We start from the raw sequence: 182,329 nt of genomic DNA, 5'->3' as shown, positions 1-182,329 counted from the left end.
GCCGTCGTGTGCTCGCAGAGGCCGCGCCCTCGATCGAGAAATTCTTCTTCGGTGGCGTGATGGAGCTCAAGGAGAAGCTCGGCCCGATCAACTGGCAGTTCATGCCGACCAAGGCCTTCGACCCCGCCGATTTCGAGGCCTTCCTGAAGCTCCTGCCGCGCAGCGTCGACGGCGTCGCGATCCGCCATGCCGTCGAGGTCCGCCATGACAGCTTCCGCACGTCGGACTTCATCGCCCTGCTGCGCGAATATGGGGTGGCTGCGATCACGGCGGCAGATTCGGATTATCCGCAGATCGCCGATGTGACGGCGCCCTTCGTCTATGCCCGCATCATGGGGACCAGCGAAACGGAGCCGGAAGGCTATGCCGCCGCCGACCTCGATCGATGGGTACAGCGAGCGCAGGCCTGGTCTCACGGCGAGGTGCCCGGCGATCTGGCCAAGATATCGACCGATGCGGCCGAGGCCGGGCCGCGCGATGTCTTCCTCTACGTGATCAGCGGCGCCAAGGTGCGCAATCCCGCCGCGGCGATCGCGCTGACGCGGCGGCTGGCGAATTCCGACTGAGGCGGTCGCTCAGCCCTCCGGGGTCCCAATGTCCTGGCAGACATCGACCCACTCGCCTCCGGTCAGCGCCAGCATCCGCTCGGGTGCGATCCGCACCGCACTGCGCGTCGAGCCGGCGGCGGGCACGACCTCGTCGAAAGCCTTGAGCGAGATGTCGCAATAGACCGGCAGCGGCGTCGCCAGGCCGAAGGGGCAGACGCCGCCGACGGGGTGGCCGGTCAACGCCTCGACCTCTGTCGCATCCAGCATGCGCGGCTTGCCGCCAAGCACCGCCTTGGCCTTGCGGTTGTCGAGGCGGGCGTCGCCGCGCGCCACCACCAGCACGACGCGCTCGCCGACGCGAAGGGACAGCGTCTTGGCGATGCGGGCCGGCTCGACGCCATGGGCGGCCGCAGCGAGCGCCACGGTGGCGCTGCTGTCGTCCGTCTCGATCACGGCGATGTCGGGCGCATGGGCGGCAAAGAAGGCGCGGACGGAGTCCAGGCTCATCGCATCACCGGAACCGGAGGAAGAGAAGCAGCGCGAAGGCCGCCGGCAGGCCGAAGACCAGCGAAAAGAACGGCATCTCCTGCAGCAGCGTGTAGCCGGCGCGGTTGACGCCGACCCAGAGATTGACCAGCGCGGCGACGAGCCAAAGCGGCAGGAACAGCTTCACCGCGAAGCCGGTCGGGTCGCCAGCGCCGAGCTTCAGCCGGCGCGCGAGGAAATGCAGCGCGCCCAGCAGGGCGAAACCGGCGGCGATCAGCTTCAGCGTGTGCATCCGGCGACCCTCTGCCCGTGCCTGCGCTCAGTGGCGGAAATGGCGGTGGCCAGTGAAGACCATGGCGAGGCCGGCCTCGTCGGCGGCCTTGATGACCTCGTCGTCGCGCATCGAGCCGCCGGGCTGGATCACCGCCGTGGCGCCGGCTTCAGCCGCGGCCAGCAGGCCGTCGGCGAAGGGGAAGAAGGCATCCGATGCCACGACCGAACCCCGGGCGAGCGTCTCCGGCAAGCCAGCGGCCTTCGCGGCTTCCGCTGCCTTCCAGGCGGCGATGCGGGAGGAATCGACCCGGCTCATCTGGCCGGCGCCGATGCCGACGGTTGCGCCGTCCTTCACATAGACGATCGCGTTCGACTTGACGTGCTTGGCGACGCGGAAGGCGAAGCGCAGATCGGCGAGCTCGGCTGCGCTCGGCTGGCGCTTGGTCACGACCTTGAGCTCCATGTCGTCGACGACGGCGTTGTCGCGCGCCTGGGCCAGGAATCCGCCCGAGACGGTGCGCAGCGAGAGGCCGGGCGCGCGCACATCCGGCAGGCCGCCGGTGAGCAGCAGACGCAAGTTCTTCTTGGCGGCGATGAGGCCGATCGCCTCCTCGTCCGCCTCGGGCGCGATGATCACCTCGGTGAAGATCTCGACGATCTTGCGGGCGGCCTCGGCATCGAGCCTGCGGTTGAGCGCGACGATGCCGCCGAAGGCCGAGACGGGATCGCAGGCCAGCGCGCGCTCATAGGCGGCGAGCAGCGAGGGGCCGGTGGCGACGCCGCAGGGATTGGCGTGCTTGACGATGACGCAGGCGGCCGCCGTCGCGGGGTCGAACTCGGCGACGCATTCGAAGGCGGCGTCGGTGTCGTTGATGTTGTTGAAGGAGAGCTGCTTGCCCTGGACCTGGCGGGCGGTCGATACGCCGGGCCGGCTGCCGGGCGTGCGGTAGAAGGCGGCCCATTGATGCGGGTTCTCGCCATAGCGCATCGTCTCGGCGAGCTGGCCGCCGAGCGCGCGATAGGCCGGCGCGGTGTCACCCAGCTCATGGGCGAACCAGTTCGAGATCGCGGCGTCATAGGCCGCCGTGCGGGCATAGGCCTTCTGCGCGAGTTTGCGGCGCAGGGTCAGGGTCGTCGCGCCCCTCTGGGCCTCGAGATCGGCGAGCACGGCCGCGTAGTCGGAGGGTTCGACCACCACGGCGACGTCGTTGTGGTTCTTCGCGGCGGCGCGGATCATCGCCGGCCCGCCGATATCGATGTTCTCGATGCAGTCGTCATAGGGCTTGCCGGCCGCGACCGTCGCCTCGAAGGGGTAGAGATTGACGACGAGCAGGTCGATCGGCGCGATGCCGTGGCCGAGCATCGAGGCCTGATGCTCGGGATGGGAGCGGATGGCGAGCAGGCCGCCATGGACCTTGGGGTGCAGGGTCTTGACGCGCCCGTCCATCATCTCCGGGAAGCCGGTCAGATCGGAAACGTCGGTCACCGGCAGGCCCGCGTCGGCGAGCGCCTTGGCCGTGCCGCCGGTGGAGACCAGGGCGATGCCGAGCCGGTTCAGGGCGCGGGCAAACTCGACCAGACCGGTCTTGTCGGAAACGGAAAGGAGCGCGCGTTCGACGCGGCGGAGCTCGGTCGGCATCGGGAAGGGTCCAGGATCATCGAGACGGTCGGCGCGAGCTATCATGCTGCGGCGCGCAAAGCAAAGCGCGCGGCCGTCACCGGCTCAGGCGTCGGGTGTGGATTCCGGTGCGGAGGGATCCGGCCCGGGCGGCGGGCGGAAGCGCGCGGTGGTGGGAGCCGCGGCACCGACCCGGCTGAGACGCCAGGTGATCTGGGGCGTGACGGCGGCGTCGAAGGCGACGCTGAGCTGCTCGGTGCGCCGCCCGCCCGCGGCTCCGGCGAGGAAAATACTCTCCTCGATCGAGACGACCAGCCCCGAGGCCTCGAAAGCCCAGACCTCGCCATTGGGCAGCGCCAGCATCGCGCCTTGCCCCTCGCGGATCAGGCTCGGCCTGACGGCAGGATGCAGGTGGAACCGCACCACCGCCGGCAGGGTCGCGCGGGCCGCATCGAGCGCGATCTCGTCCTCGCCGGTCAGGGTGGCGCCGTCGCGGGCGAGCAGCAGGCGGCGGGTATGCACCGCGCCGAGCGCGCGGCTGTAGCCATCATGGCTGCCGACCCATTCCTGGCCCTCCTCGCGCTCCTGCCGGGCGACGCGGACATCCGATGGGCCGGCCACGACACGCATTTCGCCAAGGACCCGGCCGAAGGTCGCGCTGGACCGGTCGTCGAGCGTCAGCGTCGAGTGAGCCGCCGTGCTGCGGGCGGCAAGACGCAAGGCGTCGGAGCCGAAGCGGCTCGTGCCGCAATTGACCACGAGACGCTGGGCGCCGCTGGAGAACTCGAAGGACAGGCAGCCCGCATGGGCCTCGACCGAATGGGCGCCACGCGGCGGCGCGCCGGCGTCGATCACGACGATGCCGCGCTCGCCGGTAAGCCGGCTGTAGCCCGAATAGGTGGCTTGCTCGATGGGGCGCGCGCGGGCGTCGTCATAGGCGGCGAGCGTCGCCATCACGTCGGGCGGGGTCGTGCCCATGCCGTTGAACAGGGCGAGCGCCCCGTCGCCGTGCCGGAACAGGCGCAGATGCGGCATCATCCGCTCGATCGCCATCAGGACGCCGCGGGGCGGCTCGATCCCGCGGGCGAGGAAGGTCTCGCGCAGTGGCAGCAGGTCGAGCAGCAACTCGATCAGGATCCGCGGGTTGCGGCTGAGATGGCCGCCATCGGGCAGGATCTGGCGGTCGAGCTCGTCGGAGAGCGCGTATTCCAGCCGGCGCCGCCGGCCATCGGGCGCGTCGAGGCAGACCGCCGCGAAGGTGACCGCGATCAGGCCGTTGAGGCGTGCACCGCCCTCGACCGCTCCCGCCAGAGCCAGGTCGAGCCGCTCCGCCAGCCGCGAGAGATGCCGCAGGAATCGTTCGTAGAAGGCATGGTCGGCGCCTTGCAGCAGCAGCGGCGAGTGCGAGAGCAGCGAGATCAGCCGCCGCGCCGCCACGGTGGGCCTGCGGGCGATCTCGCCCCGCTCGCGCTTGCGGCCGATGAAATCCTCGACGAGGGCGCGGGCATTGGCCCGGGCGATGGCCGTGTCGGCGGCGTGCATGTGGCGCAGCCAGCCGAACCCATGCAGCGCCTCGGCCCAGGCCTCGCTCGGGGGTTCACTGTCGAAGGGCGACTCGCCATGGGTGCGCAGCGTGCGGCCGGCGAAGGCGTAGTAGCCGGCATAGATGTCGCCGGCCGTGGTCGGATCGGCGGTGCGCAGGTCATGCGGGGCAAACAGCAGGCGGGTGGCGGCCGAGCGGCCGAACGGCCAGAGGCGACGCGCGATGCCGACGAGCTGACCACGCGTTCTCCGGGCCGCCCGTCCGATCGCGGCCTGCGCCAAACCCCTGCGCTCAGACCAGCCGTTCAATGCCCCGATATGCCCCGTACTCACGACACCCGGCGTCGACCGCCTGTCCGATTCCCCATCATGTCATAGCCTGATCAGGCGGGTTGCGTAAAATCCACTCCATCCGGAGAGCCGCGGCGTGTCGTTACGGAGCTGGTGTGGCAGCGTCCGCAGATCGCCGTTGCGGTCGATGGCCTCGCCGAGACCGCCGATTTCTGCCGCTTCGATCGGCTTTCTGACGAAATCGGGATGGGCCTTCAGGAAGGATTCGATCTGGGCCTCGCCCTCCTGCGGCTCGAGCGAGCAGGTGCAGTAGACCAGCCTCCCGCCTGGCTTCGTCAACCGGGCGGCGGCCTCGAGCAGCCGCGCCTGAAGGGCCACGAGCTTGTCGCGGTCGTCCGGAGACTTGGTCCAGGCGACGTCGGGGTGGCGGCGGATGGTGCCGGTGGCGCTGCAGGGGGCGTCGAGCAGAACGGCGTCGAAGGGTTCAGCGTCCCAGAGGGTCGCGTCCTTGGTGACGATCTCCGCCGACAGGCCGAGCCGCTCCAGATTGGCGCGCAGACGACGCAGGCGCGGTCCCGAGCGGTCGACGGCCGTGACGGCGGCTCCGATCGCGGCGAGCTGGGCGGTCTTGCCGCCCGGCGCGGCGCAGAGATCGGCGATGCGCTCGCCGGGCTTGGGCGCGAGCAGGCGGACGGGAAGCGCCGCGGCGGCGTCCTGGACCCACCAGGCGCCCTCGTCGAAGCCGGGCAGGCCTGTGATGCCGCCGCGCTCGCGCAGGCGGATCGAGCCCGTCGGCAGGAGGAGGCCGTCGAGCTTCTCCGTCCAGCCCTCGGGATCGGATTTCACGGAGATGTCGAGCGGCGGCTCGTCGCGGTGGCTCTCCGCGATGGCGGCGGCGGTCTCCTCGCCATAGCTTTCCATCCAGCTCTCGGCGAGCCATTCGGGCGTGTCGAGGAAGGGGTCGACGGCCTCGGCGAGGATGGCCTCGCGTTCGCGGGCGAGCCGCCGCAGCAGCGCATTGCCCAGCGAGACATAGCGCGAGGAGCGCGCATCCTCGTGGAGCTGGCGGATGGCGAGGTCGACGGCGGCATGGTCGGGCACGTCGAGAAACAGGATCTGCGCGGCGGCCACCACCATGATCGGCTCGAAGGGCCCGGAATTGCGCGGGCTGCCGCGCTCCAGCCTGGCGTTGATCGCCTCCTGGATCGTGCCCAGCCGGCGAAAGGCGGTGATCGCGATCGCCCGTGCCAGCGCGCTGTCGGCGGCGTCCAGCCGATAGGCCGGCGCCAGCCGCTCATGGGTATCGTCGAGCGACAGCTTCGCCCGCAGCACCTCGTCGATGACGGCCGCGGCGAGCTTGCGGGCCGGCAGGCCCGGCGCCGAACCGGCGCCGCTGTCGGCAGGCTCGCTGGCGTCGTCGTGGACATCGTCCGCCTTCTGTCCCTTCGCCACCGGATCAGCCCCAGGGCCCGGGCTGGCGGCCGGCTCCGCCGCTCCAGGGGCTCTGGGCTGCCTGGCTCATGAAGCCGCCGCCACTGCGGCCGATGCCCATGGCGCGGGCCTGCTCCATCAGCGCGGCAATGCGGTTGCCGGTATCGGGGTGGGTCGAGAACAGGGAATCCATGCCGCCAGCCGTGAGGGGATTGATGATGAACATGTGGGCCGTAGCAGGCTTCGCCTCCGCCGTCTCGTTCGGCGTATGGGCGACGCCGCCCGCGATCTTCGCCAGCGCATCGGCGAGCCAGACCGGATTGCCGCAGATCTCGGCCCCGAGCTTGTCGGCCTCGTATTCGCGCGACCGCGAAATCGCCATCTGGATGATCATCGCCGCCATCGGTGCCAGGATCGAGAGCAGGATCTGCACGATCAGGTTCGGCCGGTTCTCGCGCGAGCCGAACATCATGCCGAAGGTCACGAGCGAGGAGATCGCGCCGGCCATCGTGGCGGTGATCGTCATCGTCAGCGTGTCGTGGTTCTTGATGTGGGCGAGCTCGTGGGCCATCACGCCCGCCAGCTCCTCATAGCTCAGCGTGCGCATGATGCCGGTCGTGGCCGCGACGGCGGCGTTCTCCGGGTTGCGGCCGGTGGCGAAGGCGTTGGGCTGGTCTTCCTCGATGAGGTAGACGCGCGGCATCGGCATGTTGGCCCGGGCCGCGAGATCGCGGACCATGCCGTAGAGCTCCGGCGCGCTCCGCTCGTCGACCTCATGGGCATTGTGGGCGGCGAGCGCCAGCCGGTCCGAGTTCCAGTAGCTGAACAGGTTGGTGACGGCGGCGAAGCCCAGCGCCATCAGCATGCCGCCGCCGCCGCCGAGCAGGTAGCCGACCGCGCCGAAGAGCGCGGTGAGACCGGCCATCAGCATGCCGGTGCGGACATAGTTCATCGTCATCCCCATCAGGCGCCATCGCGGCTCGCGGCGACATGCCACTCCCCGGATGCGGTTCGCAGGCTTATGTGGTGAAGGTGCCTTCGATCCTGCAAGAGAACTGTGTGCAAGAGAACGGGCCAAAAGACAGTTTCGGGCGAGAGAAGGCGGCTATGAGCGAGGCGAACGATCCCAAGCCGATCGGTCCGGACAGCGGCGAAGATGCGCCGCGGGTGCTGTCGCCGGCGGCGCAGCGCGCGCTGGCCGAGGCGCAGGCCAGACGGGCCGAGATCGATGCGCGCGCAGCCGATGTCGCCAGCCGCAAGGAAATCGACGGCCGCGGCGGGCTCGAGCCCGTGCGCTACAACGACTGGGAAGTGAAGGGCCTGACCAGCGACTTCTGACGGCGGGCTGTCCGCCGCGTTTCAGCCCCCTGCTAGCCGGGCAGGAAGGCGATGCGGCCGTCGCCGTCCCGCACCGTCTCGATCGGCACGCCGTAGAGCTGCTGCAGCCGCCCGGGCGTGAGCAGATCCGTGGCTGCCCCGCTGGCGATGGCCTGCCCGTCACGGATCATCATGACGCGATCGGCATGGCGCAGCGCCTGGTTGGGATCATGCGTCGTGAACAACACGCCGAGCCCTTCCGCCGCGAGCCGGCGGATCTCCTGCATCACCCGGCCCTGATTGCCGAAATCGAGGCTCGCGGTCGGCTCGTCGAGCACGACATAGGCCGGCTCCTGCGCGAGCGCGCGGGCGATGAGCACGAGCTGGCGCTCTCCGCCGGAAATCTCCGTATAGGGCCGCTGCGCCAGCCGGGCGATGCCGAGGCGCTCCAGCATGGCGGCGGCGACGGCATGGTCGCGAGGCGAGGGCGCGGCGAAGAGCCCGGCATGGGCGCTGCGGCCCATCAGCACCACGGTCTCGACGGTGAAGGCGAAGGTGCCGGCATGGGCCTGCGGGACATAACCGAGCGCCCGCGCCCGTTCCGGCGGCGAGAGCGCGGAAACGGGGCGGTCGTCGAGCAGCAGCGTCCCGCCGCGCGCCGGCAGCAGCCCGAGCAGGGTCTTGAGCAGCGTGGTCTTGCCGCTGCCATTGGGGCCGAGCAGGGCCAGAACCTCGCCGCGGGCGAGCGACAAGGCGATGTCGCGGCCGATGACGCGCTCGCGATAGCCGTAGACCAGATCGGACGCGGCCAGGCTCACGACCAGCCTCCGCGGGCCGAGGCGAGCAGCCAGATGAAGAAGGGCGTGCCGATCACGGCCGTGAGGATCCCGAGCGGCGTCTCGACCGGGCCGGCCGTGCGCGCCAGCGTGTCGATGACCAGCAGATAGCCGCCGCCGAGCACGGCCGCCGTCGGCAGCAGGCGGCTGAAGTCGGGCCCGACGAGGAAGCGGGCGAGGTGGGGTACGACGAGCCCGACCCAGCCGATGATGCCGGCGGCTGCGACGCTCGCCGCCGTCACCAGCGTAGCGGCGACGACGATGGCCAACCGCAAGGGTCCCGTGCGCAGGCCGAGCGCGCGGGCCTCCTCCTCCGGCAGCGACATCGCGTTCATGCGCCAGCGTAACGCCATGAGCACCGCCGAGCCCGCCAGGACCGGACCCAGCAGCGGCACGAGATCGCTGCGGTCGGTGCCGGCGAGGCTGCCGAGAAGCCAGAAGGTCATGGCCGGCAGCTGGTTGTAGGGGTCGGCCCAGTATTTGATCAGCCCGATGCCGGCGCCGAGCAGCGAGCCGACGACCACACCGGTCAGGACGAGGACGAGGACGGGGTCGCCGCGCCGGATCGTCGAGCCGACCGCATAGACGGCGCCTACCGCCAGCAGCCCACCGGCGAAGGCGGCGAGCTGGATCGCGAAGAGCCCGAGCGAGAGATAGATGCCAAGGACCGCTCCCAGCGCCGCCCCCGAGGAGGCGCCGAGGATGTCCGGCGAGACCAGCGGGTTGCGGAACAGGCCCTGGAAGGCGGTGCCCGCCACCGCCAGCGCGGCGCCGCAGAGCAGCGCGGCCAGCACGCGCGGGCCACGGATGTTCCAGATCACCGTCTCGACCTGGGGCGACAGGCCGGAGGGCTGGCCGCTCAGGCCCGACCAGAGGATGCGCGCGAGATCACCGGGCGCGACCGGGAAGCGCCCGACCCCGAAGGCGAGCAGGATCGCCAGCGCCAGCAGAGCGAGCGCGATGGCGTTGCCGCGCAGGAGCGAGGGGCGCATGGGGTCAGAGCCGCCCAGACGGCGTCACGGCGCTCACCCCCGCCCCGCGAGGATGCGGTCGAGCTGCGGCTCGCTCGGCGTGACCTGGTAGAACAGCGTGTGGAAGTCGCGCGCGATGGCCCGGATGTCTTCCGGGAAAGCTTGCGGATAGAGCAGCTTCGCCAGCCACCAGAGCCCGACCATGCGGTTGACCGAGGGCGGGAAATCGACCCAGCCGAAGGGGATCTTGGGCGAGAGATGGACGCGGCCGGCCTTCACGGCCCGCACACCGGCCCAGGCGGGATCGCGGCGCCCGCTTTCCGAGAAGGCGAGGTCGATGGTGACGATCACCTCCGGATCCCAGGCCAGGACCTGTTCGAGCGAGACCTGCGCCAGCCCGCTGCCCGGCTGGTCGGCGACGTTGCGGGCGCCGAGGAAGGAGAGCGTCTCGACATTGATCGAGCCGCCCAGCCCCGTCTCGAGACCGCGCGGCCCGCGGGCGTAGTAGACGGAGGGACGCTGCTCGGGCGCAATGCCGGCGATACGGCCGCGGATCGTCGCCATCGCGGTCTCGCACCAGGTCGCGAGCGTCTCGGCGCGCGCGCTGCGGCCCGTCAGGCGGCCGAGGATGCGATAGCTCTCCGGGATCGCGCTGAAACGGCCATCGAGCAGCGCATAGGGGATGCCGGTCTGGCCCTGCACCCGCTCGGCCAGCTCGACATAGGTGCGCCCCGTGGAGCCGGCATCGACGATCAGGTCGGGCTTGAGCTGGAGCACGGCTTCGAGATTGGCGCTGTTGCCGCGCCCGGTGATGCGGCCGATCTCGGGGCGGTCGCCGATGCCCGGCAGCAGGAATTCGCGCTCCTCGGGCCGGTTGGCGCGCGGCCAGCCCAGCAGCAGATCGGGCGCGAGCGTGTAGAGCTGGATCGCGGCAGGCGGCCCGGCGGGAAAGACGCGCGTGACGGTGGCGGGGACGGCGACGTCGCGGCCCGCGCCGTCGCGCACGGTCGCTGCCCAGGCCGGGCGCCGCCAAGCGGCGAGCGCGGCAAGGCCGGTCAGCAGGGCGCGGCGGTCAGGACGGGGCATGGCCGGGCTCCGGTCTGGCACTGTGCAGGCAGCGATGCGGCTTGATGTCGAGCAGCGGCGTGCCGTCGAGGCAGTCGAGCCCGCGCACCAGCAGCGCACCGTCCTCGACGCCGAGCAGCCGCACGCGCGACAGCGCGATCGGATTCGGCCGGACCGGCGAACGCAGCGCAAAGGTCCCGAGCGGTTCGCCGCCCCGCGGCGTCTGCGTGACGAGGTCGCGCCGCGCCTGATGCATCCAGTAGAGCAGGTCGAGCCAGGCGAAGCCCTCGATGCCGGCGAGCGCGGCCTTCCAGGGCGCGTCGATCTCGGCGCGGCAGACCGGGCCGTTCTCGGCATCGCCCTGGCGCGGGCACTGGTCGCGCGTGGTGAAGGGCGTACGCAGGCGGCCGATGAAGACGAGATGCGCGTCCCGCCGGTCGGGCAGGGGCGCGCTGGTTTCGCCCGGTCGCGTCGCCTGCCAGTCCATGGGGGTCTCCGGTCAGCCGCCTTCGCGCGGGACGACCCGTCCCGCGCGGGATTGAACATGGTGGCACGGCCGGCGTTTGGCGAGGTGTGGCTCTCCGCCGCTACTCGGCCCAACGGCTCGGCCGTGATCTATCACGCGCCCGCCTGCGTCGCATTGGGGAAGAAGAGCTGCTGCCCCTCGATCTTGTAGTCGGCGATGGCCTTCTGGCCCTCCGGGCTGACCAGCCAGTTCACGAAGGCCTGCCCGTCGTTGATCTTCACATGGGGATGCTTGGCCGGGTTCACCGCGATGACGCCGTACTGGTTGAACAGGCGACGGTCGCCTTCGACCGCAATGGCGAGATCGCCGCGGTTCTTGAAGGAGATCCAGGTGCCGCGGTCGGCCAGCACATAGGCGCCCATGCTGCCGGCGGTGTTGAGCGCGGCCCCCATGCCCTGGCCGATCTCGCGGTACCAGGCGCCCTTCTTGGCCTCGAGATCGACGCCCGCGACCTTCCAGAGCGCGAGTTCGGCCGAATGCGTGCCCGACTTGTCGCCGCGCGAGACGAAGGGCGCGCCCTTCTCGGCGATCTTCACCAGCGCGGCAGCGATATCCTTCGAGCCACTGATGCCGGCCGGGTCGCCCTTCGGGCCGATCAGGACGAAGTCGTTGTACATGACGGGCTTGCGCTCGAGCCCGAAGCCGTCGGCGACGAACTTCTCCTCCTGCGCCTTGGCATGGACGAAGACGACGTCGGCATCGCCGCGCCGGCCGGTGTCGAGCGCCTGGCCCGTGCCCTGCGAGACGACGCGGACCTCGATGCCGGTCTTCGCCCTGAACAGCGGCAGGATATGGCCGAACAGGCCGGAATCCTGGGTCGAGGTGGTCGAAGACACCGTGATGAAGCGGGTGCCGGCCGCGGCCGGTGCCGAGGCGGTCGGCGGTGTGGCGGTGGTGGCCTGGGCGAAGGCGAGGCCGGTCAGGGCGACAGAGAAGCCCGTGGCGAGGAGCAGGCGTCGGGTCGTGGTCATCATCGTCTCCTTGGGCTTCTTGTGGGGCATGGCAGGGGTCACCAGAGCAGCTCTCCGGCGAGAAAGGCGCGCGCCTCGGGCGAGGCCGGGCCAGCGAAGAAGTCGGCGGCGGGCGCATCCGCGATCAGCCGCCCGCGATGCAGGAAGAGCACGCGCGAGGCCAGCCGCCGCGCCTGGCCGAGATCATGCGTCGACATCAGCACCGTGATGCCCTCGGCCACGAGGCCGGAGAGCAGTTGCTCGATCTGGCGGGTGGCGGCGGGGTCGAGCTGCGAGGTCGGCTCGTCCAAGAACAGCAGTTCCGGGCGCAGCGCCCAGGCCCGGGCGATAGCGAGGCGCTGCTGCTCACCGCCGGAGAGCAGCCGCGCCGCCTGGCCGGCGCGCTCGCTGAGGCCGAAGCGTTCGAGCGCGGTGCGGCAGCGCTCGCGACGTTCGGAACCGGCGACACCCGCCGCCGCCAGCGCGTGCAGCACATTCGCCTCGACCGAGCGGCGCAGCATGATCGGCTTCTGGAAGACCATGGCGTGGCGCCGGTTGCGCCCCGCCGCGCCCTGCGCCCAGGCGATCCTGCCCTCGCTTGGCGTCAGCAGGCCGTGACAGAGCCGCAGCGTCAGCGACTTGCCGGCACCGTTGGGACCGAGAATCACGGTCAATCCGCCGGCCGGAAGCTGGAAGCTGATGCCGTCGACGAGGCGGCGCCCGTCGCCATGGAAGGCGACGGCGCGGACGTCGAGCGGCAGGATCGAGGCGACATCACGCATGCGCGTCATCCCGCATAACGTGCGCCGATGCGGCTGGCGCCGAAGGCGATGGCGTTGATGGCGAGCGTCAGGGCGATCAGGACGAGGCCGAGTCCGAGCGCCAGCGGGAGGTCGCCCTTGGAGGTTTCGAGCGTGATCGCCGTGGTCATGGTGCGGGTGTAGCCGGCGATGTTGCCGCCGACGATCAGCACGGCGCCGACCTCGGCGCTGGCGCGGCCGAAGCCCGCTAGCAGGGCGGTGGCCAGCGCGAAGCGTCCGTCGAAGAGCAGGGTGGGGATGGCGCGGACGCCTTCAAGCCCGACAGAGCGGAGATGGTCGCGATACTCGCCCCAGAGATCCTCGACGGTCTGGCGGGTCAGCGCGATGACGATCGGCAGCACGAGGAGGACCTGTGCCAGGATCATCGCCGTCGGCGTGAACAGCAGCCCGAGCGGCCCGAGCGGCCCCGAGCGCGAGAGCATCAGGAAGACGACGAGGCCGGCGACGACGGGCGGAAGGCCCATCAGCGCATTGAGGCAGACGATCACCGCAGAGCGGCCGCGGAAGCGCGCCAGAGCGAGCGCGGCACCCAGCGGCAGGCCGATCAGAGCCGCGATCAGGACCGCCGTCAGCGTGACCCGCAGCGACAGGCCGACGATCGCGAGGAACGCCGGATCGAGCCCGACGATCAGGGCGAAGGCGGCCGAAAAGATCGCTCCGAAGTCCAAGCCGGCCCGCTCCCTGGATGTTGGTTTCCTGCAAAGACTTGTCTTTCTTAGAATTCAATGCGACCAAACGCCAACCATGGAACCAGCGCAGGTCAGTGCATGTCAGTGCAGGATCAGATCTATCTGACGACCGAGGAGGCTGCGGGTTACCTGCGGCTGAAGGAGCGCAAGCTCTATGACCTCGTCGCCAGCGGCGCCGTGCCCTGCACCAAGGTCAGCGGAAAATGGCTGTTTCCGCGCGCCGCGCTCGACCGCTGGCTCGAAGCTGGTCTCTCGCGGCCCGAGGGGATGCAGTCGGTGTCCCCGCCGCCGATCATCGGCGGCAGCCAGGATTCGCTGCTTGAGGTGGCGGTGCGCGACTCCGCCTGCGGGCTGGCCCTGCTGGCTGAAGGCTCACAGGCCGGGCTCGACCGGCTGGTGCGCGGCGAGGTCGCGATCGCGGCCATCCATCTCCATGCCACGCCCGACGATGACGAGGCCAATCCCGCGGCGATCCTGGCGGAGCCCGGGCTGTTCGATGCGGTGGTGATCGGCTTCGCGCGGCGCGAGCAGGGCCTGCTGGTTGCGCCCGGCAATCCGCTGGGCCTGTCCGGCCTGGCGTCGGCGGTCACCCAGCAGGCACGGTTTGCGCGGCGCCAGGCGGGCGCGGGCGCGCAGCTCCTTCTCAACAGCCTGGTCGAGCGCGAGGCGCTGCCCGCGACGGCGATGGTCCTGACGGAGGGAATCTGCGCCACGGGCCAGGATCTCGCGCTCGCCATCCGCACCGGGCGCGCCGATTGCGGCATCGCCTCGCGGGCGATCGCCAGCGCCTTCGGGCTCGATTTCCTGCCGCTGGTCTGGGAGCATGTCGATCTGGTGATGCGCCGCCGGACCTATTTCGAGCCGGCGACGCAGATGCTGCTGGGCTGGATGCGCGGCACGGCGATGGCAGCCCGGGCGCGCGAACTCGGCGGCTATGATCTGTCGCGCAGCGGTGCGGTGCGGCTCAATCGTTGAGGGCGCCCGTCAGGTCAGGGCGCCACGTCCCGCGATCGGCCAGAGCGCCTCGACATGGGCGTCCGGCGTGTGGAGGCCGCGCACACCAACATACCAATCATGCAGGTTCACCGTGGGGTCGCAATGGCCCGGGATCAGCAGCAACCGGTCGCCGCGATGCGGCAGGGCGATCGGATCGCCCGTCAGCACGCCATGCTCGTCGGAGGGCTTGGTGTAGATCACGCCCTCGCGCCGGAACGGCATCGGCATGCCGGAATCGACCGAGGCCGCCTTGTGGCCGGCATCGACGACGGCTCGGTCCGGTACCGGCTTGCTCATCACCCCGGTGAGGACGAACAGCGCATGCTCGAAGGTGCGGAAGGGCGTGCCGTCGGCCTGGCGGTTTCGGGCATAGTCGGCGTCCATGAAGATGTACGACCCGGCCTGGATCTCGTTCCAGATGCCGGACTGGCTTTCGATCTCGAAAGTGCCGGTGCCGGCCCCTCCGACCACGGCGCAGGCGAGGCCGGCCTGCTGCAGCCGCTCCACCGTGTTGCGCGTGCCGAGCGCGGCGCGCTCGATCGCCTCGCGGCGCTCGTCGATCGAGCGCATGTGCTGGGCGGTGCCGTGATAGGCCTGCAGGCCGCCGAAGCGCAGTGTGTTGCTGCGGGCGATCGCCTCCGCCAGCCGCACCGCCGTCTCGCCGGGCGCGACGCCGCAGCGGCGGCCGCCGACATCGATCTCGACGAGCACATCGAGCACGACGTCGTGGCGGGCGGCGGCCTCGGCCGCCTCGCGGATGCCGTCGAGATGATCGACGCAGAGCCCGATCCTGGCCTGGCGCGCGAGCTTCGCCAGCCGGTCGAGCTTGGCGGCGCCGGTGATCTCGTTGCTGACGAGCACGTCGGTGACGCCGCCTTCGACCAGGACTTCCGCCTCGGAGACCTTCTGGACGCACTGACCGACCGCGCCATGGGCGATCTGGCGCAGCGCGATCTCCGGGCTCTTGTGGGTTTTGGCGTGGGGCCGCAGCCGGACGCCGTGTCCCTGCGTATAGGCCGCCATGGTGACGAGGTTGCGCTCGAAGGCGTCGAGATCGAGGATCAGGGCCGGCGTGTCGATCTCGGCGAAACTCTGGCCGGGCTGGGCCGGCGGGTGCAGGGGCATGGGCTGTAGCGCTTTCCTGAATCGGTCGCGCCCATGGGACGCCAGCTTCTTGTCCGGAGCAAGACCCGGCCGGCCGTAGCGCTCGCTCCGGCGCCGTGATAGGTCGCGCGCCATGAAGATTGGCCGCGTCACCGACGATACGTTCGCGCTTCTCCTCCGCGTCTGGCGCGAGCAGGTCAAAGCCTATCTGCCGCAGATGGCGATGATCCTCGGCCTCGTCGTGGTGATCGCGGCGACGACGAGCTTCTACCCGCTGCTGATCAAGGCGGCCTTCGACGCCTTCGCCGACCCGATGACGGCGGAGGCGACCGGCTTCGTCCGGCGCATGGAGCGGCTGGTCTCGAAATCGCTCGGCATCGAGATCGGCGTCGTCAATGCGGTCGCCGTCGTCGTCGTCATCGTCACGGCAGTGAAGGGGTTCTCGCTGCTGGCCCAGACGGTGATGACCAACAGTGTCGTCAGCCGCATCGAGGCGGACATGCAGACGGCGCTCTACACGCATCTGATCCGGGCCGACCTCGCCCAGCTCCACCGCGAGAACCCGGCCTCGCTGACACAGCGCTTCACCACCGATTTCACCTTCGTCAAGGAGGCGCTGACCCGGTTGATCAACATCGCGGTGCGCGATGTGCTGACCGCGATCGCGCTGGTGGGCGCGATGTTCTGGATCGACTGGCAGATGACGCTCGTCGTCATGCTGGTCGCGCCGATTGTGGCGCATCCGATCGGCAAGATCGGCCGGAAGCTGCGCCGCATGGCGACCTCGCAGCAAGAGCAGACCGGGCTGATGGCCAGCCTCGTCACCGAGAGCCTGCAGGGCGCACGCGCCGCCAAGACCGACACGCTCGAGCCCTATCTCGAACGGCGGGCGGCGAGCGCCTTCGAGACCATCCGCTCGCTCAAGATGAAGGCCGCCAATGCGCGCGGTCGGCTCGATCCGCTGCTCGAGGTCGGCGGCGGCATGGCGGTGGCCGGCGTGCTGGCGGCGATCGGCGTGCGCATCACCGGCGGTGGCTCCACCGTCGGCGACTTCACCGGCTATGTCTCGGCGCTGCTGCTGGCGGCCCAGCCGATGCGTTCGCTGGGCAACCTCAACGCCATCGTCCAGGAGGCCGGCGCCTCGCTGAAGCGCTATTACGCCCTGCTCGACGAGAAGCCCCGGATCGTCGACGCCGCCGACGCCAGGCCCCTGGTGGTCGGCGCGGGCGAGGTCGCCTTCCGAAAGCTGCGCTTCCGCTACCGCGACGACCAGCGCGCGCTCGAGGGCATCGATCTCGTCGCCGAGGGCGGCAAGACCACCGCACTCGTCGGGCGCTCGGGCTCGGGCAAGTCGACGTTGCTGGCCCTGGTGCCGCGGCTCTACGACCCGACAGATGGGCGCATCGAGATCGACGGACAGGATCTGCGCGGGCTGACGCTGGCGTCGCTGCGGTCGCAGATCGGCGTGGTCAGCCAGGATGTCGTGCTGTTCGACGATACGGTGCGCGCCAACATCGCCTTCGGACGGCCGGGCGCCAGCGACGAGGAGATCGTCGCGGCCGCGAAGGCCGCCGCCGCGCATGATTTCATCCTGGCGATGCCGGAGGGCTACGAGTCCTCCGTCGGCGAGCGCGGCCAGAAGCTCTCGGGCGGCGAGCGCCAGCGCATCGCGATTGCCCGTGCGATCCTCAAGGACGCGCCGATCCTGCTGCTCGACGAGGCGACGAGCGCGCTCGACGCCGAATCGGAGCGGCTGGTTCAGCAGGCGCTGGCCCGGCTGATGAAGAACCGGACCACGCTCGTCATCGCCCACCGGCTCTCGACGGTGCGCGAAGCGGACCTCATCGTCGTGATGGAAGAGGGCAGAATCGTCGAGACCGGCAGCCACGAGGCGCTGCTCGCGCGTGATGGTGCCTATGCGCGGCTGCACCGGCTGCAGGTCATCGCCGACTGAAGCCGGCGCCCGCCGCGACGCTGTCGACACGCGGCTGTCATAAAACGCTCATCCGCCGCGCCGAGTCTGGCGCGATGGCTGATTCGATCCACCGTCTCCACGCTGCCGTGCTCGCGGCCCGTTCCCGCGATCCCGCCCATTCGCGGACGGCCCGGCTCGTCGCCGAGGGCCTGCCGAAGATGGCCAAGAAGCTGGCCGAAGAGGCGTTCGAAGTCGGTCTGGATGCCGTCCAGGGCGATCGCGCCGGTGCGATCCGCGAGAGCGCCGACCTGATCTACAACCTCGTCGTCCTGTGGAGCGCGATGGGCATCGCGCCCGAGGATGTCTGGCGCGAGATGGACCGGCGCGAGGCGCTCCACGGCATCGCCGAGAAGCTGCCGAAGGGCCGGGGCAAGCTCGCTGCGCCCACCCTGCCGGCCGGGCTGCCGTTGCTGGCGGTGAAGCGCTGACGGGCGGGGCGTGAACGACCCGGTCGCGCGGTCGCGGCCTCCGCCGGAGACGGCCGGAGGACAGGCGAGGCGGCAAAACTTTTGCCGCGCCGCGACATTGAGGGTTGCCAAGCGCGGGGAGAGCGGCTATTTCCGCCCCCATCGAAGCCGCGGCGGCACGCCGCGATCCGATACGCGCCCGTAGCTCAGCTGGATAGAGCATCAGACTACGAATCTGAGGGTCAGAGGTTCGAATCCTTTCGGGCGCGCCATTCTTCTCAATCACTTAGTCGGTTTCGACGGCTTGGGATTGACCGCGGTTTGCAAGCGGTTTGCAAAATCTGTTGCTGGGGCGTTCTCGAATTTCGCCATCGCAGCCTCTGCTAGAGCTCTAGTCCGACTCAGATACTTCTCGAGGATGGTGTTGACCGTCTTGAGCGAGTGACCGGTGATCGACGCGATCTCCGGGACGGTGCAACCCGCCTCTGCCAGCATCGTGACCGCCGTTCCCCGCAGGTCATGAAAGTGCAGATCAATCAAGTCTGCCAAGTCGCTCGCTTCCTTCCACTGGTTCGCGAAGTAGCGCTTCTTCCACGCCTTTCCCGTGGTCGATGTCAGGATGACTGTCGCCACCCGAGGCATGCCGTCCAACATGGCCTTGAGGGCCCTCGTGCACGGAACGGTCACCCATTTTTGGGTTTTCGACTGAAAGATGCGGAGTACATGCCCGTCGTAGTTGGTCCAGGCGACGGAGAGCAGATCACCTTGGCGCTGTCCTGTATGGAGCGCGAGGATGAGTGCCCACTGCAGCTCGATCGCCGCTACGGCCATGAAGGCCCTTATGTGCGCTTCAAGCCAGATGATGTCAGAGCGGTCTGACGCATAGAGCCGTTTAAAACCGAGGATGTGATTGGCAGTCAGCTTGCCTCGACTCACAGCCCAACTCAACATGCCGGAAACGATCGTGAGCCGGTTGTCCCCCTCGCGCTCTCCCGAAGATCGGACCACTTCGTCCCGCCATTCAAGAAAATCCTCTTTCACGCGAGGATCGTTCAGCGCGCTGATCGGCATAGAGCCAAAACGCGGCTCCGCTTTGGTCAGCATTCGCTTGTACTCGGCCTGTGTCGACCCCGCGAGCTTGGCAAACTCGACCGAGCCGGTATAGGCGCGGATCAAGCCGTTGAAGGTTCCCTTGTGACGCTGGGCAGGTGCCCTCTCTGCCGCCCAATAGGACGCCAGGAACTCCGCCGAGCCCGGGTTGCCTTCCAGCTTTTTGCCGGTTGCGCGGTGATAGTGGTAAATCCGAATCGTCCCATCGGCGAGACGCTTTCGGACGCGATTAACGCCCTTCAGGTTCACGCGCATGACGCTGACGCCACTGATCGAGGGGAGTGGAAGGCCGTTCCTGGGAACCAGGGGTTGAGGCGGAGATGACGATCGCCCCGTCGCCAGTGATCTTCACCTGGCCGACGGAAACGCCTGCGGCGAGCACACCAGCTACGGCGCGTTTTACATCGGCTTGTCTGAATGGGGTTCGCCTAGCCATGGCCAGGATCAACCTGCAACCATGCCGACGCCGACCCGCAGCGCCTTCTAAAGGATCGCCGCAGATCAGTTCCGATAAGAAAACAAAGATTTAGGGCGTAAAAGATGCTCATCGAGTCGAGTCCACGGACAATCCTGCCGTGGACCGGCAAGATTAGTTCCGTGCCTCACTCGACTTCGTCCGGGAACGGCACTTGCCCGGCACGGTTGGTTTCGCGGGTCTCGCGCTACTACCAACGGGATCTGTTTACGCCGACCCCTACTTCGATCCAACGACGCCAGGGTGACGTACTACCGCCACCCTCAAGACCACCCGGTTTTATTACCATCGGCCCCCGGATGCCGCATGGCGTTGCCTGACTATCGTGCGCGGGGCAACTTCCGTTTTCCTTCGGCGATCAGAAGAGGCTAGGTATCCGCGTGTTGTGGAATCTAGCTGGCCTCAAGTCGGTGCCCGAATAGGTCACGATAGAAGGAACATAGCACGAACCCAAGCTGACGGCAAGCTGGCCTGCTGCCGATTCAATGGACGGTGGATTAAGCTGATGCGACCATCGTTTTCGATCGTGGCCGCGCCCGACTTCGGCGCTTCTGCCGACGATAAACGGGAACATGAATCCCATGAATGCGGACACGGGCAGACAGCTGATCGCGATCGAGCCCAGCCATCGGTGGGTCGTGCTGGGACGAACTCTTCATGCGGCCTCGGAGCAGGCGGATCGCGTACTCGATCAGGAAGCGATCGCGTGGCGCCAAATCGGGAGCACCTGCCTGGGCCGAGGCCTGTACCGGCACGGCTCGATCTTCAGAGGGCAATCCGATGCCGCTGTTTGGAGCCATGCCGAGTTCACCTACTTCCGGGACTTCATCCCGGGTGATGTGATCGATCACCTTGTCCGTTCGCCTCCGGTCCCGGGCGTGAAGCTTCTGCGGGCGGAAATCCTGCTCACGACGCCCGGCTCATTCGTGTTCCCGACCAACTGGAGGGGCTCGTCGCATCGCCCGGACCGCAGGCCTTCGATCGAGTACCTCGATGTGCATCCTTCCCGACTGGCCGACTACCGAGACATCATGCACCGCTACATCGGGCCTGCCGCGGCGAAGCTGGTCGCCATGGGCACGCTAGGAACGTTCAGGTCGATGGAGACGGCCGCGGTCCTGCTCCAAGATCCCTCACTCGGCGCAACCTGGAACCAGATCCATCTCAGCGAGGTGGTCGCGGAAGGATTCCGCGGCTTCGGCGAAGAAATCGACGCTGCCCTCCGCGAGACAGTGCCGAAAGGCGGCTTCACAGATGTCTTCGCCGGGCTGAATGATATGCGGACCATTCCGCGCTGGACCCTGAACGTACCCGTCTTCGAGGATGACGCCGCGGTCGGCGAGTGGGCCCGCCCCCGCAAATGAGCCGTAGTTCCAGACGCGCCGGGCTTGCTCCGGGGCGAGATGCACCTCCTGACATTAGTGCTCTTCCATGAAGCGGACGCTCGGAATTGTGTCGGGCGCGCGGGATCGACGCTATCAGTCGGTCGTAGAACGGCCAGTGCGCATTTCGTTGGGCTTCAACGTCGAGAGCGCAACCTCTCGCACCGCGTTCGTGAGCCGATCGAGCAGCTGCGCCACCCAGCATCATCCAGTGGAGGGGCTGCCGGTTATGGCTCGCGCTTGCTGACACGCAGGAGCGCCTCCACGTCGATCTCTGGGCCTCCCGACTCCCGTGTCTCCCATCCGCGGCTTTCGACAAGCACCGCCAGCGTCTCGTCGTCGACGCGGTCGAGCGCGGCAAACAGTTGCGTAAGATCGGGCTTGATTGGAAGCCGATCGGTCAGGCCCGAAACCAACTCTGCCACGCGAACCTGCATGGTGCGGATCAAGATTTCACGGCTGGCGCGCGGCTGTGCGATCGCATCGCGGATGATCTCCTTGATCGGCAGCACGCGCTCACCGCGCATCTGAACCATCGCCCGCCACGCCCGGTCCTGATGGCGGCTCTGGAGCTGGGCCATTATACCTTCGAATTCGGCGAAATCCGCCGACCGCAGTGGTGCCGCCGGATCAAGGCGGCTCAGGACCACTGCCAGCGCATAGGCCGACGAGAGGCCCCTGTTTAGGCCACGCCCGGGCCAGAAGTGCGTCACGCCAGCGGCGTCCCCAATTAGGGCGCCAAACACAGTCCGCTCGGATCCGATCGGGTTGAGTTGCGCACTGAAGGCGCCGCGGCGGCTCATCGACAGCGGGAAGGTCGTCACCGCCACGAGCGCCTCCTTCGGAATGCCGAACAGCGCAAGCCCCTCCAACAAGCGCTTCCAGAGATAGGAATTCGGATCATCCGCAGGCACGAACTGCGAACCGCGGCCCGCACAGTAGAAGCCCTTGCGAACATTATTGGCCCGCCAGGTGACCTGGCAGGGGTTAGCTTGCAGACACGGACGGAATTCATACTTGCCGGCGACACGACCGCGGACCTCCGCAGCCTCGTCGTCCGTCAGCCTCATATAGAGCAGACCGTCGCCGCCGATGCCGTTGAACAGGTAGCGCTGCTGGGCGATCGTCATGATCACGCTCGATGTCTCGGACATCAACGACGTCACTCTGAGGCCGAGGACGTTGTCGACGACTTGGCTGCCGCGCAGTGCATAGGGAGTGTGGTCGGCGCGCCCGAACGCTGCGGTGAAGTGATCCCGGACGCGCGAGTTTGCGCCATCGGCGATAACGACGAGATCCCAATCCTCAAGTCGCAGCGCATCCGGTTCGACGCGTTTAGCGAGCAGGCGCAGTCCTTGGGCGCGAGCCAGCTCAAGCAGCCGATCTTCGAGATCGCGAATACGGACATTGCGCGGAAACCCGCGCTCCGCCGGTGACTCCCGGCTTAGCGGCCAAACCTCCGCGTAGCCCCCGGCCGGAAACATCGCCGAACGGACCGGCTCAGCCAAGCGATCAAACACCAGGGACTGTATCGTCACGACTTGTTCGCGCCGATTGACGCCCTCAAGGACGTTGCGCCACCGCACGACCCGGCCGTCCTCGATCCAGCGCGCGTCGGCGATGGTGAGGTCGAGCTGCGCGCCGGCAATGGCGTGAAGCGAGGTCGCGAACGCGAGACCGGCGGGGCCGCCTCCGACGACAAGGATGCGACGCCGGCCGGGCGATGTCTTCGGCTCGACCTGTGCCGCTTCGCGGCCGAAGAGATCCGCCACAGAATTGGCGAAGTCACGGCCAAGATTGACTATTGATTTCATTGCAAGCGCTCCTGCTTCCAAAATGCTGGAGGCAAACCTGCACTGCCGAAATCTCGGGCTGGATGCTGCTTTCTCGGATTTTGGGGGCTCTATAAAAAATGAGCGGCGGCGCACCAAAATTTTTCAGTTCGGTGTGGGCAACCGGCGAACGGTGTCGTCATCTCGCGTGCGAACGCTAACGGAGAAACGGGTATGGGCAAGAAGATGCGCACCGAAGACATCGGCGTTGCCGCCGGCAAAGCGCTCGGGTTTACCCAAGAGGAAATGCTCGCGATCGCGACCACCTCCGTGAAGGAGGCTGCGTCGCTTGATGAGCGGGCGCTGTCGCGCCTCGCGAAGGGGCGTTCGAGCCCGCAGGCGCGCACCCGGTTGCTCATCTTACCGATCTCGGCGGAAGTTCTGGGGCTCCCGCGCGAAGCGATCGCACTGGAGATGTACTGGCGCGATACCTATGACCGCCTCAGCGAGGAGATCGGGAAGGGCAGCACGCCCATCGCCCTCGAGGGCTTTCTGCTCCATCTGATCGATATCGCGGAGGCCAGCGATGCGGCCGGGGCATGGAACCACGCCATGGCCTCTTACATGTTCGCTGACCTTCAATGGGACGCAATGGAGTCCGAGAGCTTCGCCGGCCTCCTCGGGCGGAGCAAGCAGGAGATCCGCCAGTCCTGCGTCATCCGCTTCAAATTGGCCTACGACCTCTTCTCCAACTTCGCCGCCAAGGTTCGCAGTGGGGCGTTTGGCCTGCAAGCCGGTCCGGCGGCGCTCATTGCGGCGCGGGCCGACTCGATGAAGTCGGTCGCAGCGGAGCAGTTGTTCAGCCTCGCGCTGCTGAATGAGCAGGGTGCCTGGAAGCTGACGATCAACGGAGCCGACAAGGCGCTCTGCGTTCATGAGACAGCCGAACTTCTACCGACCGACAAAGAGTTGGCCCGGTTCTCGTCGGTTCTTCGCGACTTCCTGCCTGGCGACGGCTGGATCCGCCGGATCGACAATAACAAGGCGGTTATTTCGCTCGCGCTTGCCAGCGCGGCTGTCGAGGCCGATCCGATCAAGGCCAAAACGGACTCCAGCCTCAAGCTATCCTGTCTGGCGGCGATCGATGCATTGCGCTCGCCCTGTGATGGCGAGCGTGTCGCACCAGACGCGCTGCCGACCTATAAGAGCGTCGTGAGGAAGGGCCTAGTCGACGCTCCGGCCGGGGGCAAACGGCCCAAGGGCTGCCTCGCGGTCGCGATCCTTGCGGGCCTGTTCTTCGCTGCCGGGCTTTTGACCGCGAGCGTTCCCAGCGAGCCTGTTAAGGCCATGGTTTCTCAGATCCCTGTTACGGATCAACCTGCAGCGCTGCGCCTCGCGGGCCCCGGTGGAACACGCCCGACCCGTGTTGCCGCGATCGGCCCTGGCGGCACCGTTGGCACAAAGCTGGCCGTGTAACGCCGCGGGGAACGTTCCCTGGGCGCGGTCGATGGAGGCCGGCAGTAGCAAGCGCCCAGATGCTGGGCGGCACGGCGACCACTATGATGCTGTGCTTAAGAAGCCACTTACCGTCTGCAATCTCTGCTGATCCGATCTGCAGACGGTGCGACGAACCTGAAGCGGACGTTCTGGATGTCGGCTAGGGCCACGTCCGGCAGCCAGACCGCCACACAAATGAGCTGCCTGGAAGCGGACGTTCCAGAGGTCGGCTAGGGGCCAAAATCGCCAGCCGTTCGCCCGGGCGAAATCTGCCGATTGCGGGCTTAGGGCTGTAGTCAACAACCAAACCTTCATAGAGCAACGCCGACGGCGCGGTGATAGGTGCCGCGATGGTCGGCCTGGCAGTTCATTCCATAGTGTTGTGTCAGCGCGAAAACCTCGCGCGGCGTTTCGCCGAGCAGACCGATCGGCCGGTTTCCATAGATCGGGCCGAGCGTGGCGATCAGGTCGTCCGGCATGACCCAAAGCCCCGTATGACGAAGCCAGAATTACTGAAGGACGCGCCGAAGCCGATTTCGGCGGCTTCGAGCACCACGACCTTGCTCCCGCCCTTCGCCAGATGGAGTGCAGCCGACAGCCCGATATAGCCGGCCCCGATAATGACGACATCGGCCGCCACCTGGCCTTGCAGCGGCCTCGTCTTCGGTGGCGGCGGTGCGGAAAGCTACCACAATCCCTGCGACCGCTCGTCATCCAGCAGGCATCGGCTCCGCTCTCATGTCGATGGATACGACCGGACGTGGGCCACAGCGTCAACGCTGCGGCCCATTTGTCAGGCCCCAGTCCTGGCCGGAAACGCCTACTTCTTTGCGACCACCGTGCGATTGAAAGCCTCGATGATCGCGGCCCGGTTGGCGTTGATCTTGACCCAGTCCGGGAGGGCGAGGCTCTTGATTGAGCCGTCGGCGCCCCATGGCATGCGCTGCTTGGCGTTCTCCGACAGCGTCACATTTGTGGTCGCCGGGCCGACATAGATACGCTCGGCCATGCACTGCGCTGGCGTCGTGCCGATCGCATAGTTCATAAATTTCTCGGCTAGCGCCTGCTTCTTGCTGTTGGCGACGAGATGGAGGCGGATGTCGCCGCCGATCGCACCTTCTTTCGGCACGACGAAGGCGATCGGCAGCTTCTGGTCGCGCAGGGCGTAGGCCGAACTCGCATAGTGCGCGCCGACGACGACCTCGCCGCTCTGGAACAGATTGGTGCCTGCCCCTGCCGTATCGAAATAAGCGGCGACCTTGAGTTGCTTGAGCTTCTCGAAGGCCGGGGTGACATTGTCGATGCTGCCGCCCGTCAGTCCCGCCAGATGCACGATGAACGGAACGCCCATCGCGTTGGAGGGACTGGGGAATGTGACTGCGCCGGCAAATTCGGGCTTCCACAGATCGAGCCAAGACACCGGCGGCTGCTTGATGTCGCGCGCATTGTAGGCCAGGCCCAGCGAATAGAAGCCCGTGCTGAGCGCGAAGATCTTGCCGTCGGCGCCCTTGTAGACGCCTTCCGGGATCATGCCGGACACGGCGGTTACCTTCGTCGGATCGACGGAGGCGATCACCCCGTCGCCAGCTGCAATCTCGGAGACGCCGCCATCGATCCAGACCGCGTCGAGGGTCGGCGCGTCCTTCTGCTGGCGCAGCTTGCTCAGCGTTACCCCGGACACGCCTGGCTCGGGCACGACGCGGATCGAGGTGTCGCGCGTGAAGGGATCGATGATGCAGGCCTGCATCGCAGCGCCCCACTCGCCGCCATAGGTCGCGACGGTGATCGATTCCTGCGCCATGACGGCGCCCGGCGCAGCCGCCAGCAGCGCAACAAGCGCGGCCTTCGACAGCATGTATGAATTCATCCCCGGCATAGCTTCTCCTTCGCCATTTTGGCATCGTTCCCCTGGTCCACGCATCAGGCCGCGCCGGGCGCGCAGCATCAAATTGAAATCAAGGCATCTGAGATAACCTCCGGCTATGAATATCCGCCAACTCGAAGCCTTTAAGGCGATCATGGAGCTCGGCAGCTTCACCAGGGCAGCCGAAAGGCTCGGCCTGTCGCAGCCCGCCGTTAGCAAGCTGATCTTCCTGCTGGAACGGCGATGCGGCTTCGCGCTGTTCCATCGGCAGAAGAACGGCGTGATTGCGACCGCAGAAGGCCAGATGCTCCATTCGGAGGTGAAGCGGGTCTTTCTCGGCGTCGATTCCGTTTCGGCTCGCGCACGCGCGATCAGGGATTTTGACTATGGTGAGGTCAATGTCGTTTGCTATCCGTCGTTGGCGTCGCGTGTGCTGCCGCCGATCCTCGGCGGATTTCTAAAATCGCGGCCGGGCCTGCGCATCGAAATGTCGAGCCGCAACTCGTGGCTCCTCGTCGAGACCATGGCGACGCAGGGGCACGACGTCGGCTTCGGCATGTTCGCACCCGATCGCCCCGGCGTCCGTTTCGACAAGCTGTGCTCGATGCGGGCCGTCTGCGTCCTGCCGCCGGATCACCCGCTGGCGGCGCAAGAGATCATTCATGCCGGTGACCTGCACAATGCACGCTTCGTCGGCATGGTCGACGAAGACCGCGCCCAGCTCCAGATCGACCAAGTCTTCGTCGAGAGCGGATCGGAGCGCAACATCGTCATCAAGGTGCAGCTGACGGAAGCCTGCTGCTCCTTCGTCTCAAGCGGTGTCGGCGTTTCCATCGTCGATCCGTTGAGCACTGAGGGCTTCGGCAGGGACCAACTGATCGTGCGTCCATTCCGCCCGGTGGTCGATTTCAACATCTGGGTCCTGACGCCAAGCTTCAGGAAGCCCTCGCTCGCCACGCAGGCGTTGATCGACCATGTCCGCCTGCAGCTCGCCGCAAAGCTAGCCGAAATGGCGAGATCGATCGGGGACGAGCCGTAAGCGCGGCATCGCCTTTGGCGCGAAGGCGCTCACACATATCCGCCGGTTATGGCTGACGCCGAACAAGCGATTTGACCCTGGCAGCGGGTCGCGGCCTCAATGGCCGGGCATAACCAACACACGGCGCGGCGCTGGCGCATTTCCAGAATCGGCGGCCCGTCGAACGAGGCTCAGATGACTGCCATTACCGTACTCACGCCGACTGGGACGCTGGGATATGGCTTCGGCGACGAAGCACTGGCGCGCGGCATGTCGCTGAATCCGGCGGTCATCGCCGTCGATGCCGGCTCGACCGATCCCGGCCCGCATTATCTTGGCTCCGGCAAGCCGCTGGTCTCCGACGTCAGCATCAGGCGAGAGCTGACGTCCCTGATCCGTGCCGGCCGGCACGCGGGCATTCCCGTCATCGTCGGCAGCGTCGGCGGCGCCGGATCAGGCGTTCAGGTCGACCGTACCGCCGCGCTCGTCCGCGAGATCGCCCGCGAAAACGGACTGTCATTGAAGCTTGCCACGATCCGCTCCGACATTCCGATCGAGCGGGCGAAACGCGCAGTCGCCAGCGGCGAGATCATCGATTTCGAAGCCGGCTACGCGCTGACGCAAGAGGCTCTCGACGAGACCGTGACCCTTGTCGCCCAAATGGGGCACGAGCCGATCTGCGCAGCGCTCGACGCCGGGGCGGACGTCATCATCGCCGGGCGCGCCTGCGACGATTCGGTGATCGCCGCCTATCCGATCTGGAAAGGCGCCGATCCCGCTTTGGCGATCCATATGGGCAAGATCCTCGAATGCGGAGCCTTTTCGGCTGAGCCATTCGCCATGGACGTCATGCTTGGAACGATTCACGAGGACAGCTTCGTGCTCGAGCCCGGCAGCATTAACCGGCGCGCCTCGGTGAAATCGGTTTCGGCGCATTCGCTCTATGAACGCGAAAATCCGTTCAAGCAGGGCGGCCCCGGCCACGAGATCGACCTGTCGGCATGTTCGTTCGAGCAGCTCGGCGAGCGCCAGGTTCGCGTCAGGGGCGCGAAGTTGACCGAAACCGAGGATTATTACGTCAAACTCGAAGGCGCCCGCGTCGCGGGATACCGCTCGATCTCGATCGCCGGCATCCGCTGCCCCACCACGATCGCCGCGTTGGACGGCATTCTCGATCAGCTCAAGGGGCGGGCGAACGCGTATTTCGCTCCCCTGCCCATTTCGATCCAGTTCCATGTCTATGGTCGCGACGGTGTCATGAAGGAGCTGGAACGGGAATCCGGTCCGCAGCGCGAGGTCGGGCTGGTGATCGAGGTCACGGCCGCGACGCAGGAGCTGGCGCACGCCGCTTGCCACCAGATCAGCGGCGCGATGCTGCACCATCACTATGAGGGCATTATCAACCCCTCAGGCAATCTCGCCTTCCCTTATTCGCCGTCGGACCTCGATGTCGGCCCTGTCTACGAGTTCAGCGCCTACCACCTGATGAAGGTCACGTCGCCGACCGAACTTTTCCCCGTTACCATCGAGGAGCTCTGACATGGCCGCCCGTCCCCTGCGCGAGATCGCGGATATCGTCCGCAGCAAGAACGCCGGCCCCTTCCGGATCACCTTCGACATCCTGTGCAAGGAGAAGGCGAACTACGAGCTGATCCGGTCATCAGGAGCGATCACGCCCCAAACGGTCGCCAAGGCCTATGGCCTGCCGGTGTCCGAGATCTCGTCCTTTTTCGAGATCGACATGGCCAACGCCATCAAGATCACCATCAAGCGGCCGCGAGCCCAGGGCTCGTCCGGCGAAGGCGACATGTATGGCTGCCAGCAGCACGTGCCGCTGATGAATATCCAGATTCCGATCGCCTGATTGCCGGCACGCATGTCGAACAGCTTCATCAGGGTCGAACACCTCACCAAACGCTACAGCGATCTGGTGGTGCTCAACGACATCTCGCTCGATGTCGCGGAGGGCGAATTCCTGGCGTTGCTAGGGCCTAGCGGGTGCGGCAAGACGACTCTGCTGCGCTCGATCGCGGGCTTCGTCGAGATTGGTGAAGGGGACATCCTGATCGACGGACGCTCGATGAAACGCCTACCGCCGAACCGCCGGCCGGTGAACACCGTCTTCCAGAACTATGCGCTGTTCCCGCATCTCACCGTGGCTCAGAATGTTGCATTCGGCCCGCGCCGGGCCGGCGCCAGCGCTCGCGCCGCGGGTGCGATCGTGGAGGAATGCCTGGCCACAGTTGGGATGAGCGCCTATGCGGAGCGCTTTCCGACCCAGCTGTCCGGGGGCCAGCAGCAGCGCGTGGCGCTGGCGCGCGCGATCGCCAACAAGCCCAAGGTCCTTCTGCTCGACGAGCCGCTCGGGGCGCTCGACCTGAAGCTGCGCAAGCAGATGCAGATCGAACTCAAGGCCCTTCAGCAGCGGCTCGGCATCACCTTCATCTTCGTGACGCATGACCAGGAAGAAGCGCTGGTCATGGCCGATCGTATTGCCGTGATGGAATCCGGCCGCATCGCGCAAATCGGGCCTGGACGCGAGATCTACCATGCCCCGGCCGAACGCTATGTCGCGGACTTCATCGGCGATGCCAATCTGTTCGAAGCGGAGGTCGCAGCGACCGGCGATCTCGACCTGCGCGGCGGCCTGTCGGTGCCGGCTACGCACGAGGCAGCGGTCGCGGCCCAGGTGACCTATCTGCTGCGACCCGAGGCCGTCACGGTCAGCGCAGTGGCGCTCCCGACCGCGGCCGGAGCCGTCACCGTTACGGCGAGGGTGACGGATGTCGTGTTCGTCGGCAATGCGTTGCGCATCTATGCGGTGACGGCGGGTGGGCTCGGGTTCGTGGCGCAACAAACCGCGACGGTCAGCGCGACCTCCTTTGCGGCCGGCGACGCGGTCACGCTCTCCTGGCATCGCGACAGCGGTCAGGTCCTGACCCGATGAGGATCCGCAATTTCTGGGCTGCGCTGCTGATCGGCGTTCCGCTCGCGTTCATGGCCGCATTCTTCCTGGTGCCGTTTGGCGTCGTCGTGATAGCGAGCTTCCAGGACAAGGCCGGCGCCTGGAGCCTAGCGAATTACGCGCGCATCCTCGGCGACAGCTACTATCCGAATGTCCTCTATGTCACCTTCAAGCTGTCTCTCCTGGCAACTCTGATGTCGTTCCTGATCGGGTACCCGATCGCCTATTACATCGTAGCCGTTGTACAGAGCCGGGCGGCGCGGCGGTTCTGCTACATCCTCGTCATCATGCCGTTGTTCACGAGCAACATCGTGCGCTCCTTCGGCTGGATGATCCTGCTCGGGCGGCAGGGGCTGGTGAACACGACGCTGATGACGCTCGGACTGACCGAGCGGCCAGTGCAGATCCTCTTCACCGAGCTGAGCATCGTCATCGGCCTGACCTATATCCTCGTGCCCTTTATGGTGCTGACGGTCGCGGGCGTGCTGCAGACGATCGACCGGTCGCTGGTTGAAGCCTCGCTTGACCTTGGCGCAAGCCGCTTTGCAACCTTCGCCAGGGTCACGTTCCCACTCAGCCTGCCCGGTGTCGTTGCAGGATCGCTCATCGTCTTCACCCTGGCCGTCAGCGCCTATGTTGTCCCCAGCATCATGAGCGGTGGTCGGACCGTGGTGATGGCGATGTCGATCTTCGAGCAATACGGCTCGCTCTTTGATTTCAACTTCGGCGCTGCGCTCGCGGTCGGGCTCCTCGTGGTGACGTTGGTTTTGATCGCGCTCTCCCTTCTCTTCATCGAGCGGCAGCCCTCCGGCCGCCAGGCAATGAACGGATGATGACGCTCTCGGAACGCATCGGCCGCTTTCTGCTGGTGACGCTGGTCTGGGCCGGTCTCGCCTTCCTTGCGCTGCCGCTGATCATCATCGTCGCCATCTCGTTCACCGAGACCGAATATCTGACCTTCCCTCCGGTCGGCTTCACGCTGCGCTGGTATGAGCGCTTCCTTGCCGACACCTCCTATTTGGACTCGATCGGCCTCAGCGCGTCGCTCGCCTTCGCCTCGACGGCCATCGCAGTGCTCATCGGCGTGCCCGTGGCGCTGGCGATCACGCGCAGCACGCTGCCTGGCATGCGCATCGTCAACACGATCTTTCTGGCCCCGCTCATCCTGCCGACGATCGTGATAGGCGCGGCGCTGCTGCAATATGCCAGCATCCTCGGCTTTGCACGCAGCTACACGGCGCTGCTCGTCGGCCATGTCGTGATCGTCGTGCCCTACATCCTGCGAACTGTGCTCGCCTCACTGGCGCGCTTCGACAGGACGCTCGAAGAGGCTGCGCTGGACCTCGGCGCTTCGGGGTTCTCCACCTTCTTCTTGGTGACGCTGCCTATCATCAAGCCGGGCCTGGTCGCAGGCGCTCTGTTCGCGCTGATCATCTCCTGGATCAATGTCGAACTGAGCATTTTCAACACCACGGCGGCGCTGATGCCGATCCCCGTGAAGCTGTTCAACTACGTGCAATACTCCATCGATCCGATGGTCGCCGCGATCTCGGCCGCGACGATCTATGTCGCGATCGTCGCCGTCGTGCTGCTCGACGTCATGGTGGGCATCGACCGCGTGGCGGCCTCGCAAAAATAAACCGGCGCCGTTGCCCGACGCTGACGTCAACCCATTCCAACGATCGCTCAGGCCCGTCATGACCCAAACGACAAACTCTGCCCAGGCGCCAACTGGCGCACTATCCGACCTCAAGGTCCTTGAACTGGGCTCGATGCTTGCGGGCCCCTTCGTCGGCTCGATGCTGGGCGACTTCGGCGCGCGCGTTATCAAGGTCGAGAAGCCCGGCAAGCCCGACGCTTTGCGGGAATGGCCGCCGCACAAGGACGACGTGGCCCTGTGGTGGAAGACCATGGCGCGCAACAAGCACGCCGTGACGCTCGACATATCGCGGCCCGAGGCGCGCGATCTCGCCCTCAAGCTCATCGGCGAGAGCGACATCGTCATCGAGAATTTCCGTCCCGGCACGCTTGAGCGCTGGGGGCTCTCGCCGCTTGAGCTGAGCGAACGCTTCCCGCGTATCGTCTGGGTCCGCGTCAGCGGCTGGGGCCAGACCGGCCCGAACAAGGATCAGGGCGGCTATGCCACGATCGCCGAGGCGTTCTCTGGCCTGGCCTCGTTCACCGGGCATGCAGACAAGGGGCCCACCGTATCGGCCTTCCCGATGGGGGATTACCTGGCCGGGATCTTCGGTGCATTCGGAGCGATGGCGGCGATTCATCGACGCGAACAGACCGGCAAGGGCCAGATCGTCGATGTGGCGCTGTACGAGCCGCTGCTGCGGATAATCGAATCCGTCGTGGTGCGCTTCGACCAGACCGGCCAGAAGAAGCCGCTCCTCGGCAACCAGATGGAAGAGGACGTGCCGCGCAACGTCTATGCGACGGCCGACGGCGGGGCGATCGCGATCAGTTGCGGGTCGCAACGGATCTATGAGGGCCTCGTTGATGCGATGGAGCGTCCCGAACTGAAGTCCGATCCGCGTTTCGGCACCATGGCGGACCGGGTGACCCATCGCGACGCGATCGACGGCGCAGTCGCGGCCTGGATGGTGACGCAGACGACCGAACAGGCGCTCGCCAAACTGATCGCCAGAAAGGTCGTCGCCGGCAAGATCAACGACATCGCTGATGTGTTGGGCGATGCGCATGTCGCGGCACGCGAAGCAATCCGGACGATGGTCGATGAGCAATTGGGCCCGATCCGTATGCCGGCTCCGGTACCCAAGCTGAGCGAAACCCCCGGCACGATCCGCTGGACCGGCCGCGACCCGGGAGCCGCCAACGACGAAGTGTTTGGCGGTTGGCTCGGCCTCTCCGCGGGCGAACTGGATGCGCTGCGGCGCGGCAACATCATCTGACCGAGGACGATATGAAGACGAGCAGTATCGGAATAGCTGGCTACGGCCACGCGGCCTATGAGAAGCGGACCAGCCGCACGCTTTTCTCCTTCTTGGCGGAGGCCGGGCGGAACGCTCTGAATTCCGCCGGCCTGACCTTTAAGGATGTCGACGGGCTAGCAATCTCGTCCTTCGAGCTCCCGCCCGACAACACCGTGACAACGGCAGAGCAGTTCGGCCTTTCGATCTCATGGGCCTATCTCGGTACGGCGGGCAGCGCTGGCCCGATCGCCAGCGTCATCAACGCCAAACATGCGATCGAGAGCGGACAGGCAACCACCGTCCTCTGCATCGCCGGCGACAACTACGATGTCAGCGGGCATTTCAAGCTGATGGACAATTTCAGCCGCGGCCTGCGCAATTACGGCACGCCGACCGGATTTGGCGGCGCCAACGGCCTGTTCGGCATCATCCAGCGCAAGCATGCGGAGACATATGGCACGCGCCGGGAAGATCTCGGCAGGATTTCCGTGGACCAGCGCCGCAGCGCCCGGCAGAACGAACACGCCCTGCTGCGAGGGCCGATGACGATCGACGACTACATGAATGCGCGCGTCATCGCCGATCCGATCTGCCTCTATGACTGCGTGCTGCCTTGTGCCGGCGCCGAGGCGGTGGTGGTCACGACCCTGGACCGCGCCCCGCCCGGCAAGGGCGTCAGGATCCTCTCCGGCTTCGAGCGTCACAACCATCCGCCGATGGAGGTCGCGCCGCTCCGGGGCGGTTGGGAAACCTTTGCTGGCAAGCTCTACGACATCGCTGGATACGGTCCGGAGGACATGGATCTCCTGCAGCTCTACGACGACTATCCGATCATGGTTGCGATCCAGCTCGAGGATCTCGGCTTCTGCAAGAAAGGCGAGGTCAGCGCCTTCCTCGCGAAGAACAGCTTTTCATGGGACGGAAGCCTGCCCTTGAATACCGGCGGCGGCCAGCTCTCCTGCGGCCAGGCCGGCATCGCGGGCGGCCTGCTCAGCGTCACTGAGGCCGTCCGGCAATTGCGTGGCGAGGCGGACGGCCGCCAGGTCGCCAACGCCCGGCGCGGGCTCGTGGCGGGGTATGGCATGGTCGGCTACGGCCATGGCCTTTCGGCCAGCAGCATCATCATGGAGGCCGTACAGTGATCGAGAAACCCGACTATCCGCAGCCCTTCGAGGATGAGGACAACGCGGCCTTCCTGGCCGGATGGCGCGAAGGCAAACTTCTCCTGCAGCGCAGCCGCGAAGGCGGGCCGGCCTTCTTCTATCCGCGCCCGATCTGTCCCTATACTGGCTCCACGGACCTGATCTGGACAGAAGCCTCCGGGCGCGGCGAGATCGTGTCCTTCTCGCTGATTACCCGCCCCAACCACCCCTCTTTCAACGAGGAGGTGCCGATCATCCTGGCTGAGATCGCACTCGAAGAGGGGGCGAGCCTGCTTGGACGCGTGATCACGGCAGATCCGGCTGCCGTGAAGAGCAAGGCAAAGGTCGAGACGCTGCCATTGCCGGAGGCGGCGCGCTATCCGCTTCCGACCTTCCGCATCGCCTAGCCGTCCGGAGCCTTGCGATGCCTCACTTCAGCGACAGCGACGTTGCAGACGCACTCGACTGGCCCTCGCTGGTCGAGGCGCTCAGGGACGGCTTCCGGCGCGGCGCGACAAGCCCGGCGCGCCCGCACTATACGGTGCCGGTGCCGGGCGAGCGCGATGCGACCCTGCTGCTGATGCCGGCATGGAGCCCGGGCCGGTATATCGGCCTGAAAACGGTGACCGTGTTCCCGGACAATGGAATGCGCGGACTGCCAGCGGTCGGCGCACATTACCTGCTCATCGATGCGCGGACCGGCGCCATCGCGGCGACATTCGACGGCGGCGAACTGACCGCGAGGCGGACCGCCGCGGCCTCCGCCCTGGCCTCGACCTTTCTGTCGCGGCCAGCGTCGCGGAGCTTGCTGGTGGTCGGGACCGGCCGGCTCGCGCCGAAGCTCGCACAAGCCCACGCCGCAGTCAGGCCCATCGAAAGCGTGCAGGTCTGGGGACGCGATCCCGGCAAGGCGGAAGAAATCGTCGGCGTGCTCGCCGGACTGGGTCTCGGCGCCACGGTCGCCGGTGACCTGGAACGGGCCGTGCAGGAGGCAGACATCATCTCCTGCGGGACGCTGGCCGCCGAGCCCCTGATCCATGGTGCCTGGCTACAGCCCGGTGCCCATCTCGATCTCGTCGGCGCCTTCACGCCGACGATGCGAGAGGCCGACGACGAGGCCATCAAGCGTGCGCGCGTTTTCGTCGATACGCGCGAGGGCGCGCAAGCGGAGGCCGGCGAGATCGTCCAGGCGATCGCGCGCGGCGTTCTCCTCCCCCAGGACATCGCCGGCGACCTTTTCGACCTCACGCGGGGCGCCGTCGCCGGGCGAATGGCCGACGACGACATCACGCTGTTCAAATCCGTCGGCTGCTCGCTGGAGGATCTGGTCGCTGCCGAGCTGTGCCATGGCCGCGGCCCTCGGCCCTAATCGCGGAGGCCGGCAGCTTGGAGGGCTCGCCTTCACGACCCGAACCGGTCATGCCCTCGGAATGGGGGCTGGTCGGCATCTATGCGCTGACGGTCCTGGCGCGCACGATGGTGATCACGCTGATCCCGGTCGTCGCCTATGCGATGCTGGGGACGGCACAGCGGGTCAGCGAACTCTATTTCGTCGCCAGCCTGTTCGGCATCGCCGCGAGTGTTGCTTTGCCTTGGCTCTTGTCGCGGCTCGGCCGCTCGATGCTCCTGATCGGCGCGGCGGCGAGCGGGGTCGGCTCGGCCGTGGCGCTGAGTACCGCCTCCGGCTTCGGACTGGCCATCGGCCTTGTTCTGCATGTTCTGATGGTGCTGACCTTTGAGAACGTGATGAGCCTCTATGTCCTGCAATATGTTCCCCGGCGCACCCTCTCCGCATTCGAGCCGAGGCGGATCTTTCTCGCCGGTGCGAGCTATGCGATCGGGCCATGGCTCGGCGTCTCTCTGGCGCAGTCGACCGGCCCCTGGCTGCCATTGGCGACAAGCGCTGCCTGTGCCTTGTTGACGCCGCTCCTGCTTATGCGGCTGAAGCCACAAGGCCCGACGCCCTCGGCCCATGCCGCATCGATCGCGCCGAGCTGGGCCGATCTGGGGCGGTTCTGGGCTCAGCCGCGTCTGCGCCTGGCATGGCTGCTCGCGGTCGCCCGAGCGGCGTGGTGGTGCATGTATCTCGTTTATGCGCCGATTTTCGCCATCAGCTACGGGCTTGGCCCGTCCGCAGGCGGCGTGCTCGTGTCGCTCGGCTCGACATTGCTGCTGCTCGCACCGCTCTGGGGGCGGCTTGCCCGTCGATTAGGCACGCGAAACGTCCTGATGTCCGGCTATGCTCTTTGCGGCCTGTGCACGATCGCCGTCGCTCCACTCACGACGATTAGCGCCTACGGCGCAGCAGCGATGCTACTCGTCGCTGCCCTCGCGATGAGTGCCATCGACGGCATGGGCAATGTCCTGTTCCTGCGTGCGGTGCGCCCGCATCAGCGCATGCGGATGACGCCCATCTTCAGCACATATCGCGACGTGGCGCAGATCGTTCCCGCCGGTCTCTTCGCGGTGCTCCTGCTCGTCCTGCCATTGCCGGTCGTCTTCATCGCCTCCGGCGTGATGACGGTGGTGGCTTCCGGTTTCACGCTGTATTTGTCCCGCCGGTTCTAGAGCTGAGCGTCTTCTCCCGGCTTCATGTCCGCCGCGAGCTCGGCAAGTTGTTCGCGCAGGAAGGCCACGAAACCATCGACGAGGTTGAATGGGCGCGACGCCGTGGGACGGATCACACTTCAACACCACCATCGGCGAAAACGGGCGGCGCCGCAGCACCGCCCGTCCAGAATGAACATCGTTCGACGTCCATCGGATCGTGGCACCCGGCGCCGCCGAACGACGTTCGAGCTCATCTACGTCATTCCGACGACGCCTTCGCGATGCCTCATGGCACTGCGTTCATCGATTTAAAGCGGCCGAGGGCACCCGTCGCATTTTCGATCATCGAACGACGTTCGAGGTCGCCGTCATGACAACGAACGTCGTTCAGACGATCTCGATCCAGATCGGCACGCCCGTCGCCATGCGGTCGCCTCCGGCGAGCCTGGAGAGCCAGGACGCGTCCTCAAAGGCCATGCGGATGGCGGCCTGCATGTTGAGCGGATCGGCGCGGCAAGCGCGGTCATCGATGGCCTTGGCAACCCTCTTCTTGGCTTTGACGCCATCGGACCCCTTCGCGACCGGCCAGACCGCGACACGTGCGGCCGTCATATAGGCCGCGATCTGTGCACCTTCCGCGGCCCGGCGCAGCTCCGTGGCGTCTTCGGCCGGGGTCCGCGCCAGCGCGAACAGCTTGTCCGCCGTCTTGAGCATCCGCTCGACGCGCTTGGCCAACCGGCCAAGATCGGGGGCCTGCGCTAGCAACTCGATCCAGCGCTGCGCGTCGGGGTCGACGAACATCGGCGGGCCGCCCTGGGGCTCGACGAGGATGGTGAGGTCGTAGTGCTTAAGGGGCCAGTCGCCGAGGCCTCGATCGTGCGCCGAGGGCACGGCGGGTCCAGGCGGCACCATCAGCTCGCCGACGTTCAGAGCGGCGCGCTTGACGCGAATGCGGGTCGCCGTCGCCGGCGCGAGCGCCGGGACATAGTCGCCCCCCTGATCGCGGTCCCACGGGCCGATCGCCTCGGCCAAGGCCAGCTTTGCCTCGGCGCAGTCGAGGGTGTCGGTCGGCCAGATTGCCGTCAGGGCCGTGAGGGATTGGCCGATGAGCATCAGTCCAACCGCGATCTGGGGCGCGGCGTCGAAGCCTGGCGTCAACCTGACCCGCATTGCCTCGTCGAGGAGGCGCTTGGCCTGCCGAGCCGCCTCCTTCAGATCGGGGATCGCCGCGCGGAAGGCGACGAGCTCGGCGACGGAGGGGTCGTCGCTGACCAGCTCGGTTGCGATTGCGATCGGGTCGAGATCGGTCCGGAGTTCCGGCCGGTCGACGGCCCCGCCTTCATGGGGACCTGTCAGGTCCCGGTTCTTCTTATCGGTCATGGTTGCTCTTTCGTGTGGGTACAGCCCCATCGGCTGCGCGTCCTCCTCAGTCCCTGAATCGAAACAGGCGCCGCGAGGGCGCCTGTCCTTCCCTGTCCATTACAGCGGCTGGCGAACGCCAACCGCGTCCCAGGGGGAGCTTGCTCCCGCCATACGCGCCTCTCAGCATGGATTGGCGGCGAGCATGGCGCGGTAGTGCTGTCCGACCGCGATGGCGATGAGCAGCCCCGCCTGGAGCTTGGTGCGGGTGGTGACGCTGGCATGGGCGGCTTCGAGGATTTGGTCGGTAGTGACAGTTACCGGCGACAGCGCGAGTTCAGCGAGCGCGAGCACATGCTGGTGGAGAGCGCCCTCGCAGGCCTCGGCGACCGCGTCACGAGCTATCGGAGGCAGATCGTCTTGGTCGAAGGAGGCCTCGAAGCGATCCAGCATGATGGCATGCTGTCGGGCTTCAGCCAGCAACACGCTGACCTCTGTCCTGCGCTTGAGCCAGTTGCGGAGTGTGGCGTTCTCCTCAATCCAGTGGATCGTAGCGCGGCTGGGCTTAGGTTCTTCGCCATGGCCACGGCTGGCGAAGGCAATGGCGTCCCGGGCAATGGTATGCGCGTCACGATGGGGCAGTTCGAAGGCGATCTCGGCAAGATGGCGCAGCTCGTTCTCGTCGGGGTTTTCCAAGCTCTGGAGAAAGGCCGCGCCCTGCTGGCAGCGCGCATGCCGATCGGCGCCGTTGTGGGCCGGCATGATCGCAACAGCGACCGTGGCGGTCATGTTTAGAAGGACGAGCGCGTAGAGCTGGGGGAGATTTTGCGTCACCGTGCTGGGCGGGCTCACCTGCGCAAGCGTGACGAAGCGTGCGACCTGGTCTGCATGCAGTCGGGCACGCTCGACCATATCGGCGACACAAGCGGGATTGTTGACGAAGGCGGCGTAGTCGACGGCACTAGGCCGGTGAAGGCGTAAGGCCGAAATTTCGTCGATGACTGCGCGCGGGTTCGTGTCGATCTGCAGGGAGGCGAGGCTCTTCGAAGCGGACGCTCGCGGGTTGGACTTGGTCATGTGGATGTAACTTTCTGGTGAAGAGGTCGTCTGAGGTTCTCGGGGGTTCTTCGGTCCCCTTCCTCGCTGTCTCCCTTTCGTCATCGCTTCCTCTCCGGGCTCTTGGGCAGGACCAGGGCCTCGCTCGGATCCGTCTTCACCCCCTTGGCCGGCAACCCGCTCAGGAACCCGATCCGGCTCTTGCCGCCCTGATCGAGCCGCAGCACTGCTTCAGCCTGGACGATATCGGCGCGCGTCACGTGCCGGCGCCCCTCCATGCACGCGAAGCCGAAGGCGATGGGCCAGAGCCGGCTCATCGCGCGGGGCGTCTGCGCCATGATCTGCTCGAAGAGTGCGTCTGTCGGCCGAGCGAACAGTCCGCCCGTGGCAACGTTGGCCTCGTCGAAGAGCGAGCGCTGGATCGCCAGCAGCTGGCTGGATTCCAGCGTGATCTCGAAGGCAATGAGCCTATCGACGATCGAGGCCGGTAGCGGCGATAGGTCGTTCGCTGTCGCTAACCAGATGATGTGATCTGCTCTGAGGGCGATTTCGATGAAATCGTCGGTAAAAGCCTGGGCATTTTCGCGTTCGAGCAAGGAATGCAGCACATTGATCGGTGTTTCCGCCGGATTGAGCGGGCTGGCCTTCTCGATTTCATCAATGACGATGACGGGGCTGGCGCAGTTCGAGTCGAGCAAGAGCTGAGCGACCTTGCCGGGCGCGCTTGCCCGCCAGACCGGCGCCAGCCCGCTGAACCAGGTGCCCCTGTCCGTCATTAAGTTCATCGGGATCGTCAGCGTCATGACGTCAAAAGCCTGGGCGAGGCGACGGGCGTAGTAGGTTTTGCCGACACCGGGGGCGCCGAGCAGCACACAAGGGTCGAGACGAAGCGGCTGGCCTCCGGCCATGGCCAGCGTAGCGGTGCGCAAGATCCAAGCAGTGACGGGCGCGAACTGCGGACAGGTCAGGTCGAGCGCGGCGATGCGGGCGATCATCTCGGCATCGGGCACGAGCAAGCTGCGCCAGGAGCCGCGCTCGTCCTCGTAAAGCCGGCGCCAGAGCGCGCGCTGCCTCGCTTGGGCGTTGCCCTCGTCGTCACTGGTTGAGGCCATGATGCCGTCGCCATGCAGGCGACGATCGACATCATGATAGTCGAAGAGGTGCAGGCCGACCGGGCTTGGCGACGAGATCGATGAGGATGCGCGCTTCTTGCGCGGGCGGCTGGACTTCGTGGTCATCGGGGAATCCGGGCTGAGCTTCACTGGGGTGCTGCGGCTGCAGTCCCGTTTCACCTCCTGGTCATGAGAAAGGGCGCCGCCCCGGTGGCCGACGCCCTCTTGGTTGACCCAATTACGAGATCAGGATCGCCAGCGCTCCATAAGACGCCGCAAATGGTAGAACCGTTGTCTCCCGTCGCGTGTCGAAGTTGGCCGCCGGAACGCTGCGTCGGCGCCTGAGGCCGTTGATGGCCTCAGTCACCTCTGCCGCAGACCGATGCAGCGGCTTTCGCCACGATCATTGTCATCGGGGCCGCAGAAAGCACATAGAGTTCCTTCGCCCTGACCGCGCCGTAGGCGAACCGCGTCAGTGTTGGAAGCTGCTCAACGTGCAAGCCGCGCGTCGACAGACAGGCTTCACCGTCGCCAGACTGCGCCCACTCCGACACGGAGTGTGCCATAAGGGCCTGGCGAAAACGCGCCTCGAACTGGCTGCGCGACAAGTTGGGCGGGAGCTCGGCCACCAGACATCCATCATGGAGTCGCAGACCCTGCGGGAGCGCCTGACCGGGTTCTTTGAACGCAATGCGCGTGTAATCGTCGAAACCCTCACAATGCCCGCCGGAATGCGGGTCATATCCGGCGTAGCGCACCTTTGAGAGGTCATTCACCCGCCCGTCCACGTCGCGCCGTGTCGTTGTACCGATCTTGTAGATCGGGCGGCCGACAATCACGGAACGCTGCCTCAGGCCTGTGCAGCCCGCCAGGTAGATGGTGACGTCCAGGCCTCGCGCTTCGATGGGCATCGTCCGGGCATCGGCCCGCAAGCTGAAGGGCGCCTCCATTGGCGTGGCATGCAGAGACTGCAGTTGGTTCGTTGCGAGATGGATGACACCGGTAAGCTCCAGCGCGCTGGCCTGCGCGATGGCCTCCTTGAATTCGACATATGAAAGCTTCGACATGTTGTGGGGGTCCTTACTCATTATCGGCAAGAACTCTGTCGGTTGAACGGAACTTCCGCTGAAGGTTGGTGCCTACGCCTGATGCGAATCCATGAGCGTCGGATCTGAGGCGAGATGCGCGCCTCACCTGCGAGGCCGATGGCGCGCGGATCCCAAATCGCCACGACTTGCTGCCGCAATCGCTTGGAAGGCCGGTTGTGTCACGTAGCAGGGAGGGTTGCGGTAGCCCGCTCGGGCGTTTTCTTCATGGCCGGCCTTGCGGTACGATCAGCACTTTCGTCAGCTCGGCGCAGCAATGGCTGCAGTTCTCACGATGACGTCGGGCGACAGTGCCCCTCCAACCTGTGCGAAAGCGCGCTGGCTCCGAAGAGCTCCAGAGCGCGAACTTGCTTCATTCCTGTCAGGTCGGGTCCGGCGCGCGCTTCCAGGCTGCCTGATAGACGCTTTTGCCGACTTCGACACGGGGCGGTGCGTAGGTCCTGTCTGTCTCCTTGGGACCGACATGCTGGTTCTGGCGCCAAGCTACGTCCAGACCTAAACGTTCGTCGTTGCGAGCCCAGACCGCCATCAGCCTGCGGAAGGCATGTGGGTTAATCCGCTCTCCCACGAGTTGTTGCGTCATCCTTCGGATCCGGCTGTAGGCCGTGGGATAGGCGAGCCTTCCACCCTTGGCACCCAGCAGCAGGGCATTTGGGGACGCGGCCTTGGCGAGGATGGGCCGGACGATTCGCAAATAGAGACGGACACAATCACTCAGCTCTTTCCCAAGGATCGCATCGAAATCCCGCCTGCTTTTCATTTGTTCGCCAGGGAGGAGCAGGACGATCGTGTCATCGTGGATGATGATTTGAACGCCAAGGTCCAGCGCCAGCACGTTTTTGATGCGCAACGGAAGCTGCGTCAGAAACATGATCGTGAGCGCCGTCAGCGCTTCGCTCGCCGCGCGTCGTTCACGCGCCTTTTCGCGCCGACCGAAGCCGAGCCGACGGATCTCGCGGACCCGCAGCAGGAAATAGGCTTTGGCCGCGCGGTAGACCTGGCGTGCGCTTGCTCGCGGCGGTGGTACGTAGGCTCGCCCTGGGGATGATCCTGCGATCGTGGCGATGACCTTTGCCACTTCGGGCAGCTCCGCTCGCGCACACAGCATCTTGAGGCGATCCATCAGCGTCAGGACGGACCGGGGCGTGTTCGTCGTCGCGAGATCGTTGCGGAACCCCTCAAGCGCTTCTTGAGTGAGGCTCTGCGCGAGGGGCAGACTGACCATGTGAGGATGCAGGCGATCGAGGTAGCCGAGGAAAAACCCGAGCACCTGGGACAGATTGCGCTGCGTCGATTCACGCAACTCCTTGCGCTTCTCGCGGGGGTCGAATGATCCTTCGCTTGCGATGGCAACGATGCTTCGCTGTTCGGGAGTCCAACGGTCCTTGGCGAGGGTCCGAGGCTGGCGCTTCTTCTGAGGCGACGATGTCATAGCCGGGCACCTTCGCGGTCGTCGCTTGCCTCGAAGGTGTCCTCGAGCCGCTGCGCATCGTTGATCCCCATCAGGGCCCGGAAGCGCACTTTGAAGTTTGCGGTGTAGCGGAAGCCGTTCGCGTCAGAGAGCCACTCAGCCATCTTCGGGTTGGCTTTGAGATAGGCGGCATTCGCGCCATCTCGCAGACGCTGCAGCGTCAGGTCGTCATGGCCGATGCTGGTCAAGAAGCGCCTGACGCCCGTGGACAAGGCGCTGCCGCTCACCGGCTCATCCCTGCCTGAATCTAGAAGGGCGCTCGGCGTGCGACCAAGATACTGGGTCACAGCGAGGACGTATCGATCGATGCTAGCGCCCATTTCCTTGGGAAGATCGCGCTCGAGGTCGACGGACGAGCTATTCTGGGGACCCATCAGCCGGTGTCGGATGCCGGTATGATCGCCCGAGAACGTTGCCCCTTCGATCGTGCCCCGAGGGCACAGGTTCCACAGGACGAGTCCGACGGCGATGCAGGCCCGGGCACGGGCCAGTGCGTCGTAGTTCGGCTTGCCCGCCAGCGCCTGCTCCATCTCCAACACCGCAGCGTCGAAGATCGCGAAGACCGTTTCCATGGTGAAATGAGAAACCTGCCGTTTGGTGTTGGCAGGGAGGTCAATGCCGGCCTGCTGATGGCGATACCGGACCGCGCGAACCACCTTCGCGAGGCTGGCCGCCTGTCCGCTCTTTGCGAGTGCCCTCTCGATGCCCAGTAAGACGAGGTCGCGCGCCTTGGTGCGCAAGATGTCGGGGTAGAGCTCATCGATGGCCGACTTCAACGCCGCTTTGTCGGCGAGGTCTGCAATGCTGCCGACCATATGGCCGTGCTTGATCATCGTTTCGGCCACGCGCTCGATGCGCTTGCGAGCATTGTATCGGTTATGGGCATCATCGCTTTCACGCGGTGAGGCGGTTCCAAACTCCTGATCGAGTTCTTCGACGAAGCGAGCGGAAAACGCCTCGGCACGCGATGCGCGAGACGCTGCGCGCTTCCCAACCGGCGGCGTCAATTCAAGCAGGTGGCTGCACCCTTCCATGGTGCGGATGACGTTCCAGTCCCGGACCAGGCAGGAGATGAACGGTGCCGGGTCCTGCACCCCCCAAACAGCGAGCTGGTTGCGGAACTGCTCGATCGCCTGGTCATCGATCTGAGCGGGATCGATCCCGCGGTCGCTCGCATACTGGAACAGAGGGCTGATATAGGTCCTCAGGTTCTTTGGCATGGCCGTATAGATGGCCTGGCATGCGGTCGAGAAGGTCGACGGAATGGCGCGCGGTTTCTTCCAGTCCCGCACAGTCGCAGACGTCTCGGCTGCGACGTTTCTGATCTCATTCATGGGGTTTTCCTGTCTTGAGTTGCTCCGCCTTTCCCGATCGGCCGGTGAATGGCCGAAAGCTCAGTATTGCCGTCATTTACAACCGGATCCGTTTCACAAGAAAATGCCCAATCTCAGAAGATTGCCGAAGACAAAATCATCTCGACTGACCCTCCGTATTACGACAATATAGGATATGCTGATTTATCTGATTTCTTGTTTATTTGGCTTAAAAGAAGCCTCAAGGAAATTTATCCTGATTTGTTTTCATTTATCGCTACGCCTAAGGCTGATGAGTTAATAGCTGCCCCGTATCGGCAGGGCGGCCGGGAAGCGGCAGAGACATTCTTCCTTGACGGGATGCGCGAGGCCATTGCCAACATGGCGCGACAGGCATCTAACCTCTTCCCCGCAACCATATACTACGCGTTCAAGCAGAGCGAAGTCGCGCAAGAGGGGGTCAGTTCGACCGGCTGGGCAACTTTTCTGCAGGCTGTACTAGACGCGGGATATGCTGTCGTAAGCACTTGGCCGGTACGCACGGAACTGGCAAACCGGTTGCGTGGCCGGGAAAGTAATGCGCTTGCCAATTCGGTTGTCCTAGTCTGCCGTAAGAGAGAAACGACTGCAGAGGTCGTTTCGCGTGCCGAATTCATCCGAGCCCTGAAACGGGAGTTGCCTCCCGCCATCGCTGACCTTCAGGCAGCCAACATTGCTCCGGCCGATATGCCGCAATCGGCCATCGGCCCAGGCATGGGCGTCTTCTCGCGCTACAAGGCGGTGCTGGAATCCGACGACAGTCCGATGAGTGTGAAGGCCGCGCTGCAGCTGATCAACCGCGAGCTCGACGAATACCTCGGCGGCATCCAAGGCGAGTTCGACGCCGACACCCGCTTTGCCATCACGTGGTTCGAACAGCACGGCATGGCAAGGGGCGAGTACGGCGCGGCTGACAACCTTGCGCGCGCCCGTGGAATTTCGGTGGAGAACGTGAAGCATGCCAGGATCATCGACAGTGCGGCTGGGAAGGTCCGCATCCTGGCGCGCGATGAACTGGATGATGATTGGGAGCCGGAGGGCGACGGCCATCTGACCGTCTGGGAGTGCCTTCAGCATCTCGTTCGCAAATACGAAAAGGACGGCATCTCGCATGAGACTGCCGTGCTTCTGAAGAAGATCGACGCGAAGGCCGAGGCGGTGAAGGACCTTGCCTACTGCCTCTACGACATCAGTGCCAACAAGCGGAAGGATGCGAAGGAGGCCACGGCCTACAACGCCCTGATCGCTGATTGGACTGAGCTGACGCGGCAGGCAGCCGCGATCCACGACACGAGCGGGGATCGTCAGATCCGCCTGGATATCTGAGGGGGAACGGGACAGTGGCCAAGAGCACGCGCCAGTATGTTTTCGAGGGCATGGAGCTGCTGCCCGCAGCCCTTATTCCGTTCGTCGAGAAGCGGCTGGAAAGCTCGCTGAAGGGGCATTGGCAGATTGAAGTAGCAGAACGGCTGAACCTGCGGCCAAACAGTAGTGGGGAGATCGGATGGGATCAGGCGGCGCTGTTCAACGGCATGGACCGCTATTGGGCTGACGCGTTCAAAGCGGTTCTCGGCCGTGCCGAACGTGCGTTGGTCAACGAGCTTGTCGATGTTCGCAACAAGCTCTCTCACAATGACGCCTTCTCCTACGACGACGCCGAGCGCGCGCTCGATTCCATGCGGCGCCTGATGGAGGCGATCAGCGCCGGCGAGACCGCCGAGCAGCTTTCGAAGATGCGGGACACCATCCTGCGCACGAAGTTTACCGAACTTCAGCGCAACGAGGAGCGGCGGAAGACCCAGCGCCTGGAAATCTCCGTCGAGACCGTGGCAGGCTTGCTTCCATGGCGCGAGGTGGTCGAGCCGCACCAGGATGTCGCCACGGGCGAGTTTCAACAGGCCGAGTTCGCGGCCGATCTCGCCAAGGTGCATTCGGGAAGTGCGCCCGCTGAATATCGTGACCCGCGCCAGTTCTATAGCCGCACTTATCTGACCGAGGGCTTGAGTGCGCTTCTGGTCGGCGCGGCCAAGCGGCTTTCGGGCAGCAGCGGCGACCCGGTCGTCGAACTGCAGACCAACTTCGGCGGCGGCAAGACGCACTCGATGCTGGCCCTTTACCACATGGCGGGACCGACGCCCGTTCAGGACCTGTCGGGCCTTGATCAGCTGCTTGAGAAGCACGAGCTAACCGTGCCCAAGAACATCAACCGCGCTGTGCTAGTTGGCACCTCGCGCGGGCCGCAGGACGTCCTCAATGCCGAGGGCGGTCGCAAGATCTGCACGACTTGGGGCGAACTTGCGTGGCAGCTAGGCGGCGCCGAAGCCTTCGACATGGTCGCTGAGAATGACGCCAACGGTATCGCGCCAGGCTCGCACTTGCTTGAGACGATTTTCACGAAGTACGCCCCGTGCCTGATCCTGATCGACGAGTGGGTCGCCTATCTGCGGCAGATCTATCGAGTCGAGGGGCTGCCGTCGGGCTCGTTCGACGCGAACCTGTCTTTCGTCCAGTCGCTCACCGAAGCGGTCAAAGCGAGCCCCGGCACGTTGCTGGTCGCCTCCTTGCCTGCGTCGCAGATCGAAGTCGGCGGCGAGGGCGGCCAGGAGGCGCTAGCGCGCCTCAAGCAGACCTTCAGCCGTGTCGAATCCTCTTGGCGGCCCGCGAGCCAGGAGGAGAGCTATGAGATTGTCCGGCGGCGGCTGTTCAAGGAGGTTTCCGGCGACAAGTTCCATCACCGGGACAACACACTGAAGCAGTTCGCCAAGCTCTACCGCGAGAACGCCAACGACTTCCCGCAGGGCTGCGCCGACGAGGACTACCGGCGCAAGCTGGAGAAGGCCTATCCGATTCATCCCGAGCTGTTCGACCAGCTCTACACGAGCTGGGGATCGCTGGAGAAGTTCCAGCGCACGCGCGGCGTGCTGCGCCTGATGGCGCAGGCGATCCACGAGTTATGGATGAACGGCGACCCTTCGGTGATGATCATGCCGGGCAGCATTGCGGTGAGTTCGCCGCGCGTTGAGCCGGAGCTGCTCCATTATCTCGACGTGACCTGGCAGTCGATCATCGCAGGTGACGTCGATGGTACCGCTTCCACGCCTTACAAGATCGACCAGTCGGCACCCAACCTGAACCGCTTTTCCGCGACCAGGCGCGTTGCCCGGGCGATCTTCATGGGGACGGCACCGACGCACCAGCAACAGAACACCGGCCTCGACGACAAGCAGATCAATCTCGGCGTTGTGCAGCCGGGTGAGCGGCCCGCGATCTTCGGCGACGCGCTGCGACGGCTAACCAACCAGGCCAAGTTCATGCACGCCGATCTCGGGCGCTACTGGTACTCGATGTCGGCGAGCCTCAACCGCATCGCAGCCGACAAAGCAGCACAGATCGAGACCGCGCTCGTCCTGATGACGATCGACAGCGAGCTGAGTAAATATGTGAATAGCCTCGCTGATCGTGGGCACTTCGACGCCGTGCAGGTGGCGCCGGCCACTTCGGCGGAGGTGCCGGACGAAGCTGGAGGTGTGCGGGCAGTCGTGCTGGGCGTCGCGCATCCGCACAATGGCCGTGAAGGGTCCGAAGCGCTGGTGGAAGCCAAGGATATCCTGATGCAGCGTGGCAGCACGCCGCGCGTCTATCGCAACATGCTGGTTTTCATCGCCGCGGATTCTCGCCAGCTCGACAATTTGAAAGACGCGGTGCGAGCGTCCCTCGCCTGGGGCGAGATCGTACGCGACACAGAGCGTCTCAATCTGACGCAGAGCGACAGCGCGCTGGCCAAGGCCAAGCTGTCTGAATCGAATGAGACGATGAAGACGCGCCTGAAGGAGGCGTGGTGCTATCTCCACTATCCGGCGCAGGAGAGCGCGCAAGCCGATGTCGAATGGGTTTCGGGCAAGATCCCGGCTCAGGACGCGCTGCTGGCGCGGGCCAGTAAGAAGCTCGTGGCCGAGGAAGGGTTGCTCACAGAACTCGGACCCACGCGTCTCGATCGTGACCTGCAGAAGTACATCTGGAACGGCAAGCCGCATCTCTCTCTCAAGGACCTGCGAGAGTATCTCAATCGCTACATCTATCTGCCGCGTCTGAAGAACCAGGAGGCTCTGATCAAGGCCGTGCAGGCTTCCGTGAGCGGGATGATCCCAGGGCCCTTCGCCTATGCCGAGCGATGGGAGGAGAAGTCGGACACCTATCTGGGCCTTGCCATCGAGCGGGCTGCTAATGCAGCAGTCGTCATCGATAGCGACAGTGTCATCGTGAAACCTGCTGTGGCCGAGGCACATCGACCGACTCCGGTGCAGCCGGGAAGTGGCGGAGGCACGGAGGCTCCCGGCGAGAAGACGCCCGAGACCGGGACACAGCCAACGAGCGGCGCGCCCCAGTCTCCAGTTGCTGAGAGGAAGCCAACCCGCTTCACAGGTAGCGTAATGATCTCGCCGGATCGCCCAGCTCGCGACATGCATCAGATCGTCGAAGCGATTGTCGAGCAGCTCACAACGCTGCCGGGGAATTCTGTGAAGCTGAGGCTCGAGATCGATGCCGAGGTGCCATCAGGGCTCGACCGGGCGAAGGTGCGGACGCTGGTTGAGAACGCCAACACGCTTGGGTTCATCGACAAGTCGGTAGAGTAGGTCCTCGACGCAATAGGGGCGATGGTCTTTGTTGAGGCGTACGGAGATTTGCCGCTCGCCTTAGATGGTACGGCCAGACTGACACCGAGATTTTGGTTTGCACCTCGAACGGCAACCCATTGAAACTAAACAGGTCTATTTGGATCGAGTTTGCATGAAATCGATAACAATATCAATGGATTGCATCAGGCTACGAATCTGAGGGTCAGAGGTTCGAATCCTTTCGGGCGCGCCATTTACTTCCGTCTCACTCATCGGCACCAAACCGTTTTCGGACGGGTGGCTTGCCATGGGGAGGCCGGCGGGTAGGTCCAAGGTGCTGCGCACCTCCGCCCAGCGCGGTGTCTTCTCATTCTCTACCCGGGTTCCGAAGGCGTTCCAGCCGCTGTTCGATCGCGCATGCGTCGTCGCTTGCCTGCCGGCGCGCTCGCCTGCCCGACAGGCTGCCATTCATCGGCGCGCAGCTGTTCCGACCTGGCCGCTTCTGACTGCCGCTCTCGACTCCGTTCAAGCTCGGTCGCGCATTTGTCCGGTCGCGTTCCTCATCGCGCACGGTACAAGCCGATTCGCAGCACTGGCTGGTGATGCCATGGCCGCGTTATTGCGTAGACTGGCGCACCGGCAGGGTGTCGGAATCGCAAGCCATGGCGTGGCGGGTGTTGGGGGACGTGTCGAGAATGGCCTATGACGTGATCGTCGTCGGGATCGGCGGCATGGGAAGCGCCGCCGCCTGGCATCTCGCCCGGCGGGGCGTGAAGGTGCTCGGTCTCGAACGCTTCGACATCCCCCACAGCATGGGCTCGTCGCACGGCATCAGCCGGATCATCCGCATGCCCTATTACGAGGACCCGGCCTATGTCCCGCTGCTGCGGCGGGCCTATGAGCTCTGGGGCGAGATCGAAGCGGCGACGGGCGAGGAACTGCTCGTCATCACCGGCTCGATCGATGCCAGCCCCGAGGATGATGCGCTGTTTCAGGGCGCGCTGAACTCGGCCCGCCTGCACGATCTGCCCCATGAGGTTTTGACCGGCGATCAGGTCAATGCGCGTTACCCCGGCTATCGCCTGCCGTCGTCGCATCGCGCCGTGTTCCAGGCCCGGGGCGGCCTGATCGCCAGCGAGCGGGCGATCGTGGCGCATGTCCGCGCCGCTCAGGCGCATGGCGCGGAGATCCATGCCCGCGAGGCCGTGCTCGGCTGGGAGGCGAAACCCAACGGCGATGGCGTCGTCGTGACGACCGACCGGGGCCGCTACGAGGCCGCGCGGCTGGTGCTGACCGCCGGCGCCTGGATCGGCGACCTCGAACCCTCGCTCCGGGCCGTCGCGGTGCCCGAGCGCCAGGTTCTGGCCTGGCTTCAGCCCGCGAAGCCGGAGCTGTTCGCGCTCGATCGCTTCCCGGTCTTCAATTTGCAGGTCGATGAGGGCCGCTATTACGGCTTTCCGATCTACGAGGTGCCGGGCTTCAAGTTCGGCCGCTATCACCACCGCGGCGAAACCAGCCGTGCCGACGATGTCAGGCGCGAGCCGGACGCGGAGGACGAGCGCCTCCTGCGGGATTTCAGCCAGCGCTATTTCCCTGATGGCAGCGGCCCGACCATGGCGCTGCGGAGCTGCATGTTCACCAACACCCCCGACGAGCATTTCATTCTCGACCGCCACCCCGCCCATGAACAGGTCGTGCTGGTCTCGCCCTGCTCGGGGCATGGCTACAAGTTCTGCAGCGTGATCGGGGAGATCGTCGCCGATCTCGCCAGCGGAGACGGCACGACCCGGCACGACATCGGATTCCTGCGCCTGGCGCGGACGGCGCTGGCTGCCCCTCATGCATGATGGCCTCGATGTCGCCCCACGCGGCGGCCTGCGCCTGGGCATCGATATCGGCGGCACCTTCACCGATTTCGCCCTGGTGGATTCGCTGGGCTCGCGGGTCGGCGTCCACAAGCAACTGACGACGCCGCGTGATCCCTCCCACGCCGTGCTCGAAGGCACGCTCGCGATCTGTCAGGCCGTCGGCTGCTCCCTGTCCGAGCTCGTCGAGATCGTCCACGGCACGACGCTGGTCACCAATGCCCTGATCGAGCGTCGCGGCGACCGCACCGGCATGCTCGTCACGCAAGGCTTCCGCGACCTCTTCGATATCGGCCGCGAGCAGCGCTACGACCTGTTCGATCTGCGGCTGCGTTACGCAGAACCGATCGTCGAGCGAGGGTTGCGGGCCGACATTCCCGAGCGACTGAAACATGACGGCGCCGTGCTCGTGCCGCTGGACGAGGAAGCCGTCGCTGCGCAGACGCGCCGGCTGGTCGAGGACGAGCGGATCGAGGCGCTGGCGATCTGTTTCCTCCACGCGCATGTCGACGACCGTCACGAACGTCGCGCCCGCGAGATTGCAGGGGCGCTCTATCCGGCGCTGCACATCTCCCATTCGGCCGATGTCTTCCCCTATCCGCGCGAATTCGAGCGCTGGACCACGACCTGCGCCAATGCCTATTCGCAGCCGCTGGTCGACCGCTATCTCTCCCGGCTGGAGACGGGCCTGGCCGAGGCCGGCTTCCGGGGGCGGCTCTGGATCATGGCGTCGAGCGGCGGTCTCATGAACCTCGACATGGCCCGGCGCTATCCGGTGAAGCTGCTGGAATCGGGCCCCGCCGCCGGTGTGCTCGTCGCGGCCCGGATTGGCACGGCGGTCGCGGGAGGCGACCTGCTCTCCTTCGATCTCGGGGGCACGACGGCCAAGGGTGCGCTGATCCGCAAGGGCAGGCCGTTTCGCGCCTATTCCTTCGAGGCGGCACATGCTTACGAGTATCGCAGCGGCAGCGGCCTCCCGCTGCAGATCCCCGTCCTCGACATGACCGAGATCGGGACCGGGGGCGGCAGCCTGGTTGCGCCCGATGCGCTCGGCCGGCTCAGGGTCGGGCCGCGCAGCGCCGGCGCCGAACCCGGGCCTGTGTCTTATGGCCGTGGCGGCAAGACCGCGACGTTGACCGATGCCAATCTTCTGCTCGGCTACCTCCATCCCGACAGCTTTCTCGGCGGCACCATGACGCTGGATCTCGACGCCGCAGGCGCCGCCTATCGCGCGCAGATCGGCATGCCGCTGGGCGTCGACGCGTTGCGCGCCGCCTGGGGGGCTCATGACATGGCCAATGAGGACATTGCGCGGGCCTTCCGCATGCATGCCACCGAACGCGGTTTCGACTATCGCGGCTGCGCCATGGTGGCCTTCGGCGGCGGCGGGCCGCTGCATGCGGCGCGGATCGCCCGCAAGCTGCGGGTGCCGCGCGTGATCTTCCCGCGGGGAGCCGGCGTCATGTCGGCTTTCGGCATGCTGTCGGGCGCACAGTCCTTCGAGACGGTGCGGGCGTTCCGGCGCAGGCTCGACGCGGTCGAGGAGGGCGAGCTCCAGGCCCTTCTCGCCGAGCTCGATGCCGAGGCTGCGGCGCCGCTCGGCTCCGGCGGAGCCACGCACTGGCACCGGCGCTTCGACATGCGCTATCGCGGCCAGCACTACGACATCGAGGTCGAGCTTCCCGAGGCCTGCGAGGATGTTCGCGAGGCGCTGCGGATGCGTTTCATCGCGCGCTACCGCGAGATCTTCCACACCAGTCTCGATGAGCCGATCGAGATCGTCGGGTGCAAGGTCGAGGCGAGCGCTTCGGCTCCGCGCACGTTCTCGACCAGCCCGGTGGACGACAACGACGGCGGCGAGGCGATGACGGGCCATCGTCAGGCCTATTTCCCGGCCGCCGGCGGCCTTGTCGACTGCGCCGTCCTGGCGCGCTCGCGGCTGCGGCCTGGCATGGTCTTGGATGGGCCGGCCCTGGTCGAGGAACCCGAATCGACGATCCTGCTCGACGCGGGTGATCGCGCTACGGTGCATGGCGACATGAGCCTCGTTGCGGAGATCGCGACCCCATGACGAGCCCTGTCACGGCATCCCGCCGAACCCTCGATCCGATCGACCTCGCCATCGCCTGGGACAGGCTGATCTCGATCACCGACGAAGGCGCGGCGGCCCTGATCCGCACCTCCTTCTCGATGCTGGTGCGCGAGGGCTTCGACCTCTCGGTGATGATCTTCGATACGCGCGGCCGGCTGATCGCGCAGAGCCGCAAATGCATCCCCGTCTTCATCGGCACGGCGCCGGTGACGATGGCGCATATGCTCAAGCGGTTTCCGCCGCAGACGCTGGCGCCGGGGGATGTCGTCGCGTCCAACGACCCCGTCATCGGCACGGGCCATATGTTCGACCTCGCCCTGATGAAGCCGATCTTCAGGGGTGGGCGCATCGTCGCCTATGCCATGAGCATCACGCATCTGCCCGATATCGGCGGCATGGGCTTCTCTGCCGCCGCGACCGAAATCTACCATGAGGGTCTGCGGCTGCCGATCTGGAAGCTCTTCGCGGCGGGCCAGCGCGACGAGACGCTGATCGAGCTGATCAAGCTGAATGTCCGGGTGCCCGAGCAGGTGCTGGGCGACATCATGGCGAGCGTGAGCTGCCTCGAGGTTGTCGACCGGCAGCTCGGCGAGTTCCTGTCCGAAGCGGGGCTCGCCGATGTCGATCAACTCGCGGTGTCGATCATCGACCAGACCGAGGCCGCCGTCAGGGCGGCGCTGGTCGCGATTCCCGATGGCGCTTACCGCAACGAGGTCGAGGTCGAGGCCTTCGGCGATATCCGGCGGCTCGTCTGCCGGATCGACAAGCGCGGCAGCCAGGCGGCGATCGACTTCGCCGGAACCGGCCCCTGCGTCGGCGCCGGCATCAATGTGCCGCTGTCCTATACGCGCTCGATGGCGCTCTACACGCTGAAATGCATCACCGCGCCGAGGCTGCCCAACAATGACGGCGCCACCGTGCCGATCGCGATCAGCGCGCCCGTGGGCTGCCTGCTCAATGCCGTGCCGCCGGCACCGTCGGCCGGGCGGCATGTGATCGGCCATTTCATTCCCCCGCTGATTTTTGGCGCACTGGCCGAGGTCGTGCCGGACCGGGTGATGGCGGGCAGCGGGCTGATCGACTTCATCACCCTGCAGGGCCGCCGGCCGGACGGCTCGGGCATGGCCACGACCTTCTGCGCGGCGGGCGGCTTCGGCGCATTGAGCGATCTCGACGGCCAGCCGACGACGCCGGGCTCGTCGAATATGGGCGGCATGTCGGCGGAGCTGTTCGAGCCCGAGAGCGGGCTCGTCGTCGAGCGCAAGAGCCTGCGGCCGGATTCGGGCGGGGCCGGCGCCTATCGCGGCGGTCCGGGGCAGGAAATCGTGCTTCGCAACGACAGCGGCTATCCGGTCAGCGTCTTCTCCATGGCCAACCGCACCCAGTTTCCGGCGCAGGGCTTCGCCGGCGGGCAGCCGGGCGCCTGCCGCGAACATCTGGTCAATGGCGCGACGATCTCGCCGCAAGGGCGGCATGAACTCGCGCCGGGCGACCGCCTGACGCTGCGCGAGGCCGGCGGCGCGGGCTTCGGCAACCCGCAAGCGCGGCCGGCCAGCAAGATCACGGATGATCTCAGACGGGGCTACGCCACGCCGGAGGGGGCGGCTCGCGCTTATGGGCCGGACTGGCCGCGTCGCGGGACGTAACCGCTTTGGCCGCATCCGGCGCGGCGGCGCCGGATCGCGATGAGCTGCGATTGCGAGCAATGGCTGCGCTTCAGGCTCTGGTCCTCGCACTGGACACAACGAGATTCAGACGGGATCAGCCCCGAGGGGCGAGGCCTGGCCCCTCGGGGTCGAAAACGGCCGTCCCTATTGGACAACCGTGATTTCGCCCGGTCTCCAGCTCTTGTCGAACCACGGCTCCAGCGGGCCATACAGCCTCAGCAGCGTGAACCAGCCCTTGCCGGGGATCGTCTGGACCCAGTTGCTTTCCTTGCCCGCGGGGGCGCTCGGCCCGAAGTAAACGTCCACCGAGCCATCGGCATTGACCTGCAGATCCTTGTCCTGGCTCGACACGCTCGGCCGCTGCTGGTTGGTCTGCAGCATCGACCTCGTCTGAACGTCGTAGACGATGACCGACCAGAAATCCTTGACCGGAATGTTCCTGGGCAACGTCAGCCGATAGGTCTTGCTCCCGTCGAACGGCTTGCCGTCAGCGTCGAGCGCGGTCCAGGGGTATTGCGACCCCCGACCGACCATCTTCTCTTCCATCGCCGGCGTCACGCCTGTGGCGAACATGTAGTAGAAGACGGCGCCGTCGAGTTTGGACACACCCGGCTGCGACTGGAACTTGTAGCCGCCGAAGAAGGGCAGCCGCCAACTGCTCTTGCTGTCGGGGTAGAAGAAGGCGTCGCGCCCCCTGATGTCCAGCGCCAGCGCCCGCGCCGTCACCGCGCCGATGTTGGCCGCATCCCTCAGGATCACCTTCATGCGCTCGTCCGGCGCGAAGGGCTTGCCCTTTTCGATCCCGATCGAAGCGAAGAGCCCCAGCGTTGTCGGGTCTGCCCCCTCGGGGGGCTCTTCCTGGATGACCTTGTTCAAGAGGCCCCAGAAGGAATAGTCCGTCGGCATCACGAAGTTGGACGGGATGCCCGAGGCATTGACCAGCGTCGCGGGCGCCGGGGTGTCCTTCCTGGCCAGCGGGTAGATCTTGAGGTGGTCCCTCACCCCCTGCACGCCCGGTTCGGTCTTGCCATCGACAAGGAAGGCCCGGAAGAAGGTCCAGAGCCCATAGGTGCTCGGTCGCACGACGATATAGCCGCTCGGCACGTCGCCGGAATAGCCGGGTGGCAGGATCAGATACTTGCCACCTTGGCCCTTGTCGGCGCCTGTGATCCCGACGTCAGCCACCCATTTGTACCAGAAATCGTTGAACGACCCCAAGACCTTGGGGGGAATCTCGATGACGATCGGGCCGTCCTTCGTATCCAGCCAGATAAAGCTGTAGATCGTGTTGTCGTTCGCGGTCAGTTCCACCGTGCGCGGGTCGACAAGGTTCTCCCAGATCACGTTGGTCCTGTTGACCGGGCCGAACTTCAGCAGACTGTCGCGCATTCCGGCCTGGTTCACGATCGGAATCGCCAGAAGATAGGCCTGCAGCGCGCGCGAGCGGTCGAGGTTGTCCCAGATCTTCGCCTGCGTTTCCTTGGTCGGGAAGCCGTCATTCAGCTTCAGCGTCCCGATCGTGGTCTCCAGCGTGTCAGGCGTCGCCACACCCGGAGCGATCTCGGTCCTCATCTTGTAGGTGTCGGCCGAGGCCGGTAGCGCGAACGCATTGACGTACAGGCAGAGAAGTATGCCTTTGGCGATGGTCAGCAATTTGATGGTCATGATGAGGTCCCTCGACTTCAATCCTGATCGCACCGTAGATGGACTCGCATGCAGGTCGTTGTGGTTTGAGGACACCGATGCCGCCGACAACGACGAAGATGGCGATGCAACGCGCAGCCGCCCTGGTCCCGTTGGCAGGCGTGCTGGAAGACCACGGTGTCAGCCTGGCGTCCGTGCTGGAGGGCACGGGTATTTCGGCCGCTGAGGTTCGGCCGGATGCCTTCGTGGCTTATGCAGACTTTCTGTCGGTCCTCGACAACGCATGTCGCCTGACCGGCCGGGACGACATCGGGATCCTGCTTGGGAAGCGCCAGACACTCGCTGCGCTTGGCCCGCTGGGTCGCGTCCTGCGCCATGCCGCTACGCTGGGCGAGGCGATCGGCGATTTTGCCGCCTTCCAGAGCCACAACTCGACGGGCGGCTCGGTCTACATCATGCAGGCGGACCGCGACGTCATATTGGGGTACGGCGTTTACGACACGTCGGCACCGATCACGAACCAGATCTATGATCTGGTCCTTGCTGTTGGTTGCAATCTGATTGCCGAGCTGACCGGCGGGCAGGTTGCGCCAGAGGAAATCGTGATGTCCAGGGCGGCCCCTCGCGATCCAACCCGCTACATGCGCCTGGCGCGATGCCCGGTTCGCTTTGGCCAGCACCAGACGGGTGTGATCCTGCGGGCGTCGGTCCTGGATTTCCCGCTCCCGGCAGCCGACAGGGCGCAGCATGATCTCGCGCTGGCCCAGCTTCTCTCGGTCCGCCATGGGACACCGCTCCCCTTGTCCGCGCATGTCCGGCATCTCTTGCGCCCCTTCCTGCTGAGGGGCCATGCAAGGATGGCGGAGATGGCCGAGCGGCTTGGCTTGCACCCGCGCGCCATGAGGCGACGGCTGCGAGCGGAGGGAACCACGTTCGACGCGATCAGGGACGAGGTGCGTCAGGTCGCAGCGAGGGAACTGCTCAGGTTGGGCGATCTGAGCATCGCGGACATTGCTGCGACGCTCGACTATTCGACCCCGAGTTCCTTCGTGCACGCTTTTCGTCGGTGGAGCGGAACATCGCCTGGGCTTTGGCGAAAAGCCGCTTGAAGGGCTGCTTCGGCAGACCGATGTCCTCCCTGTCATGCGGCCGTGACCAAGCGCTCGGCACATCGATCCTCCGGGTCTTCGGAACTCGGCCATCTGCGTCGAGATGCAGGCCGGACGGCCGGTCCTCGCCGCGTCGTTCCGGATGGGAGCAGCTGTGCCCCATGAACATGGGCTGTCGCCGCCGGCCGACAGCGGCTAGCATGCGACAGCCCTGACGGGGGCGGGCCAGGGCGCGGGTCGGCGGCCTGCGAGCCGGGGCGGGGGAGCAAGGCGGCGCATGATCAAGGTGCTGCTCGTCGAGGATGACGCGCCGACGCGCTGGCGCCTCCAGGACGCGCTGGGGGCGACCGGAGAGTTCGCCGTCACCGCTGTTGCGACCGTCACTGAGGCCCGGACCCATCTCTGCGAGGCGGTGCCCCGTGTGCTGCTGACCGATCTGCAACTCCCCGACGGCCATGGCCTCGACCTGATCCGGGAGACGCGCCATCGCCATCCCGAGACGGAGATCATGGTGATCTCGATCCTCGGCGATGAGGAGAGCGTCATCGCCGCGATCCGCCAGGGTGCGACCGGCTATCTCCTCAAGGACGCCTTCCCGACCGACATCGCGGCGACGGTGCGCGACCTCGTCGCCGGCCATTCGCCGATCTCGGCCTCGATCGCGCGCTTCATCGTGCGGCGCACGCAGGTGCAGCCCGCCGCGGCCCCGGCCCCGCAGGGGCTCAACACGGCGCGGCTGACGCCTCGCGAGATCGACATCCTCTGGGGCATCGCCAAGGGCTTCAGCTATGCCGACATCGCCGGGCATCTCGGCCTGTCGCGGCAGACGGTGCCCGGCCACATCAAGAACATCTACCGCAAGCTCGAGGTCAACACGCGCGGCGAAGCGGTGTTCGAGGCGCTGCAGCAGGGCCTGATCCGGCTGTGAGCACGGCGGCGGCCGAGCCGGAATCACGCCCGGTGGCGCCTCTTGGCACCCCCGGGCTGGCGCTGCGGCTGCTGCTTTATCTCGCGCTGCAGGCGCTCGTCGTGGTCGGCTGTCTCGGGCTCGCGGCCCTGCCGACGCCGGAGCCCCCGCCGCGCTGGCAGCTCACCGAGGCGTGGCTGGAGCCGCCGGGCGTGATGGTCAGCCTGCCGCATCACCACAGCGCCCGGTTCACGATGGCGGCTCCGCCCCGCTATGGGCTGGCCTTCGACAGGCCTGCCGGCCTGCCGGAGGAGCCCTGGTCGGTGCTGCTGCCGCGCTTCACCAACGGTGTCGCGGTCGCGGTCAACGGCGTCGAGATTCTCGACAGCCGCCGCAATCCGGCGGCGAACCGGCCCGACCGAAGCACTCCCGAGATCGTGGTGGTTCCGTCCTCCCTGCTGCGGGAGGGGCGCAACGAGCTGACGGTCAGGCTCTTCGTCTGGGGGCCGCTCACCGGCTTTCTCGACCGCATCCATGTCGGTCCGGACGCCATGCTGCGGCCGGCCCATGACCAGCGCGTCCTGCTCTTCGTGACGCTGCCGATTGTGCTGGCCGCCTGGCAGAGCATCCTCGCGGTCATCCTGGGCATGATGTGGCTGATGCGACGCCACGAGCCGGAATATGGCGCGCTCGCCGCCTCGATGGCGATCGGCGTGATGCAGACCTTCATCTCGGCGCCGAGCGGCCAGTCGCTCTATGCCGGGCTCAACGCGGTGCTGATCGCCTCGCCGCCGCTGGAGAGCGCTTTCGGGGTGCTGTTCTTCGTCCTGTTCCTCGGGATGAAGCTGCGACGGATCGCCGTGCTGCTCTTCGTACCCGGCCTGATCATCACCGCGACAGGGCTGTTCGGCGGCCCCGGCCCGGTTCGCACGGCCTATCTGATGCTCGGTCCGGCGACGGTGGCGTGCTGCCTGGTCCTGATCGCCGTCGTGGTCGCGCTTGCCTTCCTGCAACGCCGGGATGCGACCAGCCTCATGCTCGGCAGCGCGGTCACGGTCGTGCTGTTCTTCTTCGCGCGCGACATCCTGTCGATCCTCGACATCGCGCCCGACCGGCGGATGTTCTTCTCGCGCCTGTCCTACTCGGCCATGGTGATCGCGATCGGCATCGGTCTGACCTGGCGCTTTGCCCGTGCCATGAACCAGGTCGACAGCTTCGCCGGCCGGATGGTCACGCTCGTGCGCGAAGCGGAGGACAAGCTGCGTGCGACCCTGGCGCGGGACGAGGAGCGGGCGTGGGCGATGGCTCTGGCCGGCGAGCGGACGCGGCTGATGCGCGACCTGCATGACGGGCTCGGCGGCCAGCTCGTCAGCATCGTCGCGCTGAGCGAACGCCAGCAGGCCGCGCCGATCGGCGAGGCGGCGCGGGCCGCGCTGAAGGATCTGCGGCTGGTGGTCGACGCCATGGACGATATCGGCGGGGATCTGATGCTGGCGCTCGGGGCCTGGCGGGAGCGGACCGCGGCCCAGTTGCGGGCGCATCGCATCGAGCTGGCGTGGCGCGTGCTGACGCCGCAGGGGCTGCCCGTCCATCCCGAACTGCGTCCGGGCCACGTCATCCAGATGCTGCGTCTGCTCGACGAGGCGGTGACCAATGCGGTCAAGCATGCCGGTGCCGGCACGATCATGGTCGACATCGAGACCGTCGCGGCGGCGGACGGTCAACGCGGCCGCATCAGCGTGCGGGACGATGGCCGGGGCTTCGACGCCCAGCCCGGCAGCGCCGCCCCGCCTTTGGCCGGGCGGGGCCTCGCCAACATGCGCCGGCGCGCCGAAGGCTGCGGCGCGCAACTGGCGATCGTCTCGGGCCCGGAGGGGACGCGCGTGACGCTCGACCTTCCGGGCCGCTTCGCCGATCTCGACGCGCCCGGCCGTTGAGCCGCGTTCAGCGGCGGCCGACGCGGTTGACCGGGCCGCCGCGATTGGCCGGCGTGCCGGGACGCACGCCGACGCCGCGCGCGCCGGCTCCGACCCCGCGATAGGGTGTCGCCACCGCCGCTCGTGCGACCGGCGCGCCGACCACGACCGGGGCCGGGCGGACGATGCAGCCCTTCGGCACGCCCACCGTCTTGCAATAGACCACCGCCTCGGCCGGTGCGGCGCCCAGCGTCAGGCCCGCCAGCGCGGAAAGCGCAGCCAGGCCGAGGCCGTTGCGCGTGAACCCTGGAATGCGAACCATCGTCTGGTGCTCCCTGCATTGCGCGTCTGCGGCCTGGCCGGACGGCCACGCTTTCGCGACGTCGCTGCAATCTGGGGCTCTTTGCGCGCCGCCGGTATCCCATGAAGATGGGGTGGCGGGACCCCGCCCGCGATGGCGTGATGCGATGGCCTGACGTATCGGAACTGGCAGATGCGGCGAGCCGGAGCGAGGACATCATGCCGGGCGAAACAGCCATGCCTGCCGCCGCGGCGGCGGCGGAAACCCTCCGCAGCGGCATCGCGCCGCTCGATGCGATGCGGCGCCTCGTCGAGACCGTCGACCGCGAAGTCGTCACGGCCCTGACGGCCCTGCCCGGCCTGCCGGGCGAACTGATGACGGTGGCCGAGCGCGGCTGGCCCGAGTCGGCGACGACGCTGCCGGTGACGCTCGGTGTCTGCCTCGTCGTCGCGCTGGCCTATGTCGCGACGCGCAGCGGGCTGGCGCAGGCCCGCCTCCGGGCCGGTTCGGCCCGAAGCGCGCTCGCCGGGATGGCAGGTCTCGCCGGCCTCGAAATCCTCGCGCTGTTGGCGGCGGCGCTGGCCGGACGGGTGCTGCTGGTGCGGGGTCTCGGCATCCTGCCGGGCTCCGAGGCGCTGCCGCGCGACATGGTGATCGCGCTGGTGCGCTGGCTGATGGGGCTGACGCTGCTGATCATCCTCTTCCAGCCGGCGATGAAGCGCTTCCGGCTGACGCGGGTCGATGATGCGGGCGCGCGCAAGGCGGTGCGCCGTTTCGCCATCCTGTTCGCGATCGCTCATCTGCATGCGGTCCTGCTCGCCTCGGCGCAGCGGTCGGGCCTGAGCGACGAGGCCGCCAAGCTGATCTCCGGCCTCGTCGCCGCCGCGCTGACGGCGGGCGCGGTCCAGATGTTCGTGTCGCTGGGGCGCCACGGCATGGCTGCGGGGGCGAGGCTGCTGGCGATCGGGCTCAGCGGGCTGGCCCTCGTCTTCTGGCTCTGGGGCTGGGTGAGTGGCGCCTTCGCGCTCTATCACGGCGCCGTGGGGACGATCGTGGTGCTGCTGCTGGCGCTCGCGCTCGACCGGGCGGTGGCCGTCAGCATCCGCGATTCGCGCCAGCCGGCCGAGATGCGGCAGCTCTTCGTGCTGCGCGTGGTCATCGACAGCCTCGCGGCGGTGATGATCCTGCGGATCGGCCTCGAATTCTGGCTGGTCGGGGCCTTCGGCTGGCTCCCGGCCGATGGCGCACAGATGCTCGGCTATCGGCTGAACTTCGCCTCGATCGTTTTCGTGCTGGGAGCCGCCTGCGCCGCCCTCGTGCATGTCTGGACCGAGGCGGCGCTGACGCCGACGGAAGCCGCCGGCACGGCGCAGGAGCGGGATGCGCGCCTGGCCCGGCTCTCGACGGTGTTGCCGATCCTGCGCGCGACCACGATCACGCTGATCTGCGTGGTGTTCTCGCTGGTCGGACTCTCGGCGCTCGGCGTCGACATCACCCCGCTGATGGCCGGTGCCGGAATCGTCGGCCTGGCGATCAGCTTCGGCTCGCAGGCCCTGGTCAAGGACATCGTCTCAGGGGTGTTCCACATCGTCGACGACGTCTTCCGGATCGGCGAGTCGGTCGAGGTCGGCACCCGACGCGGCCTCGTCGAAGAGATCAACCTGCGCAGCATCCGCCTGCGCGAGGAAGACGGTCGGCTTCACACCATCCCACTCGGCGAACTCGGGGCGGTCACCAATCACAGCCGCAAGCTGGTGCGCCTGAGCGTCACCGTGGCGCTCGACCGCGCGCCGGACCGCAACGACATCATGCTGTTCACGCGCCAGGCCGCCGCTGCCCTGCGCAGCGAGCCGCCAATCCGCCAGGCGATCGTCGGCGACATCGCGGCGAAGCTCAACGAGCCCGCGGAGGGCGAGAGCGCCTCGCTGGTGTTGGCCTTCAACATCGGTGCCGCGAGCGCCGAGCGCGGCCGGGCGCTGATCCAGCGACTGGTCGAGGAGGCGATCGACGAACTCGCCATTCCCGGTATCCGCCGCAGCGTGACCGTCGCCACGGACGCCCTCTCGAGTGCCGTGCCCGTGGTGGACGCCCTGCCCCAGGCCGCCGCGTGAGGGCTCCCCATGAAAGCGCTCCCCATGAACATGGCATGGGCGGGGGAGGCGCATCGCGCCATGGTCCGTGGGCTCTCCGGTCGTGCGACCGCGGGGGCGACTGCCATCCGAGAGGATCGACCCATGAAGACATCGCTGTTGCTCGCCTGCGCCCTCCTGGTCGCGGGCACCTCCTTCGCCGGTGCCCAGTCGGGCCCGACGCGCGCCGAACAGATGGCCTGCCGCCCGGACGCGCAGAAACTCTGTGCCTCCTTCATCGGCCAGCCGCAGCCGATGAACGCCTGCCTGAAGGACAACAAGGCGAAGCTCTCAAGCGACTGCCGCAAGGTCGTCGAGGCGCGCGGCGGCTGATCGCCCGTACCGGCGCGGCCGGCGGCGTGGGGACGGGAGCGGCAGGGGGATTGCCGATGCGAAGCGGGCTGGGCCGGATCGCCCTGATGGGAGCCGCGTGGCTGGCGCTGGCGGCGGGCGGCTGCGCCGGCCCCGGCCGCGGGCTGCTGGTGCCGGTGGCGAAGCCGCCGGCCGAGGCGAAGACCCGCACCGTGCTGGCGGTGACGACGCGGGGCCCGGCTCTCGATCCGCCGGGCCATCTCTTCTCGGGCGAGCGCGGCGACGCGGCGCGCTATGCCAGCCTCACCCTGTCGCTGCCGAAAGGACGAGCGCCGGGTTCGGTTCCGACCGATGCGGACAGTCCCGACCCCGACAAGCATATCGCGCTCGTCGAAGCGCGCGAGCTCGACGCGACCCAGTTCGCCGGGCTTGCCCGGGCCGAGCTGAAGACGCGGCGCCGGGCGCTGGTCTTCACCCATGGCTACAACACGCAATTCGACGAGGCGGTCGTGCGCCTCGCCCAGATCGTCGACGACACCGGCTATGGCGGCCTGCCGATCCTGTTCAGCTGGCCCTCGCGGGGCGAGGTCAGGGATTACGGCTACGACAAGGACTCCGCCAATTTCAGCCGGGACGCGATGGCCGATCTGCTGGCGCGGCTGGCGCGCGACCCGGGGATCGAGGGCATCGACATCTTCGCCCATTCGATGGGCAACTGGCTGACGATGGAGACGCTGCGGCAGCTCTCGATCGCGGGCGACCAGAAGACGCTGGGGCGTCTCGGCACGATCGTGCTGGCGGCGCCCGACATCGACATGGACGTGTTCCGCACCCAGATCGCGCGGCTGCGGCCGCTGACCGCCCGCATCGTGCTCTACGCGTCGCGCGACGACTATGCGCTCGACCTGTCGCGGCGGCTGTTCGGCGGCAAGATCCGGGCGGGCGCCAACACCGATCTCAGCCAGTTCCGCGCGCTCGGCATCGAGGCGCATGATCTGTCGCAGGTCGCCGGCGGCCTCGGCCGCAACCACAACAAGGCCTTCGGGGACGGCACGACCATTGCCGCGATCGGGCGGGCGATCTCCCAGGGTGCGGGGTCTGCCCGGCAGGAGAGATCGTCCCTGAACGAGCGCATCGAGACCTTCGGCCGCTCCGTGACGCTGCTGGGCGACGCCCTCATTCCCGGCCCACCCCTGGGAGGATCACGATGATCGCCTCGCTCGTCTCCTCACGGCTGACGGCTGTGCCCGTGCTGCTCGGCCTCGCCGCCACGCTGGCCGCCTGCAACGACAAGCCGGCCGCCTCCGCGCCGCCCCCGGCCGAGGTTCGCGTGGCGCCGCCGGTGTCGCGGCCGGTGACGCGCTATCTTGAGCTCACGGGCCAGACGGCAGCGGCGAAGCGGGTCGACCTCGTGGCGCGGGTCTCGGGCACGCTGAGCGAGATTCGCTACAGCGACGGCGCCGCCGCGAAGCAGGGCGACGTGCTCTTCGTGATCGAGCCGGACAATTACCGGCTGAACCTGCAACTGGCCGAGGCTGCCGAGGCCCAGCAAAAGGCGCTGCTGGTCCAGGCCGAGGCTGATCTCGCCCGCCAGAAGCAGCTCGCCCAGCGCCAGGCCGCCTCGGAGGCCGCGCTCGACAGTGCGCTCAGCCGGCGCGATTCGACCGCCGCCGCGCGCGAGCAGGCGGCCGCCCAGGTGGCGCAGGCGCAGCTCAACCTCGCCTATACGGAGGTCAAGGCACCCTTCGACGGCATCGTCTCGGCCCATCTCGTCGACCAGGGAGCGCTGGTCGGCGTCGGCGGGCCGACGCTGCTGGCCTCGATCGTCCAGAGCGACCCGATCAAGGTGCGCTTCTCGCTCGATGAGCAGACCGTGCTGCGGATTCGCGAGGCGATGCGCCAGCGCGGCCTGACGCTGGCCGGGCTCGGCAGCATTCCGGTCGAGATCGGGCTCGACACCGATGCCGGCTATCCGCATCTCGGCCAGCTCGACTATGTCGCGCCCGAACTCGACATGGGCAGCGGCACGCTGGCGGTCCGGGCCTCCGTGCCGAACCCCAAGGGCGTGCTGCTGCCGGGGCTCTATGTCAGGGTGCGGCTGCCGCTGCAGAAGGACGTGCCGTCCCTGCTCGTGCCGGAGGCGGCGCTCGGTGCCAGCCAGACCGGGCGCTATGTGCTGGTGGTCAACGGGCAGGACCGGGTCGAGCAGCGTCCGGTCGAAATCGGCGAGGCGAGCGAGGGCGGTCTGAGGGTCATCCGCGCCGGGCTCTCGGCGGGCGACCGCGTCGTCGTCGGCCTGATGCAGAACGCCATCCCCGGCAGCCGGGTGCGCCCCGTCACCGATGTCGCGAAGGCCGCGCGCTGATGGCCAAGTTCTTCATCGAGCGGCCGGTCCTGGCCAATGTCATCGCGGTCCTGATCGTCATTCTCGGGCTGGTGGCGCTGCTGCGGCTGCCGGTCGCGCAATATCCCAATGTCGTGCCGCCGACGGTGCAGGTCACGGCGCGCTATCCCGGCGCCAGTGCCGCCGTGATCGCCCGCGAGGTCGCGCTGCCGATCGAGCAGAAGGTCAACGGCGTCGAAGGCATGATCTACATGTCCTCGACCAGCACCAGCGACGGCCTCTACACGCTGACCGTGACCTTCGCGATCGGCACGGATGCCGACAAGGCGCAGATCCTGGTGCAGAACCGCGTCGCCGCGGCGCTGCCGCAGCTGCCCTCCGTCGTCCAGACGCAAGGAGTGCAGACCAACAAGCGCTCGACCGCGATCCTCCAGATCGTCGCGCTCACCTCCGACCGGGCCGGGCATGACAGCCTGTTCCTGTCGAATTTCGCGACGCTGAACCTGCTCGACGAGATCGCGCGGCTGCCGGGTGTCGGCGCCGTGAACGTCTTCGGCGCCGGGCAATATGCGATGCGGATCTGGCTCGATCCGCAGAAGATGCAGCTGCGCGGGCTGCTGCCCTCCGACATCGTCAATGCCGTCAACCAGCAGAACCGCTCGGTCGCCTCCGGCCAGCTCGGCATGGCTCCGACAGCCGGCGACCAGGCTTTCCAGACGACGCTGCTGACGCCCGGCCGGCTCGACGAGGTCGAGGCCTTCGAGGCGATCATCGTGCGGGCCGACGGCAACCGCATCACCCGCCTGCGCGACGTCGCCCGCGTCGAGCTCGGCGCCCAGGCCTATGGCCAGGATTTCCGCCTCAACGGCCAGCCCTCGGCCGGGCTCGCCATCTTCCAGCTGCCGGAGGCGAATGCGCTCGAGGTGGCGAAGCTCGTGCAGACGCGGATGACCGCGCTCTCGGCGCGCTTTCCCGAGGGGATGGGCTGGAGCGTGCCCTTCGACACGACGCGCTTCGTCGAAGCTTCGCTGGGCGCGGTCTACAAGACGCTGGTCGAGGCGGCGGTGCTGGTGTTGCTGGTGATCCTGATCTTCCTGCAGGACTGGCGCGCGACGCTGGTGCCAGCCACCACGGTGCCGGTGACGATCATCGGCGCCTTCGCGGCGATGGCGGCGCTCGGCTTCACCGTCAACATCTCGACGCTGCTGGCGGTCGTGCTGGCCATCGGCATCGTCGTCGACGACGCCATCGTCGTGGTCGAGGGCGCCGCCCATCACATGGAACGGGGCCTGAGCCCGCATGACGCGACGGTGCGGGCAATGGAGGAGCTGATCGGCCCGATCATGGGCATCACGCTCGTCTTGATGGCGGTGTTCCTGCCGGCCGCCTTCCTGCCGGGGCTGAGCGGCGAGATCTACCAGCAATTCGCCCTGGTGATCGCCGCCACCGCGCTGATCAGCGCCGTCAACGCGGTCACGCTGAAGCCCGCGCAATGCGCGCTCTGGCTGCGGGCGCCCAAGCCCGTCGCGCAGCGCGCCTGGATCTACCGGATGTTCGAGCGCGGCTACGGCGCCTGCGAGCGGGCCTATGTCGGGCTGGTGCGCCGGTTGGTCGCGCGCAGCGGGGTGGTTTTCACGGTGACGCTGCTGCTCGTCGGGGCCTCCGTCTACGCGCTGAGCCGCATCCCGACCTCCTTCCTGCCGGTCGAGGACCAGGGCTACATGCTGGTCTCGGTGCAACTGCCGGACGGGGCCTCGCTGTCGCGCACGACGGCGGCGCTCGACGAGGTCACCAGGCGGGCGCGCGCCGTGCCGGGCGTCGACAAGGTGATCGCGATCGCCGGCCTCTCGGCCCTCAACGACAATGCCAGCCTCGCCAATGCCGGCGTCGCCTATGTGATGCTGACCGACTGGAAGGCGCGCCGGAAGGGCGAGGATCTGCTCGGCCTCTACGGCGCGCTCAACCGGGCGATGGCCGATCTCGAGGATGGATCGGCGCTGGTGCTGCCGCCGCCGCCGATCCAGGGCATCGGCAATGCCTCGGGCTTCACCATGAAGGTCGAGCTGCGCGACGGCAGCTTCGACTACGCCAAGCTGCAGCGCCTCGCCGACGCGATCGCCGAGCGGGCCCGCGCGCAGAACCGCTTCCAGGCTGCGCGCAACACCTTCAGCGCCCAGGCGCCGCAGGTGGAACTGGCGATCGACCGCACCAAGGCCGAGGCGCTGGGGATCTCCTTCGGCGCCGCGACCGATGCACTCGGCGCCTATGTCGGCTCGGCCTATGTCGGCCAGTTCAGCAAGGGCGGCCGCGTCTTCCAGGTCTTTGTCCAGGCCCAGGCGGAGGCACGCATGGAGGCCGAGGGGCTGCGGACACTGAAGCTGCGGGCCAAGAGCGGCGAGATGGTGCCGCTCGGCGCCATCGCCGACATCCGCCCCGGCATCGGTCCGTCCCTGATCAGCTTCCACAATCTCTACCCGGCGGCGACGCTGATCGGCGCGCCCAACCGCGACGTCAGCTCGGGCGAGGGGCTCGACATCCTCGCCGAGATCGCGCGCCAGACGCTGCCGCCCGGCACGGGCTATGAATGGGCGGGGCTCTCCTATCAGGAGAAGGAGCTGGCCGGGCAGGTCTTCCTCGTCTACGGCTTGAGCCTGCTCCTGGTCTATCTCGTGCTCGCCGGCCAGTACGAGAGCTGGATCGCGCCGCTCGGCATCATCCTCTCCGTGCCGCTGGCGCTTCTGGGGACGGCGGGCGCGATGCTGGCGCTCGGACTCTCCAGCAATCTCTACACCCAGATCGGGCTCGTGCTGCTGATCGCGCTCTCGGCCAAGAATGCAATCCTGATCGTCGGCTTCGCCCGCGACCTGCATCTCAAGCAGGGACGGCCGCTGGCGGAGGCGGCGGTCGAGGCGGCGCGGCTGCGCCTGCGGCCGATCGTGATGACCTCGCTCGCCTTCATCCTCGGGCTGGTGCCGCTGGTGCTGGCGAGCGGGGCCGGCGCCAATGCGCAGCGCTCGATCGGCTTCGCCACGCTGACCGGCATGATCGGCTCGACCCTGCTGACCGTCGTGGTCGTGCCGTCGCTCTTCGTCGTGCTGCAGAAGCTGGAGAGCCGGTGGCGTCGCGGTGCCGATGCCCCGCCCGTTGCCGGTGAGACGGCGCTTGGCACGGAGCCTCGCTGAGCCGGCCTGGCGCAGGAAGGCCGCTTTTCCTTTCCGCTGGCGCAGGAGCGAACTCGCGGATGCGCTCGGTTTCTCGCTCGCACACGTCATCGGACACTGCGAGATATGCGTTCGACGGGCCTCGTGAGCTGGAAGGGCAGCCGCTTCACAAGGTGAAGGTCGAATGGCCGGAAGACGCTACCGATCAAGACCTGTGCGCGCGCTTTCCCAAGGAGACGCGGTCCGCTCTGCGGCACGCCTTGAGCTAAGCCAGGTCACCACGGAAGATGAATTCTCGAAGACGCCCTTCGTGTTCGTCTCAGCCGAGATCGAAGCCGCCCGGTTAGTTCTGCAGCGGCGCCGCTGGCGGCCCGATCTCGATCCGCTCGATCATGAGCGTGGGCCCCGTGGCGTCCGCATGGAGCGCGTCGCCTTGCCATGTCGCCGCCCCGCGCGTCGACAGGAGGATTTCCAGCCACCCATTGTAGCGCCGCGTCTCCGACTCCGGCAGTGCGAACCGTACCCAGTGCCTGTCGCCCTCCGTGATGTCGGGCAGCCGCGTCGCCTTCACCCCATAGATGGCCACACCCAGAGTCTTCAACACGGGATCGTCGGCGGCATTCGCGGTTGCGATTCGCAATTCCTGCGGCTTCTCGCTGTCGCTCCTGGCAAAGGCGAGGGCCTCGAATCGTCCTGGACGGATTCGCCGGATCACACGCGATCCGACCTTCTCCGAATCTGAAAACCCATAGACTGTGGGCGAAGCGGCCATTTCGAGGCTGACAGGCCCGGCATTCCGAAACGGCTGCACCGGCGCAGCAACGGGAGGCAGCTGGCCGATCAGGCCGGCAAGATGCTCGCCGACACGCTTCGAGCTTGCGACGGCATAAGGCGTCCCGACATGCGAAAAGACCGAGAATTGATCGTCAGGCCAATAGTCGATGTTGAGGATCGAGACATCGGCGTGGCGCGCCGCATAGGCAGCCAGCTCGCGTGCCACGCCCCTCGTATCAAAGGTCTTCTGGAAGACCTCTCTCTGGAACGCTTGTGGCATAGGATTGGTGGCAACCACCAGGCGCGCACCGTGCTCACGGGCCAAAGCGAGATACTGGTCCAGCACGACCTCGATGTAAGTCCGCCGGGACAGCTTCTTCCAGTCGAACATGCTGGGAACCCCAGCGACGCCCGCCACCGTTCCGTAGTATTGCGCGAGTTCATCGTCGCTGTAGCCGGCCAAGGGCGGAGAGTTGCGACGGACCATCTGGAAGAGCCCGTTTATGTGATCGTCTGGGATATCTGTCTCGCGGGCCCAGCCGCCGCTCGGCCCGATGATGTCGCGCAACATGAGATAGCCAGGGTTGCTGACCAGGGGGCGATCGGTCTGGTTCAGCCGGCCGTTCAGATAGAAGACACTGTCGGTGACCTCCTTCCTCAGGCCGAGAGAGGGCACATGGAAAAGCCGGTTGAAGGGGCTGGCGAATTCCCTCTGGAGATCGGGCCCCATGATGTCCTTGGCGTTCAGCAGGGCCTCACGCGGTGCTCCGCCGCCCGGCGTGAAGTACAGCACCAGCACCTTGACGCTGCCGCTCCGCTCCATGATGCGGCGCGCCAGGGCGTAGTAACCGGGGTATCCGAGATTGGACGCGACGCTGAGATTGAGAAAGCTGCGCCCGCCGAGATAGGATTCGACGATCGGTGACTGTACGGCATGCAGGCCCGAACTGTCGCCGACCTGGATAATGTCGGGACGCGCATCGTCGAAACGGCTGACCTTTTCCATCACAAAGGCGCGCTGCACGCTCTCGGTCTTGGCGAAGGCGTACTCCAGAAAATTGCTGCGCTGATGCTCGGGTCGCGGCGCCCACCAGGAGATCGTCGCCTCGATGGCAACGAATCCGGCGACCGCCAGCCCGACCCAGCTAAAATGCGAAATAGATGAATTCACCAGCCTGCCTCCGGGCGAAGAAGATGATTCCGTAGAGGAACACCAGCGCGAGAACGGCACGCGTGACCGTATTCATTCTCAGGAAGAGATCGGGAAACTCCTCGTTGCGACGACGCCCGAGGTAGTCGAACACAAGCACGGGAGCTGCAAACAGCACGAGCCCCCATCCGAAGACGATCAGGTACCAATTTTCCGACACAAGCCCCCGGAGCACGCCGCCGATGAAGGCGCTCCAGGCGCCATAGCCCGCGCCGGAGGCGGGCATGTACTGCTCATAGCGCTGCAGCAGATCCGGGATGATCGAGGGCGTGGCAAGGATCGAGGACCAGATCGGGCCGATCTGTTCCGGCGTCGCCCTGAAGAAGATCCAGCCGATGCAGACCAGATGGAAGAAGATGAAGGCGGCCAGAGCCTTGCCCGCGAAGCCGAACCGGGCCAGCCACTGGTCGATCGGCACCAGCCGGTACAGGATCAGCAGGAGGCCGTGCCAGGCGCCCCAGAGAATGAAGAGAATCCCGGCGCCGTGCCAAAGCCCGCCGAGCAGCATCGTGAGCATGAGGTTCCGCATGACGAACCAAGACGCGCCACGGTTGCCGCCGAGCGGCACATAGAGGTAGTCGCGAAGCCAGGTCGACAGCGAGATGTGCCAGCGCCGCCAGAACTCGGACGGGTTCGTCGAGAAATAGGGCGTCAGGAAGTTGCGCATCAACTCGACATTGAGCAGCTTCGCCGAGCCGCGCGCGATGGTCGAATAGGCGGCGAAGTCGCAGTAGATCTGGATCGCAAAGCCATAGGCGAAGATCAGGCCGATGCCCGGGGGGAGCGGCGTCTTCGCGCCCGGCCCCATCATCTGCACCACGGTCTCGACCAACCCGCCGGCATTGTCGGCGAAAACCGTCTTCTGGAACAGGCCGAACAGGATCATGAAGAGTGCCAGAGAGACGGTCTGCGCACTGGGCAGGGGTCTCGATCGCGCCAGCTGCGGCAACAGGTCGCGCGCCCTCATGATCGGGCCCGCGACCAGATGCGGGAAGAAGGTGACGAAGGAGATGTAATCGACAACGTTCCGGTAGGGGTGGAACTCCTTCCGGTAGATGTCGATCGTATAGCTCATCGACTGGAATGTATAAAACGAGATCGCGGGCGGCAGAACGATCAAGATGATCGGGATCGTCAGCCCCAGCGGCGCAAGCAGGCCCGAGAGGGAGGTCGTCAGCCAAGTCGTGTACTTGAACACCGCCAGCAGTGCGAGGTTCGCGACGATGCTGATGACGACCATCCGCTTGGCCCAGGCGCGGTCTTTGGCATCATGGACCTTCTGGCCGATCCAATAATCCAGCAGCGCCGTCGCGAAGAGCGGAAGAAGGTACCAAAGCTCGGCCGAAGCATAGAAATACAGGCTGACCAGGGCGATAAACAGGTTGCCATAGGCTGTCGTGCGCAACAGCGCCCAGCCGGCCACGACCAGCGGCAGAAAGATGAAGATGTAATTCAGAGAATTGAAATGCATCGCCCGCGGTCTGCTCTTGCGGCGGAAATTTGGCCGCGGCTGGGGCTTATGGCCTTCCACGCTGGGAAAAACAAGGCGCCCGACAGTGTTTCGGTCAGCTGCGGCAACAAAAATTTTCAGCCCCGCATGAGCCGAACTGGCCGGAACTCAGTGGGCAAATCGCGTGAGCTCAGCAGAATCGCTTTCCAATTGCTCCGCCTGTGAGATGCCCCGCGAACAGTTTGGGACGGCGTCGCTGACCAAGATCTCAACCGGGCTCGCAGGCGGCTGACATTACCTCCATGCGATGAGCAGATCGGCGTCATTATGTGTTCTGAAATGGCGTCCCGGAAGGGATTCGAACCCCTGACCTACGGTTTAGGAAACCGTTGCTCTATCCTGCTGAGCTACCGGGACGCGCGGAGAACCGTGTAGCATAATCGGCATGCGTTTGAAGCCGTTTCTTGCCCTGTTGCTCGCGCTCGTCGCCGCCGGGCCATTCCCGGCGGGAGCGGCTTTTGCCGCCGATGCCTGCGCCGTCCTCGCCCCCGACAGCCCGCTGGTGCGGCTGTCGGGGGTCGATGCGGCGGGTGATCCGGTGCTGGTGGATGGGCGCCGCCTGCGGCTGGTCGGCCTGGCGCCGCGGCAGGACGAGGCGGAGGCCGCGCGCTTCGCCGCCGGGCTTTTGGGCTGGCGCGGGCAGGATCTGGCGCTGGTGCTGCTCGGTCCGCCCGATCGCTGGGGGCGGCTGCCGGCGCGCCTGTTCGCGCGCGCGGAGGGGCAGGAGCCGAGCAGTCTCGCCGAGCGCCTGATCGCGGAGGGGGCGGCGCTCGCCCTGCCGGAGGCGCGGCCCGCCCGCTGCGGCGCAGCCGCCCCGATGCGGACCGCGCGCGCGGCGGCCCCGCGCCCCGTGGCGCCGATGGCGGCGACAGCCTCGTCGCCGGCCATTGCCGGCGAATCCGTTCTCGACAGCCATGATCTCGCCGCGCTCAGGGCGCATCAGGGACGCATCGTCGTCATCGAAGGTCGTGTCGCCTCCGTCGGCGAACGGGCGCAGCGGACCTATCTGAATTTTTCGCGCCGGCGTGGGGAGGCCGCCTCGATCGTGCTGTCGAAGACCCTCTGGCGCGCCTTGCAGGACGCCGGCTGGACCGCGGGCGGGCTGGCCGGTAAACGCTTGCGGGCGCGCGGCGTCCTCTCGGGGCAGGACGGCCTGCTGCTGGACGTGACCTCGATGGCCGCCCTCGAACGGGTCGACTGACGGAATGCTGGAGTTTGGGCGAGATCGGTGGCGGCGATGGCGCCGGCTGGGCGCGGTCGTGGTCCCGACGCTGCTGCTGCTCGGCTGCGCCGGCGACCAGAGCATCCTGCTGCCGCCGCAGGCGTCGGAGGGCGAGATCGCGCCCCGCGTCAGCACGTTGCAGCGGGCCTCGGCCAGCGAGCATCAGCGGCTGCTGAGTGCCTTCGGCGGCGAATACCGCGCCCCGAAGGCGCGGGCGCAGCTCGACGAGGTGGTGCAGCGGCTCGCCAAGGCGGGCGACGGCCAGATCGGCAGCTATGAGATCACCATCCTGAACTCGCCGGCGGTCAACGCCTTCGCCCTGCCCAATGGCCGGCTCTACGTCACGCGCGGCCTGCTGGCGCTGGCCAACGACACGGCCGAGATTGCCTCCGTGCTCGCCCATGAGATCGCCCATGTCACGGCCCAGCACGCCGTCGAGCGGGCCGAGCGCGAGCTGGAGTCGGCGCTGGTGAGCCAGGTCGTCGCGCAGGTGCTGAACGATCCGCAGCAGGGGGCGGCCGTGAGCGCGGTGTCGAAGCTGTCGCTGGCGAAGTTCTCGCGCCAGCAGGAGCTCGACGCCGACCAGATCAGTGTGCGCAACATCGCGCGCGCCGGCTACGACCCCTATGGCGCAGGGCGTTTCCTGGCGGCACTGGGGCGCAACACCGCCTTCCGCAACAGCGGCCAGAACCAGAGCGCCGACGACAAGCGCCTCGACATGCTCTCCAGCCACCCGCAGACGCCGGAGCGCATCGCCGCCGTCACAGCCGCGGCCCGGCAGATCGGCGCGCCGGGGATCGGCGAACGGGATAGCGGGCGCTGGCTCGCCGCGATCGACGGGCTCGCCTATGGCGACGAGCCGCGCGACGGCGTCGTGCGCGGGCGGCGCTACGTCAACAGCGCGCTGCGGATCGGTTTCACCGCCCCGGAGGGCTTCAGCCTCGAGGCGGCGCGCGACATGGTCATTGGCGTCAGCGCCAACGGCGCCCAGGCGCTGCGCTTCGACTTCGTCACGCTGAAACCGGACCAGACGCTGCAATCCTATGTCGCCGCCGGCTGGATCGAGGGTGTCGAGACGACCGCGATCGAGCCGCTCGACATCGCCGGCCAGCCGGGTGTCATCGCGGTCGGCAAGGGCACGGACTGGACCTTCCGGCTGGCGGCCGTGCAGGCCGGCAACCGGGTCTATCGCTTCATTCTCGCGGCCAAGGGCGGGGGCGATCCCGAGCGGCCGATGCGCGCGCTGATGGCGAGTTTCCGCGTGCTCAGTCCGGAGGAGGCCCAGGCGGTGCGGCCGATCACCGTGCGGATCGTGACGGCGGCAGCGGGCGACACGCCGGCGACGATGGCGGCCAGGATGGCCGAGCAGGAGCGGGCGCAGGAGCTGTTCATGGTGCTGAACGGCATCGAGCGCGGCGGCGCGCTGGTGCCCGGGCAGCGCTACAAGATCGTCGCGGAATGAGGCGCGCGGGCCTCTGCTTCACGAAGGCGCGATGAGGCGCCGGGGCGAAGTGATCTCCTGCCGCGACCCGCTAAGCTGCGGCGAACAGGCGGTCGAGGCGGTTTGCCTGTGCCGCGATCCGGGAGGATTTCATGGCGCTCGATCGTCGCATCGTCGAACTCTACGACGAATACACCCACAAGCCTCTCGACCGGCGGGTGTTCTTCAACCGGCTGATGGTGCTGGCGGGGTCGACGGCGGCGGCGGAGGCCGCGCTCGCTCTGCTCGAGCCGAACTACGCCCAGGCCCAGCAGATCGCACCCGACGATGGCCGCTTGACGAGCGAGCGGCTGGAGACGCGTGTCGACGGTGTTCTCCTGCGGGGCTATCTCGCGGTTCCGAAGACGGCCGGCCGGCGCGGCGGCGTGCTCGTCATTCACGAGAACCGCGGGCTCAATCCGCATATCGAGGACGTGACGCGGCGGATGGCGCTGGCGGGCTTCACGGCGCTGGGCCTCGATTTCCTGACGCCGCTGGGCGGGACGCCGCAGGACCCTGACGAGGCGCGCGCCCTGTTCCCGAAACTGTCGGCCGAGGATGTGTTGCGCCAGGGCCGGGCGGCGCTGAAGCTCCTCGCGGCGCGGCCGGATGCGACGGGGAAGACCGGCGCGGTCGGCTTCTGCTGGGGGGGCGGCGCCGTGAACGACCTCGCAGTCTCAGTGCCGGAACTCACCGCCGGGGTGGTGTTCTACGGTCGCTCGCCTGATCTCGCCAAGGTGCCGCAGATCAAGGCGCGGCTGCTGATCCAGCATGCGGCGCGCGATACGCGCCTCGTCCAGCAACTGCCGGAGTACGAGGCGGCGCTGAAGGCGGCCGGCATCCGCCATGAGGTCATCGTCTATCCGGACGTCGACCACGCCTTCCACAACGATACCAGCGCCGAGCGCTACAATGCGGCGGCAGCCAAGCAGGCATGGGACAAGGCGGTCGCTTTCCTGGCGGCGGAGACGGGGGCGGCGTGAGGGCCACCTGCCTCCGGAGCAGGCTGGCTGTGTGCGGAAACACCATGTCGTCCCGGGCTTGACCCGGGACGCATTCCGGAACCTCACCGAGACGCGCGGGCGAGCATGAAAAAACCCGGCGGTTGCCCGCCGGGTTTTGCCTGTCTCGAGAGGGAGAGCGCCTGATCAGGCGGCTTCTTCCTGCAGGTCGTCATTGTCGCCCTCGACATCGCCCTCAGCGGCTTCCACCACCTCGCCCTTGGCCGGACGGCGGGGCGACTTGGCGAGCTGACCCTCGATCTTCTTGAGGGCCTCGGTCTCGGTGATGTCGTCGACGACCGCGATCTCGCGGGTCATGCGGTCGACGGCGGCTTCATAGAGCTGGCGCTCGGAATAGGACTGCTCGGGCTGGGCCTCGGACCGGTAGAGATCGCGCACGACCTCGGCGATGGCGACGAGATCGCCCGAATTGATCTTCGCCTCGTATTCCTGGGCGCGGCGCGACCACATGGTGCGCTTGACGCGGGCACGGCCGGTCAGCGTGGTCAGCGCCTTGGTGACGCTCTCGGCATCGGCGAGCTTGCGCAGGCCGACGCTGGCGGCCTTGGCGGTGGGGACGCGCAGCGTCATCTTGTCCTTGGCGAAGCTGACGACGAACAATTCCAGCTTGAAGCCCGCGACTTCCTGCTCCTCGATCGCCGTGATCTGGCCGACGCCGTGGGACGGATAGACGACGAACTCGCCCGTCTTGAAACCCTGGCGCACGACAGCTTTCTTCACCGTGGACATGCCGTTAAGACTCCTGACCGGACCGCTGGACGCGGGCTCGCGATTCTCAATCTCCAGCCGGATGGCCGGAGACACTCTGCCTGGGGCGGGCAGGCAGGGCCCGCCGCCTCATGCTCCCTCAGCCGGTCGTTTCTCCTGTGCCGCCAAGCAAAGACAGCGAATGCTCCGGCAAAGGTGCCGGCGGCTCTCGTCATCCTTTTCTGGGGGCGCCCCGATTGTGAAAAACCTCGCAGGGGCATGCGGAACGAATGCGACTGAAGCTATCCTGTAGCATAAAAAACACGCCGAATCAAAGGTAAACGCAAGCCCGGCGCAAGCTTCGGCCGGACAGCGGGCGTGTGGTTAACAGCCGCGTGCGACGCGGAGCGCCGCTCCTGGCAGCGGCTCAGTCGCCCTCGCCGGGGTTGGCCGAGAAATGCGCTTCGAGCTTGCCGGCGACGCCATCGAAGGCCTTGGCGTCGGCCGGAGCGTCCTTCTTCTGCGTGATGTTGGGCCAGCTGGAGGCGTATTTCGAGTTGAGCTGCAGCCAGCTCTCGAGGCCCGGCTCGGTGTCGGGCTTGATCGCCTCGGCCGGGCATTCCGGCTCGCAGACGCCACAGTCGATGCACTCGTCGGGATGGATGACGAGCATGTTCTCGCCTTCATAGAAGCAGTCGACCGGGCAAACCTCGACGCAGTCCATGTACTTGCACTTGATGCAGTTCTCGGTGACCACATAGGTCATGTCGCAGGTCCTTCCCGTCTCCCAGAGCCGCCCATAAAGCCTTCAAAGCCATCCGTTTCAAGACCGTTCCGGACCTGCCTCGCGCAGGGACCAGCATACGGCCCGGTTCCGGGGCTGCAACGCGCGCCGGCGATGTGCCTCGAATTCGTTTGTGTACAAACGACTTTCCGTTTTAACCCCCGTCGTCGTCGCCCGCAAGCGGCGGATCGCCGCGCTCGCCGTCGTCGAGACGCTCATAGAGAAGCCGCGCCCGCTCGAAGGCTTCGCGGCGCTCGCCCAGCGCCAGGAGGCGGACGACAACGGTGGCGTGGGGCAGCGCCAGCGTTAGCACGTCGCCGCGCTTGAGCGCCTGCGCCGGGTTCAGGACCCGCTTCCCGTCCAGCCGGACATGCCCCTCTTCGACCAGCCGCACCGCGGCGGACCGCGTCCGGGCGAACCGCCCGAACCAGAGCCATTTGTCGAGCCTTTGGCGGTCGTCGCGCACCGGTGGGCCTCAGCGGGAGGCGGGAGACGCCGTCTCCCTCAGCTCTTGCGGCCCTCCAGCTGGGCCTTCAGGGCGGCGAGCTTGGCGAAGGGCGAATCCGGATCGGGCTCGCGGTCGGCGGGGCGTGGCCGTGGCGGTTGCTGGAAGCGCTCGCCGCCGCGGTCGTCGCGGCGCGGGCCGCCGCCACCGGGGCGACCGTCGCGCTTGAAATCGGGCCGCGGACCGCGACCCTGCTCCGGCCGGCCGCCACCTTCGGCGCGCGGGGCCTCGGAGCGCTGGCTGTCCGGACGCGGTCCGCGCGGGCCCTGGCGGCCGCGCTCATCGCGGCGGGGCTCGCGCTCGGGACGCGGGGACGGTGCCGCCGCGTCGCCGGACGCCGCCTGAACGGGCACGGGCGCATCGCCGCCCTCGCGGCGCGGACCACCCGGGCGCGGGCCGCGATTGGGCCTGTCGCCGCGGCGGCCGCCGGGCTGGCGTTCGCCGGGTGCACCTTCGCGGGCGCCGCGCGCCGGCTCGGGCCGCCGGCCGCCTTGGTGGCGGTGCGGACGCCAGACCTCGATCATCTCGGGCTCGGCCGGGGTAGCGGCGGTCGGGGCCGACGTCTCCGCCGCGGTGGCTTCCGGCTCGGAGGCGGCCGGCTCGGCCTCGGTCGCGGGCAGGGCGGAGAGCAGGTCGGCCGGGACGGGCTCGTGGGCCGGTTCGGGCTCCTGCGCCGTCAGGGCCGGCATGTCGGGCGTTTCGGCGGCTGGGGCCTCCGCAGCGGCGACATCGGCCGTGGCTTCGGCCACGTCACCCGCGGCCGAGGGGGCCTTGGCATCAGCGGCCTCGGCTGCCTCGGCGCCACCAGCGGTCTCGGCTTCGGTCGCTTCCGCGGCCGTCTCGGCCGGCGCGGGCCTGGCGGGAGCGGCTGCGAGCGGCACGGTGATGGCCGGGCCGGCGCGCTTCACCGAGACATAGCCGAGCGAACGCAGGATCGAGGCGAAGTCCTCGCCGGCGCAGCCGACGAGCGAGGTCATCGCGCCGGTGACGACGAAGCCGTCCTGATCGGCGGTTCCCGTCGGCGGCGTCCCTTGTGTCACCCCGGGGCGATAGGCGATCGCGGGGCGGATCAGGTCGGCCAGGCGCTCCAGGATGTCGACGCGCACGGCGCGCTCGCCGCAGACGCGGTAGCCGGCGGCGCGGTAGAGCCCCTTGGGCACGGCCTTGTCGACCGGGAAGGAGGTCCGGCCCGAGGCGGCGAGATGGGCGATGTCGTCCAGGCCCGACAATTCGGGGCCGCCATGCTTGAGGGCCCAGAGCTGGGCGGCCAGCGCGCGCGGCGCCGGCTTCAGCAGGGCGGGGACATAGAGATGGAAGGCGCCGAAGCGGATGCCGAGCTGGCGCAGCGCGGCGCGGCCCTCCTGGTCGAGCGCCTTCATCTCCTCGCCGACCTTGGCGCGCTCGAGCACGCCGAGCGCCTCGGCCGCCTGATACGCGATGCCGCGGGCGATGCCGGTCAGCGTCGTCGCGTCCTCCAGCAGCTGCAGCGGACCGAGCAGCCGGGTGACGTGGTTCTTGAGCCAGAGCTGCAGCCGGGCCTCGACCTGCTCGCGCGCCTGACCGGCGAGATGCTCCTCGACCAGCAGGCGCAGGCGGGGCTCGACGGCCTTCTCGCCGGCCACGAGACGGGCGACGGGTTCGCCGACCCAGCGCAGCAGCCCGTCATGCGACAGCACGAAGGCGTCGTCGCCGGCGAGGACGACGCGCGCGGCGCGCGCCTCGATCTCGCTGGCCAGCGCCTTCATCGCCGCCATGTTCAAGGCTTTCGCCTCCGGCCCGCCGGCCTTGGGGTCCGCCGTGAAGCGGAAACCCTGCAGCATTCCGACGTGCTGGCCCTCGACGAGCACGTCGCCCGTCGTGGTGACCTCAGCCTCCAACATCGCATTCTCCCGCAAACGGCGCAGCAGCACGCTGGTGCGCCGGTCGACAAATCGGCTGGCCAGACGCTCGTGCAGAGCGTCCGAGAGCTTGTCCTCTACAAGACGCGCAACCCCCTGCCAATGCTCAGGATCGGGCAACCAGTCCGGACGGTTGGCGACGAAGGTCCAGGTGCGGACCTGCGCGATGCGCGCAGACAGCGTGTCGATCTCGCCATCGGTGCGATCCAGCGCCGCAAGCTGGGCCCGATACCAGTCGATATCGAGCCGTCCATGGCGCATCAGGCGCAAATAGAGGGTGGTTGCGAGGTCGGCATGCTGCTGCGGCGCGATCTTGCGATAATCGGGCAGTCCGCAGACCTCCCAGAGCCGTTCGACCGCGGGGCGACCCTGCGCCAGCGCCTTGATGTCGGGATCGCGCGCCAGAATTTCGAGCGTCGACATGTCCTCCGCGATCAGGGCGCGCGTCAGGCCGGGCTCCGTCGGCTGCAGGTTCAGGCTGTCGAGAAGCTGCGCCACCGAGCGGAAATCGAGATCGGTGTTGCGCCACTGGAGCTGACGCACCGGCTCGAAGCGATGATTCTCGATCGCCTCGACGAGATCCGCCTCGAAGGGCGGGCAGCGGCCCGAGGTGCCGAAGGTGCCGTCGCGCAGATGGCGCCCGGCGCGCCCGGCGATCTGGCCGAACTCGGCCGGGTTCAGCTTCCGGAAATGATGGCCGTCATATTTCTTGTCGGCCGCGAAGGCGATGTGGTCGACGTCGAGGTTCAGCCCCATGCCGATCGCATCGGTGGCGACGAGGTAGTCGACGTCGCCGGACTGGTAGATCTCGACCTGGGCGTTGCGGGTGCGTGGGCTGAGCGCGCCGAGCACGACCGCCGCGCCGCCCTTCTGGCGCCGGATCAGCTCGGCGATGGCATAGACCTCCTCGACCGAGAAGGCGACGATGGCCGAGCGCGGGGCCAGACGGGTGATCTTGCGGTCGCCGGCGAACATCAGCTGCGACAGGCGCGGGCGGGTCACGACATTCACGCCGGGGATGAGCTGCTCGATCACGGGCCGCATCGTGCCGGCACCGATTAGCATCGTCTCCGCGCGGCCGCGCCGGTTCAACAGCCTGTCGGTGAAGACATGGCCGCGGTCGAGATCGGCGGCGAGCTGGATCTCGTCGATCGCGACGAAGTCCACGGCGAGGTCGCGCGGCATCGCCTCGACCGTGCAGACCCAGAACCGGGGACGCTCCGGCTTGATCTTCTCCTCGCCGGTGACGAGCGCCACCGCAGCGGCGCCGACCTTGTCGACGACGCGCTGGTAGACCTCGCGGGCGAGCAGGCGCAGGGGCAGGCCGATCATGCCCGTTGGATGGGCGACCATCCGCTCGATCGCGAGATGGGTCTTGCCCGTATTGGTCGGGCCGAGGACGGCAGTGACGCCGTTGGCGCGGGCCGAGGGAGGCAGGGAGCGTGGAGGGAGCAAGGCCGACGCCGATCATGGTGAAGTGCCGGGCCGGGGGCGCCTGCAGAAGGGCGTCGCTGCGGCCCGGAGCCAGCGGTGAACTAGGAAGCGGAACGAGTCCCGAACGAAGCAGGCCCGAATCGCTGACTCCCGGGGAATCGGGATTTGTTCTCGCAACCGGCGGTTCGGGCCGCAGCGCGTCTCCCGGCTGGGGGTCGGTGTCTCGGCATCGCCTGTCCTCCGATGGTCGCGCGCAGGACGCCCGTCATCTGCCGCAGGGCCTATCTAGGCACGCTTCGCCGGGAAACGAGGCCTGGCTTCGCGCGTGGCGCTCAGCCGAAGACATCCGCGAAGATCTCCGCGGCTTCGTCGGGCGCCTCGACATGCACGAAATGCCCGGCGCTCTCGCAGAAGGTGACCTGCGCGTTGTCGAAATGCTCGGGCACGAAGGCGGCCCATTCCGACTTCAGCACCGGGTCGTGGCGGCCCCAATGCACCCGCGTCGGGTGGTGGATGCGCACCGAGGGCGTCGGGTGGCCGTCGATCGCCGCCAGCCGGGCGGCATTCTGGCTGCGATACCAGTCGAAGCCGCCGCGCAGATTGCCGGGCTTCATGAAATTGTCGATCCACAGCTCGAGCGCCGGATCGAACGCGTCCTTGCGATGGCACCAATGCGAGAGGAAATAGGAGAAATAGAGCGCGCAGGACTGGCGGCTGAGGCCGATCAGCGTCTCGGCCAGCGGCAATTGCTGGAAGGACTGGTACCAGACCTCATTGACATGTCCGTCATGGACCCAGCGCCCGGCGATGCTCTGGGTCGGGCAGTTGAAGAAGAGCAGCCGCTCGACCAGCTGCGGATGGCGCCGCGCCAACGCCTGTGCGGCATAGGCGCCGACGTCGTGGCCGACGACGCCGACCGAATCCAAGCCGAGTGCGCCGACCAGCGAGGCCATGTCGTCGGCATGGCTGTTGGGGCCGACGTCGCTGCGCGGCGCGGCCGCCTTGGCGCTGTCGCCGAAGCCACGCAGATCGGGCGCGATCAGCCGGAAATCCGGGTGGAGCCGGTTCATCAGGGGCAACCAGGTGGCCCAGAATTCCGGCCAGCCATGCAGCAGCAGCACCGGCCGCCCGGAACCGACCTCGGCGACGTGCAGCGTCGTGTCGCGGACCGCGATCTGGCGATGCCTCAGACCGGGCGGCGTGGCGAAATCGCTGGACATTGTGGCTCCCGACGGTTGTCTGCCAAGGCTAGCGTCTGGCCGGCTCGTGCCGCAATCACCATGCGTCGCCGCAGGCCGCCGCGGCTGCGCTTCTCCACAGGCTGCGCGTCCGGCCGTGCCCGCTGGGAGCTGCGGACCTTGCGTCAATGCGCGGCGTGGCTGCAGCGGCCGTGGTCGGCGAGCGCCTCGATGATGGCGCAGTCGCAGGCGGCGACGCCGCCGGAGCAGGTCGCGGCGATGCGCTCCAGCTCGGCCTCCAGCGAGCGCAGACGCGCGATCTTGTGGCGGACCTCGTCGCGATGCGCGACCGCGATCGCATGGGCCTCGTCGCAGGCCATCGCCGGATTGTCCGAGAGCCTGAGCAGGGCGCGGATCGCCTCGACGGCGAAGCCGAGATCGCGGGCATGCTTGATGAAGGCGAGGCGCTCGACATGGCGCCGGCCATAGCGCCGCTGGTTGCCCTCCGAGCGCTCCGGCGGCGGCAGCAGGCCGACCTGCTCGTAATAGCGGATCGTCTCGACCTTGACGCCGGTGCGCTCGGCCAGCGCCCCGATCGGCATCACGCGCTCTGCGGCGGCTGCGGTGGGCATGGGTTCACTCCAAACCTCTAGTCATTAGAGGTCAAGGTGGGCGCGGGACGGGTCGCGGTCAAGCGCCGGGGGTCAGAAGGAGGGCGGCGTGCAGGCGCTGACGACCTCGCAGGCGACCGGCCCGACGCAGCGGAAGCGGTGCGGCCGGCGGCTCTCGAAATAATAGGCGTCGCCGGGACCGAGGATGCGCCGCTCGTCGTCGACAGAGACCTCGAGCCGGCCGGACAGCACGATGCCGCCCTCCTCGCCGTCATGCGAGAGGGGCACGCGGCCGGTGTCGGTGCCGGGCTCATAGCGCTCCTTCAGGATCTGCAGGGCGCGGCCGAAGAGGTTCTCGCCCACCTGGCGATAGGAGATGCCGCCCTTGCCGATCTCGACCAGTTCGTCGGCGCGGTAGAAGGCCTGGCGCGGGCGGTCGGGCTCCAGCGCGAAGAACTCGGAGAGGCCGATCGGGATGCCGTCGAGGATCCGCTTCAGCGCGCCGACGGACGGGTTCACGCCGTTGGATTCGATCAGCGAGACGGTGGAATGGGTCACGCCCGCGCGCTTGGCCAGCGCGCGCTGCGAGAGCCCCTGGCGGGTGCGCAGATAGCGCAGCCGCGCGCCGATGTCGGTGTCGCTCACAGAACCCTGGTCTCCTTGGTCGATATCCGCACCATTCTGATCTTCGTTTCAATAAAAACAAGAGTTTGCCAGAGCACCGAAACAGACTTGTTCGGATTGGTCGAACGGTGCTCCCTGCCGGAAGAGGAGATCACCCATGACCATCGCCACGCCCCCGCAGGCCCTGCAGAACGCCCGTTCGCTCGAGAGCTACTGGATGCCCTTCACCGCCAACCGGCAGTTCAAGGCGGCGCCGCGGCTGCTCGCCTCGGCGCAGGGGATGCACTACGCGACCGAGGACGGGCGCAAGGTCATCGACGGCACGGCCGGGCTCTGGTGCGTCAATGCCGGCCATGGCCGCCAGCAGATCACGGAAGCCGTCGAGCGCCAGCTCGCGACGCTGGACTACGCTCCCTCCTTCCAGATGGGCCACCCGATCGCCTTCGATTTCGCCGAGCGGCTGGCGGCGATCGCGCCGGGCGAGGGCGCCGGCAAGCTCGACCGGATCTTCTTCACCGGCTCGGGCTCGGAATCGGTCGACACCGCGCTGAAGATCGCGGTCGCCTATCAGCGCGCCATCGGCCAGGGCACGCGGACGCGGCTGATCGGCCGCGAGCGCGGCTATCACGGCGTCGGCTTCGGTGGCATCACGGTGGGCGGGCTGGTCAACAACCGCCGCGTCTTCCCGCTGCTGCCCGGCGCCGACCATCTGCGTCACACCCATGATCTGGAGCGCAACGCCTTCAGCAAGGGCCAGCCCGCGCATGGCGCCGAGCTCGCCGACGATCTCGAGCGGATGGTCGCGCTGCATGGGGCGGAGACCATCGCGGCGGTGATCGTCGAGCCGATGGCGGGCTCGACCGGCGTTCTGGTGCCGCCCAAGGGCTATCTCGAGCGGCTGCGCGAGATCGCGACGCGCCACGGCATCCTGCTGATCTTCGACGAGGTCATCACCGGTTTCGGCCGGCTCGGCACGCCCTTCGCCAGCGAGTATTTCGGCGTCATGCCGGACCTGATGACGACGGCGAAGGGCATCACCAACGGCACGATTCCGATGGGCGCCGTCTTCGCCGCCCGCAAGGTCCACGACGCGCTGATGAGCGGGCCGGAGGCGACGATCGAGCTGTTCCACGGCTACACCTATTCCGGCCATCCGGTGGCCTGCGCGGCGGGGCTGGCCACGCTCGACATCTATGCCGGCGAGGGGCTGCTGACGCGCGTGACATCCCTCGCGCCGCTCTGGGAGGAGGCGCTGCACTCGCTGCGCGACGTGCCGCATGTCATCGACATCCGCACGATCGGTCTCGTCGCCGGAATCGAGCTCGCCTCGCGCCCCGGCGCCGTCGGCGCGCGCGCCTATGAGGCCTTCGTCGACTGCTTCGAGAAGGGGCTGCTGATCCGCGTCACGGGAGACGTCATCGCGCTCTCGCCGCCGCTGATCTGCGAGCCCTCCCAGATCGAGGAGATGGTCTCGCTGCTGCGGGCGGCGCTGGAGCGGCTGGCCTGAGCCGGTTCAGACGGCTTGGAGCAGGGCGCAGGCCTCGTCGGCGATGACCTGCTCCTCGTCGGTGGCGATGACGAAGGCTTCGACGCGACTGCCGGCGGCGGAGATCGTTGCGGCGTTGGCGGCGTTGGCGCTCTCGTCGAGTGCCAGCCCCAGCCAGGCGAGGCGGTTCGCGATCGCGGCCCGGATGCGCGGCTGGTGCTCGCCGATGCCGGCGGTGAAGACGAGCGCATCGAGCCCGCCGAGCGTGGTCGCCAGCCGCGCCGCCTCGCCGGCAATCCGGAAGGTGAAGAGGTCGACCGCTTCCGCGGCCTCCGGCGCGGCGCTGTCGAGCAGTTCGCGGCTGTCGGCGCTGAGTCCGGAGACGCCGAGCAGCCCCGAGCGGCGATAGAGCAGGTCTTCCACCTGCGCGACGCTCTGCCCCATCGGGCCGAGCAGATGCAGCAGCACGCCCGCATCGATCGCGCCGGAGCGCGTCGCCATCGGCACGCCGTCCAGGGTCGAGAAGCCCATGCTGGTGTCGCGGCTGAGGCCGCCTGCGAGCGCGCAGAGGCTGGCGCCGCTGCCGAGATGGGCGACGACGACCTTCGCGCCCGCCAGATCGGGGCGCCGGCGGGCCAGTTCGGCGGCGACGAAAGCGTAGGACAGGCCGTGGAAGCCGTAGCGCCGGATGCCCTGGTCGTGCAGCGCGCGCGGAATCGCGAAACGGCGGGCGAGATCGGACTGACTGCGGTGGAAGGCGGTGTCGAAGGAGGCGGTCTGGGGCAGGCCGGGGCGCAGTCGCGCGGCGGCGCGGACCAGCCTCAAGCCCTGCGGCTGATGCAGCGGCGCCAGCGGCGTCAGGGCCTCGAGGGCGGTGATGACCGTGTCATCGATGCGGACCGGGTCGGTGAAACGGTCGCCGCCATGGACGATGCGGTGGCCGATGCCGGCGATGGCGTCGAGATCGACATGCCAGGAGAGGCGGCGCAGCACCTCGCTCAGCACATCGTCGAGCTCCGCGCCGGGGCGGGCTTCGAGCGCGATGTCGAAGCGGTCCGGCCCTTCCGTCAGCTCGAAGCGCAGGGGCTCGCGGCGGAAGTCGATCATGCCCTTGCCGATGCGTCGCGGGCCCTGCGGCCCGAGCGCGAACAGGCCGAGCTTCACCGTGGAAGAACCGGCGTTGAAGGTCAGCAGGATGCGGCCGTCGTCACTCCCCATCACGCACCGGCTCCCTTGGCGGGAATGCCGGGCCCGCGCCGCGAGGCGACGAGCTTGGCGAGCGCGGCCGAGGCGATGCGGGTCTTGAGCGAATCCGAGCGGCTGGTCAGGACGATCGGCACGCGCGCGCCGAGCACGAGGCCGGCCGCATCGGCGCCGGCGAAATAGATCAGCTGCTTGGCCAGCATGTTGCCGGCCTCGAGATCGGGCACCAGCAGGATGTCGGCCTGGCCCGCCACGGGCGAGACGATGCCCTTGGTGCGGGCGGCCTCGGGGCTGATCGCATTGTCGAAGGCGAGCGGGCCGTCGACGCGCGCGCCGGTGATCTGGCCGCGCGCAGCCATGACCGTCAGCGCCGCGGCGTCGAGTGTCGCCGGCATCCGCGCATTCACGGTCTCGACCGCGGCGAGGATCGCCACCAGCGGCTCCGCGATCCCGAGCGTGTGCAGCAGGTCGATGGCGTTCTGGCAGATGTCGCGCTTCTGCTCGAGGGTCGGCAGGATGTTGATCGCCGCGTCGGTGACGATCAGCGGCTTGGGATAGGCCGGTATGCTCATCGCATAGACATGGCTGATGCGGCGCTCGGTCCGAAGGCCCGAGCCCACCGCGACCACCGCGCCGAGCAGTTCGTCGGTGTGCAGGCTGCCCTTCATCAGGATTGAAACGCGGCCGGCCATGGCGAGTTCGACGCCGCGCGCGGCGGCGGCGTGGCTGTGTTCGACCGACTCGATCGGCATGCCGTCGAGCGAGACGCGGGCGGCTTCCGCAGCGGCGCGGATCTTGGCCTCCGGCCCGACCAGGATCGGCGCCAGCAGGCCCTCGTCGCGGATCTCGACGGCGGCGATGATCGCTTCCGGCGAGCAGGGATGGATCACCGCGACGCGCAGCGAAGGCAGGGCGCGGGCGTCGCGCACGAAGGCGTCGTAGCGGTCATGCCGGCGCAGCGCGACTTCGGGCAGATGCGGGCTCGGCCAGGCGACGCTGGTTAGCGGCGCGATGACGGTGGCGGTGCCGGCCAGCACCTCCTCGCCGTCCTGGTTGGTGCAGGTCGTGTCGAGGACGACGATGCGCTTGTCGGCGCGCTTCTCGCGGACCCGGACGGTGGCGGTGATGGTGTCGCCCGGTGCCACCGGATGGCGGAACTGCAGCTCCTGCCCGAGATAGATCGTGCCCGGGCCGGGCAGGCGGGTGCCGAGCAGGGCCGAGATCAGGGCGCCGGTCCACAGCCCATGGGCGACGACATGGCCGAAGCGCTCGCCGGCGGCGAAGCCGGGGTCGAGATGCGTCGGGTTGAGGTCGCCGGAGACCGCGGCGAAGAGGTCGATGTCGTCGCGCCCGACGCTGCGCTGGAGCGAGGCGCTGTCGCCGACGGCCAGTTCGTCGAAGGTCCGGTTCCTGAGGATGATCTGGTCCATGATGTCCTCAGCGTTGCAGCACATAGGTTCCGGGCGCGTCCGCGACGGGCGCAAGGCCTGCGGCCGCGTCCCCCATCGCAGGCGGTGCGACGCGACCGGTCGAGCGCTCGCCGAGCCAGGCGACCCAGCTCTCCCACCAGGAGCCATCGTACGTCCGGGCCTGTTCGAGCCATTCATCGGGGCTGATCCGGACATCATCGTGACGGCGCGTCGCGATGCGGTAATGCCGGTGCGGGTGGCCGGGCTCGCTGACGATGCCGGCATTGTGGCCGCCACTGGTCAGGACGAAGGTGACGTCGGTGTCGGCGAGGGTGTGGATCTTGTAGACCGAGCGCCAGGGGGCGACATGGTCGCGCTCCGTGCCGACGGCGAAGAGCGGCAGGCGCAGGTTCTGCAGGGCGACGGGGCGGCCGTCGACGAGCAGCCGGCCGGTGGCGAGGTCGTTGTCGAGATAGAGCCGGCGCAGATATTCGGCATGCATCCGGTAGGGCATGCGGGTGGCGTCGGCGTTCCAGGCCATCAGGTCGTTCATCGGCGTGCGTTCGCCCATGAGATAGTCGTGGACGAGCCGCGACCAGACGAGGTCGTTCGAGCGCAGCATCTGGAAGGCCCCAGCCATCTGGTCCGAGGCGAGATAGCCGCGATTCCACATCACGCTTTCGAGCAGGCGAACCTGGCTGTGGTCGATGAAGAGGGCGAGTTCGCCCGGCTCGGTGAAGTCCGTCTGTGCGGCCATCAGGGTCAAGGATGCCAGGCGGCGGTCGCCGGCCCGCGCCATGGCGGCGGCGGCGATGGTCAGGAGCGTGCCACCCAGGCAGTAGCCGGCGGCATGGATCGCCCGGCCTGGCAGGATCGCCGTGACCGCGTCGAGCGCGGCCATCACCCCCAGGCGGCGGTAGTCGTCAAGGCCCAGATCGCGGTCGGCGGCCGTCGGGTTGCGCCAGGAGATGCAGAAGACGGTGTGTCCCTGCGCGACGAGATGGCGGATCAGCGAGTTCCGCGGCGAGAGATCGAGGATGTAGTACTTCATGATCCAGGCCGGCACGATCAGGACCGGCTCGGCCTGCACCGTCTCCGTCGCGGGCGCATACTGGATCAGCTCGATCAGATGGTTGCGGAAGACGACCTTGCCCGGCGTCGCCGCGACGTCGCGCCCGACGACGAAGGCCTCGCTGCCGACCGGCCCCTGGCCCAAGGCCTGGCGGCCTGCGTCCTCGAGCGCGTTGCGGAAGCCGGCGAGGAGATTGGCGCCCCCGGTTTCGAGCGTGCGCGCCACCACCTCCGGATTGGTGAAGGGCGTGTTGGCGGGCGACATCATGTCGAGCAGCTGGCGCGCGACGAAGGCGACCACCTCCTCGTGATGCGGGGTCACGCCCGGCACCTCGCGGGTGGCGTTGTGCCACCATTGCTGCGTCAGCAGGAAGGATTGCGACCAGAGACTGTAGGGCCAGTGGCGCCACGGCTCTGCAGCGAAGCGGTCGTCGCCGGGCAGCGGCTCGATGCAGGCGGGCTCTCCGGCCCCGAGGCCGCAGGCGGCGAGATGGCCGGTCAGCTTCGTGGCCTTGCGGGCGGCCTTCCAGACAAGTTCGGAGCGCTTGCCCGGCGCCGCCGCGAGATGGGCCGACCAGTCGAGGCAGGCGAGCGCCAGCGCCGCCGGGGAGAGGCCGCCGCTGAATTGGGCGCTGAGCGCCTCGCGCATCCGGTCGATGGTGGCGAAGGCCTCAAGGCCGAGCGGATCGGCCCGCGTCCCGGATGGCGGGGGCACGAGCGCATCATGGACAGTCATCGGCAATCCTGAGCCTTGATCGTGGGGGCGGCGGGACCGATCGGAGGATCGGCTGCCCCGCCACATCCGTCATCGCAGGCCATCGCCACGCTAGCCGCGCCGCCAGCCGCGCGTGTTGACCTCGATCAATGCTGTCGGGCCGCGCTCGTTGGACCCTGCAGCCGCGGGACGAGACGGGCGAAGCCGTCCCGCGCAAGCCACCCTCACGACCCTCCGTGGTGCTGCCGCGCCGCGGATGCGGTCCGCCCGTCGTCCCGTCCGCGGAAGGCCGATCCAATGAAGCTCCCGAAAACCGGCTGGCTGCTGCCGGTCGCTGCCCTCCTCGTCGCCGGTCTCGGCTATCTCGCCTGGCAGCGTCTGCGCGCAGGCGACCTGCCGGAGGGTCTCGCCGGCGGCAATGGCCGCATCGAGGCGGTGGAGATCGACGTCGCGGCGCGCGTCTCCGGCCGGATCAAGGAGATGCTGGCCAATGAGGGCGATTTCGTCACGGCCGGCCAGATCGTCGCGCGGATGGACACCGAAACGCTCGAGGCGCAGCGCGCCGAGGCGCAGGCGCAGTACGAGCGGGCGGTGATCGCGGTCGACACGGCCAAGAGCCTCGTCGTCCAGCGCCAGGCCGAGAAAACCGCCGCGACGGCGGTCGTCGCCCAGCGCGAAGCCGAGTTCGATGCCGCGCGCCGCAAGCTCGGCCGGTCGGAGCAGCTCTCCGAGCGTGGCAATGTCTCCGACCAGGTGCTCGACGACGACCGGGCCCGGGCGCAGGGCGCCACCGCCGCCGTCGGTGCCGCCAAGGCCCAACTCGCCGCCAGCGAGGCCGCCATCAGCTCGGCCGTGTCCCAGGTCGTTGGGGCGCAGGCCGCGGTGGCGGCCGCGAAGGCGACCGTGCGGCGCTTCGATGCCGACATCGACGACAGCGCGCTGAAGGCACCGCGCGACGGGCGCGTCCAGTATCGCGTCGCCCAGCCTGGCGAGGTCGTGGCGGCGGGCGGGCGCGTGCTCAACCTGGTCGATCTCCAGGACGTGTTCATGACCTTCTTCCTGCCGACCGGGCAGGCGGGCCGCGTCGCCCTGGGCGCGCAGGCGCGCATCGTGCTCGACGCGGCGCCGAGGCTCGTCATCCCGGCCTCGATCTCCTTCGTCGCCGATGTCGCCCAGTTCACGCCGAAGACGGTGGAGACGACGCAGGAGCGCGAGAAGCTGATGTTCCGCATCAAGGCGCAGATTCCGCCTGCGCTGCTGCGCAAACACATCCAGCAGGTGAAGACCGGGCTGCCGGGCGTGGCCTATGTCCAGCTCGATCCGCAGGCGGCCTGGCCGCAGCGCCTGCAGACCGGGCTCGTGCAATGAGTGCGGTTCCGGCCGCGGCCGGGGCACCGGTCGTCAGCCTCGCCGGCGTCGGCCTCAGCTACGGCAAGACGGAGGCGCTCGGCGCGGTCAGCCTCGATCTTCCGTCCGGATGCATGGTCGGGCTGATCGGCCCGGACGGCGTCGGCAAATCCAGCCTCCTATCCCTCGTGGCCGGCGCACGCGTGATCCAGGCCGGCTCGGTCTCGGTTCTCGGCGGCGACATGGCGGATGCGGCGCATCGGCGCGCGGCCTGCCCGCGCATCGCCTATATGCCGCAGGGCCTCGGCAAGAACCTCTATCCGACGCTGTCGGTGTTCGAGAATGTCGACTTCTTCGCCCGGCTGTTCGGGCAGGGCCGGGCCGAGCGCGAGCGCCGCATCGCCGAGCTTCTGGCGAGCACGGGGCTCGCGCCCTTCGCCGGCAGGCCGGCGGGCAAGCTTTCGGGCGGGATGAAACAGAAGCTCGGCCTGTGCTGCGCGCTGATTCACGATCCCGATCTGCTGATCCTGGACGAGCCGACCACGGGCGTCGATCCTTTGTCGCGGCGCCAGTTCTGGGAGCTGATCGACACGATCCGCGCCGGGCGCCCCGGCATGAGCGTCGTCGTCGCCACCGCCTATATGGAAGAGGCGGCGCGCTTCGACTGGCTGGTGGCGATGGATGCAGGACGCGTCCTCGCCACGGGTGCGCCGGCGGACCTCCTGGCGCAGACCGGCGCTGCCACGCTGGACGAGGCCTTCATCGCGCTGCTGCCGGAGGAGAAGCGCAAGCTCCACCATGCCGTCGTCATTCCGCCGCGCGATGCGGAGACCCATGCCGAGATCGCCATCGAAGCCGAAGGGTTGACGATGCGCTTCGACGATTTCGTCGCGGTCGACCGGGTCAGCTTCCGGATCCAGTGCGGCGAGATCTTCGGCTTCCTCGGCTCGAATGGCTGCGGCAAGTCGACGACGATGAAGATGCTGACCGGGCTGCTGGCCGCCAGCGAGGGCCGGGCCCGGCTGTTCGGTGCGGAGGTCGATCCGCGCGACATGCGCGTGCGCCAGCGCGTCGGCTACATGTCGCAGGCCTTCTCGCTCTATTCCGAGCTGACGGTGGCGCAGAATCTCGACCTGCACGCCCGCCTGTTCCGGTTGCCGCCGGAGACCATTCCCGCCCGCGTCGCCGAGATGGTTGAGCGGTTCGACCTCGCTTCCGTGATGGATGCGCTGCCGGACGCGCTGCCGCTCGGCCTGCGCCAGCGCCTGTCGCTGGCGGTGGCGCTGATCCATGCGCCGGAAATCCTGATCCTTGACGAGCCGACCTCCGGCGTTGATCCGATCGCCCGCGACGGGCTCTGGCAGATCCTGGTCGACCTCTCGCGGCGCGACGGCGTCACCATCTTCATCTCGACCCATTTCATGAACGAGGCGCAGCGCTGCGACCGCATCTCGCTGATGCATGCCGGCCGGGTGCTGGTCAGCGATACGCCGGCGGCGATCGTCGCGCAGCGCGGCAGCGCCACGCTCGAGGACGCCTTCATCGGCTATCTGGAGGAGGCGATCGGCGAGGCCGGAGCGCCGGCGCAACCCATGCCGGCGGCTCCGCAGCCCGCCGCCGGGCCGGTGGCCGCTCCCCATGAAGGGCGCCGGCTGTTCGATCCGCGCCGGATGCTCAGCTATACAAGGCGCGAGGCGCTGGAGCTGCGGCGCGACCCGATCCGCGCCACGCTGGCGCTGGTCGGCAGCCTGCTTTTGATGTTCGTCATCGGCTACGGCATCAATTTCGACGTCGAGAAGCTGTCCTTCGCCGTCCTCGATCACGACCGGTCGCTCGCCAGCAGCGATTATGCGCTGGGCATGGCCGGATCGCGCTACTTCGTCGAGAAGGCCCCCATCGTCGATTATGCCGATCTCGACCGGCGGATGCGGCGCGGCGAACTGGCGCTCGCCATCGAGATCCCGCCCGGCTTCGGCCGTGATCTCGCGCGGGGCCGGCCGGTCCAGGTCGCGGCCTGGATCGACGGGGCGATGCCGCAGCGGGCCGAGACCGTGCAGGGCTATGTCCAGGGCCTGCACAGCGCCTGGCTGACGCAGAAGATGCGCCTGCTCGTCGGCGAGGATGCGGCCGGCGCCGCGTTCCGCATCGAGACGCGCTATCGCTACAACCCCAATATCGAGAGCCTCGTCGCCATGGTGCCGGCGGTGATCCCGCTGCTCCTGCTGATGATCCCGGCGATGCTTGCGGCGCTCAGCGTCGTCAGGGAAAAGGAGCTGGGCTCGATCATCAACCTCTATGTCACGCCGGTGACGCGGTTCGAGTTCCTGCTCGGCAAGCAACTGCCCTATGTCGCGCTCGCACTCGCCAACGCGCTGCTGCTGACCCTCTTTGCCGTCTTTGTTTTCCGGGTGCCGTTCACGGGCGATCTGCTGGCCTTCGCCACTGCGGCCTTCGTCTATGTGGTGGCGGCCACGGCGATGGGGCTGCTGATCTCCAGCTTCATGACCAGCCAGATCGCGGCGATCTTCGGCACGACCATCCTGACCCTGCTGCCGGCGACGCAGTTCTCCGGCATGACCGACCCGGTCTCCTCGCTGCAGGGGGTGGGCGCGCTGGTCGGGCGGATTTATCCGACCGCGCATTTCATGACGATCTCGCGCGGCACCTTCTCGAAGGGCCTGGGTTTCGGCGATCTCGGGGTGAGCTTCGTGCCCCTGCTGATCGCCGTGCCGGTGCTGCTCGGCATCGCCACGCTCCTCCTCAAGAAACAGGCGCGGTGAGCGATGCGGCCGGCGAACATCCTCCATCTCGGGATCAAGGAAATCCGCGGGCTGCTGCGCGACACGACCCTGCTGGTGCTGATCGTCTACAGCTTCACGCTGGCGATCTACAGCCAGACCAAGGCGGTGCCGGAGACGCTAAACCGCGCGGCCATCGCGATCGTCGACGAGGATCGTTCCCCGCTCTCCTCGCGCATCGTCACGGCGTTCTACCCGCCCTATTTCACGCCGCCGCGCGTGATCACCGCCACCGAGATGGACCGGCGCATGGATGCCGGGCTCGACACCTTCGCGCTCGACATTCCCCCCAATTTCCAGCGCGACCTGCTCGCGGGCCGAAAGCCTGCGATCCAGCTCAACATCGACGCGACGCGGATGACCCAGGCCTTCAGCGGCAATGTCTACATCCAGAACATCGTCGGCGCGGAGATCACGGAGTTCAGCCAGCGGGCGCGGGGGGCGGCGGCGTCGCCGGTCGAGCTCGTCCAGCGCCTGCGCTTCAACCCGGAGCTCAACAAGGGCTGGTTCGGCGCGGTGATGAACGTGGTGCTGAGCATCACCATGCTCTCGATCGTGCTGACCGGGGCGGCGCTGATCCGCGAGCGCGAGCACGGCACGATCGAGCATCTGCTGGCGATGCCGGTGACGCCCTTCGAGATCATGACGAGCAAGGTCTGGTCGATGGGGCTGGTCGTGCTCGTCGCCTCGGCGCTGTCGCTCATCGTCGTGGTCCAGGGCCTGCTCGGCGTGCCGATCGAGGGCAGCATTCCGCTCTTCCTGCTCGGCGCGGCGCTGCTGCTCTTCGCCACGACCTCGCTCGGCATCTTCCTGGCGAGCATCGCCGGCTCGATGCCGCAGTTCGGCCTGCTGCTGATGATGGTGCTCTTGCCGCTGCAGATGCTCTCGGGTGGCATGACGCCGCGCGAGAGCATGCCCGAGATCGTGCAGACGATCATGCTGGCGGCGCCCAACACCCATTTCGTCATCCTCGCCCAGGCGGTGCTGTTCCGCGGGGCGGGGCTCGATGTGGTCTGGCCGCAGCTGCTCGCCCTCATCGGCATCGGCGCGGCGCTGTTTGCGGTGTCGCTGCGGCGCTTCCGGCGTTTCCTGCGCTGAGGGCGGCGCCTCAGGAGCGGGCGTACTTGGCCCCGCAGAAGGAGCGCGCATTGTCGGTCCACTGGCCGAAGCCGGTGGCGACCATGTTGCGGATGACGGTGCAGACATAGCGATGCTGGGCCGGGTTGTTGTGCGGCCCGGCGTGATAGCGCGCCACCGCCATGGTCCAGCTCGTGTGGCGGGCCTTCAGCCGCTTCAGGAACTTGGCGGAGTATTCGACATTCAGCGCCGGATCGAACATCGCGTCGAGGCTGGGGAACTGGTCGCGGTGGTAGTGGTGGTTGATCTGCATGCAGCCGATGTCGATCAGCTTCTTGCCCTTGGCGCGCGAGGTGTGGAACTCGGCCAGCGCCTCCTGCTTGCTCGCGCCGAAGAAGGCGCGGCCGTGGATGTTGAGCGCATAGGGCTGCAGCGAGTTGCGCCGGCCGCTCTCGGTCAGCCCCACGGAGTAGAGCACGCCGACGGGGATGTCATAGGCCTTCGAGACCCGGATCATGTGCTCCTCGCAGACCGTCTGGGCGGCGGCCGGCGTGAACAGGCTAGAGATAGCGATGAGGGTCGCGGCCAGGGCGATGGCTTTCGCGGCGATCATGGGTGTCCTCCGTGCTGATGAGGGCATCGTTGCGGGTGTCCCGCCGTTGCGGCTCCTGCCGGTCGCCCTGGCGATCGTTCTGGCGATCCTGCTGGCGCGAGGGGTCGAAGCCGCGGCCGTCGCGGCCCGCCCCCTCCTCGCGCGCGCCGTCGCGGGGCGCGTCCTGGCCGGGGCGCGGATCGGCGCCGGCCGACTCGACATGAACGGTCTCGACCGAGACCTGATCGAGCGCATGGCCGCTCGCCCTGACGATCTCGCGCAGCGCCTCGCGGTCATGGGCGAGCAATTGCGCGGTCTCGGCGCGGCTGGCCTCGAGCCTGATTTCCATCCCGCCCTGCGAGATGCGCAGCTTGACGACGATGCTGCCGAGTTCGACCGGGCTGAGCTGGATGTGCAGGATCTTCGTCGGTTCGGCGATGCCGCCGGGCTTCGCCGTCCCGAGATCGGGAACCTCCTGCGTGCGCGACGCAAGCTCGGAGGCCGCCTGCCGGATCGGCTCGGCGACCTGCTGCAGCGGCGAGAGGCGCAGCACCGGCGGCAGATGCGTCTCCTGCCGGATCACGGCGATGGTGAAGGGCTTGTCTGCACCGGTGTCCTTTGCCGCGGACTCAGGCGTGGACGCCTTCGGATCGAGCGGGCCCGTCGCCTCCTGCAGATCGGGCAGGGCGGCCTCCTCCGTCGGCAGCGCGACGCCCGCCTCGGCGGTTGCGGGCCGCGAGGCCGGCTCCAGGGCGTCGGCCGCGCCGGTGGCGGCCCGGGCGAGGACGCCGTTCAGGGCGGCAAAGCCGTCCCGCCGCGGGCCGGGCTCGCGCCGGGGCTCGGCCTGCGTCTCCGGGGCGGGGGGGTGGGCCGCGCCGAGCAGGAGCCGCGCCGCATCGGCCGCGCCGTCGGTGGGGATGGTCGGTTCCGTCGGGGCCGTGGCCAGGAGATCGGCGAGGCGCTCGGCGGGGAAGGCATCGGCCCTGTCGCCGGGCTCCGCGCGACCCGGTTCGGCTGGCTTGTCGGCTGCAGGCTTGCCAGCGCCCTTGTCGAGCGTCTGCAGCAGGGAGCGGAAGGCCTGGCCGCGCTCCTCGCGGCCGCCCACGGCCAGTCGCGCCTTCGAATACTTCACGGCCTCGGCGCTGCGGCCGGAGGGCGGTGCAGGTGTCTCGACCTGGCTCATGGCCGGGCATCTCCGGAGCGGGCGGGGGTGAAGACGGGGTCGGCGAGCAGCTTCTGCGCCTCGGCGAGGCTGCGCTCGGCCCCCGACAGCAGGCGCTTCATCCGCGGATCGAGATCGGCGGGTTCTGCCGTGGCCCCTGGCGCTGGCGTCTGCGCGCCGCCCATGGGCGCATCGACGATCTCGGCGGCGACACGCAGGGCGGTGCGGAGGATGTCCTTTTCCTCCGGGGGCAGGCGGGCGGCGTCGATCTTCCGCAGGGTGTCGATCGCTCCTCCGGCGCGGTCGATCCCGATGCGGGAGGCGGCCCGGTAGAGCGAGGCGCGGGTGACCGTTGCCTGGTCGGCGCCGGGGATCCGCGCCACCTCCTCGGCGGCGAGGCGGGCCTGCTCGAAGCGCCCGCGCACCAGTGCGTCGCGGGCGATGATCAGGAGCACGGCGCGCTGCTGCTCGCGGTCGAAGGCGCGCAACGTCGCCACCAGCTTGGGGAACTTGGCCGGGTCGCGGCCGATGTCGAAGCGCACCAGCCCGGTGGCGAAGCTCTGGCGGAAGTGCTCGGCATAGACCGAGCGGTCGAAGCGCCGCATGTACTGGGCGGTCGCCTTTTCCAGCCGGTCGAGATCGTTGATCTCGGCGGCGATGAAGACGGCCCGGCGCAACGCCCCCTCCTCGACCAGCGAGCCGGGCGCGGCCAGTCTCGCCTGATCGAGCAGCTGCAGCGCCCGCTTCTGGTCGTCGCGCAGGATCAGAGTCGCCTGGACGAGGGCGAGATGGCCCGCCAGCGCTTCATGCAGGCCGGCGGGGTCGAGCGGCATCAGCAGCGCCTTTGCCCGGGCGCCGTCGCCCATGACATAGGCCAGCGCGCCCTCGGCCAGCCCCTTGGGCAGCCCGGCCGGCTCGCCGCGCCTGACCAGCTCGGCCAGGGGGCCGGGCTGGCCGCCGCTCAGCACATATTGCACGGCGGCGCGGGTGTTGCGCGGATCGTCCCAGACGGCGGGAGGCTGCGCCGCCATCGCCTGTTCGAGATCGCGCAGCAGCTTGCCCTGGGCGGCATGGGCGGCTCTGTTTCCCGCCGCCGCCTCGTTCTGCAGCGACTGCAGGGTGCGCACGAGCTGATAGGGTGGGGCCGGCGCAGGCGCGGACTCCTGCGCCGCGAGGGCCGGTGTCGTCAGCGCGAGCGCGAAGGCCAGCAGGGACAGACGCCTCATGCGCGCTTCTCCCGGATCAGGATCTCGATGCGGCGGTTTTCGGCGGCGTTGGGGTCGCCCGCGCGCGGCCGGCGGCTGGCATGGCCCTCGATATGCTCGATGCGCGTCGCGCTGATGCCGCCCTGGACCAGCAGGTCCTGCGCCGTATGGGCGCGGGAGGTGGAGAGCCGCCAGTTGTCGCTGCGGCCGTCGCGGAACGGGCGGGCGTCGGTGTGGCCGCGGATGATGATGGCGCCCTCGCGCTCCTTCAGCACAGCGGCGACGCGCTGCATCGCGGCCACCGTCTGCGGATGGGGCTCGGCCGAGCCGATGCCGAACATGCCGAAATTGGCGTTGTCGGTCAGGCTGATCAGCACGCCCTCGTCGGTCTTCTTGACATCGACCAGCGGCTGGTCGGCCCGCTGGGGACCGCCTTTCGCGATGGCCGAGGCGATGGCGGTGGCCATCGCCTCGTCGGCACGTGAGGCCAAGGCGGTTGTGCTGGCGGGGGCTGCGACGGCAAGCCCCGGACGTGGCGACATCGCGGGGGATACCGCGGGGACTGTCACGGCCATGACCGGAGGCGTATCGGTGACGGCCGTGCTCGCAGGGGCGGTGGTCGTCGTCTCGCCTGCGGGCTGCGGCTTCGGGGCGGTGTCACTCGCGGCCGCTGGCGCCGGGGCGGCGTCTCCCGCAAAGGCCTGCTGGCGCTCGGGCTTGTCGGTCTGCGGCGTCTGGCGCCAGAAATTCGGGTCGAAGGGGTCGCGCATCGCCTCGCCGCCATTCATTCCCGGCCTGCCGGTGGTGCCGAGCGTCAGGGTCGAGGCCCGGTCGGAGCCGGGTTCGGGCTTGGCGGCGGCGACCTCGGCGAGGACGGCATAGGGATCCTCGAAGGCGGCCTTGCCCTGGCGGGGGTCCTTCAGCGTCGCGCTCGGCCGCCGGTCGGAGCCGGTCTTGGCGGCGCCGACCTGGTCGCCGTCATGACGGCTGGTGCTGTCGACCTCGCCGGGCTCGGCGTCCTGCGGGTTGCGCACGCCCTTGCGGTCCGAGGTCGTATCGGAGAGCCGGATCGGGTTGAAATACTGGGCGACCGTCTGGCGCGTCTCGCGATTGGTCGAGTTGACCAGCCAGAGCACCAGGAACAGCGCCATCATTGCCGTCATGAAGTCGGCATGGGCGATCTTCCAGACGCCGGTCTTGATCTGGTCCGTCGGGCGGCCGGCGCTGCGGCGGAGGATGATGAAGTCCTGGCGGTCGGTGTCCATGGCGCTGCCTCCGATGCGGGCGTGCGGTGTCAGGCGGCTGGCCGGCGGCGGCGGTCCGGGCCCTGGCCGCGGAGCCGCGCGACCCAGGCCGCGATGCGGGTTTCGATGACGGTCTCGCCGAGGACGATCGACACATCGACCGCCTCGGTCTCGGCGAACTCGACCGCCGTCCCGGCGGGAAAGACGCCGCGCAGGGTCGCCAGCAGGTCGGCCGGGCCGCCGACGCGGATCACGGCCCCGTCCCCGCCGCTGAGCAGCGGGCGGATCTGGTCGATCAGCGCGCGGCTGGCGGCGTCGCTGAGCTCGCGCTCGAGGAAGGGCCGCAGCAGCCGCCCGGTCGTCTCGGCGAGGCTCTCGGCCAGTGCCTCGAGCGCCCGCGGCAGCTCGGCGGCCAGCGGCGTGGCGACGGCCTCCGTCCAGGCGAGCCTCGCCTGTTCGAGCGCAGCCTCGGCTGCCTGAGCCTGGCGGGCGGCGGCGGCCTCCGCTTCGGCGCGGGCCTCGGCGAGTCCCGCCTGGCGGCCGCTTTCGTAGATCGCGTCGAGATCGGGCGGTGGCTCGCGCGGGGTGCGGGGCAGGAAGGCGGGCAGCTCGATCTCGGGCTCGGGCGTGGCCGTGCCGGCCTCCGGCAGCAGGGCGAGCTCGCCCTCGCCAACCTCGAAGCTCGGGATGAAGTCGGCGGCGGACCGGTGCTTCACGCGCGCTCTCCCTCATGGATCCACTGCTTCAGGATCGCGGCAGCCTGGGCCTCGTTGAAGTCGATCAACTGCTCCAGCTTGCGCAGCGGCGAGCGCTGCGTGGCGTTGGTGAGGTCGCCGATCAGGTTGAGGCCGATTTCGCCGCCGGCGATCTGCAGCTGGGGATCGACGGCCGAGACGGTCGCGTCCTCGGTGATCGCGGCGACGGCGGCCGGCGCCGGGCGCTTGAGGATGGCGTTGATCGAGGGCCGCAGGCCGAACCAGATGATCAGCGCGGCGAGGCCGAGGATGGTGACCGCGTTGATCAGCGTGCCGGACTGGCGCAGCAGCGCCTCGGCCACGCCGACGGGCGGCGTCGGCTCCAGCGTGCGGCTGCCCTGGAGGAAGTCGACCGCCAGCACCTTGACCGCGTCGCCGCGCTGGTTGTTGACGCCGGCGGCGGAGGCCACGACCTGGCGGACATCCTCCAGCCGCGCCTCGATCGCCTCGGGGCTGGGCGAGGCGCCGAGCGATTCGATGAGACGCGGCCGGTTGATCAGCACGGCGATCGACATCTTGGCGACCGAATAGCCGTCGCTGACGGTCTGGATGCGCTTGGAGGAGATCTCGTAATTGGTCAGCTCCTCGCGGCGCTGCTTCTCCTCGCTGGAGCGCTGGCCGCCATCGGCGCGCACGGCGCGCTCCGGCACGTTCTGCTCGACCGTGGTCGGCTCCTGGGTGGCGGCGTTCTGGGAGGTGTCGTTCTCGCGCACGACCCGGACCGAGCGCTCGACCTTGGAATCGGGGTTGAAGACGGTTTCGCTGGTTTCCTTGCGGTCGGTGTTCAGCTCGGTGGCGACGCTGATCTCGAAATTCTCGAGTCCGAGATAGGGCGTCAGCGCCTTGCGGACATTGTCCTGGATTTCGCGGCTGACGCTCTGCTGGAGGCCGGCGAGCTTGGAGGAGGCCATCTGGCCGGGCTCGCCGCCGGTGGCGAGCAGGGTGCCGTCGGTGTTGAGCACGGTCACCTTCTCGGCCGACAGCCCCGGCACGGCGGAGGCGACGAGATGGCGGATCGCCTGCGCGACATTTCCCGCGCCCGAGGTCTCGGTCCGGACGACGACGCTGGCGGAAGCCGGCTGCTGGTCGCGCCGGAACGAGCCCTTGTCGGCGAGCACGAGATGCACGCTCGCCGCCTTGACCCCGCGCATGAGCTGGATGGTGCGGGCGAGCTCGCCCTCCATGGCGCGCACGCGGGTGATCTCCTGCATGAAGGAGGTCAGGCCGAGCGAGCCGAGCTTGTCGAAGAGCTCGTAGCCGCCGCTGGTGCTGCGCGGCAGGCCCTTCTCGGCCAGCAGCATGCGGGCCTGGGCCGCCTGGGTCGGCTTGACGAGTACCTGCGTACCCTCGGAATTGACGTCGAAGACGACGCCGGATTCCTGCAGCGCCGCGCCGATGCGGTTGACGTCCTCACGCTGCAGCCCGCTGTAGAGCACAGTCAGCTCCGGCCGGCTCAGTTGATAGGCGCTGATGCCGATCGCCGCAAAGACGAAGAGGCCAATCGCGGCGAGCGCGGCCAGTCGCTTCGGCCCCAGTTGCTGGAGGTTGAGCCAGATCTCTTCCGCGTATTGCCGGCCCGGCATCGTCGTTCCTTCATGCGTGGCAGGTGATGGAAGCACTGTGCTGGGCGAGCCTTGCGCGAGCATTGCGCGGGTTCAGGCCGCCTCTTTCGGGGCGACAACGGAAAAGGCCGCGCTCCCGGGGGAGAGCGCGGCCCTGTCTGGCGTACGACGTGCCTTTCGCGTCAGCCGCGGAACAGCGAGAGGATGCTCTGGCTGCCGGAGTTGGCGATCGACAGCGCCTGGATGCCGAGCTGCTGCTGCGTCTGCAGCGCCTGGAGGCGGGTCGATTCGGCGTTCATGTCCGCATCGACGAGCTGGCCGATACCGCGATCGAGCGAGTCCTTCAGGGCCTTCACGAAGTCCTGCTGCAGGCCGATGCGGTTCTTGATGGCGCCGAGGTTGGTGGCGGCATCGGTGATCGTGCCCAGGGCATCGTCGACGGCCGAGATGTAGGTCTCGAGCTTGGCGAGGTCCGTGGCATTGTCGGTCAGCTTGGAGATGTCGATGTCGGCGACGGAGAAGGTCTCCCAGGCGGTGCCGGTGTAGGCATCGTAGGTCTTGTCCAGGATGCCCTTGTTGCTGTCGACCGGGGTGGCCAGCGCCGTCAGCGTCACGGCGGCACCGAGACCGGCGACGCTGGCGTCGATCGCGACGTTCGCGTCGTTGCGGCTCTTGAACGCCAGGGCGTCGCCGGCGGCGTTGATGCCGACCGACAGACCCTCGACGCCGAGCTTGTTGATCTCCTTGGCGATGTCCTTCAGCGAGGTGCCGGCGGCCACCGCGATGTTGAGAGCCGGAGCCGCACCGACCGTGACGGTGATGTTGCCGCCAACGTCGAGCAGGGGATCGCGGGCCGCGGTGGTGGCGGTCGGGAAGGTCTGCGCCGCATAGGCCGTGTCGAGGTTCGCGTCGTAGAGCTTGATCGCGTTCAGATCGACGGTGACGGTGTCGACCTGGACCTGGCCGCCGGCGCGGGAGAAGGACGAGACGACCGACTTCGTGGCGTTGTAACTCGACGCCGTCGAGTCGACCGAGATCCAGTTCTCGCCGTTGAACACCGCGGAGTCCGCCGTGTTCTTGAGCTGGCTCTGGAGCTCCTTGATCTCGCTCTGGATCTTGTCGCGGTCGACGCCGGGGGTGCGGGCCGCGACGAGCTTGGCCTTGATCTCCGAGACGACTTCGACCGTGCCGTTCAGGCCGGTATACATCGTGTCGATGGTCGCGGCGCCGAGGCCGAGAGCGTCCTGCACCGCGCCGAGCGCCTTGTTGTCCGAGCGCATCGTCGTGGCGATCGACCAGTAGGCGGCGTTGTCGGAGGCGGTCGAGACGCGCTGGCCGGTGGCGATGCGGTTCTGCGACTGGGCGAGGTTCTTGTTGGTCTGCGTCAGCGTCTGCAGCGCAGTCATCGCCGAGGTGTTGGTGAGCAGGCTGGTCATGATGATGTTCCTCAATCTGGAAGGGATTGGCGGGAACATTCCGGGTTTGCACCGGGATGGCAGGGCGGCTTCATGCCTTTGACGCCGGGGACGCACCCATCGGGTCAACCTGCCATGGGTCTGGTGTAGCGGGCGAAGCTTGCGCGGGGCTTGAGGGACGCAGCGCCCCTCACGCCACCTTCTTGGCGTAGACGAGGCAGAGCAGCTCGGCGACGACCTTGTAGAATTCCGGCGGGATCATCTGGTCGAGCTGGACGGCGGCGTGGAGCGAGCGGGCGAGCGCGCGGTCCTCGACCACGGGGATGTCGTTGGCTTCCGCGATCTCGCGGATCTTGAGCGCGATCAGGTCGGTGCCCTTGGCCAGCACCAGCGGCGCGCCGCCCTCCTCCTGCACATAGCGCAACGCCACGGCGTAATGGGTCGGGTTGGCGATGATGACGGTGGCACGGGGCACGGCCGCCATCATGCGGTTGCGGGCGCGGTCGCGGGCGAGCGAGAGCCGGCGGGACTTCAGGATCGGGTCGCCCTCGGCCTGCTTGTGCTCGTCCTTGACCTCCTGCTTGGTCATGCGCAGCGAGCGGCGCCAGAATTTCTGGGTCCAGACCAGGTCGATCGCGACGATCACGATCGTCGCCACGCAGGCCGCCGAGAGCAGGCGGATCGCGATGGTCAGGATCAGTTCCGGAAGGGCGCTGGGGTCCCTCAGCATGGCCGTCACCACCGTGTTCTTGTCCGATTTGAGGATCAGCCAGACGGTCACCGTGATGGCGGCGAACTTGGCCAACGACTTGCCGAATTCAACGAGGCCCTGGCTGCCGAAGATCCGCGCGAAGCCCTTGGACGGCGAGAGCCGCGACCATTGCGGCGTGATCCGTTCGAGGGCGAGCTGGGGCGGATGCTGCAGGAAGGCCGCACTCAGGCCGAAGACGAGAAAGAGCGCGAAGACGGGCCACAGGAACAGGCCGGCCTGCATCGCGGCGTAGAGCAGAAGCGCAGTCGTGTTGCCGCTGGTCGAGATGTCGAAGCCGGCGGGGTCGGCCAGGAAATCGGTGAGGAAGCGGGCCATGCCGCCGGCGCCGGCGCGCATCAGGAAGACGCCGGCGATCAGCGTCGCGGCGATGGCGGCAAAGATCGGGGCCTCCTTGGAGGAAGGCGTGTTGCCGCGCTCGACGGCATCGCGCACCTTCTTCTCGGAGGCCTCCTCGGTCTTGCTCTCCTGGTCCTGTTCGGACACTGGTCGTCACCTCCCCGTCGGCGTCCTGCCGGTTACTGGAAATAGGCGCCCTCCTCGCGGTCCGGGTTGAGCTCGATCTCGCCGCGGCTGGCCATCTCCAGCGCGATGTCGGTGATGGCGCGGCGGGCATCGACGACCTCGCGCTGCAGCGCCGGCTCGCCGTTCTCGAGGTCCTGCTGCACGATGCGGCGCGCACGGGCCGCGAGCGAGGACAGGATCTGGTCGCGGAAGCCGGCTTCCGTGCCCTTGAGCGCGAGCACGAGCCGGTCGGTCGGGACCTGGTCGAAGATCGCCATGCGGGCCCGGGCCGAGAGCTTGACGATGTCGTCGAAGGTGAAGAGCAGGCCCTTCAGCATCTCGGCCGATTCCGGGCGGATGCGCTGCAGGCTGCCCAGCGCCTCCTCCATATCCTGACTGTCCATCTTGTTGAGGATGTCGGCCATGCGGGCATGGGTGTCGGCGCCCTTGTTGCGCGAGAGGTTGAGCGTGAAGCCCTCGTAGAGCGCCTTCTCGACGATCGCCGCCGGCTGCTCGGCCACGGGCTTCAGGTTCAGCATGCGGCGCATCAGCTCGTGGCGCCTGTCGGCCGGCCACTGCGTCATCACGCGCGAGGCACAGGCCGGCTTGAGCTTGGACAGGACATACGCCGCCGTCTGCGGGTGCTCCTTGGCGAGATAGCCGGCGAGCGCGCTTTCGGGCATCTGCGAGATGCGGTCCCAGATCGAGCGGTTGGCGGCCTCGGCGGTCTCGCCGATGATCTCGGTGATCTCCTCCGGCGGCAGCACGCCGGTGAGCAGCTTCTGCACCTCGCTGGGCGAGCCGACCAGGTTCATGCCGCGCGAGAACTGGTCGCTGAACTCGTCGACGAGATCGGCGATGTCGTCGGCGGCGACCGGGCCGAGCTCGGAGGCGCGCCGCATCAGGGCGCGGACCTCGGCGGTGTCGAGATGCTTCAGCATCCGCCCGGCCAGCGGCTTGCCCATGGCGAGCACGAGCACGGCGGCCTTGCCGGCCCCGCCGAGCGCCACCGTCTTGCCCGCCGGGGCGGGTGTGGCGGGGCTTGTGGCCCGGTTGTCCTTCGCGATCGCCGTCATGCTGCGCCAGGCCTCACTCTTCGAACTTGGCCTGGACGCCGACGATCTCGGTCAGCGAGACGCCGAAGCGGCTGTTGTCGTCCTCGACGATCACGACCTCGCCGCGGGCGACGATGCGCCCGTTGACGACGACGTCGACCGGCTCGCCGACGCGGTGGTCGAGCGGCACCACCGCGCCGCGGCGCAGCTTCATCAGATTGGCGACCTGCATGGAGGCGCTGCCGAGCACGACCTGGATCGTGACGGGGATGCGCATCACCGCCTCGAGATTGAGCGGGTCGTCGGCGGGCGGCGGAGCTTCCGCAGCTTCGGGCTCGGTTGTCGCCTGCGGCTCCATCAGGGCGACGTCGGCCTGTTCATCGGAGAGGGCGAGGTCGGAGAGCTTCATCGGTTTGGTCGGCTTCTTCATGGTGGTCTCCCGGCGGGAAGGCGAAGGGATCTGCCGTCAGGCGGCGTTGGCCTTGCGGACGGCGGCATGGGGCGCGTCGGGGCCGGCGCCGATCCGCTTCAGCTCGCCGGCCAGGCGGCGCCCGGTGTCGATGCGCTGGCCGAGTTCCTCGACGACGTCGCGGCCGCTGGCGTGCAGCTCGCGGATCGTCGCCTGGATGGTGGAGAGCGCGGTCTCGGTCTTGCCGAAGACCTGCTGGAACTCGGCATGGTAGGCGCGCATGCGCTGCAGCTCGCGGCGCATCCGCAAGACCTGGAGGCTGGTCAGCAGCAGGGCCACGAAGAGGACGGCTTCACCGAGATAGAAGATCATCGAAAAACTCCTGTTCCTGGTTGGCGCTGTCCTGCACGCGCAGGACATAGGATCCGTCGCGCTGGCCGAGCTGGCACCAGAAGACGGTCTCGTCGTTGCACTGGAGGCGGACGGGGGAGCGCGGCGACGCCTGCAGCTCGATGACCTGGCCGATCTTGAGGGCGCTGATCTCGCCCAGCGTCATCGGGCGCTCCTCGAGGATCGCCTGCAGGCGGACCTCGGTCTTGTGGACCTCCGTCTGGATCTGCCGCGTCCAGCGCTGGTCCTTCACGGTGGTGTGGCCGGAAACGACGCGGGTCAGGCTCTGGCGGATCGGGTTCAGCGCCGTCTGCGGGATGATGACGAACATCTGCCCGCAATTGTCGAGGCCCTGGACGAGCAGCTGCGACTTCACCGCCAGGTTGCTGCGGCTGCCGATGGCGGCGAAATACATCCGTGTCTCCATCTGCTCGAAGATGAAGCTGACATCGGCGACGGGGCTGAAGGCGGCCTGGAGGTTCTGCGCCGCGAGTTCGCAGAGCGCCTGCGCGACCTGGATCTCGATGGGCGTGTAGGGCCGCTCGTCGTCGGGGAAGTCCGGCTCGTACTTGTAGGGGCGCTCGCTGCCGTCGGCGCCGAAGAGCACCTCGATCAGGGTGAAGACGAAGTCCCGGTCGAAGCCGATCAGGATGCGCGAATCCCACTCCGGCGAGTGGAAGATGCCGGCGATGGTGTTGTGGGCATGGGCGTTGAGCGCGTCGCCGATGCGCTGGCTCTGGACGTTGGCGACGGAGAAATAGGTCGGCGAGGTCGACATCTGGCGCACCGCGTCGGCGCAGCCGGTGGCGAGCCGGTCGAAGACCATGCGCAGCATGGGCAGCCGGTCGATCGAGATGCCGGTCGATTCGAGGAGCTTGTCCTCGCGGATGGCCTGGGCGGCGGTGCTCATCAGGCGGCTTCCTTCTGGGCGCGGTCATTGGCGGGCGCCGCACGCTGGCCGGCGCCGCTGATGGTCTTGTCCTCGACCTCGTCGATGGAGGGCCGCTCGGCGGCGGAGATGACCTTGCGGCCATATTCGAGCGCGACCTGGGGCGCGGCGCCGTTGATGAAGGCGAGCAGGGTCTGCTTGACGACGATGTAGACGCGCAGCTGCTTCTCGCGCACCGCCTTGATCTTGAGCGAGATCGGCCCGATCACCCCGTAGGAGAAGAAGATGCCGGCGAAGGTGCCGACCAGGGCTGCGCCGATGAAGCCGCCGAGCAGGGCGGGCGACTGGTCGATCGCGCCCATCGCCTTGATGACGCCGAGCACGGCGGCGACGATGCCGAGCGCCGGCAGGGCCTCGGAAACCGTGCCGAGCGCATAATACGGCTTCAGCCGGTCCTGGAAGATGCTGCCGATCTCCTCGTCGAGCAGCGCCTCGACCTCATGGGCCTGCGCCTTGCCGACGATGATCAGGCGGAAATAGTCGCAGATGAAGGTGGTCAGCTGGGTGTCGGCGAGGACGCCGGGATAGCCCGCAAAGAGCGTCGATTCATAGGGCGTCTCGATGTGCTGCTCTATCTCGGCGCGGCCCTTGTTGCGCAGCTCGCGCATCAGAGCATAGAGCACGCCGAGCACCTCGAAGTAATGCGCCTGGCTCGGCGCGGTGTTGCGCAGCGCCTCCATCACCGCGGTGCCGGTGTCGGTGACCGTCTTCATCGGGTTGGCGACGAAATAGGTGCCGATGGCGGTGCCGAGGATGATCACCAGCTCCCAGGGCTGCCAGAGCACGGCGACATGCCCACCCATCGCGGCGAAACCGCCGATGAGCGAGCCGACCGCAATCAACAAACCGATCAATACGCTCAAGGCGTCGCTCCTTCTCGCAATCTGCAAGTGAAGCGCTAGAGGATCTGGCTTGCGCGAGGCTGAAACGACTGTCGAAGCCGGGGGTCAGGCCCGCGCAAGCCTTGCGCGGGAGCCTGATGTCTCACGAACGTCCGGGTACACGCCCGGATCACTGCCGGGATTGCGACGATGACCACGACGACGATGGCGTTCCAGGCCGTGGCGCGGAACCTGCCCAAATCGCTGGAGCGGGCGGCTGCGGTGCCGCAGACGGCCAATGAGAGCACCTATTATCTCGCCAATATCGGCAAGATCAAATCGATCGACGACTTCCTGGGCAACGACCGGATCTTTCGCTACGCGATGAAGGCCTTCGGGCTGGAGGAGATGACATACGCCAAGGGCCTGATCCGCAAGGTCCTGACCGAGGGCGTCGACTCGTCCTCCAGCTTCGCCAACAAGCTGACCGACCCGCGCTACAAGGAGCTGGCGACGACCTTCAACTTCGCGCGCTACGGCTCGGCGACGACGAGCTTCGACCGCACGCAGAAGCCGATGACCGAGCGCTATGTCCGCCAGGTCTTCGAGGAGCAGCAGGGCAGCCAGAACGAGAATGTCCGGCTCGCGCTCTATTTCGAGCGCAAGGCGTCGGGCCTCAAGAACGCTTATGAGGTGCTGGCCGATCCGGCGCTGCTGAAGGTGGTGCAGACGGCGCTCGGCATCCCCGCCTCGACCTCGATGATGCCGATCGACAAGCAGGCGGAGATGATCTCGAAGAAACTCGATTTCGACCAGCTGAAGGACGCCGAGGGCGTCCAGCGCTTCCTGCTGCGCTTCACCTCGCTCGCCGATATCGGCGCCAGCCAGAGCGCGGCCAACAACGCTTTGACCATCCTCGTCGGCCCGCCGGTCGCGGCCGGGGTCAGCACCGATGTCCTGTTCAGCATCCAGAATCTCCGCCTCGGAGGCGTGTGACCATGCAGTCCTCGATCTATGTCGGCCTGTCCTCCCAGCTCGTGCTGGAGAAGCGCATGGAGACGCTGGCGCGCAACGTCGCCAACATGAACACGGCCGGTTTCCGCGCCGAGGAGGTCAAGTTCAGCACCTTCCTGTCGAAGAAGGGGCCGGATGCGGTGTCCTTCGCCTCGGCGGGGGAGACCTATATCAGCCGCCTCCAGGGCGGGCTCGACAAGACCGGCAACCCGCTCGACGTCGCCGTCGAAGGCGAGGGCTGGCTCGCGATCAACACGCCGGCAGGCACCGTCTACACCCGCGACGGACGGATGAAGATGACGCCGCAGGGCGAGCTGCGCACGCTCGCGGAGCACCCGGTGCTCGACGCCGGCGGCGCGCCGATGCAGCTCGACCCCGAGGGCGGGCCTCCGGTGATCGCGCGCGACGGCATGATCTGGCAGGGCAGCCAGCAGGTCGGGGCGATCGGCCTCTTTTCCATCGACCCCGCCGCTAAGTTGCAGCGCCACGACAATTCCGGCGTGATCCCCGATCGCCCGGCAACGCCGATCCTCGATTTCGTCCGCAACGGCGTGCGCCAGGGCTTCGTCGAGGGCTCGAACGTCAACCCGATTCGCGAGATGACCAAGCTGATCGCGGTGACGCGCGCCTTCGAGAGCGCGGCGAATGCGATCGACAAGGGCGAGAAGGCGGTCGATGGCGCGATCCGCTCGCTCGGCGAGAGCTGAGCGGCCGGACGGCATCCCCATGAACGCCCTGACACGTCTCGAACAGGCCCTCGCGGGCGGGCCGCAGCCGCATGATCTGGTCCAGGTCAGCGGCAGCGTCAGCGAGGTTACGCCGGCGGCGCTGCGCGTCGGCGGCCTTTCGCGCTTCGTGCGGCTGGGTGAGCGCATCGCGCTCTCGACCCATGGCCGCGCCGAGCTGGGCGAGGCGATCCGGATCGACCGCGACGGTGTGCTGGTGAAGCCTTTCGCGACGACGGTCGGCGTCGGGCTCGGTGCTCGCGCCAGCCTCGCCGGGCCGCTCGTGCTGCGCCCCTCCCAGGGCTGGAAGGGCCGCGTCGTCAACGCCTTCGGCGAGCCGATCGACGACAGCGGGCCGCTGCCGGCCGGCGACGTCGCGATGCCGGCCGAGGGGCCGCCGCCGGAAGCGATGCGGCGGGCGCGGGTGACGCGGCCGATCCGCACCGGTGTCAAGGTCGTCGACCTGTTCACGCCGCTCTGCGCCGGCCAGCGCATCGGCATCTTCGCCGGCTCCGGCGTCGGCAAGTCGAGCCTGCTCTCGATGCTGGCGCGGGCGCCGGGCTTCAGCACCATCGTCATCGGCCTCGTCGGCGAGCGCGGCCGCGAGGTGCGCGAGTTCCTCGACGACACGCTGGGCCCGATGCGCGCCCAGGCGGTTGCCGTCGTCTCGACCAGCGACGAGAGCGCGATGATGCGCCGGCTCGCGCCCAACACCGCCATGGCGGTCGCCGAATACTTCCGCGACCAGGGCGAGGATGTGCTGCTGATCCTCGATTCCGTGACACGCCTCGCCCATGCCGCGCGCGACGTCGCGCTGGCGGCCGGCGAGCCCGCGGTCGCCCGCGGCTATACGCCGAGCGTCTTCAGCACGCTGCCGAAACTGCTCGAGCGGGCGGGGCCCGGCGTCGAGGGCACCGGCACGATCACCGGGATCTTCTCCGTGCTGATCGACGGCGACGACCACAACGACCCGGTCGCGGATTCGATCCGCGGCACGCTGGACGGGCATCTCGTGCTCGACCGCGCCATCGCCGACCAGGGGCGCTATCCGGCGGTGAACGTGCTCGGCTCGGTGTCGCGCCTCGCCCACCATGTCTGGACGCCGGAGCAGCGCGGGCTCGCCTCGCGAATGAAGGCGCTGATCTCGCGCTTCGAGGACACGCGCGACCTGCGGCTGATGGGCGGCTACCAGGCCGGCGCCGATGCCGAGCTCGACAAGGCGATCGTGCTGGTGCCGAAGATCTACGAGGCCCTGCACCAGGAAATGAGCGCAGCGCTCAGCGCGGATGCCTTCAAGGATCTGGCGAGCACGCTGCAGGGTTGAGGGCAGCCTCCGCCCACGCGCCACATCGTCATTGCGAGCGCAGCGAAGCCATCCATGAGGGCGTGCTCGACGTCTCCTGGATGGCTTCGCTGCGCTCGCAATGACGGCGACGCCGCTCTGTCAGCCGCGCAGCTGGTCCTTGCGGACGTAGTTGAATTCCTTGACCAGCACGTCCTTGACCAGCTCGCCGCCGAGGCGGGCGTTGACGCCGGTCTTCACCGTCTTCAGCAGCGCGTCGATGTCGACGCGCTCCAGCCGGGAGAAATCGACCTTGCCGTTGGAGTAGATCGCCCGCAGCGCCTCGTCGCGGACATAAGCGTGCGGCTTCACGGTCATCTGGCGGAGCGTGCGGGCATCGGCAGTGAAGACGAACTGCGCCGCGACATAGCCCTGCACATCTCCGTTCGCGATGATCGGCACATGGATCAGCGCGGTTTCCTCGTATTCGAGGCCCTCGAAGAACGGCGCCTCGGTAGCCGGCGGCGTCTCGGCGCGCCAGGTCAGGGCGAGATGGCCCGAGAGCAGCGTGACCCCGCAGACCCAGGCGCCGAGGACGAGCAGCCGCGCCGTGGTCATGAAGCGCGGGCCCGCGGGACCGGCGCCGCCGCGAGGCGGGAGGTCGCGGAATAGGTGCCGTCCGACTCGGCGTCGATCAGCGTGCTCGTCATCGCCGAGGCGATCTCGCGCACCGCCTCGAGATGCATGCCGATCGCCATGCGGTTGTGCTCGAGCTTGAGCCGCAGCGTCGACAGGCGCGCGATCAGCGGGCCGTCGCCGGCCTCGTCGCGCATGGCGCGGAGCGCCCGGCTGGCGTCGAGCAGCAGCCGGCTCTTGATCTCGTTGAGGCGGTTGAAGTCGGCGCTGCGCAGCGCCATCAGCTCGCGTGTTTCATGATCGATCGCCTGTTCGAGGCGGTCGAGCACGGCCCACATGGCGCGGGAGGCGGCGCTGGGTGCTGCGGGCTCCTCCTGCATGGTCACGGGCGGGGGCACCAGCGCGGGGAGCGTGGCCTGGATGTCGGCGAGAGCGGTGGTGTCGGACAGCTCGGTCATGGCTCAGGCCTGTCGGAAGTTGGAGCGGGCGACGCCACCGGAGCTTGCCGGCTTGGTCAGGTTGAGGAAGCGCTGCTCGACCGAGAGCGGGATGGCGAGGTCGCGGGCATTGGCGCCGGCGATCCGGCCGTCGAGCAGCTTGTGCGCGGCGGCGACGGCGCCGTCGGCGGAGCCCGTGGTGTTGCGGGCGGCGATGGCGGCCTCGACCTTCTCGCGCAGGCCCAGCCCGCCCGCCTTGGCGATCTGGTTGGCGATCTGCTCGGAGAGCATCGAGCGCCAGACGCCGCCGGCGGTGCCGCTGCCGAAATTGTTCGCCGTCGCCTCGGGCATCATCTGCTCGATGAAGGTCTGGATCACCTGCGCCTCGAACTGCTGCATGGTCTTGGCGGTCTTCGAGGGGACGGCCGGGGGTGCGCTATCGAGTTTTGCCGGCGCAAGAGCGGCGAATTTCTCGCGGGCGCCGGCGAGGCCGGGCATGCCCCCGGCCGGCGCGGCCTCGTCCACCGCGGCGGCGAACTGCGTGCCGGCGATGCCGTTGCCGAGCTTCTGGAGCCGGTCGACGGCGAGCTGCAGGCGCGCCGGATCGGCGGCGCGGGCCACGTCGAGCACGATGTCGGACGGAGGAGAAATCGCCATTGTCACCTTCCAGGGTCGTTGAACGATCTGGTGTCGATGATGGCGGATCAGGCTTGTTTCAGGCTTGCGGGCGGGAGGTGTTTCGGCGTCCGTCGGCGGCTCCAGCCCTCAGAGCGTTGCCGCCCGCTGGCCTTCACGCGCGTCCATGATCTCGACGAGCGCGCCGTCCTGGTCGGCGCGCAGCTTCACCTTGCGGAGATGGTCGGCGAGGCGGGCGGTTCGCTTCTCGCGGCCCGTCTCGGCGAGGACCTGCTTCGCCTGGACGATCGCCGCCGCCTCGAAGCGCGCAGCCGAGACTTCGGTCCGGTGCAGGCGCCGGGCGGTCATGTCGGCGAAGAGCCCGGCTGTGGGCCCCTCGCCGTTGAGCGCGGCGACCAGCGCGCGGGATTCGGCGCGCGCCGCGGTGGCCTGCAGCTCGATCGCCTTCTGGCGCCATTCCGCGAGCTTGCGGATGCGCGACTGGATCGACAGCATCCGCTCGATCGCCTTGAGGCGCTGGCCCTGCATCGCCGCTCAGCCCCGCGCCAGCCAGGTGGAGAAGGCGGTGATGAACAGGCTCAGTGCCTCCGGCCCCGAGAAGTAGAGCAGGAACAGCCCGCCAGCGATGACGAAGGGCAGCGAGATGAAATAGACCGGAATCTGCGGCGTCAGCTTGTTCATCAGGCCGATCGCGAGATTGACGATGACCGCATAGATGATGAAGGGGCTGCCGACGCGCAGGGCCAGATTGAAGGTCTCGGACGCCCGGTCGGCGATCTGGATCAGCCCGGCCTGGGCGTCGAGCGGCGTGCCCGGCGCGATGCGGCTGTAGGAGCCCGCCAGCGCGCGGATGACCTCGGCATGCTGGTTGGTGACGAACATCAGCGTCGCCGCCGTCAGGGTGATCAGCGTCACGAAGGGGGCCGAGGCCTCGGCCTCGTCGATCGGCAGGCCGGGCAGCTGGCCGAGGCCCGCGGTCGTCGCCATCGCGGTGGCGATGGTCTGGAGCGCCAGGAAGAAGAAGCGCGCCATCAGCCCGATCAGCGCCCCCGTCATCGTCTCCGCGAGCACGACGCGCAGCAGCGTCGCCGGGCCGGGCGAGACGAGATGGGCGAAGGCCGGCAGCACATAGGGCGCGAGCGCCAGCGTGACGCCGACCGCGATCATCAGCCGGAAGCGGACCGGCACGCGCGGGCTGGAGAAGCCCGGCATCAGCATCAGGCAGGCGCCGATGCGGCAGAAGATCAGGAAGGCATGCAGCACCGTGTCGGGCGTGAACGGCGTCACGAGATGGTCCCCAGCAGGTTGACCTCCAGCCCGCGCGCGATCTCGACATGGGAGAGGACGGGCAGCGCCGGGAAGATGCGCTCGACGATCATGCGCACGTAAGGGCGCGCATCCGGGCTGGTGACGAGCACGAAGCTCTGGCCCTGGTCCATGCGGGCGCGGATCGCCGCCGTCGCCTCGGCCGCGAACTCCTCGATCAGGCGCGGATCGATATCGAACTCGACGACCTCGCCCTTGGCGTCGCGGCGCAGGCTCTCATGGAAGGCGAGGTCCCAGCGGTTGCCGAGCCTGAGCATGTTGAGCACGCCGCCCTGGGTGAGGTCGCCGCAGATCTGCTGGGCCATGCGCATGCGCACATGCTCGGCGATCTGCTCGGCGCGGCGGACATGGGGCGCGATCTCGGCGACGACCTCGAGGATGAGGTGGAGGTTGCGGATCGAGACGCGCTCGGCCAGCAGCAGGCGCAGCACCGCCTGCAGGCTCGAAAGCGACATATGGGCCGGGCAGATCTCGTCCAGCAGCTTCTTGTATTCCGGTCCCAGCCGGTCGAGCAGCGCGCGCATGTCCTTGTAGGACAGGAGCTGGCCGAGATTCTTGCGGATCGTCTCGCTGAGATGGGTCAGCAGCACCGAGAGCCGGTCGACCGGCTGCATGCCCTCGCGCCGGACCTCGTTGGCATAGCTTTCCGAGACCCACATCGCCTTGACGCCGAAGGCGGGCTCGCGGACCTCCTCGCCCGGCAGATCGGGCAGGCGGCCGTCGCCGACGACGACCAGCATGCTGCCGGGGCGCATCTCGCCCGTGGCGGCGACGGTGCCGTGGATGCGAAACTCGTAATGCTTGGGCGGCAGCGTCAGGCTGTCGGAGAGTTTGATCTCGGGCACGACGAAACCGTATTGCTGCGCGAATTTCTTGCGCATCTTGCCGACGCGATGGGCCAGCTCGCTGTGCGAGGTCAGCATCTCGGCGGCGAGCTGCTTGCCGAGGCTGAGCTCGATCTCGGCGGTGCGCAGCGATTCCTTGATCGTGTCCTGGCTCTCGCGCACGGCCTCCTCGGCCTCCATGGCGCGGATCTCCTCGGCGGCTGCGGCGCGCTCGGCGTTGCGCTTGGGAATCGTGTAGCCGACGAAGGCCATCAACCCGCCGAGCAGCGCAAAGGGCAGAAGCGGCAGGCCCGGCACCAGAGCCAGGATCACCATCAGGAAGGAGGCGACGAAGAGGGCGCGGGGGTAATGCCCGAGCTGGCCGAGGATCGCCTGCTCGGCCGTGCCGCGGGTGCCGCCCTTGGAGACCAGCAGGCCGGCGGCGAGCGAGACGATCAGCGCCGGGATCTGCGTGACGAGGCCGTCGCCGACCGCGAGCTTGACGAAGACGTCGGCGGATTGGGACAGCGACATGCCGTGGCGGGTGACGCCGATGATGATGCCGCCGAGGATGTTGACGGCGGTGATGATCAGCCCGGCGATGGCGTCGCCGCGGACGAATTTGGAGGCGCCGTCCATGGCGCCGAAGAAGGAGCTCTCCTCCTCCAGCTCGTGGCGGCGGCGCTGCGCCTCGGGCGCGTCGATCAGCCCGGCCGAGAGATCGGCGTCGATCGCCATCTGCTTGCCGGGGATGGCGTCGAGGGTGAAGCGGGCACCGACCTCGGCGATGCGGGTCGCGCCCTTGGTGATCACGATGAAGTTCACCGTCACGAGGATGATGAAGACGATCAGGCCGATGACGAAGTCGCCGGCGATGACGAAGCGGGCGAAGCCGTCGATGATGTAGCCCGCCGCATGCGAGCCCTCGTTGCCATGCGAGAGAATGACGCGCGTCGTGGCGATGTTGAGGGCCAGCCGCAGCATCGTCGCGACGAGCAGGATGGTCGGGAAGGAGGAGAATTCGAGCGGCTTCTTGATCCAGAGCGCCACCATCAGGATCAGCACCGAGAGGGCGATCGAGAGCGCGAGCCCGATGTCGATCAGGAAGGCCGGGATCGGCAGGAACAGGATCGAGAGGATGCCGATGATGCCGATGGCGAAGCCGATGTCGCGGCGGCTGGCCGGCGGTTCGCCGGCCATCGCCCTGGGCGCGACCTTGCCGGTGATGAGATGGGGCGTGGCCATTCTGGCACCCTGTCCTGTCGTCGGAAATGCGCGCCCGTCGGCGCGCGGTCAGAAGCCGCGCTCGATGCGCCCGTAGACGCGCTCGGTGAAGGCGAACACCTGGGCGCCGGTGAAGGCGCCTGTGGCCGCCATCACGATCAGGATGACGACGATCTTCGGCACGAAGGTCAGCGTCGCCTCCTGCACCTGCGTCAGGGCCTGCATCAGCGCGATGATCAGGCCGATCGCCATCGCGGCGGCGACCGCCGGGCCGGCGCCGACGATGATCGCCCAGACCGCGTCGCGCATCAGATCGAGGGCGTCGGCCTCGTTCACGGCCGCCGCCTCAGGCTTGCGTCGTGGCGGGCTTCAGCGCCGCGATGCCGGCGATGATCTGGTCGAGCTTGGCGTTGGCGGTGACCGACTGCTCGACCTGCGAGAGCGCCGCGAATTGCTGGACGTATTGCGCCGGATCGGTCGGGTTGGTCGGGTCCTGGTTCTTGGCCTGGGCGATCAGGAGCTGGAGGAAGGTGTTGTAGTCGCCCATGGCGTTCTTGGTGCTCGTCGACGTCGAGCTCGTGCTCGTCGTCGTGCTCGGGATGCTGCTCACGTCCATGATCGGCTCCATCGGGCCCGGTGTGGCGGCCCGCCGGTGGCGGCGGACCCGGTTTCGTCAGGCGAGCGCGGCCTCGCACCGCAGGGGCGCGGCGGCGGCAGGCCTCAGCTTCGCCGACAGGCTAGGCTCCGTGGCCTGCCCGGAGCTTGCGAGGATGGCGGCCTCCGCCGGATAAAGCGCCCGCAGCTGCTTCAGTGCCTCGAAATGGCGCTCCTCGGCGATGAGGCGGTCGACCGCCTGGAGGCCCAGGAGCACGTCGGCATCCTCGAAGATGCAGGCGGTGGTCATCAGCATGCGGTCGAAGAGCAGCCGGGCGGCGCCGGCGTTCTTCGGGTCGATCAGCATGGTCTGGACGACGAAGTAGAGCTGCCGCAGCGGCGTCGTCGTCTCGTCGGGCTGGATGACATGGGTTTCGAGCAGGAAGGTCGCGTCGTTCATCAGCTCGAGGCTGACCTTGCGGTCGAAGCGCAGGATCGCCCCGTTGATGTAGATCTTCTCGTTGGCGCGCAGAGAGAGGTTCATCGGCTTGCCCATCCTCCGGTTCAGGCGAGGCTGTCGCGGATCATCTTGTTGACGTCGATGACCGACTCGAAGTCGTCGGACTGGCCGAGCCGCAGCGCCTCGCCCTGGCGCAGGGCGAAGAGGCCGATCGAGATCAGCGAGGCGCGCAGGCTCTCGGGCAATCCGTTCTCGGCGCTGCCGAGATCCTCGATCAGCAGCGTCCAGAGCCGGCGCAGGAAGCCGACCGCCTCGATCGTCTCCGGCGAGGCCGCCCCGGTCGGGCGCGCCTCCTCGAGCAGGGTCACGGCGTGGTCCAGCGCGCGCCATTCCTGGGTGCGGGCGAGGGCGTAGTCATCCGCGGCCATGGCCGCATAGGAGCTCTGATACATGGGGCATCTCCGGACGGTGGACGGGAGGGCGTGGGCGCGCAGCCGCCCGGTCGCGCCGGCGGGGCCGGAGCGGGCGGTGAGCGCGGAGGGCGGGGCGCCCGGCGGCGTGGAGCGGCCGGGCGCGGGGTCAGCTCATGTATTTCAGGATGTTGAGCTGCTGGATCCTGACGGTGAGCGCATAGGCGGTGTCGAGCTGCGTCGTCAGATCGGTGACGCGGACATTGGCCTCGTAGGGATCGACGTTCTCGAAGGCCTGGATCTGCTTGGCGACGATGTCGCGCTGGATGGTGAGCCGCTCGCTCGAGACCTTGACCCGCTCCTCGATGGCGCCGAGCTGCGCCTGCGTCGCGGTGAGGCCGAGGATCGCCTTGTTGACGCTCTCGATGCTGGCGTCGACGACGGCGCGGAAGGCGTTGGTGTTGAGGGTCTGAGTGCCGAGGTCGTAGGCCATGGTGTAGGCCATGGCGAGGTCGCGCATGGTCTGCGTGTTGGCGTTGGTCGACACCTCGACGACTTCGCTGAGCGAGATCCGGCCGGTCATGTTCTGGTCGATCGCCGAGGACCAGTTCGTGTTCCAGGCCGGACTGGCGAACTCCGCCGGCAGCACGGTCTGCAGGAAGGTCGTCATGTCGGCCTGCGTGATGTTGGCGACCGCGGGCGCATTCTGGGCGAAGCCGAAATAGCCGGCGAAGGCGGCGTCGATCGCAGCCTTGTTGCCCGGGGCCGGGGTGGTGAAATAGTCGGTCACCGGGCGCTGCTGGGTGTTGATGCCGGCGAAGAGGAACTGCCCGCTGGACGAGGCGTTGAGCGACGCCGTCAGCGCCTGCAGATTGTTCTTCGCTTCCGATTTCAGGACCTCGGCGCCCTTGTCGCCGTCGCGCACGCTGATCAGCGTGGCGAGGAACTGCTCGGCGGTCTCGCGCATGCCGTCGAGCGCCTTCTGCGTCACCTCCAGACGCGAGGCGACGAGGCCGTTGGTGTCGACGATGCCGTTCAGCCGGTCGTACTGGTCGCGCAGGCCGACGGTCTTGCCGGTGCTGCCGCCGAGCGTCAGGCCGATATCGGCATGGCGCAGCGTGGTCGATTCCGTGGTGGCGTCGGCCAGGCTGTCGCGGGCCTTGGCGACCGCGTTGCGCAGGGTGCCGGAGAGCGAATAGTTCGAGATGAAGCTCGTCTTCATGGTCGTTACCTCACGGCCTGCAGCAGCGCCTCGAGCATCCGGTCGATGGTCGAGATCAGGGTCGACGAGGCGTTGAAGGAGCGCTCCAGCTCCATCATCAGCGTCATCTCCTCGTTGATGTCGACGCCGGTGACGTTCGACAGCGCGGCCGTCGTGCGTTGCAGCAGCGCGGTCTCGTAGCCGAGCGTCTGTGTCGAGGTCTGGCGCTGCGCTTCCAGCCAGCCGACGGAGGAGCCGGCGAAGCCGACGAGGGTGTCGGTCGGGTCGGCGTCGGTGGCGGGGTCGAAGTTGCGGCTGGTGCCGAGTGCGGTCAGCAGGCCCTGGATGCGGTCGGGGAAGCCCGCCGCGCCGCTGGCATTGTAGCTGTAGTTGGGGTCGAGCGGGTCGGAGATGCCGCCGTCGCGCAGCCGGTCGAGATCGCCGCCCTGGGACGGGTCGGCATTGGCGTTGATGCGGATCGTGCCGGCCAATCCCGCGACCGTCACACCGGTCGCCGGAATGGCGGCCGGGCCGGGCGGCGGGCCATAGGTGAAGAGCCCGGCCTGGTCGGGACCCACGCCGGTCTGGTCGCTCTCGGCGAAGACCTCGATCAGCCCGCGGGCGATCTCGTCGAGCTGGCTCTGATAGGTGACGGTGATCTCGTCGCGCACAATCGCCGAGCCATGGATCTGGCCGGATTTCAGCGGCATGATCGCGTTGGGGCCGGTGACGGGCACGCCGTCGACATAGACCGCGTTGCCGGCGGTTCCGGCCCCGAGCGCGAAGCTCGGCGCCATCGTGACGCTGCGCGGCACTGTCTCGAACAGGGTCACGCCGCCATCGGTGTAGATCACCATGTCGTTGTTGGGCCGCGTCGCCACGCTGATGCCCATCTCCTCCGAGAGCTGGGAGAGGATGCGGTCGCGTGTGTCGAGCTGGTCGGTGATGTCGGCGCCGGACTGGCTGCCCTTGACGATGGCGCGGTTGGCGGCCTCGAACTCCTTGAGCAGGCCGTTCACCCGCTCGACGCCGAGCGCCATGTCGGCATCGGCCTGCTGGCGAACGGTGCGCACCGCCTCGCTGGCGGCGTTGAGGCTGCGGACCATCTCGGTCGCCTTGGTCAGCACGTTCTGCGCGAGCAGCGGATCGTCCGGTGTCACGCCATATTGCTGGAGGGCGTTGGTCAGCGCGCCGAGCTTGGCCGCCAGCGACTGGTCGAGCTCGGGGTCGTCGACCGTGGCTTCCAGCTGGTCGAGCGCATCGACGATCGCCTGCTGCCCGGAGGTGGTCGCCGTGGAGCCGAGCTTGGCCGCGAAGAGCACCGAGTCCATCGCCCGGCTGATCGAGGCGATCCTGACCGCCCCGCCATAGGTGGTCACCAGCGTGCCGGCCTTGCGGTTGTAGTTGGGGTCGTCGGCGCCGGCGACGTTGCGCGAGAGTACGGAGGTCTGCGTCGAGGTCGCGGTCAGGGAGGACTGCGCCACGTTCAGGGCGGATGACAGGCTCATGGCAGGGTCCCCGTCTCGCTTTCGGCTGCGCTCAGCGCTTCAGGTTGACCAGGACGTCGAGGATTTCCGAGCCGGTCTGGAAGACCTTCGAATTCGCCGTGTAGCTGCGCTGCGACTCGATCATCGCGGTCAGCTCGGTGGCGAGGTCGACATTGGACTGCTCGAGCGCGCCGGAGCGGATCGAGCCGAAGCTGCCGCTCTCGGGGAAACCGACGATGACGTCGCCCGACATGTTGTTGACGGAGTAGACATTGCCCGATTGCGGGGTCAGCTGGTCGACGCTCGGCACGGTGGCGAGCGGGATGCGGTAGGTCGCGCGCCGGGCGCCGTTCTCGAAGACGGCGTAGACGGTGCCGTCATCGGCGATGTCCACGCTCTCGACCGCGCTCGGCGCGTTGCCGTCGACGGCGAGTTCGAGCGCGGTCTCGCCGGTCGCGACCTGCGAGACCTGGCTGAAGTCGATCGTGGCGGTGGCGCCGCCGGGGATGGCGACGGTGAAATTCGCCGGCGCCGTGGTGAGCTGGCCGGTCGGCCCGAAGGCGAGTGCGACGTTGGCGAGCGGGCCGCCCGCATAGGGGAAGCCGCCGGCGGTCGCGCCCGCCTGGTCGAAGACCACCGCCTGCCAGGCGTCGGGCGCCGTGCCGGTCTTGGCCATGTAGACGTCGAGGAATTTCTTGTTGCCGAGATTGTCGTAGGCGACGATCGAGGCCTTGCTCGAATAGGTGCTGCCGGCGACGTTGTCGGAGGGCAGGGTGCCCGGCGCGATCACCGCCGCATTGGAATCGAGCACGCCCTTCAGCGTGCCGCTCACCGTCGGGTTGGCCTCATAGGCGACATTGGCGAGGTTGATGCGCTCCAGCCCGTCGAGGCTGTTGGCGACGACGGTCGGGTCGCCATTCTGGATCGGGTAGCCCATCAGGTAGAAGCCCGCCGAATTGACCAGCTCCTGGCTGCCGTTCTTCACGAAGGCGCCGGCACGGGTCATGTAGGGCGTGCCGCCGGCATCGGTGACGACGAAGAAGCCGTTGCCCTTGATGGCGAGGTCCGTCTTCGAGGTCGAGCCCATGATCAGGCCCTCGTCGGAGATCGCGTAGCGCGTCGTGGTCTCGACGCCGCCGGAATTGTATTCGCTGTGGTTCCCTTCGGAGATCAGCGATGAAAACTCGGTCGAGGCCCGCTTGTAGCCGACGGTGTTGACGTTCGCGATGTTGTCGCTGACCGCGCCCAGCTTGCTGCCCTGGGCGGCCATGCCGGATACGCCGGTGCGCATGATCCCGAAAATGCTCATCTGCCGATCTCCAAGCCAAGCTTTCGAGGCTCATCTGATCTGGAGTTGCTTGCCCGAAGCTTTCGCCGGACGGTGTCAGGATTTTTGATTCAATTTTGATAGAAACGTGTCGATGAATACGACCCGATTCGACTCCTTATACTATAGGCGGTCCGGCGTGCCGCGAGCCGCGGCCGGCGGCAGGCATGCGAGGTGCCGTTTGGTCAGCAAGAAGACGCGCGGGCGACATTGGTCTCAGGCGCGGTCGCGGCTAAATTTCGAAGGTTAAGGAACGGTGTATCCTTTTTCATAAATCCGTATAACGGTCTTTAATCGAGGTTTCCGCAGTATTTCATCTGCCGTCTCATCATGTCGATCTTGCATTGACCATGACGAAGACGATCCCTAGCGTCATGCTGCTTCCAGTTCTTTCGAGGGGGAGTTGTGCCGATGCTGGGGGGTATCCATGTATATCGTCATCGATGACCGGGTTCTCGTCACCGAAGGATATCAGTCTCTGTTTACGGGCGAGGGCGTTCCGGCGATCGGCTTCACCCCGTCGCGCTTCCAGGAATGGGTCGAGGATACCTCGGCCGATCATCTCAGCAGCGTCGAGGCGTTCCTGATCGGCGACTGTGCCGAGCGGTCGACCTTCCCGACGATGATCCGCCGCCGCTCGCAGGCGCCGGTGATCGCCATGAACGAGGCCTCCTCGCTCGAAAAGACGCTGGAGCTCTTCGCCGCCGGCGTCGACGACGTGGTCCGCAAGCCGGTGCATGTCCGCGAGATCCTGGCCCGGGTGAACGCGATGCAGCGCCGGGCCGAGAAGCGCCGCGCGACGGATGACGAGGTCACGATCGGCGAGATCAAGGTGCATTTCGACGGCAGCGACCCCGAGGTCGCCGGCGAACAGATGGCGCTGCCGCGCCGCGAGCGCCGCATCCTCGAATTCCTGATGCGCAACCGCGGGCGCTGGGTGACGAAGACCCAGGTCTTCAACGCCGTCTACGGCCTGTTCGATGCCGAGGTCGACGAGGCGGTCGTCGAGAGCCATGTCAGCAAGCTGCGCAAGAAACTGCGCGAGCGGCTCGGCTACGATCCGATCGAGTCCAAGCGCTATCTCGGCTACACGATCTCCTGACTTACACCCCGGCCGCAGGGCCGGGGCCGGCTTGGCCGCACGGTCCCGACAGTCTTCGTTTCGTCTTCGTCTCCCCCGGTTCCATCGAGACCAGCTTCACGCAAGTCAATCCTCCTAACGTCGTCTGGTCACGACAACGGAGGCTTCCGGTGGAGCCGATCCATCTCTTCGATCTCGCCGCCCAGCAGTCGCGCTGGCTCGCCGTTCGACAGAACGCCGTCTCGCAGAACATCGCGAATGCCAACACGCCGCGCTATACCGCGCGCGATGTCGAGCCCTTCGACGCAGTGGTGCGCAAGACCACGCTGTCGCTGGCGGCGACCGCGCCGAACCATATCAGCTCGACGCCGGCCGAGGCGCTGACGGCCCGGCCGCGCAAATCGGACAGCTGGTCGACCGTCCATTCCGGCAATTCGGTCAGCCTCGAGCAGGAAATGCTCAAGGCGGGCGAGATCAGCCGAAACCACGCCTTCACGACGAACATCGTGCGCAGCTTCCACCGGATGATGATGACCGCGATCAAGGGCTGATCAGCCCCGCGCAAGCATTCGCTGCTCGAATACTGTCCAGAGTGAGTACAAAGCCATGATCGACCCTCTCGACGCTTCGATGAAGATCGCCGGTGCCGGCCTCCAGGCCCAGTCGACGCGGGTGCGCGTCGTCTCTGAGAACCTGGCCAACGCCCAGGCCACCGGCACGACCCGCGGGGCCGATCCCTATCGGCGCAAGACCGTGACCTTCGAGAGCGCGATGAACCGGGCTCTCGGTGTCTCGCTCGTCAAGATCAAGGGCGTCGGCGTCGACAAGGCGCCCTTCCGCGTCGAGTTCGAGCCGAGCCATCCGGCCGCCGACGAGAAGGGCTACGTCAAGATGCCCAACGTCTCGCTGCTGCTCGAAATGGCCGACATGCGCGAGGCAAACCGCTCCTACGAGGCCAACCTGCAGATGATCAAGCAGGCGCGCTCGATGCAATCCATGACCATCGATCTTTTGAGGAACGGCTGATGCTCAACGCGATTTCCGCTCTCGCGCCCGCCGCGAGCCATCTCACCCAGGGCCTGTCGGGCCTCACCGGCGCCAGCCTGCGCCAGGGCGCGGCCACTGCTGCGGGCGCCGCCCAGCCCGGCGCCGATTTCGGCTCCGTCTTCGCCAATGTGGCGCAGAACTTCGTCGACAAGCTCGCCGAGGGTGAGAGCCAGGCGGTCGCCGGAATCCAGGGCAAGGCGGCCGTTCAGGACGTCGTCCAGGCGGTGATGTCGGCCGAGCAGTCGCTGCAGCTCGCCATGGCGATGCGCGACAAGGTCGTCGGCGCCTACCAAGAATTCATGCACATGGCGATCTGAGGACCGAAGCCGATGAAAGTCCTCGCCATCGCGGCCACCGGCATGAGCGCGCAGCAGCTCAATGTCGAGGTCATCGCCAACAACATCTCCAACATCAACACGACGTCGTTCAAGCGAGCGCGGCCGGAATTCACCGACCTGCTCTACCAGACCGAGCGTTCGCGCGGCGTGCCCAATCGCGGCGGCGACGGCTCGATTCCCGAGGGCGCTTCGCTCGGGCTCGGCGTGCGGGCGGCGGCGATCCGCAACCTGCACATCCAGGGCGCGATGACGCAGACCGGCAACCGGCTCGACCTCGCCATCGACGGGCGCGGCTGGTTCAAGGTCACGGCGCCCGAAGGCGAGACGCTCTATGCCCGCGCCGGCACCTTCAACACCAATGCCGATGGCGACATCGTCACGGCCGACGGCTATCTGCTCGATCCGGCGATCCGGGTCCCGGCCGATGCGGTCGACGTCACGGTCAACGAATCCGGGCTGGTGCTCGCCAAGATCCCCGGCGAGGTGCAGCCGCGCCAGCTCGGCCAGATCACGCTGGCGAATTTCGCCAACGATGCCGGGCTCGAGCCGCTCGGCGGCAACCTCTACCGCGAGACCGTGGCCTCGGGGCAGCCGACCGACGGCAACCCGACCGCGATCGGCTTCGGCAAGCTGCGCCAAGGCTATCTCGAGGCGTCGAACGTCGACCCGGTCAAGGAGATCACGGCGCTGATCGCGGCGCAGCGCGCCTATGAGATGAACGCCAAGGTCATCACCGCCGCCGACCAGATGGCCGGCACCGTCTCCAACGGCATCCGGTGAGGCGCACCATGGCCGGCCAGACACTCCGTCCGCAGGGCCTCGCCGCGGCCCTTCTCGCCGCCGCTCTCGGCCTGCTCGCGGCCGGCCCGGCCCAGGCCAACCCGGCGGCGGTGACGCTGCCGGTCCCGGCGGTCACGCTCTATCCGGGTGACGTCATCGCCGATGTGCATCTGGTCGATCGCGCCTTCCGGGTGGCGGGGCGGGTGGCGGTGGACAACCGGCTCGCTTTGGTCGGCAAGGTCGTGCGGCGCACGCTGCTGCCGGGCCAGCCGATCCCGCTCAACGCGGTCGACGATCCCAAGGTGGTGCGCCGCGGCGTGCCGACCCAGGTCGTGTTCCGCGAGAGTGACCTCGTCATCACCGGCATCGTCGAGCCGATGGCCTCGGCCTCGGTCAACGAGATGGTCAAGGCGCGCAATCCCGACACCGGGCTGATCGTGGTCGGCGTCGTCCAGGCGGACGGCACGATCCGCGTCGGGAGCGAATGATGACGCTCGCCTCGCGACTGATCGTCGGCCTCTGTGCGTTCGCCCTGGCGCTGAGCGGTGCCCTGCCGGCCCGCGCCTCGGTGCGGATCAAGGACATCGCCGGGCTGCAGGGCGTGCGCGACAACCAGCTCGTCGGCTACGGCCTCGTCATCGGCCTGCAGGGCACGGGCGACAGCGTGCGCAACTCGCCCTTCACCGGCCAGGCGCTGCAATCCATGCTCGACCGGCTCGGCGTCAATGTCCGCAATTCGGCGCTGCGCACGCGCAATGTCGCGGCGGTGATCGTGACGGCGGATCTGCCGGCCTTCGCCGGACGCGGCAGCCGCATCGACGTCTCCGTCGCCTCGATGGGGGACGCGACCTCGCTGCTCGGGGGGACGCTCGTCGTCACCTCGCTCCTGGCGGCGGACGGGCAGACCTATGCGCTGGCGCAGGGCCGCCTCAACGTGTCGGGCTTCTCCGCGCAGGGCGAGGCCGAGCGGCTGACGCAAGGGGTGACCACGGCCGCGCGCATTCCCGGCGGCGCGCTGGTCGAGCGCCAGATCCCCGACCAGCTCGCGACGCTGCATGTGCTGTCGCTCGAGCTGCGCAATCCTGATTTCGTCACGGCTGAGCGCGTCGCCGGCGCGATCAACGCCTTCACCCGCGAGCGCTACAAATCGACCGTCGCCTTCGCGCTCGACCACCGCACGATCAGCCTGACGCGGCCGCCGAACATGTCGACGGCGCGCTTCATCGCCGAGATCGAGCGGCTGACGCTGGAGCCGGATTCGCCTGCCCGCGTCGTCGTCGACGAGCGCACCGGCACGGTGGTGATCGGCCGCGACGTCAAGATCTCCACGGTCGCCGTCACCCATGGCAACCTGACGGTGCGCGTCACCGAGACGCCGATGGTCTCGCAGCCGGAGCCGCTGAGCAACGGCCAGACCGTGGTGGTGCCGCGCACGCAGATCGAGGCGCAGCAGGGCAATGGCCGGCTCGCCATCATCAACGGCGCCAACCTGCACACGCTGGTGCGCGGCCTCAACCAGATCGGGCTGAAGCCGGCGGGCATCATCGCGATCCTGCAGGCGATCAAGACCGCGGGCGCACTCCAGGCCGACCTCGTCGTCCAATAGTGCCGGGGGCGGGCGCCGGCCTCGTGCCGCGCCAGCCCCGCGAAAGCGCCGCCCGCTAGAACCCAATCGTCGACCATCGAGCCGAGGGGCGCCATGCCGTCGAAGCCTTTCCCCATCCTGTTCCTGCTGCCGGTGCTGCTGCTGTCCGCCGGTTCCGAAGCCGGCGCGGCCCCGACCCAGACGCCGCCTGCAGCCGCCCCGGCCGCCCTGACCTCGGATGCGGCGAGCTATTGCGCCGCGATCCGCGATCCGGCGGCCGAGGCCCGCTTCGCCTGGCAGGCGAATGCGCTGAAGGGGCTTGAGGCGAAGCTCGCCGAGACGCTCAAGAAGCTCGAGGAGCGCAAGGCCGAGCTGCAGATGCTGACCGACCAGCGCGCCGCCGAGGTGAAGCAGGCCGAGGCCCGCATGACCGACATCTTCGCGCGGATGCGCCCGGATGCCGCCGCGCTCCAGCTCTCGGCGATGGATCAGGGCGTGGCGGTGGCCGTGCTCAGCAAGCTGCCTGCCCGGGCCGCCAGCGCCGTCCTCAACGAGATGGAGGCCTCGCGGGCCGCCCAGCTCGCCGAGGTGATGGGCGGCCGGCGCGCCCTTTCGATGACGCCCCCAACCGGAGTTCAGACCCGATGAAGCCTTTCCTCCTGGTGGCCTGTGCCGTCACCCTCGCCGGCTGCGGCACCGACATGGCCGAACTCAACCGCGAACCCGTGATGTCGCGTGTCGGCAGCGGCCTCGCCGTCCAGCGCGACGCGATCCCGCTCGGCACGCCGACGGGGCGCGGCGTCGATGTCGCCTTCAACTCGATCTACACCCGCCAGAGCGAGGATCTCTTCCGCGACACGCGCGCCATGAGGACGGGCGACGTCGTCACGGTGAAGATCTCGATCAACGACAAGGCCAAGCTCGACAACAAGTCGGACCGCTCGCGCAATTCCGCCGCCAAATACGGCCTCGGCTTCCTCGCGAACTTCAACGGCGCCTCGGGCGATGCGTCTGCGAGCGCCAATGCCAGCTCCGACACCTCCTCGCGCGGCCGGGGCCTGACCGACCGTTCCGAAGAGGTCGAGATGTCGGTCGCCGCCGTGGTCACCGAGATCCTGCCCAACGGCAATCTCGTCATCAACGGCTCGCAGGAGGTGCGCGTGAACTACGACATGCGCGTGCTCAACGTCACCGGCATCGTGCGCCCGCGCGACATCACCGGCAACAACGTCGTCTCCTACGAGAAGATCGCCGAGGCGCGGATCTCCTATGGCGGGCGCGGCCGCGGCATGGAGGTGCAGCAGCCGGCCTGGGGCCAGCAGCTCGTCGACAAGGTCACCCCCTTCTGATGGCGCGCTCCCTGCCCAGGCTGCCCGGCCCGCGCCGGGGTCGACGGGTCGCGCCTCGGGCGCTGCTCGCGGCGGCGCCGGTCGTGATCCTGACCGCGCTGGCGGCGGCGGCCGGTGCGCTCTGGGGCTTCCGCGTCGTCGGCATGGTCGAGAGCACGGTGATGAAGCGGATGGAGGCGGCGACGCCCGATCTCGCGGTCAGCCCGCAGATGACCGGCACGCTGGTGATGAAGAAGCTGCCCCCGATCGTCACCAATCTCGCGGCCCCGGCCAACACCTGGGTGCGGCTGGAGGCGGCGGTGCTGCTCGAACAGAAGGCGGCGCTGGGCGCCGACCCACTGGTCGGCGCCATCACCGAGGACATCCTCGGCTTCCTGCGCAGCGTCACCGCGCAGCAGATGGAAGGGGCGGCCGGCCTGCGCAACCTGCGCGAGGACCTGACGGAGCGCGTCGCGATCCGTTCCAAGGGCGTCGTGCGCGACATCGTCATCGAAACGCTGGTGGTTCAGTGACCCGGATCGTCGCGGTACTCTTGACCCTGCTTGCCGGCACGGCCGCCGTGCAGGCGCAGTCCTTCGGGCTCGACGGCCTGCTGCCGCAGGGCGGCGCCTCGGCCTCGGGCCGCATCGTCCAGATCGTGGCACTGCTGACGGTGCTCTCGGTCGCACCGGGGCTCCTGATGATGGTCACGAGCTTCAGTCGCTTCGTGATCGCCCTGTCCTTCCTGCGCTCAGGGCTCGGCCTGCAATCCACGCCGGCCAATCTGATCCTGGTCAGCCTGGCGCTGTTCATGACCTTCTTCGTGATGGCGCCGACCTTCGACAAGGCCTGGCAGGAGGGCGTGCTGCCGCTGGTCGAGAACCGGATCGGCGAGGCCGAGGCCTATGCGAAGATCACGGCGCCGTTCCGCGATTTCATGCTGGCGCAGACGCGGCCGCAGGATCTGCGCCTCTTCGCCGATCTCGCGCCGGAGAGCATCCGGCCGCAGGACCCGGCACAGGCGGTCGATCTGCGGGTGCTGATCCCGTCCTTCATGATCTCGGAATTGCGACGCGCCTTCGAGATCGGCTTGCTGATCGCGCTGCCCTTCCTGGTGATCGACATGATCGTGGCGACGATCGTGATGTCGATGGGCATGATGATGCTGCCGCCCACCGTGATCTCGCTGCCCTTCAAGGTGATCTTCTTCGTCCTGATCGACGGCTGGAACCTGCTGATCGGCGGGCTGGTGCGGTCGTTCAGTTAGCGACGCACGGCATCATGTCCCGGCTCGGAATCTCGCTGTCATCCCGGAGCTGCGCCGCATTGCGGCTTGTCCGGGATGACGCGCGCAGGGGTGAGCGGGTGCGTCGTTCGGCTCCCCTCAGGCCCATTCGCCCTTGCGGAACACGGGTACGCGGCGGCCGTCGGCGTGGACGCCGTCGATGTCGACGAGGTTCGAGCCGATCATCCAGTCGATGTGGATGAAGCTCTTGTTGCCGCCCTGGGCGGCCACCTGCTCGGGGGTGAGCTTGCCGCCGTCGAGGAAGCACTTCGAATAGCACTGGCCGAGCGCGATGTGGCAGGAGGCGTTCTCGTCGAAGAGCGTGTTCAGGAACAGGATGCCGCTCTTCGAGATCGGGGAGGAGTGCGGCACCAGCGCCACCTCGCCGAGGCGCCGCGCGCCCTCGTCGGTGTCGAGCACCTTGGCGAGCACATCGGCACCGCGGCTCGCCTTCGACTCGACGATCCGGCCGCCTTCGAAGCGGACCTGGATCTCGTCGATCAGCGAGCCCTGATAGGAGAGCGGCTTGGTCGAGGAGACGTGCCCCTCCACCCGCAGCGCATGCGGCGTGGTGAAGACCTCCTCGGTCGGGATGTTGGGATTGCAGGTCACGCCGTTCTTGGCGGTCGAGGCGCCGCCCTGCCATTCATGGCCGTCGGCGAGGCCGACGGTCAGATCGGTGCCCGGCCCGGTGAAATGCAGGGCGTGGAAGCGCTGGCCGTTGAGCCATTGCGTGCGGCTGCGCAGCGTCGCGTTATGCGCGGCCCAGGCGGCGACGGGGTCCCCGTCCGCGACGCGCGAGGCGGCGAAGATCGCATCCGCGAGCTTGCCGACCGCCACCTCCTCGGCGTCGCCGGGGAAGACGCGCCGGGCCCAGGCGGCCGTCGGATAGGCCAGGATGTTCCAGTTGATGTCGAAGCCGGCGATCTTCTCCAGCGCCGGCTGATAGGCGACCGAGTTCGCCTTGCTGGCGCGCGAGACCTTGGCCGGGTCCTGCTCCGCCATCATCATCGGGTCGTCGCCGACGATGGCGAGCCGCGCGGTGTTGTTGGCGAAGGCCTTGGCGACGCCCTCGTGCAGCCAGCCGGCCGCGCGGTCGAAGCTCGCATCATTGGCATGGCGGTAGCGCGCCAGCGTCACCTCCTCGTCGGAGAGGATCGGCGTCACCAGTCCGGCACCGGCCTTGTAGGCGTGCTCGGCGATCTTTCGGACCAGCGGAAGCGCCGTGACGGGGGCGGTGAGAAACAGGTCCTGTCCCGGCTGCAGGTTCAGCCCGACGCGCACGGCGGCCTGGGCCAGCCGGTCGAGCTTGTCGGGGTCGATCGAAACGGGGAGGCCGCGCTGATGAATGGTCATGGGGACGCCTGGTCTGGTGATGTCGGGCGAATCTAGTGCAGGGCTGCGCATCCGCCAATGGACCGGCCCGCCCCGTAGATGCAGGATGGCGCCGCACCGCGCCCGCGTCGACGACCCAGAGATCCCGATGTTCCTGCTCAACACCCATCCCGACCATCGCAAGCCGCTCCTGCCGGAGGATGCCGAGGTCCTCGGCGCCGCGGGCGCCCTCTTGGTCGAGGCCCAGCTCCGCCACCGGGCGAACTACGCCGTGACGCCGCTGCACGACCTGCCGGGCCTGGCGGCGCAGCTCGGCGTGGGCGCGATCCAGGTCAAGGACGAGGGGCACCGGCTCGGTCTCGGCAGCTTCAAGGCGCTGGGCGGCTCCTATGTCGTGGTCAGGCTCGTGCTGGAGGAGGCGGCGCGCCGGCTCGGGCGGCCCGTCGAGATCGCCGAGCTGCAGACGCCGGCGGTGAGGGAGGTCGCGGCCTCGCTGACCTTCTCCTGCGCCACCGACGGCAATCACGGCCGCTCGGTCGCGCAGGGCGCGCAACTCGTCGGGGCGCGGGCCGCGATCTTCGTCCATTCCGGTGTCAGCGAGGAGCGCATCGCGGCGATTGCCCGCTTCGGCGCAACGATGATCCGGGCCGAGGGCACCTATGACGATTCGGTCGCGGAGGCCGCGCGCGTCTCGGCCGAGAAGGGCTGGACGGTGGTCTCCGACACCTCCTGGCCGGGCTATGAGCGGATCCCGGGGCTCGTCATGCAGGGCTATACGGCGCTCGTCGCGGAGTCGCTGCGCCAGATGGCGCAGCCGCCGACGCATGTCTTCGTGCAGGTCGGCGTCGGCGGCATCGCCGCGGCGGTGGCGGCGCATTTCGCGCTGGTGCTGGGCGAGGCACGGCCGGTTTTCGTCGCGGTCGATCCGGCGCGGGCGGCCTGCATGTTCGCCAGCGCGCAGGCGGGAGCGCCGGTGAAGGCGGATGTCGGCGAGCCGACGGTGATGGCGATGCTCGACTGCTACGAGCCCTCGCTCGTCGCCTGGCGCATCCTGTCGCGGGTGGCCGACGCCTTCATGACCGTCGAGGACGAGGATGCGGTCGCGGTGATGAACCGGCTGGCGCGGCCGGTCGGCCATGACCCCGTCGTCGTCGCGGGCGAGAGCGGCGGGGCGGGGCTCGCCGGGCTGATCCGCGCGGCCGGCGATCCGGCGGTGCGGGCGCAGCTGCAGCTCGACGCGACCTCGCGCGTCTTCGTCGTCAACACCGAGGGCGCGACCGACCCGGCGCGCTATGCCGAACTCGTCCACGGCAAGGCCGCCTGAGATTTTCCCTCCGGAGGCGGCCTGACTCAGCCGGCATGCCCTGCCGGCATGGCGCCCGCACGATCGGCGCACGGGGCGGCGCCAGCGCCTCTGGCCTAAGCTCCCGCCGCTCGCCGGCCGGATTGGCGGGCGCAGCCTGGCCTTCGAGGGGAATTCACAGATGACCGTTGCCGCAGAGGTGCCCTACCGCACGCAGAACTGGACGCTCGCCAAGCCGATGGCGAGCGGGCGCAACGGCGTCGTGGTCTCGCAGAACCGCGAGGCGGCGGAAGCCGGCGCCGCGATCCTGGAGGCCGGCGGCAATGCGGCCGATGCGGCGGTGGCGGCCTGTATCGCGCTGGCTGCGGTCGAGCCCTGGAACAGCGGGCTCGGCGGCATCGGCTTTGCGGTCGTGCTCAAGGCCAACGAGACCACGGCGAAGGTCGTCGATTTCGGCCCCGTCGCGCCGCGGCGCGCCGATCCGTCGTCCTACCCGCTGACCGGCGCGATGAAGAACGACCTCTTCACCTGGCCCGAGGTGGTGGGTGACGTGAACATCCATGGTCCGCTCTCCTTCGTGATCCCGTCCTCCGTCGCCGGCTATGCCAAGCTGAAGGAGAGCTTCGGGACGGCGATGCCCGTCGCCGACCTGCTGGCGCCGGCGATCGCGCTCGCCAGGCGCGGGCTGGCCCAGGACTGGTACACGACGCTGAAGGTCGCCTCCTCGGCTTCGGTGCTGCGGCTCTACGCGGAGAGCGCGCGGATCTATCTGCCGGGCGGCCTGCCGCCGGTGCCGCCCTATCAGGGCAAGCCCGGTTTCTTCCGTCTCGGCAACCTTGCCTCGACGCTCGAGCGGCTGGCCTCGGCCGGGCTCGACGATTTCTACACGGGCGAGATCGCCCGCCGGCTCGTCGCCGACATCAAGGCGCTGGGCGGGGTCGTCGATGCGGAGGATCTCGCCGGCTGCCGGGCGATCGTGCGGGATGCGCCGACGATCGACTGGCGCGGCACCCATCTCGTCCACACCGCCGGCGGGCTGACGGCTGCGCCGACGCTGGAAGCGGTGGTCGAGGGCATGGATGCGACGCGGCCCGGCGCTGAGGGGCCGGATGCGGCCTGGTTCGCCAGCCTGTCGCGGGTCATGCGCGAGGCCTATGCCAGCCGGCTCGAAGGGCTGGGTGCGGCGAAGGCGGCGACCGAGCCCGGCGACACCTGCACCACCCATCTCACGGTGGTCGATGGCGAGGGCACGCTGGTCACGGTGACGACGACGCTGCTCTCCTCGATGGGCAGCCGCGTCGTGCTGCCCGACACCGGCGTGCTGATGAACAACGGCATGATGTGGTTCGATCCGCGCCCCGGCAGCGCCAATGCGATCGCGCCCGGCGCCCGGCCGCTCTGCAACATGTGCCCGGTGATCGTGACCCCGAAGACGGGTTCCGGCCCGCGCTTTGCCGGCGGCGCCTCGGGCGGGCGGCGGATTCTCGCCAGCGTCTACCAGATGCTCGCCTGGACGGTGGATTTCGGCATGGGGCTGGAGGAAGCCGCGCATCGGCCGCGCATCGACGTCTCTGGTCCGGACCAGACCAGCGCCGATCTGCGCCTGCCGGCCGACACGCTGGCGGCGCTGGAGGCGGCCGGGCCGGTGGTCGTGGTCGAGCACGGCGTGCTGCCGATCAACTTCGCCTGCCCCAACCTGATCCGCGTCGATGCGGAGGGCGCGCAAGGCATCAGCGACGTGATCTCGCCCTGGTCGGCGGCGGTGGCGGCGAAGGGGTAGCGGGAGAGCGCTATCCCGTCATGCTCGCCCTTGTGGCGAGCATCCACGTCTTGAACACCGCCCTCAAGCAGGGAAGACGGGGATGGTCGGCACAAGGCCGACCATGACGGCGAACGCGCTTCGTGGGCCCGTCACACCCGCTTCAGACCCCAGGGATAGGGCGCCGAGCCCTTCTGCATGCCGGTCAGGGTCTTGCGGTAGGCGGTGCGGATCATGAAGACGCCGAGCGGGATCGTCGCGGTGTCCTCCAGCGCGAGACGGCCGAGCGCGGCGGCAGCCTTCTTCTGGGCGGCCTCGTCGGGCGCATAGAGCCATTCTTCCGCGAGCGCCTCGGCCTTGGCGCTGTCGTACCAGCCGAACCAGCCCTTGGCGCCCTGGCCGCGCACCAGATAGGACAGGGCCGGATTGCTCCACCCCATCGCCGAGCCGGTGGTGTGGAAGATGCTCCAGCCGCCCTTCTCCACCGGCTCGCGGCTGTTGCGGCGCTGGATCACCGTGCCCCAGTCGCTGGCGACGAAGTCGACGTTCATGCCGATGCTCTTGAGCAGTTCGTAGGTGACGTCGCCGAGCGGGCCGATGTCGGGGAAGTCGGTCGGGCTGATGATGACGACCTTCTCGCCGTTGTAGCCGGAGTCCTTCAGCGCGGCCTTCGCCTTCTCGATGCTCTGGGGCATCAGGTCTTCCTGCTCGCCGTCGTAATAGGGCGTGCCGCGGAACCAGAGATTGCGCGAGGTCTTCCAGATCGAGGTGTCGTCGCCCTGGGTGGCGCGCATGTAGTCTTCCTGGTTGACCGCCAGGCGGACGGCGGCGCGGACCTTCGGATTGTTGAAGGGCGGCTGCAGGTGGTTCAGCCGCATGATCGCGCCGCGGCCGGATTCGTCGGTGACCTCGCGGGTGATGTCGGCGCTCTTGGCGAGCATCGGCTGGAGATCGCTGAGGGGGCGCTCCCACCAGTCGACCTCGCCCTTGATCAGGGCGTTCGCCGCCGTCGCCGGATCGGGCAGGATCTGCCACTCGACGCGCTTGAAGTTGGCGACCTTGCCACCGGCATTGCGGCTGGGCGGTTCGCTGCGGGGCTTGTAGGCCTCGAACTTCTCATAGGCGACCTTGCTGCCCGAGACGTATTCGGCCGGCAGGAAACGATAGGGGCCCGACCCGACGACCTCGGTGATCTGCTTGGTCGCCTCGGTGGTGGCCAGGCGCTCGGGCATGACGAAGAGCGGCGAATCCGCCTTGGCCAGCACGTCCAGCATCATCGGGAAGGCCCGCGTCAGCTTGATCTCGAAGGTCCGATCATCGATCGCGGCCGAGGATTCGATCACCTTCGCCAGGAGCTGGCCGTAAGGATCGCGCTGGACCCAGCGCTTCAGGCTCTGCAGGCAGTCGGCCGGTTTGACCGCGGCGCCGTCATGGAAGGAAAGCCCGTCGCGCAGCTTGAAGCGCCAGCTCTTGCCGTCGGGCGCAACCTCGTGGCTCTCGACCATCTGCGGCTGCGGCTTGCCGGCGAGATCGAGCCCGTAGAGCGTGTCATAGACATAGTAGCCGTGGTTGCTGGTCACGGTCGCCGTCGTCCAGACCGGGTCGAGCGCCGTCAGGTTGGCCTGCGGCACGAATTTCAGCGTGGTCGCCGACTGGGCCGCGGCGCGGCCGATGGCGGCGGGACCGGCGAGCGTCAGGGCGGTCGCGCCCTTCAGAAATGTGCGGCGTTTCATGGAAGGTCCCCGTGTGATCGATCGTGCCGGCATCGGACGCCCGCGTCGCGATGCCTGTCTTGGACGTTCCTGCCCCGGGCCGGGGCAGGCGCTCTCGCGGTGAGATGGCGGCTCAGTCGAAGCCGAGGAAGCCGGGCGTGTCGGCGATTCGCGGGCCGGCGGCGAGTTTCGCGATGTCGGGCACGGGGCGCGCCGTCAGCGTGTCGCCGGCGAGCGCCGCCTCGAGCGCGGCGGCCACGGCCAGCACCTTGGCATCGCCGCCGCGCGGGCCGACGATCTGCAGGCCGAATGGCATGCCGGCATCATCGAGCCCGACCGGCAGCGAGATCGCCGGGTGGCCGACGGTGGTGGCGGCATAGGCCAGCGCCAGCCAGTGGAAATAGGTTCGCGTCGGCTGGCCGTCGATCTCGGCCGGGTAGAGCTCCGACCAGGGCCGCGGGCTCAGCGTCACGGCCGGCGACAGGATGACGTCGTAATCTTCGAAAAAGCCCTGCCAGCGCTGGTAGATCGCGGTCTGCTGCTTGAGAGCGCGGGTGATGTCGAGCGCGCCGTAGCGCAGGCCCTCCTCGACATTGACGCGGACATTGGGGCCGACCATCTCGGGCGTGTCGCGGACTTTTTCGTACATGCCGGCGAGGAACGCGAGCGAGCGCAGCACCTCGAAGGTCTCGTCCATGCCGGCGCAGTCCGGCGTCGCCTGCTCGGTCGCGGCGAAGAGCGAGGAAAAGGCGCCAACCTTGTCGGCGAAGACCTTGCGGATGTGCTTCTCGGTCGGCGCGAAGCCGAAATCGGGCGTGATCGCGACCTTGAGCGAGGCGAGGTCGATCATGGCGGGCCTGGCGAAATCCTCAGGCCGGCGGATCGTCTGGCCGTGGATCGTGGTCGCCAACGGGTCGGCGGCGTCGTCGCCGACCATGGTCGAGAGCAGCAGGCAGAGATCGGGGACGGTGCGCGCCATCGGCCCCAGCACGGGCAGCGGGTTCCAGCCGATCGGCCGCTTTTCGCTGGGCACCAGCCCGGGTGTCGGGCGGAAGCCGACGATGCCGTTGAAGGCGGCGGGATTGCGCAGCGAGCCGCCGGTGTCCGAGCCGGTCGCGATCGGCACCATGCCGGTGGCGAGCGCGACACCCGAGCCGCCCGAGGAACCGGCGGCGGATTTCGTCGGGTCGAAGGGGTTGCCGGTCGCGCCATAGACGGCGTTGCGGGTGTTGGCGCCCGCGCCCCATTCAGGCGTGTTGGTCTTGCCCAGCACGATCGCGCCGGCCGCGCGGGTCTTGGCGACGATCAGCTGGTCCTCGTCGGGCACGTGGTCGCGGTAGAGCTGGCTGCCATAGGTGGTGCGCAGGCCGGCGACGTTCTCGAGATCCTTCACGCCGATCGGCAGGCCGTGCAGGGCGGGCAGCGCTTCGCCGCGCATGGTGGCCGCATCGGCCGCCTTGGCGGCGGCGCGGGCGCGCTCGTCGTCGCGGGCGACCATGGCGTTGACGGCGGGATCGACGGCGTCGATGCGGGTGATGCAGCTTTCGAGCAGTTCGCTCGCGGAGAGCTTCTTGGCGCCGATGAGGGCACGCGCCTCGACGGCGCTGAGGTCGCAGGGATTGGTCAAGTGGTCAGGCCTCTCGTTGAGGACCGCGCGACGCAAGAGGCGTGCCTGGGGTCCGGCGAGGGGCACTCTAGGCGAAAGGCGGGAGGCGTGAAGTGCTGTTGGCGCGGATGTGGATCGCGTCAGCCGGCCCCGCCCGCGGCGAGTCCGAGATAGAGCGCTGCTCCCAGCACGGCGACGAAGGCGGCGGCCAGCAGTTCCAGAACCGCAAGCGTGCGCGCCGCGCGCAGAGAGCCTCCCCCGGCGAGTTTCAGCGCGGCGAATTTGAAGAAGACGGCGAGCGCGGCGAGCGCCCCCGTCGTCAGGGCGGTGCCGAGCGCCATGGCGAAGGCGGCGGCGATGCCGGCCCAGAACAAGCCGGCGGAGGCGGCGAAGACGAGGATGATGATGGCGCCGGCGCAGGGCCGCAGCCCCGCCGCGACGACGACGCCGGCCATCTCGCGCCAGGTCCGCAGGCGGGCGATCTCGTCGGGCGTGGGCATGTGGATGTGGTCGCAGGCGGGATCATGCGCCTGCGCGCCGCGGCCGAGCGTCAGCAGCGCGCCCGCCTTGCGCCAGAGCACCCATGTGCCGACGAGGGCGACGAGGGCGAAGCTTGCGCGCTCCACCCAGTCGGTGGCGACCGCCATCGTCTGTGCCGTCTGCCGCAGGGCGATGGTGAGGGTGCCGACCAGTGCGATCGCGACCAGCGCCTGCAGGATCGCCGCGGAGAAGCTCAGGCCCAGCCCGCGCCGCAGTCTGCGGTCGTCGGCGACGATGTAGCCCGAGATCACCGCCTTGCCATGGCCGGGGCCTGCGGCGTGAAACACGCCATAGCCGAAGGCGAGGCCGAGCAGGCCCCAGATCGCGGAGGAACTCGCCGCCACCGCCTTCAGCGCGGCGGTGAGGTCCTTGTAGAAGGCCGACTGCCAGGCGAGGATCATGCCGCCGAGTCCGGTCGTGGCGGGCGGCGCCTCGCGCGGCAGGGGCACGCCGAAGGGGTTGCGCGGCGGCGGTGGCGGCGGCGGGCTCCAGGCGGAGAGGAGCGCTGCGAGCAGGGCCAGACCTCCTGCGACGACCGCCAGCGCCAGCGCCATCAGGATCAGGCGGCGGGACAAAGCGGGCCAGCGCATCTCAAAGAGGTGTGGGGTGTTCAGCGACATCGTCGCGTCACGGGCAGGCGACGAGCGCGCGGGTCGTCACCTGCAACCCGCTCGTGTCGGGCGTGGCGGTGATGTCCTCCTGGGCCAGCTTCTGCTGGATCACGGGATCGAGCTTGGGCGGGCGGGCGACCCGCACGATGCAGCCCTTCGGCGCGTCGCGGGTGATCACGGCGTCGGGCGCATCGACGATGTCGAAGGCGACGAAATAGGTCGGATCGCCGATCTCGATGCCGAAGGAGCGGCTGGCATGGGCCGGCGTCTTCAGCGGCAGCGTGTAGGTCAGGGTCAGGATCCTGTTGTCGAAGACGAGGCCCGCGCCGGTCGGCGTGCCGAATTCCTGCGGCTTGCCGTTGGCCTTGACCGTGGTGAAGAACCCGACATCCGGCAGGGATTCGACATTGACCTTGGCGAGTTCCGCCAGTTCGTCCGGCGTCAGCTTGCCGTCGCCGTTCTTGTCCAGCCCCTGCGTGATATAGGCCGAATAGGCCTCGTCGAAGCTCCAGATGTGCTTGAGCGCGCGCACCGTGCCGTCGGGCGCGTAGAGGATCTCGGCGCGCGCGGTGACGAAGACATGCGGATGCGCCGATGCGGTGCTGGCGAGGCCGAGTCCGGTGGCCAGGGCGAGCAGGGCGGCGGAAGCGGGGCGGCGTGCCACGGGCGATGTCCTCGGCATGGGCGCACGCTGGCGCAGCATGGTTAACGAAGCGTGAATGGGGCCTGGGCGCGCGGGCGCCGCGCGTCAATCGAAATCGCCGACAAAGGCGGCCGAATCGCGGCGGTGCCGTGCTTGAGTTCGGCGCCGGCGAAGGCCCATAGTGAGCCGGCGGCCGGCCTGCGGCGCGCCGAGGAGACCCGTCTGTCGTGATCCCGCCCGAGGAGTTGCGGCGCATCGCCGCCTGGTCGCGCGACCTGCGCGAGGAGGAGTTCGAGGAGGCGCGGCGCGGCATCTCGTTTCGCAGCTATGGCAAGGGCGCCCATATCTGCCATGTCGGCGACCGGCTCGAGGCCTGGACCGGCGTCGCCGACGGGCTGGTGAAGATGTCGACGACCTCGAAGACGGGCAAGTCGGCGACGCTGGCGGGCATGAGGGCGGGGGCCTGGTTCGGCGAAGGCACCGTCATCAAGGGCGAGTTGCGGCGCTATGAGCTGGTGGCGCTGCGCGAGACCAAGCTCGCCCTGATGCGACGCCAGACCTTCCTGTGGCTGTTCGAGCATTCCGCCGCCTTCAACCGCTTCCTGGTGCACCAGTTCAACGAGCGCCTGGCCCAGTTCATCGCGCTGGCGGAGACCGAGCGGACGCTCGATTCGACCGGACGGCTGGCGCGCAACCTCGCCTGGCTGTTCAACCCGACGCTCTATCCCGACGAGGGCCGCACGCTGGAGGTCAGCCAGGAGGAACTCGGCCTGCTCGCCGGCATGTCGCGCCAGATCGCCAATCAGGGGCTCTCCAAGCTCGCCTCGCTGGGCCTGCTCGAGGTCGGCCATGGCAGCGTAACGATCCTCGATGTGGCGGGACTGGCGCGTTACGAAGGGTAAACCACCGGAAGCCTGCCTGAAAGCAAAGTCGTTCTGCGGCCGAGAAACAGGCGGCGTGCTGCGGAATCCGCTCCGACAACAGCACAAAGTTGGGAGAGCGGTGAGTCATCTTCCCCGCGGGCAGAGCGACTGCCCTGGAGAGGGTTCACCATGAAAATCGCCTTCGCAGCCTTGCTCGCCTGTGCGGCCACCGCCCTGGCGCCCGCCGCCAACGCCCAGACCCCGCTGCTCACGACCGTGAAGAATCGCGGCCATCTGGTCTGCGGCGTCAGCCCCGGCCTCGCCGGCTTCGGTCTGCCGGATGCGCAGGGACAATGGGCCGGCCTCGACGTCGACCTGTGCCGCGGCATCGCCGCCGCGGTCTTCGACGACCCCATGAAGGTCAAGTTCACGCCGCTCTCGTCGAAGGACCGTTTCACGGCGCTGCAGTCCGGCGAAGTCGACCTGCTGTCGCGCACCAGCACCTGGACGATGGCGCGCGACACCTCGCTCGGCCTGAGCTTCGCGGGCGTCAACTATTATGACGGCCAGGCCTTCCTGGTGAAGAAGACGCTCGGCGTCGACAGCGCGCTCAAGCTCAACGGCGCCTCGATCTGCCTGCAGCAGGGCACGACGACGGAGCTCAACGTCGCCGACTATTTCCGCAAGAACGGCATCAAGTACGAGCCGGTGACCTTCGACAAGGGCGACGAGGCGATCACGGCCTTCCAGTCCGGCCGCTGTGATGCGCTGACCGACGATTCCTCGGCGCTCTATGCGCTCCGTCTCAAGCTGGTGAAGCCCGACGAGGCGATCGTCCTGCCCGAGATCATCTCGAAGGAACCGCTCGGCCCGGTCGTGCGCAGCAGCGACATGCCGTGGTTCAACCTGGTCAAGTGGGTGCATTTCGCCATGCTGAACGCCGAGGAGCTCGGCGTGACCCAGGCCAATGTCGAGCAGCAGAAGTCCTCGACCAATCCGGAGATCCGGCGCCTGCTCGGCGTCGAGGGCAAGTTCGGCGAAGCGATCGGCCTGACGCCGGACTGGGCCTACCGGATCGTCAAGCATGTCGGCAATTATGGCGAGGCGTTCGAGCGCAATGTCGGTGCTGGCTCGGTGCTGAAGATCGCCCGCGGCAAGAACGACCTCTGGACCAAGGGCGGCCTGCAGTACGCCCCGCCGATCCGCTGATCCACAGCCCGCGGGAAACCACCCCGTCAGCGCGGCCGCGCCGGTTCCCACCGGCGCGGTCTTTTCGTTCGTGATGGACCGGACATCGGCGCTGGAAGTGGGGCTTGGGGGCAGGCGGGGGGGCCATGGGCCGCCCGGTCGAGCGCTCGCTGCGCATCGGAAAACACTACTCCAAGACAATAGCGACCAAAACGCGAGTCGTCTGTCAAGCCTCCCCTTGCAAAGCTCATGCGTCACTGCGAGGCTTGCATCCAACGACGAGGCCGAAAGCGGCCCGAACGAAGGCTGGTGCGATGTACGCCGGCCTGCTCAGGGTGGAGACGGACGATGGCAAGCGCGAGCGCCGGCCAGGCGGATACCTTTCCGAAATTGCTGCTGCGCAATGCGCGCGAGCGGGGCGGGCGCGTCGCGTTCCGCCACAAGGATCTCGGCATCTGGCAGTCCTGGAACTGGGCTGAAGTGACCGAGCAGGTGCGCGGCTTCGCGCGGGGCCTGCAGACGCTCGGGCTCAAGCGCGGCGAGAAGGTCGCGATCGTCGGCTACAACCGGCCGCGGCTCTACTGGGCGATGGCGGCGGCGCAATGGCTCGGCGCCGTGCCGGTGCCGGTTTATGCCGACAGCGTCGCCGACGAGATGGCCTATGTTCTCGACCATGCCGAGGCCGCCTTCGCCGTGGTGCAGGACCAGGAACAGGTCGACAAGATCCTCTCCATCGCCGAGCGCCTGCCGAGCCTGCGGCACATGCTCTATGACGAGCCCCGGGGCCTGCGCGACTACGACCACGGCACGCTGCACCCGATCGACGAGGTCATCGCCGGCGGGCTGAAGGACCTCGCCGGGACCGCCGAGGCGACCACCGCCCTCGAGCGCGAGATGCAGGCGGGCTCGGGCGCCGATCTCGGCATCATCCTCTACACCTCCGGCACGACCGGGCGCCCCAAGGGCGTGATGCTCAGCCACACCAACGTGATCGCGGCGGCCGAGATCGGCTGCCAGTTCGACGGGCTGAACGAGAGCGACGAGATCATCGCCTATCTGCCGATCGCCTGGGTCGGCGACCACATCTTCTCCTATGCGCAGGCGATCGTCGCCGGCTTCTGCGTCAACTGTCCGGAAGGGCCGGAGACGGTGATCGAGGATCGCCGCGAGGTCGGCACCACCTATGCCTTCGCGCCGCCGCGCGTCTTCGAGACCATGCTGACCCTGACCATGGTGCGGATGGAGGATGCCGGCGCGCTGAAGCGGAAGATGTTCCACTACTTCCTCGGCGTGGCCAAGGAGCATGGCGAGAAGATCCTCAACGGCGAGAGCGTGCCGCTGGGGGCCCGGCTGCTCTACGGGCTCGGCGACGTGCTGGTCTACGGCCCCCTGCGCAACCGCTTCGGCCTGACCCGGATCAAGGTCGGCTATACGGCGGGCGAGGCGATCGGCCCCGAGCTGTTCCGGTTCTATCGCTCGATCGGCGTCAACCTGAAGCAGCTCTACGGACAGACGGAAGCCGGCGTCTACATCACCATGCAGCCCAATGGCGAGATTCGCGCCGACACGGTCGGGCGGCCGGCGCCGCTGGTCGAGATCCGGATCGACGACAATGGCGAGGTGCTCTACCGCTCGCCGTCGATCTTCGGCGGCTACTACAAGGACCCCGAGAAGACCGCCGAGACGATGACGGCGGACGGCTATGTCCGCTCCGGCGATGCCGGCTTCTTCGACGAGGAAGGCCACCTCAAGATCATCGACCGGGCCAAGGACGTCGGCAAGCTCCGCACCGGCGAGCTGTTCCCGCCGAAATACATCGAGAACAAGCTGAAGTTCTTCCCCAACATCAAGGAGGCGGTCGCCTTCGGGCAGGAGCGCGACTACGCCACCGTGGCGGTGAACATCGACCTGACGGCGGTCGGCAACTGGGCCGAGCGCAACAACGTCGTCTACGCCTCCTATCAGGAGCTCGCCGGGCACGATCTGGTCTACGACATGATCGCCCAGCATGTGGACGAGGTGAACCGCTCGCTCGCGGCCGAGCCGCTGATGGGCGGCGCGCAGATCAAGCGCTTCCTGATCCTGCACAAGGAGCTCGACGCCGACGATGGCGAGTTGACGCGGACCCAGAAGGTCCGGCGCGGCTTCATCGCCGATCGCTACGCACCGCTCGTCAACGCGCTCTATGACGGCTCGCAGGAGGCGGACATCTCCACCGAGGTCACCTTCGAGGATGGCCGCAAGGGCGTGATCTCGGCCCGCGTCAAGGTGCGCGACGCGACGATCTACCCCTCGACCGCCGCCGAGCGGCCGGCACCGGCGAGGGCTGCGGCATGAATGCGGAGCCGATGACCATGACGGGTGCGCCGGTGCGCGAGGTTCTGCTCTCGGTCGAGAACGTGTCGCTGCGCTTCGGCGGGGTGAAGGCGATCACCGATGTCTCCTTCGACATCCGCAAGGGCGAGGTGCGCGCCATCATCGGCCCCAACGGGGCCGGAAAGACCTCGATGCTCAACTGCATCAACGGGTTCTACCAGCCCCAGGAAGGGCAGATCACCTTCAAGGGCGAGCGCCGCCACAAGATGCGGCCGCATCGCGCGGCTGCCGCCGGCATCGCCCGCACCTTCCAGAACGTCGCCCTGTTCAAGGGCATGTCGACGCTCGACAACATCATGACCGGCCGCACGCTGAAGATGAATCGCGGCTTCTTCTGGCAGGTGCTGCGCCACGGGCCTGCGATGACCGAAGAGATCGAGCATCGCAAGGTCGTCGAGGACATCATCGACTTCCTGCAGATCGAGCACATCCGCAAGCTGCCCGTCGGCAAGCTGCCCTATGGCCTGCAGAAGCGCGTCGAGCTCGGCCGGGCGCTGGCGATGGAGCCGGAGTTGCTCCTGCTCGACGAGCCGATGGCCGGCATGAACCTCGAGGAGAAGGAGGACATGTGCCGCTTCATCCTCGACGTGAACCAGCAGTTCGGCACCACCATCGCCCTGATCGAGCACGACATGGGCGTGGTCATGGACCTCTCCGACCGCGTCGTCGTGCTCGAATACGGCCGCAAGATCGCCGACGGCACGCCGGCCGAGGTCAAGGCCGACCAGAAGGTAATCGATGCCTATCTGGGAGTGGCACACTGATGACGATCACGCATCAGCGCCTCCCCGTCATTGCGAGCGCAGCGAAGCAATCCAGCGCTTTGCTTCGTCGCTGGATGGCTTCGTCGGCTGCGCCTCCTCGCAATGACGGCAAGCGGACCTTCCGCAACCAGGACAACCAGCCATGAGCGACGTCGCCGCACGGCCCGCGCCGAACCTTCTCGCCAATGGCTGGGTCAAGGCCGCCCTGATCCTGGCCGCGATCGTGGCCAGCGCGCTCGTCGGCGCGCGCCTCGATGGCTCCGGCACGCTCTACAAGATCGTCATCGATCCCTTCGCGCAGATGGCGTCGGCGCCGGACCTGCTGGTCCAGACGATCTGGGAGGGCCTGGTCTCGGGCGTGCTCTACGCGCTGATCGCGCTCGGCTTCGTGCTGATCTTCAAGGCGTCGGGCGTGTTCAATTTCGCCCAGGGCATCATGGTGGTGTTCTCGGCGCTGACGCTGGTCGGGCTCTACGAGATGGGCGTGCCGGCCTTCCTGGCGGTGATCCTGACGCTGGGCGTGATGTTCGTGCTGGCGGTGACGATCGAGCGCGTGGTGCTGCGGCCGCTGGTGAACCAGCCCGACATCATCCTGTTCATGGCGACATTCGGGATCACCTATTTCCTGATCGGGCTCGGCGAATCCGTGTTCGGCGGCAACCCCAAGCAGATGATCACCGAGCAGCTCTACCTGCCCAAGGGGGCGATCGACCTGAAGATCCTCGGCGGCTTCGTGTCCCTGCAGAAGATCGACATCGCCGCCGCCATCATCGCCTCGGTGATGATCGCGGTGCTGGCGCTGTTCTTCCAGTACACCCGCATCGGGCGGGCGCTGCGGGCGGTCGCCGACAGCCACAAGGCGGCGCTCTCGGTCGGCATTTCGCTGAACCAGATCTGGGTCATCGTCTGGTTCACGGCCGGCATCGTCGCGCTGATCACCGGCATCATGTGGGGGGCGCGCTCGGACGTGTCCTTCGCGCTCGAAATCGTCGCGCTGAAGGCGCTCCCCGTGCTGATCCTCGGCGGCTTCACCTCGATCCCCGGGGCGATCATCGGCGGGCTGATCATCGGCATCGGCGAGAAGATGGGCGAGTTCTACTGGGGGCCGCTGATCGGCGGCGGCATCGAGAGCTGGCTGGCCTATTTCATCGCGCTGGGCTTCCTGCTGTTCCGGCCGCAGGGGCTGTTCGGCGACAAGATCATCGAGCGGATTTGAGGGCCGGGACATGTTCTATCGCGAGGCCGGCCAGTTCAAATCCACCTACGCGGCCGACATGGCCGTGTTCCCGATCCGGCAGGACCGGATCGGCCTGGCGATCATTCTCGCCATCGCCTTCGTCGTGATCCCCTATTTCGGGGACGACTTCTTCATCACCTCGGTGATGATCCCCTTCCTCGTCTTCTCGATGGCGGCGATCGGGCTGAACATCCTCACCGGCTATACCGGGCTGATCTCGCTGGGCACGGCCGCCTTCATGGGGGTGGGCGCCTATGCCTGCTACAAGCTGACGACCGTTTTTCCCGACGTGAACATCATCGTCCTGATCCTGGCCTCCGGGCTGTTCTCGGCGGCGATCGGCGTGCTGTTCGGCCTGCCCTCGCTGCGGATCAAGGGCTTCTACCTCGCGGTGGCGACGCTGGCGGCGCAGTTCTTCCTGCAGTGGGCCTTCGTGCGGGTGCCCTGGCTCTACAACTACAACGCCTCGGGCGCGATCGAGGTGCCGCAGCGCCTGGTCTTCGGCGTGCCGGTCACCGGCGCGCTGGCCGCGCCGGAGACGCGCTATTTCGTCTGCCTCGGCCTCGTCGTGGTCCTGACCTGGTTCGCCTCCAACCTGGTCCATGGCAAGATCGGGCGCTCCTGGATGGCGGTGCGCGACATGGACATCGCCGCCGAGCTGATGGGCATCAAGCTGCTCAACGCCAAGCTGCTCGCCTTCGCGGTCTCGTCCTTCTATGCCGGCGTCGCCGGGGCGATGATGATCTTCCTCTGGTATGGCGGCGGCGAAGCGGCCGATGCGTTCTCGATCCGCCTCTCCTTCAACATCCTGTTCATGGTCATCATCGGCGGGCTGGGCTCGCTGATCGGCTCCTTCTTCGGCGCCGCCTTCCTCTCGATCCTGCCCACCGCGATGAAGTTCGGCCTGCCGGCGCTGGGCGTGCCGATGGCCGGCGCCACCGCCGAGCACGTCACCTTCATGCTGATCGGCGGGCTGATCATCTTCTTCCTGATCGTCGAGCCGCACGGGCTCGCGCGGCTCTGGCAGATCGGGAAGCAGAAACTGCGGACATGGCCGTTCCCCTACTGAGGGGGCGGACCGGACGACGACCCGCATCGGCCTTCAAGGATGCGGGCGCAAAGACGACCGGCGGGGTCTCGACACCACCGCCGGAGGGAAACGAACGGAGGACGACCGATGAAGACACAGCATCTGATGAAGGGCGCCGCGCTCGGCGCATTGCTGGCCGCGGCCGGCTTTGCGGCTCCTGCCGCCGCGCAGGACACGATCTACGTCTCCAACAACGCCTATCGCACCGGGCCCTTCGCCGGCTCCGGCATCCCGATCGGCGACGGCATGCGCGACTACATGACGATGATCAACGAGCGCGACGGCGGCGTGAACGGCGTCAAGATCGTCTATGAGGAGTGCGAGACCGGCTACGACACCAAGAAGTCGATCGAGTGCTACGAGCAGGCGAAGGCGAAGAACACGGTCGTCTATTCGCCCTGGTCGACGGGCGCGACGCTGGCCGCGATCCCGCGCGCCCATATCGACAAGATCCCGATCCTCTCGATGGCCTATGGCCTCTCGGCCTCGGCCGACGGCACCAATTTCCCCTGGGTCTTCATCCCGCCCTTCACCTACTGGGACGGTGCCTCACTGATGGTGAAGCACATGGCCGCCGAGCTCGGCGGCATGGACAAGCTCAAGGGCAAGAAGCTCGGCCTGATCCATCTCGACGCGCCCTTCGGCAAGGAGCCGATCCCGGTGCTCGAGAACCTCGCCAAGAAATACGGCTTCGAGGTCAAGCTCTACCCGGTCGCCGCGGCCGACATGCAGAACCAGGGCTCGCTCTGGCTCTCGATCCGGCGTGACCGGCCCGACTACCTCTACAACCAGGGCTGGGGCGCGATGAACCCGACCGCGGTGAAGGAGGCGATCAAGAACAACTTCCCGATCAACAAGCTGGTCGGCGTCTGGTGGGCGGGCGGCGACGACGACGCGCGCGCCGGCGGGCCGGAGGCGAAGGGCTACAAGTCGCTCAACCTGAACGCGGCCGGCACCAATTTCCCGGTCATCCAGGACATCCAGAAGTTCGTGGTCGACAAGGGCAAGAGCCTCGCGCCGAAGGAGAAGGTCGGCGAGAACCTCTACAACCGCGGCGTCTACAACTCGATGCTGCTGGTCGAGGGCATCCGCAACGCGCAGCGGATCACCGGCAAGAAGGTCATCACGGGCGAGGATATGCGCCGTGGCCTCGAGGCGCTGAACATCACCGAGGCGCGGCTCAAGGAAATCGGCATGGAGGGCTTCGCCACGCCGACCACGATCTCCTGCGCCGACCATTCGGGCCACAGCAAGGCCTATGTGGCCGAGTGGGACGGCACGAAGTGGACCAAGAAGGGCGACTGGCTCGAGCCGATGAAGGAAGAGGTCCGGCCGCTGATCGAGGCTGCGGCCAAGGACTACACCCAGAAGGCCGGCAACTGGCCGCAGCGCACCGAGCCCTGCGAAAAGTCGTCATGAGCTGAAGCGGCGGCCGGAGCGATCCGGCCGCCGCCTCCTCGCCGTCGTCCCGGCTTCGAGCCGGGATGAGGCGGGGCTTGTCCAGGCCAGCATTCTGGCCGCCGCCGGGAGACCGACATGTCCACCGCCACACTCGCCCAGCCGACCGCCACGACCCACGCAGCCGACACGATCCTGTCGCTGAACAACATCGAGGTGATCTACGATCACGTCATCCTCGTGCTGAAGGGGGTCTCGCTGCAGGTGCCGCGCAAGGGCATCGTCGCGATCCTCGGCGCCAATGGCGCGGGCAAGACGACGACGCTGAAGGCGATCTCGAACCTGCTCAAGGCCGAGCGCGGCGAGGTGACCAAGGGCTCGATCACCTTCGAGGGCGAGCGCGTCGACCGGATGTCGCCCAATGAGCTGGTGCGGCGCGGCTGCATCCAGGTGATGGAGGGGCGCCACTGCTTCGGCCATCTCTCGATCGAGGAAAACCTGCTGACCGGCGCCTTCACCCGCCGCGACGGCAACGCCGCGATCAAGCGCGACCTCGAGAAGATCTACGAGCTGTTTCCGCGGCTGAAGCAGCGCCGCAACTCTCAGGCCGGCTACACCTCGGGCGGCGAGCAACAGATGTGCGCGGTCGGCCGCGCGATGATGTCGAAGCCCAAGATGATCCTGCTCGACGAGCCCTCGATGGGGCTGGCGCCGCAGATCGTCGAGGAGATCTTCGAGATCGTGCGCCGTCTCAATGCCGAGGAGGACGTGTCCTTCCTCGTCGCCGAGCAGAACACCAACATGGCCCTGCGCTACGCCACCTATGGCTACATCATGGAGACCGGCCGCATCGTCATGGACGGCGAGGCCAAGATGCTGCGCGAGAACGAGGACGTGAAGGAGTTCTATCTCGGCGTCTCCGAGGGCGACAAGAAGTCCTTCCGCGAGGTGAAGAGCTACAAGCGCCGCAAGCGGTGGCTGTCGTGAGCAGGACGCTCCCCCGTCATTGCGAGCGCAGCGCAGCAATCCAAGCGACGTCGAGTGAGCCCTCTGGATTGCTTCGCTGCGCTCGCAATGACGAACCGGCCAGGCCTGACAGAAGGCGCCGAGCCATCGTGACTGGAGGGACCGCGCTATGACCGAGCATCACGACGCTCTCGAAACCCGCGCGCCCGACGCCCGCGAGGCGGATCTGTTCGCGCGGCTTCCGGCCGTGCTGGCGGCGGCGATGCAGGCCCCGGCCTATGCGCGGCGTCTCGCCGGGATCGACCCAGCCGCGATCACCGACCGCAATGCGCTGTCCACCCTGCCGGTGCTGCGCAAGGCGGAGCTGCCGGCGCTGCAGAAGGAGGCCTGGCCCTTCGGTGGCTTCGTGCCCACCGCACCCGGCGGCTTCGGCCGGCTGTTTACTTCGCCGGGGCCGATCTTCGAGCCCGAAGGGACGGGCGCCGATCCCTGGGGGGCGGCGCGCGGCCTGTTCGCGGCCGGCTTCCGGCCCGGCGACATCGTGCTCAACACCTTCGGCTATCACCTGACGCCGGGTGGCTTCATCATGGATTCCGGCGCGCGCGCGCTGGGCTGCGCCGTGATTCCGGCCGGGCCGGGCAACACCGAGCAGCAGATGGAGGTGATCGCCGCCTACCGGCCGACGGCTTACGCCGGCACGCCCGATTTCCTGAAGATTCTGGTCGAGGCCGCCGAGAGCCGGGGCGTCGACATCTCCAGCATCAAGCGCGCCGTCGTGTCGGGGGCTGCCTTCCCGCCCTCGCTGCAGGCCTGGGTGCGCGAGCGCGGCATCGACGCCTACCAGCTCTACGCCACCGCCGATGTCGGCATCATCGCCTATGAGACGTCGGCCCGCGAGGGCATGGTGCTGAACGAGAACCTGATCGTCGAGATCGTCAGGCCGGGCACGGGCAATCCCGTGGAAGCCGGCGAGGTCGGCGAGATCGTCGTCACCAATCTCGACCCGCACCACCCGCAGATCCGCCTCGCGGTCGGCGACCTCACGGCGCTGATGCCGGGCGCGAGCGCCTGCGGACGGACCAACGCCCGCATCCGCGGCTGGATGGGCCGCGCCGACCAGACGGCGAAAATCAAGGGCATGTTCGTGCGGCCCGAGCAGATCGCCGAGATCGCGCGCCGCCACAGCGAGGTGCACAAGCTGCGCCTCGTGGTGGGCCGCGCCAACGAGGCCGACACGATGACGCTGAAGGCGGAGATCTACGCCCAGCCGGCCGGGCTGATCGATGCGATGTCGTCGACCCTGCAGCAGGTGACCAAGCTCAGGGGCTCGGTCGAGATCCTGCCGCTGGGCTCGCTGCCCAATGACGGCAAGGTGATCGCCGACGAGCGGCCGGTGGGGTAGCGCCAGCGCTTCACCAGACGAGGGCTTTTTGTCCGTTTTGTTCGAGCCACATATTGGCTTGCGAAAACGGCTGCGAGCCGAAGAAGCCGCGGCTCGCCGACAACGGCGAGGGATGCGCGCTGACGATCACGCGATGCCGGCTTTCGTCGATCAGCGCCCGCTTGGCCTGCGCGGGATTGCCCCAGAGGATGAAGACGACAGCGGGCCGCTCGCGCGAGACGGCCGCGATGATGGAATCCGTGACGGCACGCCAGCCGAGCTGAAGATGCGAGCCCGCTTTTGAGGCGCCCTCGCGCACGGTCAGCGCGGTGTTCAGCAGCAGCACCCCCTGCCGCGCCCAGGGCGTGAGGTCGCCATCCGGCGGCGGTGCGAGCCCGAGATCGGCCTGGCGCTCCCTGTAGATGTTGACGAGCGAGCGCGGCAGCGGGGGTGGGCCGGCATAGGAGAAGGCGAGCCCGTTGGCATGGCCCGGCGTCGGATAAGGGTCCTGGCCGAGGATGACGGCGCGCACGCTCTCCAGCGGCGTCAGCGCCAGCGCCGCGAAGACGCGTTCCGGCGCCGGCGCCACGACATGGCCGGCCTCGCGCTCGGCATCGGCGGCGGCACAGGCCTGCTCCGCCGCTCCGCCGGGCGCGAAGACCGGGAGCGCGCTCCAGCCTGTCGGCCCGTCGCCCGCGCAAAAGGCGGCGAGCGCCGCGCGGCAGCTCACTTCAGGACGATCCGACCCTCGACCTTGGCATCGACCGTGCCGAGCTTGCGCAGATAGACCATCACCTCATTGGCCATCAGCTTGCCGTCGGTGAGGCCGATCAGCGTCTTGCCGCGCGCCAGCGCCGTGTAGCCGTCGCCGCCCTCCAGCATGAAGTTGTTCGAGGCGACGGTGTATTTGCCGGCCGGGTCGATCGGCTGGCCATCGACCGTGATCGACAGCACGCGCGAGCCCTGGGGCTGCTTCAGATCCGCCTCGAACTTGAAGCCGGAGATGACCGGGAAGCGCCCGGCACCCTGGGGCGCGTCGCGCAGGCCGTTCTCCAGCGCGTCCTTGATGTCCTTGCCGGTGATCTCGACCATGACGGTCGCATTGCCGAAGGGCAGTTCGCTCAGCACGTCGCGGCGAGTCAGCTTGTGGCCGGCCGGATACTGCTTGTTGGCGCGGATGCCACCGGCATTGGTGATGGCGAGCTTCGCGCCGGTGGCGGCGCGGATCGCGTCGGCGATGAGGTTGCCGATCGCGGCCTCCTGCGTGCGGATGACGCCGGTGCGGGAATCGAGCGGGGCGGCGAGCACGGCGACGTCGATGTCGAGTTCCTTCGAGAGCTCGGATTCGTAGCCCTTCACCAGGGCCGCGACCTCGGGGTCGGGCGTGGCCGACCGGGAATCGTTGACGCGGAAGGTCGGCGTCCACGAGACCTGACGTGCCGCGCCTTCGCCCCGCACGCTGACGGCGACGTCGATCGCGGTGACGTAATTGCCCTCCTCGTTGGACTCCACCATCACGACCTTGCCGTCATAGGCGATGGCGAGGTCGTGGTCGTGGCCGGTCAGCAGGATGTCGACGACGCGCGAGCGCACGATCTCGTTGTCCATGGCCCGGTCGGCATGGACGACGGCGACGAGCACGTCGGCGCCCTGGCTCTTCAAGGCGCGGGCCTCGCGCCGCAGCGCCTCCATGGTCGAGGAGAACTTCAGGTCGCCGGGATTGGAAATCTGCGGCGTGGGATCGAAGGTCGTGCCGATGACGCCCACCTTGAACCCGCCGAGCTCGAAGATCTGCGAGTCCTTGTGGCCCGGCAGCGGTTGGCCGGCGGCGTCGCGCAGATTGGCGGCGAAGGTCGGGTAGGTCTGGGCTGCCGTGAGCTTGAGATAGTTCTCCTTGCCGAAATCGAACTCGTGATTGCCGGGCACGAAGACGTCGAGCCCCATCTTGTTCTGCATCGCGACGATGTGGGCGCCCTGGTCGAAGCCCGACATCAGCGAGGGCGAGTAGCAGTCGCCGGCGTGGCAGAACAGCAGCGGCACGCCCTTGGCGCGCTCGGCCCGGGCGATGCCCGCCGCCCGCGCGAAGCCGCCGCGGCCCTTGTCGTCGCTCATCTTGTAGATGTCGTTGACCAGCAGCAGGGTGAAGGCCGGCGCCGGCTGCTGCGCGATCGCGGCCGGGGCGGTGGCGGCGAGCGCGGCCGGTGCGGCGATGACGCCGAGGGCGTTGCGGCGGGTGAGCTTGGTCATGCGAGGACGCCTCTGCTTGAGAACTGCTCCAGATTAGCAAAGCCTGCGCCATGCTGGCCAGCGGAACCACAGATGCCTGCAGGCCATCTGCGGCGTCATGCGATGTCGCACCCCTTTGCGTCGCACTGGACGAAACTGGTAACTCGTCTAAATCACGCCTGCGGCAGGGGCGCGCGCCAGCGCGATCCCAGGCCGCAGGCGTGAGTTTCGCATCCGGCCTCGCCGCAAGCCGTGTTCCCGGTCCCCGGCCGGTGCCTGAAGGACATCCGCGATCATGACAGTCGAAACCAAGCCGGCCGCCGACATGAGGGCCGTGGTGCTCCCGCCCGACCATCCGCCGGTCCGCACCGGCCGCATCGGCGTGCTGCTGATGAATCTCGGTACGCCCGAGGGCACCACCTACTGGCCGATGCGCGCCTATCTCAAGGAATTCCTCTCGGACCGCCGTGTCATCGAGACCTCGCGCTGGCTGTGGTGGCCGTTGCTCAACCTCGTGATCCTGACCACCAGGCCGAGCCGCAAGGGCAAGGACTACGCCTCCGTCTGGAACAACGAGCGCGACGAGGGCCCGCTGAAGACGATCACCCGTTCGCAGATGGAGCAGCTCGCGGCGCGGCTCACGCCCGAGCATGGCGAGCGTGTCGTCTTCGACTGGGCGATGCGTTACGGCCTGCCCGACGTGAAGAGCCGGCTGGAGGCGCTGCTCGCCCAGGGCTGCGACCGCATCCTGATGGTGCCGCTCTATCCGCAATATGCGGCGCCGACCTCGGCGACCGCCTGCGACCAGGCCTTTCGCGCGCTGATGACGATGCGCTGGCAGCCGGCGGTGCGCGTGGCGCCGCCCTATCACGACGACCCGGCCTATATCAAAGCGCTGGCGGATTCGATGCGCGCCTCGCTGGCGAAGCTCGATTTCGACCCCGAGGTCATCCTCTGCTCCTTCCACGGCATGCCGAAGGACTACCTGCTCAAGGGCGACCCCTATCACTGCCACTGCGCCAAGACCTGGCGCCTGCTGCGCGAGGAGCTGGGCTACAGCCGCGAGCGCTTCAGGATGACCTTCCAGTCCCGCTTCGGGCCCGACGAGTGGCTGAAGCCCTATACCGACGAGACGGTGAAGAGCCTGGCTTCGTCGGGCGTCAAGTCGATGGCGATCGTGGCGCCGGGCTTCTCCGCGGATTGTCTGGAGACACTGGAAGAGCTCGACGTAGAGAACCGCGAGATCTTCCTGCACAATGGCGGGCAGCAGTTCGCCTGTCTGCCCTGCCTGAACGATTCGCCCGAAGGGGTCGACGCGATCGAGGCCGTGGTGCGCCGCGAGCTGATGGGCTGGGTCTGATCCGGGGCGGGCTCCGCCCGGCCCGCCACGAAATCCGCGGCCCGTGCCGTGACCCGGGGCGCCGTCAGGATGCGACGATGGCCGAGGCCGGACACGGCCTCCAGGCGGATGAAGGGGCCGGCATCCGTCAGCGCCTGTGCATGGGCAAAGGGCACCTCGCGGTCGTCCTGGCAATGCAGCAGCAGCGTCGGCCCGCCATAGCGCTGCAACTGGGCAGCGCCGGCGAAGGCGGTGACCGGCATGCCCGCGACCGCATGGATGCGCGCCTCCAGCGCTCGCAGACCGCGCGGGCCCAGACCGATGCGGCCTGCGAACCAGCGGGCGACCTCCTGCATGGAGGAGGGCGGCGCGATCAGCACGAGGCGCTTCGCGACCACACGGGGCTGGGCCGGCAGCGTTCCCGCGAGCGCGGCCAGCGCGATCGAGCCGCCGAAGGAATGGGCGACGATCGCTTCGACCGGGCCGACCGCGCGCGCCACCGCCGCCAGGCTCGCCACGCCGGTGGGCAGGTCGAGGGTCGCGCCGGTCGAGTTTCCATGCGCCGGCAGGTCGAAGGCGACGACCCTCAAGCCTGCGTCGAGCAGAGGCTGCACGAAGGCAGCCATCACCGCAGCCTGCCCGGTCCAGCCATGCAGCAGGATCACGCAGGGAGGGGTGCCGCGTTCCTCGCTCCGGGCCGGCTCGAACAGATGCGCCGCGACCGAGCCGCAGGGAAAGGGGACCGAGAGGGGCGTGCCCGCTTCGAGTCGCGCCGCGAGGGACTTGACCGAGGCGGCCCGATGGTTGCCCTGCTTGGGGCGTGGTGGGGTGCAGAACAGGCGAAAGGCGATGCGGCCGGTCAGGCCGGGTGCCAGGGATTCGCCGAGGCGGGCCAGAGGCCGCATGAGACGCAGGAGCAAGTTCGACATGACGCTGACCCCGATTTGTTCAATGCTGAACGAGTATGTTCAATGGTGAACAAAAAGCAAGAGGTCGCAGACGTCGGGACGGCGGGCCCCGTGCGCCCCTGGGATCTGCCGCGTTTCCGCAACTGGATCGCCGTCGCGCGCGTCCATCAGCTCTGGAAGAAGGTGTTCGGCGAGGCGCTGGCGCCGCTCGGCATCCAGGTCGCGCATTACGACGTGCTGGCCAACATCGCCCATGTCCCGGGCCTGACCCAGCAGGCCCTGGCCGAGAAGCTGCTGGTCGGGCGCAGCGCGATGAGCATGCTGCTGCCGGAGCTGGAGCGGCGCGGTCTGATCGAACGGCGGGCGGACGAGGCCGACCGCCGGCTGCGCCGGCTCTGGCTGACGCCGGAGGGGCAGGCGCTCACCGACAGGGCCATGGCGATCCATGTCGAGCGGCTCGAGGCGATGATGACCGTCCTCAGCGACGCCGAATGCGACGCGGTCGGCGAGATGATGCGCCGGATCGCGGCCTCCATGACCCGGTAGGCAGGGCGCCGGACACAAAAAAGGGCCGCTCTCGCGAGCGGCCCTTCCGGATCGACAGGGCGGGGGCGATCACTTCGCCGGCGCGAAGATGCCGAGGCTGCTCGCCGTGATGTCGAAGGACAGCGTGCCGACGACGGCAGGGCCGCACCATTTCGAACTGGCCGAGCCGTTGATGACGCCGCGCGGGTCGGTCGTGTTCAGGAAGCACTCGCGCTTCGACAGGTTGGTGTCGTGATAGCGGACGTCGGCCGTCAGGTTCTTGTAGGTGTAGGAGATGCCGGCGTTCCAGTAGAGATAATCGGGCAGGTTGGTCGGCGGCGTCGTCGACCAGATCGCCTGGTTGGTGCGGCCGAGCCAGTAGTGCCCGAGTTCGCCGGAGATCGAGAGGCCTTCGAGGAAGGGCAGTGCGTATTTCGCGGTGATCGAGGCATAGGTGCCGGTCGCGCCGGTGCCCAGCCAGTCCCAGGCGTAGAAGACGTTGGCGCCGACGGTCAGGCTGTCCTTGTAGGTGTAGGAGACCTTGCCGTAGACCTCGGTGTAGTCGGTGTTCCTCGGGGTCCAGAACACGCCGGCCGGGAAGAGGAACTGCTTCTCGCCGGGATAGTAGTACTGCCACACGCCGAAGTCGAAGGTCAGGTCGCCGAACTTGGGACGGATACCGGCGTAGAAGTCGATCTCGGCGTCGGGACGCGTCACCAGATCGACATTCGAGGCGTAGACGCCGGCATAGAACAGGTTGTTGTAGAACTGCAGCTCGACGCCGCCCTGGATGGCGGGCTTGCGGTCGGTCTGCGAAATGCCGCGGAAGTTGTAGTCGGTCATGGCCTTCACGCTGACCGCCGCATCGATCCAGGTGATGCTCGGCGGAATCGGCGCGACCGGCGCGACCTTGCGGCTCGGCAGGTCCGAGGCCTGCGCGACGCCGGCGAAAGCGGCAAGAGACAAGCTCAGGCCCGTGACCGAGAACCGTAGATTATCGAAGACCATCATCTGCTCCTTGCACGTCCGCGCGCCGCCATGCGCGCTTTCGTCACAATGAAGCCGCTTCTTCGCCATTTTCGGCAAGGCGAGCTTTTTTGCAATCTGCTCAGGGTCTAAGCAAAAGGCCCCGCGGAGCGGGGCCTCGATGCCTTCCAAACAGACTAAGCCGACGAAGAACTAGAGTTGTTGCAGTTTTGGCGCAGTCGAGATGCCCGGCCCCGTGTCAGCGCGTGACCGGCTGGTTGGCAAAGGCGGCGGCGGGCTGGTCGAGCTGGGTGGTGCGCAGCCGGTCGGTGCGACGCGGCGGAAGCGGTGCGACGACCTCGGTCGGCGTCGCGGGCACGACGGAGGCGACGGGTGCGGTGGCGCTCGCCTCGGCAGACCTGCCGCCGATCACCGGCACGAAGCTCAGGGCCCGGCGATAGAAGGGTTCGCTCTCCGCCGACGCCGTGCCGAAGGAGCCGGTGGTGACGGGCTCCGGGGCGGCGGCACCGGGCTGGACGCGGGCGAGCTGGGTCGTGGCGGCCGCGGCCGGCGCGGCGCGGGGCGCCTCGGCGCGAGCCGGTTCGGTCTTGGCGGCTTCCGGCTTGGCCGGCGGTTCGGCGCCCGCTGCGGCGACCGCCGCCAGGACGACCTCGTTGTCGGCGGATTCGGCCCGGATCGTCGCCTTGGCCTTGCCCCTGTCGTCGAGGACGACGACGCGCGGGCCGACCGTCAGCGCGTCCGGCCGGCTGACGCCGACATCGCGCGAGCCCCAGGAGGCGGCGCGGTTCAGCGTGTCCGAGCCACTGGCGACGAGGGTCCGCTTGAAGGTGCCGTGCTGGTCGCCGTCATCATAGATCAGCTTGATCGCCGGCGTGCCCTTGGCGACGAGGGCGGCGACCTGGGTCTCGTCCTGCTGGCGCTTGCGCTGCACGGCCTGGGCGACGGCGGGGTCGCCATTGCCGGCGTTGAAGACGTAACGGCCGCCATTGACGCCGACCTGAGGCTCGTCGCCGGTCACCTCGAAATAGTCGGTGCCTTCCTTGAGGTTCTTCCAGAAGGCGATGTTGGAATCGAGGCGGTGCTTGGCGAGGTTCTCCGGCGTCATCCGGAAGGGCAGCGCCTGCATCTGTACCGTCCGCTGGCCGCCGTTATGGGCCTCGCGGACGAGCGCGTAGATCTCGCCCATCTGGTCGTCGGTCATCGAGTAGCAGCCGGCCGAGGAGCAGGCGCCGTGCACCATCAGATGCGAGCCGGTGCGGCCATGGGCCCGGTCGAAGGCGTTCGGGTAGCCCATGTTGAAGGAGACGTAATAGGCCGAGTTCGGGTTCATCTGCGCCGGCGCGATGGCATAGAATCCTTCCGGTGCCATGCGGTCGCCCTCGCGGACCTTGGGTCCGAGCTGGCCGGACCAGCGGCACATCGGGTAGGTCTTCAGCAGGGCGTACTGGCCGTTGGCCTTGCGCTTCCAGACCTCGAGCTCCGACTCCTTCTTGTAGGAGCGGATCAGGATCGGCTGATCCTTGCTCATGCCCTTCTCGGACATCAGCGCATAGGTCGCGGCCGGGATCGGGATGTGATGGCGCGCGGAGCCGCGATAGCGGTCCTCCTCGCAGGCGCCCAGGGACAATGCAACCAAAGCCACGAGCGTGAATCGCTTCAATGCCACGTCGTCAATCCCATCGAACGGCCGGCCAGACACAGGCGACCTCTGACTGCGCAAGACGGCCAAATTGTGCCCGTCTCCCGTTGTAGAAGCGTTAGCCTTGAAGCTTCCTTACCACAGGCGACCGGCGCAAGGCCATGGTCAAGGCACCGTTAAGGCGCCGGCCGGCCCGTGGCGGGCGTCACAGATTGCGCCCGATCGCCAGGAATTTCTCGGCGCGGCGGTCGACGATGTCGTCGGCGGACAGGCCCCCCAGCTCCGACAGCGCCGACGACAGGGCGTCGCCAGCGCGCGCGATCACCGCGCCGTGGTCGCGATGGGCGCCCCCGGTCGGCTCGCTGACGATCCGGTCGATGATGCCGAATTTCAGGAGGTCCTGCGCGGTGATCTTCATGCCGGTGGCGGCGTCCTGGGCGCGCGCGGTGTCGCGCCAGAGGATCGAGGCCGCGCCTTCCGGCGAGATCACCGAGTAGATGGCGTGTTCCAGCATCATGACCCGGCTGGCCGCCGCGATCGCGATGGCGCCGCCCGAGCCGCCCTCGCCGATCACGAGCGCGATGCTCGGCGTACGCAGGCCGAGCCAGGTCTCGGTCGAGCGGGCGATGGCCTCGGCCTGGCCGCGCTCCTCTGCCTCGATGCCCGGATAGGCACCGGCGGTGTCGACGAAGCTCAGCACCGGCAGGCCGAAGCGGTCGGCCAGCTCGACCAGGCGCACCGCCTTGCGGTAGCCTTCGGGCTTGGCCATGCCGAAATTGTGCCGGATGCGGGTCTCGGTCGAATCACCCTTCTCCTGGCCGATCACGCAGACCGGCTCGCCCCGGAAACGGCCGAAGCCGCCGACGATGGCCTCGTCCTCGCCGAAGGCACGGTCGCCCGCCAGCGGGGTGAATTCCTCGATCAGCGCGGCGCAGTAGTCCTTGAAGTGCGGGCGCTGCGGATGCCGCGCGACCAGCGTCTTCTGCCAGGGCGTCAGGGCCCCGTAGAGTTCCTTCAGCGCCTGCGCGGCCTTGGCGTCGAGCCTGCCGATCTCGTCGGCCAGGGCATAACCCTCGCCCTTGGCCTGGAGGGCTCGCAACTCATCCGCCTTCGCCTCCAGTTCGGCGACCGGCTTTTCGAAATCCAGATAGCTTCGCATCGTGGTCCAGTTCAGGTTCCGCGCCGGGTGGTTCCTGCGCATCGAGCGTCATGCGGAACCGGGCTCGCGAAAAGCGGCGGACCTTGGTCGCGCGGTGGGTTCTTTGTCAACCCGGCGGGCCGTGCTCGCGCTCCCGCCCGGTGCGGGGTGCCGGCGTCGGCTGAGGTAGCAAAATGGGGCGGAAGGCGAAGCTGCGCCGCGTCGCCCGCAGCGGGATGCGCCGGTAGAGCTGCTTGGTCGCGTCGATGACGTGGACGCCGGCGAAGGGCAGGGACAGCCCGGCGCCGAGGCGCTCCCAGGCGGCGGCCGATCGCAGCAGCAGCCGCTGGCGCAGGGGCGGCACGTAGAGCGCCTCGCTCCAGCCCTCGGGCGAGAATTCGGCCGAGCGCATCAGCGCCTCGAGCTGGCTGCGGCTGAAGGGGCGGCCCTGGCCGAAGGGCGTGCTGTCCATCCGGGCCCAGAGCCCGCGGCGGTTGGGCACGACCAGGATCATGCGCCCGCCCGGCGAGAGCACGCGGCCCACCTCCTCGATCAGGTCGTCGGGGCTTTCGGTCTCCTCCAGCGCATGGACGAGGACGACCCGGTCGATCGAGGCGGTCGGCAGCGGCAGCAGCGTCGGCTCGACCAGGGCCGAGGCGGAGAGGCCCTGATGCGGCCAGTTCACGACGCCCTGCGCGGCCGGCATGAAGGCGATCACCCGCTCGGCATTCATGCCGAGGACGGAGAGATAGGGGGTGGTGTAGCCCAGGCCGAGGACGCGCTGGCGGGCGCAATCGGGCCAGAAGCGCAGCATCGCCGTGCCGATGAAGCGCCGCGCGACATGGCCGAGCGGGCTGGCATAGAAACTGCGCAGATCGGCGACGTCGAGGGACATGCCGCCGGAAGATGTGATGCCGGGCGAGGCTGCGCAAGGGCGTGCGCCGGCCGGTTCGGTTCCGGCGCGTTCCCTGCAGGCTGGCATCGGCGGGCGGCATTGTTTAAGCGCGACAGAACCGCGTTCTTCCGGAGACTCCCATGGCGCTCGATCTCCACGTCTTCCGCACGCTCGGCGACAATGCCGGGGCGCTGCTCCACGACCCCGTCAGCGGCGCCTGCGCCGCCATCGACGTGCCCGATGCCGGCCAGGTGATGGCGGCGGCCAAGGCGAAGGGCTGGACGATCAGCGACGTCTTCGTCACCCATGCCCATGCCGACCACACGCAAGGCGTCGCCGCCGTGAAGCAGGCGACCGGCGCGCAGGTCTGCGGGCCGGCCGACGCCGCCGGCCAGGCGCCGCTCGACCGCATCCTCTCCGAGGGCGATGCCGTGTCCTTCGGCGGCGAGAGCTTCGAGATCTGGCACACCCCGGGTCATGCGCCGGGCCATCTCAGCTTCGTCTCGCGCGGCGCGAAGCTCGCCTTCGTCGGCGACGTCGTCTTCGTGATGGGCTGCGGGCGCGTCCAGCCGGGCCAGATGGCGGCGATGTGGACCTCGCTGTCGCGGCTGATGGCGCTGCCGGGCGACACACGGCTGCTCTGCGGCCACGACTACACGCTCTCGAACGCGCGTTTCGCCGCGGCGATGGAGCCGGCCAATGCGGTGCTGACGGCCAGGCTCGCCGAGGCCGAGGCGGCCAAGGCGGAGGGGCGGTTCTGGGCGCTGACGAGCGTCGCCGAGGAAGCCGCCACCAACCCGTTCTTCCGGGCCGGCGAAGGCGCGCTGGCGGCGGCGGTCGGGCTGAATGGCGCGCCGGCGGGCGAGGTCTTCGCCGCGCTGCGCGAAGCCAAGAACCGGTTCTAGAAGGGGCGTCACGCATGACACTCAACGGTCTGACCGCTGCCGAGGTGATCCGTCTGCTCGAGCTGAAGCCCCATCCCGAGGGCGGCCATTATCGCGAGACCTTCCGGGACCCGCGGGAGGTCGACGGCCGCAGCGTCGGCACCGCGATCTACTATCTGCTCGACACCGGCGAGACCTCGGAATGGCATCGCTGCGACGCAGCCGAGATCTGGCATCACTATGCCGGGGCGCCGCTGGTGATCAGCGTCTCGCCCAACGGGCACGACGCCTCGGCCCATCATCTCGGCAGCGATCTCGCGGCCGGGCAGCGGCCGCAATTCGTGGTGCCGGCCGGCTGGTGGCAGAGCGCGACCTCGCTGGGCGCCTGGACGCTCGTCGGCTGCACCGTGTCGCCGGGTTTCTCCTTCGAAGGCTTCGAGATGGCGCCGCCCGGCTGGCGGCCGACCCCGCGGAAGGCGGGGCAGGGCTAACGGCGATGGCGGCGGATGAAGGAACGGGGGCCGATCTCGCCCTGATGCTCGATTGCGAGCGGCGCATCGTCAATGCCTGGCCGTCGCCGGCGACGCTGCTGATCGACGACTGGATGGTGCGCTTCGCGGGCGGCTATTCCGGCCGGGCGAATTCGGCCTCGCCGCTGAAGCCCGGCGCCGAGCTCGACGAGGACACGCTGGCGCTGATCGAGGAACTCTACCGCGCCGACGGCCTGCCGCCCTGCATCCGGCTGACGCCGCTCGTCGGTGCGCAGACGCTGGCGAGGGTCAAGGCGCGCGGCTATGTCGTGCGCGACGCCTCCCTCGGGCTGATCCGCGCGCTCGACGACGTGGCCGCCGAGATCGAGCCCGAGCTCCAGATCGAGGCGCGGCCGAGCGCCGACTGGATCGCCGGGGTGGCGGCGCGTCAGAGCGGCGTCAAGGCCGATGCCGGCAAGCTGGCGGCGATCGTCGAAGGCGTGCGGCTGCCGGCGGCCTTCGCCACCTGGCTGATCGCGGGCGAGCCGGTGGCGTTCGGGATGAGCGTCGCCGAGCGCGGCATGGCCGAGATCGGCAGCGTCGTGGTCGATTCAGCCCATCGCGGCCAGGGCTTCGGCCGGCGCCTGATCGGCGGGCTGATGGGCTGGGCCCGCGCGATGGAGTGCCGGCAGGCCTATCTGCAGGTCGACCAGACCAACGCCGTCGCCAACGGGCTCTATGGCTCGATGGGGTTCCGCCGCCTCTACGCCTATGAGACGCGGGTGCTCGACCTGGGTGCGTAGACCCTTTCCGTCATTGCGAGCGAAGCGAAGCAATCCAGAAAGACGTCGAACGAGCCCTCCTGGATTGCTTCGTCGCGATGCTCCTCGCCATGACGGCTATTATCGCTCGGACCTCAGCCGAGGCTGGCGCGCTTCATGAAGGCGCCGCCCTTCATGATCAGCGGGATGTGCTTGCCCTGGCGGGTGAGCAGCGAGAGGTCCTTCAGCGGGTCGCCGTCGACGACGATCAGGTCGGCATGGGCGCCGGGCGCGATCGTGCCGATCTTGCCCTCGAGCCTGAGCAGCTTGGCCGCGACATGGGTGGCCGAGCCGATGACCTCATGGGCCGGCAGGGCGCGGCCGCGGATGACGAACTCCTCGGACTGGTACTTGTGCATCTCGCCGAGCAGGTCTGAGCCATAGGCCATGGCGAGGCCGGCCTTCTTCATGACCGCGAGCGAGTTCATGCCGGCCGAGCGGACGACGTCGACCTTGGCGACGGAATCCGGCGGGAAGCCGAGCTTGGGGCCGTCGATGACGAGCTTGTCGTAGGTGACGAGGGTGGGCACCGCGACGGCGCCCCTGGAGGCGGCGAGCTTCGCCGTCTCGGCCTCGATCAGGTTGCAATGCTCCAGCGAGTGGACGCCGGCCTCGACGCAGCGGCGGATCGCCTCGTCGGTGTAGACATGGGCGGAGACATAGGTGCCCGCCATCCGCGCCTCCTCGACGACCGCCTCGAGTTCGCTCACCGAGAAGCCGAGGAAGTGGATCGGGTCTGTCGGAGAGGCGCAGCCGCCATTGGCCATGATCTTGATGAAGTCGGCACCGCCCTTCATTTCCTCGCGGGCGGCGCGGCGGACCTGGTCGAGCCCGTCGCAGATGCGCCCGAGCGCGCCGAGGCGGTGACGCGTCAGCGGCGTCGCGGCGTCGTCATAGCGGCCGCGGAAATCGGCATGGCCGCCGGTCTGGCTCAGCGCCTTGCCGGAGATGACGAGGCGCGGCGTCGGGAAATGACCTTCCTCGGTCGCCTGCTTCAGGCCGAAATCGGCGCCGCCGACATCGCGCACCGTGGTGAAGCCGCGCATCAGCATCTCGCGCATGATCACGAAGGAGCGGGCCGTCACCAGCGAGTCCGGCAGCTGCGCGTTGCGGCCGAGATCGGCGACGCCGGCGACGACATGGACATGGGCGTCGATCAGGCCCGGCATCAGGGTCTTGCCCTTGAGGTCGACGATTTTGGCCTTGGCGGAGGTGACGGCCTTGCCGACCTCGCGGATCGTGCCGCCCTCGACGAGGACGCTGACAGGCGCGCCGGCCTCCGGCGCGGTGCCGTCGACGATGCGGGCATTGGTGAAGAGCGTGCTGGCCATGATGTTGGTCTCGACAGGAGGAAGGAGGGGTTCAGCGGATGAGCAGGGCGGTGCCCCAGAGGCCGACCGCGAACACGGTATGGCCGACGATGTTCAGGGTCCGCACCGTGTTGGCATTGGCGCGCTTGGCGGCGGCGATGCCGGCGCCCATGCCGGGCTGAAGGATGAACCAGCCGCAGCCGACCGTGGCGAGGCCGACGATCAGCGCCGGCCCGAAGGTCGGGTTGCGGACCCAGCCGGCGCCCCAGATCGCGACGACGATGCCGGCGAACAGGATGCCGACCGCGTAATGCGCGATCCAGCCGATCGCGAGCTCGTTGCGGACGGGCTCCGAGCGGGTGATGTCCTCGTGCAGGACGCGCCCGCGGGGCAGATGCGCGAACCAGCGTCCGACCAAAGCCCAGTTCGGCAAGGGAAAGCCGAAGACACGCTTCAGAAGCATCGCCCAGAGGTCGAGCAGGGCCGTGGCGCCGATGCCGATGAGCACCGTCCTGATCAGCACATCCATTCCGTCATCCCCCCGGCACGCGGATCGCGTGTCCGTCTCGCGCCGCTGGACGGCGTCTTTCTGCAACTGGGCCCATGGAGCGGAGAACGCCGCGCCGGGTCAACCGGCGAGCAGGACGAAAGCGCCGCAGCCGGCGCAGGCAGGCCATGCGCCAGGCGCTTCCATGCGCGGCCGGAGCCCCGCCCGGCATCGCGGGTTTGCTCGGCTGGCTGAAGGGGAATGCCGGGGGCAGGAGATGAGCGGTGCTGCCGATTGGCGCCGGGCTTGGCACCGCCAGCGACCGCAACCGGGCGGGGCCGGCCGCGGCCGCGCCTTGAAGATGTCCGGTTTGGCATGAAAAGGAGAGGCCGACCGCCAGCGCCGCGGCGTTGACCCCCTCCCGGATCACGACAGGTTTGCGTTTGTTTCCCGATCCTGCGCACCGCGCTTGCCTTGTCGATGAAGCTGTGGCGACGGTCGAGCCAGCGACGAATCACCGATCTGAGCGAGGCTTTCCCGGCATGGCTGCGCGAATCGCCCCAGCGCCCCACCCGACGCCGCGCGCACGGCCCGGCCTCCTCGCCGCCCTGGCCATGCTGGTGCTGGTCCTGCTGGGGTTGGGGCAAGGCTTCGCCCAGCAGCCGGCCCCCGACGCGGCCTCGGCGCGTGCGCGCCTCGACACCATCCGCCTCGAGCTGACGCAGATCGAGGCCCTGCTGGCGGCGCCGACGGCCACCGAAAACGAGCTGCAGCGCCAACGCATGCGCCTGCAGCCGTCGCTGGACCAGCTGCGCCAGCTGATCGACGAGCAGGCGCCGCGTGTCGAGCAGGCCAAGGTCAGGCTCGACCAGCTCGGGGCCAAGCCGGAAGCCAGTGCGCCGCCGGAGAGTGCGGAGGTGCTGCGCGAGCGCGAGGCACGGCTGAAGGCCTTCTCGGATGCCGACGAAACCCTGAAGATCGCGCGTGCCGCCTTCCTGCAGGCGGAGCAGCTGCAGACCGCGATCGGCGACCGCCGCCGCGCGCTCTTCGCCCAGGCGCTGTTCGCGGCGGGGCCGACGGTGCTGAGCCCCGACATGTGGTCGAACGCGCTGTCGACCGTGCCGGAGGACCTGCGGGCGTCGGGCTACATCTTCGGGGGCTGGCTCTCGGGGGTGGCGGATGCGATGGCGGGCGTCCGCGGCGGCCTGGTGGCGATCGCCTTCCTCGGCGCGGTGCTGCTCTACTATGTGCGCCGCCGCTATCTGCCCCGCTTCAAGGCGCGCTTCAGCAGCGCGCAGGACACCGACAGCCTGCACTCCCTCTACATCGCGCTCGCCCATGTCGTGGCGGGCGCGGCGCCGCCGGCGCTGGCGAGCTGGCTGATCTATGCGGCGCTGAACACCGCCGGGCTGCTGCCGCTGCGCATCCAGCCCGTGGTGACCGCGATCGTGGCCGGGCTCGCCGTCGTGGCCTTCGTCCAGGCGCTGCTCGATGCGCTGTTCGCGCCGAGCCAGCCGCAGCGGCGCCTCGTCAGCGTGATGGATTCGACCGCTTCGACCGTGGTCTGGCTGGGCACCTCGCTGGCGCTGGTGCTCTCGATCAGCAAGGTGCTCGAGGCCTGGCTGACGGCGATCGCCGCCGGCCTTGCGGTCTCGATCATCCTGCGCAGCGTCCTCGTCATCATTTTCGCGCTGACGCTGGTCGTGGGGCTCTACCGGCTGCGGGACAATGAGGAGATCGAGGAGGAGGCCTGCCTCGGCCCCTATGTCGCGGTCGAGGGCGCGAGCCTGGGTCCGATCCGCCTCATCGGCTGGCTCATCGGCCTCGTCCTGTCGCTGTCGGTGCTGGGCGGCTATGTCGTCTTCGCCTCCTTCCTGACCGAGCAGGTGATCTGGATCGGCATCGTCGCCTGCAGTCTCGTGCTGACCTACCAGCTCGTCGACCAGGGCATTCCGCATGCGATGACCGGCAAGGGCCGGCTCGCCCTGACGCTGAAGGCCGGACTCGGCATCCGCGCCCACACGCTCGACAAGATCGCGGTGATCGCCGCCGGCGTGCTGAAGCTGATGCTGGTCATCGTCGGCTTCCTGCTGGTGATGGCGCCGTGGGGGCTGGAATCGACCGATTTCTTCACGTCGCTGCGGGCGGCCTTCTTCGGCTTCCAGGTCGGCGGTGTCACGATCTCGCTGTCCTCGATCATCTTCGGCGGTCTGCTCTTCGCCGCCGGGCTCACCGCGACGCGCTCGCTGCAGGGCTGGCTCGAGGTCAAGTTCCTGCCGACGACGCAGCTCGACACGGGCCTGCGCAACTCGATCACCACGGCGGCCGGCTATGTCGGCTATCTCGCGGCGGTGGCGCTGGCGGTCTCGGCGCTCGGCCTCAGTCTCGAGCGCCTGACGCTGGTCGCGAGCGCGCTGTCGGTGGGCATCGGCTTCGGCCTGCAGTCGGTGGTCTCGAACTTCGTCTCGGGGCTGATCCTGCTCTGGGAGCGGCCGATCCGCGTCGGCGACCAGGTCGTGGTCGGCGACGCCGAGGGCATCGTCAAGAAGATCAATGTGCGCTCGACCGAGATCGCGACCTTCGACCGCTCCTCGGTGATCGTGCCCAATTCGAACCTGATTTCCGGCGTGGTCAGGAACCGCGTCCGCAACGACCGCACGGGCCGCATCCTGATCTCGCTGTCGGTGCCGCGCACGCTGGAGGCCGGGGCGGTGCGGAGCATGCTCAGCGAGGTCGCCAACGCCCATGGCGACGTGATGCAGAAGCCGCCGCCGGCGATCCTGTTCAAGAAGATCGGCACCTCGACGATGGATTTCGAGCTGGTCTGCGTCGTGGCGGAGGTCGACATCGTCGGGCGCGTCACCAGCGACCTGAACTTCGCGATCCACAAGCGCCTGACCGAGATGGAGCCGGCCGTCGCCACGCCGGAGCTGCTGGTGAAGGGGCTGGAAGGCGTCGAGCTGTCGCTCGGCAGCATCGCCGCGGCGGTCAACCGGGAGGTCCCGGCGGTGGCCGCCGCGCCCAGCAGCCCCGCGACGGCGAAGGCGCCCGCGCGCAGCCGTCGTCGTGCGCAGCCCGCCGAGGATGAACCCGAGGCCGAGGCCCCGCCTGCCGCGCCGGCCCCGGAACCCGTCAAGGACGACAGCAAGGAATGATGCGATGCTCAACCCTCGGCGCGGCGCAATGGTACGGCGCCGCTTGACCTGTCCTGCCCTCATCGCGGGCGCGCTGGCGCTGGTCGGCGCCGCCGGCTGCACGGAGCCGGCGCGCACCGGGCAGCCCGCCTTCTATCGCGACCTCGGTTCGGCGACGGCGCGGGTCGATGCGAACGAGGCCCGGGCGATGATCTCGGCCTATCGGCTCAATGCCGGGCTGAACACGCTTTCGCTCGATCCGGCGCTCGTCGCGGCGGCGCAGGAGGAAGCGAGCGCCATGGCGGCAGCCGACAAGCCGGCCCAGGCCGAGGCGGTGAAGGCGCGGCTGGCGCGCGGCGGGCAGCCGGGTGCGGAGGCCAATCTCTCGGCGGGCTACCGGCGGCTGGCGGAAGCCTTTTCGGGCTGGCGGGACTCGCCGCAGCATAACCGCGTGATGAAGACGCCCGGCATGACCCGGATGGGCATCGCCACGGCTTATGCGCCCGGGTCGAAATACCAGGTCTACTGGGCGCTCATCCTTGCGCCGTGAGACGCCGCCTCAGGGCTTGATGCCGGAGGGCAGCGGCGGCGAATCGGCCTTGAGCACGAGGCCGACGCGGCGGTTATAGGGCAGATAGGGGTTGTCCTTGACCAGCGGCTCGGTGTCGCCCTTTCCGGACACCAGCGCGAAGCGGTCGCTCGGCACCCCCGAATTCGACAGGATCGCGCGCACGGCGGCGGCGCGGGCGACCGACAGCTCCCACGGATCGCCCTCCGGCGCGCTGCCCGGCCTGGGTGGCACGGTGTGGCCGGTGATGGCGATCTTGTTGGGCATGCGCCGCAGCGTCGGTGCCAGCGTGGCGAGGACCTTGCGCATGCGCTCGGTGGGCTGGCTCTTGCCCTCGGCGAACATGGCACGGTGTGGCCGGTGATGGCGATCTTGTTGGGCATGCGCCGCAGCGTCGGTGCCAGCGTGGCGAGGACCTTGCGCATGCGCTCGGTGGGCTGGCTCTTGCCCTCGGCGAACATGGCCCGGCCTTCCTGGTCGACGAGCTGGATGTCGAGGCCGGTTTCGTTCACCTCGATCAGGATGTTGCGCGAGACCTCCGCGATCTCGGGCATGTCGCGCAGGGCCTGGCGCAGGGAGGCGGCCGCGAGCGCGAAGCCGCGGTCCTGCGTCGGCATGTTCAGGCCGTCATCCTGAGGCGCCTTCTTGATCGGGCCGGGCTGGTCGGTCGCCTGGTCGAGCGGCAGGAGGCGCGAATTCTTGACGTGGTTGCCGGTGGGGATGCCATCCGCCTCGACGATGCCGGCCAGCCGCATGTCGCGCTGGTTGCCGAAGGCGTCGCGCATCGAGCCGGCGACGATCTGGAGCTTGGCCGTGTCCTGGCTGGAATAGGCCGCGACCATGACGAAGAAGCTCATCAGCAGCGCCATCAGGTCCGCGAACGTGACGAACCAGCCATGGCCGCCATGGCCGCCGCGCTTCTTCCTCGCCATGGCTCAGATCCGGGCCATCAAGCGGGCCTCAGGCCTTCGCCATTTCGGTGCGGTGATGCTGGGGCAGATAGGCGAGCAGCATCTCGCGCACCAGGGTCGGGCTCTTGGCGTCGCGCATCTGGAGCACGCCGTCGATGATCAGCGTGCGCGCGATCTCCTCCTCCTCCAGCTTGATGTGCAGCTTGTCGGCGATCGGCATGGCGATCATGTTCGCGATGACGGCGCCATAGAGCGTCGCCAGCAGCGCGGTGGCCATGGCGGGGCCGAGCTTCGACGGGTCGGACATGTTGGCGAACATCGTGACCATGCCGAGTATCGTGCCGATCATCCCCCAGGCGGGGGCGCAGTCGCCGATGGCGCGGTAGACCTTCGAGCCCTCGTCGAGCCGCTGCAGGAAGTTGTCGCGGTCGCGCTCCATCGTGTCGCGGATGAAGTCCTTGTCGTAGCCGTCGGCGATGTAGCGAAGGCCCTGGGCGAGGAAAGGGTCGGAGACCACGGCGTGCTCGAGGGCGACCGGGCCGTTCTTGCGGGCGATGTCGGCGACGCGGGTGATCTCCTCGATCAGCTCGCGCGGGTGGCTGGCGCTCATCGTGAAGGCGAAGCGCATGCCCATGGGAATGCCATGGGTGATTACCGAGAACGGGAATCGCGTCATCGTCGAGGCTGTCGCGCCGCCGAAGATGATGATGACGGCGTGCTTGTCATAGAAAGCGGCGAAGTTGCCGCCGTCGATGATGATGATCGCGCAAATCGTGACGATGCCTCCGAGGATGCCGAGGCCGGTTGCTAGATCCATGACGCCACCCCGATATCGCCTGCCGCGACCGTCCCGCCGCCGATGTCGGCCTAGGCTCGGGACGACGTTATCCGGGGGCCTTGAACGAAGCGTTAAGGTTGAGGGCTTGTTCAGGTTTGCGCCTGCGCTAAAGGTGCTTCATGTCGCTCTTCTCCATCTATGCCCGCGTCCTCGGCGAACTCGGCCCCGAGCGTCGGCTGGGGCTCATCCTGGCCTTCGCCAACATCCTGCTCGCCGCGGCCTCCTTCGCCGAGCCGATGCTGTTCGGCGCGCTGATCGACAAGCTCTCGAACGTCCAGGGCGCGGGGCAGAAGCTGAGCTGGGCCGATATCGGCCCGCTGATCCTGGCCTGGGTCGGCTTCGGGCTGTTCACCATCGGCGCCAGCGTCTTCGTCTCGCTGCATTCCGATCGGCTGGCGCATCGGCGGCGCCTGGCGGTGATGGCGAATTTCTTCGAGCACGCGCTCAGCCTGCCGCTGGCCTATCACACGCAGACCCATTCCGGCCGCGTGCTCAAGGTCATGCTCGACGGCACCAGCGGCATGTGGGCGCTGTGGCTCTCCTTCTTCCGGGAGCATTGCGCCAGCCTCGTCGCGCTGTTCGTGCTGCTGCCCTTCACCCTGTGGAAGAACTGGCAGCTCGGCCTGCTGCTGATCTCGCTCGTGGTGCTGTTCGGCACGCTGACGGCCTATGTGCTGCGCAAGACCGACAAGCTGCAGAGCAATGTCGAGGGCTATCATTCGAGCCTGGCCGAGCGGGCCTCCGACGCGCTCGGCAACGTGCCGGTGATCCAGAGCTTCACGCGCATCGAGGCGGAGGTCCGCGGCCTGCGCTCGACCATCGCCAGCCTGCTCGAGGCGCAGCTGCCGGTCCTGTCCTGGTGGGCGATCGCGACGGTGGCGACGCGCGCCTCGGCGACGCTGACCGTGCTGGCGATCTTCGTCGTCGGCGCCTGGCTGCTGATGCAGGGGCTGACCACCGTCGGCGAGATCGTGACCTTTATGGGCTTCGCCACCATGCTGGTCGGCCGGCTCGAGCAGATCGTCGCCTTCGTGAACTTCATCTTCATGCAGGCGCCGAAGATGCGCGAGTTCTTCGAGGTGCTGGACACGCTGCCGGCGGTGCGCGACCTGCCGAGCGCGCCGGATGCGGGGCCGCTCTCGGGCGCGGTCGCCTTCGAGAACGTGTCCTTCTCCTATGACGGCAAGCGCACCGCGGTGCGCGACGTGTCCTTCTCCGTCTCCCCGGGCGAGACCATCGCCATCGTCGGCTCGACGGGCTCGGGCAAGTCGACCACGCTCGGCCTGCTGCACCGCGCCTTCGACCCGCAATCGGGCCGGATCACCGTCGACGGGCAGGACATCCGCGAGATCTCGCTGATCTCGCTGCGGCGGAACATCGGCGTCGTCTTCCAGGAGCCGATGCTGTTTGCCCGGACGATCCGCGAGAACCTGAGCGTCGGCAAGCCGGACGCGACGGAAGAGGAGATGATGCAGGCGCTCGAGCGGGCGCAGGCGACCGAGGTGATGGCGCGCCAGACCGACGGGCTCGACACGCTGGTCGGCGAGCGCGGCCGCACGCTGTCCGGCGGCGAGCGCCAGCGCCTCTCGATCGCGCGGGCGCTGCTCAAGAACCCGCCGGTCCTGATCCTCGACGAGGCGACCTCGGCGCTCGACGCCGCCACCGAGGTCAAGCTGCAGAAGGCGCTCGAGGAGGTGATGAAGGGCCGCACCACCTTCGTCATCGCCCACCGCCTCGCCACCATCCGCAATGCCGACCGCATCCTCGTCTTCGAGCAGGGCCAGGTCATCGAGATGGGCTCCTTCGAGGAGCTCGTCGCCAAGGGCGGGCGCTTCGCGGCGCTGGCGCGGGCGCAGTATCTCGTCACCGACAAGGCCGCCTCGCTGCCCGAAGAGGCGGCGAGCCCGCTGGCGCGGACGATCGCGCCGGACTGAGCGGCGGTCTTCCGCCCGGACCATGAAACCCCAACGCTGCTGGCGCGTTGGTCCGGCTCAGGGTCGCCGCGCGCGGCCCTTTTCGCATGTCGGGACGCGTCCGCCCTTCCGCCACCCCCAGCCAGAGGGCTGCCCTTGTCCGTCACCATCCTCCGCCTCGCCTGCGCCTGGGCGACCGTCGCCGCCTTCCTGCTGTTCGGGGAGGCCCTGCTCTCGCGCCTCGGCGAGCCCCTGGTCGCGGCGCTGGTCTTCGCCTGGCTGCTCGGCGTCATCATCTGGGCGGCGTTCGGTGTGGTGCAGGAGGCGGAGGTGCTGGCGGGGCGGCTCGGCGAGCCTTTCGGCACGCTGATCCTGACGCTGTCGATCGTCGTCATCGAGGTGGCGCTGATCTCGGCGGTGATGCTCGGCGCCAAGGGTGCGCCCACGCTGGGCCGTGACACGATGTTCGCGGTGCTGATGATCGTGCTCAACGGCGTGGTCGGCATCGGCCTGCTCGTCGGCGGGCTGCGCCATTTCGCGCAGAGCTACAACATGAAGGGGGCGTCGTCCTATCTGGCGGTGATCATCCCGCTGACCGTGATCCCGCTGGTGCTGCCGAACTTCACGACATCGACGGGGCAGGGCACGCTGACGACGCTGCAGTCGGTCTCGTTTTCGGTGTTCACCATCGCGCTCTACGGCGTCTTCCTGGTGCTCCAGACCGGGCGTCACCGCTCCTTCTTCGTCGAGCCGACGGGCGATCAGGCCCCGCCGGTGCGCTCGGCCGCGCATGGGGCGGCGCCCGATCCGGCCGAGATCGAGATCGCCGAGGATGACGGGCACGAGGACCCCGGCGGCGCGACCCTCACCCATGTCGGCCTGCTGCTCGCCAACATCCTGCCCATCGTGATCCTGGCGAAGAGCCTCGCCGTGGTGCTCGATTTCGGCATCATCCAGCTCGGCGCCCCGGTGGCGCTCGGCGGCATCCTGATCGCGATGGTGGTGTTCACGCCGGAATGCATCGCGGCGCTGCGCGCCATCAGCGCCAACCACCTCCAGCGCGCCGTCAATCTCTGCCTGGGGGCCGCCGCGTCGACGCTGGGGCTGACCGTGCCGGCCGTGCTGGCGATCGGCCTGTTCACGGGGCAGGAGGTCGTGCTCGGCCTCTCGGGCGCCAACATGGTCATCCTAGCGATGACGCTGCTGCTCTCGACACTGACCTTCACCGGCACGCGCACGACAATGCTGGAGGGCGCCGTGCATCTCAGCGTGTTCTTCGTGTTTTTGGTGCTGGTGTTCAGCCCGTAGGGGATGAGGTTAGCTCTCGACCATGACGGACATTGCGAAACCTAGCCGTCGCCTGTATTATTGCGATCTCTATCGGTGGCTTAGATTTTCTTTAAAACCGATTGTGCTTGCACCCTCAGCCTTGAATGATTTCCGATAAGAAGCAGGTCAAGCACCGGAGGTTCTTTCAGTGTCGAACCGTTATAAAGTCGACCAGTTCGAAGTTGCCGATGAAACTGGGCTCCGCCTCACGATCATTCAGTATAGGGTCTATTTGACGTCGAATGAGATCACCGGTGATCGGATGGGCAGGGAGCCCACCGTAGAAATGGAGTTCAGAACGCCAAACGGTCGTTTTGCCGAGGAGGCCGGAGACGGAATTTTCGTGGTAGAGGGCCACAACAGACCCCTTCGGAAAGTCTGAGATGTAGTAACTGCTTCCCACGAGCCCAAGCGTCGCGCTTCAACTGAACCCGCACGCGGCCCGGTCGGTCAGTGCGCCTGCCCGTTGACCGCTAACTCCGCCTCGATGAACGCCGTCACCTCCTCCGCCGCGACGCCATGGGCGATGAAGCTCTGGCCGATGCCCCGCGCCAGGATGAAGGTCAGGACGCCGCGGCGGACCTTCTTGTCCTGGCCCATCGCCGCGACGATCTCCTGCGCCGTGCCGGCTCCGCCGGGCACCTGCTGGAGCGTCGAGGGCAGGCCGACGGCGTCGAGATGGCGCGCGACGCGGATCGCGTCCTGGCCGGAGCAGAGCCCCAGACGCTGCGAGAAGCGGAAGGCGAGTGCGAGCCCGATCGCCACCGCCTCGCCATGGACGAGGCGGGTGGAGTCGTAGTGCGTCAGCCGCTCCAGCGCATGCGCGAAGGTGTGGCCGAGATTGAGCAATGCGCGGTCGCCCTCCTCGCGCTCGTCGCGGGCGACGATGGCCGCCTTGGCGCGGCAGGAGACGGCGACCGCATGGTCGCGCTCGGGGCCGCCTTCGATGATGCGGCTCCAGTTGACCTCGCACCAGTCGAAGAAGGCGGGGTCGTCGATCAGCCCGTATTTCACCACCTCGGCATAGCCGGCCTTGAACTCGCGCTCGCTGAGGGTGTCGAGAAGGGCGGTGTCGGCGATGACCAGCGCGGGCTGGTGGAAGGCGCCGATCAGGTTCTTGCCATGGCTCGAATTGATGCCGGTCTTGCCGCCGACGGAGGAATCGACCTGCGCCAGCAGCGTCGTCGGGATCTGCACGAAGCGCACGCCCCGCCGCAGCACGGCCGCCGCAAAGCCGGTGAGGTCCCCCACCACGCCGCCACCGAGCGCGATGACGAGGTCGTCGCGCTCGATCCTGGCCGCGAGCAGCGCGTCGCAGAGCGCGGTGAACTGGGCATAGGACTTCGTCGCCTCGCCCGGCGGCACGGTGATGCGGGTGAAGCCGATGCCCTCCTGCTGCAGGCAGGCCTCCAGAGCCGGGGCATGGAGCGGGCCGACGCGCTCGTCGGTGACGACAGCGACCTTGGCGCCCGGTGCCATCGCGGCGATCAGGGCGGCGGCCTCGCAGAGCTGGTGGCGGCCGATATGGATGTCGTAGGCGCGGCCCTCCAGCGCGACCGGAACCGTGATCCGGGCGCCGGGCGTCGGGGCGGGGGTGGTCATGGTGCGGGCTTCCGGTCGGGAGGGGTGTGCAGATGCCGGTCGAGCGCGGCCAGCGCCGCTGTCACCACGACGTCATGGGGGTCGTCGCGCGACAGCAGGGTGAGGTCGGAGAGCGCATAGACCGGCTCGCGCTCGGCCAGCATCCGCCGCAGCGTCGCCTCGGGATCGGCGGTCTGCAGCAGGGGGCGGTTGGAGCGCTTGCGGACGCGGCGCATCAGCACATCGGGCTCGGCCTTGAGCCAGATCGAGATGCCGAGTTCGGCGATGCGCGCGCGGGTCTCGGCGTTCATGAAGGCGCCGCCGCCGGTCGCGAGCACGAGGGGCGCGCGCGTCGTCAGGATGCGACTGATGACGCGGCGCTCGCCATCGCGGAACTCGCTCTCGCCGCGCTGCGCGAAGATCTCGGGGATCGTCATGCCCGCGGCGGTCTCGATCTCGGTGTCGGCATCGACGAAGGGCATGCCCAGCCGCGTCGCCAGCCGGCGCCCGACCGAGCTCTTGCCGGAGCCCATCATGCCGACGAGCACGATCGCCCGCGGGCCGATGGCCGCCCGCAGGGTCGCCGGGTCCGGGCCGATATCCTCACCTCGTGGCTGGTCGAGCGTCTCGACGATCGTCATAGCGATGGAAGCCTTGTCTTCAGCGCCCTTTAACATGAGCCGTCACACAACGTCAGGCCCCGCGCCGCATTTTGCGGCGCTTGTGGCCTTGCCGTCCTTGCCGGCATCCGCCATCTCCCGAAAGATGGCCGGCGCCATCGCAGCCACAGCTTCAAGGGTTCGCCTCACCGTGCCGACGCTGTTCCGATTCGTCGCCTTCCTGGCCCTGCTCGGCGGACTCGTCTTCGGCGGCATGGTCGCGCTGGTCACCTTCGTCAAGCCGGAGCCGCGCGAGATGATCGAGGTCGTGCCGCCCGCGCGCCTGCAGCCGAAATGAGCCGGATCGCGCAGGCGCGGCGCAACGGCTTCCTCGACATGCTCGCCGCCGAGCGCGGCGCCGCCCGCAACACGCTCGACGCCTATCAGCGCGACATCGACGATTATCTCGAATTCCTCGGCGGGCGGGCGCTGGAGGCCGCGACGGCCGACGACATCCGTGGCTGGCTGGCCGATCTCTCGGCGCGGGGGCTGAAGGCCTCCTCCGCCGCGCGGCGGCTCTCGGCGGTGCGGCAGTTCCACCGTTTCCTCTACACCGAAGGCTTCGCCTCCAACGATCCGACCGCGGCGATCCAGGGGCCGCGGCTCGGACGGCCGCTGCCGAAGGTGATCTCGGTCGCCGATGTCGAACGGCTGATTGCCACCGCCCGGGAGGCCTGTCTGCGCGAGGGGCTGACGCCGGTTGCGCGGCTGCGGGCGCTGCGGATGCGCTGCCTGATCGAGATGCTCTACGCCACGGGCCTGCGCGTCTCGGAGTTGATCGCGCTGCCGCTCTCGGCGGCGACGACGCGCGAGCGCTTCCTGGTGGTGCGCGGCAAGGGCGGCAAGGACCGGCTGGTGCCGCTGAACGAGCCGGCGCGCGAGGCGGCGCGGCTCTGGCTGGCGGCGTTGCGCGAGAGCGGCGCGAGCGACGGCCGCTGGCTGTTTCCCGCCGAGGGCGAGAGCGGGCATCTCACCCGCCAGGCCTTCGGGCGCGATCTCAAGGCGCTGGGCGGGGCGGCGGGGCTGTCGGGCGCTGCCTTGAGCCCGCATGTGCTGCGCCACGCCTTCGCCAGCCACCTGCTCCAGAACGGCGCCGATCTGCGCGTCGTGCAGGAACTGCTGGGGCATTCCGACATCGCGACCACGCAGATCTACACCCACGTCCTCGACGACCGCCTGAAGAGCCTGGTGCGGGACCTCCACCCGCTGGCGGACGAAGCCTGAGAGAGCCCCGATGATGACGACGCGCCTGACACCGCTCCCGCCCGAGAGCTTCCGCAGCAAGCCCTGGAAGAATGGCGGCGGCATCACGCTCGACATCGCCGACGCGACCGCCCCCGGCGCCGACCCTGCCGGCTGGGAGGGCATGGTCTGGCGGCTCGGGCGGACGGCCATCGTCCAGCCCGGCCCGTTCTCCGACCTCACCGGCTATGAGCGGCTGCAGGCGGTGATCGTCGGCTCGGGCCTGGTGCTGGAGGGGTCTTCCGGCGCGATCGACCTGCGCCGGCCCTTCACGCCCGTGCGCTATGATGGCGGCCTTCCGCTGGTCAGCCGGCTGGAGAACGGGCCGGTCGAGGTCGTCAATCTGATCGTCGACCGGGCGCTGTGCAGCGCCGATCTCGTGGTGCCGATGCCGGGAGAGGTGGTGGCGCTGAAGCCCGCCATCCATATCCTCTACGCGCCGGGCGAGGCGGTGACGGCGCGTTGCGGCGGCGAGGCGATCGCCGTTCCCGGCGGGCACGCGCTGCGCATCGACACGGAGGGCGAGATCGCCCTGACGGTGGAGGGCGGTCGCGCCCTGCTGGCGACGATCCGGCTGCGCTAGCGCAGGCTCAGTCGCAGCGCAGCGGCACGGCCTTGCGCGGGAGTTCACCGATCGCGGGGACGAACTGGCCGGTCTCGGGATCGAGCAGCATCAGGACGCCGGTGGCGACGGCGAAATAGGCGCCGTGCAGGTGCAGCCGGCCCTTGCTCTCGAGGATCTGCACGCAGGGGAAGGTGCGCAGATTGGCGAGCGATTGCTGGATCGAGGAAAAGGCGAGGCGCTCGACATAGCCGTCCAGCGTCTCGTGGCGGCCGCGCCCGCCGGTGCGCTCGGCCGCCGGCGCGATCAGCGTGATCCATTTGCCGATGAAATCGCCCGAGGAGAGCGGGCCCTGGGCGTCGTCGGCGAAGGCGCGGATGCCGCCGCAGCGGCCATGGCCGAGCACGACGATGTGTTCCACCCTCAGCGCCTGGACGGCGTATTCGAGCGCCGCCGAGGTGCCGTGGAGCTGGTCGTCGGGCGAGAAGGGCGGCACGAGATTGGCGACGTTGCGGACGACGAACATCTCGCCGGGCCGCGCATCGAAGATCACCTCCGGCGAGACGCGCGAGTCGCAGCAGCCGATCAGCATGATCTTCGGCGTCTGGCCGGTCTCGGCGAGCTGTTCGTAACGGTCCTTCTCGCGGTCGAAGCGATCGTCGAGAAAGGCGCGGTAACCTTCGGTCAGCCGCTCGGGGAAGGGGGATGCGGGCGTCTCCATGCCGCCTTCGAACAGGAGGCAGCGGCTTTCGTCAAGCCGATGCTGCGCTGCGGCATGGCCGGTCTGCGTTCACCGGGGCCCGCCGGCGGCCTCGAGACGGGCGGCCAGAGCGGCCGGATCGCCCGCGATCGCCAGCAGCTTGACCCGCGCGGTCGCCCCCGTGGCGAGCGTCACCGCGCTGCGCGGAAGGCCCAGTTCGCGGGCGAGCAAAGCGATCAGGGCGGCATTGGCCTCGCCCTCGCTCGGGGCGGCCCGTACCCGCGCCTTCAGCACGGGCCGGCCGTCGGACAGGATCTCGATGCCGTCGATGGCATCGCGCCCGCCGCGCGGCGTCAGCCGCACCGACAGCCGCAGGCCGTCGGCCGTCGCGGTCCAGGGCAGGCCCCCGGCCGCGGACGTCACCTCAGAAGACGGCCGGGTAGAGATAGAGGACGATGACGCGCTCGATGAAGAAGATGATCAGCAGCAGGACGATCGGCGAGAGGTCCAGCCCGCCCATCTGGGGCAGCCTGTTGCGGATCGGGCGCAGGACCGGCTCGGTGATGCGGTAGAGCATGTCCCAGATCGTCGAAACGAACTGGTTGCGCGTGTTGACGACGTTGAAGGCGATCAGCCAGCTCAGCACGGCCGAAATGATCAGCAGCCATGTGTAGATCTGCAGGGCCAGCAACACCACGTCGAGAACGGCACGCATCGGGAATCCTCTGGATCATCGTTGGCCGGTGCCCGCCGTCGCGTGCGCCGCAAAACTCATGGCGCAAGCGATTGACAGACACGCGACGCAGGGCCTAGAAGGCCAGCGCCTCGGGGCTGTAGCTCAGTTGGGAGAGCGCTGCAATCGCACTGCAGAGGTCAGGGGTTCGAATCCCCTCAGCTCCACCAGGCCCATCGCGCAAGCGATTGATCTCCCAGAACATTGTCGGTGCGGGTCGGGTTGGCCCTCGGTCGTGCCCCTGGCTCGGCTGCCGGTCTGCGGCGGGCCACGGCCGGCCGCCAGCCGTGTGACGCGTGCTTGCCCGTCGCGATCGGCTTCGGGTGACAGGATGGCCGCGCCTCGGGCCCGTTCGGCCCTGGCCGGCGTCGCAAGCGCGTTGGGGCACGAGGGTACGAATGCTCTCGGCTCAGGCTGTGCGATTCTTTGCGCTGCTCGCCTGCCTCGACCTCATGGAGCTCGACGCGCCGGGCCACCGGCCCCTGGCCCGGTCGGACAATCCATCGACCACTCCGAGGCCGTGATCCCCGTCGCCATGGTCAGCCGCTCGCGTCGTGTCGGCCATCGGGTTCGATCTCAAACGGGCTCCGAGACGGCCGATGTGCCTTGTCGTCAGCGCAGGCCACTCGGGGGCAGCGGCGGGGCCTCGTTGATCAGCGTGATCGTCACCCGTCGGTTCGGCGAGAGGTAGGGATTGTCGGGGAAGACCGGCTCGGTGTCGGCGCGTCCCACCACGGAGGTGAAGCGGTCGTTGGGGAACCCGGCGCCCGACAGGATCTCGCGCACGGCGAGCGCGCGCCCGGCGGTGAGGCTCCAGGGGTCGCCCGACCGGGCCGAGCCCGGACGCACGGCGGCGGTGTGGCCGGTGATGGCCAGGCGGTTGGGCAGCCGGCGCAGGGTGGGCGCGAGCGCCTCCAGCACGAGACGGGTGCGGTCATGCGGGCGGACCGAGCCCTCGGGGAACATGGAGCGGCCGTCCTGGTCCATGAGGGACACGTCCAACCCGTCCTTGCTCGGCTCGATCACGATGTTGCGCGAGATCTCGGCGAATTCGGGCATGGCCTGGAGCGCCTGCCGGATGCTGGCCGCGGCGCTGTGGTTGGCCGGCACGCCGGAGGCCGGGCGGTTGACGTCGCGCTCGGTGGCGCGGCCCGCGCTGGTCCGGCGCGTTCCCTCTTCCTGCCCGCTCGTGCTCGCCGCGTTGTCGCGGGGCGCCGACGATTTGGCGCCGGACTTGTCGATGGCGGTGCCCATCAGGACGCCGCCGGAGCCACTGGTGGTCGGACTCACATTCGCGGGGGCGAAGTATTCCGCCAGGCCGATCTTCTGCTCCTTCGTCGTCATGCTGATCAGCCACATCAGCAGAAAGAACGCCATCATGGCCGTCACGAAGTCCGCATAGGCGATCTTCCAGGCCCCGCCATGGTGCCCGTGAGCGGCCTTCTTGACCTTCTTGATGATGATCGGCTGGTCAGTCTTGGCCATCGCGTTCCTGCTGGGGATTGGGTCAGACGGTGGCGGGGAGATTGGCGGTGGCGGCTTCCACTTCGCTGAAGGTCGGGCGGACGTCGCTCATGAGCGCCTTGCGGGCGAATTCCACCGCCATCACCGGCGGCTGCCCGGCGATGTAGGCGAGGAGGCCCGCCCTGAGCGACAGGAAGTACTTGGATTCCGCCTCGTAGGTGCCCTTCAGCGAGGATGCCATGGGACCAAAGAAGCCATAGGCGACGAAGACGCCGAAAAAGGTGCCGACGAGCGCGCCGCCGATCAGATGCCCCAGCACCTCCGGCGGCTCGGAGATCGACCCCATCGTCTTGATCACGCCGAGCACGGCTGCGACGATGCCGAGCGCCGGTGTTCCGTCGGCGATCGACTGCATGGCCGCGACGATCCGCTCCTGCTCCTGGTGGTGCGTCTCCAGTTCCTCGTCCATGAGCGCCTCGATCTCGTGGACGTTGTCGGCGCCCAACGACAGCATGCGCATGTAGTCGCAGACGAACTCGACGGCGTGATGGTTCGCCGCAAAGGTCGGGAACGCGTTGAACAGCGTCGAGTCGTGGGGATTTTCGATGTGCGGCTCGACCGCGAGCAGGCCCTTCTGCTTCGCGAGCTTGAACAGGGAATACTGCATTCCCAGCAGCTCGACATAGCAATCCTGCTTGTACTTGGGTCCCTTGAAGATCGTGCCGAGCATGGAGGGCACGGCCTTGAGCACCGGCCCCTGGTTGCCGATGACGAAGGCACCGATCGCGGCGCCGAGAATGATGACGTATTCCCATGGCTGCCAGAGGACGCCGAGCTTGCCACCCATCGCCGCATAGCCGCCGAAGACGCAGAGGAAGACGATAACTGTGCCGACGATCAGCCGCATGGACTTGCCACCCCCCGGGCCGCCGCAGGTCAGTGCCCCGCGAAGCCATTACTGTTTCAAGGAGATGAACGATCGAGGTTAACGGCGGGTTTAGAGCCGGCGGCCGCAGGGGGACGGCGACGTCGTGCCGCGGCTGCGAGGCTTGCGGGCAGCAGCGCAGGCCCTCGGGGGACGCGATCGGCGCGTGGTGCGTGTCCGCCCGGCCCGGTCACCGGCGTCCGGGGCGGGACCGTGCCGGGCCATCTTCGACGTGGTGCTTTCAGTGGAGCGCAGCGTCACCCAGGCTTTCGAAGCGGACCTCTGCCGCGGTTCGTCGGCGTTGGCTAGACCCGCCGCGCCGGTGACGTCCCTGTTGGGCCCGCGCGGTTCCTGCGCCCGTCCGGCGCCTGAATCGGTCGGCTGCTGGCAGCTTCAGGCGCGTTCGAACTCGGCATCATAGGCGGCCGCCAGCATGGCGTGGCAGGCCTTGGCCTGTTCGCGCACGGCTTCCAGCGTGACATGGTTGGCGATGTCGATCAGGTCGCGCAGCGCGAAGTCGACCGCCGAGAGCAGATCGAGTTCGGCGCCGGGCTGAACCTCGTCCCGGGCGGGCGGAAGCCGAAACTGCAGAACCTGTCCCATATCACTCTCACTGTTGGCGAATCGCCTGCAGTGTGGCGCGAGCCGGGTCAGCAATCGGTTAATGCGGCGCCGATGCTTCAGTTCTGGATGAAGTTCGTCGGCAGCGGCTTGACCGCGGGGCCGCTGAAGGAGCCGGTGCGGGCGTCGTTGGGCTCGGCATGGCTGAAGCCGAGCGCCGCGGCGGGGCTCGGGCCGGCGATCGGCGAGGCGGCCGGCGCGGTCGTGCGGGCGCGGGCGGTGGCGACCGTGACACTGCGCCCGGCGGGCGCGGGGCTGCGCGCGACGGCGGCGAACAGCGAATCGAGTCCCGAACGGTCGGCGTCGTACTGCGCCTCGATCGGCGTCGGCGCGGGGCGCGCGGGCGCGGCCGTGGCGACGCTGACGCCGCCCCTGTCCGGGCGACTCGGCGGCAGCGGGTGCGAGACGGCGACGAGCTTGCCCTCCGGCAGCGCGGCAAGGGCGGCCTCCGAGCCACGCAGCCCGGCGGAGGCCGGCAGCGGCGTCGACTGGCCGGCGAGGCCGAATCCGGTCAGCGCGACCGGGCGCAGCGGCGGCAGCGGGGCATTGGTCGGCTTGCCGGCGACGACGCTCTCGACGAGCGCGGTCATCTCGCCGGGCCGACGCGGCGGCAGGGCCGCGAGGATGAGCTTCTGGTCGGTGCCGGCCGTGGCGGGCGCGAAGGCGAGCGCTCCACCCGCCGAAGGCAGCGCCGCGACCTGGACGGTCCCTTCAGCCTCTCCCGGCAGCGTCAGGCTGCGCGGGCGGGCAAGGGGAAGCGGCGCATCGACGAGGGCGGGCCGCTTGTCCTGTGCGGGCGGCGGTGCGGCGGCGGCATTGACCGGCGCGACGGCCTGGGCCTCCGGCGGCTCGGCCGCCCGCGGGGCGAGGCGTTCGGCGCGCTCCTGCGCAAGCGAGCGCGTGGCAGGGGCCGATGGCGGCGCCAGGGCGACGGCGAAGCGGCCGCCATCGGAGGCGTTGCCGTCGGCATAGGGATTGGCGTTGGCATAGGTGATCACGGCCGGCTGCGGCTTGGGCGCGGCGCGCCGCCCGCGGGTCGGGCGCGCATCCGCCTCTTCCTCGTCGCCGCCGAAGAGCGAGGCCCACAGGCTCTTGCGGCCCGAGGAGATGACCGCGCCCTCGTCGAGGTCGGCCGCCGCATAGCCGGCCACCGCGCCGCCGCTGGCGAGGATCTCGGCCTTGGCGATCTCGTAGCCGCCCAGCGGCTGGCCGTCGGCCGGCAGATGGACGGTCTTCTCGTCCGGGAAGAGGCGCACGAGCTGGTCGCGCGTCATGCGCGGCCAGGAGCGCACCGAGCCGGCATCGAGATGGATGAAGGGTGTATGGGCGCCTGGATAGAAACCGACGCCGCCGCGCTGCAACCGCATGCCGGCCTCGCGGATGCGGGCGGTCGCGGCGTCGGGCAGGTAGAAATCCATCGCCTTGCCGAGCATGTGCTGGCTGTGCTTGGCGACCGCGCGCGAGCGCCGGCGCAGCATCGTGTTGGTGCCCGGCGAGCGATAGGCGGAGACGACGTGGAAGGGCTGCTCGGACCCGACCTGGCGCTGGACCTCCCAGGCGACGTCGAAGAGCCGGGGATCCATGCGGATCGGCTCGTCGGTGCGCCAGTCGCGCAGGGCCCAGTTTAGCTTCTCGAGACCTTCGGCGACATAGCGACCGTCCCGCTTGAAGGTGACGGTGACCTCTTCCTTGGTGTGCATGTGGCGGATCGAGATCGTCCGCGTGTCGCCATTGGCGATCGCATCCTGCGTGCCGCGCACGCCGAGCAGGAGGGCTCCGGCCGCGACACCGAGCGTCAAGGTCCGGCGAAGGACCTGTTTCGGGCGCGCGTTGCGTGCCGAAAGCGTGGCGTCTGAGCTGCCCAATCTGCTGACCCGTCTCGATGCCCCGCTTGGGCGGCGCGTGATGAACGTGAACGAACAGTTGCGGAGAAGCGTTAACGCCTCGTTAGCAAGCCGGCAATCGCCGTGCCAGCCCTTTCTGCGCGCTTCTCCGCTACGCGCCGATCGTGGCGAAACGGTGCCGCTGCGCCGGCCCGATTCGCGAGCGCGGCGTCAGCTGCGCGATTCGAGCGCCTGGCGCACCATGCGGTGGAAGCCGTAGAGATCCTCGAAGGTGGTGAGGCTGCCATCGGCGCCGACGACATGGGTGTTGTAGACGAGGTGGATCGCCAGCGGCTGGGGCAGGTTGATCCGGCGCTCGCCAGAGCCGATCAGGCGCTTCAGGCGGTCATGCGTCCATTCCGGCCCGAGCACCTGGTCGGCCAGCAGGAAGGGATTGTCGACGCGCACGCAGCCATGGCTGAAGGCGCGGCGCTCCTGGGCGAAGAGCCGGCGGTTGGGCGTGTCGTGCAGATAGACCGAATGGTCGTTGGGGAACATGAACTTGATCCAGCCGAGCGCGTTGCGCTCGCCCGGCGGCTGGCGCACCGAGATGCCGCCGCCCTTGTTCCGCGTCACCACATAGCCGCGCTTGGCGGCGTATTCGGGGTCGGCTGCGAGACCGGGCAGGAATTCCTTGCGCAGGATCGAAGGCGGTACGTGCCAGGACGGATTGACGATGACGTGGTCCATCTTGTGCGAGAAGATGGGCGTCGCGGTTTCCGGCTTGCCGACGATGGCGCGGGTCTCGTGCACGACCTCGCCCTGGCGGATGACGCGGACCCGGAACTCCGGCACGTTGACCATGATGTGGTCAACGCCGAGGTCGCCCGGCAGCCAGCGCCAGCGCTCCATCTGGGCGATGACGTCCTGCTCGCCGCGGGC

At 68.1% G+C, this 182,329-nt stretch carries 166 protein-coding genes, 3 tRNA genes and 1 pseudogene (2 of these 170 only partly in view); 78 read left to right on the top strand and 92 right to left on the bottom strand.

Translation table 11 applies throughout. The annotated features are described in order from the left end of the window. Window positions 1-566: the 3' portion of a DUF72 domain-containing protein gene (locus BSY19_RS04630; RefSeq protein WP_069053123.1), read on the top strand. 247 nt of this gene lie to the left of the window's left edge; only the last 566 of its 813 coding nucleotides appear in the window; its start codon lies beyond the left edge, outside the window; its stop codon occupies window positions 564-566. A 9-nt stretch (window positions 567-575) separates the two neighbouring features. Here BSY19_RS04630 and BSY19_RS04625 read toward each other — a convergent pair whose 3' ends face one another. From BSY19_RS04625 to htpX, 6 genes are all read right to left on the bottom strand, one after another. Then, a complete protein-coding gene (locus tag BSY19_RS04625; RefSeq protein WP_069053122.1) occupies window positions 576-1,055 on the bottom strand; it encodes a YbaK/EbsC family protein in 480 nt (159 codons plus the stop codon). Between the two features lie 4 nt (window positions 1,056-1,059). Beyond that, complete coding sequence (locus BSY19_RS04620) at window positions 1,060-1,326, bottom strand: hypothetical protein (protein ID WP_069053121.1); 267 nt, start codon at window positions 1,324-1,326, stop codon at window positions 1,060-1,062. A 27-nt stretch (window positions 1,327-1,353) separates the two neighbouring features. Then, a complete protein-coding gene (gene purH / locus BSY19_RS04615; RefSeq protein WP_069053120.1) occupies window positions 1,354-2,946 on the bottom strand; it encodes a bifunctional phosphoribosylaminoimidazolecarboxamide formyltransferase/IMP cyclohydrolase in 1,593 nt (530 codons plus the stop codon). Window positions 2,947-3,030: 84 nt separating this feature from the next. Beyond that, a complete protein-coding gene (locus BSY19_RS04610; protein WP_150129495.1) occupies window positions 3,031-4,749 on the bottom strand; it encodes a heparinase II/III family protein in 1,719 nt (572 codons plus the stop codon). Between the two features lie 90 nt (window positions 4,750-4,839). Further along, window positions 4,840-6,210 (bottom strand): RsmB/NOP family class I SAM-dependent RNA methyltransferase, encoded by a 1,371-nt coding sequence (locus BSY19_RS04605; RefSeq protein WP_083247398.1) that lies wholly within the window; start codon window positions 6,208-6,210, stop codon window positions 4,840-4,842. A 4-nt stretch (window positions 6,211-6,214) separates the two neighbouring features. Then, window positions 6,215-7,141 carry a zinc metalloprotease HtpX gene (gene htpX, locus BSY19_RS04600; RefSeq protein WP_069056858.1) on the bottom strand — a complete coding sequence of 309 codons (927 nt, stop codon included), beginning with the start codon at window positions 7,139-7,141 and terminating at the stop codon, window positions 6,215-6,217. A 155-nt stretch (window positions 7,142-7,296) separates the two neighbouring features. On the opposite strand from htpX, the gene BSY19_RS04595 reads away from it, so the two are divergent. Next, a complete protein-coding gene (locus BSY19_RS04595) occupies window positions 7,297-7,527 on the top strand; it encodes a DUF1674 domain-containing protein (RefSeq protein WP_069053118.1) in 231 nt (76 codons plus the stop codon). Window positions 7,528-7,559: 32 nt separating this feature from the next. Here BSY19_RS04595 and BSY19_RS04590 read toward each other — a convergent pair whose 3' ends face one another. The 7 genes from BSY19_RS04590 to BSY19_RS04560 all read right to left on the bottom strand — a co-directional run bounded on the left by BSY19_RS04590 (window position 7,560) and on the right by BSY19_RS04560 (window position 13,343). Then, window positions 7,560-8,324, bottom strand: a complete 765-nt coding sequence (locus tag BSY19_RS04590; protein ID WP_069053117.1) for an ABC transporter ATP-binding protein — start codon at window positions 8,322-8,324, stop codon at window positions 7,560-7,562. Further along, a complete protein-coding gene (locus tag BSY19_RS04585; protein WP_069053116.1) occupies window positions 8,321-9,334 on the bottom strand; it encodes a FecCD family ABC transporter permease in 1,014 nt (337 codons plus the stop codon). The genes BSY19_RS04590 and BSY19_RS04585 overlap by 4 nt, the downstream gene beginning before the upstream one ends. Window positions 9,335-9,367: 33 nt before the next feature. Then, the gene (locus tag BSY19_RS04580; protein WP_069053115.1) at window positions 9,368-10,399 is read right to left on the bottom strand and encodes an iron ABC transporter substrate-binding protein; all 1,032 of its coding nucleotides are present in this window, start codon (window positions 10,397-10,399) and stop codon (window positions 9,368-9,370) included. Next, entirely contained in the window at window positions 10,386-10,865 is a 480-nt protein-coding gene (locus tag BSY19_RS04575) for an SAM-dependent methyltransferase (RefSeq protein ID WP_069053114.1), read from the bottom strand. The genes BSY19_RS04580 and BSY19_RS04575 overlap by 14 nt, the downstream gene beginning before the upstream one ends. Before the next feature lie 131 nt (window positions 10,866-10,996). Further along, the gene (locus BSY19_RS04570; protein WP_083247870.1) at window positions 10,997-11,875 is read right to left on the bottom strand and encodes an ABC transporter substrate-binding protein; all 879 of its coding nucleotides are present in this window, start codon (window positions 11,873-11,875) and stop codon (window positions 10,997-10,999) included. Window positions 11,876-11,913: 38 nt separating this feature from the next. Beyond that, entirely contained in the window at window positions 11,914-12,636 is a 723-nt protein-coding gene (locus tag BSY19_RS04565; protein WP_069053113.1) for an ATP-binding cassette domain-containing protein, read from the bottom strand. Between the two features lie 5 nt (window positions 12,637-12,641). After that, the gene (locus tag BSY19_RS04560) at window positions 12,642-13,343 is read right to left on the bottom strand and encodes an ABC transporter permease (protein WP_171905085.1); all 702 of its coding nucleotides are present in this window, start codon (window positions 13,341-13,343) and stop codon (window positions 12,642-12,644) included. 99 nt (window positions 13,344-13,442) lie between these two features. Here BSY19_RS04560 and BSY19_RS04555 point away from each other — a divergent pair, with 99 nt between their 5' ends. Then, window positions 13,443-14,339, top strand: coding sequence for a helix-turn-helix transcriptional regulator (locus tag BSY19_RS04555; RefSeq protein WP_069053112.1), 897 nt, complete (start codon window positions 13,443-13,445; stop codon window positions 14,337-14,339). A gap of 9 nt (window positions 14,340-14,348) precedes the next feature. Here the strand turns inward: BSY19_RS04555 and BSY19_RS04550 are convergent, their stop codons facing one another. After that, window positions 14,349-15,485 carry a DSD1 family PLP-dependent enzyme gene (locus BSY19_RS04550; protein ID WP_069053111.1) on the bottom strand — a complete coding sequence of 379 codons (1,137 nt, stop codon included), beginning with the start codon at window positions 15,483-15,485 and terminating at the stop codon, window positions 14,349-14,351. Window positions 15,486-15,597: 112 nt separating this feature from the next. Between BSY19_RS04550 and BSY19_RS04545 the strand changes: the two genes are divergently transcribed. From BSY19_RS04545 to BSY19_RS04535, 3 genes are all read left to right on the top strand, one after another. Continuing rightward, entirely contained in the window at window positions 15,598-17,418 is a 1,821-nt protein-coding gene (locus tag BSY19_RS04545; protein WP_069053110.1) for an ABC transporter ATP-binding protein, read from the top strand. 74 nt (window positions 17,419-17,492) lie between these two features. After that, window positions 17,493-17,867, top strand: coding sequence for a phosphoribosyl-ATP diphosphatase (gene hisE / locus BSY19_RS04540; protein ID WP_069053109.1), 375 nt, complete (start codon window positions 17,493-17,495; stop codon window positions 17,865-17,867). 174 nt (window positions 17,868-18,041) lie between these two features. Then, window positions 18,042-18,118, top strand: a tRNA-Arg gene (locus tag BSY19_RS04535). 10 nt (window positions 18,119-18,128) lie between these two features. Here BSY19_RS04535 and BSY19_RS04530 read toward each other — a convergent pair. After that, complete coding sequence (locus tag BSY19_RS04530) at window positions 18,129-19,211, bottom strand: tyrosine-type recombinase/integrase (protein ID WP_069053108.1); 1,083 nt, start codon at window positions 19,209-19,211, stop codon at window positions 18,129-18,131. Between the two features lie 792 nt (window positions 19,212-20,003). On the opposite strand from BSY19_RS04530, the gene BSY19_RS04525 reads away from it, so the two are divergent. Then, on the top strand, window positions 20,004-20,795 hold the full coding sequence (locus BSY19_RS04525) for a hypothetical protein (RefSeq protein ID WP_069053107.1): 792 nt from the start codon (window positions 20,004-20,006) through the stop codon (window positions 20,793-20,795). A gap of 245 nt (window positions 20,796-21,040) precedes the next feature. Here the strand turns inward: BSY19_RS04525 and BSY19_RS27440 are convergent, their stop codons facing one another. Next, window positions 21,041-22,627 carry an FAD-dependent monooxygenase gene (locus tag BSY19_RS27440; protein WP_150129494.1) on the bottom strand — a complete coding sequence of 529 codons (1,587 nt, stop codon included), beginning with the start codon at window positions 22,625-22,627 and terminating at the stop codon, window positions 21,041-21,043. A gap of 192 nt (window positions 22,628-22,819) precedes the next feature. Here BSY19_RS27440 and BSY19_RS04505 point away from each other — a divergent pair, with 192 nt between their 5' ends. Continuing rightward, window positions 22,820-24,061, top strand: coding sequence for a hypothetical protein (locus BSY19_RS04505; RefSeq protein WP_069053103.1), 1,242 nt, complete (start codon window positions 22,820-22,822; stop codon window positions 24,059-24,061). A 332-nt stretch (window positions 24,062-24,393) separates the two neighbouring features. Here BSY19_RS04505 and BSY19_RS27890 read toward each other — a convergent pair whose 3' ends face one another. The 3 genes from BSY19_RS27890 to BSY19_RS04500 all read right to left on the bottom strand — a co-directional run bounded on the left by BSY19_RS27890 (window position 24,394) and on the right by BSY19_RS04500 (window position 25,937). Next, entirely contained in the window at window positions 24,394-24,561 is a 168-nt protein-coding gene (locus tag BSY19_RS27890) for a hypothetical protein (RefSeq protein ID WP_171905084.1), read from the bottom strand. Next, window positions 24,546-24,722, bottom strand: coding sequence for an NAD(P)/FAD-dependent oxidoreductase (locus tag BSY19_RS26925; protein ID WP_269466157.1), 177 nt, complete (start codon window positions 24,720-24,722; stop codon window positions 24,546-24,548). The genes BSY19_RS27890 and BSY19_RS26925 overlap by 16 nt, the downstream gene beginning before the upstream one ends. Window positions 24,723-24,902: 180 nt before the next feature. Next, window positions 24,903-25,937, bottom strand: a complete 1,035-nt coding sequence (locus BSY19_RS04500) for an ABC transporter substrate-binding protein (protein ID WP_069056855.1) — start codon at window positions 25,935-25,937, stop codon at window positions 24,903-24,905. Window positions 25,938-26,064: 127 nt separating this feature from the next. On the opposite strand from BSY19_RS04500, the gene BSY19_RS04495 reads away from it, so the two are divergent. The 11 genes from BSY19_RS04495 (at window position 26,065) to BSY19_RS04445 (ending at window position 36,578) form a co-directional block, all read left to right on the top strand. Continuing rightward, window positions 26,065-26,985 (top strand): LysR family transcriptional regulator, encoded by a 921-nt coding sequence (locus BSY19_RS04495; protein WP_069053102.1) that lies wholly within the window; start codon window positions 26,065-26,067, stop codon window positions 26,983-26,985. Window positions 26,986-27,159: 174 nt separating this feature from the next. Beyond that, the gene (locus BSY19_RS04490) at window positions 27,160-28,503 is read left to right on the top strand and encodes an acyclic terpene utilization AtuA family protein (RefSeq protein ID WP_069053101.1); all 1,344 of its coding nucleotides are present in this window, start codon (window positions 27,160-27,162) and stop codon (window positions 28,501-28,503) included. Between the two features lies 1 nt (window position 28,504). Continuing rightward, window positions 28,505-28,828 carry a DUF4387 domain-containing protein gene (locus BSY19_RS04485; RefSeq protein ID WP_069053100.1) on the top strand — a complete coding sequence of 108 codons (324 nt, stop codon included), beginning with the start codon at window positions 28,505-28,507 and terminating at the stop codon, window positions 28,826-28,828. 12 nt (window positions 28,829-28,840) lie between these two features. Next, the gene (locus BSY19_RS04480) at window positions 28,841-29,911 is read left to right on the top strand and encodes an ABC transporter ATP-binding protein (RefSeq protein ID WP_069053099.1); all 1,071 of its coding nucleotides are present in this window, start codon (window positions 28,841-28,843) and stop codon (window positions 29,909-29,911) included. Beyond that, the gene (locus BSY19_RS04475) at window positions 29,908-30,762 is read left to right on the top strand and encodes an ABC transporter permease (RefSeq protein WP_069053098.1); all 855 of its coding nucleotides are present in this window, start codon (window positions 29,908-29,910) and stop codon (window positions 30,760-30,762) included. Before BSY19_RS04480 ends, BSY19_RS04475 begins: the two co-directional genes overlap by 4 nt. Then, window positions 30,762-31,568 (top strand): ABC transporter permease, encoded by an 807-nt coding sequence (locus BSY19_RS04470; RefSeq protein WP_069053097.1) that lies wholly within the window; start codon window positions 30,762-30,764, stop codon window positions 31,566-31,568. Before BSY19_RS04475 ends, BSY19_RS04470 begins: the two co-directional genes overlap by 1 nt. Before the next feature lie 58 nt (window positions 31,569-31,626). Further along, the gene (locus tag BSY19_RS04465; RefSeq protein ID WP_069053096.1) at window positions 31,627-32,847 is read left to right on the top strand and encodes a CaiB/BaiF CoA transferase family protein; all 1,221 of its coding nucleotides are present in this window, start codon (window positions 31,627-31,629) and stop codon (window positions 32,845-32,847) included. An 11-nt stretch (window positions 32,848-32,858) separates the two neighbouring features. Further along, window positions 32,859-34,010 (top strand): thiolase family protein, encoded by a 1,152-nt coding sequence (locus BSY19_RS04460; protein ID WP_069053095.1) that lies wholly within the window; start codon window positions 32,859-32,861, stop codon window positions 34,008-34,010. Continuing rightward, the gene (locus tag BSY19_RS04455) at window positions 34,007-34,417 is read left to right on the top strand and encodes a Zn-ribbon domain-containing OB-fold protein (RefSeq protein WP_069053094.1); all 411 of its coding nucleotides are present in this window, start codon (window positions 34,007-34,009) and stop codon (window positions 34,415-34,417) included. Before BSY19_RS04460 ends, BSY19_RS04455 begins: the two co-directional genes overlap by 4 nt. Before the next feature lie 17 nt (window positions 34,418-34,434). Then, complete coding sequence (lhpI, locus tag BSY19_RS04450) at window positions 34,435-35,379, top strand: bifunctional Delta(1)-pyrroline-2-carboxylate/Delta(1)-piperideine-2-carboxylate reductase (protein WP_069053093.1); 945 nt, start codon at window positions 34,435-34,437, stop codon at window positions 35,377-35,379. Between the two features lie 50 nt (window positions 35,380-35,429). Then, window positions 35,430-36,578 (top strand): MFS transporter, encoded by a 1,149-nt coding sequence (locus tag BSY19_RS04445; RefSeq protein ID WP_069053092.1) that lies wholly within the window; start codon window positions 35,430-35,432, stop codon window positions 36,576-36,578. A gap of 369 nt (window positions 36,579-36,947) precedes the next feature. On the opposite strand, the gene BSY19_RS04440 is transcribed toward BSY19_RS04445, so the two are convergent. The 6 genes from BSY19_RS04440 to BSY19_RS04415 form a co-directional block, all read right to left on the bottom strand. Next, window positions 36,948-37,940 carry a hypothetical protein gene (locus tag BSY19_RS04440; protein WP_069053091.1) on the bottom strand — a complete coding sequence of 331 codons (993 nt, stop codon included), beginning with the start codon at window positions 37,938-37,940 and terminating at the stop codon, window positions 36,948-36,950. A gap of 162 nt (window positions 37,941-38,102) precedes the next feature. Further along, complete coding sequence (locus BSY19_RS04435) at window positions 38,103-38,996, bottom strand: hypothetical protein (protein WP_150129493.1); 894 nt, start codon at window positions 38,994-38,996, stop codon at window positions 38,103-38,105. An 80-nt stretch (window positions 38,997-39,076) separates the two neighbouring features. Continuing rightward, entirely contained in the window at window positions 39,077-40,213 is a 1,137-nt protein-coding gene (locus BSY19_RS04430) for an AAA family ATPase (RefSeq protein WP_069053089.1), read from the bottom strand. A gap of 233 nt (window positions 40,214-40,446) precedes the next feature. Then, window positions 40,447-41,154: a hypothetical protein gene (locus BSY19_RS04425; RefSeq protein ID WP_150129492.1), complete on the bottom strand. Its 708-nt coding sequence runs from the start codon at window positions 41,152-41,154 to the stop codon at window positions 40,447-40,449. A gap of 400 nt (window positions 41,155-41,554) precedes the next feature. After that, window positions 41,555-42,625, bottom strand: a complete 1,071-nt coding sequence (locus BSY19_RS04420; RefSeq protein ID WP_069053087.1) for a site-specific integrase — start codon at window positions 42,623-42,625, stop codon at window positions 41,555-41,557. Beyond that, complete coding sequence (locus BSY19_RS04415; RefSeq protein ID WP_069053086.1) at window positions 42,622-43,998, bottom strand: hypothetical protein; 1,377 nt, start codon at window positions 43,996-43,998, stop codon at window positions 42,622-42,624. Before BSY19_RS04415 ends, BSY19_RS04420 begins: the two co-directional genes overlap by 4 nt. Before the next feature lie 48 nt (window positions 43,999-44,046). On the opposite strand from BSY19_RS04415, the gene BSY19_RS26920 reads away from it, so the two are divergent. The 5 genes from BSY19_RS26920 (at window position 44,047) to BSY19_RS04390 (ending at window position 54,235) form a co-directional block, all read left to right on the top strand. After that, on the top strand, window positions 44,047-45,342 hold the full coding sequence (locus BSY19_RS26920) for a DUF1156 domain-containing protein (RefSeq protein WP_236840469.1): 1,296 nt from the start codon (window positions 44,047-44,049) through the stop codon (window positions 45,340-45,342). Window positions 45,343-45,356: 14 nt separating this feature from the next. Further along, window positions 45,357-48,650: a DUF499 domain-containing protein gene (locus BSY19_RS04405; protein ID WP_069053085.1), complete on the top strand. Its 3,294-nt coding sequence runs from the start codon at window positions 45,357-45,359 to the stop codon at window positions 48,648-48,650. 677 nt (window positions 48,651-49,327) lie between these two features. Continuing rightward, a complete protein-coding gene (solA, locus tag BSY19_RS04400; protein WP_069053084.1) occupies window positions 49,328-50,479 on the top strand; it encodes an N-methyl-L-tryptophan oxidase in 1,152 nt (383 codons plus the stop codon). Beyond that, a complete protein-coding gene (locus tag BSY19_RS04395; protein ID WP_069053083.1) occupies window positions 50,472-52,568 on the top strand; it encodes a hydantoinase/oxoprolinase family protein in 2,097 nt (698 codons plus the stop codon). Before solA ends, BSY19_RS04395 begins: the two co-directional genes overlap by 8 nt. Continuing rightward, window positions 52,565-54,235, top strand: coding sequence for a hydantoinase B/oxoprolinase family protein (locus BSY19_RS04390; RefSeq protein WP_069053082.1), 1,671 nt, complete (start codon window positions 52,565-52,567; stop codon window positions 54,233-54,235). Before BSY19_RS04395 ends, BSY19_RS04390 begins: the two co-directional genes overlap by 4 nt. A gap of 165 nt (window positions 54,236-54,400) precedes the next feature. Here the strand turns inward: BSY19_RS04390 and BSY19_RS04385 are convergent, their stop codons facing one another. Beyond that, window positions 54,401-55,921 carry a DUF1254 domain-containing protein gene (locus BSY19_RS04385; protein WP_069056853.1) on the bottom strand — a complete coding sequence of 507 codons (1,521 nt, stop codon included), beginning with the start codon at window positions 55,919-55,921 and terminating at the stop codon, window positions 54,401-54,403. Between the two features lie 77 nt (window positions 55,922-55,998). On the opposite strand from BSY19_RS04385, the gene BSY19_RS04380 reads away from it, so the two are divergent. The 3 genes from BSY19_RS04380 to BSY19_RS04370 all read left to right on the top strand — a co-directional run bounded on the left by BSY19_RS04380 (window position 55,999) and on the right by BSY19_RS04370 (window position 59,853). Beyond that, on the top strand, window positions 55,999-57,009 hold the full coding sequence (locus BSY19_RS04380) for an AraC family transcriptional regulator (protein WP_069053081.1): 1,011 nt from the start codon (window positions 55,999-56,001) through the stop codon (window positions 57,007-57,009). Window positions 57,010-57,286: 277 nt separating this feature from the next. Next, window positions 57,287-57,937 carry a response regulator gene (locus tag BSY19_RS04375; protein WP_069053080.1) on the top strand — a complete coding sequence of 217 codons (651 nt, stop codon included), beginning with the start codon at window positions 57,287-57,289 and terminating at the stop codon, window positions 57,935-57,937. Window positions 57,938-57,969: 32 nt separating this feature from the next. Further along, window positions 57,970-59,853: a sensor histidine kinase gene (locus BSY19_RS04370; protein WP_069056852.1), complete on the top strand. Its 1,884-nt coding sequence runs from the start codon at window positions 57,970-57,972 to the stop codon at window positions 59,851-59,853. 7 nt (window positions 59,854-59,860) lie between these two features. On the opposite strand, the gene BSY19_RS04365 is transcribed toward BSY19_RS04370, so the two are convergent. Beyond that, window positions 59,861-60,154: a hypothetical protein gene (locus tag BSY19_RS04365; protein WP_069053079.1), complete on the bottom strand. Its 294-nt coding sequence runs from the start codon at window positions 60,152-60,154 to the stop codon at window positions 59,861-59,863. Between the two features lie 197 nt (window positions 60,155-60,351). Here BSY19_RS04365 and BSY19_RS04360 point away from each other — a divergent pair, with 197 nt between their 5' ends. From BSY19_RS04360 to BSY19_RS04340, 5 genes are all read left to right on the top strand, one after another. Beyond that, window positions 60,352-62,244 (top strand): mechanosensitive ion channel family protein, encoded by a 1,893-nt coding sequence (locus BSY19_RS04360; protein ID WP_150129491.1) that lies wholly within the window; start codon window positions 60,352-60,354, stop codon window positions 62,242-62,244. 123 nt (window positions 62,245-62,367) lie between these two features. Further along, a complete protein-coding gene (locus BSY19_RS04355; RefSeq protein WP_069053077.1) occupies window positions 62,368-62,595 on the top strand; it encodes a hypothetical protein in 228 nt (75 codons plus the stop codon). A gap of 56 nt (window positions 62,596-62,651) precedes the next feature. Beyond that, on the top strand, window positions 62,652-63,785 hold the full coding sequence (locus tag BSY19_RS04350; RefSeq protein WP_069053076.1) for an alpha/beta hydrolase: 1,134 nt from the start codon (window positions 62,652-62,654) through the stop codon (window positions 63,783-63,785). Next, window positions 63,782-64,939 (top strand): efflux RND transporter periplasmic adaptor subunit, encoded by a 1,158-nt coding sequence (locus tag BSY19_RS04345; protein WP_069053075.1) that lies wholly within the window; start codon window positions 63,782-63,784, stop codon window positions 64,937-64,939. The genes BSY19_RS04350 and BSY19_RS04345 overlap by 4 nt, the downstream gene beginning before the upstream one ends. Continuing rightward, complete coding sequence (locus BSY19_RS04340) at window positions 64,936-68,100, top strand: efflux RND transporter permease subunit (protein ID WP_069053074.1); 3,165 nt, start codon at window positions 64,936-64,938, stop codon at window positions 68,098-68,100. Before BSY19_RS04345 ends, BSY19_RS04340 begins: the two co-directional genes overlap by 4 nt. A gap of 322 nt (window positions 68,101-68,422) precedes the next feature. Here BSY19_RS04340 and BSY19_RS04335 read toward each other — a convergent pair whose 3' ends face one another. From BSY19_RS04335 to BSY19_RS04325, 3 genes are all read right to left on the bottom strand, one after another. Further along, window positions 68,423-70,024 (bottom strand): hypothetical protein, encoded by a 1,602-nt coding sequence (locus BSY19_RS04335; protein ID WP_069053073.1) that lies wholly within the window; start codon window positions 70,022-70,024, stop codon window positions 68,423-68,425. Next, window positions 69,999-71,534: an MBOAT family O-acyltransferase gene (locus tag BSY19_RS04330; RefSeq protein ID WP_069053072.1), complete on the bottom strand. Its 1,536-nt coding sequence runs from the start codon at window positions 71,532-71,534 to the stop codon at window positions 69,999-70,001. The genes BSY19_RS04335 and BSY19_RS04330 overlap by 26 nt, the downstream gene beginning before the upstream one ends. Before the next feature lie 319 nt (window positions 71,535-71,853). Further along, window positions 71,854-71,930: transfer RNA gene (locus BSY19_RS04325), tRNA-Arg, on the bottom strand. A gap of 28 nt (window positions 71,931-71,958) precedes the next feature. Between BSY19_RS04325 and BSY19_RS04320 the strand changes: the two genes are divergently transcribed. The 3 genes from BSY19_RS04320 to BSY19_RS04310 all read left to right on the top strand — a co-directional run bounded on the left by BSY19_RS04320 (window position 71,959) and on the right by BSY19_RS04310 (window position 75,258). Then, window positions 71,959-72,774: a hypothetical protein gene (locus BSY19_RS04320; RefSeq protein ID WP_069053071.1), complete on the top strand. Its 816-nt coding sequence runs from the start codon at window positions 71,959-71,961 to the stop codon at window positions 72,772-72,774. 58 nt (window positions 72,775-72,832) lie between these two features. Continuing rightward, window positions 72,833-74,257, top strand: a complete 1,425-nt coding sequence (locus tag BSY19_RS04315) for a M48 family metalloprotease (RefSeq protein ID WP_236840468.1) — start codon at window positions 72,833-72,835, stop codon at window positions 74,255-74,257. A 131-nt stretch (window positions 74,258-74,388) separates the two neighbouring features. Continuing rightward, entirely contained in the window at window positions 74,389-75,258 is an 870-nt protein-coding gene (locus BSY19_RS04310) for a dienelactone hydrolase family protein (RefSeq protein WP_069053069.1), read from the top strand. Window positions 75,259-75,423: 165 nt separating this feature from the next. Here the strand turns inward: BSY19_RS04310 and BSY19_RS04305 are convergent, their stop codons facing one another. The 7 genes from BSY19_RS04305 to BSY19_RS04275 form a co-directional block, all read right to left on the bottom strand. Further along, window positions 75,424-76,026, bottom strand: coding sequence for a CarD family transcriptional regulator (locus BSY19_RS04305; RefSeq protein ID WP_069053068.1), 603 nt, complete (start codon window positions 76,024-76,026; stop codon window positions 75,424-75,426). A 385-nt stretch (window positions 76,027-76,411) separates the two neighbouring features. Further along, on the bottom strand, window positions 76,412-76,750 hold the full coding sequence (gene fdxA / locus BSY19_RS04300; RefSeq protein WP_069053067.1) for a ferredoxin FdxA: 339 nt from the start codon (window positions 76,748-76,750) through the stop codon (window positions 76,412-76,414). Between the two features lie 172 nt (window positions 76,751-76,922). Then, on the bottom strand, window positions 76,923-77,234 hold the full coding sequence (locus tag BSY19_RS04295; RefSeq protein ID WP_069053066.1) for an RNA-binding S4 domain-containing protein: 312 nt from the start codon (window positions 77,232-77,234) through the stop codon (window positions 76,923-76,925). A gap of 38 nt (window positions 77,235-77,272) precedes the next feature. Then, the gene (locus BSY19_RS04290; RefSeq protein ID WP_069053065.1) at window positions 77,273-80,626 is read right to left on the bottom strand and encodes a helicase-related protein; all 3,354 of its coding nucleotides are present in this window, start codon (window positions 80,624-80,626) and stop codon (window positions 77,273-77,275) included. A gap of 311 nt (window positions 80,627-80,937) precedes the next feature. Continuing rightward, window positions 80,938-81,825, bottom strand: coding sequence for an alpha/beta fold hydrolase (locus BSY19_RS04285; RefSeq protein WP_083247390.1), 888 nt, complete (start codon window positions 81,823-81,825; stop codon window positions 80,938-80,940). Between the two features lie 143 nt (window positions 81,826-81,968). After that, window positions 81,969-82,415, bottom strand: coding sequence for a MerR family transcriptional regulator (locus BSY19_RS04280; protein WP_150129490.1), 447 nt, complete (start codon window positions 82,413-82,415; stop codon window positions 81,969-81,971). A gap of 72 nt (window positions 82,416-82,487) precedes the next feature. After that, complete coding sequence (locus BSY19_RS04275; protein ID WP_069053064.1) at window positions 82,488-83,039, bottom strand: cupin domain-containing protein; 552 nt, start codon at window positions 83,037-83,039, stop codon at window positions 82,488-82,490. Between the two features lie 136 nt (window positions 83,040-83,175). Here BSY19_RS04275 and aptA point away from each other — a divergent pair, with 136 nt between their 5' ends. After that, a complete protein-coding gene (gene aptA / locus BSY19_RS04270; RefSeq protein WP_069053063.1) occupies window positions 83,176-84,525 on the top strand; it encodes an omega-aminotransferase AptA in 1,350 nt (449 codons plus the stop codon). A 6-nt stretch (window positions 84,526-84,531) separates the two neighbouring features. On the opposite strand, the gene BSY19_RS04265 is transcribed toward aptA, so the two are convergent. From BSY19_RS04265 to BSY19_RS04255, 3 genes are read right to left on the bottom strand one after another with little or no spacing between them, the layout of a single operon-like run. Continuing rightward, window positions 84,532-85,722 carry an acetate/propionate family kinase gene (locus BSY19_RS04265; RefSeq protein ID WP_069053062.1) on the bottom strand — a complete coding sequence of 397 codons (1,191 nt, stop codon included), beginning with the start codon at window positions 85,720-85,722 and terminating at the stop codon, window positions 84,532-84,534. Next, window positions 85,722-87,137, bottom strand: a complete 1,416-nt coding sequence (locus tag BSY19_RS04260; protein ID WP_150129489.1) for a bifunctional enoyl-CoA hydratase/phosphate acetyltransferase — start codon at window positions 87,135-87,137, stop codon at window positions 85,722-85,724. The genes BSY19_RS04265 and BSY19_RS04260 overlap by 1 nt, the downstream gene beginning before the upstream one ends. Before the next feature lie 7 nt (window positions 87,138-87,144). Next, complete coding sequence (locus BSY19_RS04255) at window positions 87,145-88,923, bottom strand: PHA/PHB synthase family protein (protein WP_069053060.1); 1,779 nt, start codon at window positions 88,921-88,923, stop codon at window positions 87,145-87,147. Window positions 88,924-89,199: 276 nt separating this feature from the next. Here BSY19_RS04255 and BSY19_RS04250 point away from each other — a divergent pair, with 276 nt between their 5' ends. Genes BSY19_RS04250 through BSY19_RS04240 form a run of 3 tightly spaced genes read left to right on the top strand, consistent with a single transcriptional unit; the run spans window position 89,200 to window position 94,145 of the window. Next, on the top strand, window positions 89,200-90,270 hold the full coding sequence (locus tag BSY19_RS04250) for an HlyD family secretion protein (RefSeq protein WP_069053059.1): 1,071 nt from the start codon (window positions 89,200-89,202) through the stop codon (window positions 90,268-90,270). After that, window positions 90,267-93,029 carry a ribosome-associated ATPase/putative transporter RbbA gene (gene rbbA, locus BSY19_RS04245; protein WP_069053058.1) on the top strand — a complete coding sequence of 921 codons (2,763 nt, stop codon included), beginning with the start codon at window positions 90,267-90,269 and terminating at the stop codon, window positions 93,027-93,029. The genes BSY19_RS04250 and rbbA overlap by 4 nt, the downstream gene beginning before the upstream one ends. Before the next feature lie 3 nt (window positions 93,030-93,032). Beyond that, window positions 93,033-94,145 carry an ABC transporter permease gene (locus tag BSY19_RS04240; protein ID WP_069053057.1) on the top strand — a complete coding sequence of 371 codons (1,113 nt, stop codon included), beginning with the start codon at window positions 93,033-93,035 and terminating at the stop codon, window positions 94,143-94,145. A 10-nt stretch (window positions 94,146-94,155) separates the two neighbouring features. Here BSY19_RS04240 and BSY19_RS04235 read toward each other — a convergent pair whose 3' ends face one another. From BSY19_RS04235 to motA (BSY19_RS04175), 13 genes are all read right to left on the bottom strand, one after another. Beyond that, a complete protein-coding gene (locus tag BSY19_RS04235) occupies window positions 94,156-94,737 on the bottom strand; it encodes a transglycosylase SLT domain-containing protein (RefSeq protein WP_069053056.1) in 582 nt (193 codons plus the stop codon). Continuing rightward, window positions 94,685-95,899, bottom strand: coding sequence for a flagellar hook-length control protein FliK (locus BSY19_RS04230; RefSeq protein ID WP_069053055.1), 1,215 nt, complete (start codon window positions 95,897-95,899; stop codon window positions 94,685-94,687). Before BSY19_RS04230 ends, BSY19_RS04235 begins: the two co-directional genes overlap by 53 nt. Next, window positions 95,896-97,104: a hypothetical protein gene (locus BSY19_RS04225; protein ID WP_083247389.1), complete on the bottom strand. Its 1,209-nt coding sequence runs from the start codon at window positions 97,102-97,104 to the stop codon at window positions 95,896-95,898. The genes BSY19_RS04230 and BSY19_RS04225 overlap by 4 nt, the downstream gene beginning before the upstream one ends. Continuing rightward, a complete protein-coding gene (locus tag BSY19_RS27435) occupies window positions 97,101-98,348 on the bottom strand; it encodes a MotB family protein (RefSeq protein ID WP_069053054.1) in 1,248 nt (415 codons plus the stop codon). Before BSY19_RS27435 ends, BSY19_RS04225 begins: the two co-directional genes overlap by 4 nt. A gap of 29 nt (window positions 98,349-98,377) precedes the next feature. Then, window positions 98,378-99,043, bottom strand: a complete 666-nt coding sequence (locus BSY19_RS27430) for a hypothetical protein (protein WP_069053053.1) — start codon at window positions 99,041-99,043, stop codon at window positions 98,378-98,380. Continuing rightward, window positions 99,040-100,665, bottom strand: coding sequence for a flagellar basal-body MS-ring/collar protein FliF (gene fliF / locus BSY19_RS04210; RefSeq protein WP_069053052.1), 1,626 nt, complete (start codon window positions 100,663-100,665; stop codon window positions 99,040-99,042). Before fliF ends, BSY19_RS27430 begins: the two co-directional genes overlap by 4 nt. Window positions 100,666-100,826: 161 nt before the next feature. Next, window positions 100,827-102,080, bottom strand: coding sequence for a flagellin N-terminal helical domain-containing protein (locus BSY19_RS04205; protein ID WP_069053051.1), 1,254 nt, complete (start codon window positions 102,078-102,080; stop codon window positions 100,827-100,829). Between the two features lie 169 nt (window positions 102,081-102,249). Next, a complete protein-coding gene (locus BSY19_RS04200) occupies window positions 102,250-103,314 on the bottom strand; it encodes an EscU/YscU/HrcU family type III secretion system export apparatus switch protein (RefSeq protein WP_069053050.1) in 1,065 nt (354 codons plus the stop codon). Between the two features lie 32 nt (window positions 103,315-103,346). Beyond that, window positions 103,347-104,408, bottom strand: a complete 1,062-nt coding sequence (locus tag BSY19_RS04195) for a flagellar motor switch protein FliG (RefSeq protein ID WP_083247387.1) — start codon at window positions 104,406-104,408, stop codon at window positions 103,347-103,349. 13 nt (window positions 104,409-104,421) lie between these two features. Further along, entirely contained in the window at window positions 104,422-104,817 is a 396-nt protein-coding gene (gene fliN, locus BSY19_RS04190; RefSeq protein WP_236840467.1) for a flagellar motor switch protein FliN, read from the bottom strand. Window positions 104,818-104,853: 36 nt separating this feature from the next. Then, entirely contained in the window at window positions 104,854-105,168 is a 315-nt protein-coding gene (locus tag BSY19_RS04185) for a hypothetical protein (RefSeq protein WP_069053049.1), read from the bottom strand. Then, window positions 105,149-106,096: a flagellar motor switch protein FliM gene (locus tag BSY19_RS04180; RefSeq protein ID WP_069053048.1), complete on the bottom strand. Its 948-nt coding sequence runs from the start codon at window positions 106,094-106,096 to the stop codon at window positions 105,149-105,151. The genes BSY19_RS04185 and BSY19_RS04180 overlap by 20 nt, the downstream gene beginning before the upstream one ends. Beyond that, window positions 106,096-106,998 carry a flagellar motor stator protein MotA gene (gene motA, locus BSY19_RS04175; protein WP_069053047.1) on the bottom strand — a complete coding sequence of 301 codons (903 nt, stop codon included), beginning with the start codon at window positions 106,996-106,998 and terminating at the stop codon, window positions 106,096-106,098. The genes BSY19_RS04180 and motA (BSY19_RS04175) overlap by 1 nt, the downstream gene beginning before the upstream one ends. Window positions 106,999-107,166: 168 nt before the next feature. On the opposite strand from motA (BSY19_RS04175), the gene BSY19_RS04170 reads away from it, so the two are divergent. Genes BSY19_RS04170 through fliI form a run of 3 tightly spaced genes read left to right on the top strand, consistent with a single transcriptional unit; the run spans window position 107,167 to window position 110,019 of the window. Then, on the top strand, window positions 107,167-107,952 hold the full coding sequence (locus BSY19_RS04170; RefSeq protein ID WP_069053046.1) for a DUF1217 domain-containing protein: 786 nt from the start codon (window positions 107,167-107,169) through the stop codon (window positions 107,950-107,952). Window positions 107,953-107,954: 2 nt separating this feature from the next. Then, a complete protein-coding gene (gene flgF, locus BSY19_RS04165; protein WP_069053045.1) occupies window positions 107,955-108,677 on the top strand; it encodes a flagellar basal-body rod protein FlgF in 723 nt (240 codons plus the stop codon). Window positions 108,678-108,696: 19 nt separating this feature from the next. After that, window positions 108,697-110,019: a flagellar protein export ATPase FliI gene (gene fliI / locus BSY19_RS04160; protein WP_069053044.1), complete on the top strand. Its 1,323-nt coding sequence runs from the start codon at window positions 108,697-108,699 to the stop codon at window positions 110,017-110,019. 120 nt (window positions 110,020-110,139) lie between these two features. On the opposite strand, the gene BSY19_RS04155 is transcribed toward fliI, so the two are convergent. The 13 genes from BSY19_RS04155 to BSY19_RS04095 form a co-directional block, all read right to left on the bottom strand. Continuing rightward, window positions 110,140-110,595, bottom strand: a complete 456-nt coding sequence (locus BSY19_RS04155) for a hypothetical protein (protein ID WP_069053043.1) — start codon at window positions 110,593-110,595, stop codon at window positions 110,140-110,142. Continuing rightward, a complete protein-coding gene (locus BSY19_RS04150) occupies window positions 110,592-111,071 on the bottom strand; it encodes a hypothetical protein (RefSeq protein WP_083247386.1) in 480 nt (159 codons plus the stop codon). The genes BSY19_RS04155 and BSY19_RS04150 overlap by 4 nt, the downstream gene beginning before the upstream one ends. Window positions 111,072-111,074: 3 nt before the next feature. Then, entirely contained in the window at window positions 111,075-111,707 is a 633-nt protein-coding gene (locus BSY19_RS04145) for a rod-binding protein (protein WP_069053042.1), read from the bottom strand. A 108-nt stretch (window positions 111,708-111,815) separates the two neighbouring features. After that, a complete protein-coding gene (locus tag BSY19_RS04140) occupies window positions 111,816-112,214 on the bottom strand; it encodes a hypothetical protein (RefSeq protein ID WP_069053041.1) in 399 nt (132 codons plus the stop codon). A 6-nt stretch (window positions 112,215-112,220) separates the two neighbouring features. After that, window positions 112,221-112,973: a flagellar biosynthesis protein FliR gene (gene fliR / locus BSY19_RS04135; protein WP_069053040.1), complete on the bottom strand. Its 753-nt coding sequence runs from the start codon at window positions 112,971-112,973 to the stop codon at window positions 112,221-112,223. Further along, window positions 112,970-115,036 carry a flagellar biosynthesis protein FlhA gene (flhA, locus tag BSY19_RS04130; RefSeq protein ID WP_069056845.1) on the bottom strand — a complete coding sequence of 689 codons (2,067 nt, stop codon included), beginning with the start codon at window positions 115,034-115,036 and terminating at the stop codon, window positions 112,970-112,972. The genes fliR and flhA overlap by 4 nt, the downstream gene beginning before the upstream one ends. Before the next feature lie 93 nt (window positions 115,037-115,129). After that, a complete protein-coding gene (locus tag BSY19_RS04125; protein WP_069053039.1) occupies window positions 115,130-115,396 on the bottom strand; it encodes a flagellar biosynthetic protein FliQ in 267 nt (88 codons plus the stop codon). A 10-nt stretch (window positions 115,397-115,406) separates the two neighbouring features. Next, the gene (locus BSY19_RS04120) at window positions 115,407-115,676 is read right to left on the bottom strand and encodes a flagellar hook capping FlgD N-terminal domain-containing protein (protein WP_083247385.1); all 270 of its coding nucleotides are present in this window, start codon (window positions 115,674-115,676) and stop codon (window positions 115,407-115,409) included. Between the two features lie 57 nt (window positions 115,677-115,733). Beyond that, entirely contained in the window at window positions 115,734-116,210 is a 477-nt protein-coding gene (gene flbT, locus BSY19_RS04115) for a flagellar biosynthesis repressor FlbT (protein ID WP_069053037.1), read from the bottom strand. An 8-nt stretch (window positions 116,211-116,218) separates the two neighbouring features. Beyond that, window positions 116,219-116,566, bottom strand: a complete 348-nt coding sequence (gene flaF / locus BSY19_RS04110; RefSeq protein WP_069053036.1) for a flagellar biosynthesis regulator FlaF — start codon at window positions 116,564-116,566, stop codon at window positions 116,219-116,221. 127 nt (window positions 116,567-116,693) lie between these two features. Then, window positions 116,694-117,746: a flagellar hook-associated family protein gene (locus BSY19_RS04105; protein WP_069053035.1), complete on the bottom strand. Its 1,053-nt coding sequence runs from the start codon at window positions 117,744-117,746 to the stop codon at window positions 116,694-116,696. A 5-nt stretch (window positions 117,747-117,751) separates the two neighbouring features. Beyond that, window positions 117,752-119,233, bottom strand: coding sequence for a flagellar hook-associated protein FlgK (gene flgK, locus BSY19_RS04100; protein ID WP_069053034.1), 1,482 nt, complete (start codon window positions 119,231-119,233; stop codon window positions 117,752-117,754). 31 nt (window positions 119,234-119,264) lie between these two features. Further along, window positions 119,265-120,521, bottom strand: coding sequence for a flagellar hook protein FlgE (locus BSY19_RS04095; protein WP_069053033.1), 1,257 nt, complete (start codon window positions 120,519-120,521; stop codon window positions 119,265-119,267). A gap of 445 nt (window positions 120,522-120,966) precedes the next feature. On the opposite strand from BSY19_RS04095, the gene BSY19_RS04090 reads away from it, so the two are divergent. From BSY19_RS04090 to fliP, 11 genes are all read left to right on the top strand, one after another. Next, window positions 120,967-121,641: a response regulator transcription factor gene (locus BSY19_RS04090; RefSeq protein WP_069053032.1), complete on the top strand. Its 675-nt coding sequence runs from the start codon at window positions 120,967-120,969 to the stop codon at window positions 121,639-121,641. Between the two features lie 149 nt (window positions 121,642-121,790). Next, entirely contained in the window at window positions 121,791-122,171 is a 381-nt protein-coding gene (flgB, locus tag BSY19_RS04085) for a flagellar basal body rod protein FlgB (protein WP_069053031.1), read from the top strand. 55 nt (window positions 122,172-122,226) lie between these two features. Then, window positions 122,227-122,646, top strand: a complete 420-nt coding sequence (flgC, locus tag BSY19_RS04080) for a flagellar basal body rod protein FlgC (protein WP_069053030.1) — start codon at window positions 122,227-122,229, stop codon at window positions 122,644-122,646. Then, window positions 122,646-122,984, top strand: a complete 339-nt coding sequence (gene fliE / locus BSY19_RS04075) for a flagellar hook-basal body complex protein FliE (RefSeq protein ID WP_069053029.1) — start codon at window positions 122,646-122,648, stop codon at window positions 122,982-122,984. Before flgC ends, fliE begins: the two co-directional genes overlap by 1 nt. 12 nt (window positions 122,985-122,996) lie before the next feature. Further along, window positions 122,997-123,785: a flagellar basal-body rod protein FlgG gene (flgG, locus tag BSY19_RS04070; protein ID WP_069053028.1), complete on the top strand. Its 789-nt coding sequence runs from the start codon at window positions 122,997-122,999 to the stop codon at window positions 123,783-123,785. 8 nt (window positions 123,786-123,793) lie between these two features. Beyond that, window positions 123,794-124,273 (top strand): flagellar basal body P-ring formation chaperone FlgA, encoded by a 480-nt coding sequence (flgA, locus tag BSY19_RS04065; protein ID WP_069053027.1) that lies wholly within the window; start codon window positions 123,794-123,796, stop codon window positions 124,271-124,273. Continuing rightward, window positions 124,273-125,391, top strand: a complete 1,119-nt coding sequence (gene flgI, locus BSY19_RS04060) for a flagellar basal body P-ring protein FlgI (RefSeq protein WP_069056844.1) — start codon at window positions 124,273-124,275, stop codon at window positions 125,389-125,391. Before flgA ends, flgI begins: the two co-directional genes overlap by 1 nt. A gap of 93 nt (window positions 125,392-125,484) precedes the next feature. Beyond that, a complete protein-coding gene (locus tag BSY19_RS04055; RefSeq protein WP_069053026.1) occupies window positions 125,485-126,018 on the top strand; it encodes a MotE family protein in 534 nt (177 codons plus the stop codon). Next, window positions 126,015-126,719, top strand: a complete 705-nt coding sequence (gene flgH, locus BSY19_RS04050; protein WP_069053025.1) for a flagellar basal body L-ring protein FlgH — start codon at window positions 126,015-126,017, stop codon at window positions 126,717-126,719. The genes BSY19_RS04055 and flgH overlap by 4 nt, the downstream gene beginning before the upstream one ends. Continuing rightward, a complete protein-coding gene (locus tag BSY19_RS04045; RefSeq protein WP_083247384.1) occupies window positions 126,719-127,231 on the top strand; it encodes a flagellar basal body-associated FliL family protein in 513 nt (170 codons plus the stop codon). The genes flgH and BSY19_RS04045 overlap by 1 nt, the downstream gene beginning before the upstream one ends. A 20-nt stretch (window positions 127,232-127,251) precedes the next feature. Next, a complete protein-coding gene (gene fliP / locus BSY19_RS04040) occupies window positions 127,252-127,965 on the top strand; it encodes a flagellar type III secretion system pore protein FliP (RefSeq protein WP_236840465.1) in 714 nt (237 codons plus the stop codon). 117 nt (window positions 127,966-128,082) lie between these two features. Here fliP and BSY19_RS04035 read toward each other — a convergent pair whose 3' ends face one another. Then, window positions 128,083-129,339 (bottom strand): aminopeptidase, encoded by a 1,257-nt coding sequence (locus BSY19_RS04035; protein ID WP_069053023.1) that lies wholly within the window; start codon window positions 129,337-129,339, stop codon window positions 128,083-128,085. Between the two features lie 127 nt (window positions 129,340-129,466). Between BSY19_RS04035 and BSY19_RS04030 the strand changes: the two genes are divergently transcribed. Both BSY19_RS04030 and BSY19_RS04025 read left to right on the top strand, forming a co-directional pair. After that, entirely contained in the window at window positions 129,467-130,642 is a 1,176-nt protein-coding gene (locus BSY19_RS04030) for a diaminopropionate ammonia-lyase (RefSeq protein ID WP_069056842.1), read from the top strand. A gap of 160 nt (window positions 130,643-130,802) precedes the next feature. Next, window positions 130,803-132,401, top strand: coding sequence for a gamma-glutamyltransferase (locus BSY19_RS04025; RefSeq protein ID WP_083247383.1), 1,599 nt, complete (start codon window positions 130,803-130,805; stop codon window positions 132,399-132,401). 131 nt (window positions 132,402-132,532) lie between these two features. On the opposite strand, the gene BSY19_RS04020 is transcribed toward BSY19_RS04025, so the two are convergent. The 4 genes from BSY19_RS04020 to BSY19_RS04005 all read right to left on the bottom strand — a co-directional run bounded on the left by BSY19_RS04020 (window position 132,533) and on the right by BSY19_RS04005 (window position 137,513). Next, complete coding sequence (locus BSY19_RS04020; protein ID WP_069053022.1) at window positions 132,533-134,113, bottom strand: ABC transporter substrate-binding protein; 1,581 nt, start codon at window positions 134,111-134,113, stop codon at window positions 132,533-132,535. Window positions 134,114-134,225: 112 nt separating this feature from the next. After that, on the bottom strand, window positions 134,226-135,719 hold the full coding sequence (locus BSY19_RS04015; RefSeq protein WP_069053021.1) for an amidase: 1,494 nt from the start codon (window positions 135,717-135,719) through the stop codon (window positions 134,226-134,228). Window positions 135,720-135,838: 119 nt separating this feature from the next. Continuing rightward, window positions 135,839-136,858 carry a nickel/cobalt transporter gene (locus BSY19_RS04010; protein WP_069053020.1) on the bottom strand — a complete coding sequence of 340 codons (1,020 nt, stop codon included), beginning with the start codon at window positions 136,856-136,858 and terminating at the stop codon, window positions 135,839-135,841. A gap of 7 nt (window positions 136,859-136,865) precedes the next feature. After that, complete coding sequence (locus tag BSY19_RS04005) at window positions 136,866-137,513, bottom strand: DUF1007 family protein (protein ID WP_171905083.1); 648 nt, start codon at window positions 137,511-137,513, stop codon at window positions 136,866-136,868. Window positions 137,514-137,719: 206 nt separating this feature from the next. Here BSY19_RS04005 and BSY19_RS04000 point away from each other — a divergent pair, with 206 nt between their 5' ends. The 10 genes from BSY19_RS04000 (at window position 137,720) to BSY19_RS03960 (ending at window position 148,776) form a co-directional block, all read left to right on the top strand. Next, complete coding sequence (locus BSY19_RS04000; RefSeq protein ID WP_069053019.1) at window positions 137,720-138,394, top strand: Crp/Fnr family transcriptional regulator; 675 nt, start codon at window positions 137,720-137,722, stop codon at window positions 138,392-138,394. A gap of 150 nt (window positions 138,395-138,544) precedes the next feature. After that, on the top strand, window positions 138,545-139,564 hold the full coding sequence (locus BSY19_RS03995) for an amino acid ABC transporter substrate-binding protein (RefSeq protein ID WP_069053018.1): 1,020 nt from the start codon (window positions 138,545-138,547) through the stop codon (window positions 139,562-139,564). A gap of 327 nt (window positions 139,565-139,891) precedes the next feature. Continuing rightward, on the top strand, window positions 139,892-141,880 hold the full coding sequence (locus tag BSY19_RS03990) for an AMP-dependent synthetase/ligase (RefSeq protein WP_069053017.1): 1,989 nt from the start codon (window positions 139,892-139,894) through the stop codon (window positions 141,878-141,880). 17 nt (window positions 141,881-141,897) lie between these two features. After that, window positions 141,898-142,683, top strand: a complete 786-nt coding sequence (locus BSY19_RS03985) for an ABC transporter ATP-binding protein (RefSeq protein ID WP_236840464.1) — start codon at window positions 141,898-141,900, stop codon at window positions 142,681-142,683. Next, window positions 142,683-142,829, top strand: coding sequence for a hypothetical protein (locus tag BSY19_RS27885; RefSeq protein ID WP_171905082.1), 147 nt, complete (start codon window positions 142,683-142,685; stop codon window positions 142,827-142,829). The genes BSY19_RS03985 and BSY19_RS27885 overlap by 1 nt, the downstream gene beginning before the upstream one ends. 155 nt (window positions 142,830-142,984) lie before the next feature. Then, complete coding sequence (locus tag BSY19_RS03980) at window positions 142,985-143,899, top strand: branched-chain amino acid ABC transporter permease (protein ID WP_069056839.1); 915 nt, start codon at window positions 142,985-142,987, stop codon at window positions 143,897-143,899. A 10-nt stretch (window positions 143,900-143,909) separates the two neighbouring features. Further along, entirely contained in the window at window positions 143,910-144,989 is a 1,080-nt protein-coding gene (locus BSY19_RS03975; RefSeq protein ID WP_069053015.1) for a branched-chain amino acid ABC transporter permease, read from the top strand. Window positions 144,990-145,097: 108 nt separating this feature from the next. Then, window positions 145,098-146,429 (top strand): ABC transporter substrate-binding protein, encoded by a 1,332-nt coding sequence (locus tag BSY19_RS03970; RefSeq protein ID WP_069053014.1) that lies wholly within the window; start codon window positions 145,098-145,100, stop codon window positions 146,427-146,429. A gap of 117 nt (window positions 146,430-146,546) precedes the next feature. Next, window positions 146,547-147,395 (top strand): ABC transporter ATP-binding protein, encoded by an 849-nt coding sequence (locus BSY19_RS03965; protein ID WP_069053013.1) that lies wholly within the window; start codon window positions 146,547-146,549, stop codon window positions 147,393-147,395. 148 nt (window positions 147,396-147,543) lie between these two features. Continuing rightward, window positions 147,544-148,776: a phenylacetate--CoA ligase family protein gene (locus BSY19_RS03960; protein ID WP_069053012.1), complete on the top strand. Its 1,233-nt coding sequence runs from the start codon at window positions 147,544-147,546 to the stop codon at window positions 148,774-148,776. Between the two features lie 10 nt (window positions 148,777-148,786). Here BSY19_RS03960 and ung read toward each other — a convergent pair whose 3' ends face one another. Beyond that, window positions 148,787-149,485, bottom strand: coding sequence for a uracil-DNA glycosylase (gene ung, locus BSY19_RS03955; RefSeq protein WP_069053011.1), 699 nt, complete (start codon window positions 149,483-149,485; stop codon window positions 148,787-148,789). Beyond that, window positions 149,482-151,002 (bottom strand): bifunctional metallophosphatase/5'-nucleotidase, encoded by a 1,521-nt coding sequence (locus tag BSY19_RS03950; protein WP_069053010.1) that lies wholly within the window; start codon window positions 151,000-151,002, stop codon window positions 149,482-149,484. The genes ung and BSY19_RS03950 overlap by 4 nt, the downstream gene beginning before the upstream one ends. A gap of 274 nt (window positions 151,003-151,276) precedes the next feature. Here BSY19_RS03950 and hemH point away from each other — a divergent pair, with 274 nt between their 5' ends. After that, window positions 151,277-152,341 (top strand): ferrochelatase, encoded by a 1,065-nt coding sequence (gene hemH, locus BSY19_RS03945; protein WP_069053009.1) that lies wholly within the window; start codon window positions 151,277-151,279, stop codon window positions 152,339-152,341. Between the two features lie 98 nt (window positions 152,342-152,439). Here hemH and BSY19_RS28635 read toward each other — a convergent pair. Further along, a pseudogene (locus tag BSY19_RS28635) lies at window positions 152,440-152,946 on the bottom strand (alpha/beta fold hydrolase); the annotation flags it as partial. Here BSY19_RS28635 and BSY19_RS28275 point away from each other — a divergent pair. Continuing rightward, on the top strand, window positions 152,878-153,774 hold the full coding sequence (locus BSY19_RS28275; protein ID WP_442856686.1) for a MarR family winged helix-turn-helix transcriptional regulator: 897 nt from the start codon (window positions 152,878-152,880) through the stop codon (window positions 153,772-153,774). The pseudogene BSY19_RS28635 and the gene BSY19_RS28275 sit on opposite strands and share 69 nt — an antisense overlap. Before the next feature lie 69 nt (window positions 153,775-153,843). Here BSY19_RS28275 and BSY19_RS03935 read toward each other — a convergent pair whose 3' ends face one another. From BSY19_RS03935 to BSY19_RS03920, 4 genes are all read right to left on the bottom strand, one after another. Further along, complete coding sequence (locus BSY19_RS03935) at window positions 153,844-154,764, bottom strand: TorF family putative porin (protein WP_210184404.1); 921 nt, start codon at window positions 154,762-154,764, stop codon at window positions 153,844-153,846. A gap of 214 nt (window positions 154,765-154,978) precedes the next feature. After that, entirely contained in the window at window positions 154,979-156,406 is a 1,428-nt protein-coding gene (locus BSY19_RS03930) for a L,D-transpeptidase family protein (RefSeq protein WP_150129486.1), read from the bottom strand. A 178-nt stretch (window positions 156,407-156,584) separates the two neighbouring features. Beyond that, window positions 156,585-157,538 carry an acetyl-CoA carboxylase carboxyltransferase subunit alpha gene (locus tag BSY19_RS03925; protein WP_069056837.1) on the bottom strand — a complete coding sequence of 318 codons (954 nt, stop codon included), beginning with the start codon at window positions 157,536-157,538 and terminating at the stop codon, window positions 156,585-156,587. A gap of 106 nt (window positions 157,539-157,644) precedes the next feature. Continuing rightward, the gene (locus tag BSY19_RS03920; RefSeq protein ID WP_069053006.1) at window positions 157,645-158,412 is read right to left on the bottom strand and encodes a class I SAM-dependent methyltransferase; all 768 of its coding nucleotides are present in this window, start codon (window positions 158,410-158,412) and stop codon (window positions 157,645-157,647) included. Window positions 158,413-158,552: 140 nt separating this feature from the next. On the opposite strand from BSY19_RS03920, the gene gloB reads away from it, so the two are divergent. Genes gloB through BSY19_RS03905 form a run of 3 tightly spaced genes read left to right on the top strand, consistent with a single transcriptional unit; the run spans window position 158,553 to window position 160,569 of the window. After that, complete coding sequence (gene gloB, locus BSY19_RS03915) at window positions 158,553-159,317, top strand: hydroxyacylglutathione hydrolase (RefSeq protein ID WP_069053005.1); 765 nt, start codon at window positions 158,553-158,555, stop codon at window positions 159,315-159,317. A gap of 14 nt (window positions 159,318-159,331) precedes the next feature. After that, the gene (locus BSY19_RS03910) at window positions 159,332-159,787 is read left to right on the top strand and encodes a cupin domain-containing protein (protein ID WP_069053004.1); all 456 of its coding nucleotides are present in this window, start codon (window positions 159,332-159,334) and stop codon (window positions 159,785-159,787) included. A gap of 5 nt (window positions 159,788-159,792) precedes the next feature. Next, entirely contained in the window at window positions 159,793-160,569 is a 777-nt protein-coding gene (locus BSY19_RS03905) for a GNAT family N-acetyltransferase (protein WP_069053003.1), read from the top strand. A gap of 113 nt (window positions 160,570-160,682) precedes the next feature. Here the strand turns inward: BSY19_RS03905 and BSY19_RS03900 are convergent, their stop codons facing one another. Both BSY19_RS03900 and BSY19_RS03895 read right to left on the bottom strand, forming a co-directional pair. After that, on the bottom strand, window positions 160,683-161,918 hold the full coding sequence (locus BSY19_RS03900; RefSeq protein WP_069053002.1) for a metal-dependent hydrolase family protein: 1,236 nt from the start codon (window positions 161,916-161,918) through the stop codon (window positions 160,683-160,685). Window positions 161,919-161,949: 31 nt separating this feature from the next. Then, a complete protein-coding gene (locus BSY19_RS03895; RefSeq protein ID WP_069053001.1) occupies window positions 161,950-162,426 on the bottom strand; it encodes a DUF2938 domain-containing protein in 477 nt (158 codons plus the stop codon). Between the two features lie 500 nt (window positions 162,427-162,926). Between BSY19_RS03895 and BSY19_RS03890 the strand changes: the two genes are divergently transcribed. Both BSY19_RS03890 and BSY19_RS03885 read left to right on the top strand, forming a co-directional pair. Beyond that, the gene (locus BSY19_RS03890) at window positions 162,927-165,539 is read left to right on the top strand and encodes a DUF3772 domain-containing protein (protein WP_069053000.1); all 2,613 of its coding nucleotides are present in this window, start codon (window positions 162,927-162,929) and stop codon (window positions 165,537-165,539) included. Between the two features lie 43 nt (window positions 165,540-165,582). Next, on the top strand, window positions 165,583-166,068 hold the full coding sequence (locus BSY19_RS03885) for a CAP domain-containing protein (RefSeq protein ID WP_335622318.1): 486 nt from the start codon (window positions 165,583-165,585) through the stop codon (window positions 166,066-166,068). Between the two features lie 9 nt (window positions 166,069-166,077). Here the strand turns inward: BSY19_RS03885 and BSY19_RS28630 are convergent, their stop codons facing one another. Continuing rightward, window positions 166,078-166,395 carry an OmpA/MotB family protein gene (locus tag BSY19_RS28630; protein ID WP_442856702.1) on the bottom strand — a complete coding sequence of 106 codons (318 nt, stop codon included), beginning with the start codon at window positions 166,393-166,395 and terminating at the stop codon, window positions 166,078-166,080. A gap of 651 nt (window positions 166,396-167,046) precedes the next feature. Beyond that, a complete protein-coding gene (locus BSY19_RS03870) occupies window positions 167,047-167,814 on the bottom strand; it encodes a motility protein A (protein WP_069052996.1) in 768 nt (255 codons plus the stop codon). A gap of 140 nt (window positions 167,815-167,954) precedes the next feature. Between BSY19_RS03870 and BSY19_RS03865 the strand changes: the two genes are divergently transcribed. Both BSY19_RS03865 and BSY19_RS03860 read left to right on the top strand, forming a co-directional pair. Further along, entirely contained in the window at window positions 167,955-169,769 is a 1,815-nt protein-coding gene (locus BSY19_RS03865; protein WP_069052995.1) for a glucan ABC transporter ATP-binding protein/ permease, read from the top strand. A gap of 135 nt (window positions 169,770-169,904) precedes the next feature. Then, window positions 169,905-171,056, top strand: a complete 1,152-nt coding sequence (locus tag BSY19_RS03860) for a calcium:cation antiporter (protein ID WP_069052994.1) — start codon at window positions 169,905-169,907, stop codon at window positions 171,054-171,056. 471 nt (window positions 171,057-171,527) lie between these two features. Here the strand turns inward: BSY19_RS03860 and aroB are convergent, their stop codons facing one another. Together aroB and BSY19_RS03850 are read right to left on the bottom strand one after the other, a co-directional pair. Next, window positions 171,528-172,679, bottom strand: a complete 1,152-nt coding sequence (gene aroB / locus BSY19_RS03855) for a 3-dehydroquinate synthase (RefSeq protein WP_069052993.1) — start codon at window positions 172,677-172,679, stop codon at window positions 171,528-171,530. Further along, on the bottom strand, window positions 172,676-173,299 hold the full coding sequence (locus BSY19_RS03850) for a shikimate kinase (protein ID WP_069052992.1): 624 nt from the start codon (window positions 173,297-173,299) through the stop codon (window positions 172,676-172,678). The genes aroB and BSY19_RS03850 overlap by 4 nt, the downstream gene beginning before the upstream one ends. Before the next feature lie 169 nt (window positions 173,300-173,468). Here BSY19_RS03850 and BSY19_RS03845 point away from each other — a divergent pair, with 169 nt between their 5' ends. The 3 genes from BSY19_RS03845 to BSY19_RS03835 are packed head-to-tail and all read left to right on the top strand — an operon-like array spanning window position 173,469 to window position 175,142. After that, window positions 173,469-173,615: a histidine kinase gene (locus tag BSY19_RS03845; protein ID WP_069056836.1), complete on the top strand. Its 147-nt coding sequence runs from the start codon at window positions 173,469-173,471 to the stop codon at window positions 173,613-173,615. Continuing rightward, window positions 173,612-174,541: a site-specific tyrosine recombinase XerD gene (locus tag BSY19_RS03840; RefSeq protein WP_069052991.1), complete on the top strand. Its 930-nt coding sequence runs from the start codon at window positions 173,612-173,614 to the stop codon at window positions 174,539-174,541. Before BSY19_RS03845 ends, BSY19_RS03840 begins: the two co-directional genes overlap by 4 nt. 10 nt (window positions 174,542-174,551) lie before the next feature. After that, window positions 174,552-175,142 (top strand): HutD/Ves family protein, encoded by a 591-nt coding sequence (locus BSY19_RS03835; protein ID WP_083247379.1) that lies wholly within the window; start codon window positions 174,552-174,554, stop codon window positions 175,140-175,142. A 7-nt stretch (window positions 175,143-175,149) separates the two neighbouring features. Here BSY19_RS03835 and BSY19_RS03830 read toward each other — a convergent pair whose 3' ends face one another. The 3 genes from BSY19_RS03830 to BSY19_RS03820 form a co-directional block, all read right to left on the bottom strand. Then, complete coding sequence (locus BSY19_RS03830; RefSeq protein WP_069052990.1) at window positions 175,150-175,842, bottom strand: carbonic anhydrase; 693 nt, start codon at window positions 175,840-175,842, stop codon at window positions 175,150-175,152. Between the two features lie 69 nt (window positions 175,843-175,911). After that, on the bottom strand, window positions 175,912-176,244 hold the full coding sequence (locus BSY19_RS03825) for a DUF167 family protein (RefSeq protein ID WP_442856685.1): 333 nt from the start codon (window positions 176,242-176,244) through the stop codon (window positions 175,912-175,914). A 1-nt stretch (window position 176,245) separates the two neighbouring features. After that, window positions 176,246-176,536: a YggT family protein gene (locus BSY19_RS03820; RefSeq protein ID WP_069052989.1), complete on the bottom strand. Its 291-nt coding sequence runs from the start codon at window positions 176,534-176,536 to the stop codon at window positions 176,246-176,248. 112 nt (window positions 176,537-176,648) lie between these two features. On the opposite strand from BSY19_RS03820, the gene BSY19_RS03815 reads away from it, so the two are divergent. Next, window positions 176,649-176,724 (top strand) — tRNA-Ala (locus BSY19_RS03815). 442 nt (window positions 176,725-177,166) lie between these two features. Here BSY19_RS03815 and BSY19_RS03810 read toward each other — a convergent pair. The 5 genes from BSY19_RS03810 to BSY19_RS03790 form a co-directional block, all read right to left on the bottom strand. Then, on the bottom strand, window positions 177,167-178,039 hold the full coding sequence (locus BSY19_RS03810) for a flagellar motor protein MotB (protein ID WP_069052988.1): 873 nt from the start codon (window positions 178,037-178,039) through the stop codon (window positions 177,167-177,169). A gap of 22 nt (window positions 178,040-178,061) precedes the next feature. Continuing rightward, window positions 178,062-178,925: a flagellar motor stator protein MotA gene (gene motA / locus BSY19_RS03805; protein WP_069052987.1), complete on the bottom strand. Its 864-nt coding sequence runs from the start codon at window positions 178,923-178,925 to the stop codon at window positions 178,062-178,064. Window positions 178,926-179,336: 411 nt separating this feature from the next. After that, window positions 179,337-179,546: a hypothetical protein gene (locus BSY19_RS03800; protein WP_069052986.1), complete on the bottom strand. Its 210-nt coding sequence runs from the start codon at window positions 179,544-179,546 to the stop codon at window positions 179,337-179,339. 77 nt (window positions 179,547-179,623) lie between these two features. Then, window positions 179,624-181,363, bottom strand: a complete 1,740-nt coding sequence (locus tag BSY19_RS03795; protein ID WP_069052985.1) for a peptidoglycan L,D-endopeptidase MepK — start codon at window positions 181,361-181,363, stop codon at window positions 179,624-179,626. A gap of 255 nt (window positions 181,364-181,618) precedes the next feature. Then, window positions 181,619-182,329, bottom strand: the 3' portion of a protein-coding gene (locus BSY19_RS03790) for a L,D-transpeptidase family protein (protein WP_150129485.1). 1,020 nt of this gene lie beyond the right edge of the window; the window shows 711 of its 1,731 coding nt (coding positions 1,021-1,731); the start codon falls outside the window, past its right edge — the gene reads right to left on this strand; the stop codon is at window positions 181,619-181,621.

The organism is Bosea sp. RAC05, assembly GCF_001713455.1.
Classification (GTDB): domain Bacteria; phylum Pseudomonadota; class Alphaproteobacteria; order Rhizobiales; family Beijerinckiaceae; genus Allobosea.
The sequence above is the reverse complement of the archived record's forward strand: the minus strand, read 5'-3'. Positions and strand labels throughout refer to the sequence as shown.

Excerpts from the sequence above, each read along its gene's own strand:
- BSY19_RS04625 (WP_069053122.1), bottom strand. The coding sequence starts at position 1,055 with ATGAGCCTGGACTCCGTCCGCGCCTTCTTTGCCGCCCATGCGCCCGAC.
- BSY19_RS04620 (WP_069053121.1), bottom strand. The coding sequence starts at position 1,326 with ATGCACACGCTGAAGCTGATCGCCGCCGGTTTCGCCCTGCTGGGCGCG.
- purH (WP_069053120.1), bottom strand. The coding sequence starts at position 2,946 with ATGCCGACCGAGCTCCGCCGCGTCGAACGCGCGCTCCTTTCCGTTTCC.
- htpX (WP_069056858.1), bottom strand. The coding sequence starts at position 7,141 with ATGAACTATGTCCGCACCGGCATGCTGATGGCCGGTCTCACCGCGCTC.
- BSY19_RS04595 (WP_069053118.1), top strand. The coding sequence starts at position 7,297 with ATGAGCGAGGCGAACGATCCCAAGCCGATCGGTCCGGACAGCGGCGAA.
- BSY19_RS04585 (WP_069053116.1), bottom strand. The coding sequence starts at position 9,334 with ATGCGCCCCTCGCTCCTGCGCGGCAACGCCATCGCGCTCGCTCTGCTG.
- BSY19_RS04580 (WP_069053115.1), bottom strand. The coding sequence starts at position 10,399 with ATGCCCCGTCCTGACCGCCGCGCCCTGCTGACCGGCCTTGCCGCGCTC.
- BSY19_RS04575 (WP_069053114.1), bottom strand. The coding sequence starts at position 10,865 with ATGGACTGGCAGGCGACGCGACCGGGCGAAACCAGCGCGCCCCTGCCC.
- BSY19_RS04570 (WP_083247870.1), bottom strand. The coding sequence starts at position 11,875 with ATGACCACGACCCGACGCCTGCTCCTCGCCACGGGCTTCTCTGTCGCC.
- BSY19_RS04565 (WP_069053113.1), bottom strand. The coding sequence starts at position 12,636 with ATGCGTGATGTCGCCTCGATCCTGCCGCTCGACGTCCGCGCCGTCGCC.
- BSY19_RS04555 (WP_069053112.1), top strand. The coding sequence starts at position 13,443 with ATGTCAGTGCAGGATCAGATCTATCTGACGACCGAGGAGGCTGCGGGT.
- BSY19_RS04550 (WP_069053111.1), bottom strand. The coding sequence starts at position 15,485 with ATGCCCCTGCACCCGCCGGCCCAGCCCGGCCAGAGTTTCGCCGAGATC.
- BSY19_RS04545 (WP_069053110.1), top strand. The coding sequence starts at position 15,598 with ATGAAGATTGGCCGCGTCACCGACGATACGTTCGCGCTTCTCCTCCGC.
- hisE (WP_069053109.1), top strand. The coding sequence starts at position 17,493 with ATGGCTGATTCGATCCACCGTCTCCACGCTGCCGTGCTCGCGGCCCGT.
- BSY19_RS04530 (WP_069053108.1), bottom strand. The coding sequence starts at position 19,211 with ATGCGCGTGAACCTGAAGGGCGTTAATCGCGTCCGAAAGCGTCTCGCC.
- BSY19_RS04525 (WP_069053107.1), top strand. The coding sequence starts at position 20,004 with ATGAATCCCATGAATGCGGACACGGGCAGACAGCTGATCGCGATCGAG.
- BSY19_RS27440 (WP_150129494.1), bottom strand. The coding sequence starts at position 22,627 with ATGAAATCAATAGTCAATCTTGGCCGTGACTTCGCCAATTCTGTGGCG.
- BSY19_RS04505 (WP_069053103.1), top strand. The coding sequence starts at position 22,820 with ATGGGCAAGAAGATGCGCACCGAAGACATCGGCGTTGCCGCCGGCAAA.
- BSY19_RS27890 (WP_171905084.1), bottom strand. The coding sequence starts at position 24,561 with ATGCCGGACGACCTGATCGCCACGCTCGGCCCGATCTATGGAAACCGG.
- BSY19_RS04500 (WP_069056855.1), bottom strand. The coding sequence starts at position 25,937 with ATGCTGTCGAAGGCCGCGCTTGTTGCGCTGCTGGCGGCTGCGCCGGGC.
- BSY19_RS04495 (WP_069053102.1), top strand. The coding sequence starts at position 26,065 with ATGAATATCCGCCAACTCGAAGCCTTTAAGGCGATCATGGAGCTCGGC.
- BSY19_RS04490 (WP_069053101.1), top strand. The coding sequence starts at position 27,160 with ATGACTGCCATTACCGTACTCACGCCGACTGGGACGCTGGGATATGGC.
- BSY19_RS04485 (WP_069053100.1), top strand. The coding sequence starts at position 28,505 with ATGGCCGCCCGTCCCCTGCGCGAGATCGCGGATATCGTCCGCAGCAAG.
- BSY19_RS04480 (WP_069053099.1), top strand. The coding sequence starts at position 28,841 with ATGTCGAACAGCTTCATCAGGGTCGAACACCTCACCAAACGCTACAGC.
- BSY19_RS04475 (WP_069053098.1), top strand. The coding sequence starts at position 29,908 with ATGAGGATCCGCAATTTCTGGGCTGCGCTGCTGATCGGCGTTCCGCTC.
- BSY19_RS04470 (WP_069053097.1), top strand. The coding sequence starts at position 30,762 with ATGACGCTCTCGGAACGCATCGGCCGCTTTCTGCTGGTGACGCTGGTC.
- BSY19_RS04465 (WP_069053096.1), top strand. The coding sequence starts at position 31,627 with ATGACCCAAACGACAAACTCTGCCCAGGCGCCAACTGGCGCACTATCC.
- BSY19_RS04460 (WP_069053095.1), top strand. The coding sequence starts at position 32,859 with ATGAAGACGAGCAGTATCGGAATAGCTGGCTACGGCCACGCGGCCTAT.
- lhpI (WP_069053093.1), top strand. The coding sequence starts at position 34,435 with ATGCCTCACTTCAGCGACAGCGACGTTGCAGACGCACTCGACTGGCCC.
- BSY19_RS04445 (WP_069053092.1), top strand. The coding sequence starts at position 35,430 with ATGCCCTCGGAATGGGGGCTGGTCGGCATCTATGCGCTGACGGTCCTG.
- BSY19_RS04440 (WP_069053091.1), bottom strand. The coding sequence starts at position 37,940 with ATGACCGATAAGAAGAACCGGGACCTGACAGGTCCCCATGAAGGCGGG.
- BSY19_RS04435 (WP_150129493.1), bottom strand. The coding sequence starts at position 38,996 with ATGACCAAGTCCAACCCGCGAGCGTCCGCTTCGAAGAGCCTCGCCTCC.
- BSY19_RS04430 (WP_069053089.1), bottom strand. The coding sequence starts at position 40,213 with ATGACCACGAAGTCCAGCCGCCCGCGCAAGAAGCGCGCATCCTCATCG.
- BSY19_RS04425 (WP_150129492.1), bottom strand. The coding sequence starts at position 41,154 with ATGTCGAAGCTTTCATATGTCGAATTCAAGGAGGCCATCGCGCAGGCC.
- BSY19_RS04420 (WP_069053087.1), bottom strand. The coding sequence starts at position 42,625 with ATGACATCGTCGCCTCAGAAGAAGCGCCAGCCTCGGACCCTCGCCAAG.
- BSY19_RS04415 (WP_069053086.1), bottom strand. The coding sequence starts at position 43,998 with ATGAATGAGATCAGAAACGTCGCAGCCGAGACGTCTGCGACTGTGCGG.
- BSY19_RS26920 (WP_236840469.1), top strand. The coding sequence starts at position 44,047 with ATGGCCGAAAGCTCAGTATTGCCGTCATTTACAACCGGATCCGTTTCA.
- solA (WP_069053084.1), top strand. The coding sequence starts at position 49,328 with ATGGCCTATGACGTGATCGTCGTCGGGATCGGCGGCATGGGAAGCGCC.
- BSY19_RS04395 (WP_069053083.1), top strand. The coding sequence starts at position 50,472 with ATGCATGATGGCCTCGATGTCGCCCCACGCGGCGGCCTGCGCCTGGGC.
- BSY19_RS04390 (WP_069053082.1), top strand. The coding sequence starts at position 52,565 with ATGACGAGCCCTGTCACGGCATCCCGCCGAACCCTCGATCCGATCGAC.
- BSY19_RS04385 (WP_069056853.1), bottom strand. The coding sequence starts at position 55,921 with ATGACCATCAAATTGCTGACCATCGCCAAAGGCATACTTCTCTGCCTG.
- BSY19_RS04380 (WP_069053081.1), top strand. The coding sequence starts at position 55,999 with ATGCCGCCGACAACGACGAAGATGGCGATGCAACGCGCAGCCGCCCTG.
- BSY19_RS04375 (WP_069053080.1), top strand. The coding sequence starts at position 57,287 with ATGATCAAGGTGCTGCTCGTCGAGGATGACGCGCCGACGCGCTGGCGC.
- BSY19_RS04365 (WP_069053079.1), bottom strand. The coding sequence starts at position 60,154 with ATGGTTCGCATTCCAGGGTTCACGCGCAACGGCCTCGGCCTGGCTGCG.
- BSY19_RS04360 (WP_150129491.1), top strand. The coding sequence starts at position 60,352 with ATGCCGGGCGAAACAGCCATGCCTGCCGCCGCGGCGGCGGCGGAAACC.
- BSY19_RS04355 (WP_069053077.1), top strand. The coding sequence starts at position 62,368 with ATGAAGACATCGCTGTTGCTCGCCTGCGCCCTCCTGGTCGCGGGCACC.
- BSY19_RS04350 (WP_069053076.1), top strand. The coding sequence starts at position 62,652 with ATGCGAAGCGGGCTGGGCCGGATCGCCCTGATGGGAGCCGCGTGGCTG.
- BSY19_RS04345 (WP_069053075.1), top strand. The coding sequence starts at position 63,782 with ATGATCGCCTCGCTCGTCTCCTCACGGCTGACGGCTGTGCCCGTGCTG.
- BSY19_RS04330 (WP_069053072.1), bottom strand. The coding sequence starts at position 71,534 with ATGCATTTCAATTCTCTGAATTACATCTTCATCTTTCTGCCGCTGGTC.
- BSY19_RS04320 (WP_069053071.1), top strand. The coding sequence starts at position 71,959 with ATGCGTTTGAAGCCGTTTCTTGCCCTGTTGCTCGCGCTCGTCGCCGCC.
- BSY19_RS04310 (WP_069053069.1), top strand. The coding sequence starts at position 74,389 with ATGGCGCTCGATCGTCGCATCGTCGAACTCTACGACGAATACACCCAC.
- BSY19_RS04305 (WP_069053068.1), bottom strand. The coding sequence starts at position 76,026 with ATGTCCACGGTGAAGAAAGCTGTCGTGCGCCAGGGTTTCAAGACGGGC.
- fdxA (WP_069053067.1), bottom strand. The coding sequence starts at position 76,750 with ATGACCTATGTGGTCACCGAGAACTGCATCAAGTGCAAGTACATGGAC.
- BSY19_RS04285 (WP_083247390.1), bottom strand. The coding sequence starts at position 81,825 with ATGTCCAGCGATTTCGCCACGCCGCCCGGTCTGAGGCATCGCCAGATC.
- BSY19_RS04280 (WP_150129490.1), bottom strand. The coding sequence starts at position 82,415 with ATGCCCACCGCAGCCGCCGCAGAGCGCGTGATGCCGATCGGGGCGCTG.
- aptA (WP_069053063.1), top strand. The coding sequence starts at position 83,176 with ATGACCATCGCCACGCCCCCGCAGGCCCTGCAGAACGCCCGTTCGCTC.
- BSY19_RS04265 (WP_069053062.1), bottom strand. The coding sequence starts at position 85,722 with ATGGGGAGTGACGACGGCCGCATCCTGCTGACCTTCAACGCCGGTTCT.
- BSY19_RS04260 (WP_150129489.1), bottom strand. The coding sequence starts at position 87,137 with ATGGACCAGATCATCCTCAGGAACCGGACCTTCGACGAACTGGCCGTC.
- BSY19_RS04255 (WP_069053060.1), bottom strand. The coding sequence starts at position 88,923 with ATGACTGTCCATGATGCGCTCGTGCCCCCGCCATCCGGGACGCGGGCC.
- BSY19_RS04250 (WP_069053059.1), top strand. The coding sequence starts at position 89,200 with ATGAAGCTCCCGAAAACCGGCTGGCTGCTGCCGGTCGCTGCCCTCCTC.
- rbbA (WP_069053058.1), top strand. The coding sequence starts at position 90,267 with ATGAGTGCGGTTCCGGCCGCGGCCGGGGCACCGGTCGTCAGCCTCGCC.
- BSY19_RS04240 (WP_069053057.1), top strand. The coding sequence starts at position 93,033 with ATGCGGCCGGCGAACATCCTCCATCTCGGGATCAAGGAAATCCGCGGG.
- BSY19_RS04235 (WP_069053056.1), bottom strand. The coding sequence starts at position 94,737 with ATGATCGCCGCGAAAGCCATCGCCCTGGCCGCGACCCTCATCGCTATC.
- BSY19_RS04230 (WP_069053055.1), bottom strand. The coding sequence starts at position 95,899 with ATGAGCCAGGTCGAGACACCTGCACCGCCCTCCGGCCGCAGCGCCGAG.
- BSY19_RS04225 (WP_083247389.1), bottom strand. The coding sequence starts at position 97,104 with ATGAGGCGTCTGTCCCTGCTGGCCTTCGCGCTCGCGCTGACGACACCG.
- BSY19_RS27435 (WP_069053054.1), bottom strand. The coding sequence starts at position 98,348 with ATGGACACCGACCGCCAGGACTTCATCATCCTCCGCCGCAGCGCCGGC.
- fliF (WP_069053052.1), bottom strand. The coding sequence starts at position 100,665 with ATGCCGGGCCGGCAATACGCGGAAGAGATCTGGCTCAACCTCCAGCAA.
- BSY19_RS04205 (WP_069053051.1), bottom strand. The coding sequence starts at position 102,080 with ATGACCAGCCTGCTCACCAACACCTCGGCGATGACTGCGCTGCAGACG.
- BSY19_RS04195 (WP_083247387.1), bottom strand. The coding sequence starts at position 104,408 with ATGACGGCGATCGCGAAGGACAACCGGGCCACAAGCCCCGCCACACCC.
- fliN (WP_236840467.1), bottom strand. The coding sequence starts at position 104,817 with ATGAAGAAGCCGACCAAACCGATGAAGCTCTCCGACCTCGCCCTCTCC.
- BSY19_RS04185 (WP_069053049.1), bottom strand. The coding sequence starts at position 105,168 with ATGATCTTCTATCTCGGTGAAGCCGTCCTCTTCGTGGCCCTGCTGCTG.
- BSY19_RS04180 (WP_069053048.1), bottom strand. The coding sequence starts at position 106,096 with ATGAGCACCGCCGCCCAGGCCATCCGCGAGGACAAGCTCCTCGAATCG.
- BSY19_RS04170 (WP_069053046.1), top strand. The coding sequence starts at position 107,167 with ATGACCACGACGACGATGGCGTTCCAGGCCGTGGCGCGGAACCTGCCC.
- flgF (WP_069053045.1), top strand. The coding sequence starts at position 107,955 with ATGCAGTCCTCGATCTATGTCGGCCTGTCCTCCCAGCTCGTGCTGGAG.
- fliI (WP_069053044.1), top strand. The coding sequence starts at position 108,697 with ATGAACGCCCTGACACGTCTCGAACAGGCCCTCGCGGGCGGGCCGCAG.
- BSY19_RS04155 (WP_069053043.1), bottom strand. The coding sequence starts at position 110,595 with ATGACCACGGCGCGGCTGCTCGTCCTCGGCGCCTGGGTCTGCGGGGTC.
- BSY19_RS04150 (WP_083247386.1), bottom strand. The coding sequence starts at position 111,071 with ATGACCGAGCTGTCCGACACCACCGCTCTCGCCGACATCCAGGCCACG.
- BSY19_RS04145 (WP_069053042.1), bottom strand. The coding sequence starts at position 111,707 with ATGGCGATTTCTCCTCCGTCCGACATCGTGCTCGACGTGGCCCGCGCC.
- BSY19_RS04140 (WP_069053041.1), bottom strand. The coding sequence starts at position 112,214 with ATGCAGGGCCAGCGCCTCAAGGCGATCGAGCGGATGCTGTCGATCCAG.
- flhA (WP_069056845.1), bottom strand. The coding sequence starts at position 115,036 with ATGGCCGGCGAACCGCCGGCCAGCCGCCGCGACATCGGCTTCGCCATC.
- BSY19_RS04120 (WP_083247385.1), bottom strand. The coding sequence starts at position 115,676 with ATGGACGTGAGCAGCATCCCGAGCACGACGACGAGCACGAGCTCGACG.
- flbT (WP_069053037.1), bottom strand. The coding sequence starts at position 116,210 with ATGGGCAAGCCGATGAACCTCTCTCTGCGCGCCAACGAGAAGATCTAC.
- flaF (WP_069053036.1), bottom strand. The coding sequence starts at position 116,566 with ATGTATCAGAGCTCCTATGCGGCCATGGCCGCGGATGACTACGCCCTC.
- BSY19_RS04105 (WP_069053035.1), bottom strand. The coding sequence starts at position 117,746 with ATGAAGACGAGCTTCATCTCGAACTATTCGCTCTCCGGCACCCTGCGC.
- flgK (WP_069053034.1), bottom strand. The coding sequence starts at position 119,233 with ATGAGCCTGTCATCCGCCCTGAACGTGGCGCAGTCCTCCCTGACCGCG.
- BSY19_RS04095 (WP_069053033.1), bottom strand. The coding sequence starts at position 120,521 with ATGAGCATTTTCGGGATCATGCGCACCGGCGTATCCGGCATGGCCGCC.
- BSY19_RS04090 (WP_069053032.1), top strand. The coding sequence starts at position 120,967 with ATGTATATCGTCATCGATGACCGGGTTCTCGTCACCGAAGGATATCAG.
- flgC (WP_069053030.1), top strand. The coding sequence starts at position 122,227 with ATGATCGACCCTCTCGACGCTTCGATGAAGATCGCCGGTGCCGGCCTC.
- fliE (WP_069053029.1), top strand. The coding sequence starts at position 122,646 with ATGCTCAACGCGATTTCCGCTCTCGCGCCCGCCGCGAGCCATCTCACC.
- flgG (WP_069053028.1), top strand. The coding sequence starts at position 122,997 with ATGAAAGTCCTCGCCATCGCGGCCACCGGCATGAGCGCGCAGCAGCTC.
- flgA (WP_069053027.1), top strand. The coding sequence starts at position 123,794 with ATGGCCGGCCAGACACTCCGTCCGCAGGGCCTCGCCGCGGCCCTTCTC.
- flgI (WP_069056844.1), top strand. The coding sequence starts at position 124,273 with ATGACGCTCGCCTCGCGACTGATCGTCGGCCTCTGTGCGTTCGCCCTG.
- BSY19_RS04055 (WP_069053026.1), top strand. The coding sequence starts at position 125,485 with ATGCCGTCGAAGCCTTTCCCCATCCTGTTCCTGCTGCCGGTGCTGCTG.
- flgH (WP_069053025.1), top strand. The coding sequence starts at position 126,015 with ATGAAGCCTTTCCTCCTGGTGGCCTGTGCCGTCACCCTCGCCGGCTGC.
- BSY19_RS04045 (WP_083247384.1), top strand. The coding sequence starts at position 126,719 with ATGGCGCGCTCCCTGCCCAGGCTGCCCGGCCCGCGCCGGGGTCGACGG.
- BSY19_RS04035 (WP_069053023.1), bottom strand. The coding sequence starts at position 129,339 with ATGACCATTCATCAGCGCGGCCTCCCCGTTTCGATCGACCCCGACAAG.
- BSY19_RS04030 (WP_069056842.1), top strand. The coding sequence starts at position 129,467 with ATGTTCCTGCTCAACACCCATCCCGACCATCGCAAGCCGCTCCTGCCG.
- BSY19_RS04025 (WP_083247383.1), top strand. The coding sequence starts at position 130,803 with ATGACCGTTGCCGCAGAGGTGCCCTACCGCACGCAGAACTGGACGCTC.
- BSY19_RS04020 (WP_069053022.1), bottom strand. The coding sequence starts at position 134,113 with ATGAAACGCCGCACATTTCTGAAGGGCGCGACCGCCCTGACGCTCGCC.
- BSY19_RS04010 (WP_069053020.1), bottom strand. The coding sequence starts at position 136,858 with ATGTCGCTGAACACCCCACACCTCTTTGAGATGCGCTGGCCCGCTTTG.
- BSY19_RS03995 (WP_069053018.1), top strand. The coding sequence starts at position 138,545 with ATGAAAATCGCCTTCGCAGCCTTGCTCGCCTGTGCGGCCACCGCCCTG.
- BSY19_RS03990 (WP_069053017.1), top strand. The coding sequence starts at position 139,892 with ATGGCAAGCGCGAGCGCCGGCCAGGCGGATACCTTTCCGAAATTGCTG.
- BSY19_RS03985 (WP_236840464.1), top strand. The coding sequence starts at position 141,898 with ATGACGGGTGCGCCGGTGCGCGAGGTTCTGCTCTCGGTCGAGAACGTG.
- BSY19_RS27885 (WP_171905082.1), top strand. The coding sequence starts at position 142,683 with ATGACGATCACGCATCAGCGCCTCCCCGTCATTGCGAGCGCAGCGAAG.
- BSY19_RS03980 (WP_069056839.1), top strand. The coding sequence starts at position 142,985 with ATGGCGTCGGCGCCGGACCTGCTGGTCCAGACGATCTGGGAGGGCCTG.
- BSY19_RS03975 (WP_069053015.1), top strand. The coding sequence starts at position 143,910 with ATGTTCTATCGCGAGGCCGGCCAGTTCAAATCCACCTACGCGGCCGAC.
- BSY19_RS03970 (WP_069053014.1), top strand. The coding sequence starts at position 145,098 with ATGAAGACACAGCATCTGATGAAGGGCGCCGCGCTCGGCGCATTGCTG.
- BSY19_RS03965 (WP_069053013.1), top strand. The coding sequence starts at position 146,547 with ATGTCCACCGCCACACTCGCCCAGCCGACCGCCACGACCCACGCAGCC.
- BSY19_RS03960 (WP_069053012.1), top strand. The coding sequence starts at position 147,544 with ATGACCGAGCATCACGACGCTCTCGAAACCCGCGCGCCCGACGCCCGC.
- BSY19_RS03950 (WP_069053010.1), bottom strand. The coding sequence starts at position 151,002 with ATGACCAAGCTCACCCGCCGCAACGCCCTCGGCGTCATCGCCGCACCG.
- hemH (WP_069053009.1), top strand. The coding sequence starts at position 151,277 with ATGACAGTCGAAACCAAGCCGGCCGCCGACATGAGGGCCGTGGTGCTC.
- BSY19_RS28275 (WP_442856686.1), top strand. The coding sequence starts at position 152,878 with ATGCGCCGGCAGGTCGAAGGCGACGACCCTCAAGCCTGCGTCGAGCAG.
- BSY19_RS03935 (WP_210184404.1), bottom strand. The coding sequence starts at position 154,764 with ATGATGGTCTTCGATAATCTACGGTTCTCGGTCACGGGCCTGAGCTTG.
- BSY19_RS03925 (WP_069056837.1), bottom strand. The coding sequence starts at position 157,538 with ATGCGAAGCTATCTGGATTTCGAAAAGCCGGTCGCCGAACTGGAGGCG.
- BSY19_RS03920 (WP_069053006.1), bottom strand. The coding sequence starts at position 158,412 with ATGTCCCTCGACGTCGCCGATCTGCGCAGTTTCTATGCCAGCCCGCTC.
- gloB (WP_069053005.1), top strand. The coding sequence starts at position 158,553 with ATGGCGCTCGATCTCCACGTCTTCCGCACGCTCGGCGACAATGCCGGG.
- BSY19_RS03910 (WP_069053004.1), top strand. The coding sequence starts at position 159,332 with ATGACACTCAACGGTCTGACCGCTGCCGAGGTGATCCGTCTGCTCGAG.
- BSY19_RS03905 (WP_069053003.1), top strand. The coding sequence starts at position 159,793 with ATGGCGGCGGATGAAGGAACGGGGGCCGATCTCGCCCTGATGCTCGAT.
- BSY19_RS03900 (WP_069053002.1), bottom strand. The coding sequence starts at position 161,918 with ATGGCCAGCACGCTCTTCACCAATGCCCGCATCGTCGACGGCACCGCG.
- BSY19_RS03895 (WP_069053001.1), bottom strand. The coding sequence starts at position 162,426 with ATGGATGTGCTGATCAGGACGGTGCTCATCGGCATCGGCGCCACGGCC.
- BSY19_RS03890 (WP_069053000.1), top strand. The coding sequence starts at position 162,927 with ATGGCTGCGCGAATCGCCCCAGCGCCCCACCCGACGCCGCGCGCACGG.
- BSY19_RS28630 (WP_442856702.1), bottom strand. The coding sequence starts at position 166,395 with ATGCGCAAGGTCCTCGCCACGCTGGCACCGACGCTGCGGCGCATGCCC.
- BSY19_RS03870 (WP_069052996.1), bottom strand. The coding sequence starts at position 167,814 with ATGGATCTAGCAACCGGCCTCGGCATCCTCGGAGGCATCGTCACGATT.
- BSY19_RS03865 (WP_069052995.1), top strand. The coding sequence starts at position 167,955 with ATGTCGCTCTTCTCCATCTATGCCCGCGTCCTCGGCGAACTCGGCCCC.
- aroB (WP_069052993.1), bottom strand. The coding sequence starts at position 172,679 with ATGACCACCCCCGCCCCGACGCCCGGCGCCCGGATCACGGTTCCGGTC.
- BSY19_RS03850 (WP_069052992.1), bottom strand. The coding sequence starts at position 173,299 with ATGACGATCGTCGAGACGCTCGACCAGCCACGAGGTGAGGATATCGGC.
- BSY19_RS03840 (WP_069052991.1), top strand. The coding sequence starts at position 173,612 with ATGAGCCGGATCGCGCAGGCGCGGCGCAACGGCTTCCTCGACATGCTC.
- BSY19_RS03835 (WP_083247379.1), top strand. The coding sequence starts at position 174,552 with ATGATGACGACGCGCCTGACACCGCTCCCGCCCGAGAGCTTCCGCAGC.
- BSY19_RS03830 (WP_069052990.1), bottom strand. The coding sequence starts at position 175,842 with ATGGAGACGCCCGCATCCCCCTTCCCCGAGCGGCTGACCGAAGGTTAC.
- BSY19_RS03820 (WP_069052989.1), bottom strand. The coding sequence starts at position 176,536 with ATGCGTGCCGTTCTCGACGTGGTGTTGCTGGCCCTGCAGATCTACACA.
- BSY19_RS03810 (WP_069052988.1), bottom strand. The coding sequence starts at position 178,039 with ATGGCCAAGACTGACCAGCCGATCATCATCAAGAAGGTCAAGAAGGCC.
- motA (WP_069052987.1), bottom strand. The coding sequence starts at position 178,925 with ATGCGGCTGATCGTCGGCACAGTTATCGTCTTCCTCTGCGTCTTCGGC.
- BSY19_RS03800 (WP_069052986.1), bottom strand. The coding sequence starts at position 179,546 with ATGGGACAGGTTCTGCAGTTTCGGCTTCCGCCCGCCCGGGACGAGGTT.